The organism is uncultured Roseivirga sp. (assembly GCF_963973945.1).
Taxonomy (GTDB): domain Bacteria; phylum Bacteroidota; class Bacteroidia; order Cytophagales; family Cyclobacteriaceae; genus Roseivirga.
This window is the reverse complement of record NZ_CAXBBV010000006.1, coordinates 1-230686: the sequence shown is the minus strand read 5'-3', so window position 1 is coordinate 230686 and position 230686 is coordinate 1. Positions and strand designations below refer to the sequence as shown.

The 230686-nt window shown below is 39.3% G+C and carries 195 protein-coding genes and 1 tRNA gene (1 of these 196 cut by a window edge); 89 read left to right on the top strand and 107 right to left on the bottom strand.

Annotation, left to right across the window (positions count from 1 at the left end):
• From AAC026_RS12290 to AAC026_RS12265, 6 genes are all read right to left on the bottom strand, one after another.
• The coding region annotated (locus AAC026_RS12290) for a heavy metal translocating P-type ATPase (protein WP_339698445.1) crosses the window boundary (this coding region is incomplete at its 3' end): on the bottom strand, positions 1-1792 show 1792 of its 2360 nt. Its footprint begins 568 nt before the window's first position.
• Between the two features lie 16 nt (positions 1793-1808).
• Positions 1809-2654: a GDCCVxC domain-containing (seleno)protein gene (locus AAC026_RS12285; protein ID WP_339698442.1), complete on the bottom strand. Its 846-nt coding sequence runs from the start codon at positions 2652-2654 to the stop codon at positions 1809-1811.
• Between the two features lie 4 nt (positions 2655-2658).
• Positions 2659-3081 carry a transcriptional repressor gene (locus tag AAC026_RS12280; RefSeq protein ID WP_339698439.1) on the bottom strand — a complete coding sequence of 141 codons (423 nt, stop codon included), beginning with the start codon at positions 3079-3081 and terminating at the stop codon, positions 2659-2661.
• A 128-nt stretch (positions 3082-3209) separates the two neighbouring features.
• On the bottom strand, positions 3210-3551 hold the full coding sequence (locus AAC026_RS12275) for a P-II family nitrogen regulator (protein WP_339698436.1): 342 nt from the start codon (positions 3549-3551) through the stop codon (positions 3210-3212).
• 58 nt (positions 3552-3609) lie between these two features.
• A complete protein-coding gene (locus AAC026_RS12270) occupies positions 3610-4818 on the bottom strand; it encodes an efflux RND transporter periplasmic adaptor subunit (protein WP_339698433.1) in 1209 nt (402 codons plus the stop codon).
• Between the two features lie 25 nt (positions 4819-4843).
• The gene (locus AAC026_RS12265; RefSeq protein ID WP_339698430.1) at positions 4844-9259 is read right to left on the bottom strand and encodes a CusA/CzcA family heavy metal efflux RND transporter; all 4416 of its coding nucleotides are present in this window, start codon (positions 9257-9259) and stop codon (positions 4844-4846) included.
• Positions 9260-9280: 21 nt separating this feature from the next.
• On the opposite strand from AAC026_RS12265, the gene AAC026_RS12260 reads away from it, so the two are divergent.
• Entirely contained in the window at positions 9281-9457 is a 177-nt protein-coding gene (locus AAC026_RS12260; RefSeq protein ID WP_157717485.1) for a hypothetical protein, read from the top strand.
• 123 nt (positions 9458-9580) lie between these two features.
• Here the strand turns inward: AAC026_RS12260 and AAC026_RS12255 are convergent, their stop codons facing one another.
• Entirely contained in the window at positions 9581-9898 is a 318-nt protein-coding gene (locus AAC026_RS12255) for a DUF6660 family protein (RefSeq protein ID WP_339698418.1), read from the bottom strand.
• 292 nt (positions 9899-10190) lie between these two features.
• Between AAC026_RS12255 and AAC026_RS12250 the strand changes: the two genes are divergently transcribed.
• The 3 genes from AAC026_RS12250 (at position 10191) to AAC026_RS12240 (ending at position 15234) form a co-directional block, all read left to right on the top strand.
• Complete coding sequence (locus AAC026_RS12250) at positions 10191-12557, top strand: ABC transporter permease (protein ID WP_339698417.1); 2367 nt, start codon at positions 10191-10193, stop codon at positions 12555-12557.
• 121 nt (positions 12558-12678) lie between these two features.
• Complete coding sequence (locus tag AAC026_RS12245; protein ID WP_339607253.1) at positions 12679-12990, top strand: hypothetical protein; 312 nt, start codon at positions 12679-12681, stop codon at positions 12988-12990.
• 48 nt (positions 12991-13038) lie between these two features.
• Positions 13039-15234, top strand: coding sequence for a TonB-dependent receptor (locus tag AAC026_RS12240; protein ID WP_339698414.1), 2196 nt, complete (start codon positions 13039-13041; stop codon positions 15232-15234).
• A 79-nt stretch (positions 15235-15313) separates the two neighbouring features.
• Here the strand turns inward: AAC026_RS12240 and AAC026_RS12235 are convergent, their stop codons facing one another.
• The 3 genes from AAC026_RS12235 to AAC026_RS12225 form a co-directional block, all read right to left on the bottom strand.
• The gene (locus AAC026_RS12235; RefSeq protein ID WP_339698411.1) at positions 15314-16510 is read right to left on the bottom strand and encodes an efflux RND transporter periplasmic adaptor subunit; all 1197 of its coding nucleotides are present in this window, start codon (positions 16508-16510) and stop codon (positions 15314-15316) included.
• Positions 16511-16525: 15 nt separating this feature from the next.
• Positions 16526-20899: a CusA/CzcA family heavy metal efflux RND transporter gene (locus AAC026_RS12230; protein WP_339698408.1), complete on the bottom strand. Its 4374-nt coding sequence runs from the start codon at positions 20897-20899 to the stop codon at positions 16526-16528.
• A 183-nt stretch (positions 20900-21082) separates the two neighbouring features.
• A complete protein-coding gene (locus AAC026_RS12225) occupies positions 21083-21394 on the bottom strand; it encodes a DUF6660 family protein (protein WP_339698405.1) in 312 nt (103 codons plus the stop codon).
• Between the two features lie 134 nt (positions 21395-21528).
• Between AAC026_RS12225 and AAC026_RS12220 the strand changes: the two genes are divergently transcribed.
• The 3 genes from AAC026_RS12220 to AAC026_RS12210 all read left to right on the top strand — a co-directional run bounded on the left by AAC026_RS12220 (position 21529) and on the right by AAC026_RS12210 (position 24572).
• Entirely contained in the window at positions 21529-22296 is a 768-nt protein-coding gene (locus AAC026_RS12220; protein ID WP_339698403.1) for a DUF6503 family protein, read from the top strand.
• A 118-nt stretch (positions 22297-22414) separates the two neighbouring features.
• A complete protein-coding gene (locus AAC026_RS12215) occupies positions 22415-22996 on the top strand; it encodes a hypothetical protein (RefSeq protein WP_339607259.1) in 582 nt (193 codons plus the stop codon).
• Between the two features lie 10 nt (positions 22997-23006).
• A complete protein-coding gene (locus tag AAC026_RS12210; RefSeq protein WP_339607260.1) occupies positions 23007-24572 on the top strand; it encodes an SPFH domain-containing protein in 1566 nt (521 codons plus the stop codon).
• Positions 24573-24829: 257 nt separating this feature from the next.
• On the opposite strand, the gene AAC026_RS12205 is transcribed toward AAC026_RS12210, so the two are convergent.
• A complete protein-coding gene (locus tag AAC026_RS12205; RefSeq protein ID WP_339698400.1) occupies positions 24830-25363 on the bottom strand; it encodes a transposase in 534 nt (177 codons plus the stop codon).
• A 261-nt stretch (positions 25364-25624) separates the two neighbouring features.
• Here AAC026_RS12205 and AAC026_RS12200 point away from each other — a divergent pair, with 261 nt between their 5' ends.
• Entirely contained in the window at positions 25625-26563 is a 939-nt protein-coding gene (locus AAC026_RS12200) for a carbon-nitrogen hydrolase family protein (protein ID WP_339698397.1), read from the top strand.
• A 30-nt stretch (positions 26564-26593) separates the two neighbouring features.
• Here AAC026_RS12200 and AAC026_RS12195 read toward each other — a convergent pair whose 3' ends face one another.
• The 5 genes from AAC026_RS12195 to AAC026_RS12175 all read right to left on the bottom strand — a co-directional run bounded on the left by AAC026_RS12195 (position 26594) and on the right by AAC026_RS12175 (position 30618).
• A complete protein-coding gene (locus AAC026_RS12195; protein WP_339698394.1) occupies positions 26594-27217 on the bottom strand; it encodes a hypothetical protein in 624 nt (207 codons plus the stop codon).
• 142 nt (positions 27218-27359) lie between these two features.
• Entirely contained in the window at positions 27360-28331 is a 972-nt protein-coding gene (locus tag AAC026_RS12190) for a DUF4097 family beta strand repeat-containing protein (RefSeq protein WP_339698391.1), read from the bottom strand.
• 24 nt (positions 28332-28355) lie between these two features.
• A complete protein-coding gene (locus tag AAC026_RS12185) occupies positions 28356-29153 on the bottom strand; it encodes a HEAT repeat domain-containing protein (RefSeq protein WP_339698388.1) in 798 nt (265 codons plus the stop codon).
• A gap of 8 nt (positions 29154-29161) precedes the next feature.
• Complete coding sequence (locus tag AAC026_RS12180) at positions 29162-30034, bottom strand: hypothetical protein (RefSeq protein ID WP_339698385.1); 873 nt, start codon at positions 30032-30034, stop codon at positions 29162-29164.
• 17 nt (positions 30035-30051) lie between these two features.
• Entirely contained in the window at positions 30052-30618 is a 567-nt protein-coding gene (locus AAC026_RS12175) for an RNA polymerase sigma factor (protein WP_339698383.1), read from the bottom strand.
• A gap of 123 nt (positions 30619-30741) precedes the next feature.
• Here AAC026_RS12175 and AAC026_RS12170 point away from each other — a divergent pair, with 123 nt between their 5' ends.
• The 4 genes from AAC026_RS12170 (at position 30742) to AAC026_RS12155 (ending at position 33497) form a co-directional block, all read left to right on the top strand.
• Positions 30742-30915, top strand: coding sequence for a hypothetical protein (locus AAC026_RS12170; protein ID WP_339698381.1), 174 nt, complete (start codon positions 30742-30744; stop codon positions 30913-30915).
• Between the two features lie 3 nt (positions 30916-30918).
• Positions 30919-31887: an MBL fold metallo-hydrolase gene (locus tag AAC026_RS12165; protein ID WP_339698379.1), complete on the top strand. Its 969-nt coding sequence runs from the start codon at positions 30919-30921 to the stop codon at positions 31885-31887.
• Between the two features lie 76 nt (positions 31888-31963).
• Positions 31964-32446, top strand: coding sequence for an MgtC/SapB family protein (locus tag AAC026_RS12160; protein WP_339698376.1), 483 nt, complete (start codon positions 31964-31966; stop codon positions 32444-32446).
• Positions 32447-32576: 130 nt separating this feature from the next.
• Positions 32577-33497, top strand: a complete 921-nt coding sequence (locus AAC026_RS12155) for a DUF1835 domain-containing protein (protein ID WP_339698373.1) — start codon at positions 32577-32579, stop codon at positions 33495-33497.
• A gap of 38 nt (positions 33498-33535) precedes the next feature.
• Here AAC026_RS12155 and AAC026_RS12150 read toward each other — a convergent pair whose 3' ends face one another.
• Both AAC026_RS12150 and AAC026_RS12145 read right to left on the bottom strand, forming a co-directional pair.
• Positions 33536-34411 (bottom strand): DUF4097 family beta strand repeat-containing protein, encoded by an 876-nt coding sequence (locus AAC026_RS12150; RefSeq protein ID WP_339698371.1) that lies wholly within the window; start codon positions 34409-34411, stop codon positions 33536-33538.
• A 52-nt stretch (positions 34412-34463) separates the two neighbouring features.
• The gene (locus tag AAC026_RS12145; RefSeq protein WP_339698457.1) at positions 34464-35789 is read right to left on the bottom strand and encodes a DEAD/DEAH box helicase; all 1326 of its coding nucleotides are present in this window, start codon (positions 35787-35789) and stop codon (positions 34464-34466) included.
• A gap of 70 nt (positions 35790-35859) precedes the next feature.
• On the opposite strand from AAC026_RS12145, the gene AAC026_RS12140 reads away from it, so the two are divergent.
• The 3 genes from AAC026_RS12140 (at position 35860) to AAC026_RS12130 (ending at position 37777) form a co-directional block, all read left to right on the top strand.
• On the top strand, positions 35860-37197 hold the full coding sequence (locus AAC026_RS12140; RefSeq protein ID WP_339698369.1) for a dihydroorotase: 1338 nt from the start codon (positions 35860-35862) through the stop codon (positions 37195-37197).
• 61 nt (positions 37198-37258) lie between these two features.
• A tRNA-His gene (locus AAC026_RS12135) sits at positions 37259-37334 on the top strand.
• A 116-nt stretch (positions 37335-37450) separates the two neighbouring features.
• Positions 37451-37777, top strand: coding sequence for a hypothetical protein (locus AAC026_RS12130; protein ID WP_339609902.1), 327 nt, complete (start codon positions 37451-37453; stop codon positions 37775-37777).
• Here the strand turns inward: AAC026_RS12130 and AAC026_RS12125 are convergent.
• The 3 genes from AAC026_RS12125 to AAC026_RS12115 form a co-directional block, all read right to left on the bottom strand.
• Positions 37774-39036, bottom strand: coding sequence for a tetratricopeptide repeat protein (locus AAC026_RS12125; protein ID WP_339698366.1), 1263 nt, complete (start codon positions 39034-39036; stop codon positions 37774-37776). The two genes, AAC026_RS12130 and AAC026_RS12125, sit on opposite strands and share 4 nt — an antisense overlap.
• Positions 39037-39201: 165 nt before the next feature.
• On the bottom strand, positions 39202-39393 hold the full coding sequence (locus tag AAC026_RS12120; RefSeq protein ID WP_339698364.1) for a hypothetical protein: 192 nt from the start codon (positions 39391-39393) through the stop codon (positions 39202-39204).
• Between the two features lie 234 nt (positions 39394-39627).
• Entirely contained in the window at positions 39628-40413 is a 786-nt protein-coding gene (locus AAC026_RS12115; protein ID WP_339698362.1) for a hypothetical protein, read from the bottom strand.
• Positions 40414-40852: 439 nt separating this feature from the next.
• On the opposite strand from AAC026_RS12115, the gene AAC026_RS12110 reads away from it, so the two are divergent.
• Together AAC026_RS12110 and AAC026_RS12105 are read left to right on the top strand one after the other, a co-directional pair.
• Complete coding sequence (locus AAC026_RS12110) at positions 40853-41227, top strand: hypothetical protein (RefSeq protein ID WP_339607420.1); 375 nt, start codon at positions 40853-40855, stop codon at positions 41225-41227.
• 37 nt (positions 41228-41264) lie between these two features.
• The gene (locus AAC026_RS12105) at positions 41265-41525 is read left to right on the top strand and encodes a hypothetical protein (protein WP_339607419.1); all 261 of its coding nucleotides are present in this window, start codon (positions 41265-41267) and stop codon (positions 41523-41525) included.
• Here AAC026_RS12105 and coaE read toward each other — a convergent pair.
• The 7 genes from coaE to AAC026_RS12070 all read right to left on the bottom strand — a co-directional run bounded on the left by coaE (position 41515) and on the right by AAC026_RS12070 (position 46631).
• Positions 41515-42117, bottom strand: coding sequence for a dephospho-CoA kinase (coaE, locus tag AAC026_RS12100; RefSeq protein WP_339698359.1), 603 nt, complete (start codon positions 42115-42117; stop codon positions 41515-41517). The two genes, AAC026_RS12105 and coaE, sit on opposite strands and share 11 nt — an antisense overlap.
• Positions 42110-43087: a hypothetical protein gene (locus tag AAC026_RS12095; protein WP_339698356.1), complete on the bottom strand. Its 978-nt coding sequence runs from the start codon at positions 43085-43087 to the stop codon at positions 42110-42112. The genes coaE and AAC026_RS12095 overlap by 8 nt, the downstream gene beginning before the upstream one ends.
• 6 nt (positions 43088-43093) lie before the next feature.
• Complete coding sequence (yajC, locus tag AAC026_RS12090) at positions 43094-43417, bottom strand: preprotein translocase subunit YajC (RefSeq protein ID WP_339607416.1); 324 nt, start codon at positions 43415-43417, stop codon at positions 43094-43096.
• Positions 43418-43431: 14 nt separating this feature from the next.
• Entirely contained in the window at positions 43432-43959 is a 528-nt protein-coding gene (locus tag AAC026_RS12085; RefSeq protein WP_339607415.1) for a DUF1573 domain-containing protein, read from the bottom strand.
• A 10-nt stretch (positions 43960-43969) separates the two neighbouring features.
• Positions 43970-44275: a YtxH domain-containing protein gene (locus tag AAC026_RS12080; RefSeq protein ID WP_323757460.1), complete on the bottom strand. Its 306-nt coding sequence runs from the start codon at positions 44273-44275 to the stop codon at positions 43970-43972.
• 6 nt (positions 44276-44281) lie between these two features.
• Positions 44282-45460 (bottom strand): transcription antitermination factor NusB, encoded by a 1179-nt coding sequence (gene nusB, locus AAC026_RS12075; protein WP_339607413.1) that lies wholly within the window; start codon positions 45458-45460, stop codon positions 44282-44284.
• Between the two features lie 67 nt (positions 45461-45527).
• Positions 45528-46631, bottom strand: a complete 1104-nt coding sequence (locus AAC026_RS12070; protein WP_339698454.1) for a Glu/Leu/Phe/Val dehydrogenase dimerization domain-containing protein — start codon at positions 46629-46631, stop codon at positions 45528-45530.
• Positions 46632-46783: 152 nt separating this feature from the next.
• Between AAC026_RS12070 and AAC026_RS12065 the strand changes: the two genes are divergently transcribed.
• Positions 46784-48568 (top strand): ABC transporter ATP-binding protein, encoded by a 1785-nt coding sequence (locus tag AAC026_RS12065; protein WP_339698351.1) that lies wholly within the window; start codon positions 46784-46786, stop codon positions 48566-48568.
• Between the two features lie 18 nt (positions 48569-48586).
• Here AAC026_RS12065 and AAC026_RS12060 read toward each other — a convergent pair whose 3' ends face one another.
• The 4 genes from AAC026_RS12060 to AAC026_RS12045 all read right to left on the bottom strand — a co-directional run bounded on the left by AAC026_RS12060 (position 48587) and on the right by AAC026_RS12045 (position 52981).
• Positions 48587-49117: a hypothetical protein gene (locus AAC026_RS12060; protein ID WP_339698348.1), complete on the bottom strand. Its 531-nt coding sequence runs from the start codon at positions 49115-49117 to the stop codon at positions 48587-48589.
• Positions 49118-49119: 2 nt separating this feature from the next.
• Positions 49120-50892, bottom strand: coding sequence for an ABC transporter ATP-binding protein (locus AAC026_RS12055; protein WP_339698345.1), 1773 nt, complete (start codon positions 50890-50892; stop codon positions 49120-49122).
• Positions 50893-50896: 4 nt separating this feature from the next.
• The gene (gene truA, locus AAC026_RS12050) at positions 50897-51643 is read right to left on the bottom strand and encodes a tRNA pseudouridine(38-40) synthase TruA (RefSeq protein ID WP_339698342.1); all 747 of its coding nucleotides are present in this window, start codon (positions 51641-51643) and stop codon (positions 50897-50899) included.
• A gap of 138 nt (positions 51644-51781) precedes the next feature.
• Complete coding sequence (locus AAC026_RS12045; RefSeq protein WP_339698339.1) at positions 51782-52981, bottom strand: acetyl-CoA C-acyltransferase; 1200 nt, start codon at positions 52979-52981, stop codon at positions 51782-51784.
• A 190-nt stretch (positions 52982-53171) separates the two neighbouring features.
• Here AAC026_RS12045 and AAC026_RS12040 point away from each other — a divergent pair, with 190 nt between their 5' ends.
• Positions 53172-53672, top strand: a complete 501-nt coding sequence (locus AAC026_RS12040; RefSeq protein WP_339698336.1) for a DUF4293 domain-containing protein — start codon at positions 53172-53174, stop codon at positions 53670-53672.
• Between the two features lie 75 nt (positions 53673-53747).
• On the opposite strand, the gene AAC026_RS12035 is transcribed toward AAC026_RS12040, so the two are convergent.
• Together AAC026_RS12035 and AAC026_RS12030 are read right to left on the bottom strand one after the other, a co-directional pair.
• The gene (locus tag AAC026_RS12035; RefSeq protein ID WP_339607406.1) at positions 53748-55163 is read right to left on the bottom strand and encodes a SusD/RagB family nutrient-binding outer membrane lipoprotein; all 1416 of its coding nucleotides are present in this window, start codon (positions 55161-55163) and stop codon (positions 53748-53750) included.
• Positions 55164-55182: 19 nt separating this feature from the next.
• The gene (locus tag AAC026_RS12030) at positions 55183-58380 is read right to left on the bottom strand and encodes a SusC/RagA family TonB-linked outer membrane protein (protein WP_339698333.1); all 3198 of its coding nucleotides are present in this window, start codon (positions 58378-58380) and stop codon (positions 55183-55185) included.
• Between the two features lie 547 nt (positions 58381-58927).
• On the opposite strand from AAC026_RS12030, the gene AAC026_RS12025 reads away from it, so the two are divergent.
• Positions 58928-59236 (top strand): hypothetical protein, encoded by a 309-nt coding sequence (locus AAC026_RS12025; protein ID WP_339698330.1) that lies wholly within the window; start codon positions 58928-58930, stop codon positions 59234-59236.
• Between the two features lie 299 nt (positions 59237-59535).
• Here the strand turns inward: AAC026_RS12025 and AAC026_RS12020 are convergent, their stop codons facing one another.
• The 9 genes from AAC026_RS12020 to AAC026_RS11980 form a co-directional block, all read right to left on the bottom strand.
• The gene (locus AAC026_RS12020) at positions 59536-60810 is read right to left on the bottom strand and encodes a DUF4249 domain-containing protein (protein ID WP_339698327.1); all 1275 of its coding nucleotides are present in this window, start codon (positions 60808-60810) and stop codon (positions 59536-59538) included.
• Positions 60811-60875: 65 nt separating this feature from the next.
• Positions 60876-62123 (bottom strand): DUF4249 domain-containing protein, encoded by a 1248-nt coding sequence (locus AAC026_RS12015; protein WP_339698324.1) that lies wholly within the window; start codon positions 62121-62123, stop codon positions 60876-60878.
• Complete coding sequence (locus AAC026_RS12010) at positions 62110-64332, bottom strand: hypothetical protein (RefSeq protein ID WP_339698321.1); 2223 nt, start codon at positions 64330-64332, stop codon at positions 62110-62112. The genes AAC026_RS12015 and AAC026_RS12010 overlap by 14 nt, the downstream gene beginning before the upstream one ends.
• Positions 64333-64337: 5 nt before the next feature.
• Entirely contained in the window at positions 64338-67130 is a 2793-nt protein-coding gene (locus tag AAC026_RS12005; protein ID WP_339698318.1) for a carboxypeptidase-like regulatory domain-containing protein, read from the bottom strand.
• On the bottom strand, positions 67127-67831 hold the full coding sequence (locus AAC026_RS12000; protein WP_339698315.1) for a hypothetical protein: 705 nt from the start codon (positions 67829-67831) through the stop codon (positions 67127-67129). Before AAC026_RS12000 ends, AAC026_RS12005 begins: the two co-directional genes overlap by 4 nt.
• Before the next feature lie 445 nt (positions 67832-68276).
• Positions 68277-71324: an efflux RND transporter permease subunit gene (locus AAC026_RS11995; RefSeq protein WP_339698312.1), complete on the bottom strand. Its 3048-nt coding sequence runs from the start codon at positions 71322-71324 to the stop codon at positions 68277-68279.
• 3 nt (positions 71325-71327) lie between these two features.
• Positions 71328-72389 carry an efflux RND transporter periplasmic adaptor subunit gene (locus AAC026_RS11990; RefSeq protein WP_339698310.1) on the bottom strand — a complete coding sequence of 354 codons (1062 nt, stop codon included), beginning with the start codon at positions 72387-72389 and terminating at the stop codon, positions 71328-71330.
• A 155-nt stretch (positions 72390-72544) separates the two neighbouring features.
• Complete coding sequence (locus tag AAC026_RS11985) at positions 72545-73000, bottom strand: hypothetical protein (RefSeq protein ID WP_339698307.1); 456 nt, start codon at positions 72998-73000, stop codon at positions 72545-72547.
• A complete protein-coding gene (locus AAC026_RS11980; RefSeq protein WP_339698304.1) occupies positions 72997-74094 on the bottom strand; it encodes a 6-bladed beta-propeller in 1098 nt (365 codons plus the stop codon). The genes AAC026_RS11985 and AAC026_RS11980 overlap by 4 nt, the downstream gene beginning before the upstream one ends.
• A 220-nt stretch (positions 74095-74314) precedes the next feature.
• Here AAC026_RS11980 and AAC026_RS11975 point away from each other — a divergent pair, with 220 nt between their 5' ends.
• Positions 74315-77431 (top strand): efflux RND transporter permease subunit, encoded by a 3117-nt coding sequence (locus tag AAC026_RS11975; RefSeq protein WP_339698301.1) that lies wholly within the window; start codon positions 74315-74317, stop codon positions 77429-77431.
• Positions 77432-77581: 150 nt separating this feature from the next.
• A complete protein-coding gene (locus AAC026_RS11970; protein WP_339698298.1) occupies positions 77582-78115 on the top strand; it encodes an FKBP-type peptidyl-prolyl cis-trans isomerase in 534 nt (177 codons plus the stop codon).
• 63 nt (positions 78116-78178) lie between these two features.
• Here the strand turns inward: AAC026_RS11970 and AAC026_RS11965 are convergent, their stop codons facing one another.
• From AAC026_RS11965 to AAC026_RS11950, 4 genes are all read right to left on the bottom strand, one after another.
• On the bottom strand, positions 78179-79831 hold the full coding sequence (locus AAC026_RS11965) for a M28 family metallopeptidase (RefSeq protein WP_339698295.1): 1653 nt from the start codon (positions 79829-79831) through the stop codon (positions 78179-78181).
• A gap of 206 nt (positions 79832-80037) precedes the next feature.
• Positions 80038-80526 carry an FKBP-type peptidyl-prolyl cis-trans isomerase gene (locus AAC026_RS11960; RefSeq protein ID WP_339606470.1) on the bottom strand — a complete coding sequence of 163 codons (489 nt, stop codon included), beginning with the start codon at positions 80524-80526 and terminating at the stop codon, positions 80038-80040.
• A gap of 21 nt (positions 80527-80547) precedes the next feature.
• Entirely contained in the window at positions 80548-81447 is a 900-nt protein-coding gene (locus AAC026_RS11955) for an FKBP-type peptidyl-prolyl cis-trans isomerase (protein ID WP_339698292.1), read from the bottom strand.
• A gap of 55 nt (positions 81448-81502) precedes the next feature.
• Positions 81503-82525: a bifunctional oligoribonuclease/PAP phosphatase NrnA gene (locus tag AAC026_RS11950; protein WP_339698289.1), complete on the bottom strand. Its 1023-nt coding sequence runs from the start codon at positions 82523-82525 to the stop codon at positions 81503-81505.
• 195 nt (positions 82526-82720) lie between these two features.
• On the opposite strand from AAC026_RS11950, the gene AAC026_RS11945 reads away from it, so the two are divergent.
• The gene (locus AAC026_RS11945; RefSeq protein WP_339606467.1) at positions 82721-83140 is read left to right on the top strand and encodes a nucleoside-diphosphate kinase; all 420 of its coding nucleotides are present in this window, start codon (positions 82721-82723) and stop codon (positions 83138-83140) included.
• Between the two features lie 49 nt (positions 83141-83189).
• Here AAC026_RS11945 and AAC026_RS11940 read toward each other — a convergent pair whose 3' ends face one another.
• Positions 83190-84239 (bottom strand): lysylphosphatidylglycerol synthase transmembrane domain-containing protein, encoded by a 1050-nt coding sequence (locus AAC026_RS11940; RefSeq protein WP_339698286.1) that lies wholly within the window; start codon positions 84237-84239, stop codon positions 83190-83192.
• Entirely contained in the window at positions 84239-84991 is a 753-nt protein-coding gene (locus tag AAC026_RS11935; RefSeq protein ID WP_339698282.1) for a segregation/condensation protein A, read from the bottom strand. The genes AAC026_RS11940 and AAC026_RS11935 overlap by 1 nt, the downstream gene beginning before the upstream one ends.
• Before the next feature lie 149 nt (positions 84992-85140).
• On the opposite strand from AAC026_RS11935, the gene dxs reads away from it, so the two are divergent.
• Both dxs and AAC026_RS11925 read left to right on the top strand, forming a co-directional pair.
• Positions 85141-87078: a 1-deoxy-D-xylulose-5-phosphate synthase gene (gene dxs, locus AAC026_RS11930; RefSeq protein ID WP_339698279.1), complete on the top strand. Its 1938-nt coding sequence runs from the start codon at positions 85141-85143 to the stop codon at positions 87076-87078.
• The gene (locus AAC026_RS11925) at positions 87065-87838 is read left to right on the top strand and encodes an alpha/beta hydrolase (RefSeq protein WP_339698276.1); all 774 of its coding nucleotides are present in this window, start codon (positions 87065-87067) and stop codon (positions 87836-87838) included. Before dxs ends, AAC026_RS11925 begins: the two co-directional genes overlap by 14 nt.
• A gap of 13 nt (positions 87839-87851) precedes the next feature.
• On the opposite strand, the gene AAC026_RS11920 is transcribed toward AAC026_RS11925, so the two are convergent.
• Positions 87852-88757 carry a YihY/virulence factor BrkB family protein gene (locus AAC026_RS11920; RefSeq protein WP_339606462.1) on the bottom strand — a complete coding sequence of 302 codons (906 nt, stop codon included), beginning with the start codon at positions 88755-88757 and terminating at the stop codon, positions 87852-87854.
• A gap of 146 nt (positions 88758-88903) precedes the next feature.
• Between AAC026_RS11920 and AAC026_RS11915 the strand changes: the two genes are divergently transcribed.
• On the top strand, positions 88904-90289 hold the full coding sequence (locus AAC026_RS11915) for an HTTM domain-containing protein (RefSeq protein WP_339698274.1): 1386 nt from the start codon (positions 88904-88906) through the stop codon (positions 90287-90289).
• Positions 90290-90293: 4 nt separating this feature from the next.
• Here AAC026_RS11915 and hutG read toward each other — a convergent pair whose 3' ends face one another.
• The 4 genes from hutG to hutH form a co-directional block, all read right to left on the bottom strand.
• The gene (gene hutG, locus AAC026_RS11910) at positions 90294-91262 is read right to left on the bottom strand and encodes a formimidoylglutamase (protein WP_339698271.1); all 969 of its coding nucleotides are present in this window, start codon (positions 91260-91262) and stop codon (positions 90294-90296) included.
• A gap of 3 nt (positions 91263-91265) precedes the next feature.
• Positions 91266-92507, bottom strand: coding sequence for an imidazolonepropionase (gene hutI / locus AAC026_RS11905; protein WP_339698268.1), 1242 nt, complete (start codon positions 92505-92507; stop codon positions 91266-91268).
• A gap of 100 nt (positions 92508-92607) precedes the next feature.
• Positions 92608-94278, bottom strand: a complete 1671-nt coding sequence (hutU, locus tag AAC026_RS11900; protein WP_339698265.1) for a urocanate hydratase — start codon at positions 94276-94278, stop codon at positions 92608-92610.
• Positions 94256-95824, bottom strand: a complete 1569-nt coding sequence (gene hutH / locus AAC026_RS11895) for a histidine ammonia-lyase (RefSeq protein ID WP_339698262.1) — start codon at positions 95822-95824, stop codon at positions 94256-94258. Before hutH ends, hutU begins: the two co-directional genes overlap by 23 nt.
• Positions 95825-95992: 168 nt before the next feature.
• Between hutH and AAC026_RS11890 the strand changes: the two genes are divergently transcribed.
• The 12 genes from AAC026_RS11890 to AAC026_RS11835 all read left to right on the top strand — a co-directional run bounded on the left by AAC026_RS11890 (position 95993) and on the right by AAC026_RS11835 (position 109270).
• Positions 95993-96880: a LysR family transcriptional regulator gene (locus tag AAC026_RS11890; RefSeq protein ID WP_339698259.1), complete on the top strand. Its 888-nt coding sequence runs from the start codon at positions 95993-95995 to the stop codon at positions 96878-96880.
• A 170-nt stretch (positions 96881-97050) separates the two neighbouring features.
• Positions 97051-98556: an ankyrin repeat domain-containing protein gene (locus AAC026_RS11885; protein WP_339698257.1), complete on the top strand. Its 1506-nt coding sequence runs from the start codon at positions 97051-97053 to the stop codon at positions 98554-98556.
• Between the two features lies 1 nt (position 98557).
• Positions 98558-99052, top strand: a complete 495-nt coding sequence (locus tag AAC026_RS11880) for a DUF2271 domain-containing protein (protein WP_053223597.1) — start codon at positions 98558-98560, stop codon at positions 99050-99052.
• An 18-nt stretch (positions 99053-99070) separates the two neighbouring features.
• Positions 99071-101272: a PepSY domain-containing protein gene (locus AAC026_RS11875; protein ID WP_339698254.1), complete on the top strand. Its 2202-nt coding sequence runs from the start codon at positions 99071-99073 to the stop codon at positions 101270-101272.
• Positions 101273-101395: 123 nt separating this feature from the next.
• On the top strand, positions 101396-102223 hold the full coding sequence (locus AAC026_RS11870) for a KilA-N domain-containing protein (RefSeq protein WP_339698251.1): 828 nt from the start codon (positions 101396-101398) through the stop codon (positions 102221-102223).
• A 105-nt stretch (positions 102224-102328) separates the two neighbouring features.
• Complete coding sequence (locus AAC026_RS11865) at positions 102329-103066, top strand: lysophospholipid acyltransferase family protein (protein ID WP_339698248.1); 738 nt, start codon at positions 102329-102331, stop codon at positions 103064-103066.
• Complete coding sequence (gene gatC / locus AAC026_RS11860; protein ID WP_339698245.1) at positions 103053-103340, top strand: Asp-tRNA(Asn)/Glu-tRNA(Gln) amidotransferase subunit GatC; 288 nt, start codon at positions 103053-103055, stop codon at positions 103338-103340. Before AAC026_RS11865 ends, gatC begins: the two co-directional genes overlap by 14 nt.
• 6 nt (positions 103341-103346) lie before the next feature.
• Positions 103347-105926, top strand: coding sequence for a hypothetical protein (locus AAC026_RS11855; RefSeq protein ID WP_339698242.1), 2580 nt, complete (start codon positions 103347-103349; stop codon positions 105924-105926).
• 185 nt (positions 105927-106111) lie between these two features.
• Complete coding sequence (locus AAC026_RS11850) at positions 106112-106858, top strand: ABC transporter ATP-binding protein (protein WP_339607932.1); 747 nt, start codon at positions 106112-106114, stop codon at positions 106856-106858.
• A 5-nt stretch (positions 106859-106863) separates the two neighbouring features.
• The gene (locus tag AAC026_RS11845) at positions 106864-107418 is read left to right on the top strand and encodes a cob(I)yrinic acid a,c-diamide adenosyltransferase (RefSeq protein WP_339698240.1); all 555 of its coding nucleotides are present in this window, start codon (positions 106864-106866) and stop codon (positions 107416-107418) included.
• A 238-nt stretch (positions 107419-107656) separates the two neighbouring features.
• Positions 107657-108721 carry a branched-chain amino acid aminotransferase gene (locus AAC026_RS11840; RefSeq protein WP_339607934.1) on the top strand — a complete coding sequence of 355 codons (1065 nt, stop codon included), beginning with the start codon at positions 107657-107659 and terminating at the stop codon, positions 108719-108721.
• Between the two features lie 42 nt (positions 108722-108763).
• Complete coding sequence (locus tag AAC026_RS11835; protein ID WP_339698239.1) at positions 108764-109270, top strand: hypothetical protein; 507 nt, start codon at positions 108764-108766, stop codon at positions 109268-109270.
• Between the two features lies 1 nt (position 109271).
• Here AAC026_RS11835 and AAC026_RS11830 read toward each other — a convergent pair whose 3' ends face one another.
• From AAC026_RS11830 to AAC026_RS11805, 6 genes are all read right to left on the bottom strand, one after another.
• Positions 109272-111629, bottom strand: coding sequence for a TonB-dependent receptor (locus AAC026_RS11830; protein ID WP_339698237.1), 2358 nt, complete (start codon positions 111627-111629; stop codon positions 109272-109274).
• Between the two features lie 9 nt (positions 111630-111638).
• Positions 111639-112346: an RluA family pseudouridine synthase gene (locus AAC026_RS11825; RefSeq protein WP_339607937.1), complete on the bottom strand. Its 708-nt coding sequence runs from the start codon at positions 112344-112346 to the stop codon at positions 111639-111641.
• A 26-nt stretch (positions 112347-112372) separates the two neighbouring features.
• Positions 112373-113461 (bottom strand): HAMP domain-containing sensor histidine kinase, encoded by a 1089-nt coding sequence (locus tag AAC026_RS11820; protein WP_339698234.1) that lies wholly within the window; start codon positions 113459-113461, stop codon positions 112373-112375.
• A gap of 2 nt (positions 113462-113463) precedes the next feature.
• A complete protein-coding gene (locus AAC026_RS11815) occupies positions 113464-114150 on the bottom strand; it encodes a response regulator transcription factor (RefSeq protein ID WP_339607939.1) in 687 nt (228 codons plus the stop codon).
• A gap of 81 nt (positions 114151-114231) precedes the next feature.
• Positions 114232-115041, bottom strand: a complete 810-nt coding sequence (locus tag AAC026_RS11810) for a DUF3108 domain-containing protein (RefSeq protein ID WP_339607940.1) — start codon at positions 115039-115041, stop codon at positions 114232-114234.
• 47 nt (positions 115042-115088) lie between these two features.
• Positions 115089-116123, bottom strand: coding sequence for an aminopeptidase (locus AAC026_RS11805; RefSeq protein WP_339698232.1), 1035 nt, complete (start codon positions 116121-116123; stop codon positions 115089-115091).
• 109 nt (positions 116124-116232) lie between these two features.
• Between AAC026_RS11805 and recA the strand changes: the two genes are divergently transcribed.
• Entirely contained in the window at positions 116233-117258 is a 1026-nt protein-coding gene (gene recA, locus AAC026_RS11800) for a recombinase RecA (RefSeq protein ID WP_339607942.1), read from the top strand.
• A 78-nt stretch (positions 117259-117336) separates the two neighbouring features.
• Here recA and AAC026_RS11795 read toward each other — a convergent pair whose 3' ends face one another.
• Positions 117337-118581: an ABC transporter permease gene (locus AAC026_RS11795; protein WP_339698451.1), complete on the bottom strand. Its 1245-nt coding sequence runs from the start codon at positions 118579-118581 to the stop codon at positions 117337-117339.
• A gap of 303 nt (positions 118582-118884) precedes the next feature.
• Between AAC026_RS11795 and queA the strand changes: the two genes are divergently transcribed.
• Positions 118885-119931 (top strand): tRNA preQ1(34) S-adenosylmethionine ribosyltransferase-isomerase QueA, encoded by a 1047-nt coding sequence (gene queA / locus AAC026_RS11790; protein ID WP_339607943.1) that lies wholly within the window; start codon positions 118885-118887, stop codon positions 119929-119931.
• Positions 119932-120020: 89 nt separating this feature from the next.
• Here queA and AAC026_RS11785 read toward each other — a convergent pair whose 3' ends face one another.
• The 4 genes from AAC026_RS11785 to AAC026_RS11770 form a co-directional block, all read right to left on the bottom strand.
• Positions 120021-120329 (bottom strand): hypothetical protein, encoded by a 309-nt coding sequence (locus AAC026_RS11785; protein ID WP_339698229.1) that lies wholly within the window; start codon positions 120327-120329, stop codon positions 120021-120023.
• Between the two features lie 9 nt (positions 120330-120338).
• Entirely contained in the window at positions 120339-121553 is a 1215-nt protein-coding gene (locus AAC026_RS11780) for a 6-bladed beta-propeller (RefSeq protein WP_339698226.1), read from the bottom strand.
• Positions 121550-122293, bottom strand: a complete 744-nt coding sequence (locus AAC026_RS11775; protein ID WP_339698223.1) for an SUMF1/EgtB/PvdO family nonheme iron enzyme — start codon at positions 122291-122293, stop codon at positions 121550-121552. Before AAC026_RS11775 ends, AAC026_RS11780 begins: the two co-directional genes overlap by 4 nt.
• Before the next feature lie 170 nt (positions 122294-122463).
• Complete coding sequence (locus AAC026_RS11770) at positions 122464-122868, bottom strand: hypothetical protein (protein ID WP_339698220.1); 405 nt, start codon at positions 122866-122868, stop codon at positions 122464-122466.
• A 195-nt stretch (positions 122869-123063) separates the two neighbouring features.
• On the opposite strand from AAC026_RS11770, the gene AAC026_RS11765 reads away from it, so the two are divergent.
• The 6 genes from AAC026_RS11765 (at position 123064) to AAC026_RS11740 (ending at position 128830) form a co-directional block, all read left to right on the top strand.
• Complete coding sequence (locus AAC026_RS11765) at positions 123064-123729, top strand: 2-C-methyl-D-erythritol 4-phosphate cytidylyltransferase (protein WP_339698217.1); 666 nt, start codon at positions 123064-123066, stop codon at positions 123727-123729.
• A 55-nt stretch (positions 123730-123784) separates the two neighbouring features.
• Positions 123785-124561: a DUF1080 domain-containing protein gene (locus AAC026_RS11760; RefSeq protein WP_339698214.1), complete on the top strand. Its 777-nt coding sequence runs from the start codon at positions 123785-123787 to the stop codon at positions 124559-124561.
• A gap of 32 nt (positions 124562-124593) precedes the next feature.
• Entirely contained in the window at positions 124594-125832 is a 1239-nt protein-coding gene (locus AAC026_RS11755) for a nucleoside permease (RefSeq protein WP_339698211.1), read from the top strand.
• A complete protein-coding gene (locus tag AAC026_RS11750; RefSeq protein ID WP_339698208.1) occupies positions 125829-126986 on the top strand; it encodes a Gfo/Idh/MocA family oxidoreductase in 1158 nt (385 codons plus the stop codon). Before AAC026_RS11755 ends, AAC026_RS11750 begins: the two co-directional genes overlap by 4 nt.
• Complete coding sequence (locus AAC026_RS11745) at positions 126973-128022, top strand: sugar phosphate isomerase/epimerase (RefSeq protein WP_339698205.1); 1050 nt, start codon at positions 126973-126975, stop codon at positions 128020-128022. Before AAC026_RS11750 ends, AAC026_RS11745 begins: the two co-directional genes overlap by 14 nt.
• Positions 128023-128140: 118 nt before the next feature.
• Entirely contained in the window at positions 128141-128830 is a 690-nt protein-coding gene (locus AAC026_RS11740) for a DUF1080 domain-containing protein (RefSeq protein ID WP_339698448.1), read from the top strand.
• 105 nt (positions 128831-128935) lie between these two features.
• Here AAC026_RS11740 and AAC026_RS11735 read toward each other — a convergent pair whose 3' ends face one another.
• On the bottom strand, positions 128936-129112 hold the full coding sequence (locus AAC026_RS11735) for a hypothetical protein (RefSeq protein WP_339698202.1): 177 nt from the start codon (positions 129110-129112) through the stop codon (positions 128936-128938).
• Positions 129113-129544: 432 nt separating this feature from the next.
• Between AAC026_RS11735 and AAC026_RS11730 the strand changes: the two genes are divergently transcribed.
• Genes AAC026_RS11730 through AAC026_RS11720 form a run of 3 tightly spaced genes read left to right on the top strand, consistent with a single transcriptional unit; the run spans position 129545 to position 132429 of the window.
• Positions 129545-130042 (top strand): hypothetical protein, encoded by a 498-nt coding sequence (locus AAC026_RS11730; protein ID WP_339698199.1) that lies wholly within the window; start codon positions 129545-129547, stop codon positions 130040-130042.
• Positions 130035-131789 carry an ATP-binding protein gene (locus AAC026_RS11725; RefSeq protein ID WP_339698195.1) on the top strand — a complete coding sequence of 585 codons (1755 nt, stop codon included), beginning with the start codon at positions 130035-130037 and terminating at the stop codon, positions 131787-131789. Before AAC026_RS11730 ends, AAC026_RS11725 begins: the two co-directional genes overlap by 8 nt.
• A complete protein-coding gene (locus tag AAC026_RS11720; protein WP_339698192.1) occupies positions 131782-132429 on the top strand; it encodes a response regulator transcription factor in 648 nt (215 codons plus the stop codon). The genes AAC026_RS11725 and AAC026_RS11720 overlap by 8 nt, the downstream gene beginning before the upstream one ends.
• 62 nt (positions 132430-132491) lie before the next feature.
• Here AAC026_RS11720 and AAC026_RS11715 read toward each other — a convergent pair whose 3' ends face one another.
• On the bottom strand, positions 132492-132713 hold the full coding sequence (locus AAC026_RS11715; RefSeq protein ID WP_015329640.1) for a DUF2795 domain-containing protein: 222 nt from the start codon (positions 132711-132713) through the stop codon (positions 132492-132494).
• A gap of 124 nt (positions 132714-132837) precedes the next feature.
• Positions 132838-134076 (bottom strand): DUF349 domain-containing protein, encoded by a 1239-nt coding sequence (locus tag AAC026_RS11710; RefSeq protein ID WP_339698189.1) that lies wholly within the window; start codon positions 134074-134076, stop codon positions 132838-132840.
• A gap of 104 nt (positions 134077-134180) precedes the next feature.
• On the opposite strand from AAC026_RS11710, the gene ettA reads away from it, so the two are divergent.
• Positions 134181-135860: an energy-dependent translational throttle protein EttA gene (gene ettA, locus AAC026_RS11705; protein WP_339698186.1), complete on the top strand. Its 1680-nt coding sequence runs from the start codon at positions 134181-134183 to the stop codon at positions 135858-135860.
• Between the two features lie 76 nt (positions 135861-135936).
• Here ettA and AAC026_RS11700 read toward each other — a convergent pair whose 3' ends face one another.
• Positions 135937-136341 carry an OsmC family protein gene (locus AAC026_RS11700; RefSeq protein WP_339698183.1) on the bottom strand — a complete coding sequence of 135 codons (405 nt, stop codon included), beginning with the start codon at positions 136339-136341 and terminating at the stop codon, positions 135937-135939.
• Positions 136342-136402: 61 nt separating this feature from the next.
• Between AAC026_RS11700 and AAC026_RS11695 the strand changes: the two genes are divergently transcribed.
• Positions 136403-137131, top strand: coding sequence for a hypothetical protein (locus AAC026_RS11695; RefSeq protein WP_339698180.1), 729 nt, complete (start codon positions 136403-136405; stop codon positions 137129-137131).
• 67 nt (positions 137132-137198) lie between these two features.
• Positions 137199-138080, top strand: coding sequence for a lipoyl synthase (gene lipA / locus AAC026_RS11690; protein ID WP_053223562.1), 882 nt, complete (start codon positions 137199-137201; stop codon positions 138078-138080).
• 50 nt (positions 138081-138130) lie between these two features.
• On the opposite strand, the gene AAC026_RS11685 is transcribed toward lipA, so the two are convergent.
• Complete coding sequence (locus AAC026_RS11685) at positions 138131-138661, bottom strand: hypothetical protein (RefSeq protein ID WP_339609839.1); 531 nt, start codon at positions 138659-138661, stop codon at positions 138131-138133.
• 198 nt (positions 138662-138859) lie between these two features.
• Here AAC026_RS11685 and AAC026_RS11680 point away from each other — a divergent pair, with 198 nt between their 5' ends.
• From AAC026_RS11680 to rny, 8 genes are all read left to right on the top strand, one after another.
• Positions 138860-140062 carry a hypothetical protein gene (locus AAC026_RS11680; RefSeq protein WP_339698178.1) on the top strand — a complete coding sequence of 401 codons (1203 nt, stop codon included), beginning with the start codon at positions 138860-138862 and terminating at the stop codon, positions 140060-140062.
• A gap of 114 nt (positions 140063-140176) precedes the next feature.
• Complete coding sequence (gene rpsT, locus AAC026_RS11675; protein ID WP_339609843.1) at positions 140177-140428, top strand: 30S ribosomal protein S20; 252 nt, start codon at positions 140177-140179, stop codon at positions 140426-140428.
• 115 nt (positions 140429-140543) lie between these two features.
• Entirely contained in the window at positions 140544-141233 is a 690-nt protein-coding gene (radC, locus tag AAC026_RS11670) for a DNA repair protein RadC (RefSeq protein ID WP_339609845.1), read from the top strand.
• A gap of 58 nt (positions 141234-141291) precedes the next feature.
• Positions 141292-141909 (top strand): DUF1684 domain-containing protein, encoded by a 618-nt coding sequence (locus AAC026_RS11665; protein ID WP_339609847.1) that lies wholly within the window; start codon positions 141292-141294, stop codon positions 141907-141909.
• A gap of 74 nt (positions 141910-141983) precedes the next feature.
• On the top strand, positions 141984-144398 hold the full coding sequence (pheT, locus tag AAC026_RS11660) for a phenylalanine--tRNA ligase subunit beta (RefSeq protein ID WP_339698175.1): 2415 nt from the start codon (positions 141984-141986) through the stop codon (positions 144396-144398).
• 1 nt (position 144399) lies between these two features.
• Positions 144400-144696: a hypothetical protein gene (locus AAC026_RS11655; RefSeq protein ID WP_339698172.1), complete on the top strand. Its 297-nt coding sequence runs from the start codon at positions 144400-144402 to the stop codon at positions 144694-144696.
• A 9-nt stretch (positions 144697-144705) separates the two neighbouring features.
• On the top strand, positions 144706-144996 hold the full coding sequence (locus tag AAC026_RS11650) for a cell division protein ZapA (RefSeq protein ID WP_339610006.1): 291 nt from the start codon (positions 144706-144708) through the stop codon (positions 144994-144996).
• A gap of 63 nt (positions 144997-145059) precedes the next feature.
• A complete protein-coding gene (rny, locus tag AAC026_RS11645) occupies positions 145060-146625 on the top strand; it encodes a ribonuclease Y (RefSeq protein ID WP_339610008.1) in 1566 nt (521 codons plus the stop codon).
• Between the two features lie 98 nt (positions 146626-146723).
• Here the strand turns inward: rny and AAC026_RS11640 are convergent, their stop codons facing one another.
• The 3 genes from AAC026_RS11640 to AAC026_RS11630 form a co-directional block, all read right to left on the bottom strand.
• Positions 146724-148784 carry a carboxy terminal-processing peptidase gene (locus AAC026_RS11640; RefSeq protein WP_339698169.1) on the bottom strand — a complete coding sequence of 687 codons (2061 nt, stop codon included), beginning with the start codon at positions 148782-148784 and terminating at the stop codon, positions 146724-146726.
• Positions 148785-148964: 180 nt separating this feature from the next.
• Complete coding sequence (locus tag AAC026_RS11635) at positions 148965-151346, bottom strand: ABC transporter permease (protein WP_339698166.1); 2382 nt, start codon at positions 151344-151346, stop codon at positions 148965-148967.
• A gap of 18 nt (positions 151347-151364) precedes the next feature.
• Positions 151365-152300 carry a S41 family peptidase gene (locus AAC026_RS11630; protein WP_339698163.1) on the bottom strand — a complete coding sequence of 312 codons (936 nt, stop codon included), beginning with the start codon at positions 152298-152300 and terminating at the stop codon, positions 151365-151367.
• A gap of 214 nt (positions 152301-152514) precedes the next feature.
• Between AAC026_RS11630 and AAC026_RS11625 the strand changes: the two genes are divergently transcribed.
• On the top strand, positions 152515-153672 hold the full coding sequence (locus tag AAC026_RS11625; protein ID WP_339698161.1) for a DUF4221 family protein: 1158 nt from the start codon (positions 152515-152517) through the stop codon (positions 153670-153672).
• Positions 153673-153675: 3 nt separating this feature from the next.
• Here AAC026_RS11625 and AAC026_RS11620 read toward each other — a convergent pair whose 3' ends face one another.
• The gene (locus AAC026_RS11620; protein ID WP_339698158.1) at positions 153676-154155 is read right to left on the bottom strand and encodes a helix-turn-helix domain-containing protein; all 480 of its coding nucleotides are present in this window, start codon (positions 154153-154155) and stop codon (positions 153676-153678) included.
• A gap of 298 nt (positions 154156-154453) precedes the next feature.
• On the opposite strand from AAC026_RS11620, the gene AAC026_RS11615 reads away from it, so the two are divergent.
• Genes AAC026_RS11615 through AAC026_RS11605 form a run of 3 tightly spaced genes read left to right on the top strand, consistent with a single transcriptional unit; the run spans position 154454 to position 156277 of the window.
• On the top strand, positions 154454-154975 hold the full coding sequence (locus AAC026_RS11615; RefSeq protein WP_339698154.1) for a RidA family protein: 522 nt from the start codon (positions 154454-154456) through the stop codon (positions 154973-154975).
• Positions 154976-155025: 50 nt separating this feature from the next.
• Entirely contained in the window at positions 155026-155805 is a 780-nt protein-coding gene (locus AAC026_RS11610) for a hypothetical protein (RefSeq protein ID WP_339698151.1), read from the top strand.
• Positions 155795-156277 (top strand): hypothetical protein, encoded by a 483-nt coding sequence (locus AAC026_RS11605; protein WP_339698148.1) that lies wholly within the window; start codon positions 155795-155797, stop codon positions 156275-156277. Before AAC026_RS11610 ends, AAC026_RS11605 begins: the two co-directional genes overlap by 11 nt.
• 194 nt (positions 156278-156471) lie before the next feature.
• Here AAC026_RS11605 and AAC026_RS11600 read toward each other — a convergent pair whose 3' ends face one another.
• Positions 156472-157554, bottom strand: a complete 1083-nt coding sequence (locus AAC026_RS11600; protein ID WP_339698145.1) for a Fic/DOC family N-terminal domain-containing protein — start codon at positions 157552-157554, stop codon at positions 156472-156474.
• A 489-nt stretch (positions 157555-158043) separates the two neighbouring features.
• Positions 158044-161805 carry an SEC-C metal-binding domain-containing protein gene (locus AAC026_RS11595; RefSeq protein ID WP_339698143.1) on the bottom strand — a complete coding sequence of 1254 codons (3762 nt, stop codon included), beginning with the start codon at positions 161803-161805 and terminating at the stop codon, positions 158044-158046.
• Between the two features lie 271 nt (positions 161806-162076).
• Here AAC026_RS11595 and AAC026_RS11590 point away from each other — a divergent pair, with 271 nt between their 5' ends.
• Both AAC026_RS11590 and AAC026_RS11585 read left to right on the top strand, forming a co-directional pair.
• A complete protein-coding gene (locus AAC026_RS11590; RefSeq protein ID WP_339698140.1) occupies positions 162077-163879 on the top strand; it encodes a PDZ domain-containing protein in 1803 nt (600 codons plus the stop codon).
• 344 nt (positions 163880-164223) lie between these two features.
• Complete coding sequence (locus AAC026_RS11585) at positions 164224-164790, top strand: pentapeptide repeat-containing protein (RefSeq protein WP_339698138.1); 567 nt, start codon at positions 164224-164226, stop codon at positions 164788-164790.
• Positions 164791-164918: 128 nt separating this feature from the next.
• On the opposite strand, the gene AAC026_RS11580 is transcribed toward AAC026_RS11585, so the two are convergent.
• A complete protein-coding gene (locus tag AAC026_RS11580; protein ID WP_339698135.1) occupies positions 164919-166448 on the bottom strand; it encodes a magnesium chelatase in 1530 nt (509 codons plus the stop codon).
• A 1-nt stretch (position 166449) separates the two neighbouring features.
• A complete protein-coding gene (locus AAC026_RS11575; RefSeq protein WP_339698132.1) occupies positions 166450-167547 on the bottom strand; it encodes a VWA domain-containing protein in 1098 nt (365 codons plus the stop codon).
• 160 nt (positions 167548-167707) lie between these two features.
• On the opposite strand from AAC026_RS11575, the gene AAC026_RS11570 reads away from it, so the two are divergent.
• The 7 genes from AAC026_RS11570 (at position 167708) to AAC026_RS11540 (ending at position 174401) form a co-directional block, all read left to right on the top strand.
• Positions 167708-168286, top strand: coding sequence for a sigma-70 family RNA polymerase sigma factor (locus AAC026_RS11570; protein ID WP_339698129.1), 579 nt, complete (start codon positions 167708-167710; stop codon positions 168284-168286).
• Positions 168276-169040, top strand: coding sequence for a TonB family protein (locus tag AAC026_RS11565; RefSeq protein ID WP_339698125.1), 765 nt, complete (start codon positions 168276-168278; stop codon positions 169038-169040). Before AAC026_RS11570 ends, AAC026_RS11565 begins: the two co-directional genes overlap by 11 nt.
• A 2-nt stretch (positions 169041-169042) precedes the next feature.
• Complete coding sequence (locus AAC026_RS11560) at positions 169043-171523, top strand: gliding motility-associated C-terminal domain-containing protein (protein ID WP_339698122.1); 2481 nt, start codon at positions 169043-169045, stop codon at positions 171521-171523.
• Positions 171524-171528: 5 nt separating this feature from the next.
• Positions 171529-173004 carry a PorP/SprF family type IX secretion system membrane protein gene (locus AAC026_RS11555; protein WP_339698119.1) on the top strand — a complete coding sequence of 492 codons (1476 nt, stop codon included), beginning with the start codon at positions 171529-171531 and terminating at the stop codon, positions 173002-173004.
• A gap of 151 nt (positions 173005-173155) precedes the next feature.
• A complete protein-coding gene (locus AAC026_RS11550) occupies positions 173156-173602 on the top strand; it encodes a hypothetical protein (protein WP_339698116.1) in 447 nt (148 codons plus the stop codon).
• 23 nt (positions 173603-173625) lie between these two features.
• Positions 173626-174042, top strand: a complete 417-nt coding sequence (locus AAC026_RS11545) for a DUF1761 domain-containing protein (RefSeq protein ID WP_339698113.1) — start codon at positions 173626-173628, stop codon at positions 174040-174042.
• A 191-nt stretch (positions 174043-174233) separates the two neighbouring features.
• On the top strand, positions 174234-174401 hold the full coding sequence (locus AAC026_RS11540) for a hypothetical protein (RefSeq protein ID WP_339607922.1): 168 nt from the start codon (positions 174234-174236) through the stop codon (positions 174399-174401).
• Positions 174402-174405: 4 nt separating this feature from the next.
• Here the strand turns inward: AAC026_RS11540 and AAC026_RS11535 are convergent, their stop codons facing one another.
• The 3 genes from AAC026_RS11535 to AAC026_RS11525 are packed head-to-tail and all read right to left on the bottom strand — an operon-like array spanning position 174406 to position 179326.
• A complete protein-coding gene (locus AAC026_RS11535) occupies positions 174406-175206 on the bottom strand; it encodes a hypothetical protein (protein ID WP_339698110.1) in 801 nt (266 codons plus the stop codon).
• Between the two features lie 11 nt (positions 175207-175217).
• A complete protein-coding gene (bshA, locus tag AAC026_RS11530) occupies positions 175218-176360 on the bottom strand; it encodes an N-acetyl-alpha-D-glucosaminyl L-malate synthase BshA (protein WP_339607924.1) in 1143 nt (380 codons plus the stop codon).
• A gap of 38 nt (positions 176361-176398) precedes the next feature.
• Entirely contained in the window at positions 176399-179326 is a 2928-nt protein-coding gene (locus AAC026_RS11525) for a glycoside hydrolase family 3 N-terminal domain-containing protein (RefSeq protein ID WP_339698107.1), read from the bottom strand.
• A gap of 110 nt (positions 179327-179436) precedes the next feature.
• Between AAC026_RS11525 and AAC026_RS11520 the strand changes: the two genes are divergently transcribed.
• The 4 genes from AAC026_RS11520 to AAC026_RS11505 are packed head-to-tail and all read left to right on the top strand — an operon-like array spanning position 179437 to position 183389.
• Positions 179437-179790, top strand: coding sequence for a hypothetical protein (locus AAC026_RS11520; protein ID WP_339607926.1), 354 nt, complete (start codon positions 179437-179439; stop codon positions 179788-179790).
• A gap of 15 nt (positions 179791-179805) precedes the next feature.
• Entirely contained in the window at positions 179806-181668 is a 1863-nt protein-coding gene (gene mutL / locus AAC026_RS11515) for a DNA mismatch repair endonuclease MutL (RefSeq protein ID WP_339698105.1), read from the top strand.
• A gap of 5 nt (positions 181669-181673) precedes the next feature.
• Complete coding sequence (locus AAC026_RS11510) at positions 181674-182471, top strand: rhomboid family intramembrane serine protease (RefSeq protein ID WP_339698103.1); 798 nt, start codon at positions 181674-181676, stop codon at positions 182469-182471.
• Between the two features lie 6 nt (positions 182472-182477).
• Positions 182478-183389 (top strand): rhomboid family intramembrane serine protease, encoded by a 912-nt coding sequence (locus AAC026_RS11505; protein WP_339698100.1) that lies wholly within the window; start codon positions 182478-182480, stop codon positions 183387-183389.
• On the opposite strand, the gene AAC026_RS11500 is transcribed toward AAC026_RS11505, so the two are convergent.
• The 4 genes from AAC026_RS11500 to AAC026_RS11485 all read right to left on the bottom strand — a co-directional run bounded on the left by AAC026_RS11500 (position 183386) and on the right by AAC026_RS11485 (position 190287).
• Entirely contained in the window at positions 183386-185908 is a 2523-nt protein-coding gene (locus AAC026_RS11500; RefSeq protein WP_339698097.1) for a TonB-dependent receptor plug domain-containing protein, read from the bottom strand. The two genes, AAC026_RS11505 and AAC026_RS11500, sit on opposite strands and share 4 nt — an antisense overlap.
• 182 nt (positions 185909-186090) lie before the next feature.
• Positions 186091-188544: a Plug domain-containing protein gene (locus AAC026_RS11495; RefSeq protein WP_339698094.1), complete on the bottom strand. Its 2454-nt coding sequence runs from the start codon at positions 188542-188544 to the stop codon at positions 186091-186093.
• Between the two features lie 262 nt (positions 188545-188806).
• Entirely contained in the window at positions 188807-189847 is a 1041-nt protein-coding gene (gene rlmN / locus AAC026_RS11490; RefSeq protein WP_339698091.1) for a 23S rRNA (adenine(2503)-C(2))-methyltransferase RlmN, read from the bottom strand.
• Positions 189848-189864: 17 nt separating this feature from the next.
• Positions 189865-190287, bottom strand: coding sequence for a thioesterase family protein (locus AAC026_RS11485; protein WP_339698088.1), 423 nt, complete (start codon positions 190285-190287; stop codon positions 189865-189867).
• A 164-nt stretch (positions 190288-190451) separates the two neighbouring features.
• Between AAC026_RS11485 and clpB the strand changes: the two genes are divergently transcribed.
• Entirely contained in the window at positions 190452-193073 is a 2622-nt protein-coding gene (gene clpB / locus AAC026_RS11480) for an ATP-dependent chaperone ClpB (RefSeq protein WP_339698085.1), read from the top strand.
• Between the two features lie 74 nt (positions 193074-193147).
• Positions 193148-194050 (top strand): LD-carboxypeptidase, encoded by a 903-nt coding sequence (locus AAC026_RS11475; RefSeq protein WP_339698083.1) that lies wholly within the window; start codon positions 193148-193150, stop codon positions 194048-194050.
• A gap of 57 nt (positions 194051-194107) precedes the next feature.
• On the opposite strand, the gene chrA is transcribed toward AAC026_RS11475, so the two are convergent.
• From chrA to AAC026_RS11445, 6 genes are read right to left on the bottom strand one after another with little or no spacing between them, the layout of a single operon-like run.
• Positions 194108-195292: a chromate efflux transporter gene (gene chrA, locus AAC026_RS11470; RefSeq protein WP_339698080.1), complete on the bottom strand. Its 1185-nt coding sequence runs from the start codon at positions 195290-195292 to the stop codon at positions 194108-194110.
• A gap of 15 nt (positions 195293-195307) precedes the next feature.
• A complete protein-coding gene (locus AAC026_RS11465) occupies positions 195308-196282 on the bottom strand; it encodes a 2-oxoglutarate and iron-dependent oxygenase domain-containing protein (protein WP_339698077.1) in 975 nt (324 codons plus the stop codon).
• Positions 196283-196335: 53 nt separating this feature from the next.
• Positions 196336-197025 (bottom strand): DNA repair protein RecO, encoded by a 690-nt coding sequence (recO, locus tag AAC026_RS11460; RefSeq protein ID WP_339698074.1) that lies wholly within the window; start codon positions 197023-197025, stop codon positions 196336-196338.
• On the bottom strand, positions 197025-199280 hold the full coding sequence (locus AAC026_RS11455) for a two-component regulator propeller domain-containing protein (RefSeq protein ID WP_339698071.1): 2256 nt from the start codon (positions 199278-199280) through the stop codon (positions 197025-197027). Before AAC026_RS11455 ends, recO begins: the two co-directional genes overlap by 1 nt.
• Positions 199277-199882, bottom strand: a complete 606-nt coding sequence (locus tag AAC026_RS11450; protein ID WP_339698068.1) for a thymidine kinase — start codon at positions 199880-199882, stop codon at positions 199277-199279. The genes AAC026_RS11455 and AAC026_RS11450 overlap by 4 nt, the downstream gene beginning before the upstream one ends.
• Before the next feature lies 1 nt (position 199883).
• The gene (locus AAC026_RS11445; RefSeq protein WP_339698065.1) at positions 199884-200207 is read right to left on the bottom strand and encodes a 2Fe-2S iron-sulfur cluster-binding protein; all 324 of its coding nucleotides are present in this window, start codon (positions 200205-200207) and stop codon (positions 199884-199886) included.
• A 33-nt stretch (positions 200208-200240) separates the two neighbouring features.
• On the opposite strand from AAC026_RS11445, the gene AAC026_RS11440 reads away from it, so the two are divergent.
• Positions 200241-201236, top strand: coding sequence for a hypothetical protein (locus tag AAC026_RS11440; RefSeq protein WP_339698063.1), 996 nt, complete (start codon positions 200241-200243; stop codon positions 201234-201236).
• Between the two features lie 26 nt (positions 201237-201262).
• Here AAC026_RS11440 and AAC026_RS11435 read toward each other — a convergent pair whose 3' ends face one another.
• The 3 genes from AAC026_RS11435 to AAC026_RS11425 all read right to left on the bottom strand — a co-directional run bounded on the left by AAC026_RS11435 (position 201263) and on the right by AAC026_RS11425 (position 203514).
• Entirely contained in the window at positions 201263-201484 is a 222-nt protein-coding gene (locus AAC026_RS11435; RefSeq protein WP_339607577.1) for a hypothetical protein, read from the bottom strand.
• Between the two features lie 39 nt (positions 201485-201523).
• Positions 201524-203038 carry a glutamate--tRNA ligase gene (gene gltX / locus AAC026_RS11430; protein WP_339698061.1) on the bottom strand — a complete coding sequence of 505 codons (1515 nt, stop codon included), beginning with the start codon at positions 203036-203038 and terminating at the stop codon, positions 201524-201526.
• 92 nt (positions 203039-203130) lie between these two features.
• Positions 203131-203514: a RidA family protein gene (locus AAC026_RS11425; protein WP_339607575.1), complete on the bottom strand. Its 384-nt coding sequence runs from the start codon at positions 203512-203514 to the stop codon at positions 203131-203133.
• A gap of 49 nt (positions 203515-203563) precedes the next feature.
• Between AAC026_RS11425 and AAC026_RS11420 the strand changes: the two genes are divergently transcribed.
• Positions 203564-204232 carry a 3-hydroxyacyl-CoA dehydrogenase family protein gene (locus AAC026_RS11420; RefSeq protein WP_339698059.1) on the top strand — a complete coding sequence of 223 codons (669 nt, stop codon included), beginning with the start codon at positions 203564-203566 and terminating at the stop codon, positions 204230-204232.
• Positions 204233-204283: 51 nt separating this feature from the next.
• On the opposite strand, the gene glmS is transcribed toward AAC026_RS11420, so the two are convergent.
• Genes glmS through AAC026_RS11405 form a run of 3 tightly spaced genes read right to left on the bottom strand, consistent with a single transcriptional unit; the run spans position 204284 to position 208261 of the window.
• Positions 204284-206119, bottom strand: coding sequence for a glutamine--fructose-6-phosphate transaminase (isomerizing) (glmS, locus tag AAC026_RS11415; protein WP_339607573.1), 1836 nt, complete (start codon positions 206117-206119; stop codon positions 204284-204286).
• Positions 206120-206163: 44 nt separating this feature from the next.
• The gene (locus tag AAC026_RS11410) at positions 206164-207456 is read right to left on the bottom strand and encodes a DUF4270 family protein (RefSeq protein WP_339698057.1); all 1293 of its coding nucleotides are present in this window, start codon (positions 207454-207456) and stop codon (positions 206164-206166) included.
• Positions 207449-208261 carry a glycogen/starch synthase gene (locus tag AAC026_RS11405; RefSeq protein WP_339698055.1) on the bottom strand — a complete coding sequence of 271 codons (813 nt, stop codon included), beginning with the start codon at positions 208259-208261 and terminating at the stop codon, positions 207449-207451. Before AAC026_RS11405 ends, AAC026_RS11410 begins: the two co-directional genes overlap by 8 nt.
• Before the next feature lie 131 nt (positions 208262-208392).
• On the opposite strand from AAC026_RS11405, the gene panC reads away from it, so the two are divergent.
• From panC to AAC026_RS11370, 7 genes are all read left to right on the top strand, one after another.
• Positions 208393-209241: a pantoate--beta-alanine ligase gene (gene panC, locus AAC026_RS11400; protein WP_339698052.1), complete on the top strand. Its 849-nt coding sequence runs from the start codon at positions 208393-208395 to the stop codon at positions 209239-209241.
• A gap of 25 nt (positions 209242-209266) precedes the next feature.
• Positions 209267-209614, top strand: coding sequence for an aspartate 1-decarboxylase (gene panD / locus AAC026_RS11395; RefSeq protein WP_339607569.1), 348 nt, complete (start codon positions 209267-209269; stop codon positions 209612-209614).
• Positions 209615-209621: 7 nt separating this feature from the next.
• Positions 209622-210626 carry a lysylphosphatidylglycerol synthase transmembrane domain-containing protein gene (locus AAC026_RS11390; RefSeq protein ID WP_339698049.1) on the top strand — a complete coding sequence of 335 codons (1005 nt, stop codon included), beginning with the start codon at positions 209622-209624 and terminating at the stop codon, positions 210624-210626.
• A gap of 37 nt (positions 210627-210663) precedes the next feature.
• A complete protein-coding gene (rfaE2, locus tag AAC026_RS11385; RefSeq protein ID WP_339698046.1) occupies positions 210664-211092 on the top strand; it encodes a D-glycero-beta-D-manno-heptose 1-phosphate adenylyltransferase in 429 nt (142 codons plus the stop codon).
• Positions 211093-211097: 5 nt separating this feature from the next.
• Positions 211098-211784 (top strand): zinc metallopeptidase, encoded by a 687-nt coding sequence (locus tag AAC026_RS11380; protein ID WP_339698043.1) that lies wholly within the window; start codon positions 211098-211100, stop codon positions 211782-211784.
• 55 nt (positions 211785-211839) lie between these two features.
• Positions 211840-212979, top strand: coding sequence for an acyl-CoA dehydrogenase (locus AAC026_RS11375; RefSeq protein ID WP_339698040.1), 1140 nt, complete (start codon positions 211840-211842; stop codon positions 212977-212979).
• Positions 212980-213109: 130 nt separating this feature from the next.
• Positions 213110-214033 (top strand): AraC family transcriptional regulator, encoded by a 924-nt coding sequence (locus AAC026_RS11370; RefSeq protein WP_339609764.1) that lies wholly within the window; start codon positions 213110-213112, stop codon positions 214031-214033.
• On the opposite strand, the gene AAC026_RS11365 is transcribed toward AAC026_RS11370, so the two are convergent.
• The 5 genes from AAC026_RS11365 to AAC026_RS11345 all read right to left on the bottom strand — a co-directional run bounded on the left by AAC026_RS11365 (position 214019) and on the right by AAC026_RS11345 (position 218108).
• Positions 214019-214774: a geranylgeranylglyceryl/heptaprenylglyceryl phosphate synthase gene (locus tag AAC026_RS11365; protein ID WP_339609762.1), complete on the bottom strand. Its 756-nt coding sequence runs from the start codon at positions 214772-214774 to the stop codon at positions 214019-214021. The genes AAC026_RS11370 and AAC026_RS11365 overlap by 15 nt on opposite strands.
• Positions 214764-215168, bottom strand: a complete 405-nt coding sequence (locus AAC026_RS11360) for a hypothetical protein (protein ID WP_339609760.1) — start codon at positions 215166-215168, stop codon at positions 214764-214766. Before AAC026_RS11360 ends, AAC026_RS11365 begins: the two co-directional genes overlap by 11 nt.
• Entirely contained in the window at positions 215165-215518 is a 354-nt protein-coding gene (locus AAC026_RS11355) for a phage holin family protein (protein ID WP_339609758.1), read from the bottom strand. The genes AAC026_RS11360 and AAC026_RS11355 overlap by 4 nt, the downstream gene beginning before the upstream one ends.
• Positions 215519-215638: 120 nt before the next feature.
• A complete protein-coding gene (locus tag AAC026_RS11350; RefSeq protein WP_339698037.1) occupies positions 215639-216679 on the bottom strand; it encodes a porin in 1041 nt (346 codons plus the stop codon).
• A 265-nt stretch (positions 216680-216944) separates the two neighbouring features.
• Positions 216945-218108 (bottom strand): Na/Pi symporter, encoded by a 1164-nt coding sequence (locus AAC026_RS11345; RefSeq protein WP_339698034.1) that lies wholly within the window; start codon positions 218106-218108, stop codon positions 216945-216947.
• A gap of 222 nt (positions 218109-218330) precedes the next feature.
• Here AAC026_RS11345 and AAC026_RS11340 point away from each other — a divergent pair, with 222 nt between their 5' ends.
• Positions 218331-220019 carry a Na/Pi cotransporter family protein gene (locus tag AAC026_RS11340; RefSeq protein WP_339698031.1) on the top strand — a complete coding sequence of 563 codons (1689 nt, stop codon included), beginning with the start codon at positions 218331-218333 and terminating at the stop codon, positions 220017-220019.
• A 274-nt stretch (positions 220020-220293) separates the two neighbouring features.
• Here the strand turns inward: AAC026_RS11340 and AAC026_RS11335 are convergent, their stop codons facing one another.
• The 5 genes from AAC026_RS11335 to AAC026_RS11315 form a co-directional block, all read right to left on the bottom strand.
• Positions 220294-220755, bottom strand: coding sequence for a hypothetical protein (locus AAC026_RS11335; RefSeq protein WP_339698028.1), 462 nt, complete (start codon positions 220753-220755; stop codon positions 220294-220296).
• A gap of 2 nt (positions 220756-220757) precedes the next feature.
• A complete protein-coding gene (locus AAC026_RS11330) occupies positions 220758-225527 on the bottom strand; it encodes a tandem-95 repeat protein (RefSeq protein ID WP_339698025.1) in 4770 nt (1589 codons plus the stop codon).
• Positions 225528-225595: 68 nt separating this feature from the next.
• Positions 225596-228184 (bottom strand): tail fiber domain-containing protein, encoded by a 2589-nt coding sequence (locus AAC026_RS11325; RefSeq protein ID WP_339698022.1) that lies wholly within the window; start codon positions 228182-228184, stop codon positions 225596-225598.
• Between the two features lie 25 nt (positions 228185-228209).
• Positions 228210-228476, bottom strand: a complete 267-nt coding sequence (locus AAC026_RS11320; RefSeq protein ID WP_339609866.1) for a LuxR C-terminal-related transcriptional regulator — start codon at positions 228474-228476, stop codon at positions 228210-228212.
• Positions 228477-228704: 228 nt separating this feature from the next.
• On the bottom strand, positions 228705-230450 hold the full coding sequence (locus tag AAC026_RS11315; RefSeq protein WP_339698019.1) for a tetratricopeptide repeat protein: 1746 nt from the start codon (positions 230448-230450) through the stop codon (positions 228705-228707).
• Positions 230451-230686: the final 236 nt, after the last annotated feature.

Genomic DNA, 230686 nt, shown 5'->3' with positions numbered 1-230686 from the left:
GTGAAGCTTTGATCCCTTTCCCAAGCACTGCCTCCAGGTCTTTCGCCTCAGGTATGTCAACACCCTTCAGTCGCTCTTTCCCGTCACGCACTACGGCCTTTGCCAGTGGGTGATCACTAAGACCCTCTACCGCAACTGCTATTTTCAATAGTTCCTCTTCTTTCACATCCCCCAGGGCTACCACCTCCGTTAACTTAGGCTTACCTTCTGTTAGTGTGCCGGTCTTATCAAAAGCCAGGGCGGTAAGTACGCCTAAGTCTTCCAATGGGCGGCCACCTTTGATAAGCACCCCACTTTTGGCGGCCCGGGCTACTCCGCTTAGCACGGCACTCGGGGTGGCTATGGCCAATGCGCAAGGGCTGGCGGCTACCAGCACGGCCATGGCGCGGTAGAAGCTTTCGCTGAAGGGTTCGTCTATGACCAGAAAAGCGAAATTGAGCAAGACCACCAGTACCAATACAGCAGGCACAAAGTATTTTTCAAACTTGTCGGTGAGCCGTTGGGTGGGTGATTTCTGGGTCTGGGCTTCATTGACCAGTTTCACCAGGCGGGAGAGTGTAGAATCCTGTGCTAGCCTGATCACTTTGATTTCCAGCGTATTGTTTCCATTGATCGTACCGGAAAAAGCACGGTGTTCGTCTTTGATGTCTTTTTCCTGTGACCAGTCTTTATCGGGATCATTCACCGGTGCCTTATCTACCGGTACGCTTTCTCCGGTTATGGGTGCCTGGTTAACGCTGCTTGTACCGCTGACAACCACCCCATCGGCTGAAATTTTGCTATTGGGCTTAACTACGATGATGTCTCCAATGCTCAGTTCTTCTATACCTACTTCTTCTGTTTTTCCATTTCTCTTGAGCAAGGCGGTTTTAGGGGCCAGTTCTGCCAAAGCTGCAATGGATTTACGGGCCTTGTTCATGGCATAATGCTCCAGGGCATGGCCCATGCTAAAGAGAAACAGCAACAAGGCACCTTCTGCCCATTCACCCAGAATAGCTGCTCCAATAGCAGCAACCAGCATTAGGAAATCTATCTCAAAGCCGCCTTTGGCAACTGTTTGAATAGCTTCTTTAGCGGTAAAAAAGCCTCCAAAGAAATACGCTGCGATGTAGAGCGTCAAGCTTACCCATGAAGGAATAGCTTCTACATATGAAAGCCCAAAACCAATGCCGAGCAATGCCCCGCAGATGATGGAAAAGATCAGCTCGGTATTTTTGCCAAAAATACCACCGTGTGAGTGGTCGTGATCTTCACCTTCCTCATGTGAATGTGCATCCTCTTTTTCTTGGGTTTCCTTTTGTTCAGGTTTCTTGGCTTGCTGAAGAAATCGCTCAGCACTTACCTGCGTATCGGGTATGTCAAGACCTTCTTTCCTTAACGATTTCAGTATCTCCGCTTCATCTATTTTGGTGGTATCAAATTCCAAACGCACCATGCCGGAACCTGAGACAGCCGCTTCCAGAATGCCCGCTTTGTTTCTAAGGTTTCGCTCTATGTTCCGGGCATGGCGTGTATGCCGTATTCCCTCTACTTCTATGAGTTTATGGCCAAACTTTTCGGTGATCTCAGCCCCGGTTTGCTCCGCCAGTTTTTGGATTCGGTCAATTGATATTACCTCAGGATCATAATGGAAGCAGAGTTGTGGCACACCATTGTCGGTTTCATCTGCCACATGTACTTTTTCAAGACCGTCCTTGTCCTGAAGCTTTTGGATCAGCTTATTTACACATTGATCCTTTTCGTCAGGGACTTCTAGCAGGATGAGTGGTATTTTTATTTGTAGTTTTTTCATTCTTCTCATTTGTTCATTAACAACAATTATTCTCACATAATAGGCGCTTTGTTTTAGCCTTTTCAAAGGCTTCTTTACCTTCCTTCCATGCATACCAGGCTATACCTAGACTACCAACAGCATCCACATAAGGGATCTGCCAAATAGCATAAATTAGACTAGAAGCCAGAAGAATAAAAGACAGGTAAAAACAGGTCTTGGTGCATTGCGCATCAGAAATGATTGGCTCGCTCTCCAACTCCTTACCCACTTTTATTTTTGCTCTAAAAAGAAAATACATGGTAGCAATAGAAAGCATTGAAATGATAACACCGGCTGTGGTAGTCTGTGGCTCGGACTGGCTAACAATTGAAAGTATAGCACCTGTAATAAGCCCTGCCACCAATAGATACAGAGCTGTACCAGTTATTTTCAATGCTGTTATCTCAAAATCATCACGTTGCTTTATTTCATGATGCTGCATTCTCCAAACCATGTGGGCAACTCCTACTCCAGAGAGTACTTCTGCAAAACTATCTACTCCAAACCCAAATAAGGCCAGTGTTTCATCTGTTGCGCCAAAGAAGGTAGAGACAAGGCCTTCAATAGTATTGTATCCAATGGTTATCAGGCTGAGGATGAAAGCAGTTCTAAGTCCTTTTTGAAGATTAATATGCCCTTCTAATGTCCGTTGAACGGATGGACAAGGCACTGAACCATGAGAACAGAAAACACAGCAATCACCTGAATTTGGCTGTAAAATGTTATCACATCGCTCACAATCAAACGAAATCAAGCAACTATCTTGGGGCATTTCTACCTGACGTTGGTGATGACAGTGTGGGCAAACCAATAGAGATTGATAATGAATTTGCTGGCTCATAATATTAGCTTTCAATTTTACATTGGGGGCAAATGCCCTTTACAACCAAATTGGCTTCTTCGGCCTCATGATTAGGCGGAAGGACAATTTCAGGAATTTTGTAACTGGTAAGGCATTTAGTTTTCTCACAAATTCTGCAATGAAAATGCAGATGCAGGTCTCTTTCTATTTCACATTTACAACCATCTTCACATAAAGCATACTTGGGCACACCGGTACCATCATCAATGCTATGCACCATGCCGTTTTCTTCAAAAACTTTAAGTGTTCGGTATAGAGTAGTGCGATCAGATTTCTCAAACGCTTCGTACAAATCACTGAGGCTCACAGCGGTCTCTCTGTCCAACAAATATTCCAATACCAGTAAGCGCATGGCCGTAGGCTTGATTTTATGGGATTTTAAAATTTGCTCCAATTCTTTAATCATAATTATGCTATTTTATATGAATAGTCTTGATTTTTAATAGCCCCGAGAAACCTGTTTGTATCATACGGGTTCGTTACAAACTTTAGGTATCCATGATAGGCGTATTTCAGGACGCCCAAAGTCTATGCTTATTTTATATCAAATCTTTTAATGGACTTTCCAGTCTTGATTCGATAAGCCTCGTCTACTTGGGAGATATATATTATACCATCGCCAGGTTCAGTTGTTTTGGCTTTGCCACATATTAACTGGACTGCTTTGTCCATTTCTTCATTCTGACAGACAAGTTCCAATTTCACAATTGGGCTGTCAGTAAAGCGAAAATCTAAGGAAGGAGAAGCATCAGACTGTCGGTACTTCCCGGTTCCTTCCCCCTTGGATAAGGTTATGCTGTCAAAGCCTGCATCATGCAAGGCCTCAACAACAATTTGAACCCTTTGTGGTTTTATAAATGCTTTTATTTCTTTCATTATTTCTTTTTAAGTCCGACAGGCGTATCACCTGCCGGATGAGTTAAACTATTAGTTTCTAGTGCCCGTGTTCCGTTGATCCTTTTTTCATTTCAGCTATTAGATAATAGGCATTGTCCCAGGCTACTTTTGTCTTTTCTGGAAGTGGTTCGAGTAGTTTAATCTCAACCCAACCATCATCAACCAGTCCTGTTCGAATTTCCACGGCTTTAAATCCCCATTCCATTTCGTTATTATCCTCATTTGGTGGTGTGACAGTAAAAATGTACGATTTTCCTTCCTCTTCGATCACAGCGGATTCAGGCAAGGCTAATACGGCCTTTTCGCCTGTATGAATTCTGCCATTGATGTACATCCCTGGAATTAGAAAATCGTTCTTCTTCTCAATCTCTGCATGCACATGTACGGCCTTTGGATTTTGTTCAAACTGCTTGCCAACGGAGTAAATCTTGGCTTTAAGAGTTACGCCCGGCACGGACTCTACCGTAAAAGAAATGTCCTGACCTTTTTTCACTTTATGAACATCCTTTTCAAACACCATCAGGTCAGCATGAATGTGCTCATTATTGACGATCATGAACATATCTTTCTGTGGATCCACATATTGACCAATCTGGACTTCCACTTTTTCTATGTAACCGTCAATAGGACTAACTACTGGCACATTTTGGTAAACGTCACCGTTTTGTACTTTCGCGATATTTAGACTTAACTGACCCAACTGAGCTTCAAAGCCTTTCACCTCTCCTTTCATGGATAGATAATCGGCCTGAGTTTGTTGAAAGATTTTTCCTGAGCCAACGTTTTCGTCATAAAGCTTTTTCTGACGTTCGTATTCCTTTTGAAGAAACTGCAATTGGTGATATGCTCGAACATAATCTGACTGCAACCTTGAGAGATTGGGATGCGCCAAAGTGGCTAGGGTTTGGCCTTTTTTCACTTTGTCTCCTTCAATTACTTTAATAGCTGTCACATTTGCACCTAAAATAGCGGTGACTGTTGCTTCATGCTGAGGGGGAACTTCTAATTGCCCATTGGCTTCTACTACTCCTGAAAGTGGTCTTGTGGGTATCACATCCACTTTGATGCCAATGCTATTTTTCTTCAATTCGGATAGATGTACTTCTCCTTCAACACTGAGTTCTTCTTCTACTTGTACTTGTCCTTTCTCAGTTGTCTCTACTTCCGTTGAAGACTTACTTCCACATCCTGTAAAGAATGTTGCCATGAATAGGATGGCCGCTATATATGTGATTTGCTTTTTCATTTATTTATTTTTTCAAAAGTTGAATTTATTGACCAAGGAGATACTCTAGATTGATAACGGCTTGGTTATATCCATTTACTGTATTGAGATAACCGAATTTCAATTCAAGTGCCGTATTGAGGTTTTGAAAATATTCCACATAATCTATGGCTCCACTTTCAAAACTTTTTTGTGCATTGGTCAGAATTAAATTGGCCTGAGGAATTGCCTTGTCTTTGTAATAATCCAGACTACCTCTAAACTTTAAAAGTTCTGACATTTGCTGTTCATACTGCCCTTGAAGGGTTGTATAGTAGTATTCTGAGCGCGTTTTGGCCATTTGTTCACGTAACTGGGAAGCTTTAATGCCGGCCTTGTAGGATCCATTGAACAATGGAATGCCGACACCCGCTTGTATACCTCCAAACCGATCTGATGCTGTAGCGGTACCACCATTTGATGTTTCCCCTCCAATAAGCGATTGGTTAAAGTAACCTATGAATAGGTCAGGCATAAGTTTAGCGGACTGTACGGATTTTTCGGCATTGGCTATTGCCACTTGCTGTTTTGTATATCCCAGAGCTGGGTTATTCTCCAACAGCGCAAAATCACGAATACTTGAGACGTTCAACTCATTTAAAGGGGACGGTCTAAAGGCCAAATCAGTAGTGTCATTCAATAGAATCTGAAGTTGTTTTTCCTGAATCACTATATCGGCTTCTAGCAACTTGAGTTGGTTCTGAATTTCCATGACACTGGTTTCAGCAGCGGCCTTTTCCAAATAGCTAGTGGCCTCGGTTTCATAGCGAATAGTTGCTGCGTTGAGGAATCGAGCATAAATTGTGTCCTGATACTGGAGCAGTTGGCGCCTTTCTTTTAGGTACGATAATTCATGCCAAGCTTTTCGAATGTTCCATTTAAGATCGTTTTCCGTTACCATCAGTTGCTTTTGACCACCTGCAACTTGCTCCTCAGCCAACTGCTTTTGTTTTCTGTAAACTGTTGGAAATTCAAACGACTGACCAATGCTGAAAGAAAAGTCATTCTCAAAGCTGTTGTATTGCCCATACTGCATTCCAACGGCTGTTTTTCCTGGATTGAATGCTGCTTTCTTTCCCTGCATTTGAACGTCAATGTTGGTTTTGGCCACTTTTACATTACCATTATTGGCCAAGCCTATGGCAATTGCCTCATCAATCGTTTCAACCCTTTTACCCGATATCTCTTGCGCATTGGCTTTTGATGAACTCCCCAAAAGACCTCCCATCAAGACTAGAGATATTATAATTTTCGATGAAATTATTGTATTTACTCTTGGTTTTTTACGACCCTCAATAAACGAGTACAGTACAGGCAAAACAATGAGCGTTAATAAGGTGGCACTAATTAAACCTCCGATAACAACCGTTGCCAGCGGTCTCTGAACTTCTGCCCCAGCTGAAGCAGAGAAGGCCATAGGAGTGAAGCCCATAATTGCCGCTGTAGCCGTAAGTAAAATTGGTCTGAGTCGTTCTTGAGTACCAGTGAGTATTCGCTCTTTTAAGTCCATGATTCCTTCTATTTTTAGTGAATTGAATCGGCTGATAAGCACCAGTCCGTTTAGAACAGCCACCCCAAAGAGAACAATGAAGCCAACTCCTGCAGATATACTAAAAGGCATACCTCTCATACTCATAAAAAACACACCACCAATAGCTGCAAGTGGAATCGCCATGTAGATCATTACTGATTGTGAAAATGATTTTAAGGCGAAATAAAGCAGTATGAAAATAAGGAAGAGCGCAATCGGCACCACCACTGATAACCTTGCTTTGGCGCGTTGAAGATTTTCAAACTCTCCCCCATAGGTGATGTAGTAGCCAGGTGGTAAGTCCAACTCTGTATCGAGTTTTTGCTGTATATCTGTTACTACTGATTCTACATCTCTGCCTCGAATATTTACACCCACATAAGTTCTTCGAAATGTATTGTCTCTGGAAATTTGCATCGGGCCAGGAACATAATCAATATCAGCAACCTCCTTTATCGGCACTTGCGTACCGTCAGGTAGGTCTATGTATAGGGTTCTTAAGTCTTCTATACTTTGCCGATGTGACTCATCAAATCGAATAACCAACTCAAACCGTTTTTCACCTTCGAAAACTATTCCAGCAACCCCTCCTGCGAAAGCTGCACTCACATATTCATTCAATTTTTGTACATCAAGCCCATACTGAGCAAGTTTCTTGCGGTTATACTTTACCGTCATTTGGGGCAATCCAGCTGTACGCTCTGGATTCACATCACCAGCCCCAGGTACAGTTTGAATGATATCGGCCATTTCCTGCACTTTTTCAGAAAGCACTTCCAAGTCCTCGCCATAGAGTTTTACGGCTACGTCTTCTCTTACTCCTTCCAGCAACTCATTAAAGCGAAGCTCAACAGGCTGGGTAAATACAAGATTAACACCTGGAAGTATGTCCAACTTCTCTTTGATCTTCTCAATAAGCTCTTCTTTCGAGCCTGCCGACACCCATTTTTCTCTATCCTTCTCCAGAATTATATACATATCGGCTATGTCTAAAGGCATAGGGTCTGTGGGTATGTCAGCCACTCCAATTCGGGCAACAACTGTTGTTATTTCTGGAAAATTGTCCTTTAAAATATTCTCTATTTTAATAGATACATCAATAGCTTCATTGAGCCCACTGCCCGGACGAATGAGCGCTTGCATGGCCAAATCACCCTCATCCAATTGAGGGATAAATTCACCTCCCATTTTAGAGAAAACAAACCCTGCCCCAAGTAGTAGGGCCAGAGCAATGCCTATAACCAATAATCGTAATTTTAGTGCGCCAACAATCAATGGGTGATACACCTTGTTTAAAACGCTTATAATTCTTTCACTAAACTTATGAATTCCGTTTTCTAACCTAGCGAACCAATTTTTTGGGTTACTTATTGGGCGCATTAATAATGCTGTCATCATTGGTACGTATGTCAGGCATAGAATAATTGCACCGATAACAGCATACCCAAATGTGTAGGCCATAGGAGTGAACATCTTGCCTTCTACACCCGTCAGAAAAAGAATAGGAGTAAATACGATAAGAATGATGAGCTGTCCGAAAAATGCGGCATTCATCATGGTGCTTCCAGATTCATAGGCTATTTCATCCATTTGAGCCTGATCGAACTTATTCTTACCAGCCCTTATTCGCTTTTCAATTTCATGCACTGTACCTTCTACAATAATCACAGCACCATCCACGATGATTCCAAAATCAATGGCCCCAAGACTCATCAAGTTGGCCCATACACCCGTGGCTTTCATAAGAATGAAGGCAAAGAGCAACGAGAGAGGAATTAGCGATGCCGTTACAATACCACCTCTTAGACTCCCTAAAAGTACAACAAGGACAAAAATAACGATGAGTGCTCCCTCGATGAGGTTTTTACTAACAGTGCTTGTAGTTCGTTCAATTAGAGAACTTCGATCAAGGTATGCGTTAAATTCAAGCCCTTCAGGAAGCGATTTTTCAATTTCTGCCATTCGCTCAATTACATTTTGTATGACTGCATTGGGGTTGGATCCCTTCAGCATCATGATGATTCCACCGACTGCTTCATGACCATCTTGGGTGAATGCTCCGTACCTTACCTGATATCCAAAATGGACTTTTTCAGCAACATCCCTGATTAATATTGGAAGGCCATTTACATTCTTTATGGAGATGTTTTCAATATCATCCAAGGTGCGCACTAGCCCTTCACCACGAATAAAGTTGGCCATTTTGTTCTTCTCGATATATGCTCCACCCGTATTAACATTGTTACGTTGCAGGGCTTCATATACCTCAGAGATACTCACGTTCATGGCGTTAAGTTTATCTGGGTTTATTGCTACTTCGTATTGCTTGATGAAACCTCCAAAAGAATTGACTTCGACTACCCCTTCAAGCAAAGTGAGTTGTCGTTTCACAATCCATTCCTGGATGGTACGTAATTCCATTGCTGAATATGCGGTATCATATCCATCCTTTGGCCGAATGGTATATTCATAAATTTGTCCAAGGCCAGTAGAGATTGGCCCCATCGAGGGACTTCCAAACTCTTTTGGAATAGTTTCTTTTAACTCATTCAGCTTTTCTTGGACGAGCTGTCTGGGTAAATAAGTCCCTATTTTATCTTCAAACACAATTGTGACTACCGAAAGACCAAACCTAGAGACAGAGCGTATTTCCTCTACCCCCGGTAGATTTCCCATTGCCAGCTCGACAGGGTAAGTGACGAACTGTTCAATATCTTCGGTAGCCAAGTTCTGGGATACCGTAATTACTTGCACTTGGTTGTTGGTAATATCAGGAACAGAACCTAAGTTGATTGTGGACATGGAGTATATCCCAACACCAATGAGTGCCATCGTAAGCAGGCCCACGATGAATTTATTCTTTATTGAAAAAGAAATGATTTTATTGATCATACGAGTTATTAATTATTTGACATGGACAGAAAAGAAGTGATGGACACGAGCCACCATCGCTGCGAGCAGGATGAGGCAGAACAGCACAATGAAAAACCATTTGATTGCCCATTTGGCAGTGATTTTATTCCTTCTCTTTTTTCTTTTTTTCCTATTCAGTTTTTTCAAGCTGTACAAATAGTATTGAACATTGAATGAAAGGATGCCTTTGAGAAAAGACATCTGAAGGAGTGCTAACAGGCTATCAGAATGACTGCTGACTTGAAATCTTGTTTAAAGACTTTTTCGATGAGACATACTTATCCTCCTAAACACTGAAAATTATGACCTTGGAGGCTTGAGGAATCCAGAGATTTCAATACTTCTGAAATCTTGAAAATAAGATGAGATAATCACAGGTAATTTCACAGGGTGCGTGAAGTTGACTGCTGATATTGATAGAAAATGCGCGTGGCAGCAATGGCATACACATATTGGAGAACAACCATCCCAACTACTCTTTTGGTTATTATGGTCTCCATTATTGCTCTCAAAAACTGAAATAGAGTATCCTGTAGTGTCTAAGGGTTGAGCGTCCGCGCATGCTAGCCCTGCCAGGGCCATAAAGTAAAAACTCAATATGTAGCACGCTATTTTCATTTCACGTAAATATACGCGGCTAAGCAATGCAATGGTATTGCAAAGTTTAGGTTTGTATTTTTTTTTACTACAAAGAGCCTTTATATCCTGTTTTCAAAACCATATTGTACTTAAGTCAAAATTGTTTCTTATGGTTGGAAGTGGGCACGCCACTACTTTCTCTAAAAAAGGAAAACTCCCCCCTTCCTTGAATTGTTTAGCTGATTTTAATTTTCATAAATTGTGACCTCATGAAAGTACTGGACAAGGACTCTCAAGAGGATTAATAGATTCCGCCCTTGATTAATGAAAAATGCTTGCTAAACCGCTTTATTTCTTGCGACTTTCTATAAGGTATCTCTTCAGAAAGAATCTCGTCTATACGCTTATTAATATCGTTGGCTTGGCGATTGGTTTTGCCAGTTTCCTGGTGGCCATACTTTATAGTGCAGACGAACTTTCTTTTGATGATTTTCATCCCAATGCCGATCAGGTTTACCGATTGGTAGTGGATTGGGACGGAGATGGCATACAACGAAATTGGGCCAGTTCCAGTGTTCCTGTTGGTCAGGTTGGGGATGGTTTTATTCCTGAAATCACACAAAGGGTAAGGATTCGTAAAAACCCGGGCACAGACCTCATCACTATCAACGACCAGTCTTTCTATGAGCCAAAACTGTTAATGGTTGAGCCTGCTTTTTTCAACCTGTTTGGTTTTACATTAGAAACTGGCGACAAGGAAAAGGTACTTTCGGACAAATACAGCATTGTTCTGACCCAGGAAACAGCTAAAAAGTATTTTGGAAATCAAAACCCTATCGGCCAAATCATTCGCTACGATGGGCAGTTTGACTTGAAGGTAACAGGCATTGCCAGAAACCCTCCTACACAATCACACATTCAGTTTGATTGCCTGCTTTCGTTCGAATTACTTGATGAAATTTTCCCTAAATCCAGACTCGATCACTGGGGACAGTTTGATCATTATACTTATGTTCGTTTGGCCGAAAATGCCAATGTTGATTTGGTTGAATCAAAAATGGCAAATTATCTTTCCAGCCAAGCTCCAGACTGGGTCTCTGAGAAAATCACATTGAAGCTACAGCCCATCAAATCAATTCATTTGGAATCGACCCGCCAAAGTGAATTAAGTCCAAACAGCAATAAAGCCTACTATTTGGTCTTCATGTCGGCAGCCGTCCTTATTTTGTTGGTTGCCTCAATCAACTATGTTAACCTTTCCTATGCCACATACCTATCGCGAAGCAAGGAAATGGCAATGAAAAAGATTTTAGGAGCTACAAAAAGTGGCTTATTGAAAGGTCTAATAATCGAGTCTGCCCTAATTAGCCTTTCAGCAATGCTACTGGCTTTGTTTATCGTAAATCTCACAATTGCCGAAATTGGTCAAATTACAGGCAAGGATTTTGGGCAGTTTCATACACCCTCGTTTATATTTTTGACACTTTCAATTGGTCTTATCACTGGCCTTATTTCGGGAATTCCTCCAGCACTAGGTTTAATAAAGATTCAAAATCACATGGCTAAGCTTAAGTCAAAGCCCAAAAGCACCATGGGCCATATCATGATTTTAATCCAGCTCAGTGTTTCTTCTTTGCTCATCATGGCCATGTTTGCAGTTACTAGCCAATTCAACTATTTACAAAATACCTCATTGGGGTTTAATGGAGCCAGAACTCTAGTTATCCCCATCAAAGACCGCTCTCTCAATGCTGGTTATCAGGCCACAGTAAACGAAATTAAGTCTATTTCGGGGATTGAAAGCGCTTCTTTCTCATCGACTACTCCAGGCACCAACAATGCGCTAACTTATACTTACAGTATTTCAGGAACAGACCGCAATGACATTGCTCTCACCACCGTAATAGCCGATGAGTTCTTTTACGAACTTTATAACATCCGACTGAAAGCAGGACGTTTACCTGAAATCTTTGCTCCGGGAAATGAAGCCCAAATTGTTTTGAGTCAAGCTGCAGTTGATTTTTTAGATCTGAAAGAACCAATAGGTAAAACCGTTTCGGGTAAAATCAAAGGTACTATCGTGGGTGTTGTAGAAGATTTCCAAGTCAACTCCCTCCACAGTAAAGTTGAGCCCATCATTATGTTCAACTACTTACCAACACTCCGTTTTGTATCGGTTAAGACCTCCAACGGTTTCGACCAGGCCACCATTGCCTCGCTGGCAAAGGTATGGGATGGAAAATATGAGAAATACCCAATGGAGTACAGCTTCTTGGAAGACGATAACTTAAAGCTTTACAGTTACGAACAAGGAGTACTCAATTCCATTTATATTTTAGTGACTATTGCCATTTTCATTGCGAGCATTGGCCTTGTTGGTCACGCGACCCTACTGAGAAGAAATAAAGCGCGGGAATATAGTATTCGAAAAATATTAGGCGCTTCCTCTTGGGCTATATTAACTGGATCGGTAAAAAGAATAATCCCACTCTTTTTGATTGGCGCTGGAATTACTGCCTTAATAGGTTATGCTGGAATCAATTCATGGTTACAAAGTTTTGCCTACCGCCCAAGTTTAGGGCTTTCCGTAATTGTAATTCCACTATTGGCTGTGCTTGTATTATTTCTGAGCGTCATGAGCGGACTTCTACTAAGTCAGGCCAACAAGAATCCAACGCGATATCTAAAAGAGCAATAATCTGGATTTTAGCCCACTCATCCCTACATAAAATTAGAATATGAGATGCGTAAGTCTCGATTCGCTAAACTTTCTTTCACTTCATGCCTTGTTACACCAATACATCGATTAATTTTGCGGCATGCAGTGGTCAAAGACCTTCATGGCTTTTTTAATTCTCTTTTTTAGCCTTACGCCTTGTGCCGAAGGTTGGGAAGAAGACAACTGTGCAAACGAGAACGGAATTCATGCAGAATCTGAGCCTATTGATTCGCATGAAGAATCTGATACTTGTACTCCGTTTTGCGCCTGTGCTTGCTGCCATATCCCACTCACTTCAACCTATGTCTTTCTAGAAATGCCAGAAAACGACCCACCAGTTGATTTCTTGATTGAAGTATCAGGCAGTATTACTCCACCACTCTTTGAAATTTGGCAACCCCCTAAAATCTAGTGTTCGTTCAGAATACAGTTAGATTTTCAATTCAAATTCAATTAAAAAATGATCAAAAGATTCTTTTTAGCATCTGTATTAATGGTGCTTTTTACCCATATGGCCATTGGCCAAAACAGCATTAGGTTTCAGGTTTTTGATGAAGAAACCAACGAGCCACTAGTCGGAGCCACAGCTTTTGTAAGCACTACCAAAGGTGGAATATCGGATAGCCAAGGATTTGTTACACTCACCAATTTAAGTGGAACAGAAGTAGAAGTTCGTTTCTCTTTTGTAGGTTATGAAACACAAACCAACACTTATATTTTTAGCGAAGCAGGTAACGAAACCATCAAAATTATGATGGAATCGGCTACGGAAGAGCACGAAGAGGTAGCTATTGTAACGGCCACCCGTTCTAGTAGAAGTATTGAAGAAATACCAACCCGAATCGAGTTTTTAGGAACCGAAGAGTTGGAGGAAAAAGCAGTGATGAAATCTGCCAATATTGCCATGTTGCTTCGCGAGAGCACGGGTATTCAAATGCAGATTACTTCACCCAGTTCGGCTAATCAGAGCATCAGAATTCAAGGTTTAGATGGACGTTATACTCAGCTTTTAAAGGATGGGTTTCCACTTTATGGTGGTTTTTCTGGTGGCTTGAGCATTATGCAAATTCCACCTTTAGACCTAAAACAAGTTGAAGTTATCAAAGGCAGTAATGCAACTTTGTATGGTGGTGGTGCCATTGCGGGTTTGGTAAACTTGGTAAGTATTCAGCCTGAAGACGAAGCAAGATTTAGGTTAATGCTAGATCAAACTTCGGCCGGAGGTACAACCGTGAACACCTTTTACGCCAAACGAAATGACAAATTTGGAATGAGCTTATTTGCTTCTGGAGGTTTGCAAAATGCTTACGATGTAAACGATGACAATTTCTCTGACATCCCAGAATCGAAAGCCTTAACCTTCAACCCTACTTTCTTTTATTACCCAAGTGCAGACAGTAAAATCAGACTGGCCCTAAGTGGTACTTTTGAAGATCGACTGGGTGGAAATTTAGACGCTATTGATGCGGAACAAAGTAACGCAAACGCTTATTTACAAGAGAATAACACCAATAGGCTTTCTTACCAGTTGAGCTATGAGAAGAATTGGGACGCAAACAGATCGTTCACAATCAAAAACAGTTTGTTGAGTTTTGAGCGAACTATTCAGGAGCCAAACTTGGTATTTAATGGTCAGCAATACGCCACTTTCAGCGAGGCGGCCTATTCTTTCGGAAGAGACAAAAGCAGATGGATTGTAGGTGCTAACCTTTATTCTGACAACTTTACGGAAGACAGTGGCACAAACAATAATCGTAATTATGAACAAATCACTACTGGTGCTTTTATTCAACAAGTAGAACAAGTTTCAGAAACATTCTCAATCGAATCTGGCGTTAGACTTGACTACAACAACGATTACGGCTGGTTTGCACTTCCGAGAGTAGCGCTTTTCTACAACCCTGCTTCTAAATTTTCTTACCGACTGGGTGGTGGACTTGGATACAAAACACCAACCATATTTACTGAAGATACGGAGAGATTATCATTCAGAGGTTTAGATGCTTCGAACTTAACCAGTCTTGATGCCGAAAAATCCTTTGGAGGAAACTTCGATATAAATTACAAAACTGCCATTGGTGAGCGTTGGACTTTCAGCGTAAATCAGCTGTTTTTCTATACCCAATTGAACGATCCACTGGCGCTTCGTCAAGTTCCGCTTTCAACTTCATTCCGTTTTGAAAATGCAGGTGATCATATGCGTTCTCAAGGCTTAGAAACCAACTTGAAACTGACATACAATGATTTCAAATTGTTTTTCAATTATGCCCTGATAGATACGCAAGAAAAGTTTGACAACCGAAACGACCAAAAGCCATTAACGGCCAAGCATAACATTGGGGCCGTTTTGGTGTATGAAGAAGAAGGTAAATGGAGAGTTGGGCTTGAAGCTTACTATACTGGCGAGCAATATCGTAGAGACTTGACCAGAACTGATAGTTATTGGATTACTGGCCTTATGGTGCTTCGTAAATTCAAGCATATTAGCGTTTACAGTAATTTCGAGAACTTCTCTGATACTCGACAATCCAAGTTCGAAAACATCGATTTAGGTTCAAACATGAGTCCATCTGATTTAGACATCTGGGCACCACTAGAAGGTTTTGTGGTGAACTTTGGGGTGATCATTGATTTTGGGCATTCTGAACATCATTAAAAAACAAAGCCACGCTCCATTAATTTTGGAGCGTGGCTTATCAATTTTCGTCAAAATGGAGCAAAGGCCAAATCAGTTCTTAATGACCATGACCTCCGCCCTCACTGTTCTTTACCTTTCCCAATAAGGCATAAGCGCCTTTAATAATTAACTGCACTTTCGACATTTCGATAGAAGGGTCAGTAAAAGTAACTTCTGTATAGCCCTCCTCAGTATTGCCTTTTACCACTTCTAGCATTTCAAATTCGTGCATAGTGGTACCAGCCTCTTCCTTTTCTTCACCATAAGCAAATACATAATGTTTGCCATCAAAACGCACTATGGTGTTGTCTGGCACTACCCATGCCTCATGACTACCTAATTCAATATTGGCGGAAACATACATACCGGGCAACAATCCTTCATATTTCTCTTCCATATGACCGTGCACGGTCATAGAGCGATCTTCTCGCACACCGCTGCCTACCAAAAACACTTCAGCATCGAGGGTTGGCCCGCTTGAGTTGGTAAGGTTAAAACGAATGCGTTGACCTTTTTTCACTTTAGGAATATCACTTTCATACACCGTGAGTTCAACGTGTAAATCTTCAGCATTTGTAATGTCCATGATGGCATCTTGAGGCGACACATATTTACCAATGTTGGTGTACACATCGCGCACGGAGCCTGACACTGGTGAATATATTTTAACAGAAGAAGCTACTTCGCCCCCAGCAATTTTCTCTGGTGAAAAGCCTATGAGTTTTAGTCGCTGCTCCATGGTTTTAAGTTTGGCCTCATTCATTAGGTACGTGCTTTTAGCTTGCTGAAAAGATTTACCCGATGCTACATTTTCCCCATAAAGGGCTTCCTGTCTATCGAATTCAGTTTTTAGAAATTCGCGGTTGGCCATGCTCTCCAAGTACTCTTGCTGAAATTGGATAAACTCTGGGTTTTCGATTTCCACCAATAACTGACCTTTTTTCACTTGTGTGCCAGGCAACATTTCTGTGTATTTCACAAAACCACCATAGGGCATATTAATCGAAACATTACTTTGTGGTGGCACATCAATCACTCCATTTACGCTTAATTCCGAACCAATAATTTGTTTCTTGATACTCCCTATTTGAATATCGGCCTGATCGTATTGGGCCTGTGTAAGTTCAAGGTGCTCTTCGCCTTCTTCTCCTCCAATTTCTATAGACTCAACTGAATTGTTACCGCATGCCATGGTCAGCGCAACAAGTGCTAAGAGGAATGCATTTCTGATATATTTATTTGTCGTCTTTTTCATCTGTATATATTTTGATTATTGAACCCCAGAAATGAATTCAATTTGAATAGTAATTTGATTGTACTGATTAAGGATTTCTAAGTGATTGAAACCAATGGAAAGCGCTCTGTTGAGTCCGTCAATGTATTCTACGTAACCAATTTCACCGCTTTCAAATCCCCTTTGTGCCTGCTTCAAAATAAGCTCCGACTGTGGTAAAGCTTCCTTTTCGTAATATTCAAGGCTTGTTAATGCCTTTTGGTATTGTTGAAAAAGAGAGCTGAGCTGACTCTGTAGTTCATTGCTTTTGGCAGTGAGTAAAGCACTAGATTGTTCCTTTCTCAACTCTGCAGCTTTTACATTGGCACGCTGCGCTTTCATTCCAAAAAGTGAAATGCCAAGACCAATTTGAACCCCTGAAAAACGATCGCTCGAACTGAAGTTGGTAGGCACACCAGCACGCGTTTCGCCAGGCCCATTAAACGATTGGTTGAAATAGCCGAGGTTGATTTCGGGCAACATCCTTGAACGCTCCACCTGCTTTTCATTTTCAGCTATTTCTATTTGCTGTTTAAACCAAGCCAAGGTGGGGTTATTTGAAATTTGGGATGATGCTAGTACTGCTTCAATGTTTCGCTGATCAAGATCACCCTCAGCAATCTCAATTTCTTCCGACACATTGAGTAAAGCTTTTAGCTGATGCTTTAAAATCTGAATATCGGCCTCATTTTGGGCAATCAGCACTTTGATTTCTGCCACTTGCGCTTCTGCCGTAGCTTTCTCTAACAAATTACTTTCGCCTGTTTTAAAACGTAGTTCTGCTGCGCGCACAAAACGCTCATAAATTTGGTCTTGCTCAAGCAGTAAATCTCGTTTGTTTTTCTCCTTCCACAATTCAAACCAAGTAGATTTAACACGTTGTACCAGTTCGTTTTGGGTAGCCGTTTCCATCCATTCACTACCTTTTATTCTTGCCTCAGCCAATTTGCCTTGGTTGGTATATAGGGTTGGAAAAGCAAAGCTCTGACTTACGGATATGCGGCTGTCATTGTTAAAATCACTGTTGGTTTGGCCATACTCTAAGCCAAAATTGGTCTTCGACAAATTCCAACTGCCTTTGCGCAAGGCTTGTTGTTCTTGCGTTTCTATTTGGGCAGCTCTTAAAGTTGGGTTGTTTTTAATGGCTGTGGCTATGGCTGAGTCAACGGATGGAAAAACCAATGGTCTTTCTTGCGCCTGAATATTGACAGGTGATAACATGCCAAGCCCCAGAATAAAGAACAAAGCCACGGTACTCCTTCTTACTTTTACCGTTCGTTCAAAATAGTAATACAAAATAGGCAGCACTACCAAAGTAAGGAAGGTGGCCGTAACCAAACCACCAATCACTACGGTGGCGAGTGGCTTTTGTACTTCGGCTCCCGAGGTATTGGAAAGCGCCATTGGAAGAAAGCCCAAAGAAGCCACAGAGGCCGTCATAATTACCGGGCGAAGCCTTACGAATGTGCCCTTATAAATTCGCTCAAAAACATCAGTAACTCCTTCTTTTTTAAGGCTGTTGAACTCAGCAATCAATACAATTCCGTTGAGCACCGCTACCCCAAAAAGAGCAATGAAACCAACCCCAGCCGAAATACTAAAAGGCATACCCCTAAGGGATAAAGCGAAAATTCCGCCTATGGCTGAAAGTGGTATAGCGGTAAAAATCAGAAGGCTTTGCTTTACCGAACGGAACGTAAAGTATAGCAGTACAAAAATTAAGAGTAGAGCCAATGGAACCGCCACGCTTAGACGCTTCTTGGCTTCAACCAAATTCTCAAACTGGCCTCCGTAGGTGATTGTATAACCCGTTGCTAGTTCAACAGAGGTATCTACTTTTTCCTGAATTTCGGTGACTATGCTCTGTACATCACGGTTTCTTACATTAAAACCGACAATGATTCTTCTGCGTGTATCGTCTCGTTGAATTTGATAGGGTCCTTCTTTTACTTGCACATCTGCCACTTGATAAAGTGGAATTTGATGTCCATCTGCCCGGCTTATATAAAGATTGCTCACATCCGACAGCCTTTCACGTCTGTTTTCTTCTAGCCGAATCACCAAATCATAACGCTGTTCGCCTTCATAAACTACGCCTGCAGAGGCTCCAGCAAATGCTGTCTGTACGGTTTGATTAACCTCTTTTACGCTCAAACCATATTTTGCTAACTGATCTCTTTTATAGTCAATTATTATTTGAGGAACCCCAGTAACCTCTTCAATATACAGATCTACAGCACCTTCAACGGTATTGGCGATCTCGCCAATTTGATTGGCATATGCTGAAAGTTGGTCTAAGTCTTCACCATAAATTTTAATGGCCACATCTTGCCGAACGCCAGTCATTAATTCGTTAAAGCGCATTTGAATGGGCTGAAGAAAACCAAAAGTTACTCCGGGAATTACCTCCAAGGCCTCCCCCATTTTATTGGCCAGCTCCTCCCTGTTGGTGGCTGATGTCCATTCATCTTTGTTTTTCAAAATGATCATCATGTCGGCAGCTTCGGGTGGCATTGGGTCTGTTGGAATTTCCCCTGCTCCAATTTTTGACACTACTTGTTCTACTTCTGGAAATTGATCGAGAAGAATCTTCTCTGCTTGAGTAGTTGCCTCAATTGTAGTTTGAAGCGAACTACCCGTTAACACTCTGGTTTCAACGGCAAAATCACCTTCTTCCAACGTAGGAATAAATTCACCTCCCATATTAGAAAACACCCACAGTGCGGCTGAAAACAACAGTAGAGAAAATCCGATAATCAATGGGCGCTTGTACATTACCCACCGAATCACTGGATCGTAAAGTCTGTGTAGAAAAGCCATGATATGGTCAGAAACATTCTTCTTTTGGCTCGGCTTTTTACTCATCACCAAAGCCGACATCATAGGCACATAGGTAAGGGATAGAATGAATGCTCCAAGAATAGCAAAGGCTACGGTTTGGGCCATTGGGCCAAACATTTTACCTTCTGTTCCCACCAATGCTAAAATTGGTAAGTATACAATCAGGATTATGATTTCACCAAAGGCAGCTGAGGTTCTAATTTTACTAGCGGCCTTGTAGACTTCATCATCCATTTCAAACTGAGTGAGTTTTCGATTAACCTTAAGCTTGGTTAAATGGTGCATTGTGGCTTCTACAATAATCACCGCTCCGTCTACAATCAAACCAAAATCAATAGCTCCTAAACTCATCAGGTTACCCGATACCCCAAAGAGGTTCATCATGGAAAAAGCAAAGAGCAAAGCCAGTGGAATTACAGAAGCCACAATTATTCCTGCCCTAAAATTTCCGAGCAGCAAAAGGAGAATGAAAATCACAATTAAGGCCCCTTCAATAAGGTTCTTGGTCACAGTGCCAATGGCATGATCTACTAATTTACTTCGATCCAAAAAAGGTCTAATCTCTACACCTTCTGGAAGTGTTTTTTCAATTTCGGTAATCCTATTTTTAACATTCTTGATTACTTCTGCCGAATTTTCACCTTTCAGCATCATTACAATGGCACTGACCACCTCGCCCTCTCCATTACGGGTGGTTGCTCCGTAGCGCACCGCACTTCCTAACTGTACCTTTGCTGCATCCTTAATAAGGATTGGAATTCCTTCATTGTTGTTCTTGATGAGGATGCTCCGAATGTCATCCAAATCATTTACCAAGCCCTCGCTTCGAATAAAAAGTGCTGTTTCGTTCTTTTCTATATAAGCACCACCCGTATTTTGGTTGTTATCTTCCAGTGCCTTAAAAATTTCGGCAATGGAAACATTCATGCTTTTCAAGCGGTCTGGATCAACTGCGATTTCAAACTGCTTTAAGTAGCCACCAAAACTGCTTACATCAGCAACTCCGGGTGTACCCAACAGTTGTCTTCGCACTATCCAGTCTTGAATACTGCGTAATTCTCTGGCGTCATATTTATCTTCATAACCGGGCTTAGGCTCTACCACATACTGATAAATTTCGCCCAAACCTGTGGTTACTGGTGCCATGCTTGGCATTCCAGCCCCAGCAGGAATTTGCTCTTGGGCTTCAACCAATCGTTCGTTTACTTGTTGACGTGCCCAATACACATCTACTTTCTCTTCAAAAACAATAGTAACTACCGAAAGACCAAACCTTGAAAAAGATCTTATTTCTTCAATTTGAGGTATGGTGGCCATTGTAATTTCTATAGGAAAAGTAATGAGCCGCTCTACTTCTTCGGCTGCTAAAGCTGGAGAAGTAGTAATGACTTGTACCTGATTGTTTGTGATGTCGGGCACTGCATCTATGGGGAGTTGGGTTAATGAATAACCACCCCAAATAATCAGACCTAGGGTAAACAACCCGATGATCAGCTTATTCTTTATGGAAAATGAAATAAGTTTATCCATGCTTTTACATTGATGATTTGCTTTGAGCGAATGGATCTAATGAAAATCGGGCATGCCGATAGTCAGCCTTGCTTTAATCAAGGCAATAGATTGTTGCTCAAAAATTTGAAAAATTCTTAATGAAATTTGAAGTATGCTTCTACTGCACAGCTGTTTGTAGAAGCATAAAATCGATATGAAATGCTAAAGCTTGGGTGGCTGAAAAAAACCAAAATCAGGCGCTATTACACCTTTGCTAACACCTTCTTGATAAAAAGAAGAAGGCTTTTCAAATACAAAACCAGCTACAATTGAAGTAGCCATATGGGTATGACAGCAATGACAACTGCAAAACGGAGAACATAAATCTAAGTGAGGCAAAGGGTCAGCTGTTAGCTCGAAGTTTGAAACGGAAGCTTCTATTTGTACTTCTCCGCTTACGGGCGCTCCATCTCCACAAGGGAAAGTAGACAGCCCGAAAATGGTAAGCGCCAAAAAGAGCGTTATAAGTTTCATTAAATGCAAATGTAAGGCAAAAGCATGTGCAACTGGATTGCAAAGGTCAGGTAAATTACCAGATGTATGGATTCAGGCTGAGATCACTAACTTTGTTATATCTTAGCCGTAAGTCCATTCATAATATTAAATAAATGAACCTTAAAACATCTGCCCTACTTCTATCTGCCTTTGTCATGGCTTGTTCTTCACCACAAAAAACGGAGAAAGCTGAACCCAAATCTAAAGTTCAAGAAATTGTAGATGAAGCCATTGCGTTTCATGGCATGGAAGGCCTAAACAATGCTGAGTTTTCCCTCACTTTCAGAAATATTGATTACACCTACAAAAACAACAACGGAATGTTTGAATACACCCGTACCCAAACCGACAGCATTGGCCAAACTGTTTTCGATATGATGAATAATGATGGTTTGGTAAGGCTAACTAATGGCGACACCACAGAGATTACGGAAGAGAAAAGAGCCGCCTATACCCGTTCGGTTAACTCCGTGATTTACTTTTTCCGATTACCATTTGGCCTGAATGATGATGCGGTGAATAAAACTTATGTGGGCGAAAGGGAAATGAAAGGAAAAACCTATTATGAAGTAAAAGTTACTTTTGCCCAAGAAGGTGGCGGTGAAGATTTTGATGATGTATTTCTTTATTGGTTCGATAAAGAAGATTACAGCATGGACTACTTGGCCTATTTGTACCATACCGATGAGGGTGGAATGCGTTTTCGCGAAGCAATTAATTCGAGAAGAGTAAATGGAGTAATGATTCAGGATTACATAAACCTAAAGCCAGAAGATGAGCGCATGGACATTATGAACATAGCAAAACTCTATAATGCTGGCGAACTGCAGGTGCTTTCTGAGATTATAAATGAAGATGTAAAATTTACGTTAAGTAAGTAAACTTGAAAGTGGTTAACCGCCCAACCAACCTTTCACCATAAGTTTTAAACCACCTCGACAAAAAGGTGAATATGCTAAGGAAATAAATCAATACTTTAAGACATATAATTCTATTGCTATGTCTTTTAATTTTTCAGAATGGTGGGATGCACTAGAAACTACCCATAAAATTTATTGGGGGTTGGCCATTCCATTTTCCATCATTTTCATTATCCAAATGATCTTGACTTTCGTTGGTGGTGAAGTAGATGTTGATGGAGACGCAGATTTTGATGTAGACAATGATGGCGGTGCGGGTTTCCAGTTTTTCACGCTTAAAAATTTCATCGGCTTTTTTACGATTTTTTCTTGGGCAGGAATTGCATCAATAGACTCTGGCTATAGCGGCCTTACAACGCTAATCATCGCTACAGTATCAGGCCTAATTATGATGACCATAATGGCCTCACTTTTCTACTTTTTCAGTAAGCTTACCGACAGTGGTACAATGAACATCAACAACGCAAAAGGCGGAATTGGTGAAGTGTATATGCGAATTTCTGCCGAAAGAGGCAATGTAGGTAGGGTGTTGATTAAGGTACAGGGCTCCTTAAGAGAGTTAGAAGCCATAACCGATGACGAAATAGACATCCCAATGGGCTCGGTTGTCAACGTAAAAGACGTCATCAACAACAATATACTTTTAGTGTCTAAAAACTAACCTAATCAATATGAGCGAAACTTTTATCATTTTAATTGCCGTTGTAGCGGTCTTTATCTTTGTAATGCTTATTGGCCTCTTTAAGAGGTACAAACGCTGTCCTTCAGATAGAATTCTAGTTGTATACGGAAGAGTAGGAAACAATGCGGGTACCGACACTGGTCGTTCAGCAAAGTGTATCCATGGAGGTGCAGCATTTGTCTGGCCAGTAATTCAAGACTATTCTTTTTTAGATCTAACGCCAATTTCAATTGAAGTAAACCTTACCAATGCACTGAGTAGACAAAACATTCGTGTGGATGTGCCTTCAAGGTTTACTGTAGGTATTTCTACTGAAGAAGGCGTTATGACCAATGCTGCTGAAAGACTTTTAGGCCTTTCTCAACAAAATATTCACGACCTAGCGAAAGACATCATTTTTGGTCAGTTGCGTTTGGTGGTTGCCACAATGGACATTGAAGAAATTAACTCTAACAGAGATAAATTCTTGGCCAATGTAGCTTCTAATGTTGAAGCGGAATTGAAAAAAATTGGTTTGAAGCTGATCAACGTAAACGTAACCGATATCAAAGATGAGTCGGGTTATATTGAGGCTTTGGGTAAAGAAGCTGCTGCCAAAGCCATTAATGATGCTCGACAGAGTGTGGCTGAAAAAAATAGAGACGGACTTATTGGTGAAGCTAACGCTCATCAAGATCAGCGTACGCAAGTAGCAGCAGCGGTAGCACAGGCAAAAATTGGTGAGGCCAACGCCCAGAAAAATGAAAGAATTGAGGTCGCGAATGCCGAAGCTCTGGCCAAAATGGGAGAAGCTGATGCTCAAAAAGACGAGAGAATAAAAATTGCCGATGCAAATGCTAGAGCGGTTGAAGGCGAAAACACCTCTAGAATTATTATTGCTAAATCTGATGCAGAAAGAAGATCAGAACAGGCAGAAGCTGAGAGATTGGCCATAGCCGCAGAAAAAGTAAAAGAGGCCAAAGCATTAGAAGAGGCCTATAAAGCTCAAAAAGAAGCGGAAAATGCCAGAGCGGAAAGAGACCGATCTACGCAAAACGCTAACATTGTTATACCTGCCGAAATAGGTAAAATGAAGATTGAGATTGATGCCGAGGCTGAAGCTGAGAATGTAAGAAGAAGAGCAAAAGGTGAGGCGGATGCAATATTCTTAAAGATGGATGCTGAAGCTCGTGGTATCTATGAAATATTAAGTAAACAAGCAGAAGGCTTTAAGCAGCTTGTTCAAGCAGCAGGTGATGACAGTAAAGACGCTGTTATGATTATGATTGCAGATAAGCTACCTGAATTGGTAAGACTTCAAACTGAGGCCATCAAAAACATTAAAATTGATAAGGTTACAGTATGGGACAACGGTGGTGGTAATGGCCCAGAAGCAAAAGGCTCTACAGCTAATTTTATTTCTGGTCTCTATAAATCAGTACCTCCTTTGCAAGAGATGTTCAATATGGCTGGTATGCAACTACCAGAATACTTGAAAGGGAAAAGTGTAGATGAAATTCAGGAAATGGCTGAAGAAATTAAGTCAAAAGGAAAAACTGAAGAAGAGTCTAACTAGTCACATCGGTTAACAATAAGATCAAAAGTCAAGTCGAAAGGCTTGACTTTTTTATTGCTGAACAATCGCTCGATTGTGCCGAGTGATAGATAGTTTATTGGCATCTTGCCAACTATGTAGTCAATCCCTCGAGCTAAGGCATTAAAAGATATCCGTCACTCGCCAAAAGCGAGCGACTAATGTTCTGAGCGTGAGCATCCATAAGCAGTCGCTCGGCTGTGCCGAGTGACAATTAGCGTTTTGGCATCTTGCCAACTTTACATTCCGCTAGTTCTCAGTGGTGAATTGGGATTTGCACTTGAATACTGCCAAAACTCTCCATCAGTCACCAACCCTGCTTCAACAGGATTATTTCGAATATATTCAGTTTTCTGGTATTGAATATGAGCAGAATTGAGCTCAATTGGGTAGTTAGTTTTTTGCCAGAACATATATTTTGAATTCTGGCGGTAGTATTTTGCATTGAACTCAAACATATGCAAAAGCCATTTCGAACGACTCTCATATTCGTGGTTTTCTTCTATTTCCTTTATGATTTGTTTTGCAGTAAAGCTCTTAAAATCACGTAATATGAAATTCAAATTTCCATCTAAAGATTGAACAATCATATGAATATGGCTGGGCATAATTACATATTCAAAAACTATCAAACCTTTGTTCTTAATACAAAAATTAAGGCTCTCAATAATTTTATCACAATAAACCTGCCTGGTAAATATATCAACCCAATCTACAACGGTCAGTGTAATAAAGTAGGGCAGGTCGGTATTGGCTTTTCTTAATTCTGACATAGATTTAACCAAACTATTCTTTGAATATAATAAACCGTAGTTTTAAAAACTACTCGTCACTCGCTACAAGCGAGCGACTGAGTTCTGAGCATTATCACCGCCACAATCGCTCGGCTATGCCGAGTGATAGATAGTTTATTAGCATCTTGTTAACCTCATTCTTAGTCAATTGAATGACGTGATGATAAAAATTAATAGTAACCATTTCCTTTCTAATAATCCGCTCTTACATTTTATTCAGCGATTGTGTAATATCGCTTTATGAATAAGAAAGTAACCATCGGAGTTGTACAAGCTGCACCAGAATACCTGAACGTTGAGAAGTCAATGCAAAAAGTGGAAGCACTTTTAAGAGAAGCTGCTGCCAAAGGGGCTCAACTTGTCACTTTTGGAGAAACTTGGTTCACTGGCTATCCCGCTTGGATTGACTACTGCGATGAGTACGCCCGCTGGGATTTTCCTGCCACCAAAACCGTTTTTGCCAGAACCCATGAACACAGCTTAGATGTGAATGGACCTGAGGTAAAACAAATTGGAAAATGGGCCAAAGAGTTGGGCGTAGTTGTAGTGATGGGCATCAACGAGAAAGTTGGCTCTGGTGTTGGAAATGGCACAATTTACAACAGCCTTCTGACATGGAATGAAAAAGGAGAACTGACCAACCATCACCGAAAACTTATGCCAACGCATACGGAAAGATTACTTTATGGCCAGGGTGATGGTGCAGGATTACAAGCGGTGGACACCTCCTTTGGTCGTATTGGTGGATTGATTTGTTGGGAACATTGGATGCCACTAACGCGCCAAACCATGCATAATTCTGGTGAACATATTCATGTGGCCGTTTGGCCAAAAGTGCACGAAATGCTACAAGTAGCTACACGTTCTTATGCCTTTGAGGGGCGCTGCTTTGCAGTTGGTGTTGGTCAAATTATGAGGGTGAAAGATATTCCTTCCGAGCTTAAACTTCCCCCAGAGTTTGAAGGCAAGCCCGAGCATATGATTCTGAATGGTGGCAGCTGTATTTTTGGACCAAGTGGCGAAACTATTTTAGCTCCTCAATGGGATGTTGAAGGTGTATTCACTACTGAAGTAGACCTTCAAAAGTGCACCGAAGAAAGGCTGGCTTTGGACGTAACAGGACATTATCAGCGTCACGATGTTTTTGAGCTGACCGTAAACAAAAAAAGACCGAAGTAAGTCGGTCTTTTAAATCTCTTTTGGTATTGATTATTTACAGCCTTTTCGCTCATCAATCGTTTCGGCATATTCTCTTTTGTTAATCACAAATTGAGGATCACCAACGCTAGTACTGAAACCTGAAAGCGTATAGGTGTAAACAGTTCCCATCTGATCTACTGCCGAAATTTTAGTCAAATTATCTCCATCAACGGTTAAGTGTAACTCCGCATATGGTTTTTCAGAATTTGGCACCAATTTGACTATACCACCATCCATTGAAGCAGTATGACCAGAGGTGTAAAAGGTTAAAATACTGCCATAATCTACAATTGCCTCAGCGTTCTGGCCTGGGCAGAAATAAAGAATTTGAGAATGGTCTTCTTCTTTAGTGCCTACATATTCCACTTTACCATCGTTAAGCCAAGTTTCATTTGGCCCATACTTCAAAATGTATTGGTCTCCTTTTACCACTAGGTTTCCTTCTTGAACATTCTTAAAACCCATATCTTCATTATTGGCTTCATAAACAATATTGAGTTTATAGTTTGGTACACTACCATATTTATTGGCCAATTTTGAAATCAAAGCATCTGCATCCTGAGCAGATAAACAATGGTTCAAAGTCGTTATACACAAAAGTGACATTAAAAAAATCTTTACAGAGCGTTTCATCGGTACATACTTTAGTTTTGGAAAATCAATTCTTCCTCGATGGAAAAAAGGAACGTGACGGTATTTAGACTAATTGAGGTAGGTAAAAATAAAAAAATCCTGTGAATTTACATTCACAGGATCGAAATTACTATTCTTTTGGCTATCCTTTTCGGATATATATGTTTCCGTTTCTGGTTTCCATTGTTACTTCGGCTCCACCGCCATTGAGTTTTCCTTCCACCCAGTCTTCATATTTCACTTTATAACCATTGCCTTCCTTGCTCTTTTGCGGAGTTGTTTTTTGAAGTGCAAAGTTTTCAAAGTCTGTAAAAATGTCTCTAAACGTTTTCATTTTAGTGGAGAGCTTTGTGCCTGAAGGAACCGTCAAATCCACATCACCATTATAGGTAGTAAAAATCATTGGCGTATTGGCTGTTATGGTATTAAAAGTAGCTTTAATCGCACCGTTGTAAGTACTAGCGCTGGCAGACCCTCCAACATTGTTTAGCGTAATTGGACCATTATAACTTTCTATGCTATGCTCTCCATTTACTCCTTCAATTTCAATGGCTCCATTATTATAAGTTTGAACGTCAAGACTAAAATTGGCAGGCACTTGAATCTCAAAGTCAATTCGGTTATTCCAACCTTCTGTTTCTACTTTCACGGTATTATTACGCTCTTCGGCTTGTACATTAAAACCTCCACTACTCAACAAGCGCATTCCATCTTTACCTGATTCACGTTCTACTTTCTTACTGTACTTAATCATTTTAACCTTAACGGTAGGTCCTGAATAAGCCGAAACCTTAACTGTTCCATTATGCGATTCTACTTGTAGTTTTCCTTTTTCACCTGGTTTGCTCAGCGGAATTTCAAGCTCTTCGGTATCTTGTTGGTACTTATCTTTCCACTTACCGTCTTTATCTTTAAAGTCCATTCCGAACATGCCTTCTATACTACTCATGGCTTGTTCTATATGTGCCCCTAGGTCTATTTCAAAGTCTGGTCCCATTGTCATTTTAAGGTCTGGAGTCACTTCCACCTTTATATTTGGGTCTAGTTTCATGTTTTGAGATTTCACGCCAATTGCAGCGCAAATCATTAATAGTGTTATAATTACCTTTTTCATATTGTTTGTTTTTTGAGTCTTTGATTAAATAATTTTTTCCATGCTCGCTCTGAGCGTAACTTTTATTTCTTCTGGTGTTTGATCGTTTTCTAAAATAGTTTTCAACTCATCCTTTGCTTTCGTCTCTTGAAGCGTCACCATCAGTTCGGCCAAGTTGACTTGCATTAAGGGCGATTTTTGTTTTGAAATACTGTTTACAAGGCCTTCTCTTACTTTAGGATCATATGCAAACCCTGCCAACGTATTCAGCGCAGCAATCCGCACGTTTGTACTTGGGTCGCTATTGAGGGTAAGAAAAAGAGCATTGATTACTTTTTCGTTAGAAGATGATAGCTCTGATGATATTTGAATTCCTTTTAATCGGTCTGACACAGATTCTTTTTCTAGCATGGCCATCATCATCATTTCGCGCATTTCTACCATCTGCCCATTCAAATCAGATAACTCTTCCTTGTACGAGCTATTTCCCAGACTTGTACCGAAGTAAAGACCAATGGCTAACACTGCAATTCCAAAAGCCATTCTACCTAAGAAGCTACCAAAAATCGATGTGCTTATTCTTTCTAAGAAGGGAAACGATTCTTTAGCTTGAGGTTCATTTGATTGAGCTTCATTCAGCATTTGATAGAAGTTTTTCTTCAAAGCAGCTGAAGGTTCTGGTGCGGCTGTACTCAGGATTATTCCCTGAAGTTTTGCCATTTCTTCTACCTCGGCCATATCAATATACCCTTCTTGAACGTATTGTTGGAATTCCTTTTCCCTTTCAGGAGAAAGTGTGCCATCAATATATTCGGTAATCATTGACATATATTTCTCTTCCATCTTATCCACTATTTAGCCTTCATTACCCTTATATCTCCATTCAGTGTTTTGAATGAAAATTTTGGACCTCCATTACCTACTTGGTAACTATTAGAGTTATCAACCTTATATTTTGTACCGCCACGTTCACCTTTATTGACTACCATTTTTGGTGATAGCTTTTGAGAAAAATCGAAATCACTATACACTTCTCCCCATTGGGTTTCGAAATTATATATGGCGCCCAACCCTTCTGGAGCAACAATTTCTATTTCTCCATTTACTGTCTGGAATTCGGCAAACTCCACAGGCATTTTCAAGTAATTCACCTCGATTTTACCATTTACAGTACTGGCTTTGGTATTGCTTTCTACATCAATCAGGGTTACATCACCATTCACATTGTTGGCATAAAGTTCTCCTTTCACTCCTTTAATGTAAAGATCGCTATTGTTCACCGTGGAAATTTTAACACTGATGTTTCTCGGTACTTTCACTTTATAATCGAGCCTCACTCTATAGTCTACACGTTCTCGATCTTGATTCCAGTCCCAACCACAAGCCAAAGGATCATCTTTTTCTCTCACTTTATTATTTGGGGTAGTAAATCTGGCTCGCACAAAATCATCGCCTTGAGCAAAATCAAGTTTAACTTCCTCCATTCCTTGTTTAACCTCAGATTGCTTACCTGAAATTCGCTTCTGAACCTCAATTTCTATGGTATTACCATCATGGGCTTCCACTTCAACATTTCCCTCGATATTACACACAGCAAACCAAGTTGCTTTTTCATTCTTGACAGTAAAACTCTTCTTTACTGTCTCCGTTTCGCTTTGTCCCTTTACTATAAGGGCTGGCAAAAATGCCACAAGCAAAACCATACACTTTATCACTTTCATCATTCAGCTATTTTGTTGTTTCACTGCGCAGAAGGAGTTGCCTCCAACTGCATATAGACCATTTTTAAATCCTTCAATGCCCTGAAGATTCGCACCTTCACCGCACTTTCAGTAATTCCCAGTAAGTCGGCAATGTCTTTATATCGCATTTCCTGATACTTACTAAGGATAAGAACTTCCTTCTTTTCGAAAGTCAGTTGATTCATGGCATGCTGCAGCAAATCCATTTCTTCCCTTTGAATTCTATTCGACTCTGCATTACTGTCGTTTCTGAAATATTTATCAGTCACCTCTACATCTTCTTTATAGCCCATCTTCTTATTTTTCCGGTAGTGGTCGGCAAAAAGATTTCGGGCCATATGGTACATCCAGGTTTTAAACTGGCCGTCTCCTTTGTAGCTGTGTTTGTATTTCATCATTCGCAGAAATACATTCTGAACTAAGTCTTCACTCACCTCACGGTCAAGCGTTAAGCGATAGAAAAAACCATAAAGGCTTTTATTATATCGCTCGAACAACAACCCGAGTTTATCGAGCTGTCCTTCTTTTACTTGTAGCATTAACGCGTTGTCAGAGAGAGAATCCAATCGTCTTTTTTAAGAATTCAATGGGGGAAACCTAAGCTTTTCAGAAAGGTTACAGTCAAGTTACACTTTTTTGTTTTTATTCAGATATGCTCTATATTCATACAACCTAAGCACTATAGAATTATGGAAATGACAAAAGAAAGCCTAGAACAAGAAATTCAAGCGCTCAACGCGCAACTTACTGGAGACATGTTTAAAGACATGGACATTAAGGACCAAATACACAATTTAACAATGAAACTGAATGGGGTAAAACCTATGGATTCATCTTTTGAATGTGTAGGCTGTGGAAGCTGAGCCATGAAAATAGCACCAAATTCAACCTTAAAAATTGAGCCTCTTTTGGCTCTTTTTTTATTTCTTTTTACCGCTTGTAGCGAAACCAACAATCAAAGAGAAATTCCTACCGAAGCTCCTTTTATTGTGGTTTTGGGTGTGGCGCAAGATGCTGGCTACCCCCAAGCAGGTCAAAAGCAAGAATGGGAATTAATAAAGGAAAGAACGGCACGACCAAAGAATGCTGTGGCACTTGGCCTTGTTGACCCTACTACAAAACAGCGTTGGTTATTTGAAGCTACCCCTGACTTCAAGCTTCAATTACAAATGTTGGATGATGTTTCAGAAACCCATAACTATCCTTTAGATGGCATTTTCTTAACCCATGCGCACATAGGGCACTATACTGGGTTAATTCATTTAGGCAGGGAGGTAATGGGAACTTCTGGAGTTCCAGTTTATGCAATGCCAAAAATGAAGACTTTCTTGGAAGGGAATGGGCCTTGGAGCCAGTTGGTTGAATTGAACAATATAGAAATCAAGCCTCAGCAAGATAGCACTACCATTAAGCTGAACAATAGTATTTCGGTTACACCTTTCACAGTTCCTCATCGTGATGAATTTTCAGAAACTGTAGGTTATAAAATTCAGATCAATGACAAGTCGGTTATTTTCATTCCAGATATTGATAAGTGGAGTAAATGGAATCAAGACATTATTGAAGTCATTCGAAAAAGTGACATGGCACTGTTAGATGCTTCATTCTTTAAAAATGGTGAAATACCTGGACGCGACATGAGCGAAATACCTCACCCTTTTGTGGAAGAAAGCATTGCCTTGTTTGGTAAACTTTCTGACGAAGACAAAGCCAAAGTTCTTTTTATACATTTCAATCATACCAATCCTATGAACTTTAGCGATAGCGATGAATCTAAATTGGTGCGAGATAAAGGCTTTAAAATTGCCTATGAAGGACAAATTTTAAAGTTTTAGATTATTCTGCGTTATAACAATCTCTAATCTATCATAGTTGTTTCCTTAACTCCAAAAGAGTTGAAATGGAAATAATATGGAGATCGATCATCAGGAATTAGAAATTTTATTCAGTGTTTTAGTGGCCACTATACTCTCTGGTTTAGTGGGCTATGAACGTGAAAACAAAGACAAACCCGCTGGTTTAAGAACGAACATGATTGTGGGTGGCTTTAGCTGTTTAATCGTTTCACTATCACTGCCTCTAATTGACTTTGTTCATAATTATGAATTCCAAGAAGCAGTAAAAGCCGACCCTATTCGAATTCTGCAGGCGCTTGTAGTGGGTATAAGTTTTATTGGTGCTGGAACAATAATTAAACAGAACAATGACAAAGTAAAAGGCCTTACCACTGCCGCAACTTTACTCTATTGTTTAGGAATAGGGGTTGCTACGGCTTTACATAAATATTTAATCGCGGTGGGCATCACCTTGTTAATCCTCATTATCAATTATTCCTTTTCGGCTGTAAAAGGTAAAATCACTGGCAACTCAGAAGAGAATGAAGGGGTGAAATAGTTTTAATCAGCTTTCTATTCATTAAGATATGGCATGCGCTTCCAGTCTATCATGAAGTAGGTCAATATATTTCAGTGCATAAAAGAGCCATTCAAGATGAAAAAAGTTATTTTCGAGTAACTCTTTTTCTATGCAGAATACTCTTCATATTCTTAATGGTGACAGCACTCTTTATTCCCTTAAGCAATCAGGTATTGAGGGAGATACTGCAGTTTGGCGTGATGTTTTAAGCGATGGGCCAGTACACACTGCATTTGGTACTCTTGAGTTTTGGGAAATGCGCAGTCGCTTCATTAGCTCCTTTTTTTCAACCTCTCCAGGCGATTACCAAGAAAAAGTAATTGATGAATTCAAGAAAATAGAAAGCTTAAAAGCTTACAAAGAGATAGTTCTTTGGTTTGAATATGATTTATTCTGTCAAGTAAATTTAATGGGGTTACTTCATTGGTTTCACCAACAAGACAGGGCTGATGTAGAAGTTTCTCTGATTTGCGTGGGTGACGTAAATGGATATGAAAAACTAATGGGTTTGGGTGAACTACCTGCCGAAATGTACCCTGACTTATTTGAACAAAGAAGAGTTCTAAGTCAAAACGATTTCAGTTTTGCCTCTAATGCTTACCAAGCCTTTTGCTCCAAAGACCCTAGAGATTTAGAGAACTTCATTCTTCTTCCTTCCAATGAATTCCCTTATTTGGCCAAAGCTTTTCAGGCCCACTTAAAGCGATTTCCCTCTTCAAAGTCTGGACTTAATTTGATTGAACAAGAAATTGTTAGACTTATTGAATCTGGAAAAGATACGGAAAGAGGGCTGATTGGAGCCTTACTTAAATGGCAAGAGTTTTATGGATTTGGAGATCTTCAGTACATTAATTATTTAAACCGAATGGCTCCCATATTCCAATCTAAAGAACCTTTTAAGCTAAAAGCTAACTATAACTCTACACTGATAGATAGAAACTACTTTCTGGGTGGAGCATTGGTGAGCGAATGGGTCTGGGATGAGAATAATCAAGAAATAGGACCAAAAGAGGCAAAACAAAAGGCGTAACTCTCGCTACGCCCCTTAATATTTTTCTAAAAAGCAGATTAGTTTTTGCTGAGCCTCACCCTCCCGTCTTCAGTTCTAATTTCAATATTGGCTTTTCCTCCAGCAAGTTTTAGCTCAGACCTATGGTCGGTTTCCCTAACTGTTTCAAAAGCACTTGAAGCACGAACACTACCATCATCTTTTAGTATTGAAAACTCTCCGCCTCCGTTTGTTACTGTAAAATCAATTGAAGAATCTTCTCCTCTTAAAATATATCTCCCATCATCTGCTAATGATGTTTCCAGCATCACATCGCCATCTTCAACATCTATATCAATATCTCTAAAATTACCTCTTCTCACCTCAATATCTCCGTCCTCAGACTCAACAGTCAGAGCACCAGATCCTCCATCGATTTTAAGATCACCATCTTCTAATCTAAACTCTAAATTGGTACTTCTACAGTCTATAATCTCTATATCTCCGTCTTCGGTTTCCATGTAAATTTTTCCACTTACATTTCTAACTACATAATCATCGTCTTCACCTTTTACCCTAAGCGAAGCCGATTCTGGTAATTCAATATCAATACGGTAGTCGGTTCTAATAGAGCCCATTTGAATTCTCACACCGCTTCTTTCGCGCTCTATTATATGTAAGTCGTCACCACGATTTTCTACTAAAACATTGAACTCTGACCTACCTGAGGAAAAACCTTTTATTTGCTGTGTACGGTCAATCTTAACATGTACATCTGCCCTGTTGCTGCCAGAAATTCTTACTTCTGCGTCTTCGGAGTTTAGATACAGCGTTCCTGATGCTCCAATGCTGTAAGTCTTATCTAAATGGAATTCACCATTGCTTTGTGCGTTGGTGTTTGGTGCTGCAATAAGGCAAACCAGCCCTATTCCAACGGATGTGATCATTTTTTTCATTGTTGTTTGAGTTTTTATGTAACGGTTAATTTAGTAAAATCCGACCAGTATTTTACTTTCTCCTTCCTTTACGCTGTCCTTTCCCCTTTGTTCTACTTGAAGACGACTTGCTGCTCTTGGTTGAGAATTTCTTCTTTTTTTCATGAAATGCACCCTTGAAGTCTGGGTCATCTTTCTTCTTAAGATCATCAATTGCTCGGGCAATTTCCTGCGACTCTATAAAAGGAGTTTTTTCTACGAACACTTCTGAAGGAAGGTTATGACGGGTAATTGTATTCTGAATTAGCGCTTCAATTTTAGCTACTGAAAACATTTCCAATTCATTGGCAAAAGTGATGGCAATTCCAGTATTATTTGCTCTTCCCGTTCGCCCAATTCTGTGCACGTAGTCTTCATCAATTAAAGGCACATCAAAATTGATCACATGACTTACCATACTAATATCCATTCCTCGGGCAGTAACATCTGTTGAAACCAATACCCTAATATCTCCTTCTTTGAACTCATACATGGCATTAATTCGTGAGTTCTGTCCTTTATTGGCATGAATCACTCGAACTGGCCCAAGCTGCTTTCGCTCAATAAACTTAGAAACATTATCAGCATTGGTTCTGGTTTTAGTAAACACAATCACTCGCTGAAATTCTTCACTTTTAAGGAAGTACTCTAATAAGTTAATCTTTGTCTTAAAGTTGGGTACTTCATAAAGTCTTTGCTCAATGGTGTCAATTACTGTAGCCTGCGGAGCTATTTCAATTTTCTCTGGAAACTCTAAGAAATCCTCAGTCAGCAGAATAACTTTATCATGCATTGTAGCTGAAAAAAGCATGTTTTGGCGTTTTCTAGGAACAACTTCGAGCACATTCTTGATCTGAGGCATAAACCCCATATCCATCATTTTATCGGCTTCATCCAACACCATAGTTTTTATCAACTTAGTATGAATTGTTCCTTTTAGGTAAATGTCCAAAAAGCGCTGGGGCGTACTTACAATTATATCTACCCCCTTTTCAATTGCCTCAATTTGATGTTTTGGCCCTAGCCCACCGTATAAGCTTACTATTCTTAAATCTGTATAGCGTGATAATTCACGGGCATTATCTTCTATTTGCATGACCAACTCTCGAGTTGGAGCTAAAATCAATGCCCTTGCATGATCCCCTTGGGCATACTTGAGCTTCATTAGAATAGGCAATACAAAAGCTGCAGTTTTCCCAGTACCTGTTTGTGCTATTCCCAATAAATCATGCCCTGCCAACGCTATCGGAATGGCTTTTCTTTGGATTGGAGTAGGTGCTGTGTACCTTAGATCATCTATGGCATTGAGGAACTGACGGCTCAATTTTAATTCTTCGAACGAAATGTTTTCTTCGGCCATAAATTGCAGAGGAGTTATTTGGTAATAACTTGCAATTACGTTAACCCATGACACAATAAAAAACACTAGTATGTCTTCAATACTGATTCTCAACGGAAAGTTGATCAACGAAAACAAGATTTTCGAAGCTGACATTTATATCGAAAACGGCTTTATTCAAAAAATAGATAAAGACCTTCAACATTTAAATGCTGATGAAATCATAGATGCCAGCGGTCAATATGTATTACCAGGGCTTATTGACGACCAAGTGCACTTTAGAGAGCCAGGACTTATCCATAAAGCCGAAATCTATACTGAATCGAGAGCGGCTGTGGCGGGTGGTATTACTTCATTTATGGAAATGCCCAACACAGTACCTAACACACTTACTCAAAAGTTACTTGAGGATAAGTATCAAATTGGAGCAAAAAATAGCTTGGCCAATTACTCTTTCTTTATGGGAGCCTCAAACGATAATTTGGATGAAGTGCTCAAAACTGACCCAAGAAAAGTATGTGGTGTAAAGGTTTTTATGGGTTCTTCTACAGGGAATATGCTAGTGGACAATCAGAGAACTTTGGAAAACATTTTTGAAAGCTCCCCTACGCTGATTGCTACACACTGTGAGTCTGAAGAAATTATTCAAGCCAATATTGCTAAGGCCAAAGCTCAATACGGAGAAGATGTTCCAATGAGTGAGCATCCAGTGATACGAAGTGCGGAAGCCTGCTATGCCTCTTCTTCTTTTGCAGTTGATTTAGCTAAAAAGAAGGGTGCACGACTCCATATCTTACATATTTCCACCGCAAAAGAGCTTGAGCTTTTCAGCAATAACATTCCATTAAAAGAGAAGAAAATTACTGCAGAGGCTTGTGTACACCATCTTTGGTTTTCAGATCAAGATTATGCTGACAAAGGCTCATTTATCAAATGGAACCCAGCGGTTAAAACAGCCTCAGATCGTGATGCCATTTTGAAGGGGGTTATAGAAAACAAAATTGATGTTATCGCTACTGATCATGCACCACATACGCTGGCAGAAAAGTCAAACAGCTATTTTAATGCACCGTCTGGCGGGCCATTGGTGCAGCATTCATTGGTAGCCTTATTAGACCTGTACCATCAGGGTAAAATTAGTTTAGAAAAGATAGTTGAAAAGACTTCGCATGCTGTATCAGATTTGTTCGACATTCATAAAAGGGGTTATTTGAGAGAGGGCTATTATGCAGATATTGCCATTGTAAACCTCAATGATCCTTGGCAAGTAAAAAGAGATAATGTGATTTCGAAATGCGGTTGGTCACCTTTTGAAGGGCATCAGTTTAAATCGAAAGTAACAAATACCATAGTATCGGGCAAAAGGGTGTTTTCGAATGGTGAGATAAATAACATTGGTTCGGGAAATAGATTAGAATTTGATCGATAAAATGAGATCAGAGTATTTGCAAATTCAAACCGAACCCTTACATTTGCAAACCCAATTAAATGGTGGTTGTAGCTCAGTTGGTTAGAGCATCGGTTTGTGGTACCGAGGGTCGTGGGTTCGAGTCCCATCTTCCACCCTTAATATTAAGAGAGTTACGCAAGTGACTCTCTTTTTTTATGCCTGAATAGCACTCAGAACAATTTTATGTACAAGTCAATCCATCAATCAGGATAAATAACTTATATTCGTATTGATGGACCTCGACCAACACCCAGGCAAAAAGATTAAGTGGATTATTGACAACTACGAAAAAGGAAATTCAGCTGAATTTGCAAGAAAAGTGGCTTTGTCTGGACCTACTGTGAAATCATATATTGATGAAAAGACAAAACCTGGATACGATGCTATTCAATCCATACTAAGGGTTTATCCTCATATTAATCTACACTGGTTTATTCTTAACCAAGGGCCAATTCAAAGAGATTTACATGACGAAGAGTTGGATATTATGGAAGAAAATCACCGGCTAAGGGAGGGAATTAAATCCCTTTATGCGGTTTATGTTGAAGGAAATAATTAGAGATCTCTTCTTATTTTATCGAGTATTTCTTGCGCCTTAACAGCTCGCAATTCCTTTACACGTTTTTCTGCTAACAATCTCCTTTGCTTAGTCAAGAATAGCTGTAAGTGGTAAAGCAAGAATGTAAAAAGTAAAATGATAGCCAGTCCCAATGGCCAAAATTCCTTGATCAAAGCCAACTGCTCAGCATTTTCTCTTCTTTTACTTAACACCTGATCTATTCTTGTGTTAAAAGCTTGTAAGGTTGGGTTATCCTTTTGATTCCGTTGAATGCTCATCCAATCCTGAATATTGGCTGTATATAAATCTCCGTAGCTGGCGGCCTTATCTATATCCACATGTAAATAGGCTTTTTGAAGCCAATCATAGATCATAAACAAATCTGGCTCGGCATCAATTTTATCAAAGGTTTTTAAAGCCTCTTCCCACTTTTCAATTGCAGCAGTTGTATTTCCTTTCTTATATTCAAGCTCTCCATAGTCTAAGAGCGTTACAAACTGCGAACGGGCACTTGAGTGTTCTACTTTTAATGCTAAGGCTTCGGAATACCATTTCTCAGCCTTTTCTAAATTTCCCAACCTCAAATAGCTTGTACCTAAATTTTGGAACGCTATTGCTCTAGTATCTGGTGCAATGCCATTATTAAAAGCGACATAGGAAAAGAAATTCTGAGCCTCTAAATAATCCTTATTGGCTAACTTAATAATACCCAATTGATTTAGTGCTCTGGCTAAAGACACAGTATCTCCTTTGTATTCAGATTCTTCCCACAGATCAAGAAGTACATCTCCTGCTCCTTCATAATCTCCATTATTTTTCATCTGCATTGCCATGAAATATGGGAGATCAATAAGCAAACCTGAATCTCCATTCTCTTTTGCTAAATCAGGGTATCTTCTAATGTAAATTTTAGCCGCTTCATAAGCCTCTTTGTAAAAAGTTGTTGCCATTTTATAATCCGAATACCTTGACTTAATCACTGCAAGGCTTCTCAAAATAGCTACCTTGTTGTACAAGTCAACAGTGTCTGATTTTTGTAAATAGTTTAATGCATCGAAATAATTTATGTAAGCAGCCTCATAATCTCTCACCTGCATACTTATATAACCCATGGTGCTTTTCGCAACCACCATTCGATAGGTGTCTCCTCTTTTAGAGGCCCACTTAAAAGCTTCTTGCGTATAATCAATCGCTTTCGCAGATTGATTATCGCCTAAAGCTTTAAAAACCTCATCCATCAATCCATTATATTCCTTCACTTGCCCCTTAAGTATAAAAGGAGAAATTAAAAAAAATAAGAATATAAATCTTTGAATTTTGGGCATAACAAAACAGACCAGAAAATATATCGCATCAATATCGGTATTATTTCAAGTCAAAACAAAACAAAAAGATATAAACCTAATTATATCTAATACTAAAAGTTAGCTTTTTGCCTTAGGCCATCTTGGAGGCATTGGCTTATCTTCTTCCTCTTCTGGAGTTGAGTTTTTAGGGTTGTCTAAATTTGCATCGATGGTTACATCTGGATTTACTGGTTGTGGAACAGTATCCATGTTATCAGTACAGCCCATAGCAAATAATACAAACACAAATAGAATGGTTAACTTTTTCATAATGTAGGGTTTTTAATGTTTAGACCCGAATATATGACTTCTATTCCACTCATACTCAATAGTATAATACTTTTTAAATCAACTATTAGTATACCCGAATTATATTATAAAATCCTTCCTGTTCATTGAGTTATATGACCGATAAAACAACTCCAAAGGAAAGATAGGGAGATGACCTTACCTTAATAATCATAAGGCAGAAAAAAGAAGAAAAGACAATGGTTATCTATATAGCTAAGAGCTAGCAAGAGCAAAATTAGTGATACTACTATTTTTATATTCGACTGAGAGATAAGAGTTGAAAAAATCATTCTCAAATACTGAAGCACCAATCGTTGAATCTAAAAATTGAAGCACACTACCCTTCTGGCTTTTCGGACTAACTCTTTTAAAGGTAACCTTAGAGTTCTTATTGTTACAGTTTCTCAAAAGCAAATGATCTGTTTGGATTTCGCTGAGAAACAAATTTGAGTATTCTCCGAATGTTCCAATTTCAAGTTTTGAAGCAGCAAGCCTTTCGATTCTTATTGCATTGAACTTTTCCGGACAAAGGTAAAACTTAGAATCGTCCGTGTTCTTTGCTCCATTATCAATTATATTCACCTTATCCAATAGGTTGTTACACCCAATATGCAGCAAATGGAACTTGGGGTTAGATAGGTATTCCAAGTAATTGACTTTACACCCATGAATTTTGAGAACTCCAGCATCTTCATTCGATTTGTACAAAACATCACCCATTGTACAGTTGTGAAACTCAAAGTTTGCCACTCTACTCGACTCTACAACCAACTCATCAAATTGACAGTTTTCAAAACTCCAGTGTGATGATATATCTGTATCTGATACAATAAATGTAGACAGTTTACAATTCTTAAAATGATAGTGATGTTGAGAATCCAGCTGTCGATTTACCAAATGAACAGATTCTCTTAAGTCAAATGGGTAACCATTGATTAGAAATTCATAATCTCTTCCTTCAATGATTTTCAAAAAATTAGATTGACTTAGAGTTCTCATGACCGACAGTTTAAGCTAGGCACATTAAATACCCTTGTGACCTTATTAAATGATTAAACAAGGAATGTCAACCTCATCAAAAGGCAGTTCAATATAGATGTGTCTCAGTTATTCCGTAAACAAAAAAATTGGCTTTGTTTACGGATATGAAGGTATAAAACGATTCAATCAAAAACAACTAAACTTTAAGTCGAAGAGAAATCATTGCTCTGAGCGTTTTTTTTATAACCGCAACTAAATGCTTTTCATAAACTATTCTTTGCTGAAAACTCCTTTAAAATCGAAAAAAGCTTGTTGAGATTCCAAACCCACTCATAAATTAAACTTATAAATAGTTGATTTTTAGATTTTTAACTTGTTAATTTCTTGAACGTTATTGCCCATATCACTAACGTATAGAGACTCATTTTTATTAATACAAATTAACTAGGCCCAACCTATGAATACAGTTCTTACTATATCAGATGTTTTTCAATCGCCTCAAAACCTCAACTGTATACAAAAAATAGAAGAATGGATTGATGGTAATACTTTCTTTACAAAGCAGAATCTGATTTGGAATATTGGTGTTACCAATGCTGAAAATCTATTAAGCATTGAATCTACCATTCGACAAGATATGACGTGTAAGCACTGGAGATATTGGCGAAACGATAGCTTTAAGGATGCGATGGAAACCATTCGCAACTTAAATAAATCTTCCAATGTCATTAAATCGCCTCACAATGACTACTCGTCAAAAGGCTCATATGTATTTATCTACAAAACGTTGATTCCTCAAAACAGCAGATTGTTCCATACTTTACATGCCTAAGTTCTGTTAGATATAGCTCAATTTATTATATTGGGTTATGGCAAATACCTTTTTTGATTTCTTTCAATTAAATACCCATGAGCAAATAAAAGAGCTCTATCAAAATGGGAAATTTATTGTTGGTATTCGCTACTATGGTTACAAAGTTAACCTCTACTTACTGCAAGATTATTACCTTGAAGTTTTCTATAATCACAAATTGGATAAAATTGAAAAAATCGATTTGCTTGATTTTTCGCACAGCCGTATGAAGTTTTATGCTGACCAGATCTCTCTGCCCTCTTTTATTAACTCCTAGTTTTTTGTAGTGCTTTGTATATGGTCAGTACTTGAGGAATCAATAACTTAGTACCACTATTATCTATTAGGTAATCCGATACTTCTTTTCTCTTTTTATCATCAACTTGGTTCTTCATAATGTCGAGAACCTGATTTCTATCCCTCTGCATATCACGCATAAGAACACGATTTACTCGAACATTTTCAGGGGCTATAACACAGATTAATTTATCCAAAGACTTATAAGAACCATTTTCAATAAAAAGTGCGGCTTCCTTTATAAGCACCGTACTATTTTGCTCAGAGGCCCAATTCAAATAATCTTTGGCTACGGCTGGGTGAACTAACTGATTCAGTTTTTCAAGCTCTATTTTATCTGCAAACACCCTATTAGCCAGAAAAGATCGATTGAGCGTTCCGTCAGACAAATAGCTTTCGGCTCCGAATAAGTCCTGTACTTGACTCTTCAACTGGTGGTCATTACTGAGAAGATACTTGCCTCGATCGTCAGCATAGTAGATAGGAATACCCAGCTGGTGAAATATTTTACAAACAGTGGTTTTTCCTGAACCTATTCCGCCCGTTATTCCAACAGTTAGGGTCTTACTCATTGTCTTTCAATTTGACTTTACTTTGAGATAGCTTGGGGTCAAGAATGAACGATGGCTTCATTGTAATTTCAATCGGTATTGTACCATCTGCCTTCTTTAGATTGGAATAATCGGCAGTCAAAACTAAGTTGAGTGAATCAACATTGCGGATTTCACTGACTAAGGTTTCATAAGAAACAACCACTCTCTTTGGCTCAATAGAGCCAGTTTTACCTTTAAAATTAACAGGATGTATAGGGAGTTCTATTTCTTTTCTCATGAACTCGGTTACTTCAAATTTTACCGAAACTTCCGTTATATCGGTTGAAATAAGACTTGAACCGAAGTCTCTAATACTAAATTTTTGATCTACACTTTTATTAAACTCAGTATCCCCAATACTTATTCTAATTGGTCTTTGAATCGTATCCAATAAGCTCTTAGGCCCACTAATTCTAACCATATTTGGCTGCAATGTAATCTCTGATGTGATCCTTTGATTTGGACTTAGCTTTATATCTGCACTATCAAGTACCAGTTCAACATCAATACTTACCCTTTCATCTATATTAAAAATTAGGGAGTCTTCAAGAAGGTAATTGATGGTGACAGGATCAAGTCTTGGAACGATGTCCTGTCTTAAATTACTAGAGAGTCTATAGTTATCTCTAATAGGGTTTTCGAGTTCAATGATCAGCGGCTCCATATTAAACCCAAATGATCGGGTCATTAAATCCCAACCACCACCCGTTACTTCTAGCGGAAGCTTGTCTGGAATTTCTGATAATGCCACATAGAGGGAATCATTATATACTACCTCAATTGGGTAGTTGATTTGAGTAACGTAATCGGATTTATTAAGAGCACTAAAAAACCAAAAGGTGGTAGATATTATTATACATAATACCACCACCTTCAATTTTTCATCCTTTGTACTAGGAGTATTGAAAGACCTTTTTAGAATTTCAATTATGTCTTCAGCACTTCTCAATCACATTTAAGCTTTACCGGCCAATTTTTTACTAGCTTCTAACGAAATAGCACTTTTCTCAAACTTGATTTTAGCACCTTTCTCTACATCTAGCGTAATGGTATCGTCATCCATTTCAGCAATTCGTCCGTGAACACCTCCAATGGTTACAATTCTATCTCCTTTTTTAATATCGCTGATAAAGTTCTTTTGATCTTTCTGCTTTTTTTGCTGCGGCCTGATCATAAAGAAATAAAACACTACTGCGATACCTCCAAAAAGAAGCAATTGCTGCATCCAACCACCACCTGCTGGCGCGGCTGTTGACTGTAATAAAATACCTTTTAACATTATATTTTCTAAAATTATGGTGCTGTGGCAGTTTGTACAAACCCTCTCAAGCTCAATCTAGTTTGCTTAGGATTAGTATTGGCTACAATTGTAATTACTGGGCTTTGCTGTCCTGTTTTTCCTTTACTATCGTATCTCACTACAATTTCACCTGTTGCTCCTGGAGCTATTGGCTCTCTAGAATAACTAGGCACGGTACAACCACAAGAGGCAGAGGCACTTTGAATTAATAAAGGCTCAGTTCCTGAATTAGTAAACTTAAAGGTGTAGTTTACCACTTCTCCTTGTTGAATATTACCAAAGTTATAAAGCGTGTTATCCCATTTAAATGCGGCATTAGCACTAATATTTTGCTCTGGTGTATTAGATACCGTTTGAGCTTGGGTTGGTAATGTACCGTTGTTTCTTACTACACCACCATTTTCAAGTTGATTAACTCTTCTTTCCAAGGTAGCAAGTCGTTTTTCCATGTCGGCATTGCCGCATGATGACGCCATAAAAATCAACGCCACTAAACTCAATAGAGATAATTTAGTTTTCATAATTCTATATTTAGTTTTTGTCTCCAGATTTAATCTGACCAATCAGATTATCTACATCTGTTAATAATTGTTCTGCTTTTAAACGGGCTTCTGAAACTACTTTTTCACCTTCTGATTTGGCTTCAGAAGCAATTTCATGTTTTCCATTGATAAGGTCTTCCAACAAATCTTCGAGCTGTTTTTTATACTTATCTAGCTGATACGAAAGTTTGTCTCTTGTGTTCGATCCTTTATCTGGAGCATACAAAATGCCCAAAATAGCACCTGTGGCTGCGCCAATTACAAATGCCAATACGTTGCTTGATCCTTTACCCATTAACGTTTATTTATTATCCATTAAACCCCTACCACTCTTCTTCAGCTTACCTGATGTTTTCAGTTCAACACTTATAACATCGAGTATCCCATTTATGAATTGTTTACTCTTAGGGGTACTGTAATTTTTTGAAAGCTCAATATACTCATTTATAGTCACCTTTACAGGTATACTCTGGAAATTCAGCATCTCGGCAATTGCCATTTTCAGTATAATTTGATCGGTAATTGCTAATCTATCTACCTCCCAGTTCTTGGTTTTAGCTCCTATAATTTGGCTGTACTCTTCATCGTTTTCTACTGCCGATTTAAAGATTTTCTCGAAAAAGGATTTATCCTCTTCCCAATTGTTCGAAAAATCAGGCAGATCAAAATCTTTTGGTGAGCTGGATTCTTCAAGATCTCGAATTGATCGACTCACTAAACTACGAGCGATAGCCTTATTTTCTTGCCAGAAAATATCTCTTTCTTCAAAGAAGGCCAAAATCATATCAATTTTAAAAACTTCCTGTTTTACAATATGATCTACAATGGCTTTGTCTTCTTCAAAAGAAGGATTGGCTGTTCTACGGTATTCGTTATACACTTCATCCTTCTTCAAAACTTCTTTGTACCAGTTCTTTACATTCTCCTCTTCGTCTTCCCAACCGATGTTCCTTTTCACCAAGGCTACTTGAACTTTAGATGAGTTTCTGAAAAACTCAATTACTTTATTTTTTGAGAAGTTATAATCACCAACAATAAGCTTTTCAGGAGATAGCTTTGATTTCTTATCGGTTTCTACTTTCGAATAGTCAGACCATGCAATAAGTAAACTCACCACTTCCAAGAATCGATCAACCAAAGACTCTGCGTCTAAGATCATAGAAGAAAGCATGTGATCGAAATCCTTTTTCTGACTCCCTAAATAGGTTTTATAGGCATTGTTTGCCGCCTTTTGGGCCGCTTCACTGATTACCTCTGAAGGATCGAGCGCGCTACCATTGATTTTGTTGGCGTAAACACGCTTAGACTGCTGTCTTTGTGTTTTTAGTAAATCACGGTCTTGAACTTCCATCGAGTTTAAGTCGGGTAGGAAAGCCTCATCAATTTCTGCCAAACCTAAATTATAGTTGGCTTCTTTGCATTGACCATAAGCGAACAATGACTGCATCGCTTTTACTCTTAGTGATCTCCTATTAAGCATTTCAAAATTTTAAAGAACGGTAAAAATAAAAAGTAGAAGGGAGTTTTAACAACTCCCCTGCATTATATTAAAATGAAAGTTTAACTCTACCTACGTCTTCAATTCTCTTTTCAGCCAATAGCATAGCTGCTTTTTGAGAAGGAATTCCGTCTTGATCAGCTTTCGCCAAAATATTAGTACATGTATCGTAAATCTTCTCGGTCCACATATAGGCCAAGTCTTTACTGTACGAACCTCTAAGCTCGCCAGTTATGTTTATAATACCACCAGCATTAATCACAAAATCTGGCGCGTAAACTATACCTTTCTCAATCAACATGTTACCATGCCTGGCTTCATCTTTCAACTGATTGTTAGCTGCTCCAGCGATTACTGAGCACTTCAGTTTAGAAATTGTATCGTCATTAATGGTGGCTCCCATAGCACATGGCGCATAAATATCTACGTCTAAACCGTAAATCTCATCCATTCCAACTACAGTAGCACCTGTTTTCTCAGAAACCATTTTCAACCTATCTTGGTTAATGTCAGTCATGAAAACTTGAGCACCTTCTTTTGTCAAATGCTCTACTAAGTACATTCCTACTTGACCAACACCCTGAACAGATATTTTCTTGCCAGCAAGCGAATCAGAACCATATGCCTTTTTAGCCGCAGACTTCATTCCTACATAAACACCATAAGCAGTTACAGGAGAAGGGTCTCCACTGCCACCCATTTCTACTGGCAAACCAGTTACATGTTTTGTTTCCATACCGATATGTTCCATATCGCTGGTTTTCATATTCATGTCTTCAGCAGTAATGTATTTACCCTTAAGGCTATCTACAAATTTACCGAACCTGCGAAGAAAGGCTTCATTCTTTAATTTGGCAGGATCACCGATAATTACCGCCTTTCCACCACCTAAATTAAGCCCAGATATGGCCGCCTTGTAGGTCATTCCTCTTGAAAGTCTTAATACATCTATGGCTGCCTCTTCCTCAGTTGCATAGTTCCACATTCTAGTTCCACCCAAAGCAGGGCCTAAAACTGTGTTATGAATACCTATGATTGCTTTTAAACCTGTTGGTTCATCGTGGCAAAAAACCACTTGTTCGTGGCCCAGCTTGGCAGCTTGTTCAAAAATTGAGATGCTTCCCACTTTTTCTGTTCCGTTTACCTCTACCATTGTTGTCAAATTGTAGTTTAAGTTATATTTGCCACATCCTTCGCTGATTTGGCCTTTTCTACTGGTGGGCAAAAGTAAGCGAAAAGTTGAAGAATTCTAAAGAATAACTGACGACAGGCAACCTTATTGTAACCTGTTCTGTTAAGCAAAACGTGAAAGAACTTAGTCATCTAAATAAATACTTACTTAAGTATAAGCTCCTCCTCATATTAGGAATTATATTTTTGATCGTTTCAAACTACTTTGCCATTTGGCCGGCCAAAGTAGTTCGTTATGCAATCGACTATGTAACAGAGAGTTTTGCTTTGTATCATGTTTTTGAAGGGGGCAGCTTAAGTGGCTCGCTTTTTAGTAAGTTAGAAGTTGGAGTTGTAATTCTCGGAATCATAATTCTTGTGATGGCTTTACTTAGAGGTTTCTTTCTCTTCTTGGTTCGGCAAACCATTATTGTAATGTCTAGAAAAATTGAATACGACTTGAAAAATGAAGTCTATGTTCAATACCAAAACCTTCCGCTTAGCTTTTACAGAAAAAACAATACTGGTGACTTAATGAACCGAATCTCGGAAGATGTAAGCCGTGTAAGAATGTATTTGGGGCCTGGCATTATGTATGGTATTAACCTGCTCGTGCTTTTTCCGATGGTAATTTACGAAATGCTGAAAGTGAATGCAGAACTCACTTTTTATGCACTTCTTCCACTTCCTTTACTTTCTGTAAGCATTTACTTCGTGAATAATGTGATCAACAAGCGATCAGAAGAAATTCAGCAGAGCCTTTCGAGTATGTCTACCTTTACGCAAGAGGCATTCTCTGGAATACGTGTAATCAAGGCTTTTGTACGCGAGAAGGATTCCGTTAAAAACTTCTTGAAAGAAAGCGAAAATTATAAGCACAAATCGCTTCGTCTGGTTTTCGTAAACTCTCTTTTCCACCCTTTGATTATGGCTTTGATTGGCCTGAGCGTTATCCTTACCATTTATGTAGGCGGTAATCAGGTTATCGATGGAAAGATCAGTTATGGTAATATTGCCGAGTTTGTGATTTATGTAAACATGCTCACTTGGCCAGTAACTGCCTTGGGTTGGATCACCAGTATTATCCAAATGGCCGCTGCTTCGCAAAAGAGAATCAATGAATTCTTGAAAGAGAAAAACGACATTGTTTCTGAAAAGAACTTAGATGTAGAGTTGAATGGGAATATCAAGTTTGAAAATGTAAGTTTTACCTATCCAGATTCTGGCACAAAGGCCTTGAAGAATATAAGCTTTGAGGTTAAAGCTGGAGAGTCGATTGCCATTATTGGTACTACGGGCTCAGGCAAAAGCACCATCGCCAATTTGATTGGAAGAATGTATGATGCCACGAATGGCGAAATATCCATTGACGGACGAAGCATTAAAGATTATCGCCTTTCGAAATTAAGGTCTCAAACGGGCTATGTTCCGCAAGATGTTTTCCTTTTTAGCGATTCTATTGGAAGTAATATTGCTTTTGGAGCTGACGGTATTTCTAAAGATGAGATCATTCAGGCTGCTAAAGATGCTGATTTGTATGAAAACATCATGGATTTTCCGAAAGGGTTTGAAACCATGCTGGGCGAACGTGGAATAACGCTCTCTGGCGGACAAAAACAAAGAGCTTCTATTGCGCGTGCCATTGTGCGAAACCCTAAAATCTTGATTATGGATGATGCGCTTTCGGCTGTGGATACCAATACCGAAAACACTATTCTTAATAGCCTTCAGCGGATTATGAAAGGCAGAACTTCTGTCATTATTTCCCACCGTGTTTCTTCGGCCAAACTGGCCGATAAAATCATTGTATTAGACGATGGTGAAATTATTGAGCAAGGCACCAACGAATCTTTACTCGCTAAAAACGGGGTATACAAAGAGCTTTACGATAAGCAGTTACAGCAAGAAGAGGTTGATTAAATTAAGTCTTAAACAAGCTTAATTCTTCACGGGCATATCAATTACCATTTCCGTTTCAGAAAGGTATTTTTCAATTGTAAATGATTGAGGTATCAAGCCAGTTTCTTCTGCTTTTTCTTTCAATTTCGCCTCAATGGTTTCTGGCCCAGGAATTACCGCATTACTGGCCTGAATCGTTGCACGAATTGTTTTCTGTGCAGGCACTTTTACCAAAGTATAACCAGCAGGCAAGTCAACTGTGTCGGCTGCGTTATTGAGTAAAACCCCAATAAAAAGTTTGATTTCCTTTTTCGCTAGAGTAGTATCGTTGTAATGTAGAATGGTTAATTCACCATCAATAGTACCAGTAATGGCAAAATCTTTGGCTTCAAAAAAGTAATCTTCAATCTCTTTGGCGTCTGCTTTTCCTTGGAACATTCTACCGAGCACATGATAGTCATTCACATTTTCAACTGTATATTCAACTGAATTCAGCCCGCCCAAATACACATAAAACGCACCGCCACCAATCACCAAGATGGCCAGAGCAATAAAAAAATACTTTCTCATACTTATACTGTTGTTACTTCTTTGTACTGCATTTTATACAAGTTGGCATAGAATCCACCTTTGTCTAAAAGTTCTTGGTGGCTACCAACTTCCTTGATTTCACCTTTATCAAGCACGATTATTTTATCCGCATTCTGAATGGTCGAAAGTCTGTGAGCAATTACAATGGCTGTTCTTCCTGTCATCAGTTTTTCAATCGCATGCTGAATCATTTCTTCCGTTTCTGAATCTACAGAAGAAGTGGCTTCATCCAGCACTATGATTTGCGGATCGTACACCATGGCACGTACAAAAGAAATCAATTGGCGCTGCCCTACCGAAAGTGTTGCACCACGTTCCATTACATTATAATCGTAGCCGCCTGGCAGTCGTTCAATAAACTTCTTTGCCCCTACTAGTGCTGCTGCTTCCTGAATTTTCTCATCAGAGATATCAGGATTACCCATGGTAATGTTATAGCGAATGGTATCTGAAAACAAGAAAACATCTTGCAAAACCACCCCTATTTTTTCACGCAAAGCAGAAAGGTCATATTCTTTCAAATCATGCCCATCAATTTCAATGGTGCCTTTATTGATTTCATAAAAGCGGCTTAAGAGATTGATGACGGAAGATTTTCCTGCTCCTGTTGCTCCCACCAAAGCAATGGTTTCTCCTTCTTTAACTTCGAAAGAAATATCTTTTAGTACGTATTCTTCATCATTATAAGCAAACCAAACGTTTTTGAATTTTACATCTCCTTTGAATTTTTCAGGCATATAAGTGCCTTCATCGGCAATGTTCTCATTGCTATCTAAAAGTGTGAAAATCCGGTTGGAACTTACAATTCCCATTTGCAGGGTGTTAAACCTATCTGCAATCATCCTTATTGGGCGGAAGAACATTTGAAGGTACATAATGAAAGAAATGATAAGGCCAGGCCCAATGCCAGAGTCATTCAAAATACCCCTTGCACCGTACCAAACCACCATACCAATGGCCGCTGCTTGAATAATTTCTGCCACGGGAAAATAGATAGCATAATAAAGTACCGACTTAATATGTGCCTTTTCATGCTCTTTATTAATCTTTTTGAATTTATCGTATTCGCGTTCTTCAGCATTAAAAATCTGAACAATGTTCATTCCCGTTACATGCTCTTGCACATAAGAATTTAGGTTAGAAACTGCGTTCCGAACATCGTTAAAAGTGACTTTTATTTTCTCTTTGAAAATGTAGGTACTGAAAATAAGCAGCGGCAAAGTGGCTAAGCTGATCAGCGTTAATCGCCAATCGAGGTAGAACATAAAACCCATGATGAAAACGAGTTGAAGCAGATCGCCAATCAAGGCTGCAATGCCTTCGCTAAATACATTTGAAAGTGTTTCAATATCCGAAACATTTCGAGTTACCAACCTTCCAATCGGAGTTTTATCAAAAAACTTCAGCTTCAGTTTTAGAAGGTGCTCGTAAAGTTTTATGCGTATGTCTTTAATAATGGTTTGCCCCACCCAGCCCGAAAGATAGGTATGGGCGTATTGCACAATGGCCAAAACAACCAGATGGATGACCAAAATAATCAACATGGTCATTAGGCCAGCGTAATCCCCTTGTGGAACATAGGAATCAATAGAAAGCTGCACAATATATGGCCTGATGGGCACCAATACAGCGAGCAAAACGGTAAGAAATACGAGTAAATAAAATTGCTTGAGATAAGGCTTAGCGAAGCGGAAAAGTCGCTTAAGCACTTTAAAATCAACAATATTACCGCTTTTAACTTGTTCTTTTTCCAAAGGATTAGTTGCTATATAGAGAACTAGGATACGTAACTTTCGACAAAAACAGGCCCTTTGGTGGAGCTGCATCACCCGCGGCAGTTCGATCTTTTTGCTCTATAATTTTTTTAAAATCTTCTACTGTTATTTTTTCGAGGCCTACTTCGAGCAAAGTACCGACCAAGGCCCGCACCATACCCCTAAGAAACCTGTTGGCAGTAACGTGAAAGACCAAAGAATCGTTCTCGATTTGCCATTCCGCTCTGGTTATGTTACAAATAAAGTTATTCACATCGGTTTTTACTTTGCTAAAGCTTTCAAAATCTTGAACTCCCAATAACTTGGAGGCCGCTTGGTTCATTAAATCTATATTCAATGGTTTGGGAAAGTAATAACTAAGCTCTTGTAAAAAAGGATTCTTGTTCTGGTTTACATAGTATTCATAAGCCCGTTCAGTGGCATTAAACCTTGCATGCGCATCGGGTTTGACTTCCACAATACTGTTAATCACAATATCGCGAGCAAAAAAACGATTCAGTCTAAATTTCAATTGCTCAACATCTATTGCTTCTTTGGTATCGAAATGAGCAATTTGCTGTTTAGCATGCACACCAGCATCTGTCCTTCCACTTGCCATAATGGGGGTTTGAACTCCTAATAATCTGAAAAGCGCATTCTCAATCTCGGCCTGAAGCGTATGAGCATTCTTTTGGATTTGCCAACCATGGTAGCTGGTCCCTTTGTAGCTGATGTCGATAAAGTAGCGCACAATAATTAGAAGTTAGTAAATAGACAATAGATATTAGACATTAGATTGTAGATGATAGATCATGAAATTATACGGCTTGGGAAGATTTTGATTTTACCACAGTTCTAACCACTATATTCTATCTACTAATTTTATTTACTAACATTTCTCATAAATAATTGCCGCTCCTTGGCCTACGCCAATACACATGGTTACTAAGCCGTATTTTATATTTTCACGTTTCTGCATTTCGTGTAGCAAAGTAGCCGAAATACGAGTTCCACTTCCGCCCAGTGGGTGACCGATAGCAATTGATCCACCGTTTACATTCACAATATCAGGATTCAATCCGAGTTCTTGAACACAAGGAATGGCTTGTGCTGCAAATGCTTCATTTACCTCGGCCAAATCAATATCGTTTGCAGTAAGCCCCGCTCTTTTTAATGCTTTTTGAGTAGCCGGAATTGGCCCTACACCCATGCAGTCAGGAGAAACACCTGCAATGGCCATAGAAACTACTCGCGCCATTGGTTTTAAATTGAATTGCTTTAAAGTAGCTTCATTCACAATTAAACTTGCGGCAGCTCCATCATTAATTCCTGAAGAATTACCCGCTGTAACAGAGCCTCCTTTTCTAAAAGCTGGCGCCAAAGTACGTAGTTTTTCTACAGAAGAAAGTCTAGGATGTTCATCTTTATCAAAGATGATAGCATCACCTTTTCGTTGTGGAATTTCTACTGGTGCTAATTCATTTTTAAATTTTCCAGCCTCATGAGCCGCTTGATATTTCAACTGTGTATGGTGCGCAAATTCATCTTGTGCTTCACGACTCACTTTCCATTTTTCGGCTACGTTTTCGGCTGTTTCGCCCATGCCGTATGGATAGTGTAACTCTGAAAGATTGGGGTTAATGAATCTCCAGCCAATTGTAGTATCATACATTTCGGTAGCCCTACCAAATGCGGTTTCAGATTTGCCCAAAACGAAAGGAGCGCGCGTCATACTTTCTACACCGCCAGCGATATACGCACCCGCTTCGCCCAACATTAAAGCACGCGAGGCATCCATAATTGACTGAAGTCCAGAAGCGCATAGACGGTTTACGGTAACTCCACCTGTTTCAATAGGTAAGCCAGCCAAAAGCAGCGCCATTCTTGCCACGTTACGGTTGTCTTCTCCAGCTTGATTAGCTGCTCCAAAAATCACATCCTCCACAAATTTAGGATCGAAAGAAGGGTTTCGTGCCATCAAAGCTTTAATGACATGAGCCGCTAAATCATCAGGGCGAACAGATGCCAATGTGCCTCCGAATTTTCCTACTGGGGTTCTTACGATATCAACGATATAAGCAGTTTCCATAAACAAATTTGGGTTTGTGATTTTCGAGACACGAATTTAACTCAAATTAAATAGCAAGGAAAAGATTTACCAGAATAGACAAATCAACTACATTCTTTTAGATGAAGATCATTAGCTGAGTTCTTCATGAATTAAATGGCTTCCAACTCAAAGTGATTTGGTTATATTTGCAGCATAATTCAAAAAAGACATGATACAGCGAATTCAGAGCATTCTTTTATTAGGCGTTTCTATTTGTATGGGTATGGTTTTGGCCTTCTACATTTGGAGCGAAGTAAACCCAGAAACTTCGACAGGAATTTTATTCTCACCTATGGAAATGAAGGTGATTGACATGGGAGAAATGCCTCAAGATTCTTCTGACGATGTAATCACGCAAACTGAAAGTACTTGGTATTTAGCAGCATTGGCTGTTGCGGCTTCTTTAGTGTCTTTGTTTTCTATTTTCCAGTTCAAGAACAGATTAAACCAGATGAAATTGGGCGCACTTAACTCACTTTTGATGGTTAGTTATTTGGGCGTATGCTTTTTTAAGGTAAACCAATTTGAAGAAATAGTAATGCCTCAAGTACAGGGTGGTTTTCATTTGGGCTTTATGCTACCCGCTGGCGCTTTGATCTTAAATGCCATTGCCAACCGCTTTATTCGCAAAGACGAGAAACTGGTAAAGTCGGTAGATAGGATTAGGTAATCCACTTTGGAATAAAAAAACACCTCTCTCATAATGAGAGAGGTGCCAAATGCTAGTTAAAATGCTAAAATTAACCTAGTTATCAAATGCCCAAGTATTCTTATCTAGTAACTCACCACCTTGATTTGCAATTGCAGCGTTTACATTCACACTGTTAGTGGTCTTTTCACCTCCTGGATACACCCATCTTCTTGGAACTACTCCAGATGGGTTCAAGCCACTCGTTCCTGTTGCTGGAGGTGTTAATGCAGGATAACCTGTTCTTCTATAGTTTGTCCAAACAGTTTGCTCCTGATGCGCATATAAAGTATAGTATGCTTCTCCGATAATTACCCTCAATTTATCTTGTTGAGTTGCTGCCAATGCCAAGTTCGCATATGTTGCTTTATAAGCAGTTACTTCTGCTGCTTCAGACGCACCTACTCCAATTTGAGCCATACTAGCATCAACAGCAGCACTTAGTGCAGTTTGAGCTCCTGGTTCATCACTTGTCATCAGGCGTGCTTCTGCCTCGTAAAGCTTAAGCTCCGCAAAAGACAAAAATGGAATAGCAGAGTTATTCTGAGCCCATATTAGCTTTGTATTATTCGAGTTATGGAAATCATACTGACTTCCTTGTAAATCAAAATATCTTGATCTACGTGGATCAACTCTATTGGTTAATGCTTCACCAAACCTTGAATCAATTTTCAATGTGTTAGATCTTTCTAAACCAAACTTAGCTAAAGGGTTTGCAGCAGTGATTGCAGATTGCCATTGGAAAACAGGCTCTTCAGCTTGACTTACAAAAGAAGCACTCACTTCAGTTAACACTTGTGCATAAACACTTCTTCTTTTTGTTAGATGCATTAAATAGCGAGCTTTTAAACCATGCGCCAGTTTAATCCACTTTGAAGCATTACCTCCAAAAAGAAGATCGTCACTTGCTGGACCACCAGCAACTGCCGGCTTAGAAAGTTCAATAATCGCCTCATCAAGGATTCTTAGAACTCCGTCATAAACATCCTCCTGCTTATCAAATACTGGTTTGATTGACTCGGTTCCTTTCAATGCGTCAGAAAATGGAATATCTCCAAAAGAAGAAGTTAGTCTCCCAAATTCCTCAGCCATTAAGACTTTACCAATCCCTACATAATAAGGCTGACCTTCTTCTGTACCTTGTTGGATTAAATCGCGTGCATCTTTTAAAACACCTCCATAGGCTCCTCCATTCCAATAGTTATTGAAGGTATTCTCCTCGAAAAGGTAGTTTTCAGAATAACCCAATTGCTGTGCATCAATTCCAGCAAAATGCTGAACAATGATTCCTGGCTGCCTGGCTGGCAATGCCATTTGGTTAAAAGCGCTTTGCCCAATTGCTGTTGGCAATATCAAACTCAACTCAACATTTAAGGGTCTTGAAGGGTCTATATTAGATTCTTCTAAATCACAAGAGTGCAAAATCAAGCTCAATGCTAAAACCGAAAAGAATATTTTCTTATAAAATTTCATATCTGTATCGTTTTAAGAATTAAAATGTGATGCTAATAGTAAGTGCATAACTTCTAGTGTTTGGCATGTTGAAGTAATCTAAGCCAATACCGTTTGAGGCACCTGTCAAATTAGTCTCTGGATCAACTCCTGGGTAATCAGTACTTAACCATAGGTTACGACCTGTAAGTTGAACTCGAGCATTAGTGATTTTCAAAGAGCTAATCAAGCTTTGTGGTAGACTGTACCCCAATGTAAGCTCTCTCAAACGCACCCAACTTCCATCATATACACTTTGCTCTGTTGTTCCACCAAATCCATATCTCTGGAAGTAATTGGCAGATGTTGGAAGAGAAGTGTCATAGTAAGGTACTTCTCTAGTATTGACAGATCCGTCTGCAAGCACACCGTCAAACACCACGGTCTGATCTCTCAAATCTCCAGACAATTTAGAGGTACCGAAGTAATTCATAATACCACATGTTCCACACCATACATCACCGCCTTGACGGATATCAATTAGCGCAGAAAGAGATAGGTTTTTATATGACCAAGTGTTTCTAATACCAGCAATCCAATCTGGGTTAGGGTCTCCATAAACGCCTTCCTTAGGGTCTAAGATAGGGTAGCCATTAGCTCCTATTAATAGTTTCCCGTTGTCATGCTTCAAAAGTCCATTTCCATATATAGCACCATAAGGCTGTCCTACAACAACACGTGAAGAAGTTGAAGTAAATCCAGCCAAAGTAATTGACTCAATTCCTTCTGCTAATTCTTTCACTATGGTTTCAGACTTGGTAAAGTTGGCATCAAGATTCCAAGTGAAATCAGACTTGTTCAAAATTTTGAATCCTGCTTCAATCTCCCATCCTTCATTGCTAATTACACCTGCGTTTTGAACAAGGCTAGTGTACCCAGATGAAGCCGGAACCTGTACAGAAACAATTTGATCAACAGTTTCTGCATTGTAATAGGTAACATCAAATGATACGATACCTTTGAAGAGCTCTGCTTCTAAACCAAGCTCTAAAGTTGCAGTAGACTCAGGTTTTAACTTATTGTTACCTAATTGAGTAGAACGTTCAAAAGCGTTTAATCCAAAAGCAGGAAAGCCAGTGCCTCCAATAAATCCATCTCCTCCGTTACCGGCAGAGTTAAAATAACTTGAAGTAGCATAAAGAGGAGCATCGTTACCTACCTCGCCCCAAGAAGCTCTAAGCTTTGAATAAGATAACCAAGAGTTACTCAGGTCAAAAGTTTCCGTAAAGGCCCAACCTAAACTTATTGCTTGGTAGAAGAAAGAGTTATCTCCTGCTGGCAAAGTAGATGACCAGTCGTTACGACCAGAGTAATTTAAAAACACTTGATCTCTCCAACCCACGTTAATATTTCCATAAAGCCCTGAGAGACGTCTTTCTGAAATACCTTCAAAAGCAGTTATATCAGTAGCATTCGCAATATTATAATAATTAGGAGCCGCTAAAGTAGTACCAGCTGCACCTTTGGTTTTGAACAAGCTTTTGTAATAGTTAAAACCGAAAGTACCTGATGTTTTCCAATCCTCGTTAAACGATTTATTAAGAGTTAGTATAACATCATGATTTATGTTGGATGACGTACGCGTTTCTTGGTTTACGCTTCCTAAATTCCTTACTGCTCCATTAAACGATTTATTGATATCAAGGGCATAGAGTCTTTCATCAGTAAATTGATCGAGACCTACTTTATACATTATTGATGCCCAATCTGCTAACTTATATGTAGCATTTACATTACCAATAATACGATTCACCTCATCATTAAAAGGATTCTTATTTGCTGCCCAATATGGGTTATCGTAAATACCTGCTCTGTAAGAGCGTTGACTTCCATCTGGCAAAATGTATGAAGCTGGGTCATCAGCTGCATCCTGTCCTTTTTTTCCATTTCCTAAATCGAATGTTGGGGTATTGCGAAGAAGCCCAAGCATTACACCTGACACGTTCGACCCTCTTTGTATTCTACTTCCTCCAGAATTAATGTATGACCCTGAAGCTCCAACGGAAAGTTTCTCGTCTAACTTCATATTTAAGTTCATTCTGAAAGTTGTCCTTTCAAAATCAGCATTCGGTACCACCCCTTGCTGATAAAGGTTTCCTCCTGAGAAGAAATACTTTACATTCTCAGTTCCACCTTCAATTGAGATGTTATTATCAACTGTATATCCCTTTCTGAAAAAATCAAGTTGATCGTAAGCTCTAGCAGGCACTCCATTCCCTGTTCCTTTAGGTACTAATCTACCACCTTTATCGAAAGCATAATCACTACCATCAAACTCAAGGTCTGAAATCCTAGGACCCCAACTATTTCCTTCAAAAGTATGCGGGCCTCTCCACTCTAGGCCATAAACTCCACCTCTACTAACCGTGGCTCCCTGTGCCCATTCTGTTTGAAGCTCTGGAAATTTATTGATCTCATCCACCGTAACACTCGTGCTAAACTTAATTCTAGGCTTACCAAGCTCTCCTGATTTAGTGGTAATAATTATGGCTCCGTTCGCTGCTCTAATTCCGTATAGAGCAGTAGCCGCAGGCCCTTTCAATACTGTCATTGCAGCAATATCGTTAGGGTTCAAATCCACAGCTCTATTGGAGTTATCTACCCCACCTACTCCATTTCCAGATGAACTATTGTCAATAGGCACACCATCTACAACAAATAAAGGGCTGTTATTTCCTCCAATAGAAGTATTTCCTCTAATTCTAATATTGGCAGAGGCTCCTGGAGACCCAGATGAACTCACAACAGAAACACCAGCAACCTTAGAACTAAGGGCATTAACCAAATTTGTCTCCTTGGCAGCCAATATGTCATCTGGATTAACATTTTCAATGGAGTAACCTAAAGAGGCCTTATTGGTCTCGATTCCAACTGCTGTGATTACTACTTCTCCTATGTCCGTTACGGCAGGAGAGAGCTGTATGTCAATTGTATTTTGAGATCCTATTTGTACCTCACGAGTGACATACCCTAGAAATCGAAATACGAGAATACCTCCAGGCTGAGGCACAGACAGGCGATAATTTCCATCTGCATCTGTAGGAACACCAGAGGCGGTTGCTCCTTTTAAATACACCGATACCTGAGGCAGCGGCAGACCGAGTTCGTCTGTTACCTTACCAGTAACGGTTCGGTCTTGTGCTAACGCACAAAAAGACGCAAAAACGATCATGACAATCGTTAATAACATTTTTTTCATAGTTAATAGTTTAAGTTTAAAATAAATAGTTAGATGTCAATAAAGAGACACTAAGCAATATACATAAACATAATTATTATACCATATAAGCCACATTATTTAATACATGAACAGACCATTATGTCATACAATACAAACATGTTTACAATCAAGTACATCGTAAACCTTTGAATAAAAAGTTTCTAGAAAGAATCAATAAAACGTTTCTTTCATAATTTTGAAGTGCAAAAAATTAACAATTGCTCGGTAGAACTGCTATGCATTGAAACCTATATATTGAATGAAATAGGCCTAATAAACCAAATTAACAACTTGACCGAAAAACCTTTGAAGCTCGCTTTAATTCAGAAAGTGATTGCTATCAGCTTTTAGTCAATTGAAATGAGTCGAAGACTATGAATGCCGATGATGTAAATCAATAAAATATATCAAAGGAAAGCAGCCTTTCAGCAGCAGACACTCACAATGTGGCTTTGATGAATCCAATATAGTTCTCATACTATCCCATAAAATTTCTACAAGCAAGAAAGGCGCTAGTAGCATATGGTTGGCAGAGCTGTTAAGGATAGAACAAAATACGGTTTGGCTCATTAAACAAAAAGTTTTGAAAGCTATGAAAAGTAGCCAAAAACATTTCCTGAACGCTGATGTACAAATGGATAAATTTGAAATAGCAATCCCTCGTAATGAAAAACAGGGTCGTGACCATAGTGATCATAAAGTCAGGGTTATTTTCGCTGCGCAACATAGAGAGGGTAAATCGAGCAAAGCCTACATGAAAGTAATCTATGACTTTAGTAACATGCTTGAACCAAGCCTATTTTCACCAACCGCATTGACCAAAAAGTATATGTGATCACCGATGGGTGGTCTGATTACAAGATATTTACAAAAGAATACTGCAACCTTACACAGATAACCTCAAACAAAGGAAAGAACTTCTCAGTGCTAAACATACGAATCAAAAACTGGCTCAGAGATGTACACTCATAACTGTAATTGGCAGTACCTTAAAACTATATTAACAAGTACTTCTTCAGGTTCAACAGAGGAAGCGATAGCGAACCAATACTCGAGTTGCGTGCTATTACTACCTATTTCAAATAGAAATTACATGCTTACAATTAAGTGAACAACTTTTCAAAACCAAAAATATTACTGCCACCAATCTGGCTTTCCTATACTTCCTCTATTTCTACAGTCTATACAAAGGCGGTGGGCAAGAAACTTCGTGTCATTAAGTGGGTCATAATCATAGACTTCATAAAAAGCACGTTTTAACAGTTCGTCTCCCAACAAGATCTCTGGAACGCCATTGGCTTTATAAAATGAATTCAGGTCTCCTTCAAATTCTAAGACATCATATTCTTCACAAGTGCGAACTACATAGTCCATTACTTTTTCATCTAACTGAGAAGGCTCTAGAAAGACTCTCTTGCTGCTCGCTCCAGAAACCTCAAAATAACCCAATACTTTTTCGTCTGGTGAATCCATTGATAAAATATTACCCACAATTGCGCCATGCTGTTTATCGAACAATGAACCATTGGATTCATTGAATAATTCTATCTTTCGATAGTAACTATATGCCTGAACACTTATAGCCCGTTGGGTTACTTCAATAGAATATTTGGTAGTGACATCGAAGTTGGACGCTTCTGAAAAGAAGATTGGAATTTCACGTAATTCCCTATTACTGTTACTAGCAGACGAGGCCAATACCACTTCATCAAACCTACTTTCTCTATAACATTCGCTTACATCAGTATTAAAGGGATCAAGAATATAAATGGGATCTGTCATTCCACCAGGATATATAATTGTTGTCTCATATTTTTTTGGATAAGGAACTACAACCTGATGAGCATCAGTCCATTCATAACGATAAAATTGGGTGCTTTGACTGTCATCTTCCACATCGATAAAAAATTGAACCCCTGGTGTGGCAATAGCTTTTTGACCAAGTGGCTTAATTGCAAACTTATTATAAATAGCACTTACTTCTGGTGCCTGCACCAGTTTTTCAAATGATGATTGATACTTATTTCCCTCATTTGTAATGATCAAAAGAGTATAACTTCTCCCTACCTCTCCAGCAAAAGTATCTGGAGAAAGGTAAAAACCAGCTCTCTGCTCAGTAAAATCAACACGATTTCCAAGATCATCTTCTACCCAAATGGTTGCGCCAGAGGCCGCATTAGAACTACCATCCGCAGTACCATCAATAGGAGAAGTATAAGTTAAGTGTACTTCATGGGCTTTGGCCTGATCGGAAATGTTGGCATCTACCACCAATACTTTTTCAAATGTGAAAGAGGTAGTATCAATTTCCTCAATGCAGGCAATAGCGACAAACATCACTAAGCACATCAGACAAAGCTTTAATACCGTTTTGTAGTTAGCCATGCTCATTCTTCCACTCTTTAACATATTCTTTTTTCAACAATTGAAACCTGTAGAGTTATTAAGGAATAACTTTACACTGAGAAACCACTCTATGGCCACCAATCAGGCTTTCCAATACTACCCCTTCTCCTACAGTCTGCACAAAGGTGGTGAGCCAAGAATTTAACTGGCGTTCCTTCATCGATATCATAGAGCTCATATAACTCCCGTATCGGGACTATCGTAGCTTGTTCTGCATCAGAAAGATACTTAGGGTCATAAAAGAGCTCTAGTGATTTCTCATATTCTAAGACAGGGTATTTTTCACAGGGCCTAACTATGTAGTCCATCACTTTTTCATCCAAATCAAAAGGCTCTACAAAAACCCTTTTGCTACTTGCTCCAGCAACTTCAAAATAACCAAGTACTTGCTCATCAGGAGAATCGATAGATGAAATATTACCTACGATTACCCCTTGTTGTTTGTCGAACAACGAGCCGTTCGATTCATTGAACAATTCCATTTTTCGATAGTAACTAAATGCTTGAGCGCTTATTGCCCGCTGAGTCACTTCAATAGAATACATGGTGGTTACATCGAATTCAGAAGCTGCTATGAAGTTAACTGGTATTTCACTTAACCCATCGTTGATGTTATTAGCTGAGGTGGCCAAAATAAGTTCATTGAATTGGCTCTCTCTGTAGCATTCTTTAACATCTTCGTTAAAAGGAACAATTTTGAAAGTGACAGAGAATCCATATGTTGGTATGGCTTCCCACTTTTTCAGAAAAGGAACGATGATCTGATGAGCATCAGTCCATTCATAGCGGTAAAATTGCGTGCTTTGACTGTCGTCTTCAACATCGATAAAAAATTGAACCCCAGGGATAGATTCTGCAGTTTGACCAGTACTTTCAATAGCAAAGCGATTATAAATCGCACTGATTTCTGGTGCTTGTACTAGTTTTTCAAATAATGATTGATATCTCTTTCCTTCGCTTGTAGTAATAAAGAGCGCGTAACTTCTTCCTGGTTTTCCCGCGAAAGTTGTAGGAGAAGAGTAAATTCCAGCACTTTGCTCAACGAAATCAACACGACTCCCAAGGTCATCTTCTACCCAAACAGTTGCACCAGATACGGCATTGGAAATATCATCAACATCACCATCAACTGGAGCAGTATAAGTTAAGCGAACCTCGTGGGGCTTTGTCTGATCAGAGATATTGGCATCTACCACCAATAATTTTTCAAAGGTAAAAGAGGAAGTCTCTATTTCTTCAATGCAGGAATTAGTGGTAAATGCAACCAACATTAACAGCGAGAGTTTTACTAATATTTTGTTATTAACCTTTTTCATTCGTACGCTCTTCTACCTTGAATTTTTTAACAATGGAAACTGGAATTCCGTCTTCCGTGAAACCTTCAATTACCAGTTCAAAAGTTCCTTCAATATCAGAAGTATTGAACTGAATTTGTTGTGTTCCGTCCTCATTTACATTATAGTCTGGAAGCCAGAGTAGCTGAATTCTGGAGTCTGGGATTCTTAAGTCTTTCAAATGATCTGTTCCTAATTTTGATGTTGCTTCCTCAGCCGTCAGTAAATCAAAAGCCAAGTGATTGGTGTTGATTTTAAAACCTCCCAAATTGCCTTCAATGGTTTTAAAACTAAGTACTCCATCTGCAATCAAAGAGCCTAGAAAATAACGTTTGTTCGCTATATCAACATTTTTGATTCGATAAGGGCTGAATTCCAATAAATCGGGTGCATGAACAGGCACACCATCAAGTAACACAAGTGGGTCCAACTCAAAGTCAAAATTTAAATCCAAATTATAGACCAAAAAACGCTTATACCCACGTTTCTCTCTAACACCAGCCACGGGAATGTACTCTACGAAGTGTTCCTTTAGAGTTTTAAATCTTACATAGTCATCGAATTTATAATGAGCATTAAAAAAGCTCATTGTAGACAATATATCGTTTTCGATTTCTAATGAATCGATAAGAGGAGTAAAGTAGGCATTTTCTAGCTGACTGATAATACTCCTTTCTCTGATTTCTGAAAGCCGAGCAGTATCTATTATTACTGAAGAAAAATTCAGATCGTGCTGTTTCTTGAAGTTATTATTCACCTCAAATGAATATTCTTTTTCAAACTCTGGCATGGTAAGGTGCGCAGCAGTTGGCTTTCCTTTGTTAACCGTTTGATACTCCAACAAAAAACGTCCTTTATTGTCTGTTCTTGCAACAGAAATGTTCAGAACTCCTTCACCTGTTAGGCTGAGTACAACATTTTTATTTGCAACAGGGGCAGAATCACTTTCAGCTTTCAACATGCCCTCAAGCAATTGATAACGATATTCAGGTAAGAAAGAAATACTTTCTGGCAATTCCTTATTCTCTATGCGCGAAAAGCTTGATGCATATTGCAATTCAGCATAATCGAGGTTTTCTGGCAAAAAGAAGGCTTCCTTAGGAAAAACAGAATGACTTTGAGGCGACTCATCTGAATAAGATTTACGAATTGAAACACTATAATTTCCTTTAACAAGCTGCTGCTCAACTACTGCGGACGATCGGGTCTCTAATGTTGTTACCAATTCTTCTATACTCAATTTTGTATTGACTAATGGAGCCATAAACCTTAATGTTCCTTGAGCATCCTTAAAAGACACCCTTAAAACATCTTGGGGTAATTCAGCCCTTTTTACTCTAATGGGAGAAGTGCTCCGCACATCGCGCTCAAACACTATTTTTCCTTGATGCTCAATGTATAGTCTACCCGCTTTGACATCTCCGATAGGCTTCAGCTCAATTTCATTATCATTATGCAAAATATTAAGTCCTACTCCATTATCAGTAGATATTGGAAGGTCAAAAAACTGAAACCCACCCTCGGGGTTTTCAAGAAGCAATTGATAGTTTGTTTCTTTTTCAGGAATAATTTCAAAAGCCCCGATGCCATTAGTATCGCTAGATATGTCCGCTATTTGCTTTCCTCCCTCACTAATTACCCGTCCTTTCCTTGAAAGTAGTTTATCCCCCTGATGAACTTTAAAAACCACATTATTGCTAGAATTGGTAACTAAAGCACCAGAAACGATACTAAATTCCACTTCCACGTCAGTCGATACAACATCTGCATTTGTATGCCCTTTAAATGGGTTAATAAATACAAGTGGTGCTTGAGCTACATCATCGAAGTTTCGCATCCAACGAGTGTATGCCACAAGGTAATATTGACCAGTTTCCGTACTGGATGGAATAAAAAATTCTCCACTGGCCTTTCCATTTTCCAGCTGGTGTTTTCGTTGAAAAACAACTCCTCCTTCCCCTATCAATTCAACATAAAGGTATTTACTAAGGACCGAAAGTTTGTTTGTCGTATTACTTAAACAGAAAGTTGAATACTGAAGAGTTTCTCCAACAAGTAAATTGTGAGTATTAACATCGATAAACACTCGCTCTCTTACGTTTTCCGTTTGAGCAAAGGTATTTATGGTGACTACCAAAAACAGAGTGATTATAGCCAAAAATCGGTTTGCTCTTATGTGTATAATTTTCATCTCCATCAGAATTTAAAGTTGTAAGAGATGGTCGGGATTGGCGAGCCAAATACAGATAGTTTATACCCTTTTACTACCCCATCTTCTAAATCGAAGTAAAGAGAGAATGGATTTTTTCTACCAACCAGATTATAAATTGAGACAGACCAGAAAGAGTGAGCCCCTTTAGTTATTCTATGCCCCCATTTTAAGGTAAAACCCAAATCCATTCTGAAATAGTCTGGAATTCGGTACTCATTCCGGTTGGAATAGTTTAGAATTTCAACCCCGTTCAGTTTATAAAGTCCTGTAGGGAAAGTAATAGGTCGGCCAGTGCTGTAAGCAAGGTTATACGAAACGGTAAACCTTGACGTAATTTCATAGTTACTGACCAAATTGATAGTGTGTGGTTTATCATAATTGGTAGGGAAGAACTTTCCGTTATTGACCGTTTCCTCATCAAACTCTCCGCTGAGCTTAATAAATGTTCGTGCATACGAATAATTAAACCAGCCATTAAGTCGGCCTGTTGATTTCTTCAAAGACAACTCCAAACCGTATGATTTTCCAGGGCCTTGAAGCGCAATAGATTCTATTCTATCATTTAATAGAAAATCCGCCCCTGTTTTAAAGTCTAAAAGGTTATCGAGTTTCTTTCCATACAATTCAAGAGAAGTCTCAAGTTGACCATTCATGAAATCCTCATAGTAACCCACAGATATTTGATCACCTGTTTGAGGTTTTATATAGCTATTTGAAAGCCTCCATATATCGGTGGGAGATAATGAAGAACTATTAGATAGCGCATGTAGGTATTGTCTACTTTTATCATAGCTAACTTTCACTGAACGACTTTCTCCTAACATATACCTTGCGGCCAATCGTAGCTCAGGTCCTTGATAGGTTCTTATAAACTCCCCTTTTTCGTGGATTGTCTCTCCCGTTTTAGTGTCTGCATTTTTTGGGGTGTTTTCCAAATAAAGACTAGTAATCCCAGGCCCAAGATAGGTGAAGAAGCTATATCGAAGACCATAATTAAAACTCAGTTTTTTATTGATTTCATGCTTGTCTGAGAAATAAAGAGCCCCTTCAATGCCTTGCTCATGGTTTAATGCAACGGAAGCGGCAATAGACTCAGCTCCAATAGGAGATTTGGACCCTGGGTTAATATCATATCTCTTTACTTCAAGCCCAAAATTGAACTGATGAGCAGCTTGCACATCTTTGTTCACATCCAGTCTTGCACCATACTCCTTGATTTCAAAATCTTGCCTAAATGCATTCTTCACTAGTTGAGTTGATTCGAAATCGTAATTATACTTACTGTAAGTTGCTATTAATGAAGCATCCATGGTTTCATTGAATCTATGAAGCCATTTGGCCGTAGCCATTTCATTGATATACGAGAAATCTGAAAAGGAAAAAAGTGTATCAGAACTCAATCGGAAATGATCTTTACTCAAGTAAGCTGAAAGTGATAATTTATTCTCTTGATCAATTTCATGATCATATTTAACAATGAAATCGCTGAAAGATACTTTGTTACCTTTGAAATCGGAATGAGCTATACTCTGAAGGATCCAATCAGAATAAGTGATTCTTCCACTCGCTAAAAGAGAAGATTTACCTTCTATGATTGGAATTTCAGCAGTCACTCTTGATGTAATCGGTGAAACTCCCCCTTCAACAACAACTTTCTCTTTATTAGCTGTTTTGGCTGTTATTTCAAAAACAGAAGATAACCTTCCACCACGGTTGGCAGGAATACCACTTTTGAAAATATCCATACCTTGAAGTGCATCGGAGTTAAAAACCGAAAAGAAGCCCATAAAGTGAGATGCATTGTATACCGTAGCACCTTCGAATAAGAATAGGTTTTGGTCCGATTTTCCTCCTCTAACATTGAATCCTGCTGCGCCTTCACCCACTGTTTGGATACCTGCAAAGGTAGTAGCTACTTTCAAAATGTCTTTTTCGCCCAAAACTACGGGTACCGTTTTAGATTGCTCCACATTCAGTCTTTCAACACCCGTTGTCAATCGCTCAATGTTTGCTCCCCTGCTTGCTTCTACAACCACTTCATTCAAGGCGATCACGTCCACGTCCATTCCAATATTTAATTGCCCGTCTGAAAAGAGAATCAGGTTTCTTCTGGCTCGTTTCATCCCCGTAAATTGCACCTGAATTTCGTGTTTCCCATTTGTGATATTGAGGGAGTAAAAACCGTCTTTCCCTGAAGTAGTCCCTTTGTTCCCATCAGGAGTATACACAAGGGCCCCTTCTATCGGTTCACCAGTAATATTTTCTTTTATATACCCCACCAGGGTAGAAGTACCACCTGCCTTGAATTGCGCCCTACTCCCCACTTCAAAGACATAGTTTTCTAAGTCTTTGTTATTCTGTGTTTCTCCTCTTAACTCTTTGGTGAAAAGAAGCTCTTTCCCTTCTTCTACCTGCGGTTCTTCTTTTTGTTTATTGGTTTGAGCCTGCACACTAGTTATTATTTCAGGAGTAGATATAATAGTAATTCCATTCGTCAAATACACTTTCTTTCCATCAAGGTAGAACCGTATAGAAGTATTTTCAAAAAGTCTATTTACCACAGCATCTATGGGTGTTTGACTGAATGTACCTGTGAATTGCAATGAATCAATCCATTCCTGTTTATAGAAAAAAGTATAAGGCAGCTTGGCTTCGATATCTAAAATAATTATTTCTAAAGGGGCTCTTTCATAGCTTCCAGAAAAAGTTGGTTCATTTTGCTTTGCAAAGCCATTGAGACTTAAAGCCAACAGCGTAAGTACTATTGCTTTTCTCATTGGATAGAAAGGTTATCACAATACTTAGCCAAATGGATTAGAAAACTTTCCTTACCCATTCTATTTACTTCACGAGATTCTTGTGATCGCATAAACTTTTTTATTTCCTTTTTGTATGTTGGGAATTGTTTGAGATAAGACTTTTTATTCTTGATGCGCACCTTCTCATTATTAGTCAATAAAAAGAGTTCATCCGTACGTGCATAGTCAAACTCACGGTTCTGGATAACCAAACGTTTGGAGCTTTCTTTAACAAGAGAAACTTGTTCTCCTTCAAAGATTATTAGGTAATAGCCCGTAACATCATTCTTTGGTTTGAAAACCCCAACAGGTGTTCTAAACCAGTTAACTAATTTTTGATCTAGGGTAATGCTTTGTTTAGTCAAAGGGTGCGAGATGTAAGCAAGCTGCTGTTCAATATCATACTTAATCCGAATATTGTCGTAGCACTGATTATCATACATAATACTGGCTTTTATCCAATCAAGCGTGTTCTCTGTAAAAAAAGCATTCACCTTTGGTCGCTGTGAGGCTAAATTTGGAAGCACCCCAATAACTGGTTTGATATTAACTGAATCAAAATATGTACTGTACCAAGTGTTAATATCCCCTTCTAGGTTAAAATCCTTTAGACTGTATTGCTGCCCATACACCTTAATTTGAATAAGTATGAGGAGAACTATAAATGTAAGACGCTTCATAATATAAGATTAAGAAAAGCCATTATTTATTTACCTATATTTTACCATTTACACTTCGAATAATTAAATTCGAGAGTAGCAATGTTAAATATATAAAATATATAAGATCAATTGCAAGTATATTTATAAGTGCCTTACTAAGTAATTACTTACTGACATCTGCTATTCAACAATCAAGACACGGGCTCCTTGATTAACTTATGCTAGATGGGGATAGTTTTACATGATCGGCTTTATCAATTATTCACATAGTTTGAATTAATAGACATGTAACAGAAGAACGCTAAAAGCTAGATAGGTTACTCTTTATGGGAATATATTTTTCAACCTACTATTCAAAACTCTTTAGTTGAAGAACTGGGAGAGACGTATCAGTTCTACTAAGCTGAAATAGAACCAGACGAAAAAGATCACTATTCAATACCAGCCAAGCTCTAAAGAAAATTTAATCCTTCTTCTTACTTATCACCCAGTACGAAAGGGGCACAAAGAATAGTGCTGTGAAGGTTCCTATAGTCAAACCACCAATCACTGTATAGACCAAAGGTCTCTGCAAATCAGCACCAATTCCGCTTGAAAACACTACAGGAAGCAAGGCCAAAATTGTGGTAATCGAGGTCATTAAAATAGGCTTAAGCCTTATTTCACCGGTTTTTGCGATGGCGTTTTGGAGTATCTGACGTTTGGTACTTGTGGTATTTCCTAAAGAAAACTCTTCTCTTAACCTGTTAATGGTATCAATTTTTAAGATTGCATCATTCACCATAATTCCGAGCATCACAATAATACCAATAGCTGACATTACATTCAAAGTTCCTCCAGCGGCCATTAGTACCAAAAGGGCTCCGGCAATACCAAGTGGTAGAGTTAGGATTACTATTAAAGGCTGAACAAGTGATTCGAACTGAGCTGCCAAAATAAAGTAGAGCAGCAACACAGAAATCATTAAGATAAAAATCAACTGTTGAAGGTTCTCCCTTCCTTGAAAATAAGCGCCATCAAAGTCAACAGAAAGGCCATACTGGGCGGCTTTTGCTGGTAATTGTTCTTGCAGCTTTTGAATAGAAACTTCATCAAGATTCTCCCATTCTAAACTCTGGTACATTCCAATTCTATCAGCCGTTACTGCCTTGATATCTTTAATGTATTCAAACTTTACGAAGCTCGAAAGTGGGTACATTTGGTTGCCCCTACCTAGCACAGAAATACCCTTCAACTTATTTCTAAAATCTTCAGTTCCTCTTTGAATCCAAATGGGTGTCACTTCACCAAAACGCCTAATCTCTGTTACCATATAGCCATCTAGTGCTTTTGAAAGGGCATCCTTCATTGCATTTTCTGAAATCCCATAAAATGATAAAGCTTTATTATCAATAATGGCTTCCATTGACTCCCCATATTGAAACCCATTGCCATGACGAGGTTTTGCATTTACTATTTCGGCAACGTCCTTTTCCAAGTTTGCTAGCATGGCCTCATCAAGCCCTTCACTACCAGAGAGTTTCTTCCACTTGGCAATAAAGAACTTCTGCTCTGAACTAAAAATCTGGTCAAACGCATTTGGTGCATCTTGCACTTGAAAAGAAGCATTCTGATAACTCCCCTCTAAAAAGGCAGTCAATCTTTTCTCTAAATCCAACTTTGCTTCTGTTGATTCTGACTTAAAATACACTTCAGCACTCTCAATAGAATTACTTTGTTCGGCCAAAAGAAATTGCTTCAATCCAATGTCCGATTCACTTGGAGTGGTTGGTGCAGTTTTTTCGAGAAGATTTAAAACTCTTCTTTTATTCTCTTCGGCATCCAGCGGTTCGTTCCATTGAATGGTAAGTAGGGTTTCCGTTTTTTCAATTGCAGGTAAGCCTTCTTTATAGGCACTAACAATGATAAGATAAGCCAACGGAATGAGAGCAATGAGCAGAATAAGACTAATCGTTTTAAAGCGCCAGACCACTCTAAAAATGGATTTATAGAGTTTTAAAATCCCTTTAAAAATTAGACTATCTTCTTTAATAGGTCTCTTTAGGTTTTCAAAAAACTTACGATAAAGCAAAGGCAAAAGAACAAAAGCGACCATTAAAGATGTACCTAAAATAATGGCTACAGAGAGTGCTTGGTCATAGAACAAAGCTCCTGAAAGGCCATTCAGGAATACTAGAGGAACGAATACGGCCAAAGTAGTTAGTACGGAACTAATTAGTGGGGTCATTACTTCGTTCACACCTTGAACGCAAGCTTGAACAATGTCTAAACCATCCTTTCTTTTTCGGGTAATGTTGTCAATTACAATGATTGAATTATCAATCAACATTCCCAAACCAAGCGCTAAACCACTTAATGAGATAATATTTACGGATAAACCAAAAGCGTAAAAGAATAAGAAACTGATCAATAATGATATAGGAAGTGTAATTCCCATCATAATCGGCATACGAACATTTCCCATAAAAAGGAATAGCACGGCAAAGGCAAAGATGCCTCCATATATAAGACTGGTTTTTAAGTTATTGATTCCCGCATTGAGCAAGAGTGATTGATCCTGGGTAAGCTCAAAATCCGTTTGTGGATAATCTTCCTTAAAACCCTCGACAGCTTTATACAATAAAGGAGTCAATTCAGTCATTTTAGCCTTTGCTTGTTTATGCACGGTAACTACTAAACCTTCTCGCTGATTGCTCAAATGGTAGCCTTGCCTTTTCTCTGATCGAAACTCAACTTCGGCAATATCTTTTAACTTGATTACATCTCCTTCTCTATTAATAATTGGAAGATTCTCAATCTCCTCTACGTTATCTAGCCTGTTGGCTATTCGAACGAAGTAACGGTACTGGCCATCTTTTACTGATAGTCTACCTAAATCTGTATTGGCTCCTTTTAGAACTTGATCTATCTGCTGCTCTGAAATCTTAAGGGCTCTTATTTTTTCTAAATCGGGTGTAATACCAATGTACTGCCCTTCGAAACCATTAACATCGACAATCGAGACTCCTGCAATCTGCTCGATCCTTTTCTTTAAAACTCGATCAGTTAATTCTGATGTTTGATTATAGTCACTTCCTTCCGTTGGTATTACCTGAATTCTGGCAATGGGAATATCTGATGTATTAATTCTGACCACCTGCGGTCTGTCCATGTCTCGAGGTAAGTTCTCTTGAAGTCTATCAATTTTTTCATTGATTTCAATATAAGCCAAGTCCATCCTTGTACCGAACTCAAATTGTAATTTGAGCATTCCGGTTTCGCTATTGGCAATACTTTCAACTGATTTTAAATTGTTAAGTGTATTGAGGGAGATACGGATTGGCTTTAGGATGTTGTTTTCAATAATGCTAGGAGGATTATTGGGGTAGTTTACCTTCACAATGATAGCCGGCACCTCAATATTGGGCAATAGAGAAACTGGCAATCTTTGTAAAGCCAAAAAGCTAAAGAACAGAATCCCCAGAAAGCTTAAGAATACAGCAACAGGTCGGTTGATTAAAAATTTAACCATTACTTATTGCTTAGAGGTAGTAAGATCTTCACTAGCAATACTAACCTTGGCTTCGTGAGCCAACTGAATATTATTAGTAAGTACTACTTGGTCTCCATCCTGAAGGCCATCTAAAACTTCAACGTCAGTGCCGTTATCAAGTCCAATTTCTACATACTTCCATTGAGACAGTCCATTTACTACAGTGAAGATCACGGACTTTCCTTGTTTAATTACTACCGCTTCTCTAGGCACAATAATATGTAAGGCTTGAGGAACTCGTACTATGGCGTTGGCATGCATACCTGGCAACAGACCATCCGTTTGATTTAGTTTAAGCTCTATCTGAACCATACCAAACTCGTCTACCCTTGGATTGATTTCACTCACTTTGGCAACAAATGATTGATCTCTGCGGGCAAGTGGAAAAACATCGGCAATAAGCCCCGTTTTTACAAAGCCGAAATCTGGCTCAAGTATTTTTGCGGTAAGGGTTAAGTTTTTGCCATCATAAATAGAGCAAAGCACTTTTCCTGCTGAAACAAGGCTTCCTTCTTTAAGCTCTAAATCAACGATTATACCGTCTGAAGGTGCTTTAATTATAGTATTCTCTAAATTGATCTGGGCTTCGCGAAGGTTAATCTCAGCATCAACAAGACCTGACTTCAAAGATAAATTTCTTAACATCACCTCATTATGCTTACTATAACCTAATGAGTCATCTGTGTATTGCACCAAAGCCTTATTGTAAGCGGCCTGCGCCTTTTCAATAGCAAACTTCTCTTTCTCATTTTGTAGCTGACCTATGACCTGGCCTTTCTTTACCCTTTGGCCGTTCTCGATACTGAGTTTCTCTAAGTAACCACTCGTTTCAAAAATTATTTCAAGTTCATATTCTGACTCAATGGTACCCGTAGCACTTACTAAAAACTCGAATGGTCTATATTCGGCTGTTGCTACTTTCACCTCGGTGGGCTGTACTTGCTTTCTCAGTGATTCCTGATCGACTTGCTCAATCTCTTCCTTTTGCTCTTTACAAGCCAGACACAATAGAAAACAAGTAGATATTAAAAAAAGTCGTTTCATAATAGGCCAAAATAATGCTAAAATATGATTTCAAAAAACTAATACGATAGTTATTTAATATTCAGGTAAAAATTAGTGCTTAAATGAGTAGACATGATCTGAACTGCGCTTTCGAAAACGCGCTTTTTAAATCTATATTCATACGAGCCCTCCTCTTATTGGCGGTATTGAATGGTCGGAATCCCCAAAACCTCTTTGTCTTTGTTTATAATATAGCCAATATAGCCAATATAGCCCTCAAAAGTTTCGCTGTTAACCTCCCTAAAGAGGGACTCTTTATCCCAAATCACTGAGTATTTATAGTCCAGTTCAGTTAACCATTGTTTTACCTCAACCTCCGAATCTGCCTCTACATAAATCAGATAATCCATATTCTTCTTAATACAGTCAGCCACCGCCAACTCGATTCCATAAAGCCTATCTTTTTGCCATTTCTTATAAATGTAAGCTACATAAGTTTTTCGCGTAAGCTCAAAGGGAGATTTAGCATTTTCAGGTTTAGGCTGAATAGAAACCATGGGCAATTCTGGGAGTACCAGCTTTCTTGGTCCAGAAGAACAAGAAAACATCAAAGGAATTATCAGAATACATAAGAAGATTGACTTTTTCATAAGAAATCAATTTTAGTGATCACGACTATTGGATTATCATCCATTTTAACATCTCGTATCACATCTTCGCTGCCAGCGAATGCTTCCGGATACAGCTTGGCTAAATTCAGTACATCGCCCGCATGAAATAAGAAAAGTAAACGATCTCCATTCATAAACTGAAATGCTGGAGTTGTTTCTTCCACACTTTTAATAAGCCTAGATGCTCTCGTTTTCTTATTTAACAATAAATGAAATACTTCAGGCTTGTCTGGGTTTTTCTGAAGTATAATATTAAAGTAAGCATAGTTTTTTGATTCGGAATAAGCTAGAATAAAGGCCATACCATTATTCATAATTCTTTCAAAATTCTCATAAGGATCCTCGCTATCAAAAGCGTTCTCTTTTAGATTAAAATCACCAAAATCGAATTTATGGGTAGGAATTAGGCTATCCTTTTCAATCTTATACACTTGGTTATTAAATGGTTCGAAGTAAAGACTACAGTTTTCACCTCTACCAAAATTATTAACCCCAATAGAGAACATGGCTCTGTCAATAATAGGATAGAACTTGCCAATCAATTCACCTTTAAAATTACGGCTGTGTAAGTTGTATTTGTTTTCAAAAATTGTATTTCCGCCCGTTGAAAACACATAGCCAAAATCCGTCAATTCAAAAGAGGGATAAGTGCTTTCTTCAAAATCCATGGATTTAATAAACTCGCCTTGATTTGAATAAAAATATAGAGATGACGTCCCTTTTTTCTGTGAAAGAATTATTAAACTATCTCCAGAGATTACAAATCCCGCAGGACCTCTGTATTCTGAGGGGCCGTCTCCTATTTGGCCAATGGTATTTATAAAATTACCTGAGTCATCAAAACGGTGTACTTTTCCTTGTTGGCCAGAAAAAACATACAATTCATCAGATACCATTCTAACCATGTTGAAATCACCAATGACCACCTCATTTGTTTTCAGAGGAATGACTTCTAGCTCGGTACTCGATAAAAAGGTTTGAAATTCTTCTGACACCAAGCTTTCAAATATTATCGTGCTATCCTTTTGTGATGGACTACAAGAGATTAGACCAAGTATTATTATGCTGAGCATTAACAATCGCACTTTTAAATTCAGAATCATGTAGAGATATAATTGGATTAAATCAAATATAGGAGTTTCAAACTAAAAAATTAACCAATCACCTAAATCTATAGTCGATTATATACTCAGTTATCCAAAGTTTATTAAATTTAAGATCACATTTATTTTCATTTCAACCTAATAAAGACTTATTTCAAGTTGAATATATAAGGCCTTATTATTTTTCAAGATGAAGCGACCTTTTCGAATGGTAATAGTGTTTGTGGTTTTAGCGATGATTGGCATTGCTTTTATCCCCAAACTAAACGTGAATTTTACACCACGTTACACCAAGCCTGCAATTACCATTTCTTATGGCCTACCAAACTCTTCTCCAGATATTGTAGAGCGTTTGGCCACTTCTCCTCTTGAAAATGCCATTTCTCAAATAGAAGGAGTAAATAAAGTAACTAGTGTTTCCAATTATAATAACGGATCTATCGAGTTAGCTTTTGATAAAGGGGAAGACATGGAGTTCCGAAAGTTTGAGGTCAACTCGCTCATTCGGAACATTTATAAGAAGCTACCAGAGACTATGAGCTACCCGGCTGTTGAGCAGCGTGGAGGTGAAACGCAGAATAAGTCTGAGTCGCCCATCTTGCTTTACTCTATCAATGGCCCATATGCTTCCTACAAAATCAAAAAGGATGTTGATGAATATATTCTAAAGCCGCTTTCGGCCATCAATGAAATTAAAAGCACACAACTAACAGGAGCGAATGAGTTACAGATCACTGTTGATTTCGACCCTCTGAAGTTAATGCGTTATGGACTTTCCAAAAGCGACCTTGTAAGTAGCCTTAATCTCTTTCAAGACAGGAACTACCCAGGGATGATTAAGAATGCAGCTGGCCAACAATTCTATTTTCGTAGTTCTTCAGAGCTTACTAGTTTAGAAGATTTAGAACAGGCTGTTATCAGTAATATTGACGGCAAGGAGCTTTACTTAAAAGATGTTGCCAAAGTCTATGTTGAGGAACAACAACCAATAAGGTATACACGAATCAATGGCCGCAATGCAATTAACTTACAGATTTATGCTCGGGAAGGTGTAAACAAAATTGTTTTGGCAAAGAAGATACGTGAGCAAATTGAAGCATTGCAGTCTTCCATGCAAAGCGACTTAACTATTTTACTAGAGAGAGATGATACTGAATTTCTGAATAAGGAAATGGATAAAATCTATCAAAGAACTTCTCTTTCAATTATTATCCTTCTTGTATTCATCTTCCTCATCAATAGAAACCCCAAGTACTTGGTCACTCTGTTTATGGGTATTGCCGTTAACCTTTCCATCACGGCCATTATCATCTATGCATTGGACGTAGAGCTTCATATGTACTCCATTGCTGGGTTAACTATTTCCTTTGGTTTGATTGTAGACAATGCCATTGTAATGATGGATCACATGTACCGAAAGAAAAACCGAGGCATTTTTGTAGCACTTTTGGCGGCTTCATTAACTACCATTATGGCTTTGCTTATGGTATTACTATTGCCAGAAGATGATCGCAGAAATCTTTCTGACTTTTCAATTGTGGTGGCTATCAACTTGGCCGTATCACTATTAATTGCTCTATTCTTCACTCCTGCTCTCTATCAGCTTCTATTTAAAGAAGATATGAGCAAAACAAGAGTATTCGGTATGCTCAAGCTCCGAAGAAAGGTAAAATGGTTTAGAGGGTATACCAAAACCATCGGTTTTATAGTTCGCCACAGAAAGGCATTTATTTTTATCGTCATTCTAGGTTTTGGTTTGCCCGTGTATAAAATGCCTTTGCAATGGGAAGGTCATGAATGGTATAACAAGACAATTGGTAGTGACAAGTATCAAGATGATATTCGTCCGATCACAGATAAAATTCTTGGCGGAGCCCTTAGAAAATTTGCTACCGAAGTTTATCAAGGCTACTACTACAGAGATGTTAACCAAACCCAGCTAACCGTAAGGGCTACCCTACCGATGGGCACCACATTAGAGGACGCTAATTATGTAATTGGAAAGGTGGAAGAATTTGTAGACGGAGTTAAAGGTGTAGATAAATACATAACTAGTGTAGACAATAGAACTGGGACAGTAAGGATCACCTTTGAGCCAGAGTACGAATTTTCTGCATTGCCTTACCAGCTTAAAGGTCGTTTACAGGCCCGATCTGTCGACTTAACAGGAGTAAGGTGGTCCATTCAAGGTGTAGGCCAAGGGTTTAATATAGGCGGAGAAAGTGGTGATAACCAAGAGTTTGGCATTAGGATGCGGGGCTATAATTATGATGAGTTAAGCAGGCAAGCTGATATTTTAGCTACAAAGCTAGAAAATCACAAAAGAATACAGGAAGTAAAAAGGAATGAACAAATCGGATATAGCTATGGTGTAGTAAAGGGAAATGAATACGTGCTCTATTTTGACGTAGACCGCATGGCCAAGGCAGGTATAAATAGAGGAGCTGTTACAAATATATTGACTGATTATACGCTTCCAAATGGAGCATCCGCTTCAGCCAACTTAAACAACGACAGAACCCCAATCTTTATAAAAGCGACCAACGCGAAAGATTTTTCTAAGTACGACTTAATGGAAGAAGCCCTACCTATTGACACAAGTCGCTTGATAAAAATTAACGATTATGCCAACATGGTTTTTGAAGAAGCCGCAAACGAAATTCATAAAGAGGACAGACAATATCTGCGAAAAATAGGGTTTAAATACTTAGGCTCCTCAAAATTTGGAGCAGAGTATCGGGATAAGATGATTGAAGAAATGAAATACATTCTTCCCATTGGTTATGAGATAGACACTCAAGATCAGTATTTCCGTTTTGACAAAGACGCTAAACAGTATGGTTTACTGGGCTTTCTAATTATTGGCATTTTTGTGATTTGCGCTATTCTATTCGAAAACCTAAAACAGCCTTTTTACATTATTGTTACTATTCCCATTTCATTCATAGGTCTGTTTCTCATCTTCTCCTTGTTTGATTTCTCCTTTGACCAAGGAGGCTATGCAGCCTTTGTAATGTTGGGTGGACTTGTAGTAAACGCTGCTATTTTTATTGTGAATGATCTCAACAATTCCTCTTTGAAAAAGTATAATCGAGCAGTTCTAAAGGCAGTAGTTGGTAAGGCTCAACCTATTATGCTTACCATACTTTCTACCTGTTTTGGCTTAATACCATTTCTATTAGAGGGTGAAAATGAAGCTTTCTGGTTTTCATTGGCTATTGGAACCATTGGTGGTCTGATGTTTTCTACAGTAGCTGTTTTTCTTTGTCTGCCAGTATTCCTCTCTAAGAAAGTTAAAGCTGCTTAATAGATTTCAAGTTCAATTGCTTCCAATATATTTGTGTACTAATAGAAATAGAAACTTAATTCCAACCTACCTCTTTGGTCTGGTGTCTGATGCAAGTAGACAAGAGTATTAAAATAAATTTGACCGATACGAAGGTCATTACAAAGGACTATGAAAAGAATAAAATTATTGTTGGGAGTTTTAGTAGCTTGTGCAGCTCTTCAATCTTGTTTAGATGAATCAGGGCCATATTATGACCCCGCAGCGCAATTGGCTATTGATATTGACACTATTGATAATTATGTAGCTACAAACAATCTTACTGTACAAGTACATAGTGAATCGGAAATCCGGTATATTATTCACGAGGAAGGAAATGGAAAAACGGTAGAGCTTGGAGATACTGTTTATGTTAATTATGAACTCACGCTTTTAAACGGGACTTTCATTGACACCAATGTTGAGCAAATTGCCAAGGATAATGGGATTTATAATGCCAATAGAACTTATGAGCGATTTGGTTTTATCACTGGAAAGGGCATGGTAATTATAGGTTTTGATGCATCAACTCAACTTTTAACTGAAGGTGGTAGCGGTACATTTTTAATCCCATCAATATACGCTTACAGAAATATACCTACAGATAGAATTCCTGCTAATTCAAATTTGAAGTTCAAAATTGAGCTGCTGGAAGTGAAAAAATAAAGCATGAAAAAGGCCGGTTGATTACTCAATCGGCCTTTTTATTCTCGTCTCGTTCGAAATAGGTTATTTCTTTTTTAAGCTCATATCCTCATCGCGCTTCGCCTTAAATTCTGAACCTTCATTCCATTTTGGAAAGTATGTTTCGTTGGCTAATCTTTTACCAACATTAAAAAGTAAGGCCGCATCTTGGGCAATCCCCTTTAAATCCCACTCCTCAGGTAAGTAATTATCTGCTTGCTGATGATAACGAATAGCCAAATACTCTTGCGTTTTCTTTTCAATAAACTCCACTCCTTTTTCTTTCGATTCGTAGGAACCAGAAGCATACAAAGCTGGAATTCCAATTTTGGCAAAATTAAAATGATCTGAACGGAAGAAATATCCCTTTGCTGGGTCAGGGTCAGGAATTACATATCGACCTTGTTTGTCTGCTTCAGTCTTTGCGTAATTATCTAGTTCGGATTGCCCATAACCTGTAATGGTCAAGTCTTTCATTTCGCCATATGCTGGAAGTCCATCAATATTGATGTTTGCTACACTTTGATTTGCTGGGAATAGTGGATTTTGAGCATAATAAGCAGAACCAAGTAAGCCTTGTTCTTCAGCCGTTACAAACAAAAACACCACTGAACGTTCTGGTTTTGGCTCCATTTTAGCAAATGTTTCAGCTATGGTTAACAAACCAACACTTCCACTGGCGTTATCGTGTGCCCCATTATAGATTGAATCGCCATCTACTGGCTCACCTACTCCTAGGTGATCCCAATGGGCAGAATAAATGATATATTCGTCAGGCCGTTTGCTTCCCTCCACCATGGCCACAACATTACGCGACATGTCTCTTTTTACTTTATTCTTAACTCCCATTGAGGCTTTCAGCCCCATAGCCACTGGTTTAAATCCTTTCGTTTTAGCCATGCCTGAGTAATCTTTAATGCCCGCTGCTTTAAATAACTCTACAGCTGTATTTCGAGTAATCCAACCTTGAACCGCACATTTATAAGGTGGATTGGCATCGTCTAAATTCAGCTTTGCACCTGTCCATGAACTCTGTACAACCAACCAAGGATAACCTGCTGGAACAGTTTCATGCACAATCAAAACACCCGCTGCACCTTGTCTAGCAGCTTCTTCATATTTATAAGTCCATCGGCCATAGTAGGTCATTTGATCTCCTTTGAATAAAGTGCTATCACCTGAACCAAAGCCTGGGTCATTCACTAAAACTACAACTGTTTTACCCTTTACATCCAGTCCTTCATAATCATTCCAACCATACTCTGGTGCTACAATACCAAAACCTGCGTAAACCAATTCAGAGTCTTTAACTGAAACCTCTTGTTCTACCCTTTCGGTATATATCACCACATCTTCATTAGATTTAAAACTCATGGACTTACCTTGGCCTGTTACTTCTATGGTAGGTGATTGCTCGCCTGTTATTTCCACTAATGGTACTTCTTGAAAATAGCTATTTCCATTTCCGGGTTTCAAACCCATCCCTTTCAATTCAGACTCTAAATAATGAATGGTTTTCTCTTCACCTTCAGTAAAGGGTTTTCTTCCCATAAAATCATCCGAAGCTAAAACACTCAAGTGACGATTAATGGTAAGTGTATCAATCATCACCTTTTCTTCAATTACATTTCCACCTGATTGACAAGCTAAAAAGCCAATAACCAACAAGGCAAAAAGTGTTATATTTTTTCCTTTCATATTCTTTCCATTTAAAAACGAAGATAAAGAAAATTTAAGGCTTAGAATGAATTTTAAGCAATGGGTAAACCTTAAAGAAATTCGATACTCAAAATTGAGCTGAGTAAGTCTTGTTTCAAAGTAGAACTAAATTCTATTAAAGGCTTTAAAACAAGAAAGGATCGCCTTTGCAAAAGCGATCCTTTCTCATGTCATTTTAAAACAGTCTATTCGTTACCTAGAATGTCTATAACACGTACATCAAAAACTAATACCGAATTAGCTGGAATAGCAAAATTACCGTTGCTACCATAGCCATACCTCGAAGGTATATAGATAGTTGCATCAGTTCCTTTATTGAACAATTTAAAGGCAATCTCCCAACCTTGAACCACTTTACCTTGGCCAATCACAAATTCGAAAGAATCTTTACCAACATTAGTATCAAAAGTAGTTCCATCTAAAAAATAGCCTGTATATTTTACGCTTACAGTTGCCCCAAACTTTGCTTTATCGCCAGTGCCTTGCTCCTTGATAGTGTAGCGTATCCCACTTTCGTCAGTCTCAGCCTCAATGTTATTTTCCGCTAAATACCTCTCAATCAATACCGTATCTCGAGTAAATTGCTCCCCTACATCAAAAACAACATCCTTTTTACATGCGCTCATAGTCAAACCAACCATAACCAGCACCATCAACGTTTTAATCGCTTTCATCAATCTCTTTTTCTTTAACTTCTAATTCTTAACATCCACTAACTTCAGCTCAAACATTAAAATCCCATTCGGAGGAATAGGACTACCCGGCCTAGGCTCTGGTCCATAAGCCAATTTTGAAGGAACAAAAAAAGTGGCAGAGCCTCCCTTATTCAACAATGAAATACCAACATCCCAGCCTTCAATTACTGCACGCTGCCCTAATGGAAAAGAGTATGGTTCGTATGGCTCTCTTTGCGGATTATATATTTTGTTCTCTTCTGCAACGGTTTTATGGCTAGTATCAATATAAGTCCCATCTAACAATTGAGCTATATAATCCACCGAGACTGTTTGGCCTACCTTTGGCTTGGCTCCAGTCCCTTCTTCTTTCACTATATAATAAAGACCTTCCTCAGTTCTTTCGGCCTTCAAGTTATTTTCAGCTAAATATTCCTCAATAATACCCTTATCTTTTTCTGCTTGTACAACAACGGCTTTTTCCATTTCAGCTTCAATACGCTCAACAAAAAAAGACTCATCATTAATTTCTTGTACTCTAATGTTAATAAAAAAAGACTCTGCAGTATCTAAATTTGGAATATTAGGGGTTCCCATCAACTGTGAATAAGTTTCTAAATTAAACTTAATTTGAGCACTATCTCCTTCCCCCAAAGACTCGAGTATTTTACCCAACATTGGAGGAACTCCTTTAGTTGGATTGACAATAAATCCACCAATGGGTTTGATATTCATTACAACAGAATCTTTGTACACACTATTTAGGTCTAACATCATGGCTTGATTTGGGCCTAATTTTTTTCCTCCCCTTTCGTCCACTAATCTGTACTCCACACCTGGCTCTGACTCAATAAACTTAACCTCTTTTTCACAGCTGGAGATTCCAAGCAGGGCAATCATCACCACAATGTATTTTTTCATCTGATTCATATCTAGTATTCTATAATCGGTGCCACAATCAAGGGCAATTACTTGGTTAATTATTCTTTTCGCTATCTAATAAAGGTTTGTAATCTATCAAAACAGACTTGAATTTATCTACTGTTTCTTCTAATGTTCCTTCCGTTTTTCCACCTGCCGCATTTCGATGCCCACCTCCATTAAAATACTTAGAAGCTATTTCGTTAGCCGGAAACTCTCCAATAGAACGAAATGACATTTTTATACCATCGCCACTGTCTTTGAATAAAACTGCCAAAACAATTCCCTCAAGAGAAAGCGCGTAGTTCACTAAGCCTTCTGTATCTCCAGTTTTAGATTCAAACTGATTCAGTTCGTCATTTGTAATGGCAAAGTAAGCAGTATGGAACTCTGGAAGTACTTCAAGTTTTTGACTTAAAGCAAAGCCCAAAAACTTAAGTCTGTTGAGTGAGTTAGTGTCATAAATTTCCTTGGCTATTTTGGCGTTATCCGCACCAATACCAATCAATTCAGCTACCACTTCATGAACATTTTGTGTTGTATTGGGATGACGGAAACCTCCAGTATCGGTCATTATTCCTGCATAAAGGCATTCTGCAATATCCTTATCAATCAAAGCTTTATCGCCCAGCATCACAATTAACTCAAAACAGAGTTCACAAGTTGATGCCGCCTTGGCATTCCAGAGTCTGTAGTCTGCAAAGTCTTCTGGCTCCAAGTGGTGATCTACGTTTACTTTGAAGGCTTTGGCATTTCTAACCATTTCACCCATTTCATTAATTCTGTGTAACACAGAAAAATCGAGCGTGATAATAGTATCAGCCTCATCAATAAAGGTTTGTACTTGATCAGAATTCTTATCGGTATAAACCAAAACGTCATCGTTCCCTTTCATCCAATTTAGGAATCCTGGGTAATCACTTGGGGTGATTACTTTAACGTTGTGGCCTTTCTTAATAAGATAGTTAGCCATACCCAAAGATGAACCCAAAGCATCGGCATCGGGTTTGTGATGCGTAGTGATCACAATTTTATTTGGGGTATTCAGCTGTTTAATTAACGATTCTATGTCTCCCATTAACAACAAATACTGCCAAAGCAGTATACCAGTCAGCCGACAAAGTTGATAAGAATAAGCTTCTAAAACAATGATTTTAACAGTGATTAACCTATCGTTAAATAAGTTAAAATATTCATAATCAGGTTAGAGCATCCGAATTAATCTTCTATTTTTGCAGCCAAATTAAGAAAATACAACAAGCTTATAATTAGAATGGCAACAAACAGAACGTTTACAATGGTTAAGCCTGACGCTGTAGAAGCAGGCAACATTGGTGGAATTTTGAATATGATTGAAGAAGCTGGCTTCAAAATCGTAGCAATGAAATATGTGAAATTGAGCGCTGATATCGCAGGCAAGTTTTACGAAGTACACAGTGAAAGACCTTTCTATGGTGAGCTTTGCGAATACATGTCTTCTGGACCAATCGTAGCGGCAATTCTTGAAAAAGACAATGCTGTGGCAGACTTCAGGAAACTAATTGGTGCTACTAATCCTGCGGATGCAGAAGAAGGTACTATCAGAAAGAAATATGCAACATCAATTTCTGCCAATGCAGTACATGGTTCAGATTCTGATGAGAACGCAGCAATTGAAGGAAGTTTCTTCTTCTCTCAATTCGAAAGATTCTAAGGGTAAACACCTCGCTAAAAATAAGAAAGCGGCCACTGAGCCGCTTTCTTTATTTATTCTTTCCTACCAACTTTTTTATCCAACCAGGCAAAATTAAAGCACCTATGATTAAGTAGGGATAAAAACTGATCAGGCGCCAAATCAAACTAGCGACAAAGGTATATTCGCCTAAAAAATCTTCGAAAAAGGCTGGAAAAATATACTCTGCTGTTCCTGCGCTGCCAGGTGTGGGAGAAACAAGCATCACCAACCACATAATGAGGTGCCGGCTAAGAAGCGTTAAATGTTCGTTTAAACTGATCGGAACAAAGCCTACCACAAGCATATTCAAGACTCCTAACTTAACAATCCAAAGGGCATAGGTAAGGCCAACTAGATTTAGCCAAAAGCTAATCGTTTTACCTCGTAGCTCTTTCGATACCTCATAAAGCTCGTCCGCCCTATTCGATAAACGAGCTCCCCACTTTTTTAAGAAAGGCAATTGCGCCAACCTCTGTAGTAGGTTTTTTACGGCAGAAGGAAAAAGCAATAAGGCTGAAATTTTAAATGATATATAAAAAGCAATTAGTCCATAGCTGAGGTAAAAAAAGTAAGACAAGCTTCCTCCCAATTCATTTTGAATCAATTCGGACTGCGGCAAGGCAGCACCATTGGTTAAGAGTAAGGCAATAGGAGAAGCGGTCAGAAAAAAGATGTTATCCATCATAGCCAAAAGCAGAGCGTAAGCCAAAGCTCGCCCTACATCTACTCCATGTTTATGAATGATATAAATGACCACAGCAACGGGACCAATAATGGGCGGCACAACAGCAATAGCAAACTCCCAAAGAAAAACTATCCGTAAGGCTTCTTTAATACCAAAGGCACCATTTCCAACAAGTTTTACTCTGGCTGTATTTAATAGGTCTTTAGAAATCAAAAAAAGGAAAGCCAGAACTATGGCCAAAATTGAAATGCGCAGCATGGACTGCAAAGACTCTTCATTAATCTTATCATCACGAAAGGCGATGAATGTAACAATTGCCAAACCTATAATTACTGGAAGCCAAACGCTTCTGGGGTTCAGGGTACGAAGCGCTTTTTTAGAATCTACTTCCATTATTGTTCTACAAATTCCCCTTCTATTTTTTCAATCCAGAAATTGTTAAAGCCTTCGCCTAAATGCATGGTAATTTCTCTCATTTGAAGAAGGTCCAAGATGGAAAGGAAATTAAAAATCACGGCAATTTTGTTTGGTTCTAACTGAATAAGCTCAATAAATGACATTCGCGGAGTTTGACTAAGCTTGGTCATTATAAAGTCCCTCTGCGAAGAAATAGTATAAGGATATTGAATCACCTCATGCTTTGGCTTATTCTGTTCTACCTCATAGCGACTTATCACTTTTTGAAAAACCTTGAGCAGCTTATACAAGTCCAAATCCTGCATTTCAGACTCAACATTACCTCCTTCCGCTAGCTTCTTCAGTTCGCGCAAAACATTTCCGCGCGATTCCATCTGCATTCTATCAGTCTCCATCTGTGCAAGACTTTCAACCACAGATTTATATTTTTTGTATTCAAGTAGGTGACGTACTAACTCATCTCTTGGATCCAGTTCATTACCTTCTTCATCTAAAACAGGTCTTGGTAAAAGCATCTTCACTTTAATTCGCATTAAAGTAGCCGCAACCAAAATAAACTCACTCGCTACCTCCACATTCATTTGTTCTAGGTGATGGAGGTAATCCAAAAAATCTTTGGTTATCTTGTTGATCGGGATGTCATTAATATCCAACTCATCCCTTTGAATAAAGAAGAGCAAAAGGTCGAATGGGCCTTCGAATAGAGGAAGTTTGATTTCGAAACTCAAAGATTCTTAATTGTTATGAATCAAATATATAAGGATTAGCAGAATGAAGCCGACTAACTCAAAATATTTTCTAATTTTGTTGCTTCAAAAAATCCGGCTCAAACAATTCGTGCGTATTTAAGTTCTCAATTCATTTAGTCAAAAATCAAATGCTGATACAACCGGGAAAGCTGCTTAGTAAAATTGATTCACCTGATGATCTTAAAAAATTAGACCAGGCAGACCTAGTTCAGGTTTGTGATGAATTAAGACAATTTATAGTTGACAACGTATCTGTTTACGGAGGCCATTTTGGTGCTTCACTAGGGGTAGTAGAGCTTACAGTAGCGCTTCACTATGTATTTAACACACCAACCGATCAGCTAATTTGGGATGTTGGACACCAAGCATACGGACATAAAATATTAACAGGAAGAAGAGATTCTTTTCAGTCAAACCGGATTTATAAAGGCCTTTCGGGTTTCCCAAAAAGAAAAGAAAGTGAATATGATGCTTTTGGAGTAGGTCATTCATCTACTTCTATTTCTGCCGCTTTGGGTATGGCCATGGCCAACCAATACAAAAAAGATGATCGCCACCATATTGCCGTAATTGGTGATGGCGCCATGACTGGAGGTCTTGCATTTGAAGCAATGAACCACGCTGGGGTTTCCAATAGCAACTTGCTTATTATCCTTAATGATAACTGCATGTCCATCGACCCGAATGTTGGGGCATTGAAAGATTACTTAACGGATGTCACTACATCTCAAACTTACAATAAGGTAAAAGATGATGTTTGGAGACTCCTAAGTAAGTTCTCTAAATTCGGAAAAAGCGCACAAGAGATTATTTCTAAGGTTGAAAACTCAATGAAGACTATGCTTTTGAAACAAAGCAATCTTTTTGAGTCGCTCAATCTCCGCTATTTTGGCCCAGTTGATGGTCATGATGTTCACCACCTGACTAGCGTAATGACAGACCTGATGAAAATTCCAGGTCCGAAAATCCTTCATTGCGTAACCGTAAAAGGCAAAGGCTACAAACCTGCAGAAGAGGGAAATGCCACTACATGGCATGCCCCAGGCAAGTTTGACAAAGTAACAGGTGAAGTATTCAAAAAAGTAAAAGACAAACCAGAAGCACCTAAATACCAAGATGTTTTCGGCCACACTTTGGTAGAACTGGCTGAAAAGAATGATAAAATCATGGGCATTACACCTGCCATGCCTTCTGGTTCTTCCATGAATATTATGATGAAAGCCATGCCAGACAGGGCTTTCGATGTAGGAATTGCCGAGCAACATGCAGTAACTTTTTCAGCTGGATTGGCCACTCAAGGGCTCATTCCTTTCTGCAATATTTACAGTACGTTTATGCAGCGTGCCTATGACCAAGTGGTTCACGATGTTTGCATCCAGAGTTTGCCAGTAAACTTTTGTTTAGACAGGGCTGGTTTTGCTGGTGCCGATGGGCCAACGCACCATGGCGCTTATGATATTGCCTACATGCGCTGTATCCCGAATATGATCATTGCTGCCCCAATGAATGAGGCAGAATTGAGAAACCTAATGTACACTTCCCAACTTCCACGAGAAGGCGAAGCTTTTACTATTCGTTACCCAAGAGGCCAAGGCGTAATGCCTGAGTGGCGCACTCAAATGGAGAAAGTAACCATTGGTACAGGTAGAAAAGTAGCTGATGGAAAAGATGTGGCTGTGCTTACCATTGGCCATATCGGCAATTATGTAACTACAGTCAGAGAGATGTTGAGCAAAGAAGGTTTGGCACCAGCGCATTACGACATGCGTTTTGTAAAACCTTTGGACGAAGAATTACTTCACGACATTTTCAGAAACTTCAAGAAGGTAGTCACTGTTGAAGACGGCTGTATAATGGGTGGTTTTGGTAGTGCTATCTTAGAATTCATGGCCGACAACAACTACAGTGCGCAAATCAAACGTTTGGGTATTCCTGATGCTATTATAGAACACGGAACGCAAGAGCAACTTCATACAGAATGTAATTTTGACGAAGCAGGAATTGCCAATGCTGTGCGTGAACTGATGGGTGTAAAGCTTGCTAAATCACTTCATGCCAACAATTAAGGCAACAATTCAAAGCGAAGGTTTTCCAGTTATTCTACTTCACGGATTTTGTGAAAACAAATCCATGTGGTTTCCCTATGCAAATAAGCTAACAGAGCAATATCAAATCATTTGCCCAGATTTACCCGGTTTTGGCGAATCTTTATTACCCAACAAAGACATTACTTTAGAAGAAATCGCTGATGAATTGGCTGATTTTATGTCTGAAATCAAGGTAGAAAAATGCGTGGTAATTGGTCATTCATTGGGTGGATATGTGGCCTTGGCTTTGGCTGAAAGACACCCTAACCTTATTCAAGGACTGGGCTTATTCAATTCGACCGCCATGGCCGATGATGAAGAAGCGAAACACAGAAGAAACAAGTCCATTCTATTTCTGAAAAAGCATCCAGTTTCAAAGTTCATTGAGCCTTTTATTCCTTCTCTTTTTTATTCAAAACGAAAAGAAGAACTAAAGGAGGAAATCGCTTTGGCCACGTCAATCGGCTTACAAAGTCCCTTAAACACCATTATTGCCTACACCTTGGCCATGAAGATCCGAAAAGACAGATTTAAACTTTGGAAGAGCTTTCCGTTTCAAACTTTATTTGTTGGTGGGGCCAACGACAGTCGTGTTCCATTAGAAATGGCCGAAAAACATATTGAAGAACGAGCGAATGTTGATGGTTACATTTTACCAGAAACAGCTCATATGGCCATGCATGAGCGTCCAACGGAAACGATTCAAATGATTCAGGATTACTTATTGAAAGTGGTCTGAGTCTTTTATCTCATTATTTTTCTTCCACTTTATCATATTTTGCTTTCCATCTAGCGTGTTCCGCTGGCTTAAATCTATAGCCTTTGTGTTCAGCAAAAGCTTGGGTAAACTCGGCTCCAAAGAACATAATCAGACATGTATAATTAATCCAAAGCATGATCAGTACAATACTTCCTGCCGCCCCATACGATGAAGCTGGTTCGGCTTGGCCGAAGTAAAAGCTTAAAACAAATTTGCCAATAAGAAATAGTATGGCTGTAAAAAAAGCACCAGACCATACGCTTTTCCAGTTTACGCTTACATCGGGCAACACCTTAAACACCAAAGCGAAAAGTATGGTGGCCATTCCCAGTGTAATGGCAAAGTCCAGCACATTTACCAGTACAAGTAAATAGTCTGGAAACTGGCGGCTCATCCACTCACTAATGGCGGCCAATACAGCTGAGATTACCAAAGATATAAGCAGTAAAAAACCAATGGCAAGAATAAGCCCCAACGAATATGCTCGGTCAAAAATGAGGCGCTTAATACCGCTATTAGGCTTCTGCTCTACCCTCCAAATATTATTAAGCGATTTCTGTAATTGAAAGAAAACTGTTGTAGCACCAAACAACAAAATGGCAATCCCGACCCCACGCATAATAAAACCCGAATCACTTCTATACGAACTGGCAATCATGTTTTCAACACTTTGTGCGGCATCATAGCCAATCATACCCGAAATTTCATTTACCAAACGGCCTTGAACAGCCTCCTGACCATACACAGCACCTCCAATGGAGATCAGCAAAATCAATAGCCCCGGAAGAGAAAAAATTGAGTAATACGCCACAATTGCACTTTGACGAAAGGCTTCGTCTTCGTTCCATCCTTTAAACGCCTGCTTCAGTAATTTCCACCATGTTTTTACACTCATCATAAAAAATCAGATATGTTATAGAAACACATGGGAGCCCATAATGTTAGAAAGCCATAAGCAAATGGGTGAATTAGAAAAGCTTCTGTATTTTTGAGCTCCAGAACATAATTAGGTTTGACCCACGGTGGGCATCCTTTTTTCATTCCATGCAAATTCAAAAAGGGGAAATATCTGAAATACTTGAGAAAGGGAAACTAAAAAGCCTTTTCGCTCCCATTGACAATGCATCTATTATCCTATTCAGAATAATGTTTGGGGTTATTATGTTTTGGGAAGTCACTCGCTATTTCAAATACCACTGGATTGAGCGCTATTGGGTCACTCCCTATTTCAATTTTGCTTATACACCATTCAACCTAAGTCCATTGTCTGAAAATGGAATGTATATACTTTGGTATGTTTTGGGTGCATTGGCCATTTTCATCACCATAGGCTTTCTTTATAGAATAAGCACCGTTCTGTTCTTCTTACTCTTCACTTATACTTTTCTTTTAGAGCAGGCACGTTACCTCAACCATTTCTATTTGGTCATTATCGTCAGTTTTATTCTCATTTTTATTCCAGCCCACCGTAGCTTTTCTATTGATTCTAAAATATTTAAGGATATAAAAAGCCCCTACAATGCCAGTTGGAATCTATGGTTAATTCGGTTTACAGTGGGCATTCCGTACTTCTTTGGGGGTATTGCCAAGATTAACGCTGACTGGCTTAGGGGCTATCCACTCAAAGATTGGCTTTTAGGCGACCAGAATTTCCCAGTCATAGGGCAGTACTTTACAGAGCACTGGATGGTCATGATTATGTCGTATTCTGGCCTGCTACTAGACTTAGCAGTTGTTCCAGTTTTACTATTCAAACGCACCCGAGTAATTGGCTTCATTGCCATTTGTCTCTTCCATTTAATGAATGTAGAACTATTCGAGATCGGCATTTTTCCTTGGTTTATGATTGCCGCTACAAGCTTATACTTTAGCCCCAATTGGCCAAGAAAACTTATTCAGAAAATCGTTTTCAAAGGCGATAAAACTCAGGAAACTAATAACTTCAACCCTAACCCAAAATACCAGAAAGCAGTTTTATACGGGTTGGGAATTTTCTTCGCTATTCAGGTTTTTCTACCTATGCGCCATTTACTTATTAAAGGAAATGTTCACTGGACGGAAGAAGGCCATAAATATGCTTGGCACATGAAGTTGAGAAGCAAAGATGGGAGAACCGAGTTTATGGTGAAAAACAAGGCTACCGATGAACTCATTGAAGTCAACATTGAAGGTTACTTACAAGATTGGCAGGAACGAAAAATGGACGGAAACCCACAAATGATCTGGAAGTTTGCTAAGTTTTTGAAAGAAGAGTATGGCCGAATGGGGGTAGATGTTGAAGTTTACGCACAAGCTTTGGCTTCGCTTAACGGAAGAGCCTACCAGTACATTATCGATCCAAATGTAGATTTAGCAGCGCAGGAAAAACCATTTTTCAGTAACGCTAAATGGATTCTACCCTTGGAAGTTCCTTTAGAAAATCAGCGATAAGTCGTTAACGCGAAACCAGATAATGCACCAACCTAGCCGCCAGTCTTGCAGTAGCGTTATCTTGGTCATACTTTGGACTCAATTCAGCTAAATCTACACTGATTAGTTTTTGAGATTCAATCAATACATCAAGTGTTTTGAGCACAATATCAGGTGCAAAGCCCATTGGTGAAGGGGCACTTACTCCGGGCGCATAAGCCGATGAAAAACCATCCAAGTCGATTGTCAAATAGACCTGATTTACCTTTTGCAAAAAGTCATTCAAGCAGCTTTTTACTTCGCCCCAATGTTCTGTGGTATATTCCGTATTATCTAAATAAGTAACTCCTAATTCATCGGCCGTACTGAAAAGCGTTTGCGTATTCGCAGACCTTTGAATACCTAAACAGCAATATTCGAATGCCTGATTTTTGGCCTTACAATCTTGTGAGATTTGAAAAAAAGGCGTTCCAGAAGTATTCCCGTTTTTATTATTTCTTAGGTCGAAATGTGCATCGAGATTGATAATTCCGATGGTTTGGTTTTTCCCCTGCCCATCTAAAAACTTACGAACTCCGGTATAATGCGCATAAGCAATGTCATGGCCTCCACCTAGTAAAATAGGGAATGCATCTTGGTTCAACAACTGGCTTACAGCCATGCTTAAATGGCCGTGCGTTGCGTCTAAATCTTCGTCAGCGCAGACTACATTTCCAAAATCCAGAATATCAGTCGGTTGCTGAAAATGGTTTGGAAGAATGGCCAGCATTTTACGGATGGCATCTGGTCCATCAATCGCTCCAACCCTTCCCTGATTTCGCTTTACCCCTTCATCCACAGCATAGCCTAAAATGGCCAATTGCTTATTGGCAGAAGGCTTTATTTCCTCTAGCGAGGACGCTTTCACCATTTCATACCAGTAGTTAGGCCGTCCAAGGTTTTCATCTTTTCGCCCTTTCCAAAGCGACAGGTCTGCGGGTTTTACTGCGTTCATAGCTCAGACTTTATGACCTCTTTTAAATACCATTGCAGGTTTCAGCTTGCCTTGTTGGTAAAGAATTTCTTGGTAATTATTACAAGGGAAAATGGCCAAATCGGCCAATGCACCTTCCGCTAAAGTTCCACGATCTGTTAATTCTAAAGCCGCTGCTGCTCGAACCGTAATACCTGCCAACACTTCGGCATTAGATAGTTTTTCTACTGTGCCCAAAACCGCGGCCTGCATGAGCAAATCACCCATAGGAGCCGAACCTGGATTCCAATCGCTGGCAATGGCCAAACAAGCCCCCGCATTCAATAATTTACGAGCAGGCGTATAAGCGCACCCTAATCCCAAAGTAGCCCCAGGGAGTGCGGTGGCAATCGTGTTGCTCTTTGCTAATATTTCAACTTCTTTATCTGTGCTGGCTTCTAAATGGTCAGCACTTACTGCTCCTACTTCTACTGCCAATTGGCTTCCTCCAGTTGAAAACTGATCGGCATGAATGGTGATGGAAAAGCCCATTGCTTTGGCTCTTTCTAAATAAGGCTTTGCTTCTTGGGGCGAAAAAGCACCCGACTCCACAAAGATATCGATGCGGTTCGCCAACTTTTCTTCCTTCAGAATTGGAAATAATTTTGAATCGATTTCTTCTAAATATTCCGTTTTCGAACCTTTAAAATCCTTTGGATGCATATGGGCCGCCAAGCAAGTGGGCACTAAATCGGCAGCATGTTTTTTATTCACTTCTTGAATGGCGCGGAGCATTTTCAACTCTTCTTCTACCGTAAGTCCATAACCACTTTTGGTTTCTATCGTGGTTACTCCTTCCGACAAATGGCGACTGGCACGTTCGGCAATTCCAGCTTCCAATTCTTTTTGCGAAGCATTTCGAGTTTGGGTAACGGTGTACCAAATGCCACCGCCCAACTCAGCCATTTCTAAATAAGTCTTTCCTGAATTGCGGAAAGCATAATCTCGTGCCCTACTGCCCGAAGAACAGATGTGGGTATGTGAATCGATAAAACCCGGCAAGGCCACAAAATCGCCATCGAGTTCCACCACTTCGGCACCAATAATTTTGGCTTCGTTTAAAAGTGTATCGAAATCTCCAGTTTTGGCAATGGTTTCTCCTTGCAGAAGAATTCCGACTTTACCCTCCAAAACATTGAGTTGTTCGTCTTTTAAAGCACCATTTAAAGGCAAGCCCGTCATGGGTAAAACCTGCTTAAATGGGCCGATTAGTTTGTAGGTGTTCATGCCAAATTTATTATAGTCTTTTATTAGTTCCTTCCTCCAAAGTCTCAGAGTCAGGATGAAAAGTCAGTATATTAAACTTTATCACTCCAAAAACTGGAGATCAAAGCGTCAATCCAAACTCATCACTCTTTTCTTGAGCTAGATCATAGCCTGCATCTGCATGACGAATAACGCCCATTGCAGGATCAATGTGAAGCACACGCTCCAAACATTTCTCTGCACGCTCGGTACCATCGGCCAAAACCACCATACCTGCATGTTGTGAATAGCCCATTCCAACACCTCCACCGTGATGGAAAGACACCCAAGTAGCGCCTCCACTGGTGTTGCCCATCAGGTTCAATAATGTCCAATCCGACACGGCATCACTACCGTCTAGCATGCCTTCGGTTTCGCGGTTAGGCGAAGCTACCGAACCACAATCCAAGTGATCGCGACCAATAACGATTGGCGCTTTTACTTTGCCTGTTCTTACCAATTCATTGAAAATAAGCCCGGCTTTTTTACGCTCCCCCAAGCCCAACCAACAGATTCTGCATGGCAAACCTTGGAAGGCGACACGTTCTCTGGCTTGTTTCAGCCAATTGATCAAATGATGATTGTCTGGAAATGCTTCCATCAAAGCTTGGTCTGTGGTATAAATATCTTCTGGGTCGCCAGAAAGGGCAGCCCAACGGAAAGGGCCTTTTCCTTCGCAGAACAAAGGACGAATATAAGCTGGGACAAAACCCGGAAAATCGAAGGCATTTGCCTCTCCACCCTGACGCGCAAATTCACGTAAATTGTTACCATAATCAAAGGTAATTGAACCTCGTTTCTGCATTTCCAGCATAAACCCAACATGCCTTGCCATACTCTTTAGCGACTTGGCTTTGTAGGTTTTAGAATCTTCAGCTCTTAGTTGATCCGCTTCTTCCAAAGTATAACCATTAGGAATATAACCGTTGATTGGGTCGTGGGCAGAAGTTTGATCTGTAAGAATTTCAGGAATAACATTATCAGCTAAAAGTTTTTCGAGCACATCACCAATATCGCCCACCAAACCGATGGAAATCGCTTCTCCTTTTTCCTTTGCATCCAAAGCCCAATCTCTCGCTTCTTCATAGGAATCGGTCATTTTATCGATGTAGCGTGTGTCCAAACGTTTCTTAATTCGAACAGGGTCTTTGTCAACACCCAAAAAAGTGGCTCCGGCTAAAGTAGCGGCCAAAGGCTGAGCGCCACCCATTCCACCTAACCCGCCTGTCACCACCAGCTTATGTTTCAAGTCCCCTTGAAAATGCTTGATGCCACAGGCCACAAAAGTTTCATAGGTTCCTTGAAGAATTCCTTGGCTTCCGATGTAAATCCAGCTTCCAGCCGTCATTTGGCCATACATCATCAGGCCGCGTTCTTTCAATTCGTTGAAATGCTCCCAATTGGCCCATTCTGGAACCAAATTGCTATTCGCAATCAGCACGCGAGGCGCTTGAGGATGCGTTGGAATAATTCCCACTGGCTTTCCTGATTGCACCAAAAGACTTTGGTCGTCTTCCAGTTTTAAAAGGCATTCGATAATTTTTTTAAGTGCTTCCGGGTTTCTCGCTGCTTGGCCGTTCCCACCATATACCACCAATTTTGAAGGATCTTCAGCAACCTCGGCATCTAGATTATTCAAAAGCATACGCAAAGGCGCTTCAGTTTGCCACGATTTGGCATGAAGCTGATCGCCAGTTGGCGCTTTATAATGCGGATGGTTGGCGTATTGCTCAATAAACTTCGAATAATTCATGCTGATTAGTTTTGAGTGTCCTATAATTTTCTTCTTGGTGAACAATAGAAAGCAATGCTCCATCCTTCACCATGTTAATTGTTTTTTCTATGTCTAGGGCGAAAACCCTGTCTACCGTGGCATGCGTAACCTGCTTTCTTACCAAGTCATGCATTTCGCCAATAATTTTACTCGATTTTAACGGACGATGAAAGTCAAGTGCCTGTGCGGCACAGAGGAGTTCGATGCCCAATATTTTTTCTACATTTTCGATTACCCGATAAGCCTTTCTTCCCCCAATAGAGCCCATGCTTACGTGGTCTTCTTGGCCCAAAGAAGTTGGAATACTATCGGCACTGGCAGGAAAACATAAACCTTTATTCTCACTTGCCAAAGCCGCTGTAGTGTACTGAGGAATCATAAAACCTGAATTAATTCCTGTTTCCTTCATCAGCAACTTCGGTACATTGTCTACAGTCCCTTCAAGAGAAAGGTAAATCCTTCGGTCGGAAATATTACCGATTTCCGAAGCGGCCAAACAGGCGTAATCTAATGCCATGGCCAAAGGCTGACCGTGGAAATTACCTCCACTAATGGTCAAATCTACATCGAAAATCACAGGATTATCAGTAACTGAATTGAGTTCTATTTCAACTAACTCTTTCAAATGCAACCAAGCATTTCGCGAAGCCCCATGTACCTGCGGAATACAGCGCAACGAATAAGGGTCTTGTACCCTTGTGCAGTTGGCATGCGAATCCATTACAGCAGAGTCGCTGAGTAAAGCAGTCATTCTCGCGGCCACATGTTGGTTTCCTTTAAACGGACGCAATTCATGCAATTCTGGTCTGAATGGCTTAGAAGAACCTAACAGCGCTTCTACCATCATCGCGCCAATCAAATCAGCATGGTCGAGGCAGTTATGAAGCCTGTCTACGACTTTCACCGCATAGGCCAAAATAAATTGTGTACCGTTTATAAGTGCCAAACCTTCTTTCGGGCCTAGTTCTAATGGCGTCAACCCATGCTTTTGCAGTACACTCAGTGTATCATGCTTTTTGCCATTCTCCATTACTTCACCCAAACCTATTAAGGGAAGAAAGAGGTGAGATAATGGAGCCAAATCACCAGAAGCCCCTACAGAACCTTGGCTAGGCACTACCGGAATAATATCATTATCGATATGCCATTTGATGCGATCTAAAGTAGTTTCGGCAATACCAGAATAACCTTGTGCTAGGGAATTCATTTTAAGAATGAACATCAGTTTTGAGATGTCATCTGGTACCGACTCACCTACGCCCACACTGTGGCTTTTGAGGATATTCTCTTGCAAAAGCCTTGTTTTCTCTTCGGAAATAAGGGTGGTACAAAGGGGCCCAAAACCAGTATTAATTCCATAAACTGCCTTTCCCTTGGCTACAATTTCCTCAACTGTCTGCTGGCTTTTAATCACATTAGCACGGGTTTCGACACTTAAGTCTCCCGTCATTTCCCCAGCACAAATGGCCAAAGCTTTGCCTACTGTCAAATGCTCCTCGCCATACAAGAATATATGTCTTCCCATGAATGTTGTTTAAAATAAAAAAACCCGCTAAGGAATCTACATAGCTAGTAGTTTAGAGCAATGTAAATAGGAGATCCTTAGGGGCGTATCAGAAACCTGTTTTCTAATACGAAAGTAAGTCTTACTTTTAATAATTAGAAATACCATTTTTATCAATAGTTAATAACTATGAGTTATCAATTAGAATTTCGGCACCTCAAGTATTTTATGGCGGTAGCCGAAGAACTTAACTACAGAAAGGCGGCAGAAAAACTGTTTATCTCTCAGCCCGGTTTGAGCCGACAGATCAGCCAAATGGAAGAAGTTTTGGACGTAAAGTTATTTGAACGTACCAAACGCAAAGTGACATTAACCACTGCAGGAGAACATTTAATGCACGAAACACTCTTTTTAAATAACCACTTGGAACGGGTTAAAAAGGAATTGAAAAGAATTGACTTGGGTGAACAGGGTGAAATTAAGATAGGATTTATTGGTTCGGCCATGCAGAATGTAGTACCCGACCTGATGGTAAAAATGAATGCCCAGTTGCCCGAAGTGAAAGTAAGTTTGGAAGAAATGTCGAATAAGGTTCAGGTAGAAAAAATGGAGAAGGGCGAGCTTGATTTCGGTTTTATTCGGCTCTCAAAAGTGCCAGAAGGCTTTCATAAGCACCCCGTATTAGAGGATACTTTTTCTATAGTGTTACCAAAAAACCACCCTATGGACGCAACGCAATTTAAAAGCATTGCTCAATTGGCAGATGAACATTTCATCCTGTTCTCTAGTGAATACAGCCCACTTTATTATGACATGATTATGAGTATTTGCGAAGATCAAGGCTTTACTCCTACCGTATCGCATAAATCAGTGCATGCCCAAACCATTTTCAAATTGGTAGAACGGGGACTTGGTGTGGCCATTATCCCAAGCGCCTTACAATATGGTTTTGATTTAAAGGTGAAGTTTATAGAGTTGAAGAACATTCCTCAACGCACAACCCTTTCTGTGATTTGGAAAAAAGAAAACCGTAACCCCGCCATGTGGAAAGCTAAAAAATTGTGGTTTGGGGAGTGATTACCCAGATATTTTGACAATCAATCACTAGTACTAGTGATTTTTAGTTTTTACTTGCTTCTCTCCCTTGGTTCATCAAATCTGGACTTTATATTTGCGATCTATTTATAATAAGTCTAAATAAGAACAGATGAAAGAAAGAGTCTTTCTTCTACTATAAAATATACCCCATGAGAACCCTTAATAAATTCAAAGCCCTAGCTCTGGCCATGCTGTTGATGGCAAGCTTAAACTTTGCTGTAGCGCAAGGCGACAATCCATTTATCCAATCTAAGTATTGGGCCGATCAACCTAGTTTAGAAACGATTAAAGCCGATATGGCCAAAGGTCATTCAGTACTTGAGGCCAATAGTGGTGGTTTTGATGCCACTACTTACGCTATTCTAAACAACAACCCATTGACCACAATTCAATTTTTGGTTGAACAAGGTAATTCTGTAAACAAGAGAACGCACGATTCAAGAACCTACATTTTCTGGGCAGCTTCTCGCGCCAATATTGAGGCCATGGAATACTTTATGACGCAGGGTGCGAAAACCGATCTTCGCGATTCACACGGTTACACTGTAGCTCAGTTTGCTGCTGCTGGTGGTCAACAATCGCCAGAAATCTACGATTTCTTTGAAGCCAATGGAGTGGATTTAAAAAACCAGAAGACAGCTGAAGGAAAAAACATCCTTCACATTCTTGCGCCAAGACTCACAAATTATGGCATGTTGGATTACTTCCAATTGAGAGGTTTTGATTTGAACGAGCTAGATGAAAATGGAAACGGTTTGTTCAACTATGCAGCCCGTAGCGGAAACACTGAGCTTTTGGAAGAGTTGGTTGACCGTGGTGTAAAATACAGTGAGAATAAAGTGACTGGCGAAAATGCCATCTTGATGGCGAGTAGTAACCGAGAAAACACGGTGGAATACTTCAAGTATCTTGAAAACTTAGGCTTAAGCCCTGCTGTAAAAACAAACGAAGGCGTTTCTGCTTTACACAGAATCGCTGCTTCAAACACCAACCTAGACGTTTACAATTACTTCTTAAGTAAAGGTTTGAACGCTGACGATGCGGATTCAAACGGAAACACGCCTTTGATCAATGCGGCAGGCAGAAACAGCTTAGAAATGGTAACCTTCTTGGCAGAAAGAACTAAAGACATTAACCATGTGAATAAAGAAGGTCAATCAGCTTTGACAATGGCGGTAATGCGCAATAATGCCGAGGTAGTAGATTACTTACTTTCCAAAGGTGCCAATGCAAAAGTTAAAGACGAAAAAGGCAATACTCTAGGTCAGTACTTGATCAGCTCTTATAGAGCCAACAATGTTAAAGATTTTGATCAGAAGCTAAAGTCTCTTAGTGCAAAAGGTTTAGACCTAAAACAAAAACAAGGTGACAAAAGCACGCTTTTCCATTTAGCAATCGACAAAAATGACCTGAGTTTACTGAAAAAGGTAAACGCCTTGAAAGTTGATGTCAACGCAAAAAATAATGAAGGAGCAACCGTTCTACACCTTGCTGCGATGAAAGCTGCTGATGACGAGATTTTGAAATATCTAATCTCAATTGGAGCAGATAAAAATAGCACTACAGAGTTTGAAGAAACTGCCTTTGATTTAGCTCAGGAAAACGAAAAGCTAACCAACAATAAGGTGGATTTAGGATTCTTAAAAGCGAAATAAGATGTTGAACATACAGCAATTCGGAACAAAGATATTATTGATTGCAGGATCAGTTTTGGCGATGGCTTTCACTTCAGATATTGGAAGCGTGAAATACAAATGCTTGGTACAAATGATTAACTACACTGGCGAAGACGCTTATGTTGCTATTTCATTAATGAACCCAGAAGGCGAATACGAACGAACTCTTTATGTGCAAGGTGATGATAGCGAATGGTACAGCGACATTAAGAACTGGTGGGCTTTTTCTTCAGGGAAAAACGAAAAACTAGACGGCATTACTGGCGCAAGTATTGGTAATGGAGAACGTCAAGTTTTGGCGTTCGAGATTGACGAAACAAAAATTGATGCAGGCTATAAAATTAGGTTTGAGTCGGCTGTAGAGAACCAAGACTACCATGTAACCGATGCAGAACTGAGCTTAAATGCAGAAAGTGTAAACAGTAAAATAGAGGGAAAAGGATACATTCGTTACGTACGTATCATCCCCAATTAATACCCTTCACGAGTCATTATGACCATTTCTTTTTGGAGATATAGCCACCTTGTTTTGGCTATATCTTCATCTTTATTCCTTCTTATCGCTTCCCTTACGGGGGTAATTTTGGCCTTCGAACCCATTATCGAAAAGGCGCAACCTTACCAACCTAGCGGAGCTTCTGAGCTTACTATTGCCGAATTGCTCAGTAATATAGAAGGGAAATACGAAGAAGTGCTCAGTATTTCTTCAGACAAAAACGGTTTTATTACAGCTTCTGTAATTGGGGGAAACGGAAGCGAGAATTTCTACATCGACCCTTTTACTGGAGAAAAAATTGGTGAGCTGAAAGAAAAGGCGGCCATTTTCAACTTTGCTACCAGCCTCCACCGTTCGCTCTTTTTGGGTACGATTGGGCGGTTTTTTATAGGACTAGCTTCGTTCTTACTTTTCCTTATGGCCACCTCAGGCGTAGCCCTAATTTTAAGGCGCCAAGGCGGAATTAAACAGTTCTTTAACAAGCTGGTAAAAACAAGTTTTCTCCACGATTATCATACGATTTTAGGTAGGCTGGCGCTTATTCCACTAATCGTTATTTCGCTTTCTGGCACTTACTTATCGTTGCTTAGGTTCTCTATCATTACTGAAGAAAACATTAGTCATGCTTTAGATTATGATGCCATTGAAGCCAGCCCAAAAATTAGCACAGCCGACTTTGAGGTATTCAATCAAAATACCTTAGAGAATTTCAGGTCAATTGAATTTCCATTTAGCAATGATGTTGAAGATTACTTCCTCTTAAAGCTGAAGAAAAAAGAAGTCATTGTGAATCAATTCACGGGTGAAGCGTTAAGCGAGCAGCCCTACCCTTTTGTGGCCTTGTTTTCTGAATTGGCCATGATGTTACACACAGGACAAGGCACAATTGTATGGTCAGTAATTTTAGGTTTGGCTAGCTTAACATTGCCCTTCTTTATTTATTCAGGCTTTGCCATTACCCTAAAAAGAAAGGCTGCCAGAATTAAAAACACTTATTCCAAAGATCAGTGTAAGTATGTGATTCTGGTAGGTTCTGAGGGAGGTACCACACGAAAGTATGCCAAGTTACTGCACGATCAACTACTGGCTGCCAAACAGACTTCTTTCCTCACCGACATGAACAAATGGAGCCATTTCAAGCAAATGGAGCATTTGGTGGTGATTACAGCAACTTATGGACAAGGTGAAGCACCAAGCAATGCTGATAAGTTCAAGAAGCTTTTCATTAAAGATTTTAGACCCAAAAACGACTTCTCCTTTTCAGTAGTGGGTTTTGGTTCATTGGCTTACCCAGAGTTTTGCAAGTTTGCTTTTGATACAGATGATCTGCTAGGGAAACATCCTTTAAGTACTCAATTGTTGGAAGTACATACGGTCAATAATCAGTCCTTTGAAGCTTTTAGTGAATGGGTTAACCCTTGGGCAAAAAAGGTTGGGTTAAGCATTGAGTTACCTAAAGTGGACAACCTGATTACCCGAAAGAAAACACAAAATTTCACAGTGGTCAACCGGGCAGTTTCTTCTAATGTAGAAGACAACACCGCACTGATAGAGTTAAAACAAGAAGGAAATAAGAGGTTTGAGTCGGGAGATTTATTAGCCATTTACCCTGAAAACAGTACTCGTGAGCGTTTATATTCATTGGGAAAATCTAAAGACGGTAATCTCCTGCTCAGCGTGAAAAAGCATGAACTTGGTTTATGCTCTACGCTTTTGCACGAATTAAAAATTGGCGATTCACTCGAAGGCTTTCTGCTTCAAAACAAAGCCTTTCATTTCGCTCAAAAGGCGAAGCGTACCATCATGATCAGTAACGGAACTGGTATTGCGCCTTTCTTGGGCATGATCAACCGTAACGGCAGAGCACACGAAATTCACTTGTATTGGGGCGGAAGAACAGGTAACTCATTCGACATCTACAAAGAAACCATAGAAGGCGCGTTGACCAACAATCAATTAGCGGCATTCAAACCTGCTTATTCACGCTGCTGTGATAAAATCTACGTGCAAAGCCTCATAGAAAAAGACGCTCCATTCATTGCCCAAGCGCTGAAAGACCATGGTACAATTATGATTTGCGGCTCCATTACCATGCAAAAAGGAGTAACTCAAGCACTCGACCAAATTTGCCAAATGCATAACAATCAAAGCCTAAGCTTTTATCAAAACCGAAAGCAGATTAAGCTGGATTGCTATTAGTTTGAGTCCCCCCTTTCGAAAACCTCACCCTTCTATTTACCTCTAGAAACTCAGGACAGGAATTGTATTAAAATTGAATTCCATTTAACTTATACTGGTATTCAGAAAAACCAATAAGGAGAGATGAGCAAGAAAAGAACTCTAGAAGTAAAAGGAACTGAAATCACAATCATTTATCAGAGCGAAACTGATTTTATAAGTCTAACAGACATGACGAGTAACTTTAATGAAGGTAGTGGCCTAATTGGAAAATGGATTACAACCAAAAATACGCTTGAATATCTCTCCATCTGGGAGTCAATCAATAATGTGGATTTCAATTACCCCGAATTCGGGGTAATTGAAAAGGAAGCAGGCGTGAATAGATTCATTATGTCAGTAGGGCAATGGATCATGAGAACTTCGGCAAAAGGCCTTATTGTTAAAGCAGGTAGATATGGAGGCACCTATGCGCACAAAGACATAGCCTTTCATTTTGCCATGTGGTTAAGTCCTGAATTTCAGATTTACCTTGTTAAAGAATTCCAACGTCTTAAAGAAGAAGACAACAACCGACTAAAGCTTGATTGGAACTTGCAGCGAACCTTAACCAAGGTGAATTATGTAATTCATACCGATGCTATAAAGGCAAACCTACTGCCATCAGCAGTAACAAAAACCCAAATTAACTTGGTATATGCCAGTGAAGCCGACATCCTGAACATGGCGCTCTTTGGTAAGACAGCTAAGCAATGGCGAACCGAAAACCCGTCAGCTGAAGGAAACATACGGGACGAAGCCACCATAGAACAGTTGGTAGTATTGAGCAATATGGAAAGTATAAATGCAGTGTTCATAAGCCAAGGCTTAACCCAAAGCGAGCGCTTGGTACAATTGAATAAAATGGCCATTACCCAAATGCAATCTTTGCTTAAAAGTGCTTCACTCAAAAAATTAAAGACTAACGATTAACCTCGTCACTTCTCTCATCATTCAAGCCTCAACCATTCTTTTAATCTTCGCAGTATTTCCCTGAGCCTGAACTCATTTTGTTTTATCTTCGCAGCCTCAAGCTCAATGAAAACACTGATTAAAATTTATTCCGTCTACGGCCTCGTTATTTTTGCGTTGGTTTTCATGGTTTTACTACCCTTTTTTCTTCTCGCCATTTTCATAAAACCATTAGAAAAAACAGCTGGTTTTCTCAATCACGTTTGGGCTAGGATGCTCTTCTTTTTCCTATTTCTTAATCGTTCTAAGATTGTTTACGAAGAAAAGCTAAGTCGAAAACAGCGTTATATTTTCTGCGCCAATCACTTCTCTTTTTTAGACATTCCCACCATGGGGCTTATCAACCATAATTATAAGTTTATAGGCAAAAGCTCTTTAAAGAAAATTCCATTATGGGGTTACATGTACAGCAAACTACATATTTTGGTAGATCGTAATAGCTTAAGAGGCCGGCATGCCAGCTGGGTGAAGTGTAAAGAAGCAGTAGAAAATGGTTATAGTATCACTTTTTTTCCCGAAGGTGGAATTTCAAGCAAAAACCCACCTGAGTTAGCCCGTTTTAAAGAAGGTAGCTTTAAAATAGCCATTGATGAACAAATTCCTGTTGTACCAGTAACAATTCATAACAATCATCTACTTTTACCCGATAAAAAACCTTTGATGATGCACTCAGGGCTTATCTCGCTTAAAGTGCATAAACCCATCTGGCCAAATGGCAATGACGATTTGGCCATGCAAGAATTAAAGGACAAAGTACGTTCCGTAATAGAACAAGAACTGACACAATACCATGCAGGTAGATAAAGAAACTTTACATCAAGTAGCTCATTTAGCCCGACTTAACATTAAGTCAGAAGAGGAAACTCAGCTACTGAATGACATGAGTGAGATTTTAACTTGGGTTGAAAAACTAAATGAATTAGATACTGAAGGTGTTGAGCCATTAACCCATATGACTCCTGAAGTAAACGTGTTCAGAAAGGACAAAGCAGAAACTTCTATTACTCAACAACAAGCCCTGAAAAATGCGCCTGTTGAAGACAATAAGTTTTTTAAAGTGCCAAAAGTGTTAAAATAACACCCCTTGGAAGATTCAAAGAACCACCTACTTTTAAAATACCTTAGTCGTTTTATTGGACTAACAGTTGCCATTACGGCCCTACTACTTCTATCTACCTTTTTCATAGGAGATGAATTTGTTTTGCCTTCTATCACAGATTTAGATTACATCAAGTCACCGCTGTTTCTAGAGTACTTTTCTATCAATGGAAAGCCAATGGGTATTGAACTCGATCAGATCGTAATTTGGCAGCAATTTAAAACTGGACGTTATCTTTTTTTGGAATGGCCTGAATACATTCTGTTCTCCCTTACCCTCATAGGTCTCGTTATTATCACAGTCACAATTACTTATTTAGAGCGTTTTTGGTATTTGATCTGTGCAGGTATCATGGTTTTCGTTTCCATAAATTTTGGTTTGGACGAGCTGGCCATTGGAGATCAATATTTTAGTTATGCATTTATCGGTGGCTTCCTAATTCTTAGCTACTATTTTCAAAGCATTAAAACCAACATTAGTTTTAAAATAAGACTAGCAGCCACTTTTCTAATGTTTAGTGGATTTACTCTTGTAGCAATATTGCTATCTCCTACCCCAGACCCTCAGTTTGTATGGTTTTCTTATGGTCTGCTTGCTCCACTTATTTTGGCTGCATTATATATTTTCTTTGTAGCTGGCGACAATTTCTTTTATCTGTTTAAAATAGCCACCCAAAATGCCCCATCGGGTAAAAATGCCTTGATTCACTTTTTGATTATTGGGGCAGTATATATTCTAGTATTGGCTTTACTATTTTTAAACCTAACAGGAAGAATCTCACTGAACTTAATATTAATAGAGCCTTATACAGTTTTATTGGTATCTGTAGCTTCAGGCTATTTTGTTCTAAAAACAAAGCTGCAAGTAGTAGAGTCTCATATACCCTTTGTTCTGATTAAAAATCTGCTTTACCCTGCGCTTGCTGCCATTACTCTTGCCGTAATTTTCTATGCCGAAATCACTGCAAATGACTCCTTAGTTCTTGCCATCAAAATGGCTATTGTTGCGCCCCATTTGGCCTTTGCTGTAGTCTATTATGTGTATTGCTTCATGAACTTCACTCCCGACTTACTGGCCAACAACCCTGCTTGGAAGTCTTTTTTTAGAGGAGAAAGAGCACCATTGCTAACTGCTAGGTTAGGCGTTATCCTCTTTCTGTTCGGAGTAGTTTTCTTTTTAAACTACAGACCGTATTACCAAATAAAAGCAGGGCAATACAATGCCCTAGGAGCATTGTCTGAAAAAATTGGGAATGACCTTTTAGCCGAACAATACTACAAACAATCGCTATTCTACGACTACTATGGTGTACGTGCAAATTATGGGCTAGCCATGATTGAAAAGGCCAACGGAAATCCTGCTCAAGCCACAAAAAGATTTAAGGAGTCAATTTTAAGAAGCGAGAACAACAAGCCAGCGCTTGCCCTTGCTCAATACTACTCTGACCAAGACCAACTTTTCAATAAGCTCCTTTCATTAAAGGATATCGAAAATGTATCTAATGATCAAAAAGTGATTAATAATCTAGCAATTGCTCATTATGAATTTTCGCATTTGGATACCGCCTTATTATTGATGGAAAGAGCTTATCAAAACAAATCAACACCGATTATTGCCAGCAATTTTCTTGCCTTAGACATTTCCTTAAAGGACAACCTAAACGTTGATTCCGTACTTAAGGCCACGTCTAAATTTGAAGATTTTAGTGTAATGACCAACCGACAGGCATTCGCCAATTCTACTGATGCTCAACCAGAATTAAAATTAAAAGCCTCAACAGATTCGTTCCTATTACTTGATGAACTTTACTATTTGTATAACGCTTCTCTCAATTCAAAAAGCAGCAACAAAGAGCTTATTGAGACTTTCGATAGATATATTGCTTACCCAAGAAACGTAGCCATTAAGGATTACCTTATGTTAGGAAAGGTAATTCAGCTCTACAACTCTGGAGAAGTAAATGAAACATTTAATCTATTAGATCAACTCATCGCTTCATATGGCCAAAATACAGGGCTTTACAGTTACATGAAAGCCATTTGGGCATACCAACAGGGCGCTTATGAACTCAGTTTTGTATTTCTTGGCGAGGCTCAGTCGTACAATTATGATCGTAACATTATTGCCACCACTTATTCAGATTTCCTTTCAAAAAGCATTGACCAACCCATAACTGGACTTCAAAAGAAGTGGGAAGAGTTTGAAAGCAGACAAGAGAGTTTAGGCCAAGAAGAGGAGAAAGCCACCTTATTTGATTTGGCCAATGAAAATGCTTTTGATGAGACTGTAACACTTCATGCTGTAGAAGCACTTAGGAGTATGAACACAGACTCAGGAGAAATATATGAAGTACTTCAGAAAGCAATAACCATCAACAAACGGAGTGTACTTTTATATGAAGCTTACATTTATCAGACCTTAGATGTAGGACTTCCGTTTTTCGGTACCTCAGCCTTAGAAACCTTATCAACTTTTGCCAGCAAAGACGAATTCGAAGAAATCAAAAAACAATTCGAGCAAAAGGAAAAACTTCTTCGGCAGCAAGCGATAACGCTAAGCAACTGAAAATGAATCGACAATAAACCCTTCAATCCATTTGAGTATCCGCTCAAGGAATAAATATTGATAGCGGTTATAGATTGCGTTGTTTTGTCTGTTGATTCGGCTCGACTATCAAGCTAGAATTAAACCTTTGATTATTTTTTTAGTCTTGATTTAAACTTTATTGAACATACATCCGTCATACGAATATGAAAACAGTAATCAGTACAAACGATATATCTAGAATCTATCAAATGGGAAGCGAAACTATTCGCGCCCTAAAATCGGTAACTATTGAAATTAAACAAGGAGAGTATGTTTCTTTCATGGGTCCGTCTGGTTCTGGTAAATCTACTCTAATGAATATGATTGGCTGTCTAGATACACCTTCTGGCGGACGCTATATTCTTAACGGAATGGATGTTAGTGACATGACAGAAAACGAATTGGCTGAAGTTCGAAATAAAGAAATTGGCTTCGTTTTCCAAACGTTCAACCTTTTGCCTCGCGCAAGTTCATTAGAGAACGTTGCACTTCCTTTGATTTACGCAGGTTACAGCAAATCTGAAAGAGAAGAAAGAGCATTAGCCGCTTTGGCTGGTGTTGGTTTGGCAGATAGAGCACACCACAGACCTAATGAGCTTTCTGGTGGTCAGCGTCAAAGAGTTGCTATTGCAAGAGCACTTGTAAACGATCCTTCGATTATACTTGCCGATGAGCCAACAGGTAACCTCGATACTAAGACGTCATACGACATCATGGATTTGTTCGCCAACCTTCATGACAAAGGCAACACAATCATTATGGTAACTCACGAAGATGACATTGCGCAGTACTCTCACAGAATTGTTAGAATGCGAGATGGTTTGATCGAAACTGATACCGTGAACGAAAGTCCAACTAGAGGCAATCCAATGAAAGAAGCAGCAGCCAAGGCCGCAGCAGAAGCACACTAATTATTGTGAAGATATATACAAAAACAGGAGATTCAGGCACCACCTCATTATTGGGTGGTGCTCGTGTTTCTAAGGCACACCTCCGAATAGAAGCTTACGGAACAGTAGACGAATTGAACTCTTTCTTAGGAGTACTTCGTGACCAACCCGTGAATGAAAAGAGACTGGCGTTACTTAAAGAGATTCAGGATAGGCTTTTCACCCTTGGAGCCGAGCTGGCAACTGAGCCTGGTAAGGACAAAGTGGTAAAACCCGATCTTCTTCCATCAGATATTGAATTGCTTGAAAAAGAAATGGACGAAATGGAAAAAGATCTTGAGCCATTAAAGAATTTCATTCTACCAGGAGGTCATCCATCCGTTTCATATGCCCATGTAGCTCGTTGTGTTTGCCGCAGGGCCGAGCGAATCTGTATTGCCTTAAATAATGAGTCTCCAGTAGACAGTTTGGTCATTCAATATCTCAATCGCCTTTCAGATTTCTTTTTTATGTTGGGAAGAAAAATAGCGCAAGAGCTTGGTATTGAAGAAGTAAAGTGGGAGCCCAGAAAAAATAAGTAAGTATTCACTGATTACACACTTTTAAACTGCGTTTCGAGAATCATCTAAAAAAGCGCCTTCTCTTTACGTGCAAATAAAATTTACAGATTAATTTTTCGTTAGAATAAATTAAACGAAATAAAATTCTGTTTCACAAATCCACATCACTCTTATTAAGAACATTTCACGGTTTCGATCTGTTTGATGCAAACTCGAAGTTTTGTAAATTTGAATTCATTTCCCTTTAATCCATCGGCATATGACAGAGACAATTGATATTTCCGTAAACAAGGTAAGTCAATCTAAAATTGGTACCCTTGATGTTCACAATATCCCATTTGCGAAGATTTATTCTGACCATATGTTTGAGGCTGACTATAGAGATGGTGAATGGAAGAATTTCAGAATTGTACCTTATCAAAATATATCGGTAAGCCCAGCAAATAATACTTTGCACTACGCCATCACTGTGTTTGAAGGAATGAAAGCCTACAAAAACGATGCTGGTGAAGTATTGCTTTTCAGACCAGAAGCAAACGCTAAAAGGTTAAACATTTCTGCAGAAAGAATGTGTATTCCTGAATTGCCAGAAGAGCTTTTTATGGAAGCCTTAACCACTTTAATCGAGTTAGATAGCCAATGGGTACCTTCTGTACCTGGTACCTCATTGTACATCCGTCCTTTCATTTTCGCAACAGACGAATACATTGGGATCAGACCTTCTGACACTTTTAAATTCATGATTATCACCTGCCCAGTAGGTGCTTATTATTCTGCTCCTGTTAATGTGAAAATCGAAACCAAATTCTCACGAGCATTCCAAGGCGGAACTGGTTTTGCCAAAGCAGGCGGAAATTATGCTGCCAGCCTTTACCCAGCAAAAATGGCCAAGGCTCAAGGTTTCGACCAGTTGATTTGGACTGATGCAGAAACGCACGAATACATTGAAGAATCAGGTACAATGAACGTAATGTTCATTATTGACAATACTCTTATTACAGCTCCAGCGAGTGGCACCATTCTTAAAGGAATTACTAGAGACAGTGTATTGACTTTAGCCCGCGACTGGGGTATGAAAGTAGAAGAACGTAAAGTACCTGTAAAAGAAATAGTTGAAGCGGCCAAAAACGGTACGCTTCAGGAGGCTTTTGGTGTGGGTACAGCGGCTACTATCGCACATATTGCTCGTATTGGTTTCGAAGATGAAGTTTATGATTTAGGGCCAATTGCTGAAAGAGAATTTTCTAACAAAGTACTTTTCGAACTGGATAGAATTAAAACAGGTAAGGTAGAAGACAAGTTTAATTGGACTTTAAAGGTTTAATTTAACATTCCTTAACCAGTTTTTTTCTTTAATTGCAGGCCTATGAAAGCAAAATGGCCATTCTTTGTACTCTGCCTTTTATTTGTATCTGAGGCAGCATTTTCTCAAACCTACATGGTAGTGAGAAAAAAAGGCTCTATGCGCAAGTTCGAATATTTTGAAGGCTCTACAATTGTATATAAGCAAAAAGGGCAAGAAGTATTCTTTACCGACCGAATCACGGAATTTGCAGATAGCACTTTGGTTTTAGAAAACAACATTCTACATACAAGCCAAATTACAGAGATTGATGTGCGAGGGGCGGAATCTAATCGTTCAAAATTCTTGAGAGCATCTGAAACGCTTTTACCAACTGCAGGCATTGGTTTAATGGCCATAGACCTCTTCAATCATACAGTAGTAGATGGGCAAAGCTTTTCGCTAGATCGTAGCACAACCACCACCGCTGCTATTCTTGTGGCTACAGGCTATACCATGAAGCTTGCAAGAAGAAAAAAGGTAGACCTCACCAATCCTAAATTTGAGGTTTATATTGTTGGGTTAAAGTAATTCAAAAATCAATCACGATACCAAAAGTGGGAATTGTAGAACCATTGTTGGTATCTGGTATTTCGATCAGGCTTCTAGGCATAATCACTTCGCCATTATCATCTAAATCAAGGCCATACTGAGGTGCTTGAGGTAATTTGCTTCCCAAAAGGTTTGTCACCTCAACAAACAAATTGAGCGACCAGTTAGTATAGTTCCACTTCTTATCTATCCTAACGTCCAACGAATTGTAAGCTCTTAATCGCTCATTCCCAAGCCTATCATAATCATTAATAATGGTAGGGTAAGAATCTTCGGTAGCCTCTATATTAACGGGTATAAAAGGAGCTTTACCTAAAAAACGATTTCGGACTCCTAATTCCCAATTGTTATTAAGTTTATAGCCACCAGTAAAAGTCAATAAGTGACGGTTATCCCATAATGCCGGACGATACCCTGTATCATTCAAGTCTGTATATTCACTCCAAAAAAGAGTATAGGCCAAAATGCCGTAGAATCGTTTATTCAGCTTTTGCTGATATAAAAACTCAGCTCCATAGGCACGCCCTTTTCCTATGCTGGAAATATTCTCGCTGCCAAACACTTCAAAATCTCCCCCTAAATTGGCCAAAGAAACTCCATTTCTAATTGAAACTGGATAATTTGAATAGCGCTTATAGAACCCTTCAATCGTAAATCGGGTAGATAGTCTAGGCAAGTATTCTAAGCCCATTACATAATGATCTGTTCTAATGTAATCGGCATCTTGGTTTAGCAACTCCCCAGTGTTACTTCTAAAACCCAAAATGGTATAGGGAGGTATTTTAAAATAGCGACCCGTAGCGGCATTCAATGTTAATTTTTCTGATAAGTGATAAGCCAACGAAAGCCGAGGCGAAAAATGAGCCATATCACCTGTGCCATTATCAGTAAATGAGTCTACATCGTTCCTGATACCAAAGGATACATCGAGCTTATTATCAATAAAACTTTTAGCTGCTTGAGCAAAAACACCATACTTATAGAAATCAATTTCTGAATTAAAATTGATGCTGTTCTCATCATCAAAAGTAGAGTTTTGATACTCTGCTCTTTGTATGCTTAAACCGTAAGAAAGAGACCAATCACCCAAAAATTTGGTAGCCTCAACCCTGAGTTTCTGTTCTACTTCTCTAGAGTTATTACTGAACAATAAACCATTTTCAGCTATGTTGTCGCTATACCTCACAAACTCATTGTTCAAGACATTACCACTGAGGGTTGTTCTTAAAAAACCATTGTTCATTCTGTGTTTCCAACTTAAGCCCAAAGTCGAAGTCCATTGTTCAATAATTGGAATTTGATCCAATGTAGCCTGTTGCTCTTCCGTAATATCATCTGAAGCATTCACACTGAAATTATCAATTGAACCTACGCCAATCAAGGAAATTTCATTTCTCTCGTCAATCTTATGATCTACTTTATATTGGTAATCCCAGTAATCGGGTAGAAATGGGAGGTCAATCAATTTGAAAAGAAACTGTAAATACGACCTTCTCGCGGAAATTATAAAAGTGGTTTTGGCCTGTTCGTCTTCTTTGGGTAAAGCCAATGGCCCTTCGAAAGTTAACGCTGCTTCACTAGCGCCAAGTCTAAAGTTGAGATTTCTGTTCCGTGAGTTTCCGTTGCGCTGATTAAACTGTAGCACTCCAGAAAGCGCATTATCATATTTGGCAGAAAACGAGCTTGTACTCAGCGTTACATCTTCAATAAACGATACATTGAGTAGCCCTACTGGTCCGCCAGCACTGCCCTGAGTAGCAAAGTGGTTAATGTTAGGAATTTCTACTCCATCTAAATAATAGACATTTTCACTGGGGCCCCCACCTCTAATTATGATGTCGTTTCTAAAACCCACGGAACCAGATACGCCAGGTAAGGACTGAACAACCTTGGCTATGTCGTTATTTCCGCCAGGGTAAGTAGCAATTTCTTCTCTCGATAAATTCTGAATGGAGTTTGGGTTTTCTATTTTGGCAGGAAAAGGACTGGCTGTTACAACAACAGCATCCAATTCATCCAATACCTCTTCCAACCCAAAAATTAATTCAGCATTTCCTGCAGAACGCACTATTACATTGAATTTAACTTGAGGTTTAAAACCAACAAATCGCGCCTCCACTTTATAGGTTTGTGTAGGTATTTTTTCAATTTTAAAAAAACCGTTGGCATCCGTAACCGCACCCAAACTGGTTTCGGCTAAACTCACGGTAGCACCAATTAAAGGTTGTTGGTCTTTGGCTGAATAAACATAGCCCTGAAGTGTAGTTTGGCTTTGCCCTAATAATTGAAAAGAAAAACTTAAGCTTAAAAAAAGGAATACAAAAAAAGCGGACTTCATATCAATCTGTTACCTATATTTTTTCAGCTGTTTATACAACACCTGCATATCCTTAGGGTAATCTGCTTTTACAGTAATTTGTTCAGAAAAATTATTGAAAGATAGGGCGTAGGCATGAAGTGCAAATCGCTGAATGATTGGTCTTTCCTCTTCTTCTCTACTTAAATTAAATTTCTTTTTTAGTTGAGAAAGGAAAAGTGGCTTGCCTCCATACATCTCATCATTTATAATTGGCGCCTTTAAAGTAGCCAAGTGAATTCTAATCTGATGCATTCGGCCTGTGATAGGCCTGCACTCAATTAGTGAATTAGACTTGTAGTTTTCTAGTGTGGTAAAGTAGGTCTCGGCTTCTTTTCCCTTTTCTTTATTAATCACCACCATTCCTTTATCTAATGGTAAAATAGAAAGTGCTACGCGTTCTTCTCTAAACTCGGTGAGCCCATCTACAAACGCATGGTATATTTTATTGATATTTCTTTTTTCGAATTGAATAGAAGCATGGCGGTAGGCCTCTGGGCTCTTAGCCAAAAGCAAACATCCTGAAGTATCTTTATCTAATCTATGGCAAACAGAAAGGTGCTCGGAATACGCCTTTGCCAATTTCTGAACATTCTGAGGATCGTTTCTATCATCGAGTGAAGCCATATGAGCAGGCTTGTTCACCACCAAAAAATGATCGTTTTCGTAGCAGATTAAATCTTCAAATTTAAGTTTCATGAATGAGCAAGGTCTGGGTAACGGTCTTAATCTTCAGACTCAAATTCGTCATCGTCTGTCGAATCTAAGTCTTCTTCTTTCGACAAAGGTAATTTAAAACTGAATGTAGACCCCTTACCAAAGGTACTAATCACCGATACTTTAGAATTATGGGCTTCCATGATGTGTTTTACGATAGCCAAACCTAAGCCTGTGCCACCCTTTCTTCCTTTAGATCGGCTTTTTTCAACCCTAAAGAAACGCTCAAAAACCCTTGATAAATCTTCTGGTGGAATGCCCATGCCTGTATCTCTTACCGAAACGGTAACATGCCCCCCAGAGGAAACGCTAAATCCCAAGATAATCTCCCCTTCATCTGTGTACTTATTGGCATTGGACACCAAGTTTGTAAGCACACGATAAATTTTTTCGGAATCGGCATATACAAAAATAGGATGATTGTATTCTTGATCGAAACCAATATACAGTCCTTTCCTTTCTACCTTATTCTCAAATTGATCTAGCACTTCGTTGGCCATTTCAATAATATTGAAATGCTCGAAATGCATTTTAGTTTCTCCCAGCTCAATCTGAGAAAGGGTAAGCAAATCATGAATGAGCGCATCTAAACTGTCTAAGCTTTTGGCTGCTCTTTTCAAAAATTTGATTCTTACTTTACTGTCGTCAATTGCGCCATCTAAAAGGGTATGCACAAAGCCCTGCGCAGCAAATACGGGGGTCTTTAGTTCGTGACTTACATCGGCCAAAAACTCTCTTCTAAAAGCCTCTACTTTTTTAAGCTCTTCAATCTCTCGCTGACGACCCGCAGCATAAGTATAGATTTCTTGATTGATCCTTTTTAATGGATTAAGATGTTTACGCTCTTCTTCCTCTTCAATAAATGAAAAGTTCTTCTTGCGGATTTTATTCAGTACTTCATAAATTCTACTGATTTCCTTAAAAACCAGAAATTCGAAGGTGACGTAAGCGAAGATATAGGTTGCTGCAAACGAAATCAGGCCCCCAATAATGAGCGCCTGAACAGGTATTTCCGACACCAACGACAGAAATGCAGTGGTAATTAGACCTACTACAGAGGCCAAAAGCAATGCAACTGCCTTGGAATTAAAAAGCATTATTAATTAGATTCAAACTTATAGCCCACTCCTTTTACAGTGGTTATGTACCCATCTCCTATTTTTTCGCGAACCTTTCTAATGTGTACGTCCACAGTTCTGGCCAACACATAAACATCTGTTCCCCAAATGTTCTGCAATAAGTCATCGCGACTAAACACTTTATTAGGGTTCTGGGCTAGAAAATAGAGTAATTCGAACTCCTTTTTAGGCAAAGTAAACTGGTTATCCAGAATCGTAACCGTATAGCTTGTCTTGTCAATCGTAAGATCACCAATTGTTACTTTCGGTATCGATTTTCCTTTTTTCTCTTTTCGGAAGTGGGCACTGATTCGACTCATCAAAGCGCGAGGCTTAATGGGTTTAGTAATGTAATCATCCGCACCTGCATCAAAAGCAGCCACCTCAGAATACTCTTCAGCCCTAGCCGTTAGAAAAGTAATATGGGCATTTACCATTTCGGGCAGCTCTCTAATTTGCCGACAAGTTTCTACTCCATCTTGGTGGGGCATCATAATGTCTAACAATACCAATTCTGGTTGAAATGTTTTTGCGATTTGCACTCCCTTCTTGCCATCTTCAGCTACTTTCACATCGTAGCCTTCTTTAACAAGGTTGTATTTTAGTAGTTCAAGGATATCCGGATCATCGTCTACCACAAGTACTCGGTGGTTTTGCTTAGCACCCATAATTTAAAAATTAGTATTTCCTCAGTTCGATATGAGCAAATATATCTAAAAATTAAGAGCCCGATCTTAAAAAAATCAGATTTACTGAACAATCGCTAGCGGATGTCGCAGGTTCTTTACACTCTTGACGTCAACTTCTAAATAACCAACAAATATTTTGGCTTGAAACTTTAACGGGATTTTATTGAGGTCATCAGATAACCACACTTTCAAAGTATTATCTTCTTCAAAAAGACCATCCTTCTTCATAATTGGTACCAAAACCAAGGCATTAACTTTACCCAATTTCGTTTTCACTACTTCCCTACCCATAAACTTGATACTGAAGGGTTTTTCTTTGTCGTCAAAAAAAGTATTGATGGTAATAATTTCGCCTTCTTTAATTTTGTCAAAATCAATCATTCGTAAATAGTAATAACCACTCACCATGTCTTGCATTTCGTTGGTGGTCATATCATGATCAATCTTTTCTTTTAGCTGTCTATTTTCTTTCTCAAGTTTGGCAACAGTTACTTTCTTTTCACTCTGATCAAAGTATAAAATCTCATTTTTACGGAAGCGGCCTTCAGAAATAAAACGATAAAATTGATGTGGCACATAGCGGGTAGTATCGAAATAAGTACCCCAGTTATCTCTCACTGGTGAAAAGAAATCGAAAATTCCAGATGTATTTGCAAAAACATCGATTTTGAAAGTTGGCCTGCCTTTCATGGTGTAGATTATATCACTAATCTTCAATTGAGCTTCTGCCGCTTTTATAAAGCCAACAGTTGCCTTAAGTTCTATTTCTTCCCCAGATTTAAAAGGTTTTTCCTTTGATAACTGATAACCTTGGGCGGTCATTTGCAAGCAAAGGGTTGACAGAAAAAAGATTAGGAGTAAGTGCTTCATTACATTTTTTATACTCCAATTGACAAAGGTCATACCAAAAACTCTGATTATAATGAGGGATACTTTGATTTAAGGTACTCAAGATAACGCTTTAAATCACCTTGGAACTTCAAATTTAATTCATCTTCCAATACTTGCTGTTGCGAATTGTACCTTAAGTAAGACATAAAGAAAGTATTATTGGGTATATAAGTCTTAAAAAATCCTTTGTACACTTCTGACTTAAAGTTAAGCGTATCAAAGTCACTTCTAATCTGATCGATCTTATTTTTCTTCAACTCTTTTTTCTCCCCCACAGGCAAATTCACCATGGCTTTGTATAGAGAATCTAGCCCCTTAAAAGATTGCAAAATATAGTTTTTAAACATTAGTTCATCTTCAATTTCGCCTTGATACTGAGCTACTTCTAGAGAAGCTTCACCATATTTTGAACTTAAGTACATTATAGCGCCCCTATCGCCAATAAATGAAGCTAGGTTTTCATTAAAAGTAACCGAATCTTTAACAAACAAGGTACCATGAGTAAGTTCGTGAATTAGCAAACTAGCCAAATCTCCTTCCGAACGATTCAGCATATTGGAAAGGATGGGGTCTTTAAACCAGCCCAAAGTAGACCAGCCTCCTGCTGTTCTCACTCCTACATCTAAGCTATCTTGAGCTTTTATTTCGTTAGCTAAATCAACCGCTTTCTGGCGATCAAAAAATCCCTTATATGGAAAATTACCCACTATGGGGAATTTCCAGGTTTTTGGTGTGAAGCTGTATGGGTCGCAAGCCGTAACTACATACATAGATGCTTTCCCTTGTTGATCAAATATTTCAGTATAGTTTTCGGAGTAATTTATTCCTAATGAATCGAAAGCAAAGGATCTGATTTGATTAACCAACAATGCTTTTTGTCTGAGCGAATCTGGTGTTAGCGGATTCGTAATAAATTCATCAAGCGAAACAGTGTTATTCACCACATTCAACTGCCCTTTTAATTGAAGCAAGCCATACCTGATCAATTGAAAGTTCCAAACACAAAAGATAATGATCAACGCGACCACTCCTAAACCAATCCTTTTTAGCCACTTCTTCATACCAAATATTCATACGAAAATAAGCCTTATTTATTAAAAAGTTGGGTTGTGAATTGAAAGCATTCCCACTATCTTCACAAACTATTCTGAACAAAATACCCAATCAATAATGAGTGATAAGTCTGAAAAATTAAAAGCATTACAGTTAACCATAGATAAACTCGAGAAGTCTTACGGTAAGGGTGCTGTAATGAAATTGAGTGATGAAAAGGTGGTTGATTTACCCTCTATTTCAACTGGTTCTTTGGGATTAGATATAGCCCTTGGAATTGGAGGAATTCCGCGCGGAAGAGTAGTTGAAGTATACGGTCCAGAGTCTTCAGGTAAAACTACCCTTTCTATGCACTGTATTGCGGAAGCGCAGAAAAAAGGAGGCCTCGCTGCTTTTATTGATGCGGAACATGCTTTTGATAAAGCATATGCCGAAAAACTGGGCATCGACACTGAAAACTTGTTAATCTCTCAACCAGACAATGGTGAGCAGGCTTTGGAGATTGCCGAACACCTTATTCGTTCTGGTGCTATTGATATTATCGTAATTGACTCTGTGGCCGCCTTAGTACCTAAAGCTGAGCTTGAAGGCGAAATGGGCGATAGTAAAATGGGATTGCAAGCCAGGTTGATGTCTCAGGCATTGAGAAAACTAACGGGAGCAATTAATAAAACAGGTTGTTGCTGTATTTTCATTAACCAATTGAGAGAGAAAATTGGAGTGATGTTTGGCAATCCAGAAACCACAACGGGTGGTAACGCACTAAAATTCTATGCTTCTGTAAGACTTGACATAAGAAGAATTGGGCAGATTAAAGAAAGTGCCGACAATATTCTAGGCAACAGAACAAGGGTTAAAGTGGTAAAAAACAAAGTGGCTCCTCCGTTTAAAGTTGTTGAGTTCGACATAATGTATGGCCAAGGAATTTCTAAGGCAGGTGAAATAATCGATATTGGTGTTGAAATGGAGATTGTGAAAAAAGCAGGCTCTTGGTTCTCTTATAATGGAGAAAAACTTGGCCAAGGCCGTGACTCCGTGAAAGCTCTTATTGAAGACAATCCAGAACTAATGGATGAACTGGAAAGAAAGATCAAAGCTAGAATCAATGGTGAAGATGTTGCTGAAGCAGCTTCAGCAAAGTAATAGCAATCACCATAAACAGAAAAGGCCGAACTACATAATGTGGTTCGGCCTTTTCTATTTTAACTTCTTTAGTTTGACTTAACCAGCCCTCATTGCCTCTACAGGATCTAATCGTGCTGCTTTAGCAGATGGCACTATTCCGGAAACTACTCCAATAACAGACGATACTACTACGCCTAGTAATATATTCTTCAAACTAAGTGAAATCTCTAGCCCCCCAGCTGGAATAAAAGTGAGGAAGTACACAATTAAAACTCCTGCCACTCCTCCAATAAGACAAAGGAAAATGGCCTCGAACAAGAACTGGAAAAGAATAAAATAGTTTTTGGCTCCTAATGATTTTTGAATTCCAATGATCTTGGTTCGCTCTTGTACCGAAACAAACATGATGTTCATAATTCCGAAACCTCCAACCAAAATAGAAAATCCTCCAATGATCCAGCCCGCATACCCTACAATATCAAATACTTGACCAATGGCATCGGCAATAGCTTCTGGTCGGTTCAGTGCAAAATTAGATTCTTCTTTTGGTTTTAAGCCTCTTACCTTTCTTAGCATTCCCTCCATTTCATTCTGAAGTTCTACTAAGCCAATATCTTCTACATAACCTTTGGCGGCAATAGTAGGGCTTACACCAAACCTACCCACATAGAACATTTTGGTAAACATTTTATATGGTATATAAATTCTTTCGTCACTACTCGGAGTTCCTAAAAGGCTTTTCCCTTCCTTAGCTAAAACACCAATTACAACTAATTTCTGACCTCGGGTTGTAATGCTTTTCCCAATCGGAGATTCGAAAGGAAATAAAGATTTAGCCACTTCATCGCCAATAATTGTTACGTTACGTCCTCCTTCAATCTCTTGTGGAGTAAAGTAGCGCCCATTTAAAATGTCAACTTCGTACACATCTTTGTACTCGTTGCTTATTCCATAAATATTAATGCTGTTAATGCTACTGCTTTTATACTTCATGGTGCTGTTTCTAGTACCATAGAAAGTAACATGGCTTGCATTTTTTAAATTTGACTTTAGAAACTCGAACTCATCATAGGTATTTGATGGCCTTCTAAAATAAATATAGAAAGGAACGTTAGGGTCACGCTCTACAAAATTCATTTTATCAACGCTCACTACATTAGACCCCAAGAAGGAAAAACTATCTTTAATATTTTTCTCTAGGGAATCTACCACAGTAAACACAGCTATAATCAGCATGATACCAATAGTAACCCCCAATAGAGAGAGCATTGTTCTAAGTAAGTTGGTCGACAGTACTTGCCAAGCAAACCTAATGCTTTCTCCAAGTAACTTTAAAAACATTCCCACGCGTTGCTTATTTTAAATTAGTGACTTCTGTAGTTTCTTAACAAACGCAAAGAATCGAAAAAAGTAAACAGCTATCAATGCATTTTGGTTAAAAAGATCATTCTTGTGAGTGATCGGACATTTGTGCACCTGAGTGGCCAGCCCCTTTTCCATAACAAACAAAAAGAGCTTGTAATCGCATACACATATACATGAGTATTTCATTATATAAAAGCCTATTGATGTATGACACTCAGTCATTTATTATTATCTTTGCCAGCTATTTGAAAAAACGCAATTAACGCTAGTAAATAAAGAATGAAGTTATCAGCATTTAAATTCGAGCTTTCTGAAGATAAGATTGCAAAGTATCCTACCGAAAACAGAGATGAGTCAAAATTAATGGTTTTGCATCGCGACACGGGCGAGATTGAACACAAGATGTTCAAGGATATTGTAGATTATTTTGATGAGGGTGATGTGCTGGTAAACAATGACACCAAGGTTTTTCCTGCACGCCTTTACGGACAAAAAGAGAAGACTGGTGCTAAAATCGAGGTTTTCTTGTTAAGAGAGCTTAACCCAGAAATGCATCTTTGGGATGTTCTTGTAGACCCTGCCAGAAAAATCAGAGTAGGTAACAAACTTTATTTTGGAGAAGGTGAGTTGGTGGCTGAGGTAATCGACAACACAACTTCAAGAGGAAGAACAATCCGTTTTCTTTTTGATGGAACCGATGAAGAGTTCTACAAAACCATTGATACTTTAGGCGAAACTCCTCTTCCACGTACTATTCCAAGAGAAACAGAGCCAGAAGATAGAGAGCGTTTCCAAACCATCTATGCAAAAAATGTGGGTGCTGTAGCTGCTCCAGTGGCAGGGTTGCACTTTACTCAACAAGTAATGAAACGAATGGAGATTAAAGGAGTAGATATTGTTCCTATTACGCTTCATATTGGTTTAGGCACTTTCCGTCAAGTAGACGTAGAAGACCTTACCAAACATAAAATGGATTCTGAGAATTACATTATTACCCAACCTACTGCCGATACGGTAAATAGAGCATTGGACAGCAAGAAAAGAGTATGTTCGGTAGGAACTACCTCTATGCGTGCACTAGAGTCTTCTGTTTCAGCTGGCGGTCGTTTAAAAGCCAACGAGGCTTGGACAGATAAATTCATTTTCCCTGAATATGAATTCAAAATCTGTAACGCTTTAATTACCAACTTCCATTTACCTGAGTCTACCTTGTTAATGCAAGCGGCAGCTTTTGGTGGTTATGAAAAAATAATGAACGCTTACAAAGTAGCTCAAAAAGAAGGATACAGATTCTTCAGCTATGGCGATGCCATGTTGATTATTTGATAGTAAATAGATATTACACGCTAGATTTTAGATTCTAGATAAAACATGAAAGCCTTCTTTGGTAAATACCAAAGAAGGCTTTTCTATTATTAAAAGAGCTTGTCTACTTCGGTTTGCTGTTTTTCAAAAGCGTCCAACTCACCTTTGTATTTTTTGAGTTGGTAATTGGTTCTGCCAAAGCGAACCACTGTCATAAGAAAAGCTACAATCGCACCTCTACCCATAACCTTCAACAAATCATTGGCCGTATGTCCTTCCATAGTGAATCCGTAAAAGGCAAACTCTATTAATCCGAGTATCAAAGCGAACACAATTGTAAACACGACCAACTGCAAGGGCCATTTGCTCTTTTGATTTTTCTCGAAAAGTAACTGGCGAAGTTTTTTGTCTGAGATCATAATATAAGTTTATTTAGAGTGAGCCTCGTTAGTATTTCCCCATTTTTTAAGATGTACTAACACGAGTATTGGGTTTTCCTTTTCAAAAACAGGATTCCTTATTAGTTCCTTTATCTTTTTAGTTTTTTCCGTAACTTCTTCTACTTGTTCATCCAGAGACAACAATAATTCTGCAGGAAGATCAGCAATCATGACTTCGTTATTGACAAATTTAGTATGCAAATAGGGCACATAATCTAGGTCATTATCAATTTTACCAACTACGTTAGCTTTCTGTGTAAGCTTATCGTAAAAGACATATTTGTATGTCTTTCCGGCATAGAATAACGACATGAGATAATCGTCATTCTCGAAGGTATCCCCCATCAAATACTGGCTTTCCATTCTCTGCTCAGACCTTAGAAAATCATTAACACCAAAGAAGCCGCCTTCAATCTTACCCAAAGACTTATCACCAAAGTCCATTACATATTTTGAGGTAACGGTAAAACCAGAAATTTCATAGATTGTATCATTTAAGGCTTGGCTAAAAATCCAACTACTGTCTGAAGATTGTAAGGGACGAAATGAATCGTGGTATGATAAGTAGTCATTTTCTGCGCTCAATGGTAAGAAGCCCCTCAGCATCTCTCCCTCTTTAGAGAAAACTACAACTTGATTATTATTCGCATTATCTCCTTTAACATATTGATTGTTTCGAAATACAGCTATCTCATTTCCAAGCACGTTAATAGAAGCTGCAAAAAAAGGCAATCTGATTCTGTTAATTAGCTCACCTGCAAAATCAAATACTTTGATATCCTTACTATTATTATCCAAAATATATAATTCTTGAGCTTGATCACTTACATCAAAATCCGAAAACTCCAGCACTTCACCTGGCCCTCCTATCCCTTCTTGAATATCAAAAATAAGCTTTCCATTCAGATCAAATACAAACAACGCAGACGCAATCTCACGGTCTAATACGAAAAACCGTTTTTGAGTTAATAGGATTCTATCAATCTGTCCAATGGCTAATTCCTGAGGAGTATCCAACAGCGTGTAACTAATGGAATCACTCAAAGTACTCAAGCTCAGTTGCTCTGACTGAGCCTTGCTGACGGCTATCAATGTAGCATTGTTAGAATAATCTGCTTTCTTTTCCGGAGAACACCCAATGATAACCAGTAATGTAATTAAGGCAAGTAGGGTATTATTTTTATCAAACCTAAATCTAATCATTTCTGCTCCTTTGAAACCAAGCGAATACCTGCAAAGGGCAAAGCCGATTTGTCGAAAAACTTTTTGGACGTATAAAATCCATTATGAATAAACTCCATTTCAAAGTAATCTTTGTCTAAAAAGAAAGCCCCTCCTAGTCCATTCACACCGCTTCCGTCAGGTTCCAGCGCCATTTCTGTTACGTTTCCGCCCATATCATATAGTCCTAATTCATTCGGTATCTTCTGGCCTATGGGCATCAGTGTTTCACGAGAGTTTCCATCAAACCAGCCTACTTGACGGGCGTTATTACCACCAGGATACTTGAATGATTCACTTTTTGAGCCACCTCTCGCTGCATACAGCCACTCCTCTTTAGTAGGAATCCGTTTACCTACCCATTCAGCATAGGCTTGACCATCTTTTAAGGACAGTCTGGTTACAGGTAATTCTCTATATCTTTCTAGTGGAATCTTTCTACCATAAATATCATGACGCCAGTTAACCCCTTTGATCATTTTAGCATAAGGGTTATAAACTTTACCTGAGTCTAAGACTTCGCTCACTGTTTTATACCCTGTCTTTTCAACAAACAGCCCAAATTCAGCCATGGTAGTCTCATACTTATCCATGTAGAAGGATTTGATGGTATCGTTGCCTTCAACAAAAACCATCTTATCATCAAAGTTTTGAGGAAATACAACAGGTGAAATGCCGGATAAAGCACTACTGAAAAATAAAAGAATTGGCAGAAATGGCATACTGATTTTTTTAAAGAGACTCCAAAGCACCAATACTTCGAATCACAGAAACTTATTAACACCCTAGTGACAAGTCGGTCAGAACACTAAGCGGTAGAACCACCTTACCTCTTTTAACCTCAATTACAAAACCTCAACCTTTATTATCTATCTAAAAGTATTGGTCAAGATTAAGGATAGACCGCCTCGCTAGAACTGCTCTTATTCCTAAACAACAAGTTTACCATCAGATACATAAAACCTGTTGCCAATGAATAAGCTACAATATCCATAATATCAAACGTGCCAAACCACCTGGTAGGAAACAAGCTTATCAGCTCAAGAGTACTATAAAAAATCCCAACTAGAAGGATATCTAATTTGAGTGATTTGATTGTTGGCTTTTTCCTGAATAACTGAAGCAACAGAATAACGGCAATTACTTTGATAAATTCAGAAGTAGACTCAGCCATCGATGGACTCAACCATTCATCAGTATAATTAGGAAGGTATACTTCATTTAAATATTGGCCCAATAAAACTATCGGTGTAATCAGAACAATGATTAACACTTTCATTGAGTATTTCTTCTTCATAAGCAATAACTTAGTCTAATCTCTTTTTTTCTTCGCTTCCAAACAGCCATCATTAAAGTCTATAGCTGTAACGAAGTTCCACTTTGCAAAGCCACTTTATAATTAACAAATAAAACAACACTAAATAACTGAATAATCACTAAACATACTCAAATTTAAAAGACGTTCAAAGTTCAATATTTAGTAATTTCGAATATGCAAAAATACGCCATCATAGTAGCTGGGGGTAGTGGTACCCGAATGAAGTCTGATATTCCTAAGCAGTTTATGGATATTGGTGGCAAGCCCATTTTGATGCACACCATTGAGGCTTACGTTTCGGCCTTTGCAAGTTTAAAGCTGATTTTGGTACTGCCCGAAATTCAAATTCCGTTTTGGAGAGGGCTTTGCGAAAAGCATAAATTCACCATCAAGCATCAAATTGTAAATGGTGGCAACAGCCGTTTTCAATCGGTAAAAAATGGACTCAACGCGATTCATGGAAACGGTTTGGTAGCCATTCATGATGGAGTCCGCCCTTTTGTTTCCATCGAAATCATTAAAGAATCTTTTAAAGTAGCCGCTGAAAAGGGGAATGCGGTAACCAGTGTTCCACTGAAAGACTCAATCCGATTTATAGAAGGTGATAACAATAAGCTAGTGGATAGAAACCAATACCAGCTCATTCAAACCCCCCAAACATTTCAAATCCAACTCATTAAAAAGGCCTTCGAAATAAAAGAAGACCACTCATTTACCGATGACGCCTCAGTGTTAGAACACATGGGTGAAAAAATCAACTTAATTGAGGGAGACTACAAGAACATTAAAATCACCACCGCAGAAGATTTAATTATGGCGAACGCCATTCTGAACGGATAATTTCCGATTGAATTGGTGTAGAAAATCATTAACTTATTGGCTTAATTTTTTTGATGTGAAGCACCTTCAACTTACACTGTTTCTCGCCATTATGTTTATTGCAACCTCTTGCCAGAAAGAAGAGGAATGGATAGAATTATTTAATGGTAAAGACTTAACAGGCTGGACACCCAAAATTCGGGGCTACGAGGCTGGTGACAATTTCGGAAATACTTTTAGGGTAGAGGACGGAATGATCACTGTAGCTTACGATGAATATGATACTTTTAATAATCGGTATGGCGTACTGTTCTACGAAAAGCCCTTTTCAAAATATTTATTACATATCGAATACCGATTTATTGGCCAGCAAGCCAATGGCGGAGAAGGTTGGGCTACCCGAAATAGTGGCGTGATGCTTCACTCCCAGTCTGCCGAAAGCATGGGACTCAATCAGGATTTCCCGATCTCTCTAGAAGCTCAGTTTTTAGGTGGTTTAGGCAACGGACCTCGCCCAACAGGCAACCTTTGTACTCCTGGTACTCATGTAGAAATGGGCGGCAAGCTAGTTACCCGACATTGCCAAACCATAGAAGGCCCCACATTTGATGGCGACCAATGGGTAAGCATTGACTTGCTGGTAATGGGCGATGAATACATTGCGCACATTGTAGAAGGCGACACGGTCATCCAGTATTCCAAGCCAATTGTAGGTGATGGAATGGTTTCTGATTTTAAACCCGAAGCAAAAGTAAATGGCACTCCACTTACCAAAGGCTATATAGCGCTACAAAGCGAAAGCCACCCGATTCAATTTAGGAAAGTGCTCATCAAAGATTTATCGAAAGATTAATACCTTGTACTACTCAATCTAATATACCAACTATGACTACAAGCAATTCTGGCATCACCACGCGTCTCAGCGTTATGATGTTTCTACAATTTTTTATCTGGGGAGGCTGGTTTGTTACCCTTGGCACTTTTTTAGGCAATAATATTAACGCCACAGACGGCCAAATTGCCCAAGCTTTTTCAACCCAATCGTGGGGAGCTATCATTGCTCCATTCATTATTGGCTTAATAGCCGATCGCTATTTTAACGCTGAAAAAATTCTTGGCTTACTACACTTAGCCGGGGCCGTATTAATGTATTTAATGGCAGAAACCACAGAATTCGAAGTTTTCTATCCTTACGTACTTGGCTATATGGTACTATACATGCCTACTTTAGCTTTGGTAAACTCAGTGGCCTTCCGAACCATGAGCGACCCTTCAAAGCAATTTTCAAGAATTAGAGTTTGGGGAACAATTGGGTGGGTTTTAGCCGGACTCGTAATCAGCTTTGTGTTTTCTTGGGATTCGCAAGAAGCAATTGCCGAAGGCATGTTGAAAAACACGTTTCTTATGACCGCAATCGCATCGGCCATTTTGGGAGTATTCAGTTTCACATTACCTAAAACACCTCCACGAGTTGAAAAAGGCGAGAAAATAACCCTAAAAGAAATTCTCGGGCTAGACGCCCTTAAGCTTTTAACGAATAAGAACTTCGCTGTATTCTTCTTTTCATCTGTGCTTATCTGTATTCCACTGGCCTTCTACTATCAAAACGCCAATCCTTTTTTGGCCGAAATTGGAGTGAGTAACCCAACTGGTAAAATGACCATTGGCCAAATTTCAGAAGTATTATTTATGCTCCTGCTTCCGATTTTCCTTAAAAAATATGGCATCAAAAAGACCTTACTTTTCGGAATGTTAGCTTGGGCATTGCGCTATGTACTGTTTGCTTTCGGCAACTCAGACGAGCTTGTTTTCATGCTGATTACTGGAATTGCCTTACATGGTATTTGCTACGATTTCTTCTTTGTTTCGGGTCAAATTTATACCGATTCAAAAGCTGGAGAGAAATTCAAGAGTTCAGCACAAGGCCTTATTACTCTGGCCACTTATGGCGTTGGTATGTTAATCGGCTTTTGGGTGGCTGGTCAAATCTCTGAATTCTATACCGTTGGCGATGTGCATGAGTGGAAGAATATCTGGTTATTGCCAGCAGGATTTGCCGTATTGGTATTCTTAATTTTTGCAACCACTTTCAAAAACGAAGAAATACACTACGAAGAAAAATGAGTCAAAATAAAATCAAACTAGGCATGATTGGGGGCGGTAGCAGCTCTTTTATTGGCCTTACGCATCGAATAGCAGCTGCTATGGGTGAAAATTTCACCCTAGTTGGGGGTGCCTTCGAAAGAGACCATAATAAGGCACTGGATTTTGCTAAAACCTTAGGACTTGATTTGTCAAGGTGCTATCCAAATATTGATACTTTCATTACGAGCGAAAACGCCTTACCAAAGTCTGAGAGAATTGAAGTGGTAGTAATTGTTACGCCTAACTTCCTCCACTATTCCATGGCCAAACAACTCATTGAAGCCGGCTTTCACGTGATTTGTGAAAAACCAGTTACCAACACTGCTGCCGAAGCCATTGAGTTAGAGCAATTAGTAACCAAACATAATGTAGTTTTTGCCCTAACGCATACTTATACGGGCTACCCCATGGTGCGCCAAATGAAAACCATGATTGCTGAAGGCATGATTGGCGACATTCAAAAAGTAGATGCGCAATATTACCAAGGTTGGATTAACCCTGTCATTCACGATAAAGAAAAGCGCAAAAGCGTTTGGCGATTAGATCCCGAAAAAGCAGGGCAAAGTTGCTGCATGGGCGATATTGGTGTACACGCTTTCAACATGATTGAGTACACCACAGGTTTAAAAACCACCAAAGTACTTTCTGACTTGAACACCTTGTACGATGACAATGCTTTAGACATTGACGGAACAGCTTTATTGCGTTTTAAAAATGGGGTTCGAGGAATGGTAAGGGCTAGTCAAATTGCTACGGGGGAAGAAAACAATCTCAAAATTGCGGTTTACGGTAAAAAAGGGGCATTAAAATGGGAACAAGAAAACCCCAATTACCTTTACTTCTTACGGGAAGACAAGCCCGTTCAGGTTTTCAAACCGGGTCATGTTTATAATAGTGATTTCGCGAAAGAAAGTACTAAAATAGCGCCTGGCCACCCAGAAGGAATTTTTGATTCGATGGCCAACATTTACAACGGAGCAGCAAAAGCCATTCGAGCTGAGGCATATCAAAAAGGCGCCTTTCCCACCATTCATGATGGCGTAAGAGGCATGAAATTTATTGAAGCGGTTTTGGAGTCTACCCAAAACGGAAATAGTTGGACAGAAATAGTGGATGAGCATGAAGACAATTAAAGGACCCGCCATTTTTTTGGCACAATTTGCGGACGATAAAGCCCCTTTCAATTCCTTAGACAGCATTGCGAAATGGGCGAGTGATTTGGGATATAAAGCCGTTCAAATTCCTACTTGGGATGCACGCTTGATTGACCTTGACAAAGCTGCCGAAAGCAAAACGTATTGCGATGAGCTGAAAGGTACTTTGGCCAATCATGGTTTAGAAGTCAGTGAACTCTCTACCCACCTGCAAGGGCAATTGGTGGCCGTTCACCCTGCTTATGAAGAACTGTTTAAAGGCTTTGCACCAAAAGGGATGAACGCCAAACAACGAAACGTTTGGGCGATAGACCAAGTGAAAAAAGCGGCTGTCGCTTCTAAGAATTTGGGATTAAAAGTTCATGCTTCGTTTTCAGGCGCTTTGCTTTGGCCCTATTTCTATAATTGGCCACAACGTCCTGCTGGTTTAATCGAAAAAGGGTTTGCGGAACTCGCCAACCGATGGCTGCCCATTCTAAATCATTTTGACGAAAACGGAGTCGACCTTTGCTATGAAGTGCATGCAGGAGAAGATCTTCACGATGGCATCAGCTTCGAAATGTTTTACGAGGCTACTGGTAAACACAACCGTGTAAAAATGCTTTATGACCCTTCCCATTTTGTGCTTCAGCAATTAGATTACCTGACTTACATCGACCACTACCATGAGTTCATTGGTATGTTCCATGTAAAAGATGCCGAGTTTAATCCGTCAGGAAAATCAGGAGTTTATGGCGGTTATCAAGATTGGCGAGAACGCCCAGGACGGTTCCGTTCGATTGGCGATGGACAAGTAGATTTCCAAAGTATTTTCTCAAAACTAACCCAACATGGCTATGATGGCTGGGCCGTATTAGAATGGGAGTGCTGCATTAAATCTCCTGAGCAAGGCGCAAGAGAAGGCGCTCAATACATTGATCAATTCATTATCGAAGCCACTGAAAAGAACTTTGATGACTTCGCGGATTCTGGAATTAACGATGAAGAATTTAAAAAACTATTAGGTCTAGACTAACATGAAAAGAACCCAAACCAACACTCCTTATCCTATTTTGGCTTTTTCTCAAAAATGGATTACCAAAGTATTTATAGGAACACATGCCATTGCAGTGATCATCTTTCTATTGGCGCAAATGTCAGCTTCTGCGCAAATCACCGATCCTAAAGCGACAGAAGTGTGGGAACCCGTTCCTCAAAAAGTGAATCCTTCAAAAAATGGAGGCGCTCCTTCCGATGCTGTTGTGCTTTTTGACGGTTCAAACCTCAATGCATGGAAATCTCGCAACGAAGATAAACCAGCAGGCTGGAAAGTAGAAAACGGTTACATGGAAGTAGCAAGGGGCGCTGGCGACATTATGACCAAAAAGGCGTTTGGTGATATTCAATTGCATATAGAATGGAGTGCTCCTACCGAAATTGTGGGCGAAGGTCAAGGCAGAGGAAATTCTGGAGTTTTCTTACAGGAGCGTTACGAAGTTCAAATTCTTGATAGCTATGTAAGCAAAACCTATTCGAATGGACAGGCTGGCTCTATTTACAAGCAAAGCATTCCTTTAGTAAATGCTACTGCCGCCCCAGGCGAATGGAATGTTTACGACATCATTTATAAAGCCCCACAATTCAATAAAGACGGAATAAAAGTATCAGACGGATATGTAACCGTTATTCATAATGGTGTAGTCATTCAAAACCATCAAAGGCTTTTGGGCACTACAGAATACATTGGCTTTCCTAAAAACCCTGCCCATGGCGATGGTGCTATTATTCTGCAAGACCACGGCAACCCAGTAAGGTTCAGAAATATTTGGCTGAGAACGCTGTAAAAATGCGAAGGCATCTTCGAACGAAGATGCCTTCTATGGTTGACTGGTTGAGGGTTTCCTGTCAAACACCTCACTCCCTATTCCCACTACTAAGAATAGGTTTCTTTAAAAAATTGATGCCACTATAACAGAAATCACAACTGCAATCAATAGAAGCAATTCAAAATGCGCGTTAACGGTTTTCAACAAATCTCCAAACGGGAATTGCTGTCCCGCATGATTTTTAGTTCCTCTTTTGCTTTCCGCACCTTCTTCAACTGATATTGTATTTGACTTACTCATAATCATTTTATTGAATAACCCCGGTTCGAATACACCTCACAACTAATTCAGTTGTATTTCGGGCTTCAGATTTTCTTAGAATATTTTTTCTGTGAGTTTTCACTGTGTCAATTGAAACAAATAACTCATCAGCAATCTCTTTCGCACTATTCCCTTCAGCCAGAAGGTTAATAATCTCGAATTCTCTAGCTGTGAAATCAAGACGCAATTCTAGGTGGCGCATAAGTCTCTGTTTTAGTATTTCAAAGTACCTCAAACTACTGTGTGATTCTATCAAGGTTTTAGACTGAAAAAAAAACTAGTGGTTTTCCGCTAGACGAAGTTTATATTAGAGTCAGGAATGATTTTTCTTATGTATATGATAATGTGTATGGATACATCTTTTGTCATAAATATCATTCTATGTGTTTAAATCAACCAAAACAATTCAACATGAAAGATGAAAAAACACCTAAGATTCCAATGGGCTACGAATTGGAAACGTTTAAAGACCTGCCCAAAGACGCCATCACTCACATGCCCTTTATCATTTTTGCTCCTAACAGACCCGTTATAGACGATGAAGTTTATGTTCCAATGCACTTTCTTTACATCTTCAAAAACCTAGATGTTTTTAGCCAAGACGGCTACGAAAACGGTCATATTTTTGACGAGATGCCTTTAAATTCAACTTTAACATTCAAGTCGAAATTCAAGAAAGATGTGGGGTATTCTGTAATCAGGGTAACCTATTATTTTAATGTAAAGCTTGGCCGTAAAACACTCAAGTTTAAAATGAACATTAGCGAGTCGGATAAAATCAAATACAACTTGGCCAACAGGGATAACAGACTTCCTTTAGACAGTGACTCTACTTTGGCATTTATGCCCGAATTCTTCACAGAAGAATGTGACACCAATATTCCTCCACCACCAACAGCAAATGCTTAGAAGAATAAATAGCATATTTATAGGTGTAGTTACTTTGCTGATTACACCTCATTTTACTTTTGGCCAATCGTTAAAAAGCGATAGCCTTAAGCAAACTTATATTCAACATGGCCAACCTCTCACCGCCATTCAGTTGGCAGAAATCCTTACACTGTCAAATTCAGATTCGGCATTTCACTTCTTAAAACAGGTAAATAAAAAATCTCTTTCTGAAGAAGATAGAATACAATTCGATAGGGTAAAAGGTCGGTTACTAACCGTTACCAATCAGTACGACAGCGCTGTTTTAGTATATACCAATTTGTTAAGAATACTTGAAGGAAAGCCAGAATACCTGAGTTTAGAAGCCGACATTCTGGATAACGTAGGTGGAATTTACCTTACCCTAAGAGAAAATGATCAGTCTCTCAATTTTCTTAACCAAGCAAAACAAATCAGAGAAGAGAATGGCTTAGAGTCTGAGCTCTATAAATCCTATTACTCATTAGGGAACTTCCTTTACCGAACCGGAAAAAGTAGAGATGCGATTGATAACTACCGAAAAGGCCTGTCTCTCCTAAACGACATCAGTGATACTTCCTTTCGAGCAAACCTGAATTATATGATGGGTACGGCCTATAACATTCTAAAACAGAATGATAGCTCTATATATTTTCTACTTAAGGCCAAGGTTATTTACGATCAAACCAACCAAATAGCTTCCCAAATCAATACGGCAAATGCCATTGCCCAAGCCATGATGAATGACAAGCGCTTTTCTGAAGCCATTCCATTATTAGAAAATAACATCAAGTTGTTGGAGTCAAACGGAGACTGGCAAAAATATATGGCAGCCTACTCACGGCTTTCCAAGGCTTACGAAGGGTTAGAAGATTATAAGAATGCATTAACCTATCAAAAACTCCGATACGATACCGTAGTAGGTTTTTTAGTAAAACAAAGAACCGAATCTGTAGCCAAAATCACAGAAGATTATAGAACCGATAAACAACTGGATGAAGCCGAAGAAACAGCCATTTGGGCTACCCAGAGGGCTAAAGTTTTTGGAGGAATTGCTGTTGGATTAATTCTACTTTTGATCATTAGCTACCTCCTTTTCTCAAGAGCCATTCAGCGCAAAAAGTTGGAAAACTTAAGGGCAATGATTTTAGGTGAAGAAAACGAAAGAAAGCGTGTAGCAAAAGATTTACATGACGGAATCGGTGTTCTGCTTACAAGTGTAAAAATGCGTTTGAGTAACTTTGAAGATAAAGTAGAAGACAAAAATTCCTTTCAAAATTCATTGAGCCAAATCGACAATGCCTGTTCTGAAGTACGTAGAATTTCACATAACATGGTGCCTGCCAGCTTAAGTAAACTTGGCTTAGAAGAGGCAATGCTTGATCTTTTTGATAATGTGTCCACTTCAACCCAAATCGAAATTCGAAATACGCTCGCCTACAATGAAGGTGATTTTGAAGAATCTAGCGAGGTACTTATTTATCGGGTAATTCAAGAATTAGTAAACAACACGCTTAAATATGCCCAAGCGTCTTGTATTCAAATTGAAATGAAAAAACTGAAAGAGGAATACATAATTGAGTATAAGGACAACGGAATTGGTTTTGATAAAACCAAAATCAAAAATGGACTGGGGCTTAAAAGCATTGCTTCGCGAATTGATATATTGAAAGGGAAGCTCGCATTTGATAGCCTAGAAGGAAAAGGCGTAACCTTTAAAATAAACATCCCATTGCAGCATGGATAGAATTAAAGTTTTAGTGGCGGATGATCATCAGGTGATCATTGACGGCCTTGAAGCAATTATTAGTACAACAGATCATCTTGAGTTTATTGGAGGTGCCTCCAATGGTAACGAGGTAATAACCAGAGTAGAATCTCAGGCTGTTGATTTAGTGCTAATGGACATTAACATGCCCGAAATGGATGGCCTAGAGTGTACGGGCTACCTTAACAAACATTATCCCAACATTAGAGTAATTGCCCTAAGTATGCACGATAACCCTAGGCTTGCCAAACGCATGATTAAAAATGGCGCCTTCGGCTTCTTGCTTAAAAATTCAAGTAAGGCCAATATTCTTAAGGCTATTTCGGAAGTAATGGAAGGAAGAAACTTCTTCGACCCCATGCTAATGTCTGCCTTTTTTGACGCGGACAACAAAAAATCATCGAGTAGCTTTTCAAAAAAGGACTTGCTTACCAAGCGTGAGATTCAGATCATTCAACTGATCTGTCAAGAGAAGACTACGGCTGAAATTGCTGATGAACTTTCCATCAGCACACACACGGTTGAAAGCCACAGAGGAAACATTATGCTAAAGCTAGAGCTCAAAAACTCTGTTGGCTTGGTAAAGTGGGCAATAAAAAATGAAGTGATTGATTTTTAGCCTTGCAAAAATGAGCCAATAAAATTGGCCATAAAAAAACCCCGAATTACCGGGGTTGTTTTTCAATATTCATCTTCGTTAAAAAAGAAATCGTCTTTTGTGGGATAGTCAGGCCATATCTCTTCGATACTTTCATAAGGCTGACCATCGTCTTCTAATTCCTGAAGGTTTTCAACCACCTCAAGTGGGGCTCCCGATCTAATAGAAAAGTCAATTAACTCATCTTTAGTGGCGGGCCAAGGAGCATCCTCCAAGTAAGAAGCTAGTTCAAGTGTCCAATACATTTCTTATCTTTTTTAATGGCGTGCAAAAGAATGAATTAAACTGTAAAAATCAAACCCTACTAGCCAATTATTTTCATATTAAAAAAGTGGCTTGTTTTAAAAGACAACTACCTGACTTTTAAAGCTATGCGCCAGCTTTAAACTGCTTCAAAATTTCCTCTTTCACTTTTACCTTTCTTTCTTGGAGCTCAAGCTTGCCTCCAATCAGTTTATCTAGGCCAGAACTGGTGTTAAATTTTTCCAAATTCTCCTTAAAAGTAGAGAGCTCATTCTTATCTCTATGAAGAAGATCATAGATGATTTTCATCCTAACTCTTTCTTTCTCAGCATCGTTTTGTTTGCCTTTCAACTTCTTATGAAGTAAGCTTTCAATAAATTGTTTTTCAGAAATTTGATCCATCAAGAATAAAAATTCATTCTGAAGTCTATCCATATCAGCGCGGCTTACAGGGCCTAGATTTTTCCACTTATCCTTAAGTGATTTAACATTGGCAGTTGGAGTGATTTTTTGATTCAAAGTTTCTAACTCTTTCAAGAATGCAGAACGATTTTCAAGGTTCTCTTTCTTATTCCCAGAGCTAGCCTTTGCCTTCCCTTCTTTTTTTGCTTTAGATATTGCTGCTTTAATAATTGCCTGAAACTGATTCCAAAACGCTGTACGAACATCACTCTTGATTCTGCCCAAGTCCTTCCATTCTTCCTTCAGCGTTCTGATTTTCTCAACTAAATCAGTATAATTTTCAATCTCTTTAAGTTTTTCTGCCTTGTCAATAAACTCCTTATAATTGGCTTCCTTCTCCTTCATCATTTTTTCGAGATCGGCATAAAAACCAGCCCTTCTCTCGAAAAAACCATCCAACATTGTTTTGAAAGTCCCTTCAATTCTTTCTTTTTCAGCATCGTCTACAGCGCCCGTCTTAATCCATCTACGTTGCACCTCTTTTACTTCAGCGGTGGCAGATTTCCACTCACTGCTTTTCACAGCCTCTTCAAGCTCAGCCAAAAGCGCTGTTTTAATCTCTAGATTTTTTAATCGATTCTGTTGAACAAAGCTATTCAGTTGCTCTTCCAACAAATCCAACCTCTGATAAAGGCCTTCAAAGTCGCCAATAGCATCAAAATCATGCAGAGTCTCTTTAAGATGGAGCACCTTCATTAAATACGAACCTTTATTTTCGGTCCCATTAATTTTTTCCTCAACATCATTCACTTTGGCCTGTGCTAAAGCAAATCGCTCCGTATAATAAAGCATGGCGGCCTCTTCGGTTTCTTTCACTTCCCCAATCTCCTTATCTGTATAATCGAGAAATGCTTTTCTGAAAACCTTGCCTTCTTTGATAAATCCGTATTCCTTTTCTTCCAAAACGCTAAGATTGAATTTTGCCCGAAATTAGCTAAATAACCCAAGAGAGAAATTCCCAAGCAGAATTTTTAGCATATTTGCTCCAAAATAGAACGATACAGACTATGAGTGACGAAAAAATTATTTTTTCAATGGCTGGGGTCAACAAGATCTACCCCCCACAAAAGCAAGTCTTAAAAAATATCTACCTCTCGTTTTTCTACGGAGCAAAGATTGGTGTTCTCGGACTCAACGGTTCGGGTAAATCCTCTCTACTTCGCATTATTGCTGGTGTAGACACAGAATACCAAGGCGAAGTGGTTTTCTCACCCGGTTATAGTGTGGGAATGTTAGAGCAAGAGCCTCAGCTAGATCCCAATAAAACGGTAAAGCAGGTAGTTGAAGAAGGCGCTAAAGAAACCGTTGATTTACTGAACAAGTTTGAAGAAATCAATGCCAAATTCGCTGATCCTGAAATTCTTGACGATCCGGATAAAATGAACAAGCTCATTGAGGAGCAAGGAAAAGTTCAGGAAAAACTAGATCACATCAACGCTTGGGATTTAGACAGCAGACTAGAGAGAGCCATGGATGCGCTTCGTACGCCTCCATCAGATGCTTCAATCAAAAACCTTTCTGGAGGAGAAAAAAGAAGAGTTGCCTTGTGCCGCTTGTTGATTCAAGAGCCAGATGTATTATTACTCGATGAGCCTACCAACCACTTGGATGCCGAATCTGTACATTGGCTAGAACAGTACCTACAGCGCTATAAAGGAACCGTAATTGCCGTAACCCACGATCGTTACTTCCTTGATAACGTAGCGGGATGGATTCTTGAACTCGACCGAGGCGAAGGGATTCCTTGGAAAGGAAATTACTCTTCATGGCTAGACCAAAAACAAACGCGATTGGCTGGTGAAGAAAAAACTGAATCGAAAAGGCAGAAAACATTACAGCGCGAGTTGGAATGGGTAAGAATGTCGCCTAAAGGAAGACAAGCTAAAGCCAAGGCACGTTTGAGCGCTTATGACAAACTACTAGGTCAGGAGGGCAAAGAAAAAGAAGCAAAATTGGAACTTTACATTCCGCCAGGGGAAAGGTTAGGCTCGAAAGTGATTGAAGCCCATAATGTAGCAAAAGCTTTCGGAGATAAACTTCTATATGAAAACTTAGAATTCTCGCTTCCTCAAGGGGGGATTGTTGGAATTATTGGCCCTAACGGTGCTGGTAAAACTACGCTTTTCAACATGATTACTGGAAAGGAAACTCCAGATCAAGGAAAATTCATTGTCGGACCAACAGTAGACATTGCCTATGTAGACCAAGAACACGATAATCTTGATCCGAACAAATCGGTTTGGGAAGTAATTACTGGAGGAAATGAATTAATTACACTTGGAGGGAAAGAAATGAACTCTAGGGCTTATGTAAGTAAATTCAACTTTAACGGCACCGACCAAAACAAAAAAGTAGGTCAATTATCTGGTGGGGAAAGAAACAGAGTGCATTTGGCACTTACGTTGAAACAAGGCGCCAACCTCTTATTACTGGATGAACCTACCAACGACCTTGATGTAAACACTCTAAGGGCATTGGAGGAAGGTTTAGATAACTTTGGTGGTTGCGCTGTAATTATCTCTCACGATAGATGGTTCCTAGATAGAATCTGTACGCATATTCTAGCTTTTGAAGGTAACTCTCAAGTATACTGGTTCGAAGGTGGATATTCAGAATATGAAGAAAACCGTAAGAAGCGATTGGGAGATACTGGGCCAACAAGGATTAAATATAAGAAACTGAGTTAATCGGTTTTTCAATTCATAAAAAATGCCTCACTGATAATCAATGAGGCATTTTTATTTCTAAGCATGTAATATCCACTTAGAAATGAAACTCGATAGATTGTTTCAGGTCTTCACGCAAGCTTAGCGCAACTGGGCATGTCAAACCAATGTTCTTTATCCACTCCCTGTCTTTGTCAGATAACGTACAATTTTCCCAAAAGAAATCCATTTTAATTTCGGAAATTCTACGAGGGTTCGTGCTCATTATCTTTGTCGATTCCACATTCATTCCTTCCATGTTTAAACCCTTTTGCTCTCCTGCAATGGCCATAACGGTCATCATACAACTACCCAAAGCGGCTGCTACAAGGTCGGTGGGTGAAAAAGCTTCCCCTTTACCATTATTATCTACTGGTGCATCAGTAACAATGCCATTTCCTGACTTTACGTGAACAGCCTCGGTACTTAAGTTTCCAGTATATTTTGATTTCACAGTGATCATAAACTAAGCAGTATTTTTTTTCGTTAATTTAGCAATCTCAAACAGAGCTACAACGCCAAGTATGCAAATTAGTACCAAATTTTTCACAGTCGTATTGTTACTATTTATTTGTAACGCTGGTTTTAGTCAGTCTAATTTTGGCTTTGACACAAGGCTTGAAGACGAAGAATATCAAATGGAGAATGTATTTGGAGCTTCACACACTTCAAATAGCGGCCTCATAAGTTCCTTATTCTGGAGACACTCAAACTCATTAGACAGAAAGAATTTAGCTCATTATGGCATTGAGTTAGCCAATACACGTCACCCAAGAGAATCGCGCCAAACCACGATTACAGGAAGTAGTTTTGTAATTGGAAAATCAAATTACCTTGTTTCTATTCGCCCTTATTACGGAAGAGAAAAGGTGCTTTTTCAGAAATCACCACAACAAGGCGTAAGAGTTTCCGCTATGGTTTCTGCGGGTCCCACACTAGGTTTAGAAACCCCTTATTATGTAAATTACCGTGGACGTAAAGAACAGTATGACCCCAACACTCATTCGGTAAACAATATTAATGGGACATCTGGGCCGTTAAAAGGACTTTTTGAATCGAAGATTGTGCCTGGGCTTCACCTCAAAACCTCAATGACTTTCGAAACCAACTCTACTAAAAACAGAGTTTTTGGTGTTCAAGCTGGTTTTGTTGTCGAAGCTTTTACACGCAAAATTGAGATACTTCCAGAAGCCGAAAACAAGAGCGTTTATACTGCTGCGTTTATTGCAATTTATTTTGGTAAAAGAAGATAACCTACTTTCATTCCATTTTGGAACCTTTGACTTACCTTTGTGTTATTGATAGTCAGAGGAGAAAAGGATGATTGAACTACCAGTAATTTCCAAAGAAAAAGAAACCAGAAGAAAAAAGCCGGACTGGTTACGTGTAAAACTCCCTATTGGAGAAGAGTACGCCAAAGTTCGTAAGCTGGTTGACCAATATAAACTTCATACCATTTGCGAAAGTGGCAATTGCCCAAACATGGGGGAATGCTGGGGAGCTGGTACTGCTACGTTTATGATTTTGGGTAACGTGTGTACTCGAAGCTGCTCGTTTTGTGCAGTTGCCACTGGGCGCCCACCAGAATATGATACTGAAGAACCTAAGAGAGTAGCAGAAGCCATTAAGTTGATGGGAGTTAAGCATGCGGTGCTGACTTCTGTAAACAGAGATGAATTAAAGGACAGAGGGGCAGAAATTTGGTATCAAACGGTAGTAGAAACTAAAAAACTAAGTCCGGAAACCACTATAGAAACTCTTATTCCTGATGTTAAAGGGAACTGGGATGCACTATACAGAATGATAGATGCTGGCCAAGAAGTTGTTTCGCACAATATGGAAACGGTTGAAGAGCTTTATAGAAGAGTTCGCCCGCAGGCAAAATACGCTAGAAGTTTAGAAGAGTTGAAACGTATCAAGGAATACGGCAAGCGTTCTAAATCTGGTGCAATGTTAGGCTTAGGCGAAACAGACGAACAGGTATTCCGATTAATGGATGACCTAGCTGAGGTAAAACTTGATATTTTGACCTTAGGCCAGTATTTACAGCCTACCAAAATGCATCACGAAGTAATTGAATACGTTCATCCTGATAAGTTTGAATTCTTTAAAGAAGAAGGACTAAAGCGAGGAATTAAATATGTTGAATCGGGCGCATTAGTTCGATCTTCATATCACGCAGAAAGACACGTTCACGTATAAATGAAAAGAGGCGCCAATGGCGCCTCTTTTCATTTATCGATTATCCGTTTTTAGAAAACCCTAATCCAAACACCGGGAACCCAAACCCTTACACCGCCTATAACGCTGTATCGCCCGTCTTGCCAACGATGATAGTCGCGCCTCACTGCCCAGTGGCCAGAAACCCAAACCTCTCTTCTCAGCCTTCTATCATATTCCCAGTAACCATTTACCCAAATGTGTCTACTGCTCGGTGCGGCACTTCTATAAACAGTATGTCGTCTTCCGTTTCTAAAGTCATAGTCATAATATGAGTTATTCACTCTAGTCCATCTATTGTTTCTTCTCGAATCAGAATAACGATAACCATTGTTTCTAACTACTACTTTTTTTATCACAGTCTCGCTTCTTCCATTCTTACTTGTTCTAGAACTGTATACTTTCTTACGGTCATCGTTTCTTCCACGATTATCATTTCGCTTTTCAACTTTATTTCTATCACGGTTGCCTCGGCTATCATTGTTTCGTCTCTGAGCCTGTATCTCTCCTTCGGCAAAAAGCCCAACCAACATAATTCCTACAAACAGTATTACTCTTTTCATAACCTTGATATTTAAGTTTTCAACAAGGATCGACCACTCTTTAATAATGCATTGATTCCCCTCTTTCCATTTCCATGCCAAAAGTTTAAAAGCCCTAAGTTTACTCTACAACACTAGTTTGTTTTTGAGTTTGTTCATCCAAAAACTTAGAAATTCAGATTTGAATAAATAAATTTATAGCTCACAGACATATTGAACATGAGTAAGCATTCATCTTCCGTACTTACATTGTTGCTTTTAACATTATCCGTAAACATCAGTTTTGGACAATACCATTTAGTGATGACTTATGGCAGTGACATTACAGCTCAGAAATGGAAAACAAGAACAGAGCTTCCTAAAGAAGAAATAAATGATGATTGGGACAACAACTATTCTCTATCCAGCATAAGTTTTAATAATGATTTATGGACTGTTGTATCTTCCAAAGGCCTGGGCTATACCCTCCAGGCATGGAGAAGTCGTGTTGATTTCCCTGAAAATGAAATTAGAGAGCTATGGGAAACCGGTTATGCCATTACGGATTTAACCTATGGTAATGGACTATGGGTTTTAGTGATGTCCAAAGGCAGCGAATACACTGGCCAAAAATGGGCCACTTCTAGTGAGTTTCCGAAGGATAAAATTAAAGAGTTTTGGGATGACGGAAGAAGTATTATCAAGATAGCCTACGGGCAAGGAAAGTGGGCTTTAGTGGGCTCAAAAAGTGACAATATAGGTTTACAGAAATGGAGAACATCTGAAACATTTCCAAAAGAAGAAATCGAAGAAAATCTGGCTTTAGGTTATTACATAACACAATTAGAATACCTCAACGATCAGTGGGTACTAGTCCTTTCAAAATATACAGACTATCGCTCACAAAAGATGCTTACTTCAGAAGCATTTCCAAAGGAAGAGATTAGAAAAAGCTGGGACTCAAAGTATTATATTACAAGCGTAGCATACGAGAGAGAGAATGTAACCCCAGAACCTGAACCAATTGCAGAAACCACTACAACTTATACACCTCCTAAAAATTCGACAAACCCAAGGATGACAGGCACTTGGTCGGGAAAGAGTTTAGAAGATACTGAAGAAATAGAAATGACTTTTGATGAAGACAACCTGTTTACCATGATCACCGAGGGAGAGGTTGTAGGAGGTAAAAACTTTAAGGTTGAGGATACAGAGATGGTTATTCTTTATGAGGTAAATACGGCTACAATCCCTCATCAAATCGATATCGTTTTCACCATATTTGGTATAGAATCAGGTCGTATGAAAGGTATATTCGAGTTTATAGGCAAAAATGAAATGATGATGCTTTTATCAGAAGATCTTGAAGAGCCCAGACCTAAAGGTTTTACAAATAAATCTGGAGCTAAACCAGTAATGCTTAAAAAAATCACAAGCAAATAGAATGGTCAAAGTAAAGCTGGTTGTTCAGAATAATTTTAGCACCATGTATTTGTTAATATTATTTTAAGACCTATCTTTGCGTCCCGAATTTGAGAAATTGTAAGTAATAAATACATGGCAAATCATAAGTCTGCATTAAAAAGAATACGTTCGAACGAGGCTAAACGATTGAGAAACCGTTATCAGCACAAAACCACTCGTACTTACATCAAGAGATTGAGAGATACATCAGATAAGTCTGAGGCTCAAGAGTTATTGAAAAAAGTAATTGCAATGGTGGATAAATTGGCAAAGAACAATATCATCCACAAGAACAAAGCTGCCAATAACAAATCAAAATTAACCAAGCTGGTAAATAGCCTTTAAGGGTTAATTAATAACGATACTTGAAACCGAACTCTTCAGGGTTCGGTTTTTTTTGTTGTCCAATATTTAATATTCATCCACTTTTATTATATTTCGTCTTACCATTCTAATATAAATGGAGAAAGGACTGAATATTCTTAAATGGGCTGAAGAAGACCGCCCAAGAGAAAAATTGCTCTCAAAAGGCAAAGCAGCATTATCTGATGCAGAATTAATAGCCATTCTTATTGGCTCGGGATCTCGCGAGTTGAGTGCGGTTGACCTCTCCAAAAAAGTCCTTTCACATTCCAACAACGATTTAAACACTTTAGCCAAACAGTCGGTTAATGAACTCCAACAGTTTAAAGGGATTGGTGAAGCCAAAGCCATTTCAATTGTGAGCGCTTTAGAGCTTGGCAGGAGAAGAAAAATATTTGAATCGCCCAAAAAGATAAAAATCAGCAACTCCAAAGATGCATATGAGCTTATGAAGCCCGAATTGATGGATCAGCCAGTTGAACAGTTTTGGGTAATAATGCTCAAAAGAAATAATGAGGTTATTCAAAAGAGAGTCATCAGTCTAGGTGGCGTTTCAGGAACCGTAGCCGACCCTAAAGTGATCTTCAAAAAGGCATTAGAAGATTTAGCCAGTGGAATCATCCTAATTCACAATCATCCATCTGGCAATCTAAGAGCAAGCCAAGCAGACATTAAGCTCACAGAAAAGCTAAAGAATGCAGGGAGCTTGTTAGAAATCCCCGTTTTAGATCATATCATTTTTACCGATGACGGCTACTATAGCTTTGCAGACGAAAACTTGATATAGGCTACACTTAAATCAATTTTACATTTGAGTTTCAGGCTTTTCGACCTTACTTTGTGGCATGAAAAAGAGCACCATTTTCGGTATTTTAATCATTTTGCTACTAGGTGTAACTGTTTTCAATTTCCTTACCATAGGAGAAAGCTCAGAAGATTACATTGCCCGAATTGAAACGGAAAGAAAAGATAAAGACAAGCGAATGCTTGCCTCTAGCTCTCCTTTACTTGAAGAAGATAAGAAAACCTTCACTAAACTAAATTACTACCCTGTAAACGAAGATTATAAAATCTTAGCGCGCCTAATCGAAATCAAAAAGAAGGTGCCAATTTTTATTACCACCACTACAGGTGAGCAAGAAAAATACATTCCATTTGCCCATGCAGAGTTTGAGTTGGAAGGAAAGCCACAAAGGCTATTACTTTACAAAGATTGGGACGATGTAAATCCAAACCGCTTGTTCCTTATGTTTGCCGATGACACCAGCGGAGATGAAACATATGGAGGAGGAAGGTACATAGATCTTGAAGAGAACGGCACAAACTCTGTTATCTTAGACTTCAACACAGCCTACAATCCTTACTGCCACTTCAACCCAGACTACAGTTGCCCCATCCCTCCTGCCGAAAACTTGCTGAAAGTTCCAATTAAAGCAGGCGAAAAGCTCTACAAAAACCATTAAGCACATTGTTGGAAAGCTTAAATCATTAATTTTGCTCTTTCACCTAATTTTGGTGGAACAAGTAAATTACTGGCATGAAGATTTCCCTTAACTGGCTTAAAGAATATATTCAAATTACTGAACCTGCAGAAGAAATTTCAACACTTTTAACTGGCTCTGGGCTAGAAGTAGAAACTTGGGAGGAAGTAGAATCTGTAAAAGGTGGCCTTAAAGGCTTGGTCATAGGCGAAGTCATTACTTGTGCCAAGCACCCCAATGCAGACAAACTAAGTGTAACCACTGTGGATATTGGTGATGAGCAACTTTCTCCAATTGTCTGTGGCGCTCCAAATGTGAGAGCAGGCCAAAAAGTAATTGTTGCTACCGTGGGTGCAACACTGTACCCAAGTTCAGGCGATTCGTTCCAGATCAAAAAGGCTAAAATTAGAGGCGAGGTTTCTGAAGGGATGATTTGTGCCGAAGACGAAATAGGCCTTGGTCAATCTCATGATGGAATTTTGATATTAAATACTGATTTGCCCAACGGCACCCCAGCCGCTGAGTATTTTAAATTAGAATCAGACTTTGTTTTCGAGATCGGTTTAACACCAAACAGAGCAGATGGAGCATCACATATTGGTGTAGCCAGAGACTTAAAAGCACTTCTCAATAGAAAAGTTGAGCTACCATCTATTGAAGATTTCAAAATTGACAACGAGAAAAGGGTAATTCCAGTAACCGTTGAAAATACCGAAGCATGTCCAAGGTATTCTTCTCTTACCATTACTGGGGTTACCGTAACTGATTCTCCTGATTGGTTAAAAGCTAGACTAAACTCCATTGGAATAAAACCAACCAACAATGTGGTAGACATTACCAATTACGTGCTACATAGTCTTGGTCAGCCCATGCACGCCTTTGATGCAGATGAAATTGTAGGAGGTAAAGTAACAGTGAAAACGCTTCCTGAAGGAACAGCATTCACAACCCTTGATGAGAAAGAAAGAAAACTAGCCGATACAGACTTAATGATTTGTAATGAGGCAGGCGGAATGTGCATTGCAGGTGTCTTTGGCGGTATCAAATCAGGTGTTAAGAAAACTACGAAAAACGTATTTTTAGAAAGCGCTTACTTCTCACCAGATTACATCCGTAGAAGTGCACAAAAGCATCAATTAAAAACAGATGCTTCTTTCCGTTATGAGCGCGGAACTGATCCTAACATTACCGTTTATGCTTTAAAATATGCCGCATTGCTTATTAAAGAGCTTGCTGGAGGCGAGGTTTCATCACCTCTTGCAGACTTCTACCCAACACCAATCGAAGATTTCAAAGTAGAAGTAAAGTTTGCGAACATTGACCGTTTGATTGGAAAAGCAATTGGCAATGACAGAATTAAATCAATACTAGAAAGCCTAGATATTCAAATTCAGGGCGAAACCGAAACTGGATTCACCGCTATTGTTCCTCCATACCGCGTAGATGTTCAGCGCGAAGCCGATATTGTAGAAGAGGTATTACGAATTTACGGTTACAACAACATTGAGATTGATGAGCATTTAAGTAGCACTTTCCTTTCAGAGTTTCCTTCTACAGATGTAGACGGAATCAAAAAAGAAACCTCTCGTTTGTTGGCAGGTGCTGGCTTTCATGAAATAGTCACTAACTCGCTTACTAAAGATGGCTACTCAACCGGAACAGCAGCGATTGACGAAAATGAAAACGTTAAAATTCTAAACTATTTGAGTGAAGATTTGAACGTAATGCGCCAAACACTTCTATTCCACGGCCTAGAGGTTGTTGATAGAAATGTGAAACGTAAGAACGGTGACCTCAAACTTTTTGAGTTCGGAACCACATATCATTTCATCAAAGAAAAATATGTAGAGCGCTCTAGGCTTTCGTTGTTTTTGGCAGGAAACAATACTCCAGAAAGTTGGCTTTCGCCAAGCAGGAAGGTTAATTTTCATGATTTATCGGCCATTGCTCTTAAGTTACTAGCAAAGTTTGGAGTTAATAAAATCGACAGCCAGGAGACAGAAAGTGAGCTTTTCGGATATGGTTTAACCATTTCTACCAATAAGAAACCAATTGTACATTTAGGCAAGGTGAATGCAGAAGTGGCTAAAATGGCCGACATCTCTAGCGAAGTGTTCTTTGCCGATTTCGATTGGGACTATATTCAAAAACTTTCTACCTCAGAATTTACTTTCCAACCCATCTCTAAATACCCAGAAGTAAAAAGAGACTTATCATTAGTTGTTGATAAAGCGGTAAAATTTGATGACATTCGGAAATTGGCAGAAAAACTTGAGCGATCTTTGATCAATCGAATCAATGTTTTTGATGTATACGAAGGCGATAAAATTGACGCAGGCAAAAAAGCTTATGCCATTAGTTTTTACCTTCAAGACCAAGAAAAAACATTGACAGATAAAGTTATTGACAAGAGTATGAGTCGGTTAATGCAAGGTTTTGAGCGAGAGTTCGGAGCCGTAATAAGAAAATAAGATGGCTGAATTATCGCTTTTTGAACGTATAAGTCGGGTGCAACAGCAGTTAAAACAACTGGTGAACAAGCATGAGGCGTTGAAGCTGGAAAACAAAGCGCTAGTAAGCCAAAATACTGAGTTAAAAAGACAAATAGTTGATCTTCGAGCTCAGATTACTGATTTTCAAAATCAGGATAAAATCACTAAAATTGTATCAAACACAACCGTAGAAAAGGAAGAGTCTACAGAGTTGAAACATAAGTTAAACGAGTACATTAAGGAAATAGATAAATGTATTGCTCATTTAAGTGAGTAGTATCATCATATGGTAGACATTCTATCAATAAAAATCAAGATTGGGGACCGAGAGTACCCTATGAAAGTTAAACCTGAAGAGGAGCAAAGGGTACGTAATGCTGGAAAAGCAATAAATGAAAAATTACGATCTTTTAGAGACCAATTTGGCATAGATGAGAAAGAAGATCTGCTGGCCATGGTAGCATTTGATTGCATGATTGCAAAGATGAAGATGGAAGGTGAGGTAGCGTCAATAGACAATACTACTTCCGACCAATTGGATCAACTTGAAGACATGATAAATATCGCCCTCTCTTAATTCCTTAAATACCGCGTTAGAATACGTTTCAGTACACTTCCGATTCTACCTATAGATTCACTTATGGGAGAAACAGTTACAATCCTCATTACTGCCATCGCAGCGTTGGTAGTTGGGGTGTTCATAGGAAGACTTCTGTTACAAAAGGTAAACCAGAAGGCTGCTCAAGAACTAGCCGAAAAGGCCAAATTAATAATGAAAGAGGCTGAGCTTACAGCCGAAACCCTCAAAAAAGATAAAATTCTTGAGGCCAAAGAAAAGTACCTCAAACTTAAATCAGAGTTTGAAGAAGAGGTTAATCGTAAGAAAAATCAAATCATTAGTAATGAGAACAAGCTAAAACAAAAAGAAGCTGCTCTCAATACTCAATTAGAAAAAACTAAGCGAAAAGAAGCTGAAGTTGATAGCATTAAGGAAAATGTAGAAGCTCAGTTAGAGATCGTTAGAAAGAGAAAAGAAGACCTAGAGCGCAAGGTAGATGAGAAAGTAAAGGCGCTGGAAAAAGTAGCTCAGCTTTCTGCAGATGAAGCTCGAGAGCAATTAATGGAAACTTTAAAGGTTGAAGCGGAATCGAATGCATCTGTGCTCATCAAAGATATTATTGACGAAGCCAAACTCACTGGGGCAAAAGAAGCCAAAAAGATCGTTATCGAATCTATTCAAAGAACTGCAACAGAGCATGCCGTAGAAAACTGCGTATCCATTTTCCATATTGAAAGCGATGATGTAAAAGGTAAAATCATTGGTAGAGAAGGAAGAAACATTCGTGCGTTAGAGGCGGCTACTGGTGTAGAAATCATTGTTGACGATACCCCTGAAGCCATCATCATTTCTGGCTTCGATCCTGTAAGAAGAGAAGTTGCTCGACTTTCTTTACATAGGCTAGTTACCGATGGTAGAATTCACCCAGCAAGGATTGAGGAAATCGTTACCAAAACCACACAAAACATTGAGGAAGAAATTGTAGAGATTGGCGAAAGAACCGTGATTGACTTAGGCATTCATGGCCTCCACCCTGAGCTCATCAAGTTAGTTGGTAGAATGAGGTTCCGATCTTCTTATGGTCAAAACCTACTTCAGCATTCTAGAGAAGTGGCAAGGCTTTGCGCCACCATGGCTTCTGAGCTTGGTTTAAATGCCAAACGTGCGAAAAGAGCAGGATTACTTCATGATATTGGAAAAGTTTGGCCAGAAGAACCAGAAATTCCTCACGCATTATTAGGAATGGAATTGGCTCAAAAATACAAGGAGCATCCAGAAATCTGTAATGCAATTGGAGCCCACCACGATGAAATCGAAATGACTTCAATGATCTCTCCGCTTATTCAAGCTTGTGATGCCATTTCAGGAGCTCGTCCGGGCGCTAGAAGAGAAGTGATGGAATCGTACATCAAACGACTGAAAGACCTTGAGGCGCTCGCTCTAGACTTTGATGGCGTAAACAAATGTTACGCAATTCAAGCAGGTAGAGAGTTGAGGGTTTTAGTAGATGCCGATTCGGTTTCTGATACTACTGCAGGTCAGCTTTCATTTGATATTTCGCAGAAAATTGAAAAAGACATGCAGTACCCAGGACAAATTAAGGTGACTGTTATTCGCGAAATGAGAGCGGTTAACTACGCTAAATAAAACTATATCTGGATAGGAACCCCTGATCAGGTTAAAAATAAAATGGCTGGACTTCTTCTGAAGTCCAGCCATTTTATTTTCTATAGATTAGTTATTGGTTATCCTTTACTCTTCTTTGCTGCAATCTGCTCTGCTAAAAGTATGATACTCTCTTTTAAGAAAGGATCCTTCAGTTCGTCTAAAGAGTGATTCACTCCTTTGCTTGAACCTAGTTCTTTTAAGGAGTCACCAATTTTTACTCTAGCATCTCTCTTATTTTTTTGATCCTCAGCTTCTTTCTTACGTATGTCGTAATTTAAAGAAATAGAAGTTTGAGCCCTTGCCTTGTTCAGCTCATTAATGTCGTACTGATAGTCGATCAAGCTCTGATCTATTTTTAACCTTTTCTCATGCGACTTCTTCAATTGAGCTATCAATTCATTATCTACATAATCAAGAGGAGTAAACTTTGCTGCTGGAATTTTATCCCATGGCAGGGCACTTGGTTTTGAGCTTTCACCAAACTCTTCGGCACTAAAAGCAGAAGGCAAGCTGATATCTGGTGAAACACCCAAATGCTGTGTACTACTTCCAGTTACTCTATAGAACTTTGCTATAGTATATTTAATCAAGCCTAGCTCATCGGTTGTTGGTTCTCTCAAGAAGTCATTCAACCCTCTTACATTTTGAACCGTACCTTTTCCGTAAGTCTGCTCACCAACAATTACTGCTCTTTTGTAATCTTGTAATGCGCCTGCAAAAATCTCAGAGGCAGAAGCCGAGAAACGATTGGTCATAACACTCAAGGGGCCTGTATAGAACATTTTCTCTTTATCGTCCTCTTTCGCAATTTGTCCATTAGCGTATTTGATTTGAACCACTGGCCCACCAGGTAAGAACAGCCCTGACAAACTTATGGCTTCCAGCAAAGAGCCTCCACCGTTATTTCTCAGGTCAAGCATCACACCATCTACACCATCCTCTTGCAGTTGCGTAATTAATTTTTTGACATCGCTGGTAGCGCTGCTATAATCTTTTTCTCCTTCTTCAAGTCCTTCAGAATCTAAGTAGAAGTCGGGAATGGTGATTATACCTAAGTTGTAAGTCTTACCACCTTCTTCATACTGCACCACTTGGCTTTTGGCTTTAGCTTCATCGTACTTAATTTTATCACGAACGATATTTACTATTTTAGTTTGGCTACCCACAGGTCTGCCAGCAGGTAAAAATTCAATCCGAACCAAAGTTCCCTTGGGGCCTCGAATTTGCCCGGCCACTTCATCTGATCTCCAACCTACAACGTCAACCATTTCGCCTTCGGCTCCTTGTGCAATACCTACTACTCTATCATCTATATCAATCTGCCCGCTTAAAAAGGCAGGTCCACCAGGCCTCAGCTCTACGATTTTAGTAAAGTCATCATCTTGCTGTAAAGTAGCGCCAATTCCTTCCATGGCCTTAGAGCTTTCACGCTGAAAGTCTTCGGCACTTCTTGGCCCAAAATAATTAGTATGCGGGTCGAAGGCCTCGGTTACAGAGTTCATCAGAATCTCAAACACATCTGTGCTATTGTATTTATCTACATTGCTTTTAAAACGCTCATACCGTGTTATAAGGGTTTCTGAAATTTTCTTATCGTCAGAACCACTCAACTTCAGACTCAAAGCCTGATGCTTTATAATCTTTCTCCAAAGTTCATCTTGTTCCTTTACAGACTGAGAATAAGGGGCTTTCTCTCTATCAAAAACGAAAGTTTCGTTTTTCGTAAAATCGAATTTCTTGGCCGACTCTGCCAAAGCATATTTAAGGCGTTCTTCTACTCTTTTTTTATAGATATTGAAGATGTAAAAAGCTGGAACCAAATTTCCACGTTTTAAGTCTTCATCGAAAGCAAAGCGATACTTCTGAAACGATTTAATATCTGAGGCCAAAAAGTAATTTTTACTAGCATCTAACGACTCAATGAGGTTGTCCATAATGACAGACGACAATGAATCATTTAAATCGACATCTCTGTAATGAAAATAATCAAGAATTTGCGTGACCATAATGGCCTCCTTGATGTGCTCTGCTTTAGGTTGTAAATACTGAGTGGTATCTGTCACTCCTGAAGCGTAAATATTGGTACTGCCCAATAATATGAGAGCAGGTATGATAATTAACTTTTTAAACAATTTCATAATACGTAGTAAGCTTTTCAAACTCAAAAAACCCAAATAGAGGTAAGAACATAAATCTAACGAAAATAAGCGCTTTTCGTCTTTACCGATGGTCACATTCTTTGGGTAACAACAATTAAACCAATTCTAAGCATTTAGGTTACGACCCTTACTCTCCATTATGTTAAAGTTTGCTAAATTCTATTCACACCTCAACGACCTAGCTGGATTAACCATAGCAGCTTTAACCGATTGATAGGTTACAGTAGCCAAGGCGATAAGCAAAGCTACAACTGCTGAGGCCAAGAACCATAGCCAGTTAATATCTACGCGATAGGCGAAATCGCTCAACCAGTATTCCATCATATAATAAGCCAAAGGGCTAGCCAAAAGTACAGCAATAATGATGAGCCTAGTGAATTGGTTAGAAAGCAATACAACGATACCCATAACGGATGCTCCTAACACTTTTCTCACTCCTATCTCCTTTGTTTTTTGCTGTGCAGTAAAGGCCGAAAGGCCAAATAAACCCAAGCAAGCAATGAAAATAGCTAGCCAAGTAAAGCTAAAAACTAAGGTGCCGAACTTTTCATCGGACTGATACTGCTGCCCAAATTCTTCATCAAAAAATCGATACTCTAGAGGACTATTCGGAAACACTTCGTCCCAAGTATCTTGTACAAAAGCCATTGTTTTGCTTACATCTTCTGTGTTTAATTTAATCGCCAAGCTTCCTCCTCCGTTGGGATTGTAGAACATGGCCAGCGGTTCAATTTGATAGCGAAGTGACGCGAAATGAAAATCCTTCACTACTCCAATAATGGTCGATTCGTTTTGGCCAAAAGTCAGCTTCTTGCCTATTGGCTCATCCCAAGCTAGCTGTTTTGCCATGGACTCATTAATGATTACAGCCTGCCGTTGATCAGTGGCTATTTCTCGATTGAAAAGCCTTCCTTGGGCAATTTCCATTCCCATTAAGTCCACAAAATGCTCATCAAAATTAAGCACACTCACAATCCAAGTGTCATCTGGGCCAGCACCCTCGGGCCTCACTCCTCTTCGGCCAAAGGTTCTCCCTGGCATAGAGGCTGTTCCTGCTGTGGCCAAAACGGAAGGGTTTTGCTCTAGTTTGTTTTTAAGCACTTGAATTGAAGGTTGTAAACTTGGGTGACTTACATCTAAAGTGAGAATTTGTTCAGTATCAAAACCTTTGTCGGCATTACGTAAAAGCTGTAATTGGTCATAAACAATGGCGGTTCCAATAATCATTACTATGGACACCATAAACTGAAAAACCACCAATGACTTCCTTAATAAAACACCCTTTCCGCTGGTTTTAAATGAACCGCGAAGAATACTGATAGGGCTGAAACTAGACAACATAAAAGCTGGGTAGCTTCCAGAAAAAAGCCCTAGTACCACAGTAAAGATTAGAGCACCAACTATCCAGACTGGGTTAGAAATAAAATGTATTGCCAAGTTATCGTTAAATGGAAGGCTCACCGCTGAACCCAATGCTGCGACTAAACCTATCGCTACAAACAGCGAGAAAAGGCAAAGGAAAACGGATTCCACCATAAACTGATTGATGAGCTGTTTTTTTATCGCACCAAACACCTTCCGAATTCCAACTTCCATTGCCCTATTGGCCGATCTGGCGGTAGATAAATTCATAAAGTTGAAAGACGCGATCAACATTACAAAAAGCCCAACTGCCGCCAAAGTAAATACATAACCTTCATCCGTTTTATTTAGGTTATAGTTCTCAAAAAGAATTCCACTGGATTTTAAATGGACATCTTTTAGTGGCTGTAGTGTAACACTGAAGTTTTCACCGACATTATTCGCTCGAATCAAGGTTTCCATTTTCCCTTCCACTGTTTCTTCATTGGCTGGGCTGGCCAATTCCACATAAGTAACCATGCTGATGCTCTGCCAAGAATTGAGGAATTGCGCAAAGCCCGATGTAGTATCTGCCTGCTGCATAGAAACTATGACATCAAAATTAAGGTGGCTGTTTTCGGTTACATCTTTCATTACTGCCACTACTTCCAAACCCGGTTGACCTCCAATATCAATTCGCTTTCCAATGGGATTATCGGTACCGAAAGTCTTCTGAGCCATGCTCTGTGTTACCACCACAGTATTGGGATTTTTCAAAGCATTCTCTACGTCTCCCTCTACCAGTTTAAAATCAAACATTTCAAAAATTGAGGGTTCGGCATAAGCAAAGTGATCGGTATAGAAGCCTTGCTGCTCATAAGTAATCAGTTGCCTTCCTTGTGGCAGCATTCTTACTCTATTCACTACTTCTGGAAAATTATCTTCCATAGAAGCACCTAAAACAGGAAGCGTAATACCCACCAAGCTATTACTTACCCCTAGGGCCTTGTCGATAGTAAGCACCCTAAATATCTTATCTGATTTAGAATGAAACTTATCATAAGACATTTCATTCTGAACGAATAAGAAAATAACAATGCAGCAGGCCATGCCAATTGAAAGGCCTAGTACATTAATGACAGAAGTAGCCTTACTTTTCAACAAGCTTCTGAGCGCAATTTTGATGTAGTTCTTGATCATACTTAAAAACTTGACTTCCTAATTCTTTGCTTTAATAAGTTCCAATGCCTTATCCAAAGCGGCATCAGCTTTGGTTTCAATATTGGGTTTTACCCCCACTCCTTCCCAGTTGGTTTTGGTAATTGGATTAATGGCTCTGCCTTGAGGTACATTGACAATAAAACCATCTGTTAGCAGCATTGGCCCACCCGGATGCGCCCCTCCGCCCGTGGTTTCACCAATAATGGTGGCGCGTTTTAAATTTTTTAAGTTGTACGTAAACTCTTCTGCAGCCGAAAAAGTGTAGTTACTGGTAAGCACATAAACAGGCACATTCGGTTTATAAACTGATACTAATTCTGGGGCTGTCCAGGTTTCGGAATACCTGTCGCTTGGACGCCAATAAAAAGTATTTAAGTGAACAGGTTTATCACCAAAAAGGTAACTAGAAATAAACCTGATCATGGAAGGAGAGCCTCCTCCGTTTTTTCTTAGGTCGAAGATTATAGCATCGGACTGAATCAGTTTATCCATTGCTGCCTTTGCTACCTCTTCCGCAAATCGGATATCTGAAAAACCTCTTAGGTCTAAATAACCAATATTACCCTCAAGAATATCAACCTCTTCAAATCCGTAATTTCCTTGGGCTGGTCTACCGCCTGTCGGACTACCTTGCTGAATGGCCTCAAAACGTGTAGGGTTATAAGTTACCCGAATATGCTTGTCATTGGCCACCGACTTTAAATCGGCATCAAGTCGTTGGGCTAAATCGTCAGGAGACTCAATGGCTTTGTATTCTCCGTTTTTTAGTTTTGACAGAATCAGGTCGCTCATCGCCTTTCCCTTCTCTGGAAATACATAATTGCGATCCATGATTTGTGCAAGCTGAGTAACCACATTCGTTTGGTCAAAGGATTGAGCTCGAAGACCAAATGAGTAAAAAATTATAAAAAGAGAAATGACGATTTTTGGCATGTTCATTACATTAATACGTAACCACTTACCAAAAAACATACCTAATTCAAATCACCAACCCAAATCATTGTTAAACAATACATTACGAAACTATTCAGATAATGAACAATTGAAAAATGAACGTTCATGAACAGTAGGCTGGACGATTCTAGAGCATAAATGATGACGCGACATAAGCATAAACTACAAAATTAGTTTACTTTAGGTTCACCTTATGAAAACGAAACAAAGCCTTAACACTCTCTCTATTATAACTATTGGTTTATTAACCTCAGGTTGTGGAAACTCCAAGCCAAAAGATAAGCCTGAGGCAAGCTTAGTCCCAAGCGAAACCATTAACTTCCCCATAGATAATAGCACCTCAAATGTCAGTAGCTTCTTGGCCTACCACGATAATTCTGAGGATGGTTTTTTGTTTTCCCTAAATCAGCAAACCAATGAAATTCAGGCTTACTCTCTCAATGAACGGAAACTGGTTTACCAACACTCTTATGATGTTGATGGGCCAAAGGGAGTAGGAGAAATCTCAGCCTTTCATATTGTTCGACCTGACAGTATCATGATCTTTCCATTCAGCAAAAACTCTGTCTACACTTCCAATATTATGAAGAGTTCAGTGGAAGGATTAAAATATGAACCTCCTTTGGGTTACTCCAATGCCGTATTTTGGCCCAGTGCTTTCCCTTCGAACTCGGCATTAATAAACGGGAATCTCATAGTGAAAACCAGTTTTGAAGGAAATCCATACTTACTCTCAGACGAACAAATGTCGGCTACACATTTGGCATATTCTATTGACCTTAATTCTGGCCAAACCACTCCCCTTCCTCATTTCTTCCCGAAGGGATATTGGGGAGACAAAAAGACTTATTGGCGATTCAGTATGAGCGCTGGCTCTAAGTTTGTTTATTCCTTTTTTGGAGATCATCATGTTTATTATTCAGATTCACCAAACTCAAAACTCACGCCTGTACTAGCAGAAAGTAAATATTTCAAGAAGAGTATCGATCGATTTCCTACAGATGGTTCGCCAGAGGATAGAGGGATGTACCCGATTGTGACACCTCATTACGGAAACGTTATTTATGACCAATACCGAGAGGTCTATTATAGGTTTTGTTTTCCAGGCGTAGAAATACAGGAGGAAGACAACATCTCTCAGCTTTTTTCATTCCCTAAAACGTTTTCAGTGATGGTATTGGATAAGGACTTGACTCCAATTGGAGAAACATACTTCGGGAAAAACACAGCATTGGCTCCCTACAATTCATTTGTTGGAAAAGATGGCCTTTACATTTCCATTAACCATCCAGAAAACCCCGAGAACAAAGAAGATTTTATGAGTTTTAAACGCTTTGAGTTGAGCCGATAAGGTTTACAATAGCGACTTCACCCTGTCATACATAGATTTTTCGTCTAGTGCAGATTCTATGGTCTTTATGTCGTCTAGGAAGTTTTGCTTACTATCGATTAAAAGTTGGTCGTTGGCCTTTTTGATTTTTTGCCAAAGGCCTTCCATTTTACCGACCAATTCAATTCCAGTGTCGCTCAATTTTAAAAGGCGCTTTCTTTGGTCGGCATCATCTTTCGATTCTATCACCAACTTCTTCTTGACTAAAATATTTGCTACTTGATTTACGGCAGGGTGGGTTTGTTGTAAACTGGCTGCTAGCTCTGTCACCGCCAGTTCTTCCCCATTCTTTAGGGCATAAACCACAGCAAACCAACGGGGTTCAAAATCGAAGTCGGATTCTTTATAAATAGCTGCTACATCTTTAGCCAGTCGCTCACTCAAGTTTTTCAAACGAGTAGCCAAAGCCAAACTACCCAATTCTTCAATTATATTCCTTTCCAATTCTCTCTTGTTTTGGGGCTGAAACAACAATTGCCCTTCCCATTGATCAATCTATTTCAAGCTAGCTCTCACCAAGCTCTCCCTGACAAAACAAATATCTATCCAACTCTATACCTTTCTACGAACTTCTCTTTCTTGCAGAATAAATATTTTTTTCGAAGATAATACAGAAACTCTGAATCGAAGGTTGATTTTTTACCTAAGGTCGAATAATATGAATTAAGGTGATGGTTAATTTAGCCAATCAAAATTTATACAAGCTATTAACTTTTGTATCTTCATTTTAAAATCTAGGTCAATGACACTAAAAATCAAATCCCTTTTGCTTCTGTTTACTCTAACCACTTTAGCTTCTTGTCAAACAGAGCAGAACAGTAGCCATGATGGGCGCGCTACAGAAGAAGTCACTCGCTTTGAAAGAGAAGGCTCTTCCATACTAAAAGGAGTAAAAGTACCTGCGGGAAAAAGCATCTATTTTGCCAGTGGTATTGTGGCCAACCCCAAAGACGAAACCAAGCCCGAAGGCGACCGTGAGAGATTTGGAAACACCTATGAACAAAGCGTGAGCACCCTAAAGCGAATTGCAGATTATTTGGGCGAAGAAGGTTTGGGTTTAGAAGATGTAGTGGCCATGAAAGTGTATGTTGCCCCCGACCCAGAAAACGACAACAAACCTGATTTCGATGGCTGGTTTAAAGCTTACGCTGAATTCTTCGGAACGGAAAAAAACCCCAATAAAGTAGCCCGCTCTACCATTGGAGTATTTACCTTGGTCAACCCAAATATGTTTATTGAGGTGGAGGTAAGGGCGGTTTATTAGAACTCTTATGCATTAACAGTAGTTTAATCAGAATATAATATATTTGAATTGTGGAGAAGATTGGAGATATCGTAATAAGAATTCAGGGACAGAAAGGAAACATGAGCCTGTCTCCGGACAACTATGATATTCGCGAGATAATATCAACTCTTGAAACCGTTGAGGCCCTACTATTCCCTAACCAAAAGAAAGAACGACCTGTAATTAGCTACGGTTTAGAAGAAGGGTCCGTAAAGCACGTTTTTAAAACGAGTATGCAGGCAGTCTTAGGTTTTACAGCAATTCTCGGCCAAATCAACGAAAATAACAGTATTGATTTTCTTGAACTAAAATCAGCTCAAGCTATTGAGGCTATTCAAAACTCAGCGTATCAAAAGAATTATTCTTTCGAGATTTCAACATCCGTAAGTGAGGGTGTTCTCCTTAAAGTAGATTCCAAGTCTCGGTTTTTAAAAACTGAGACGATATGGGCTGACGCGGAGTTCTATTTTTACGGAACTTTGACAAATGCTGGAGGAAAGTCAAACCCCAATATTCATCTTGACACTCCAGAATATGGCTCTCTCACTATTAGCACCCAAAAGGAGGTTCTTCGAAATAAAGAAGAAAATATGCTATATAAAAAGTTTGGGGCAAGGGTTACTGGAAAACAGAATTCGGAAACTGGAGAGTTTGATAAAAGTAGCCTCGAATTATTAGAACTTTTTGATTTCGAACCAAAGTTTGATAAAGAATATCTTTTAAGTAAAATCAAGAAAGCAAAAAATAATTGGTCAGGCGTTGATAAGACTAAATGGCTAAAAGACCTGAGAGGAGGCTATGATGCCTAGCGTTTTGTTAGACACTAGTTTTTTCATAAGACTCTTAGACGACACCGATCCTCTACACAAAAACGCGCTTGGATATTTCAAATACTATCTTGAGAATGATATTCCGATGTGCGTTTCTACTATCACAATAGCGGAATATTGTGTAAAGGGATCTTTCGATGACCTTCCATTAAAAGATATAAGAATAATTCCTTTCAATATTGACCATGCTAAGCGTTGCGGCACATTTGCGGAAGTGCTTTTCAGAGCGAAGAATGATGGATCTTTGAAATTGAACAACAGAAACATTATACCAAACGACTCCAAGCTATTTGCACAAGCCGATATTGATAAAGACATTGATTCTTTCGTTTCATCGGACTCTAAATCCCTACCCCTAATTAACAAACTAAGAAAAGAGTGTCAGGCTAAATTTTCATTAATCGACATTAATAATCCGTTTAGTGAAACCTATGGCTTGTTAGACCTTTAAGAAAACGCCTAATAATTTTAATTACGCATACGTCAAAACCCCAACAAAGTAGCTCGCTCTACCATTGGAGTATTTACCTTGGTCAACCCAAATATGTTTATTGAAATTGAGGTAAGGGCGATTTATAAGTAATTGTTTAGGGCTTGACCTCTGAACTGATTGTTTCTTTAAGAGTTGTTATGCGCCTGTGCATTTTAATTTTCTAGAATATCCATTAATCTTTGGTTCAGGTATAATTTCTCTTTCCCCACTCTTACTGACTTAAGAAACCCTTTTTCTTCTAATGCTATCAAATAGTTTCCCACTGTTTTAGGTGTTCCTAAATCAATGTCAATTAGGTTTTGTCTTTTGGTATATGGAAGCTTAAAAATGACTTCAACCAGATCTTTGGAATAAACTTTAGGCAGTTTTTCTTTTATCTCTTGACTAGTTCTGTCCATTAGCTGAATTATAGATTCGAGTCTATTTAGCCCACTAGTGGCTGTTTCTTCTACCATGTCTAACATGTAGAGTACAAAAAATGACCAATCATTTTTCTCAGTTACCGCTCTTAGGCCTTGGTAGTATGTGTCTTTATGCTTAATGATATAATCACTTAAAAATAGCGCTGGTATATCAAGTAATTGTTCGAGTTTAAGTTGAAGTAGTAGCAGAATGCGACCTGTTCTTCCGTTACCATCAGAAAATGGGTGAATGGCTTCAAATTGGTAGTGTGATATTGCCATTTTAATCAGTGGGTCTATTGATCTATTTTCATTGATGAAAATTTCCAGATTAGCCATTTTGTCTCTAATCACTTGTTCTCCTGTTGGCGGAGTATAGATAACGTCTCCTTTTGCATTGGATAGCGTAGTTCCAGGTGTAGTTCTTATGCCTGCAGAATTTTGTTTAATACACTGAACAAGCTCTAAACAAAGGTTTGTTGTAATGAAAGGCTGTTTTTCAAGACGATTAAAACCTAGCCAAATAGCTTCTTTATAACTGATGACTTCTTTTGTTGCTGGATTATCGAATTTTTTATCAGCCACAACAGATTGATATAAGTCGTCATTTGTAGTTATAATATTCTCAATTTCAGAACTGGCTTTTGCTTCTTGAAGGTGAAGCGTGTCAAGAAATAGACTTGGATTGGGCAAGTTTCTAATTGCTCCATTTAATTGAGCTAAAGCTCTACTAGCTTTAATGGTTTTGGTTAAAATTTCTTTCGTTTCTAAATCTGCTTTGGGCGGAAGTAGAGGGAGATTATTAAACGGTTTTGATCTATCAAAGCTATTCATAAACGAGAGTAAGCTTTACACTTGTCGCTATTACAAGGGTAAAAATAATCAAAAATTACCCTTGTTCCTATATGAAAGGTAAGTTTTACTCTCGTTTTTTCACATGAGGCATTAGAGTACATGTAAGCTAAGTAAGCGACAAAGTCGTTTGCCGTGAAGCATGAAAAATTCGTCCTTATTTTTATTTACAGATACGACTGATAAAAAGTTAACTTGCTTTAGAACTCGTCCGATGACAAGTATTCTGGACCCCAAGAAAACCCCAATAAAGTAGCGAGATCAACCATTGGAGTATTTACCTTGGTCAATCCAAATATGTTTATTGAGGTGGAGGTAAGGGCGGTTTATAAGTAATTGTTTAGGGTTTTATGGTAGTATCAAAATTGGTTTTTTGAAAAAGCTGGTGCTTGTTTATGTGGAGTGCAACGGTTTGGCTATGTGCAGTGTCCCGTAGGATATTGCGTATAGGTGTTGTTGTCTGCATTATTTTTATAACCAGTTTTGAAGGCTATTAGATCCATTCCTTTTTAATTCACGGTAGCTGATTATCGGCATGGGTATTTCTCCTTCTCTTAGGTATCTTGTTGGAATCAGTTCGGATGTTAGAATTAGTGACTTTACTTTCGGGGTTTTCTCTGCATCTACAAAGATTTTCACTTGATCTAGGTTTGCTTGCAACCAATTGTCCCTATCCACGTGTTTGGCCACTTTTTTCTTTTGTCCTGCACGGCCTAAATAGGCATCCATCTCTTTTTTCATTTGGTGGATATTTCTTGCTGCCTCGGTTCTCTTACACTCAATGTTGTAAACTTGGTTAATAGTGGGATCATAGGCAAGAATATCGCAATCTCCGTAATCTTTATCAGCATTGAAGTGTCCCTTAGGCTTCATAGTAACTTCATAGCTCCAAACTATTAATTGCATATTTTCTTTTATCCAATTAGCCACTGAATTTCTAAAATGTTTTCCGTTTTCCTCATTAAACCTGCCAAGTAATCTATTGATTTGCTTTCCTCCGTGTGTTAAGCTACCCGAATGAATTAGTTGATTAAGGTATTGACTGGCAGCAATACACTGTCTCATTCCCCAATAATATTGTCGGCCATTCTCTGTATCAACAACGATAAAGGGTCTTCGTGCATAACTAAATTCTCTGTTATACTTCCAAGGGAAATAATCTGGGTTTAAATAGCCCACCTGATCGCTGATAATGTTGGGCTTATATTCAAAGCGCAGCTTTTCCAAACCTGCTTCAACTTGATCTTCTGTCCCAGTCATTATTCGTTTTAGCTCGGCTAATAGATCTGTCTCAAGCATTGACATAACGGAATCTCCGTTATGTTCTGCCATTGCCGCTGCTTGCATACATATTCCTAAAAGATTGGTGTAGTCAACTCTCCAATCTTTCAGGAATGCTTCATCCATCTGGTCTAACAGTGCCTCAGTATCTGCATCCTTTTCCTTAGTTGTGTATGTTTCAAACTGGCTCGAAAAAGCCTCTAGCTGTGCTTCAATGTTTGCGACCGTATTGTCCTTATAAAACGGTTGCAGTTTTTGATCGTAGAACTCTTTCGATATCCCGATTCGTCCTGAGGGGAGTAGGCCCATTTCGGGGTCAGCCATCCCAAAGTGCAGGGTATCACTAAGCATTCCATAATTCAGAATTTCGTTCATAATGGTGAGTAGTTCATCTAACTGGTCGAAGCTTGGTTTGCGATCTCCTTTGGTCGGAACTAAAACTGCAAACTCTAACAAACAACGTGTGGCAAGAGATGTATTAACGAGTTTTCTCTGTTTTTTGAGAATTTTATTCAACTCCTTCTCATTATTTCCGAAACAGTGGATTTCGGCAGCCGTCTTGATTTTACTAAACTCTCTGTTATGCACCAACCGCTCATTAACGTCAATCAATCTACTTATCAAGGATTCTTCATTGAATCCTTTTAGCTTTTCAATAAGGTATTGCACCAAGCGTAATACAACGTAATTGCAAAACTCTTTTTTGTCATTAACACTTTGAAATTTTTCAGGAATTGGGTCTGGTCGATTGACTATGTTGACTAGCCTATCTAACAGTAGGTTTATTTCTGCATCGCTCATGTAAAGTGAGGGAAGCAGCCAGCGATTATCAAGTTGCAGGTCTCTTCTCGTGTCAAGTAACAGAATCATCTTGGCTTGACCCAGTGGTATATGTTGATCGATACTTTCTGAGATGTATTGATCGCTCAAGGCGATGCCAGGTATAGCAGTCAAGGCTTTAAGAATTTCGGTCATGAATGCTCTTTCACCTGCATTGTCACCTCCAATGAAAAGTTTTCGGATATGTTTTGGTAAATGGATGCTTAATGTACCATCGGAGTAGGAACATTGTAAATGTATGTTTAGGATTTCTTTGGAATCGACTTGTTCCAATGACAAAGGATTGAAATAGGATTCATCAAATTCAAGCACGATGCTTAGTACTGAGGCAATGCTTCCATTAATTTGATGATTTAATGCTGGGTGAAGTCTATCTAACCAAAAGCAAATGGCATCTGCTAAGTGCTCAACATATCCGGCCTCCATTTGGCTTTTTGCTTGGTAGTTCTGTACCCATATTGGGAACCCATAAGACTCAAGCAGCATTTCGTACGGAATTCTCTGTTTCACAGGTTCATATATGGGAGCATAATCCCGATAACGTCTCACGGATTGATACACTAAGGTATCACCCACTAGACTAAGTGCCCCATGAACGTCTGAGTCGATTTTTGATTGTCGTGTAAAGTCTGCGCCATCACCTGGAACCACACTTAAAAAGTCAAACCGAACATCATCGGATAAATAGAAACTTTCCCCATTTCTTTTATAGGTGGCATAAGCATCTATAGGCGAAGTGGCCATTATTTGGGCAGTTTGGGTGGTCGATTCATAAACCTTTGCGAATTTCCACAAGTCTAATCTGCCCCACTCTCCATTGTTGCCAAGGTTGAGAAAGTCGAAAATATTGAACCAAGTTTTTTGCTCGTTTTCCTTAGGTTTTTCAACACGCATTGCCATGAATCCACCCATTGAATTTGTAAGAATGACTGTAAGGAATTGAAAGCCCTTCAACTCTTTACGCTTTTTGAGTTCGGCAATTACTGTTTTTGTTCTACTATTTAAATTATCACCAGCTAATAAATCGGCATTTTCCTCAGAGTACATTTCGCTGGTGCTTTTGAGTTGCGCTGGGAAGGAGTAACAGACATAAGCCATCATATACGCATCAAATTGGAAAACACCTTCAATTATGGATTGATTTGTTGACTTCTCCGGTAGTGGAATGTCGGTTAGAGCCCATCCCATTTTATCACAAGCACTCCAAATGTCTGTCCAAATGCTCTTATGGCAAAGCTCATGGATTTCAGCACGGACATTGTGTTTTTTCGCAATTGTAAGAATATACTCGTTTAGTGCTGATACCTGGCAGGATGGGAGCACAAAATAATATTCGTTTTCAAAACCCACAAAGGGCTTGTAAAGTAGTGGTGAAGCATATGGGTTATCAAGATTTGATTCGCTTTGCTCAGTGATAAAGTTTTTAATAGTCGATAGGTGGATATTGTTTGCTTTACATATGGCTGTTAGTTCTGAGTTGTTAAAACTGAGTCGCAGCAAGTTTTCGGGAAATTCTAAGGGTAGTTCCAGATTTTCCACAAATACATTCCTTGTTAGTTTAGATTTTTGGAATAGAATATTGCCAACATTTAGTAAAAGAGAAACACCTTGATAGACTTCGTCTTTAAACTTTTGAGAAAGACTGTTTTTAGTGGTATAAATGGTATCGGTGAGGTATTTAAAGATGTCCACGCAATACGAGTTTATACCTGGCATCACGATGTGGTTTCCGCCATGAAACAGAACGTTTTCAGTAAATAGTTCTTCAGGAGGGTCTTCAAAATGGTGACTTGGGAATTCTCTTAGAATTATCGAACGTAGCCTTTTGTAGTCCCCATCTTTCTCAACCGATAGTTTTCTAACAGCTTCAGCAGCTATTTGCTCAATCCGTATGTTTTTACCTTGATTTTCTGGGATTAACTGGAATGCCGTAACCAAGTTCAATACATGTCCAGTTTCATGCTCGTTCAGGTACTCAGAAAATTCAGACTTTTCTTCTTCTATAGAGTTTGTGGGAGGAATGTAATCCTTTCCATAGAGATCAATACAGCATTTTTTGAACTTCTTACCACTACCACAAGGACAGGGGGCATTTCTGCCAACTTTTTTCATGGAGATTTAAATAAATTCATTGGTTGATTTTACATTACAAATCACATTATGTATCAGTCATCCTTGTAACGTATAGCCATAAATATATTCATTTTTATGGCTGAACTACCTAGTATATTATTTATATCAGTCACTTCTAAGAAATAGCAGTTTAGTTTTGGTAACTTTCTGCATTTTGCTTTTCTTTTTATTTTGATTCCTTTGTATCAAGAATACAGCAATCTTTGGAAGAGAAGATTAATACAACAACATCCATCTTTTAGTCGAAAACATGAAACTAAGAAACCTAACCATAGCCTTACTGAGCTTCTTGGCCATCAGCCTACAAGCCCAAACCTACAACGAATACGAACTTTCGTTTGACAATGCAGTGCACCACGAGGCCAATATTAAAATCAAGTTCAGCAATTTGGAAAACAAAGTATTGGAAGTGCGCATGAGCCGTAGTTCTCCTGGCCGCTACGCGGTGCATGAGTTTGCCAAAAACGTGTACAACGTTAAGGCTACTGATGGAAATGGCAAGGCCCTACCTATTACCAGAGAAAACCCTTATCAGTGGAATGTGGCTGGACATAACGGCACCGTCAACTTTGAATATACGCTTTATGCCAACCGTGCTGGAGGTACTTATTCTGGCATTGACGAGAGCCACGCCCACCTCAACATGCCCGCTACTTTGGCTTGGGCCAGAGGTTTAGATCAACGTCCGATAAAAGTAAAATTCAATGTGAGGGAAGACAGAAACTGGAAAGTAGCTACTCAACTCAAAGATTTGGGCAATAATACATTCTACGCGCCAAACACCTATTACTTAATGGACAGCCCAACTGAAATTGCTGATTTGTATTTCAGAGAAAGAAATGTAGATGGACAAACCATTCGTTTGGCCTTGCATAAAGACGGCACTACCGATGCAGAAGTGGATGCTTATTTCGAAGAAACCATGGGCATTGTAATGCAGCAAAAAGCGGTTTTTGGCGAATTGGCTACTTACGATTTCGGTCAGTACACTTTCCTTTCTTGCTATATGCCCAACGCCAGTGGTGATGGTATGGAGCACAGAAACTCAACTTATGTGGTGAGCGGATTACCCGTAGAAAGACCATTAGGCTCCACCTCTATGGGCACCATGTCGCATGAATTTTTCCATAGCTGGAATGTGGAGCGTATTCGCCCTAAATCTTTAGAGCCTTTCAGTTTTGAAGACGCCAACATGTCGGGGGAACTGTGGTTTGCCGAAGGATTTACAAGTTATTACACCGCCTTAATGCAGGCGCGTTCTGGAAGCATTTCTCCTGAACAATACGTGAACGGGCTAGGCGGAAGTGTAGGTTATGTGGTTAATGCTCCGGGTAGAACTTTCCATAACCCCATTGAAATGAGTTACCAAGCGCCATTTGTTGATGCAGCCACATCCATTGACCCGACCAACCTGAGCAACATTTTCATTTCTTACTACACTTATGGTTCGGTATTGGGCTTGGCTCTGGATATGTCCTTACGCACCATGGACAATGGTAAAAACTTAGACGATTACATGAAGTACGTTTGGGAGAAACAGGGTAAAACGGAAATTCCTTATACCGTTCGTGACCTACAAGCGCGAATGGCCGAATATGCTGGAGAAAGCTTTGCTAATGAGTTTTTCGGAAAATATATTTTGGACAGTCAAATGCCAGATTACGCAAGTTTGTTCAAGAAAATGGGCGTGACCTACACTAATAGAGCGGAAGGTCGGGCAAGCATAGGCGGCAACATACGCAACCAAAGAGGAGGCTGGCAACTGACAGGCAACGCCACGGTGGGCTCGCCAATCTATAAGGCAGGTATTGAATCAGAAGATGTGATTTTGAGCCTAGCCGGAACCGTATTAACTGATGATTCAAACATCAACGAAATTATAGCCGCTCACAAACCGGGCGATACTATTGAGATTAAGTACCGTAAAATTTGGGGCGAAGATAAAACTTCGAAACTTACTTTAGAAGAAGCCCAAGCTTGGTCTACTGGAATGGACGCCAATGCCGATACCAAGGCAAAAGCGAGAAGAGAGGCTTGGCTCAGGAAAAGGTAAATAGTTATTAGTTAAGGGGAATTGGTAGCAGTTGGTAAGAAGTTGGCTCATGACTCTACCTCAAAAAACCGAGTGAAACTCAACCGCCCGTTTTCTTTTCCTGAGGCACGAAGGATATAAGCTTCGCGATTAGCGATTCAGCCTCTAGTTCCTTCCTCCGAAGCCTCGGAGCACTCAGGATGAAAAGCATTGTGCATACAACTTGTGATGAGCTTACAAGAAAAAGTTTAAGGTTTGTAGAAAGTGGTCATTGAATATACTTCAAAAACCAATTGAAACTCGTCCGCTCGTTTTCCTATCCTGATCACGAAGTTTCGGGAGAAGGATCCAATACAAATATTCGAATGAAAGAACACAGCGAAATCACCTTTAAGAACGAAGACTTTAAAGGCCATTTGTTTGATGGTGAATTTTATGATGAATGCCACTTTGTTAATTGTGATTTAACTGGTGCTGATTTTAGAAGTAGCTCGTTCGAGGGTTGTACTTTCGAAAGTTGTAACCTCACTGCTGTAAAAGTGGTGAGTGCCAAATGGGATGATATTGGCTTCAAGGGCTGTAAGCTTAGTGGGGTTGATTTCGAACCGATCAGCAAAATGCTGCTGTCCTTTTCCTTTGAGAATTGCCAGATCAGTTATTGCTATTTTAAAGGGTTGAAAATTACTTCTACCCGTTTCTTAAATAGCGAAATCAAGGAATGTGATTTTATAGACACCGATTTATCTGCCGCAATTTTTAAAGGCTCAAACTTGGTGGGGAGCACTTTCGTGAACTGTAATTTAACCAAGGCCGATTTCAGAGAAGCTTACGGTTACCAGTTCAACCCCAATAACAATCGCCTGAAAAAGGCAAAATTCTCTAACCCTGAGGTTTTAGCTTTGTTGAATGGGTATGATATTGTGATTGAATAATTGAGACAGCGTCCTCTCCCCCAACCTATTCTCCTCATATAATGCGGAGAATAGACTGATTAATCTCCGCATAAAACGAAAAAAGGCTCCAAAGAGCCTTTATAATCAATTTGATTTTTTAATAAAGCTTAACTCAGCTCGTCTTCATCAAAGCCTTCCATATCATCAATGGAGAACATACTGCTGAGTAAATCTTTGAAACGGGTGCCAGTATCTAAAGCAGACTTACTCAGTTTGCTGTATTCGGCCAAGCCGTGAAGCACGAACTCCATGAGGAACAGTTGCTCCTCTTTAGATTTTTTAGGATACTTATTCTTTACTAAGTCTGCCAAGCCAGGCACAGACAAAAGCGCTTTCTCATAAGCTTGGTTAGAAAGATCGTTCAGTAAGTCGATCGAACTCCCTTCTCCAAACCAATTGATAATGGCTTTATAAGGGTTTTCCGTTTTCTCTCCCTTGTCCTTCTTCTTATCGTCTGGATTTGGGAAGTAATCTAAGAACTGTGTCCGAATGGCCTTGCCCACCAAGTTATGCGCTACTATACCAGGCCCTTCTTGTTCGCCCTCATACACCAACTCTACTTTACCAGTAATCGCAGGAATGACGCCTACAAAGTCAGAAACACGTACATAAGTTTTCTTTTCGCCATTCATTAAAGCCCTTCTTTCCGCAGCACTCAATAAATTCTCGTAAGCAGAAATTGTCAGTCTAGCCGACACTCCACTTTTCTCATCCACATACTCACTATTTCGGGCTTCAATCGCCACTTGCTCGATGAGGTCTTGCGCTATTTCATTCAAGACAATTTTCTCTTTCTGCGCTTCTTTAATATCTGCCTCTTGCACCGTAATCTGTTTTCCTATTTCCAAAGTTTTTGGATAATGGGTAATAATCTGGCTATCGATACGGTCTTTCAGTGGGGTTACAATACTGCCTCGGTTGGTATAATCTTCAGGGTTGGCGGTAAACACAAATTGAATATCTAAAGGAAGTCTCAGTTTGAAACCTCTGATTTGGATATCGCCTTCTTGCAAGATGTTGAAAAGTGCCACCTGAATTCTGGCCTGCAAATCAGGTAACTCATTGATGACAAAAATGCCTCTATGCGACCTCGGCACCATGCCGTAATGGATCACGCGCTCATCTGAATAAGGCAACTTTAAAGAGGCAGCTTTGATCGGATCAACATCGCCAATTAAATCAGCAATGGACACATCAGGCGTAGCCAGTTTTTCAGAATAACGATCGCTGCGATGGAGCCAAGTCACAGGGGTTTTATCTCCTATTTCCTTTACTTTCTCCAGCCCAAATTTAGTGATGGGGTTCAACGGATCATCATTCAATTCAGAACCTTCAACCACCGGAACATACTCATCTAAAAGCAAGGTCATTTGACGGGCAATTCTGGTTTTGGCTTGTCCTCTTAAACCCAATAAGTTCATGTTGTGCTTGGAAAGAATGGCGCGCTCCACATCAGGAATTACGGTATCTTCATACCCCCAAATGCCTTCAAAAGTAGGCTCCTTATTCACCAGTTTTTTGATCAGGTTATCACGAAGTTCATCCTTTACAGATTTACTTTGATAGCCCGCCTTTTTCAAAGCGCCAAGGGTATTTATCTTCAATAATTGATCAGAGGTCAATTTGTAATAGCTCATGTTAAAATCGTTTTCTGCGATTGCGTTTAAAGTCTTCAAAAATAACGTGCCCCAAGCCTTTGAGGCTACTGTAATAGGCATTGCCGTTATTGGCTGCGGTAAATTCCTTCACAAATTCCTTCAGATATGGATCTGACGCAATCATAAAAGTGGTAATAGGAATCTGTAATCTTTTACACTGGCTCGCCAAGTTCAGTGTTTTATTAAAAATCTTTGGGTCGAGCCCGAAGGCGTTTTTGTAGTATTTAATTCCAACTTTCATACAGGTGGGTTTTCCATCTGTAATCATGAAAATTTGCTTGTTGGCGTTTTTCCTTCTTCTTAAAATATCCATGGCCAGTTCTAGCCCAGCAATGGTATTGGTATGGTAAGGCCCAACTTGCAGGTACGGCAAATCTTTGATTTCAATCTGCCAAGCATCGTTCCCAAATACAATCACATCGAGTGTGTCTTTTGGGTATTTGGTTTTGATGAGTTCGGCCAAGGCCATGGCCACTTTTTTAGCTGGCGTAATTCTGTCTTCCCCATACAAAATCATGGAATGGGAAATATCTATCATCAGTACCGTTGAGGTCTGCGTTTTGTATTCTGTTTCAATGACCTCCAAGTCATTTTCGGTCAGCTTAAACTCTCCAAAACCGTTATTGATTTGCGCGTTGCGAATGGAATCCGTCATGGCGATTTGCTGAAGAGAATCACCAAACTCGAAAGGACGTCTGTCGGTGCCCGTTTCATCTCCAATTCCTGAAAAGGAAGTCTTGTGCTGACCCTTTCCCGATTTTTTCAGCTTACCGAAGATTTCTTCCAAGGAAGATTTTCTGATTTCCTGCCCCGTTTTATCGGTCACCTGAAATTTACCGTCTCCGTTTTGCTCGGTCAGGTAACCCTTATCCTTCAGGTCTTCAATAAAATCACCGATGCCATAATTACCATTGGTGATGTTGTATTGCTTATCTAAATTCGTCAACCAACTAAGTGCCTCACCAGCATCACCTCCTGTAATACTAATCAACTGTAAGAAGATATTCAGTAGGTTGTCAAAGGCCGATTGCCCAGCCGTTTTTTGCGGAATGTATTTTGAAAATCGATATCCTTTCATGAATGCCTTGACAACGCGATTGATAATGAATTGGTTTAATTTAAACCTTTCTTTTTAAGTGAAGCGGCTTAACTATAATCTATTCATTTAAAAGTGTATCTTTTTTCAACCATGGCGTTCTACTGTCAAAATTCTAAACCTATGCAAAGCTTCTGAGAGAATGATAGCCACAGAAAACATCAATGCCGATGCAATCTCAGAAAACGAGCTGATAGAGTGGTCCAAGAAGGATCATCGCTATTTTGAGCCCATTTATGAAAAATACTATGAGCCCATTTTCAGACTCATTATGTGCAGGGTGCAGGACGAAGAGGTAACTAAAGACATCACTTCGAATGTGTTTTGTAAGGCCTTGGTCAATCTGGACAAGTACAAATTTCAGGGATTGAGTTTCTCGTCTTGGCTTTATCGTTTGGCGCTCAATAGCTGCTACGATTATTTCAGAACCCAAAAGAAAAAGCGCACCGTGGTTTTAGAAGAGTTTATGACTCAGGAAATGGCCGAAGAGTTTGAACCCGAGACTTTGTATTTACAAAGGGGGCTCAAGTTACTGCCAGAAGTACTGGATAAGTTAAAGCCGAGGGACCTTGAGCTGATTGAACTCAGATTTTTTGAGTCGAAGAGTTTCAAGGAGATCAGTGAGATTTTGGGGATTACAGAGAACAATGCCAAAACCCGATCGCACCGCATTTTAAAGAGAATTAGAAAAAAATTAGAGCCGAGCAGATATGAAATATAGATATTTGAAAAAAGGCAAAAAAATAAGCTCAGAGCGAATAAAGGCTCATATGGACTTTAGTAGTGTGCTAGAAAATTCAGCTACAATGCTGGAGGGCAACCTTCCTAAAGATGTTATCACCAAATCTGGGGTGAGTAGAATGTGGTTTCTACTACTCTTGTTGCCACTTGCTGCAGGAGTTTACTTTTTCACGCTTCCAAGTGAAAAAGTAAATAAAGAATTACAACCACCTGTTGAACAACAGATAGCAGAAGAAATGCCCGAACAAACTATTCCTTTAGATACAATTGAGAGTACTCTTACTAAAAAGAATGCAACAGAAAAGGATGCGGTTGTGATAGCCAAACCAGAGCCGCAGGTTTCTCCAGAGTCCAAACAAAAAATAGCCGAAACCAATACTGTAAAAGAAAAAGAGGCAGTCTTTAACAAGGAAGTCGAAAAAGAAGATGTCTTTATAAAGGCCAGCCCAAAGATGGGTTTTGAGGCATTCTATACTTTTTTGGACAGCGAAATCAAGTTTCCAGAAAATGCCAATTCAAATATTTTTGAAGGCTATGTAAAAGTGCTTTTTGCCATTAATCCAGACGGCAGCATTTCTGATTTTGAAATCCAAGAAAGCCTGGGCGAGTCTTTCGATAAAGAAGCCCTACGGGTGCTCAAATTGGTGAATGAATGGAGTCCTGCTACTTTTAATAATGAAGCAGTGCGCAGCCAGCTTTCTATAAAACTAAAGTTCGACCGAGACAATAATTAACCATGAGGAAGCTAAGACCAATTGCCTGCCTGTTTTTGTTGTTTCTTGTCAAGCTTACAAGTGCTCAGACCTTTCAGAAACAAGATTCATTAAAACTGCCCACTCTAACAAGCCCTCAAATGGTTTGGACAGATTTAAACTCCGACAAATATTATGACCTGCTCGTATACGGAAAAGAGCCTAGCAGCGATTCTACCCAATTTTTTCTTTTCAAAAATGAGGGTGGATTGTTTCTTGAGTCTGTTCGTCTGCCATTTTTTGACCTTGAAATTCATGCCTTAGAGATAATTGACATCGATAAAGATGGTGAATTAGACATTGTGTTTTCTGGCGTAAAAGCAGGCACAGACACGCTCTTCTCTTCACTCATCAATCAAGGAGAATTAGAGTTTCAACTGGCCCCTATGCCAATGGCTTCTATTCTTACAGAAGAGTTTATGCTTCAAGACTTTAATAGAGACAATCTTTTGGAATTGGTTTACATAGATTCCGAGGCAAAAGTTAAATACTTAACCGGCACAGCACTTGGCTGGGAAGAGCAACCAAATTTTTTCAACGATTCGCCAGCCGATGCTCTATTTGATTTGGACCTGAACAGCGATGGACTCCGCGATTTGCTGATTTCTTCTTCGAACAGACCTGATTCATTGACCCGATATCTCCAGAACCAGCTTTCGGGATGGGAGGATTTTCAAAAACCTTTTCCTTTCGATAACCTGTCCATCAATATCTTTACTCATGGGTCTTTCACTAAAAGTGGCTATCCAGATATGTTTCTTTCAGGAAACCTAATGGGGGGCAGCTCGTCTAACTTCTTGATAAAAAGCAAACAAGATACTTTTGACCTTACCGAAATTCTTCCTGACTTAGAAGTTTTAGATGCCCTTATGGCCGATTTTGATTCTGATGGAAAAACAGACTTATGGCTTAGCACCCACAACGAAGACAACGAATTTGCTAGCTATTTTCTAAATGATTTAGCCGACCCGAAGGACACCGTAATCATGAACACAGAAATTGCTTCCATAACTCGCTTTGCGGATTATACCAGAGATGGAAATCTAGACTTCGCTCAACTGCTTCCTTCTGGCGATTCTTTGGAAGTTTTCTTCTTCAAAAATGAACAAACCCTATTCAATGAAGGCCCTAGGAATCCACATTTAATCAACGCGGTTCAAACGGGAATAGGACATGGGTTAATTGTTTGGGGTACAGGTTATGATTCACTCACAGCAACTGAGCTTATATCATATGATGTAATCATAGCCAACTCAGATACCGTAGCCCTTAATGATGGCACTCTTAATATTAATACGCCTAACCCACGGCTCCCAAATCACGGTAATCAGCTTTACGCCACGCAGTCCATTTTTAGCAATTTGGTACCCGGAAATTACTTTCACTATATAAATGCTGCTGATAATGCATTCAATTATCTAAGTAATGGAAACTGCAAACCTAACACGAACATTCTCAATCAATTTGCCATCTGCGCAGTAGAAGATTTAGAAGCCTCTGTTATTGAAACATGTAAAGGAAGCACATTGGTATTGGGCACACCTACCATTTTAAGAAACTGGGTTTCAGAAAAACGTGGCCCTTTAGGTCAATCCTCCATGTTAAGATACGAAGCTGATTTAGACGACACGATCTATGGATCTGTGGTAGAATTTAAAAATTGTAGCGATGGCCAGTTAACTTATATTATCCAGTCAAAGGATACCGAAATTCCAGAGCTCAATATGCCTAAATACAACCTTATTTGTCCAGGAGACACCGTATCCTTCTCTGCAAATGCAGCATGGAGCAACATTCAATGGACAGCCGCCCAATTAGGTGATTTGGGCGCTGGACATGCCATTAGCTTTGTCCCCACAGAGTCTCAACTCGTTTTTTTCTATGGCGAAAACGAAGACGGCTGTTCTTTTAACTACACAACCTTTGTAGAAATAGAAGATTTTAAGCCATCAGTGAAAGACTCTGTTTTAACCATTAATGTAGGCGAAAGTGTTGAACTAGTGGCCAGCGGAGGCTCCACCTACGAATGGCTACCTTCCATAGGTCTTAGCAATCCTAACATTGCAAATCCGCAGGCAAGCCCACGATCAGACATTACCTATTTAGTAACCATAACGAGTGAAAATGGCTGTACAGAAACATTTGAAGTTCAGGTAAATGTGACTCAAATTGGAGGAGTCGCCAATCTATTTACACCAAATGGTGATGGTAAGAACGACAACATTGTGGTTTTTCTGAGTCAAATTCCTAGAGAATTTCAATTCAGTATCTTCAACCGATCGGGCAATTTACTCTACCAAACCAAAAACCCACAAGAGGCCATGAATAACGGATGGAATGGTACCGTAAATGGATCTACCGTTTCGAATGGCGTCTATTTCTGGAGCGTGAGCGGACAATTTGAAAATGGCCAACCCGTAAAACTTAATGGTACCACCAATGGTAAAATCAGTTTAGTGAGGTAACGAGAATGAATCGAAGGTCGCTAGTTATTTTTTCTCTTTTGAGCATTTTCATGATTGAAAGTGCCTACTCACAACAGTTTAATTTTTCGTTGCTTTCTTATGCAGAACAAAGGTTGAACCCTGCTTATGCGGCTACTGATAGTTATTGGGCTGCTGATGCACTTCATAGAAATCAGCAAACAGCACCCGACTTCAGCATTAACAGCATTACATTTTCATTCAAATACCCTCATCTGATGCCTAACCGCCAGAATGTGCAAGGTGGTTTTGGGTTGAGTGTAATGAATGATCAATCTGGCAGCACCAATACTTTCGAGGTTCAAGAAGTGGGGTTTTCCTATGCGCTTCAGTTTAAATCAGACATTGGTGAAGTACTGTCTTTTGGTATTAGTGGTTTTCATCATAAGCAAGGATTCACCTTCGCCAATTTTCTGACCAATACCCAATACATTCCGGATAGAGGTTTTGATTCTTCAATCAATAATGGAGAAAGCCTGCAAGAATTGAGTGATACCTATTATCGTATCAATACAGGGGTGCTTTATGAGCTTGTGAACAGTAATGGCCAAACCATGTCGCGTTTAGGCTTTTCTATCTTTGATATTAACAGACCTGAAAGTTCATTTTTCAATAGCGGATCAAAAGCTCCTCCCACTTATATGGGCGAGTTAGCCTTTTCCATTTACCAAACACCAAAACTGAACGTAAGCCCTAATTTTCTCTGGGTTCATCACACCAAAAGAAACAGACTCAATATTGGGTTAGGCAGTGAGTATAAAGTAGCCAACGACACTAAAATTGGTTTGGAACTTAAGTATCTATTGGGAAGAGATTTAATAAGCTCCATCGAGCTTCAAAAAGGAAATTTATCAATAGGCATGGCATACGACTTGTCTGTAAACGTAAAAAACTCAGCCAATACAGGAGCTTTCGAATTTGGTTTAAGAGTACAAGGATTGGTACGAGAGAGAGAAAAAAGAAAAAAACAAAGCACGAAAAAATCTCCTCAAAGCCTAAGACCCGCAACAGAGAAACACTACAACCTTCAACCAATTACGCTACCTAGTTACGAGCCAATGGCACAACTGCCGATTGGGCAAGTTTTAGCAAAAAGTACTAAGCCTGCTAAAACAGGAACAGCCCAAGTAGAACAATCCTACACTTTCAATTATTCGCTGAACCAATTTGCACTCAAGCAGCGAATTAAGGAAGAACTAGGCCCTATTTTGAAAAGCCTCATGGATGATGAAATCAAGTTCGTAGCCATTGAAGGCCACACAGATAACACAGGCGGTGATGAATTGAACAGTAGGCTATCACTAACACGTGCCCAAACTATCGCGGACTATTTAATAGAGAATGGAGTATCTGCAAAAAGAATTAAAGTTAGTGGTTATGGAGAATCTCTTCCTATGAGCAATAACAATACGCCATTGGGCAGAGCCATAAATCGCAGGGTAGTTATTTCTGTTTTCAAGTGATAGCCCAAGCTGAATCCAACCCAATAAAACTCTTATACAGAGCTTCAATTTTTAAGTAATTGCTTACATTTAGTAACCAGTTCAAATAAAAGGTACTTTAGAGGATAGCCAATTTTGGCTTACTTTACTTAACTTTTATAAACTAAACTGAATGAAACTTACTAAACTGCTCTTTTTCGGACTTGTGCTTTGCGCCATTTCTTCTTGCTCTAAAACCAACAATGCTGAATTCATTATTGGTGAATGGTACAATGAATCGATGATTGTTGCTATTGACCATGGTAAACCAGAAGAAACGGAATTCAAAGTGCCGATTGGGAGTTGGGAAGATGTTCTTGGTATTGAACCCATACTGACCACTTATACGAAAGATGGAAAGTACGCTTCTGTTTATACAGATTTATCTGGGGAAGTATCCATGGAAACTTTTGGTACATGGGAAGTAAAAGGCGACAGCCTTTACCTCACCGAGAATGATATTACCACCGCATACAAATTCGTCTGGATGGATGGCAAAGGAGAGTTTACGGGTTTTTTGGATTGGGATAGTGATGGCTTGCCCGATGATTTGTATTCGGGTATTCAAATCAAGAAATGATTTTTTAACCAAAAAAATAAACTATGGACATTTCAAACATCAATTGGTTGGCGGTTGTCGTATCGACAGTGGCCTATTTTGCACTGGGCGCTATATGGTATGGCCCCCTTTTTGGTAAAGCGTGGCAGCGTGGCGTTGGGCTCTCTGATGAAGAACTCAAGAACGCAAACATGGGAAAGCTATTCGGTAGTGCCTTGATCCTCTCATTTGTTGTAAGTTTCGGGATGGCTATGTTCTTCTATGGTTTTGGTGAAAACCCAGATATGAATGCCACAATGGGCGCAATGATGGGGCTTATGACCGGCCTATTCTTTATTATTCCTACTACTGCATTGAATTATAACTTCGCTAGAAAGGGCGCTGGTTTAATTATGATCGATTCACTTTACCACACCATTGCCTTTACCATTATCGGTATTATTCTGGGGGTTTGGAAATAGCGAATGCGCTAGCGAAAACCAAGTAGGCACATAACAAATTCTAAAGTCCATGCGTTTTAGGTTGAAAAATCACCTAAACATTCATGGGCTTTTTTCCGTCTAAGATGTTATTAAAAAATTATTACTCCGATTGTCATCTCGGGAACTAACTGAGCACTTTTTTTATTTAGGAATGGTCAAACTAACTAGACATGAAAAACCAAAAACAACACCCCTCACCGATTGCCTATAAACTAGGCTGGCAAATTGCCCAATCTGAAAACGAAATGTTTACCCAAGTAAATAACCGATTGAAATCTATTAAAGCAATTCATAAGCTGAAGCGTGGCGAACTTTTTTTAGAAGTAATAGAAGGCTGAACCTTTAAAAGTTCAGAGGACTCGGTTTTAAGAAGCTATACCCTAGGTCAGTAAGCTTTTTCTCCGACACTCTTTTTGATGGAATAATTTCAGGCGCCTCCCAAATGGGCTGGTCGAAGTTATACTTATGCGCCATGGCCTCATGTACTTCTTTGCGTGTTGGGTGTTCTGGGCAAACCAAATTCAGAGTATCAACTTCTTCCAAATCACCCTTTATTAATTGCTGAATAACGTTAATAACGTCATCTCGGTGAATGTAATTAACTGGGGTGGAAGCTCCTGAAGTGGCCTTGCCTGCAAACCATTTTCCTGAAATTCTGTCTTCACCCATTAAGCCTCCACAACGGAGCACCGTAAGCTTTGCCTCCACTTGACGCATTTCTCTTTCACCCAATACCACCGCTTTTGTCGACCCGTTTTCTAAGTCGAAATTGGTAGTTTCGGTTACCCAATCGCCTGTATTCGGATAGTAAGAAGTAGAACTCACAAAAATCACTTTAGGCACTTTGTGCTGATCAACCAAATATTTCAAATACTTGATTTGTTCGCCATAAAACTCAGGCGTATTTCTTTTTCTCCCAGGAGGAATATTGATCACCAATACATCGGTTTGAAAAAGAGCATTAAAGTTTTCGCCTGTTGGCATTGGATCCATTTTGAGTAAAAACGGACTAATTCCTGCATCAGAAAGTAAATGGAATTTCTCTTTTGAAGTGGTACTACCCAGTACAGAAAAACCTTCTTGAGATAATTTTTTCCCTAAAGCCAAGCCCAACCAACCGCAACCAACGATACTTACCTTCATCCAAAACTTGATTATATCGTGGCTTGAGCTTTCATTTCAGCAACCACTTTTTCGTAATATGCTTCGTATTGAGGAAGAATATTTGTGATGTCGAAATCTTGGGCTCTTTTTAGTGCATTGGTTTTAAAAGTCCCTAAGTTCTCATCATTCAAAATATGGAGTGCGTTTTTCGTCATGTCCTCCACATCTCCAATTGGAGATACAAAACCAGTTACACCGTGCTGGTTCAATTCAGGAATACCACCAGCATTTGAGGTTACCAATGGTACTTCGCAAGCCATAGCCTCTAGCGCAGATAAACCAAAACTTTCCTTTTCTGAAGGCATTAAGAATAAATCGGCAACAGAAAGCACTTCTTGCACCGCCTCTAGTTTTCCTAAGAAACGAACTTCTTCATAAATGCCTAGTTCACGGCAAAGTGATTCTATATGGCTTCTTTCTGGGCCATCACCCACTAAAAGCAAACGGGCAGGTATTTGTTCTTGAATTTTATGGAACACTTTCACTACATCGTCAATACGCTTTACTTTTCTGAAGTTTGATGTGTGAACGATAAGCTTTTCTCCATTCGGACAAATGGCGGTTTTAAAATGTTCCTTACGCTGTTTCTTGAATTTTTCTAGATCGATAAAATTGGGGATCACCTCAATTTCACGTCTGATGTTAAAATGCTTGTAGGTGTCTTTCTTTAAATCTTCAGAAACCGAAGTAACTCCATCTGACTGATTGATGCTGTACGTTACCACAGGCTCATACGATGGGTCTTTCCCAACCAAAGTAATGTCTGTGCCATGTAGAGTAGTAATTACTGGAATTTCAATGCCTTGATCTTTCAGAATTTGCTTGGCCAACACCGCAGCCGAAGCATGAGGAATTGCGTAATGCACATGAAGTACATCCAGTTTTTCATACTTCACTACGTCCACCATTTTACTGGCCAGAGCAAGTTCGTAAGGAGGAAATTTGAAAAGCGGATAAGAACGAATATTTACTTCGTGATAAAAAAGATTCTCGTTAAAGAAGTCTAATCTGGTAGGTTGCGAATAGGTAATAAAATGAATTTTATATCCTTTTTTAGCCAGCCCTATCCCTAGTTCTGTAGCTACAACTCCCGAACCACCAAAGGTTGGGTAACACACAATTCCAATATTCATTAATTCTAGCGCTTTAAAGCCAACTTTCTTTCAACTGGTTAGTCTTTATTAAAGTTCCAGATCGACTCGTAGATTAAATCTTGAATTTTGGTACGGATGTTCCACTGAATCAGTTTCGCATTTTCTGCGTTCGGATAAACTCGGTTTGCAAGGAATACATAAATCAACTCTTGTTCTGGATCGGCCCAAACCGCAGTACCTGTAAATCCTGAGTGTCCAAAAGTAGACGCTGAAGCATAACGTGAGGTTGGCCCTTCATCTTTACCTACAATCGGTTTATCCCAGCCCATTCCCCTTCGATTGTCTTCCGTTTGTTGCGAAGTAAAAGCAGGAATGGTATTCAGTTCATAATATTTTTGATTGCCATATTGGCCCAGTTGTAAGTGCATTTGCATAAGAACAGCTAAATCGAGGGCATTGGAAAACAAACCCGCATGCCCTGCTACTCCACCAAACATGGCAGCGCCTTGGTCGTGTACGGTTCCTCTCAATAAAGTTTTTCTGAAAAGGTTATCGTCTTCGGTTGGAGCAATTTCTGCCAAAAACCCATTTTCCGTAGGTAAGTACCCCATGGTTTGTAAACCCAGTGGAGCATAAAGCTTATCACTTAGAAAAACATCAAAAGGTTTGTCTAGAATATTTTCAGCCAACTTGTAGAAAAAATAATAACCCATATCCGAATAGAGGTAATCATATTTTTTCTCACCCTTAGGCATTTTTCTCAAGTCCGCATCAATTACCCATTTCCAAACTGAGTCCGCTAAAGCTGGGCTTCCATATACATGATCGGCAATGGTAGAATTGTAACTGGGGCCTGGGGTTTCACTATAATAAGCTTCATTCAAAACCCCATTCTCTACCGTCCTTTTCCAAAACGGGATGAATGGCTGAAGGCCAGCTTGATGCAAAAGCACATCTCGAATGACTAAATCTTCTTTATTCGTTCCTTTCACTTCGGGCAAGTAATCACCCAAGGTTTTATTCATGTCAATGAGGCCGTTTTCGTTAAGGTACATCAGCACCTGCACACTAGCCATCACTTTGGTAATTGAGGCCAAATCGTACATGGTTTCGTCATTTACAGCGATGAGGCTGTCATAGGTTTGATAACCATAATTCTTGCTGAAGATCACTTTGCCTTTTCTGGCCACCATCACTTGACCACCAGGAGTTGCTTTGCCGTCAATTGCCTTTTTCATGAAAATATCAATGCCTTTCAATGTTTCAGAATCCATCCCTACTTCCTCTGGCAATCCAAAACCTAAACGAGAAGCAGTCATTGTCTTAATTCCCGTTCCACTTTTAAAACTACCTGTAGTTACTGGTAATTTACCTTCGGCACGAAGGGCTCCAAAAATGATTTGTGGAGCAATATTTCTTGTAATTTCATTGTCTTCGTAAGTGCAAATAATATTCTTCACCCCATCAAAAAACTGAAGCCCATAGGCATTACCAAATGCCACAACAATGACATTGGTTTTAGTCTGTAAGTCGCGAATAAACTGCACCTCTTCCGACTTTACCCCGTGTTGATCTTTTGTAGAATTGGTAATTCCACCATAACCAACAACCACAGTATTATAAGAAGCCAGTGAATCTAACAAAGACTGATAAGTAGTTCCTGCTCTAAAATGATCGAACTTGGCATACTTGCTTAAGGTATTCTCAAATTCTTTATTATCCGAAGTTCCGAAATTGAGAGAAGCAAACTTGGTGCTGTCCAACCTAATGATTGGCACAAGTTCATCTGTATTGTCAACCACCGTCATCGCCTTTTGGTAAAGAATACGATTGAGCATTTCTGCATAACTGGTGTTAATGCGCTCGGTAAGGTTATCTGTTGAAATTGGTTCATACTTAGAAAGCCCTAACCAATATTTCGCTTCCAAAATTCTTCTTACTCGGTAATCAAGTGAGGTTTGAGTCAAATCGCCTTTTTTAATAGCCTTCTTTACTTGGTCGATGCCTTTTGCTACATCTACAGGATAAAGAATAATGTCATTCCCTGCCATCAAAGCACGCACATCGGCTTCTCCCGGTTCATAATATTTTGCCACGCCTTGCATATTCATTGCATCGGTAAAAGCCAAACCATCAAAACCAAGCTCCTTCTTTAGTAGGTCGGTTACTACTTTTTGTGAAAGCGTAGTTGGGGTTTTTTCGCGACTATCATAAGCAGGGATTTGCAAATGCGCCACCATCACACTCATCAAGCTATCTTTCATTAACGCCTTGAAGGGATAAAGCTCAATGTCATTCATGCGCTCTTTGCTGTGGTTAATCACTGGCAAATCTGCATGAGAATCTACATCGGTATCGCCATGACCTGGGAAATGTTTGGCATTGGCCATAATGCCAAAATCTTGCATGCCCTTCATATAAGCCACACCCTTTTCAGCCACATTAAATTTATTTTCGCCAAAAGACCGATAGCCAATCACAGGGTTTTTAGGGTTCACATTTACATCGACAACTGGCGCGAAATTGATGTGCATATTCAATTGCTTGAACTGATTGGCCACTTCCTTGCCCATTTCGTAAATCAGACGGTTATCTTGTATGGCGCCTAAAGTCATTTGTTTTGGAAAGTCCATTATACTGTCCAATCGCATACCTATTCCCCACTCTGCATCCATAGCAACGGCCAATGGCACTTTAGCTTTTGCCTGATAGCGATTGGTAAGATGGGCTTGTCTGCCTGCCCCTCCCTGAAAGAAGATTAAGCCACCAATATTATACTTAGAAATAAGGGAGTCAATCTCTGCATAGTGCGCTTCATCTCTATTTGAATAAGCCGCCACCATAAAAAGTTGGCCAAGCCTTTCTTCAGGTGTCATGCTTTTAAAAACACTATCAGCCCATGCCTTTTGGCTTACCGTATCTATTTTTGAATAGATCTTTTGACCAAAAAGAGAGGTTGAAAAAAGGAAGGATATTAAAATAGAGAAAGCAACTTTGTTCAGCATTATGCCGTAATTTTTAGTTATAGCAAATAAAACATAAATTTGTTCATAGGCGAATTTCTTGCCAAGAACCTTTATATCGTAAAGAACGCCAAAATAGGAGAAACAATATCATGAAAATACCAAGTCTTGTAAAGAAACCCAATTATCAACGATACGATATCAAGCCTAGGTACTACGACCCTGTCAAGGAAGATATTGAAAATAGAACGAGCAGAATCAAAGCAGAAATGGGTTTGAACGAAAATGTAGACCTTGATGCTGGTTACCGTTCTCAGATTGAAGGCTCATTTAGAAAAAACATGAAGCACGCCAAAAATGGAGTGGATCAAACCATCATGTTGCGTTTGGTTATTTTCGTGATTTTAGTGCTGTTTGTAGGTGGTTTCGTTTACATCGGAAAAGATATTTTCTACCTTGGCCTTCTTTATGTTCCTTATTTAATTTGGAAGAAAATGCGAAAGTAATTTCTTCAACCTTGCATGCCCGATTTAATACGATTACTTCCTGATAACATCGCCAATCAGATTGCCGCTGGCGAGGTAGTCCAGCGTCCTGCTTCGGTGGTTAAAGAACTACTGGAAAACGCCATTGATGCGGGTGCCACAAACATTAAACTCATTTTAAAAGAGGCGGGAAAGGTGCTAATTCAAGTAATTGACAATGGAACAGGAATGTCTGAAACAGACATTCGCATGTGTTTTGAGCGACATGCCACTTCAAAAATTCGTTCTACAGAAGATCTTTTCACCATAAAAACTATGGGCTTCCGGGGTGAAGCCATGGCCTCAATTGCTGCGGTAAGTCAAGTAGAAGCCAAAACTAGAAAGGAAAGTGAAGAGCTTGGGGTATTACTTCAAATTGAAGCTTCGGAAGTAAAAAAACAAGAACCCACTTCCACCCCAGTTGGCACTTCGTTTTGTGTAAAGAATCTGTTTTATAATGTTCCCGCAAGGCGGAATTTCTTAAAATCGAACTCGGTTGAAACTCGGCATATCGTGGATGAATTTCAGCGTGTGGCGCTGTCCAATCCGCAAGTGGAAATGACCATGTACCACAATGATTTGGAAATGTACCACCTTACTTCTGGTAAGTTGAGCAATAGAGTCGTTGGGATTTTTGGCAAAAAATACCAAGCGCAAATGGCTTCTTGTTTAGAAGAAACGGACATGCTGAAAGTTTACGGTTATGTAGGAAAGCCAGAGTTTGCCAAGAAAACCCGTGGCGAGCAGTTCTTCTTTGTAAACAACCGTTTCATTAAAAGTAATTACCTGAACCATGCCGTAACCACGGCTTTTACAGGACTTATTCCTGATGGAAACTTTCCTTTCTATACCCTTTTTTTAGAGCTCGATCCAAAGCACATCGATATCAACGTTCATCCAACCAAAACTGAAATAAAGTTTGATGATGAACGCACGGTTTATGCCATAGTAAAAGCTGCCGTAAGACAAGCTTTAGGAACGCACAATATTACTCCAGCACTAGACTTTGGTGCCGATGTCAATTTTGCCTCCTTCCGGCCACAGCCTCAAAGTACAAGCACTGGAACCAGCGCAAGTCAATCAGATAGAAATTATGGGCAGTTCAGAGACTTGGACAAAAAACGTGAATCTACTTCGCACTGGGAAAAGCTGTATGACGGCCTACAGAAGGACATAGAAAAGGAAGAAAGACAAAACGCTCAGCTAGACATTCACCCAGAGGCCCAAAGTACAGTAACCATGGGCAGCGCAGCCAACACAGCTGAGGCTTATAAGCCTAATCGTGAAGCGGTTTTACCTTCGGCAAAGTATTTTCAGATTCATAAAAAGTATATTGCAACCCATGTAAAATCTGGTTTGCTTTTAGTGGCACAACAAGAGGCACATGAACGTATTTTGTATGAACGCTTTTTTCAGATGATCCAGAACCGATCAGGTGCCTCTCAGCAGTCGTTGTTTCCACAAAGCTTGGAACTCAACCCTGCCGACTTTGCCCTCGTTATGGGTATGAAAGATGAAATCAGTGCCATTGGTTTTGAGTTTTCAGAATTTGGGAAAAATACGGTGGTGATTAATGGAGTACCAGCAGATTTAAAAGCAGCAAACGAAAAACAATTGTTTGAGGGCTTTGTTGAACAGTTCAAGCAAAATCAATCGGAGCTTTCTATTAGTGCCGATGAAAACATTGCTAGATCAATCGCGAAACGTTCTTCTTTAAAAACAGGAACAACTTTGTCACCAGAAGAAATGTCATCATTGATCGACCAACTTTTCGCATGCAAAAACCCTAATTATTCACCCAATGGAAGAAAAACATCTTTCATTATTGAATTGGAAAAAATAGACCAGTTTTTTAACTAACACCTATGTTTGGACGACTTACTCCCCTTGTAAAAAACCTCCTATATATCAATATCGGAATTTGGTTGGTTCAGTTTTTACTGAAAATGGATTTAGGTAGCCGCTTTGGCTTATACTTCATTGCCTCTGATAATTTTAATCCCGTACAGTTTGTCACTTATATGTTTCTGCACGACACATTGAGTCCAATGCACATTTTCGGAAACATGTTTGCCCTCTTTATTTTTGGGCCGCTTTTAGAGCAGTTTTTAGGACCGAAGAAATTCGTAATACTTTATATGGTTACGGGTGTGGGGGCTGGTCTTTTCTATACAGGAGCAAACTACTTAGAGGTGAGCGCCATAAAAAATGACGTTGAAAGCTATTTAGACAATCCTAATTCTGAAGATTTCAACCGTTTAATCGCCAAGCATAACGTGTACAAGCCAGAGTATATTTACCCATTCATTGAGCAGTATTCCAGAAACGAAGACAGCCCACAGTTACGACAAGAATCTATTCAATATGCACGTGGGTTATATGCTTTCTTTGGCGATTACCCAATGGTTGGAGCTTCGGGTGCAATTTTCGGAATTTTAGCGGCATTTGCCCTTTTATTCCCCAATACCGAACTTTTCTTACTGTTTCTTCCTTTCCCAATCAAGGCAAAATACTTGGTTACAGTATACATTCTTTATGAGCTGTTCGCTGAGTTTCAAAGAGCACAAGGAGATAATGTGGCGCATTTGGCGCATATCGGTGGCGCAATCATTGCCTTTTTCTTGGTTACTTATTGGAAGAAAAGCAGAAGAGATTTTTACTAAAAACCCATGAACAGTATTCTAGACGATTTTAAACTCGCGTTTAAAACGGGAAATATCTTAAACCAGTTGATTGTTATCAATGTGGTGGTTTTTGTAGTGCTTGGAGTAACTGGTGTTTTCTTTACAGTTGCTGGTTATGGAAGCCTTTTCCAAAGCATTAGTAATTACTTGATGCTTCCTGCCAACCCAAGCCAATTGATCTATCAGCCTTGGACCTTGATCACTTATTTCTTTTACCATGAAGGTGTCTTCCATATTCTCTTCAATATGCTGTTCCTGTATTGGTTTGGAAGAATTATAGCAGAATATATAGGTCAGAATAAGGTTTTAGGCTTATATGTTTGGGGCGGAATTTTTGGCGGAGCGCTCTATTTACTTATCTATAACTTATTGCCCTTCTATGCACCAGCCATTGAAGGAACATACCTCTTAGGAGCTTCTGGCGGTGTAATCGCCATTGTTGTTGGGGCGGCTACCTTTATGCCCAATTTCACGGTTCTTTTGATTTTTCTTGGACCCGTAAGGTTGAAGTATATCGCAGCATTCTATGTAATCACTTCTCTGCTCCAATCCACTGGCTCCAATGCTGGAGGTGAAATAGCTCATTTAGGAGGCGCCTTGGCTGGGTTCTTATTTATTACCCAACTCAAAAGCGGCAATGACTGGAGCAAAATTGTCGTTCAGTTTATCACTTGGGTGAAAAGCCTTTTTAAGCCACAGCCAAAAATTAAGGTAAGCTACAGAAGCACAAAATCGAGCAGTGCTAAATCGACCAAAAGCTCTAAAGCTCCTGAAAAGAAGAAGTCAGAAACCTCGCAAAGTGAGATTGACGCTATTCTGGATAAAATTTCTGAAAGAGGCTACGATGCGCTAACCAAAGAAGAAAAGCAGAAGTTATTTAATGCTAGTAAGGATTAGTTTTTCTTGGTTTCGTAGGTCTTGGTAAACTGAAATGGTTTGCCATCACTCATTAATCCCTGTAAATCGATTAAAATGCTGGTTTCCTCATCAGAATTCCAAAACTCAATTGTCGCTTCCCCATGCTCATCAAGTTCAATAAGTGGTTTCCAAAATAGAACCAGCCTTTGATCATATTTAATGTCTAAATCTGATTTGACATCATACTTTGGTGAGTAAAACTTGCGACTTGAGTTATAGGCTCCTTTTATAGTGGTATTTAAAAAATTCTCATTCCATTTTTTGGTTTCTTCCACTATACCATCAGCCCCTTTGGTATAAAAGGCCAATACGCCTCCAAAGGCAGCACTTCCAAAAAGACCTGTAGCACTCAAGCTCTTGAAAACCACAACTCTGGAAATCGAATTTGGATCTAGTTGAGAGGCTGTCCCCATTGATATTTCACCATCATCCAACAGGATCAACGGGTCTCTTAACTTTCCCATACTAGCATCTTGACGTATATTTATTTTTGTCGGATTTGGTGAGAACGCATCGACTATTTGAACACCCGGCATTTTTCCTATAAGGGCTGAAAAAACATTTGTATGACTACTCGCTGATTGTGACTCTATAAAACTGTATGCGTCTTCACCTTTACCATAAGCAGTCTTTAATAGGGCTTGCTTTTTAGTTTCTTCCCTACTCGCGTCTACCACAAAAGGATCTAATACAGTTACTCCCGTATCCAAGCCAAAGGCCTTCTCAATTAAATCTCTTCTTTCATTCTTTGCCAAAAAGGAGAGGTTAGAGGTCGGATCAATTTTATCCCCACGCAGCAAAATACTTTGTGAAAATGAGGGCCACCTGTATTGGATTGAGTCAATTTCAAACATTAAATTATCCCTTTTCTTATCACGTTGCCCCTTAAAAAAAACAGTGTCATCATCATAAACAACCGCTTCTTCAAAAACAAACTTACCGTTATCCGATGTTGTAGCAGAAGCAATTATTGGCGGAATGGCTTGGTTGCTTATAAAGGTCACCTCTCCTCCCGAAATTGTTTTGTCTGACCCGAATTTATAGAGTGTCCCGCTCACCGTTAAGCCTTTTTCTATAAAGTAGTCAAGAGAGGGCAAAACATCATCTTTTAAATCTTGCCATGAAAACCTCACCCAGCCATGGGTGAGCATAACCAAGTCCAAGTGTTCCGTAGCGTATTCATTGTTGTCGTTAAAATAATACATCGGATTATCGATGTAGCCCTTTAGGTCAGAGGTAAGCAATAGCTCAGAATAAATACTTTGTTCTGGAGCATAATCCAAAGCTTGTCCTAAGTCAATCACACTCAATGAGAAGATGCCTGACTGGGAACGACCTAAAGAATTGTCCGCTTTTATTTTCAATTCAACTTTTTCTCTTGTACCATAATCTCTTTTTTCCGTTGTAACGATAACAGTGTCTCCTCGGCCCTTTTTAAACATCAACCTCTCCAACAGAGGATTTGCCAAACCATCGAACAACGTAATATGAAATATTCCCTCTGGAATTATATCCGTGGGCAGAATTACCATAGTCACTTTTTTGTTCAAACTCAAATCCAAATTATAAAGCAAGCTACCACCAGAGTGGACAGCCAAAAAATGACCCTTGTCACTTCCTAGCTCTAAGTTTGTACTTATCCTTAGTACTACCCTATCCTCAGATTCTGGGTACGCGTATAAGCTATAGCCCACTTCTTCAACCTGTGGAAGGTTAAAAGCTTTATTTCTACCTTCAATTTGTACTGAATAATTCTCCCCGAATTGCGGAATGAAGCTGAAATCCCCCATCCCGTCATGCTTCGACTCAATGTCTATAGACAGTGCCCCAGAAGGGTCAATAAGCCTTCCCTTAATATCTATTGAATGACCCGTATTATCGATCGCTTTAAAGGCCACTCTTGCAGGAAGGCCTGAAACTAAGTGACCTCCCTCTGGAAAGAATTGAACATCTATATCTCCTAAGTTTTGTGGGGTATTGGGTGAAGTTTCTGCTTCAACAGAATCTGAGACTACGACTATTTCCTTTTCGAAAAAAAAATCAGCATCAAAGTTCCTCATATAATTGGTATAGGACCTCAAAATATAACTGCCCCCTTTCAAATCCCTTGGCAAGTCAATAACTCCCTCACCGTAGCCAGTCTGAGCAAATACCAATTGCTCAACAATTAATTCTTTATCCTTAGAAAACAGCTCTACCCTAAGGTTTGTACTTAGCACAGAGGGTAAATTGGCCTCATAAGCAGTTACATAGGCCTGAAACCATATCGGGTCTCCAGGAACATAAAACTTTCTATCTGTATGAAGAAAGACTTTTTCTTGGGGGAAGCTAGTAGTAAGTTTCTCTAGTTTATCAGTAAGGCCGTTCAGTTGGGCGTTCTGAGAATTAGCATTCTGAATACCAATTGATTGAAAAAATAAAAAAAATAATAACAAATTCCTGCTGCCCACGATAAACACCCTAATGGTAGATGTTAAATTCTGTATATGAAATCTCATTATAAGAATTAAACAACACATAAGCATTTAAACCTTATTGACCAATTATCAGCAATCAGTATCAATACCTTTAATCCAGCTTCTATGCACGTTTACACCACCTTTGTCCCTATGATTCAAATTGGAGCATGACTGTAATTCAATCCCTCTCATCCATAAATGTCTTTTAACGCCAGTAAGGACTAGTTTTTCTTGGTTTCATATGTCTTGGTAAACTGAAATGGTTTGCCATCGCTCATTAATCCCTGTAAGTCGATTAAGATGCTGGTTTCCTCATCAGAATTCCAAAACTCAATTGTCGCTTCACCATGCTCATCAAGTTCAATGAGCGGTTTCCAAAATAGAACCAGCCTTTGATCATATTTAATGTCCAAATCTGATTTGACATCATATTTTGGTGAATAAAACTTGCGACTTGAGCTATAGGCTCCTTGTAGGGTGGTACTCAAAAAATTCTCATCCCATTTTTTGGTTTCAACCTCTAAACCATCGCTACTTTTGGTGTAAAATGCCAATACCCCTCCCCTGCCAGCACTCCCAAAGAGTCCAGAGGCGGCCAAGCCCTTAAAAAGCACTACCCTAGAAATTGAGTTTGGGTCTAAACTCATGGCGCTTTCCATTTGCACTTCAACATCGTCCAGAAGAATCATTGGAGGGAAAGATTGTTCTATTGATGAGTTTTGTCGAATGGAGATTTGAGGTGCTCCAAACCCAGTTGGTGATATCGTTACTCCTGTGAATTTCCCTACAAGTGCACTAAAAACATCAGTATAGCTTGTGGCCGAAGGTGAATCTACAAAGCTGTATGCATCTGACCCCTTTCCATAAGCCGTCTTTTGTAAAGCCTCTCTCTTGCCATCCTCTCGACTAGCCTCCACAGCAAAAGAGTCTAAGTAAGTTACTCCCGTATCCAAGCCATATGCCTTCTCAATTAAATCTCTTCTTTCATTCTTTGCCAAAAAGGAGAGGTTAGAGGTCGGATCAATTTTGTCTCCCTTCAGCAGAATGTTCTGTGAAAACGAGGGCCAATCATATTTGATTGAGTCAATTTCAAACCTCACATTATCCCTTTTCTTATCACGCTGCCCTCTAAAAAAAATAGTCTCATCATCATACACAACTGCTTCCTCAAAAATGAATTTACCCTTATCAGATGTTGTAGCAGAAGCGATGATAGGCGGGGTGGCTTGATTATTAATAAAGGTTACTTCTCCTCCTGAAATTGTTTTGTCTGACCCGAATTTATAGAGTGTCCCGCTTACCGTTAAGCCTTGTTCTACAAAGTAGTCAAGAGAGGGTAAAACATCCTTTTTTAAATCCTCCCATGAAAACCTGCTCCAGCCATGGGTGAGCATAACCAAATCTAAGTGAGGTAAGGCGTTTTCGTTCTTACTGCTAAAGTAATACATCGGATTATCGATGTAGCCCTTTAGGTCAGAGGTAAGCAATAGCTCAGAGTAAATACTTTGCTCTGGAGCATAATCCAAAGCTTGCCCTAAATCAATAACGCTCAATGAGAATATGCCTGACTGGGGATTTCCCAGAGAGTCTATTGCCTTTATTTTCAAACCAACTTTTTCTCTAAGAGTATATTCTTGCTTATTTGTTGAAACGGATAACTCATTGTCTAATGGCTTTTTTATAAACACAAGTCTTTCTAACAACGGATTAGCCGAATCATCAAACAAAGTAATGTGAGCAATCCCTTCAGGAATTACATCAGTGGGGATCATTGCAATCGCCAATTTGTCCGAAAGGTTTAGCTCAAAATCGTAGTATAACTCACCATTTGAATGAATTACTAAAAAGTGCTTTTCACTTTTAGCCAGCTCTTTATTGGTTGTAATTCTAAGTTTTATTTTTCCTTCGGCTTCTGGAAAAGCGTATAGGCTATACCCTTTTTGTTCCACCTCTGGGAGACTAAAAACTTGCTCGGACCCTTCTATTCTTACAAAATAATCTTCTCCGAATTGAGGAACAAGATTAAATGCTCCCATCCCATCATGCTCAGACTCAATTGCGTTTATACGCTTTCCAGAACGATAAAAGAGCTCCCCCTTAACGTCTATTGAATGACCTGTATTATCGATAGCCTTAAAGGCCACTCTTGCAGGAAGGCCAGAAACTAAGTGACCTCCCTCTGGAAAGAATTGAACATCTATTTCTCCTAAGTTTTGTGGGATATCGGATGAAGTTTCTACTTCAACAGAATCTGAGACTACGACTATTTCCTTTTCGAAAAAAAAATCCGCATCAAAGTTCCTCATATAATTGGTATAGGACCTCAAAATATAACTGCCCCCCTTCAAATCCCTTGGCAAATCAATAACTCCCTCACCGTAGCCTGTCTGCGCAAATACCAATTGCTCAACGATTAATTCTTTATCCTTAGAAAACAGCTCTACTCTGAGGTTTGTACTTAGCACAGAGGGTAAATTGGCCTCGTAAGCAGTTATATAGGCCTGAAACCATATCGGGTCTCCAGGAACATAAAACTTTCTATCTGTATGAAGAAAGACTTTTTCTTGGGGGAAGCTAGTAGTAAGTTTCTCTAGTTTATCAGTAAGTGCATTCAGTTGGGCGTTCTGAGAATTGGCATTCTGAATACTAATTGATTGAAAAAATAAAAAAGTCAAAAAAACAGAGTAAAACTTCATAATCACACCTCACTTTTCGGTTCGAAATGAATTCCACCAACCCGATAGAAATCACACCTTAAGACCACCAAAATCAGAAAAGGTTTATGGCCGTATCCCCTAACTGATAAATATAGAAAAAGTATGTATTATAACAAGAATAATTCCATTTCAAAAAGTATTTCTGAATATAGCTGTATCACAATTAACCCAAGGTGAAATCAGAAATTGTTTAACACAAATAAGCAGAATAAATGACGGTTTATAGCTTATTAGCCAATTGACCACATGCCGCATCTATATCTTTCCCACGGCTTCTGCGCACGTTGACAATAATGCCTTTATCGCCTAAAATCCTTTCATACATATCGATTTTTTCGGGATCGGCCTGCTGAAACATGCCATCGTCAATTGGGTTGTATTCAATCAAATTGACTTTTGAAGCCACGCGGCCACAGTATTTGGCTAAAGCATGCGCATGTCTTTCATCATCGTTAATGCCCTTCCAAACCACATATTCAAAAGTGATTTTCCGATTCGTTTTCTGATACCAATAGTTTAACGATTCGGCCAATTCATTCAAATCACTTTTTTCGTTGATTGGCATTACCTTCGAGCGCGTTTCGTCAATGGCAGAATGCAGTGATACAGCTAGATTGAACTTCATGTCCTCATCCGCCATGCGCATAATCATTTTCGGAATCCCCACGGTAGAAAGTGTAATGCGTTTTGGCGACATACCCAAGCCTTCTGGCGAAGTGATTTTGCGAATAGACTCCATTACGTTTTGGTAATTGAGCAAAGGCTCGCCCATTCCCATGTACACAATATTGGTCAGCGAGCGACCAAAGTAAAGCTCCCCTTCTTCTTTAATGGCCACTACCTGATCGTAGATTTCATCAGGATTTAGATTACGCATACGCTTAAGACGGGCCGTGGCGCAAAAATGACAATCCAAGCTACAGCCCACTTGCGATGAAATACAGGCGGTAATTCGCGTTTCTGTAGGAATCAATACCGATTCCACCGTCATACCATCATGCAGACGTACAGCATTTTTTATGGTGCCGTCATTACTGCGCTGCATTTCGTCTACCTTAATATGATTGATGCTGAACTTCTCTTTAAGGAGTTCGCGGGTAGAAAGCGAAATATTAGTCATTTGGTCAAAATCCTTTGCCGATTTTTTCCAAAGCCATTCATACACCTGTTTTGCTCTAAAAGCCTTGTCTCCTATGCTCACAAAAAACTCCTGAATTTCTTCGAGCGAGAGTTGTCTAATGTCGCGTTTTGCCTCAACCATTTTGCAAAGGTAACGATCTAAGCTTGAATCTTTGAAAGGAATAGTGAAGGGATATTCACCACTTTATTTTCATTGTAATCGAACATGGCAATACCCGTTTTTGCTCGGGCAATTTCTTTGGTGCCACAGCTCAATCTATACACCAATTCAAAGCTTTTCCTACTGATCTCTGCGACTGCAATTTCAATTTTAATATTATCTCCGTGAAAAGCTTCTCCCTTGTAGGCAATGGCTACATCGGCCTGAATGGTACCGCAGCCATCAATTGAAAGTTCGTCTTTGTAGCCAAGAGAATTAAAGAAACGGTAACGCGATTCATGAATCATGCTAAGCACACTATCGTTGCCCAAATGCCCGCCATAGTTAATGTCTGAAATTCTGACTTTGATTTCAGTTTCAAACATAAAAGCATCGGGCAACTCTATCTTCACTCTTGGCATATTTCTAAAAGATTTTTGTGCGAATCTAAGACATAATGTCCGAATAAACGAAGTGAGCTAACTTTTTTCAGCCAATTCTTCCGAACATCAACAATGGATTATGGTTTGTAATGGTAGCGATGTCGGCTTAAAAGCTTGCGAATATTTAAAGGAGAACAACAATCATGGATTTTAAAAAATATACCATCAAATCGCAGGAAGCTATTCAAAAGGCGGCCGAGCTTGCCGCTGGAAATCAGCAGCAGGCCATTGAGCCGGGACACCTTTTAAAGGCGATCCTTTTATCAGATGAGAATGTTATTTCCTTCTTGATAAAAAAATTGAGTGTGAACAAGGTACAGTTTGAAACAAAACTGGAAGATATAGTAAACGGATACCCAAAAGTAAGCGGAAGCAGCACGCAACCCTATTTATCGAACGATGCCCATTCGGCACTTACCAAATCATTAGAGTTCTTGAAGGATTTTAAAGATGAATATGTTGCCATTGAGCATATCGTTCTTGGTCTTTTAGCAGGAAAAGACAAAGTAGCCTCCTTAATGAAGGAAGTTGGCTTTGGAAAGAAAGAGTTGATTGCTGCTATTAAGGAATTACGCGGTGGAAACAGTGTTACCGATGCTAACGCGGAGTCCAAGTATCAGTCGTTGAGCAAGTATTCTAAAAACTTAAATGAACTCGCTAGCCAAGGTAAAATTGATCCCGTAATTGGACGTGATGAAGAAATTAGAAGGGTGCTTCAAATTCTTTCAAGAAGAACAAAGAACAACCCTATTCTTTTGGGTGAACCAGGTGTAGGTAAAACGGCTATTGTGGAAGGTATGGCGCAACGTATCATCGATGGTGACGTGCCCGAAAACCTAAAATCGAAAACCATTATCTCTTTAGATATGGGACTTTTGGTAGCAGGCGCCAAATACAAAGGCGAATTTGAAGAGCGTTTGAAAGCGGTAATTAAGGAAGTACAAGATGCGGCCGGAGAAATCATTCTCTTCATTGATGAGATTCATACTTTGATTGGAGCAGGTGGCGGAGGCGAAGGCGCAATGGATGCTGCCAACCTTTTAAAACCCGCTTTAGCACGTGGAGAATTGCATGCCATTGGAGCCACCACACTTAAGGAATACCAGAAGTACATCGAAAAAGATAAGGCTTTGGAAAGAAGGTTCCAGGCTGTTGTAGTCGATGAGCCCGACCGTGATGACGCCATTTCAATTCTGAGAGGAATTAAGGAGAAGTATGAAGTGCACCACGGAGTGAGGATTAAAGATGACGCAGTAATTGCTGCAGTAGAGCTTTCAAGTCGATACATCTCTGATCGTTTCTTGCCAGACAAGGCGATTGACTTAATGGATGAAGCAGCTGCCAAAATGCGTATCGAAATGGACTCTCTTCCTCAGGAATTGGATGAGATGAACCGTAAGATCATGCAATTGGAAATTGAGCGCGAAGCCATCCGTAGGGAGAAAAACAAAGACAAGGAAACGGTGCTTTCGAAAGAGATTGCCGAGATTTCCGAGAAGCGCGATGGGCTTAAAGCGAAGTGGGAAAACGAGAAATCGGTGATCACCAGTATTCGCGAAGCCAAAGAAAACATAGACCGCTATAAATCTGAAGCTGAAAAAGCTGAAAGAGAAGGCGATTTCGGTAAAGTAGCGGAAATACGTTACGGTAAAATCGTAGAAGCGGAAAGAAAACTGGAAGAGCAAAAAGCATTAATGCGAGAGATGCAAGGAGAAAAAACCTTGCTGAAGGAAGAAGTGGACGCGGAAGACATTGCGGAAGTAGTAGCAAAATGGACTGGAATTCCCCTCTCTAAAATGCTTCAGTCTGATCGCGAAAAACTTCTTCACCTAGAGGAAGAATTGGGCAAACGCGTAGCGGGACAAAAAGAAGCAATCACAGCTTTATCCGATGCGGTTCGAAGAAGCAGAGCAGGCTTGCAAGACCCGAAACGTCCGATTGGTTCTTTCATTTTCTTAGGAACAACTGGGGTTGGTAAAACCGAATTGGCGAAAGCCTTGGCAGAATACCTTTTCAATGATGAAAACAACATGGTCAGAATTGATATGTCAGAATATCAAGAACGTCATGCAGTGAGTAGATTGATTGGAGCACCTCCAGGCTATGTAGGCTACGATGAAGGCGGCCAGTTGACAGAAGCGGTGCGTAGAAAACCTTATTCAGTAATTTTATTGGATGAGATTGAAAAGGCACACCCAGACGCTTTCAACATTCTTTTGCAAGTGTTAGATGACGGACGATTAACAGATAATAAGGGCCGTGTTGCCAACTTTAAGAACACTATCATCATTATGACGACCAACATTGGCTCGACTATAATTCAAGACAACTTCGCAACGATTAACGAAGAAAACGTGTTGGATGTGATTGATGAAACCAAGCTTGAAGTAATGGATCAGCTGAAGAAATCGGTGAGGCCAGAGTTCTTAAACAGGATTGACGAAACGATCATGTTTATGCCACTCAACCGCGATAATATCAGGCAGATTGTTAGAATTCAGTTTCGCTTAATTCAGAATCAATTGAGTGAAAACGGAATTGAAATTGAAGCTACTGATGAAGTACTTGATTACCTTGGAGAGTTAGGCTGGGATCCGCAATACGGTGCCCGTCCGCTCAAAAGAGTGATTCAACGCAAAGTGTTGAACGAACTTTCAAAGCAGATTTTATCAGGTAAAGTGGATAAAGATTCCGTTGTAAGTATTGAGCTTACTCCAGAAAAGGAAATCGAATTTGTGAATATTGAAAAAGTAGAAGAGTTGTAGCTTTTCAAAGCTACAACAACATAAAAATTAAAAGAAGACGTCTTATTCAAGCGTCTTCTTTTTACTTTAGGGGCATGTTGATCCCTCCATTATTAAGTCAAGGCGATAAGATTGCCATAGTAGCTCCTGCCAAGAAAATTCAGTCTGATTTGACTTTTGCGGTGAACACCTTAACTGAATGGGGATTAACTCCTGTTTTGGGTGAACACGTTTTAGCGACAGACCATTATTTTGCAGGAACAGACAATCAAAGACTTCACGATCTACAAGAAGCACTAGACAACCCCGAAATCAAAGCCATTCTAATTGCCCGTGGCGGCTATGGCACTACAAGGATTTTGGAGCAAGTCAATTGGGCCAAGTTTCTCGAAAACCCAAAATGGATTTGTGGGTTTAGCGATATCACATCCCTGATCACCGAACTCAACAATCGTTCAATTGCCTGCATTCATGGCCCATTGGGGGTTACGCTCGATTGGGATGAATTGACTACCGAAAGCTTAAAATCTATGCTTTTTGAAGGAAAGGTAAATTACAACATCCCTCCTCACCCCTTAAACCAACTTGGTCAAACCAATGCCGAACTTATTGGTGGAAATTTATCTATCATTTGCAACTCCATAGGTACTTCTTCAGAAATTCAAACCAAAGGCAAAATCCTCTTTTTGGAAGAAGTGGGAGAATACATCTATCATTTAGACCGGATGCTAGTGCAATTAAAAAGGGCTGGAAAGCTTGATAATTTGGCAGGCATAATCATCGGAGATTTTTCTTCAATGAAAGACCACAAGGATAGTTTTGGGGCTGAAGCCTTGGAGGTTATTGCTCGCAACTTGGCTGGCTTGAATATTCCAATCGCTTATGGCTTTCCTTTAGGTCATGAAAAAAGAAACTTGCCTGTTTATTGTGGAGTTTCTGGAAATTTTGAGGTAAACGAGAGCAATGTAAGCTTAAGTTTTGATCTTCATCTGGTATAAAACGCTTGATTCAACTTTCCAAATTTTCAATCTTTTGGAAAATTCTGTTCCTCTATCTTAAATATGCGGTATAAAAATTCCCGCCAGTAGCCCGGCCAAAATGATAAAAGGGGGTGGTATTTTGGTATAGGTGAGAATCAAGAAAGTGCCAATAATCACACTTACATTCAGTACATTATTCTGAATGGGTTGAAAAAGAACGAAAGCGGCAGCTGCCACCATTCCCGCACTGGCCGCGTTAATTCCTTCCAAAGAAGCCCTCACAACACGATAGCGTTTTAGATCGTCCCAAAAGCGAATAACAAAGAAGATCAAGAAAGTACCAGGTAAAAAAATACCGCATGCTGCTACAAAACCACCCAATATTTGTGCGCCCAAGCCCATTTCTCGAACAGACAAAGCACCCACAAATGAACTCACCGAGAACACCGGACCAGGAACAGCTTGTACCATCGCAAAACCTGAAAGAAATTCTTCAGAAGTCAAGAAGCCTTTAAACTCTACAAACTCTGTGTGTAAGAAGGGAATCAATACTTGCCCTCCACCAAAAATCAAACTTCCGTTACGATAGAAATTTTCAAAAAGCAACACAAACCTATCTTGGGTCACAGCCCCTAAACCAGCTGCGGTTACCAACACCAAGGCCCAAAGGGTAAAGTTCCCCCATTTGATTTTAACCTTTTGTTTCTCTTCAGGTGCCTGCTTTTTGTATTTAAATGCTGTAAGTGTTCCTGCAAAAATCAGTACTAAAGGCAAGGCAATCGGTTTAGAAATAAAGTAGGTAACAATGGCCGAAAGTGCCATTAATCCACCCGCAGTTCTGGTAGTAACTACTTTTGATGCAATGATATAGGCGCCATAGCTTACAAAACCCACAGCCATAGGCTGAATAAATCGGGTAAATTCTAAGCTGAGATTTTTGGTTTGGTAAGAGTCTACCAAAATAGCCGCAGTTGTCATTACCGCTACCGCGGGTAACATCCAAACCAACAGAGTAAGGTAGGCTAGATTTGCTCCACCAATTCTAAAACCAATGGCGGTTATGGTTTGGGTAGAAGTTGGACCAGGTAAAATCTGGCAAAGCGCATTCAATTCTATTAACTCTTCCTCGGTAAGGTAGCCTCTTTTCTTCACCATGATTTTAATGAGCATGGCAAAATGAGCTTGGGCACCACCAAAAGCACTCACCGCCATGACCAAAACATCACGCAGAAAAATATAGTATCGAATGCGCTTTATCAATGAATTTAAGCGAGTTTATTTCTTTTTCAAGCCCAATTCAATGAGTCGCTCATTCAGAAACTCACCAGCCGTAATGTCGTCATACAACTTTGGATGATCAGCATCAATACAGCTTTCTAGGCAGGTCAAATCCATATCGGAACGAGGGTGCATAAAAAACGGAATTGAGAAGCGTCTGTTTTTCATTAACTCTCTTGGTGGGTTCACCACCCTATGAATTGTAGATTTTAGCTTATTGTTGGTATGACGCGAAAGCATATCGCCCACATTTACCACCAATTGCTCTGGTAAGGCAGTGATCGGAATCCATTTTCCATCTTTTCTCAATACTTGAAGACCGTCAGCACTTGCTCCCATCAGCAGGGTAATCAAGTTAATATCACCATGCTCAGCCGCACGTACAGCATCATCAGGCACTTCATCTGGGTTTTCAATTGGGAAGTAATGAATAGGGCGCAAAATGCTATTTCCGTTCTTTACTTTATCATCGAAATAATGCTCAGGTAAACCTAAATAAAGCGCAATGGCCTGTAACATTTTTATACCTGCTGCCTCGATGGTTTTATATACTTCTAGCGCAATCTCCTCCATTTCTGGAAGTTCATCTGGCCAAATATTATCTGGATATTCATTTTTGATTGGATCGCCATCGGTTACTTCCTGGCCAACATGGTAAAACTCTTTCAAGTCACCAGTTTTACGACCTTTGGCATGCTCTTTCCCCTTCCCAATATAGCCTCGTTGCCCCGCTAACTCCGGCACCTCGTATTTCTGTTTGATGTCATCAGACATCAGAAAGAACTTTTGAATAGTAGCGTATAGCTTTTGTGTTTGAGCATCGGTAAGCCCGTGATTTTTTATAGCCACAAAGCCTATGTTATTATAAGCTTGGCCCAAAGCATCTACAAATGCTTGTTTTTTGGCTGGATCGCCCGATGTAAAGTCGGCTAAATCTAGTGAGGGAACCTCATCATATAATTTCTCGCTCATTGTTGCAATGGTTAAAAACAATCTAATTTATTAAATAATCGTGACAGAGTTTACTAACTCAACACCTCTTTCAGTACTTCAAGAGATTTTATTTCATTTAAACCCGACACGTGAATCTGATAAAACTTAATAATATGTGAGAGCACATCGCGTCTTAATTGGCTGCTCAACGCTATTTCGTCTCCCAGTGGTTTGTTCATCAAGGCTGAAATTATAACCCTTTCAGTTTCAAGCGTAGTAAAATGCACACCATTTTCAGCTAGTTCTTCAATAAAACCTTCGGCAGACTGCGGTTCAAAACCTAAATAGCCGCTACATTTCATCAAAAACTGTAAGTGAAAGTTACTGATGTTCGTTTCTAAATGGTCGAAGATGACCATGGCCTGATGTACAAAATCATAGAGCCCTTCATTTTCAGACTCTTCCCTTAGAATTTTAGTGAGAATTTCGGTTAGAAAAATACTCACTCCTGTTTTTAGAGGATTGAAAGGAATAGAACTATATGCATAGCTAAACTTAGTTTCTGAAATTCGCTGTAAGTCTTTACCGCTCTTATGATACACTACCAAGTCGAGTAAGCTCAACGGTTGGTAAAGTGCCATTTTCCCTCTTGATTTTGCGCTCCGAACACTGTTTACAATATAGCTTTGCATACCAAAAGCTTCTGTGAAAATTCGCACTATAATAGAAGTCTCCTTGTATTTTATATAGCTTAAAACTATGCCTCTGGTTCGGTGTAGCATTAGATTACCACTATTTTTCCAACAAAGGTTTCTGTACCATCAGCATTCGAGCTGAATACCAAATACACACCTGTTTTCACTTTTGCACCGTTGTTATCGCGGCCGTTCCAAATGGCTGTGCTGCCATTGGCTTTAGTTTCCTTTACCAGCTTACCCGAAATGTCCGTAATCTTTACAGACGCATTATTCACCAGCCCATTGATTACAATTTGGCCATTGAAATTTGGTGGTACAGGGTTTGGATAAATCTTTACATTTTGGTGCTCGAAAGTACCTAGAGTAGCATCACTTTTAAAAGACACCAAGCCTTTGTCTGTCCCCACAAACACTTCCCCTGAAATTTCTTCTACATAAATTGAAGTGATTGCATTGGAAATGAGCGAGCTATTTTGGGTGGTAAACCTTTGCACCAACTCTTCACCCGTTTCGCTAAACAGCCAAAGCCCGTTATTCTTCGTTCCGAACCATTTGCGATTGGCTGGGTCGATTGCCACGGCAGTAATATTTTCATCGCGAAGCAAAAGGCGATTTTCATAAATGGGAATACTGGCAGTTAGTGCCTGCCCCTGAAGAATGGCATTTAGGTTTGGGAAAAAGGCAATTCCTTCGTCTGTCCCCACCCACAAAAATTGGTTATCATCCAGAACCAATGATGTAACCTTACTACCTGGCAAACCACCTTGCCCACCATTGGTGTTTAAATATCGTTCGGTCTTGCTGGTTTCATTAAAAACCACAATTCCGCCTCCACGACTATCGTCTATAGGAAGCCATTTATCACCATTGGGTGCAATGAAAAGTGAAACCGAATACCTTGCTCGAGAGTTGGTCAGAGAATAAGAGCGCCAAATATTATCCATGAAATTCCATTCGTGCAGCGAATTGGATGTTCCATAGTTGGTTACCCAAAGTGAGTTTTCATTCTTTGCTAAGCCCGTAATCTTGAAGTTGCCTATACCTTCACTCAAAGTAGTATTGGGAGAAAAGTCTTCTACTGGTTGAGCGTTTCCTTCAACAAATGAATAAAGTCCTTCAGTAAATGAAGCTAAAATCAACTTGTTCTCTCCTGAAAAAGAAATGGATTCGAAATCCAGTAAATCTTGAATGCTATCTCCTTGACTATTCATGATAGCCAAGTTTTTCCAGCCTTCTTCAAAAGAAAAGGTAGAAATATAAGAAGGTCTATTCAAGGCAGAAATATTTTCATCGAAGCCACCAGAAAGCTTAAAGGCCTGATTTTCAAAGTTTCCAACCAACCAAGTTGCATCGTTGGCTGGGCCAGAGGGTTTGAATGACTGCTGACCATTGTTTTCTATTTTAAGTAAACCCTCAAGGCCATCGCCCACCCACCAAAAGTCTTGATAACGTAACAATTCGTTTCGTAAAACGCCTTGTGTTGGGAAGGTGTAAAGATTATTCAACTGATTATTTTGAATACTAGAAATACTGGAAGAGGTGAGTATAATGGCTGTTCCAGCGTTATCATCAATATCGTTAATATCACTATCGGCAGACAACAGGTAGCTCCAGCTTGTTCCATCAAATGAAAATAAATCAGAAGCCGAGTTGGCAAAAAGCTCAGCACCAATTACAGCAATATTAGAAAACGAAATTCCAGAAAACGCTCGCGTCCAACTGCTGTAGTCCTGACGATTTATTCCATCTGCTAAGCTCGCAGAAAGAATCCCGCTTTCGGTAGCGGCATAAATTCTATCGTTCGTAAATACGGTTTCCGATACGCTTACGTTTTCTCCGTTTGCTCCAATATTTTGGTAAGACTCAATAATTTCTTCCGAAGAAAGGTCCAGTACTATAATACCTAAATTGCCAGACAAATAGGCCTTCCCATTTCTAAAACCAATGTGTTTATAGCTTTTATTTGTGGTGGTTGGTGCTTCTAGAACCGTTCTGATATTATGAATTGAATTTCCTGAAAATAAATCAATATTACCATTAGCGTAACCAATCACAAGCGTTTTAGAAGTGGGGTCGTAACCAATAGCTCCAATGCTTATATCAGAAAGTCCATCGCTTTTGGTCAAGCGATTGGTAGTGCTTTCAGATAAGTCTACAAAAAAAAGTCCATTGGGAGAAGCTACATAAATGAGCTCACCTGCAGCAGCAATGTCAATCACATTATTATAACTAATATGCGACCGCCAGTTGAAAACTGGAATCTGACCTTGTGCAAAACTGGTTTGCACTGCAAGGAGCATGATCGCTCCTAAAGTCAGACTAAACAGGCGTTTGATCACTTTTTCTTGTTCTTCTTTTTTTCTTCGAGCCCTTGATAAAAGTATTTACGGTTTCGGGCTTCGTAAATATCTTTCTCACCAAGCTCCACAGTCTTTTCAGAATCGGAAAGTTTGTATGAGAACGATGCCAAACTGCCGCTTACCGTACAAATAGCATGTAATTTGGTTACAAATTCTGCAATTGCAAGTAACTGAGGCATAGGGCCAAAAGGATTTCCTTGAGCGTCCATGTCCAGACCTGCTACAATTACCCGCTTTCCATTATTGGCCATGGTTCTGCAGACATCAATTATTTGATCATCAAAAAATTGGGCCTCGTCAATTCCTACCACATCGCTTTCACCACACAACAGCAAAATATCCGAAGCGAACTGTACTGGTGTAGATCTAATTACGGTATTGTTGTGTGAAACTACATTCTCCACATCATAACGTGTATCGATAGCCGGTTTAAAGATTTCCACATTCTGTTTGGCAATAGTAGCCCTACGGAGGCGCCTAATTAGCTCCTCCGTTTTTCCAGAAAACATACAGCCACAAACCACCTCGATGGTTCCTGATGTATGCTCTCCTGCTATTTTACCCTGTGGCTCGATAAACATACTATGCAGTATAGGTCATATGAGGAAATTTATTTTTGTCAGCTACGCGAATTTTCACATCACCCAGTAACTTTGCCTGACAAGCCACACGTTCACCTGATTGAAGCTTACCTGCATCGAAAAGCAGTTGTTCAGTTTCTTCAATCGGACTCAGTTGGTCTGCTCCTTCTACTACTATAATTTTACATGTGGTACAACGGCCTTTTTTACCGCAAGCGTGCATCCAGTCGATTCCGCTTTCGTGAATAATATCCAGTACCGATTTAGAGTTATCTGTGTTAGAAATCTCTTTATTGTTCAGGTTTTCAATAGTGATCTGTCCCATAATTTTTAATTTACAAAACAAAAGAAATAAGCCATGAGCTACAAGCTAAAGCAAGAATCAATCTCGAGTTTTTCTACTGCCACTGCTGCAACCATATGTACTGAGTTTTTTGCTGGAAAAGATAAAATAAGCGGTGAGGCAATTATGAGCCTTACCGATGTAAGACAAGTTAATTCATTTATAATTGAGGCACTTTTTACACAATGGCAAGCCGAAATAGCCAGACTAAGAAGCCCATACTTTAATTATGAAGCAGAAGAGGTTCAAATAGCCCTTAAAGAATTTATGAATACGCTTTCTGAACATATTAGTATAGGCAGGGGGCATCTAGAACCGCTCTTAACCCGTGCTATTGAAGCAACAATACTATTGACCTTTGCTCCAAAAACCTATGTACTGAACTATTGGTTTGATTCGAAAAAAGAAAGTCTACCTAAAGGAAAGTTGAGGTATATAAAAACGCATGTAGAAGGGTTCAAGTTAATTCACGATACAGCCAAAACTCCAATCAACCCAGCCTATCTGGGGAATTTGTTTGATTCAATGAGTTCTCATTTTGATATTCCTGAGCCACAGGAATTTCTTCAAAAGTTAAAGTCAGAAAGCAAATTAGACCTTCTTTTCAAAAAAGAACAAGCTGTTGAACCTACTCCCCCTCCTGTTTTTACTCCTGAAATAGAAGAAACACCAGAAGCAAAAAACACAGTAGCGGCCAAGCATGAAAATGGTAAAGAAACTGTCAACGATCGATTTAACGGAACATCTCATACACCAACCTTAGCAGAAAAACTTCAGAAAAACTCGACTCAGGCTCTAGAGAAAAGCTTGACTATTAATGAGCGTATTATGTTTACTAAAACACTTTTTGAAGGAGATCAAGCTTTAATGTCAAAGGTTTTAGAGGAACTGGACACTGCAAACAGTGTAGATGAGGCGCTGGCAAAAACTCAGCCCTACAATAAAAAATGGGATATTGAAGGCGATGAAATGGACGCCTTTATTCAAGTGCTGAAAAGAAGATTTAACTGATTTAGAGGTTTTGAGAAGAGGAATCTTTATTCCTCTTCATCACTTCCCTCTCCTTTGATCTCGTCAAGGTCGTCTCGATCACGGAGTTTCTTATCATCAACATTCTTGTTCAAGAATTCATTGATCTTATCAATCGACAAAGAATTATGGATTTCTCCGAAGGAATCGATTCGAATTTCCATTCCTTCTAGTTCTTTATTCACTCGTGGTTTTTGATCCTTTTGCTTGTTATCCTTTTTCCTTGCCATATTCAATTTGCTTGACCTAATTAATAATAATCAACCTTACTAATTTGAAGTTTTCAGCACTTCAATTGCTTTTCTAATCCTAGAGGCTGTTTCTTTTGTACCCAAAATTGAAATGATCTCCATTAAATCTGGTCCTCCTCCAGCACCGGTTAGAGCCAGACGCAATGCTGGCATCACCTTTCCGAGCGGAGTATTATCTTTTGATAAAACCGCAATGAACTTTTCTTTGGCCTCTTCTGGGCTAATGTTCTCAAGTTGGCCCATTTCATTTGCGAAATCGGTTAATTTATGAACCGCTTCTGTCGTCCATTTTTTATTAACTGTTTTCTCGTCATAGGTTTGGGGAGCATTAAAAAAGAAGTCACCGCTCTCTACAATGTCAGAAATAAACGTAATACGCTCCTTCATTGAGCCAGCAATTGTACTTAACAGCTCAAAATCTACGTCAATATTTGTTTCTGCCTTGAGCATTTGGGCCAACTCGTCATTCGACTTATTTTTTAAATACTGCTGATTAAACCACTTGGCTTTTTCAATATCGAACTTTGCTCCTGACTTATTGATTCGTTCTAACGAAAATTCAGAAATCAATTCCTCCATTGAAAATAGCTCCTGCTCAGTTCCTGGGTTCCAACCCAATAATGACAAGAAATTCATAAATGCTTCAGGCAAGTAACCTGACTCTTTAAAGCCTTTAGATAACTCGCCTGTTTCAGGGTCTGTCCAGTTCAATGGAAATATTGGAAAGCCCAATTGGTCTGCTGCTCGTTTGCTTAACTTACCGTTTCCGTCAGGCTTGAGTAACAATGGTAAATGGGCAAACTGAGGTGCTTGCCAACCGAAGGCTTCATACAGTAAAACGTGTAAAGGAGCCGAGGGCAACCATTCTTCTCCACGGATAACATGAGTAATCTCCATCAAGTGGTCATCCACAATATTGGCTAAATGATAAGTAGGCATTCCGTCTGACTTCATCAGCACCTTGTCATCTAGCGTGGTGGTATTTACCACTACCCAATCCCTAACTACATCCTTAAAGCGGACATCGTCATTTTTGGGCATTTTAAAACGTATCACATATTGCTCGCCTGATTCCAATTTCTGGTTAACCTCTTCAGCCGACATTGTAAGCGAGTTTTTCATTTGATTTCTGCTGATGGCATTATACTGTGGGTTTGCCATGCGGGCTTCTTTAAGTCGCTCGCGCATTTCATCCAACTCTTCAGGAGTATCAAACGCATAATACGCCTTGCCTTCGGAAATCAATTTATCAGCATATTGCTTATAGAATGATTTTCGATCTGACTGACGATATGGGCCATAATCTCCACCAGTCTTTGGGCCTTCATCTGGCACAATTCCACACCACTCTAAAGCATTGAGAATGTAATCTTCAGCCCCTTCAACATAACGCGATTGATCGGTATCTTCAATTCTAATTATGAATTGTCCACCACTTTTTTTAGCTAAAAGATAATTGTAAAGGGCTGTTCTTACTCCTCCAATATGCAGAGCTCCCGTTGGGCTGGGAGCAAACCTTACTCTAACACTCATGTACTTTAATTTGGCCGCAAAAATACGCAAAAGTCAAGTCCATCACTAAGATTGACTGATTGATTTACAGCGAATTGAAATTATTCTCTACCTTAAACTTCTACCGCGATACAAGAAATTTCTACATTCACGTCCTTCGGAAGTCTTGCCACTTCAACACATTCTCTGGCCGGAGGGTTCGTTTTAAAATAAACGCCATAAGCCTCATTAATAGTAGCAAACTGATTCATGTCTTTAATGAAGATTGAACACTTCACAATGTTGTTGAAGGTCATTCCAGCTTCTGAAAGAATAGCCTCAATGTTCTTCATTACTTGATGAGTTTCTTCTGTAATGTTCTCATTGATCATTTCGCCAGTGGCTTGATCAAAAGGAATTTGCCCTGAGACATATAATGTATTACCGGCTTTAACGGCTTGGCTATAAGGCCCTATTGGTGCTGGAGCGTCTGGGCTATTTACGATTATTTTCGACATGTTCGGATTGTTTGATTTAATGAATAATTTTGGGGCAAATTACACAATTATGAAAGTTTTAGTCATTGGTACGGAGCAGAATATTGAAGAGTTTGAGTTAAAATTTAAAACGGGACATGACTGCCGTTTCGAAACGAACTATGACTTCGAAGAAGATCTCTCCGCATTTGATTGTGTTTTTGACTTCTTTATTGGTGATAGCCCTGAGCAATTCGAGATATTTAGTGCTTACGAAGAGCTTAATCTATTTGTAAACGCCCCGAAAATTTCTCTAACTGAGTTAGCCTATTATCAAGAAGAGGTAAACTGTAACCTTTATGGCTTCAACGGCCTACCTACTTTCTTAAATCGGGAGATTCTAGAAGTTTCGGTTTTGAACGATAAAGCCAAATCAGGTTTGGAAACCTTATGCAAAAAACTAGATACGGATTTTGAACTGGTTGAAGACCGAGTTGGCATGGTAACGCCTAGAATCATCTTCATGATTATTAATGAAGCTTTTTATACACTTCAGGAAGGCACAGCCTCAAAAGAGGCTATAGATACAGGAATGAAGTTAGGCACAAATTATCCTTTTGGACCCTTCGAATGGTGTGAAAACATTGGTATCAACAATGTTTATGAAGTGCTAGAAGCTATCTATGAAGACACCAAAGAAGAGCGATATAAAATTTGCCCAATGCTTAAAAAGGAATACTTAAGCCGCATTATACATTAAAAAAAGGAGCTTAATAAACTCCCTTTTCCTTCATTATATTTTCAGTTTCTATTATTCCACAGTAACCGATTTGGCCAAATTTCTCGGCTGATCTACATTACAGCCTCTCATTACCGCAATATGGTATGATAAGAGTTGTAATGGAATTACGGCAATAAGTGGCATTAAAGCATCGCTAATATGCGGCACTTCAATCACATAATCAGCCATTTTAGGAATCTCGGTATCACCTTCAGAAACGACTGCAATCACCTTACCTTTTCTTGCTTTTACCTCTTGAACGTTAGAAACAATCTTCTCATAACTACTGTCTTTGGTAGCAATTACCACTACAGGCATTTCTTCGTCTATCAAAGCGATAGGGCCGTGCTTCATTTCAGCAGCAGGATAGCCTTCGGCATGTATGTAAGAAATTTCCTTAAGTTTTAAAGCTCCTTCTAGGGCAACAGGGAAGTTAAACCCTCTTCCTAAGTATAAGAAGTTTCTAGCATCTTTAAACACCTTCGCGATCTCTTCAAGCTGATCATTTAGCAATAAAGCCTTAGCCACTTTTTCTGGTACTGACTCCAGTTCAAACAGTAATGCTCTGTATTTACTTTCAGAAAGAGAGCCTTTCTTTTCAGCAATCATCAAAGCCATCATAGAAAGCACCGAAATTTGAGCAGTAAATGCCTTAGTACTTGCTACGCCAATTTCAGGACCCGCATGTGTATATGAACCCGCATGTGTAGCTCTTGCAATTGAAGATCCCACCACGTTACAAACACCTATGATGGTTGCTCCTTTGGATTTAGCCAACTCAATTGCTGCCAAAGTATCTGCAGTTTCGCCAGATTGAGAAATAGCAATCACTACATCCTTCTCATTTACAATCGGATTTCTATATCTGAATTCAGATGCATATTCTACTTCTACAGGAATTCGACAGAACTCCTCAAATATGTACTCTGCAACCAAACCAGCATGCCAGGATGTTCCGCAAGCGATAATCAGGATTCTATCGGCATTGACCATTTTGGTCACGTAGTCAAAAATGCCACCCAACACCAACTTACCTTCCTTGGCTTGAAGTCGACCTCTAAGACAGTCGCCTATAGATTTTGGTTGCTCAAAAATCTCTTTTAACATAAAGTGGTCGTAACCACCTTTTTCAATCGCCTCTAACTGAATATCGATGGTTTGAACATAAGGAGTCATTTCAACATCAGAGACATTCTTAATCGTAAGTTGCCCGTCCTTAATAATGGCAATCTCTTGATCATCTAGGTATACTACTTCGTTAGTGTACTCGATAATAGGTGTGGCATCTGAAGCGAGGAAGAATTCATCCTTCCCTAGACCTACCACCAACGGACTCCCTTTACGGGCGGCAATCATCAAGTTTGGGTCCTCTAAAGAGATAATTGCAATAGCATATGCTCCAACTACTTTATTCAAAGCAAGACGAACAGCTTCAGCAAGACTAACTTCAGAGTTTAAATAAATGTCTTCAATAAAATTTATAAATACCTCAGAATCTGTATCACTTTTGAAATCAAACCCCTTTTCAATTAAGTCTGTTTTAAGTGATGAATAGTTTTCAATAATCCCGTTATGGATCATTGCTAATTTTCCAGAATTAGAAAGGTGAGGGTGAGCATTTTTATCATTTGGCTCTCCATGAGTGGCCCAGCGTGTATGCCCAATTCCAATATTACTATTTAGGTTTTTCCCTTTAGCAAAATCATGCAGATCAGCTACTTTCCCCTTTTTCTTATAAACATTTAAGTCACCGTTTAACAAAGCAACTCCGGCACTATCATAACCTCGATACTCCAAGCGCTGTAATCCCTTGATTATTACTGGATAAGCTTCTCTATGGCCTAAATACCCAACTATTCCGCACATATACGTTTATTTTTTTCGAGATAAATATAAGAAGTTGACTTCCGCTATTTAAGTTCAGAGTAGAAAACTTTAAGTTTAAAATCTTCAGGGCGAAATACCAAGCTTCCTAGCTCACCATTAATCGATGGAGGTGCAATGAAAAACTGATTTCTTCTAAATACATCGGAAATGTAATACCCTACAAATGAAGTTATAGATCCTGTATAGATTTTTGTTTCATCATCGTAAAGAAGTAGCAAAGGAGTTCCGCTCCCGATTGGGTTCGCTCCATCTTGCTGTATTGCTCTAAAGTTCTGACCATCTCGAATGGCTTTATTTCCAGAATCAGTAAGCAACAATAAAAGTCTAGTAGGGGGAGTAACTCCATCAACTGGTTCCTCAATTGGCCCAATAGTAACTTGAGCTGTATTGACTATCACATCAGGTTTTAAATTGGCAAAAGTCTCCAACTCTGAGAAATTTATTTTAGTTACAACTCCAGCACCTGCTTGAATATATCTCAAACCAGAACTTGGTGAATACTCTTGATTAGTAGTTGTCAACCCCTCTAATGCGGTTCCTGAGCGATCAAGCTCCAACCCATAATAATGAGTAAGGTCTCCAATTGTTATTTGATGGGTTGCTGGTACATTAACAGCACCCGTACTCGACACTTCACTGTAATAAAAGTCAATCTTTGACGATTCTGGTTCTAAAACTATTCCATATGCGTTTGATGAATTATCCTGTGTTTGAAAGGCTAAGCCTGGAAAGGCTGTCTCAAAAGCTTCTTGTGTTGCTACTTCTGGACTTTTATTTCTCATCAGTTCAAACAGTTCTTCAGCAAAATCCATGTTTACATCAATTGTATAAATAGAATCAAGCTCATCAATTAGAATATTTCCTGAGACTACTAATTGATTAGAAATAGCGGTACTATTTGTTGTGATGTGTAGCGTATCCTCTATTTGTTCAGATAGCAAACTCACCTTTAAGCGAGCCGTTTTCGCGAAGTCTTTATAGAGATAGCCAAACTTAATGCTCAACTTAACGCTGTCCAAAATAGCTTCTTCAGAAATATCTTTTATATCACTAACGTTCAGCTCCATCTTCGCATAACTGGTAGCCTTAAGTTTTCCTACATCTGGATCATCAATATTCCCAATAAAACCAACACCCAGATTTGTAGACGATATAGAATCTAACAAAACAACGGACGAGGTAGTACCTACTGACTCTACCGAAAATTCAACTGGTGAAACATCATCTGACCCAAACCCAAAATCTCCATTCTTCTCACAAGAAAACAAAAGAGTGAGGCCCAATAATAAGGCCCCAATGCTTTTAATCTTACCCAACAAGTTCATTATATAAGTTATAATAAGAGTCTAAGAAATTATCATCTTTCTCTATTGTATCTACTTTCTTAAGCTTTTCAATTTCGGCCACAAGGTCATTTAAGCCTTCATGCCCCTCTTCTTCAGCCCTAATAACCGCGTCTGCATATTCAGCGCCAGTCTTAATAAATCCAGCAAAATCTGCAGATTTCAAGTTCTCCAGCATGCTATCATCAATGTCCATCATCTTCACTTTATCTAGCAAATCGGCATCAAATTGATGCGAGAACGCATTGTTATAGATAGTAAAGATCGATTTCGTATTTTGAAATATCGGATCATTCTTATAGGTAGTCTTCAAATACATAGGAATCAAACTAGTCATCCAGTCGTTACAATGCACTATATCTGGAGCCCACCCTAGTTTCTTCACCGTTTCAAGAACGCCTTTACAGAAGAAAATTGCTCTTTCATCATTATCTGCGTAAAAATTATTTTCCTTATCAACGAAAACAGATTTTCTATGGAAATAATCTTCATTGTCAATAAAGTAGACTTGAAGTTTCGCATTTGGGATTGATGCTACCTTAATTACTAAAGGTTTTTCCTCATCACCCACAGAAATGTTAATACCTGAAAGCCTGACCACTTCATGCAGTCTGTTTTTTCTTTCGTTAATAAGCCCGAAACGAGGAACCAAAATCCTGATCTCCATACCCCTCTCCTGCATTGCCTGTGGAAGTTTTCTCACAAAATCAGCAACAGCAGAGGTTTCTAGGAAGGGATTGATCTCACTCGCAACGTAAAGAATTCGAAATTTTGACATAATTAATGGAAATTTAATGACACCTTCATTTAGAAAATGAGCACAAAATTACTCCATTTTCCCGAAAAAACCTTGATTTATCTAAAAAAGCGTTGTTAATAAGCGTTAATTAGATTATCCTTCGCGACCAAATGAACACCTTTAAAAAAATAGAAGAACTCCGTGCCGAGCTTCTCAAACATCGCCTCAAAAACAAGAAGATTGGTTTAGTTCCAACCATGGGTGCGCTACATCAAGGACATATTTCACTGGTTGAAAAGGCCAGGGAAAAATCGGATGTAGTAGCTGTTTCCATTTTTGTTAACCCTACTCAATTCAATAATTCAGAGGATCTGGAGAAGTACCCTAGAAATCTTGAGCGTGATCTATCTCTATTACTTGAAGCAGGTTGTGACATTGTATTTGCTCCAGAGGTAGCTGAAATGTATAGTAGCAAACATGACCTCAAAATCAACTTTGGTGCATTAGAAAACTCGTTAGAAGGGAAATTCAGGCCAGGCCACTTCAGTGGTGTAGGCCAAATTGTTTCTAAGCTATTCAATATATTTCAACCCAATAGTGCCTTCTTTGGCCAGAAAGACCTGCAACAGTTTTTCGTAATTAAAAAGCTGATTGACCAACTTTCCTTTCCTATTGAGTTACACATGGTACCCACAAAAAGAGAAAGTAATGGTTTGGCCATGTCTTCACGTAATGAACGGCTTACCAAAGAAGAAAAAATACAAGCAGGCCTTATTTACAAATCCCTTAAAGAATCTGCTGACGATATCTTAAATGGCACTTCCATAAATCATATCACTGAACAAGTCCACGAACTATTCAAGAAGAATGAACGTTTGACCCTTGAGTATTTCGAAGTAGTTGAAACCGAGAATTTCACAGGAATTTCCACGGTTTCAGACCCAAAGAAAACAGCGCTTTGTATTGCTGCTGAAATTGGAAAAGTAAGGTTAATAGACAACTTACTTTTAAATTATTAGCTTTGCGGTCGCATTTTAAGAAGGTATGCAGATAGAGGTTTTTAAATCAAAAATTCACAGAGCAAAAGTAACACAGGCAGAGCTACACTATGTTGGTAGTATTACGCTAGATGAACACTTAATGGAGGCTTCTGGAATCATTGAAAATGAAAAGGTTCAAATTGTAAACGTGAACAACGGTGAGCGATTCGAAACTTATGTAATTAAAGGAGAAAAAGGTAGTGGTACAGTTTGTTTAAACGGCCCCGCGGCTCGAAGAGTACAAGTGGGCGATATCATTATTATAGTTTCATATGGAATAATGGATTACGAAGAAGCCAAAACCTTCAAACCCAAAATTGTTTTTCCTGACAAGAATAACAGGCTAGCTTAACGCTATTTTGAAAATCAGCTCAAAAGATATTCTCAAACTTATTCTGTCCCTTGGGATCACAGGATATATCTTGTATAACAGTTCAAAAACTACAGATTGGAATCAAATCTGGGAAGCCTTAAAAAGCTTTAAGTATGAGTGGATCTTACTGAGTATACTTTTATCTCTTTTCAGCCATAGCCTCAGGGCGTATAGATGGGCAATGCTCTTAGGCACTCAGGGGCCACGACCAAGCACATGGACATCGTTTTTGGCTGTAATGGTATGCTATTTAGGCAATATGGCCATTCCCCGTCTAGGGGAAGTTGCCCGTTGCACTATTATGAAAAAAGAGGAAAATATTCCTGTTACATTTTCGCTAGGCACTGTGATCACAGACCGGTTATTGGATTTGTTTATGCTTATGCTGTTTACCATGTTCCTCTTGGCTATGCAGTTCAACCTACTCAAATCATATTTTAGTCAGTTTATAGATAATAAGCTCCCATTTCTAATCACACTTTGGCCCTATTTGATTTTAGCTGGAATAATAGGGCTCTTATTAATTCTCTTTGTAATCCGAAAATCTAAAAAGGAAGACAATCCAAACTCTGTTTACTTTAAAATCAAGCAAAAAACTATAGAGTTAATTTCTGGCGTTAAAGCGATTAAAAATGTGGAGAATCCTCTTGGCTTTTGGCTATCTACTTTAGGTATTTGGGCGCTGTATTTTGCAATGCTCTATGTAATATCATTCGGTTATGTCCCAACTGCCGAATTGTCATTAATGGCAGGAATTGCTGTTCTAGTAATGGGAAGCCTTGGCATGGCCGCTCCAGTAAACAATGGAATTGGGGCTTATCAAGCCTTAGTGGCAAGCATTTTAGTCATTTATGGCATATCTCATAACGATGGTTATGTTTTTGCAGTGGTATCGCATGGATCACAAGTAGTTTCAGTTATCATATTTGGATTTTTGAGCCTACTTATCCTTAACTTCAGAAAAAAGAAAAAGAGAATTGACACCCACTAAGAATAAGATATACAGCCCCAAAGCCTTAAAAGCCCTGATGCTGAAATGGAAAAGTCAAGGTGAAAAAGTTGTTTTCACAAATGGTTGTTTCGATATTCTCCACTTAGGGCATATCGACTATTTAGAAAAAGCCAAAACGCTCGGTTCTAAATTAGTAGTTGGTCTCAATGATAACCCTTCAGTTAAAAGACTTAAGGGTGAAGAAAGGCCAGTAAATGATGAAAATGCAAGGGCAAGAATGCTTGCAGCTTTGGCTTTTGTAGATGGTGTAACGCTGTTTTCCGAAGACACTCCGAAGGAATTAATCACCTATTTGATTCCAGATATTCTGGTAAAAGGAAGTGACTACGATTTAAGCAACATTGTTGGGGCAGATATCGTATTGGCGAACGGAGGAGAAGTAAAAACCATCGACTTGGTGGACGGTTACTCCACAACAAATTTGATTCAAAAACTTAAAAAATAAAGAACATGTTTTTAGTATTGATTATAGTAATTGCAATTGTTAGTTGGGTGGTCCAAAACAATTTAAAGAAGAAGTTCAAAAAGTACTCGCAGGTTGGCCTGAACATTGGCCTAACAGGAAGAGAGATTGCTGAGTTAATGCTTCGGGACAATCAAATTCATGATGTAAAAGTTGTTTCTGTACAAGGCAGGTTAACCGACCATTATAACCCTACAGACAAAACGGTAAACCTTAGCCCTGAAATATATGAAGGTCGTTCGGTAATGGCTGCTGCTGTTGCCGCTCACGAATGTGGTCACGCTGTTCAGCACGCAAAAGCTTACGGCCCATTGGAAATGCGCTCGGCATTGGTTCCAATTCAAAATGCAAGTGGTAAAATTATCAACTTCATTTTTATGGGATTATTAATTAGCTCACTATTCTTAGGCTTAATGTCTTGGCAAGCAGCCTTGCCTATTATTATAGGTTGTTATTTCATCTTTACCCTGTTCGCATTCATCACTTTACCCGTAGAGTATGATGCTACAAAAAGAGCCTTGGCTTGGATCAACGATCGTAACATTGTAACCTCAGATGAGCATGGTATGGCTGAAGATGCGCTTAATGCAGCGGCCAGAACATATCTTGTAGCAGCATTGGGTTCATTAGCTATGTTACTTTATTACGTACTGATGTTTGTGAATAACGACTAATCATTAAGCTGAATTTACTACATTTGCTAACAAACGTTAGGTAAATTATTAAAGCATGAATTTCGAATTAACCGAAGAACAATTAGCGGTTCAGCAGGCCGCCAGAGAATTTGCACAAACAGAACTTCTTCCGGGAGTCATTGAAAGAGACGAAACTCAAACTTTTCCTATAGAACAGGTTAAGAAAATGGGCGAGCTTGGTTTCTTAGGAATGATGGTAGACCCTAAGTATAATGGAGGTGGTATGGACTCCATTTCTTATGTACTCGCCATGGAAGAAATTTCTAAAATTGATGCTTCAGCCTCTGTTTGCATGTCGGTTAATAACAGCCTTGTTTGCTGGGGAATTGAAAAATATGGTACTGAAGAGCAAAAGGAGAAATATCTTAAGCCCTTGGCTACTGGTGAAAAAATAGGTGCATTTTGCCTCTCCGAACCAGAAGCAGGCTCTGATGCAACTTCGCAAAGAACAACTGCCGAAGACAAAGGCGACTACTACCTTTTAAACGGAACCAAAAACTGGATTACAAACGGAAATACCGCTTCGGTTTATTTGGTTATAGCTCAAACTGATCGTGAGAAAGGGCACAAAGGCATCAACTGCCTTATTGTAGAAAAAGGAATGGAAGGCTTTGTGGTTGGTAAAAAAGAAAACAAGCTTGGCATTAGAGGTTCTGATACTCACTCTTTAATGTTTACTGATGTTAAAGTTCCGAAGGAAAACCGTATTGGAGAAGATGGTTTTGGTTTCAAATTCGCCATGTCGACATTAAATGGTGGTAGAATTGGAATTGCATCTCAAGCATTAGGTATTGCTTCAGGAGCTTACGAATTGGCATTAGCATATTCTAAAGAAAGAAAAGCCTTTGGTAAACCAATCAGCCAACACCAAGCTATTCAATTTAAGCTTGCTGATATGGCCACTGAAATTGAAGCTGCTAGATTGTTATGCTTTAAAGCGGCCCATTTAAAAGATCAGAAAAAGGATTTTGGAAAAGCTGGCGCAATGGCTAAACTTTTTGCTTCAAAGGTAGCGATGGATACCACTGTTGAGGCTGTACAAATTCATGGCGGCTATGGATACGTTAAAGAATATCATGTAGAAAGATTAATGAGAGATGCCAAAATCACTCAAATATATGAGGGTACATCTGAGATACAGAAGATAGTAATATCCAGAGAACTACTCAAATAGTTAGAATTATCCTATTCAAATGACCATTGGCATAATAAATATTGCCAATGGTCATTTTTTTTTGATTCTCGTTAATTCTGTTTTACTTTTACAGCGTGTAAGTGTATAATAATTTTTAACAAGAACGTAAATGGAAGACTACAACAAAATTATTGAGTCGCTAGGAGTACGCTATATTAAGAGCAGAAACATGAAAATAGCGAAGCCAGTTACTATTGAAAATCACTACGATGTAGAGAACACGATTTTCATAGTAAACAATGGGGACATATTCTTTGGCCCTGATCAAGAAAAGATTTCTGAAGGAGATATGCTTTTCATTCCTGGCGGCAAATCAACAGCAATTTCGTACAGCTCTTTAACAGCACCAGTTGTTTCTAGCGAAGACTTTATTGCTAACAAGAAGAAGTATCTTCAAAATGCTTCTGACTCTGACATCAATGATTATGATGTTGATGGATTCAGTCAAGTAATGTTTGAAGCCAAAGTTTTTGATTCTGTAAACTTCTTTGCTTCATTGAATATCACTCCGTTTGCCATCCGTGGTAACGAAACGATCGCACAGTTGATCCGTGTGATTATTGAAGAAACAAACTCTACCAAGCCTGGTAAAAACAGAATTATTAAAGTAAACACAGAATATCTTTGTGTTGAAATCATCAGGTACATTCTTGACAAGCGTCTCTTTGTTGAGCAATTGGTAACCAACAGCACTTACTTTAAGGATCCAAGACTCATCGATATTTTTGCTTATATCAAAAACAACCTTGGTGGTGATCTTTCAAACAAAGTATTGGCTGGTGTTGCTGGTGTTTCTGAAGATTACGTTGGTCAGTATTTCAAAATGCTTACTGGAATCAATCCTCAGGATTACATCGAGTATCAAAGAATGGAAGCTGCGGTTGATTTATTGCGTACTACCAAGAAGAGCATCCGTGACATCGGACGTGAAGTTGGCTATAAAGACACTGCTTACTTCTGTCGAAGATTCAAAATGATGTTCGGTATTCCTGCTGGAAAAATGAGAAGAAGAGAGAGTTTAATTAACGTTTAACTCTTGATTAAAATATTGGACTACATCAGAAACCTCAGCCAAAATGCTGAGGTTTTTTTGTGCTGCATTGCCAATAACTATAATATCAGCCCCAGCTTCAAGTGCCTCCTTGGCCTTTCTAGTTGTGTTTATTCCTCCTCCTACAATTAAAGGAGCTTCAATATTACGTTTTACTGCCTTAATCATTTTTGATGGAACTGGCTCAAGGGCTCCACTTCCAGCATCAAGATAAATACATTGTAAGCCAAGCATTTCTCCAGCTAATGCAGTACTCACAGCCAAACTTGGTTTGTCGTTTGGAATAGGTTGTGTATTACTCATATACGAAACGCTAGTGGGTTTGCCTGAGTGAATAAGCATATAACCCGTTGGTATTACTTCTAGCTTACTCCTTTTAATTACTGGTGCCGCCACTACATGCTGGCCAATAAGTAACTCTGGGTTTCTTCCAGAAATCAATGAAAGAAAAAGAATCGCGTCAGCATCGGAGTGAATATGAATGGCGTTACCAGGAAACAATACACAAGGGATATCACTTAGGGCCTTAATCGACTCGATTACTGGTGCTAAATTACTGGTAGTGATTAAGCTACCTCCTACAAAAAAATAATTGACCCTATTTTCAATAGCAGCATTAATAACGGCTTTCAAGCCACTTTCATTAATGTCGTCTGGATCAATAAGTAGCGCAAGGGACTTTCTTCCATCACTTGCTCTTTGTTTAAATAAATTAAGAATCACCTTCTTCTTCTTTTTCTCCCAAGTCTTTCAAAAAATCGCCAAGTTTCTTCGCAGCCAAACCTAACACAAAAACTATAGCCTGATGCTTTAGTGCACTCACCACTGCCGATTCTTCTTTATGTTCATGCTCAACAACCTTTCTTAGCTTTACTTTTTTGCTTTTTGAAGGTTCCGGAACAATCTCAATAATTTCTCCACCTTCTACCTCTTCTTCATCCTTTCCGCCTGAGGTAATAAGTGCGGTGAGGCCATAAGCCAACAAAAGGCCTCCACCAATCCATAGTGCTTTTTTACCTGTATCTTGAAAATTCTCCTTGATCGACTCAAACTGATCTTCAAGTAACTCTTTGTACTTAGCATTCGACTGCTCTAGTTGTTCCTTTCTCGATTTCATAGTGCGTCCTCTTCACTTACTCCTTCAATTTCGTTATTCTGTTGCCTTACAATGGTTTCAATAATGGCATTCCTTTTTATATAAAGTATTATTGTGGCTATTCCATATAGTCCTCCAACAATAACAAAGCCCCAAACAGTGCTTTCAAGCAAATCATTGAAGAGGAAGGCTAGAGCTAAAGTCAAGAATAACAGCACCATTAAAGCACACAAACTCAGCAGCATTACCACAAGCATTTTTGCGATAAGGGCACTTATCTCTTCTTTTGCCTCAAGCTTCCAAAGCTCAACTTTAGTTTCAATAAAGCCATTGAAGGCTTCCATTAGTCTGTTAAAATCGAATAGTTTCAAACTCCCAGATTTAAGGTTTCAATTTAAGAAGAAGAAAGGAACTATAAGGTAATTAGACATAAAATAGCTCCTAGCAAAGCTTATTCTATAACAATCGCCAGCAGACTTATTTTGTTTGAATTAGAAGGAGATTTCAAATTGAAACCTGAAAGTGACCAGGTTATCTCCTTGTGCCTTATCTGTAAAAGAAAGGTCGCTCTGCAGTTTAAGATTATGGCCTACTATATATTTAGAGTAACCAAGGGTGTACTGAGTTTCCTCCTTTAGGCCTGAATAGGTTAAATCATCTGGATTTACGTGGGTGTACCGAATAGCCCATTCCGACTTTTCAATCAAATAACCTGCTTGAAGATTGATGGCATTTCCTGTAGTATATTTTAGTGTTGAAAAATCATCTAATACCACAAACACCTGTTCAGAAGATCTTTTATTAGCGTATTCCCCCATAAACGAGAATCCATTGTACTTAAAATGACTATCTATAAACACAGTAGACAGATCGGTTGAAAGCTGATTACCGTTTGAGTCCTGAACAAAAGCACCAAGTTGTCCGCGCTGTCTTGCGGCACCATCATTGTAATCAAAGGTTGCACCTATGGCCAGTTTGGGGCTTTTCTCTCTTTTTAAATCTGAGCCAAAATAATCTCCGCCACCAGTAAATTCGCCAAATGGTAAATACTCTAGCCTTAAAGTATAATCGTAGCCACCAATATTATTGGTAGTAACGTTGCGTCCTTCTCCTATTGAAACGGCTAATATTTGTTGAAAAACCCCTTGATTACCAAGGTTTGATGAGTGATGTAATTGAACTCCAACGTCTCTGTCTAGGTTAAACCTAGAGTTTAAAAGACTTCGATCTACAAACTGCATTTTTTGGGATGAGATTACACGCTCCCTGTTCCCTGGCAATTTTGTTTGACCGGCCCAAAGGCTCCAATTTTTTCTGAACTGCCATTTCAGCACGGCATCATATATAATACGAGATGTATTCCCATGTTCATCTACGTCACCTCCACCTATATCTCTACTTGACAAGCCAATCTCAAATTTGTAGGTAAGGCTAGGGTGGTAAGCAAAACCATCGAACTTCATACGTGACCTTCTAATTAAGAATTGATCATTCCATTTGCCCGAGACTACATTTAGAGATCCTTGATACAAGATACAAGCTTTGGAATCTAAACCCAAACTTCAATGAAAACGAAGAGTCTGAAGCTACAACCTGAATCCCTTTTCCAAAGGTGCTTGTACTCTTATCTTGTCCATATACAGGTAAATTCAAGGCACAAAAGAATGCAGTCAAAAGAATAATTCTGCATATTGCCCCCATATTGGAATCTTCTAATTTCAGCATTACATTATTTTTTAATTATAAATACTACTAATAAGTAAAGTAAACTTTACATTTAAAGTCAAAATTTTTTGTTTAAAATTGCCGACTTATACTCACCTCTGAGATCTCCTTTAGCGGCTTGTCAACATTTCTATTCAATGAAATAAGTAAGAAGGGTAATAGGAAAAACATTATAATAATATAAGCCAAACCTATAACTCTATACTTGGCAATAGCATAACTGAACTCCTTCACAAAATGAACCAACAGTTTTCTGAGAACTGGTAATGACATAAAAATGATTACCCCAGTTAAATTAAACAGTAAATGAGCTATGGCAATTGTAGCCGCTGCCTCAGATCTAAAGCCAGCTGCAATAAGAGCTGTTAACGTAGTACCTACATTGGCTCCTATAATAAATGTAAAGGCATTTCTAAGCTTAATCTTATCGGCCGCTGCAAGTGGAACTAAAATAGAGGTGGTTACTGAACTTGATTGAATTGCAGCAGTTAGCAAAACACCCCAACTAAAAGATTTGATTGGTTTTCCAAATACAAAAGATTGAAGTCTATTTTTAGACTCTCCAATAATTGTTTTTTTGATGATCCAAGTAAGAAGTTTGATAGATGCAAAAAGAAGGGCAAATGAGATCATTAAAATGAGAACGCTATTATTTACCCAAAGCACAAATTGGCTTGTTAAACCACTACCTAAAACGGTATCGGTATGTGGTGCGGCTTCTGAAACACCGCTGCCATACAGCAGTTCACTGAAATAGAACGAAATACCTGAAAGAAATCCATAGTAGTGCTCAAGAGGAAATAAAATCAGCACCAAAATAATATTATAAAAGTCGTGTATCGTACCCACAGCAACTGCTCTTCTAAATGCTCTTTTGTTAGAAATAAAACCCAAAGCTACAATGGTACTTGTAAGGGTTGTACCCACATTGGCTCCCATAATAATAGGTACTGCTTCTTCTAACGAGAGTGTTCCAGAAGCAACAAGGGCAACCACCATAGTGCTTGTAGTTGAGCTACTCTGAATAATAGCTGTAACCAAAAGCCCTAAAAACAAACCAACAAATGGATTAAGTGCGGTAGAGAGTAGGTTCTCATTAATGAAATTCAGTGAACCCGAAAGAGCGGTAATTACCAAATCAATAGACACAAAGAAAAAAAGAACCGCTAGTACAATTAGGGCTACCTTTGCAATCATGGTAGAGAATATACTATCCTCAAAGGTAACTCCTTTCATATTGTTTAAAATTCCCGTTTCTTTAAAGTCATTTGTAAGGCGCAAAGGTAATTATTAATTAGTGCAATGGCTTTTTACTAACATGAACCTATTGTTAAGTATGCTTTACAGAAATGACCGAGTTGGTAATGATTATTTAACATTAGCCTTAAAAAAAGTATTTCTACTTTTACGGCTGAAAAACGAATTTTAATAAAATCGTCATCACAGTAAAATAACACAATGGAATACGGCATCTGGAATGTAATTGAACTTTTAGGCGCACTTGGTTTTTTCATCTACGGAATGAAAGTCATGAGCGAAGGCATCCAAAAAGCTGCCGGAGACAACCTCAGAAGTATTTTAGGCACCATGACTTCCAACCGTTATACGGGAGTTCTGACAGGTTTTTTAATCACGGCCATAGTTCAATCCTCATCTGCTACCACTGTAATGACGGTGAGTTTTGTTAATGCTGGCTTAATCTCTTTGGTAGAATCGGCTGGTGTAATGATGGGAGCAAATATTGGAACTACCATTACAGGCTGGTTGGTTTCATTAATTGGTTTTAAAATGAAAATTTCGGCTTACGCGCTGCCTCTAATTGCAGTAGCTATGCCGTTAATGTTTTCTAAAAAGCCAAACCTCAAAAACTGGTCTGAGTTTATGATTGGGTTCGCCCTTCTTTTCTTGGGTTTAGAAGCGTTAAAAGAGGCTGTTCCTGAAATACAAAAAAGCCCTGAGTTATTATCCTTCCTTACTCAATTTAATGACCCAGGCATATTAACAAGATTATTGTTTGTTGGTGTTGGTACTATACTGACTATCGTTGTTCAGTCATCGAGTGCTGCCATGGCCGTTACCATTGTGCTTTGCGCGCAAGGTTTGCCAATAGAAATTGGTACTGCCATGATTTTAGGTGAGAATATTGGAACAACAATCACTGCAGAATTAGCAGCCCTAGTGGGTAATGTGCACGCAAAAAGATCGGCCAAAATACACTCTCTTTTCAATATAATTGGAGTAACATGGATGGTAATAATGCTACCGTATGTGCTAGATCTTCTGCACTATATTTGGCCAGCACCAGAAACTGGTGACCCAAACAAATTCACCTTAGCTTTATTTCACACCACATTCAACTTTCTGAATGTAATGCTCTTAATCTGGTTTGTTCCTTCAATTGTTAAACTAGCCACTAGGTTAGTTAAATCTAAAGGTGACGAAGATGAAGAGTTCTCTCTTACAAACATTAATTATGACGCTCCTTTAACTGCTGAAGTGTCAATTCTAAGTGCTCAAAAAGAGAGTATTAAGTTTGCTGAAATTACCAAGCGTATGTTCACAAGTCTTAAAGAGCTTTTGAATGAGACAAAACAAGACAAACGAGATAAACTAAAATCAAAAATATCTAAACTGGAAGTTCGTACTGATGAAATTGAGGAAAGAATTGCTGATTATTTAGTAAGGGTTTCTGAACAACAATTAAGCATTGAGTCTTCAGTTAAAGTAAGATCAATATTGAGCATAGCGCATGACCTTGAAAGGGTTGCAGATATTATTCTCAGGATGTCTAAGGATATAGAAAGAGGAAATAAGCAAAAGTCTGTTTTCTCAGATAAGCAAAACAAAAATATTACTGAGATATTCGGATTGATTGATCTTTCCATCGAACAAATGATTACCAACTTGAACGGTGTTTATGGAAAAGTAGATATTTCAGGCGCTATTGAGACTGAAATGGCAATTAATGCGCTCAAAACCAAAATGAGAAAGCAGCATTTAAAGAGCACTGAGAAAAAAGAATACGATGTTCAGAGTGGAATTATTTACAGAGATTTGTTCTTCGCGGCTGAAAAGATTGGAGACCATGTGATCAATGTAAGTGAGGCTGTTCGTGGCGACTTTGGCAAGGATGATGAAGACATGTAAAAGCTAAGTTTACATCAAGAATATAAAGACATCTTAAATGATGTCTTTTTTTATGCCCATTTTAAAAAAGGCAAAAAGAAAGGGTATTGCCGTACGCAATACCCTAAGAGACTCAACTAAAATCAGACTACTATATGAAGTGTTAATCCCAACTAGTAATTCAAAATTGAGTTTTTTGGCTTCCAGTATCAATACCCAGTTTAGGGTATTTTTCCTTTTTGAATAAAAAATGGAGAGGTTGATAGGCTCTCCATCTTACGGATTGAAGCTTATTTTATTTAGTTACTCTAATCACATAGTTTCCGCTTACACCTGCTACAGCATTGCTTGCAGTTTTTGTAAAGGAGAATTCAAAGTTGGTAGTAGTAAGGGCAACTATAGTTACAACCTTACCTCTTCCAGTACGAATTTGGTTTGTACTTTCTCCAACCCATTCCCAAGTACCCGATGCCGGAAAAAGATCGCCAGCATTGGTTGTTGTAAATGCTCCATTGGTAAATGAAAGTGTAAAGCCAACATAATTAGCTGCTACATCACTTCCATCTAATTCAATTTTACCATTGTTGGTAATTCTCCAATTTCCTTTAAGTTTCTCAAAAGCAAGCTCTTGCTCAGAAGGCCCTGGGTTATCATCACCACCACCGCCTCCCCCACAGGAGGCGGTAATAAACAGAATTACAATGGCCAATAAGAGTAGTTCAAAATGTCTCGAAACTTTATCTTTTATAGTATACATGTCTATTTAATTATCATTAGTTTTTTAACTACTGAACCCTTTTCTGAAGAAATTCTAACCAAATAGGTTCCTGCAGGGTACTGGCTCACATCTACTTGAATCTTTTGCTCTTTTACCTTGCTCACAGACCAAACCGTGTTTCCATTTATATCTACAATGGCAATATTCGGTACGACTACAGGGGCAAGACTCAGGTCGATTGTAATTAAATCCTTAGATGGATTTGGATAGAGCTGAACTTCTTCTTGGTCTATCACATCATCATCAATACCTGTTACTATGGCTCCTTCTCCTAACACATTCAAGGTTTCAGTACCCACATTAGAACTAATGGATATTTGGCCATTGTAGCTTTTTCCTTCCGTAGGGCTAAAGGTTACAGTAACTTGTTCTGAAGCTCCTATAGCAAGTGTCACCGTGGTTTTATCAACACTGAAACCGGTTGGAGCCTCAATATTTGTTACTTCTAAACCATCGCCATCTCCATCATTGGTGATAGAAAATGTGAGTACTTTAGTTGTTCCAACATCTGTTTGAGAGAAATCTAGTGCTCCTTCAACTGCCAAGCTCGGTTCGGCAACATTAGAAATTTCAATTGTGAAATTGCTTTCAATGCTTAGCCCGCCATTATCTGTAGATGACATTCGAACGGTATATGCTCCCTTTGCCTCTCTATCGAAAGTTTGAGCAGTAACTAATTTATTGCCATTTATAATAAACGAGCTATTATCTCCGTCTCCATCACCACTAATGAGTGCATAAGTATGAGAATCTGCTGCATCTTGGTCTGTAGTGCTCAAAGTACCTACTAAAACTCCGGCATCTTCATTCTCTAAAACTGACAGGTTACTAACTACTAAGGCACTTGGCGCTTCGTTTACATTCTGAACATCCACAGTGAAATTTTGAGTAAAGCTCAGTCCATCCGCATCAGTAGATTTTATGCGAACAGAATAAGATGGTTTTTCCTCATAGTTTAAAGCTGCCTTGTTCACCAAGTTACCTCCTGAAATTTCGAACAAAGCATTGTCAGCATCACCAGTTCCCGTTTCGAACGAATAGGTATGGCTATCTCCGTTATCCGGATCAGCAGTGGTCAATGCACCAATTACTGTTCCTGAGGCTTTGTTTTCTTCGATGCTGTTTGCACTCAAAGCGATCGACTCAGGGTTTTCATTTACATTGGTTACAGTAACTACAAATGCCTTTTCAATACTAACTCCACTTCCATCGGTAGACTTCAATCTTATTTTGAGTGATGATTTACTCTCAAAATCAATGGCTGAAGCTGTGATAAGACTATTGTTAGATAAGTTGAAAACGGCATTATCGTCTGCACCTACTCCAGATACTAAAGAATAGGTATGGCTATCAGCTGCGTCTACATCAGCAGTAGAAATTAAACTAAGTACTGCCCCCAAAGTTGTATTCTCCGCTATTGTTAAAGTAGGTATGGAGATGTCGGTTGGTGCATCGTTTACATTAATGACTGTTAACTGGAATGTAGTATTTACGCTTTCTCCTGAGCCATCCGTAGCGGTTACCGAAACATCAATATTTCCAACGTTGTCGTTACTTGGTGTTCCTGTAAAGCGTTTGCTAACTGGGTCAAAGCTAAGCCAACTATTACCACTGAATGTAGCGGAATAGGTTAAATTATCTCCGTCAACATCTAGAAAAGAGGCTTCATTTAAAGCAGCACTTAACAACACATCTTCTGTAGCGTTAATAATTGGCAATGCACTGACTAATGTTGGCGCATCGTTTACATTGATAGTGTTCAAGCTATAGACTTGACGCACCTTGCCGCCACTTCCATCATTTGTTGTAACAAAGAAAGAGGCTGTACCAACATTACTATTTGTAGGTGTGCCAGTCAATTGACTTCCATTCAGCGTTAACCAAGATGGCTTGTTTTCAAAAGTATAGGTAAGGTTGTCATTATCCACATCATTAAAGAGTGTAGATAAGTCTACTGCATAGGCGACATCCTCAGTGGCATTGGCCATTACAGTAGAAACCACAGTCGGAACATCGTTTACCGACTGAACCGTTAAATTGAAAGTACGACTTGCACTAAGGTTTCCATCTGATGCATTAAGGGTAATGATTGTTGCTCCTGATTTATTCAATTCTGGGTTTAACTGAACCACCACTCCTGTTTCGCTTGACGTTAGTGTTATTGCTCCGTCTTTAACTAAATTTTGATTAGAGGATGAAGCAGTAAAAGTCATTTCTCCCAGGCTGTTATCAATGTCTTCATAACTAATAAAAAGGCCATTCAACGGAAAGTCTTCTTGAATAGTCTGATTTGACACTGTGCCTAAAGTTGGCGCATCATTTATAGGATTGACTGTAACATCGAACGAGACAAAACCTGATTTAGCACCTGTCTTCCCGATCAAAAATACTTTTTCTGTACCTGTATAGTTCTGAGGCGAGGTTAATATCAAAGATTTACCATCATTGGAAATACTTGCCCCTAAGGAAGAATTACCTGTTACTTCATAGGTAAATACTGCATTGGCATCATTCACGTCCGTAAAAACATTGCTGATATCAAAGCTTACCTGACCGAAATCCTCGTTTTCACTACGATTTGATATGGCATTTGACACCTGAATGTCGGCTGCGAGTTCTTCAAGAACAAAAGAAACACTTTGGCTTACACTTGCAGTACCGTCACTTGCGGTAATGGTAATGGATTCATTTCCTGCTGCCACATTATTCGGGCTAATACTTAAAACACCATTTGCTTCAGTTAAAGTAAATAATGAGCTATTGCTTAAGCTGTAAGTAAGGTTTGCATCTGTAGTTTCCACATCTTGAAAAAACCTTCCAAGTTCTAATGTATAGGTTGGGAAGTTTTTCAATACTTTCTGTGTTGGAATCACTTGCTCTATAGCTGGCACATCGTTTACCGCATTAATCACCAAATTGAAAGTTTTTGGTTGAGAAATAGATTGGTCAGTGCCCAGTCGATCATCCGCCTTTACGCTAAAGTTTACCGTACCATTATAATTGGCCTTAGGAGTTACTTTCATCGTGTTCCCTGTAAAAGAAACATCTACCACTCCCAATTTATCTGTCGTTACAGTATAGTTAAACACTGAAATTTTAGAATCTACATCTGTGGTGGAAATGTTGATCGTTCCAAAATTATCTTCATCAATGGTTACATCATTAATATCTGCAATTACTGGTGCATCATTTACAGGCAATACATTTACAGTAAAGCTTTTGAATATTGAATATGCCTCAGAGGTGCCAGTTTCAGATACCGTTACAGTAATGTTGGCATTACCATTGAAATTAGCTGCAGGTGTTATTGTCAACTGATTACCTGAAATAGCAGCTGTTACCTTGGCATTATCTGATGATTTAGCGGTCACTGTTAAATCATTGTCCACATCTGCATAAGCCAAAGTAAGTATTAAGCTTCCGTCTTCGTCCAATTGCTGATTAGCAATGTTGGCCAATGTTGGCGCATCATTTACATCAACTACTTGCACTACTGCGTATGATTTTGAAGTGAAGTTTCTGGCTGTATTATTCACGGCAAATTGTAGTGAATCAAGATAACCCATTTCTCCAGCGGGGTTATACTTTACCGACCATTGCACTAGGTTGGCAGTATTCTTCACCTTCACTGGGCTTTCATTCGTACCTGTTTTTGGAAGTGTAGGTATTTCAATCGAAGATTTTGTTAAATCAAATCCACCCAATTCAACGGCATACAAATTCAATTCAACGGACTGATTTTCTGGGGTTGATTTTCTAGTGGCAAATGTGAAGAATTGGCCATCTTCAGACGTTTGAGTGTCGAAAGATACTTCCTCCTTACCTGAAAAATCAGTAAATAAACCAGATGTATTCTCTGCATTGGCTATCGCTCCACTAGAACTCCCATCAGCCGAATTGCTTAGAATGAATGCTTCGTCATCTTCAAAACCACTATTCACATTTACTTCTGCAGTAACAAAAACTTGAGTTGCTGAAAAAAGATAAGGGAATTGCGATTTGGACGCATTAATACTAGCGGTTAGTGTATTTCCCGAAGCAGTTAAATCTCCCAAAGCGTACGTCTGGTTGGTCAAAGCTACAAGGCTAGCGGTACCCGGCTGAGACAAGTCTATGTAGCTAATTTTAACTGTATAGCTTTGGTTGAACTGTTCATCGGTAAAACTCAAACCTAGTGTTTTACTATCGGCAGTAGCAGAAGTTACCTGAAAGTCTACGATTTTATGCGCCTTGTCTTCAACTTTAAAAGTGAAGGGATAAGCAGCAATTTCGGATGACAAATCTCCATCAAGTTCCTTTACCTTAAACCTAATGGTGTCTTTATACACCACACCCGTAACTAAATTTGTTGAAGGCTTGAATAGAAATGAATCTCCTTCTTCTCCGTTAGCTTCTAATGTTCCCAATTTTGGATTGCCCGTTACTTCAAACTCGATTTCATCCCCATCAGGATCGAACCCATCTAAAGTAATTGTACTGCCAATGGTGTAGAATACTTCTGTATCTGGCACCAAAGCAATCGGTGCATTATTCTCCTCTAAGTTAAACAGCGGTACAACAAAGCCAAAAGAGCCAGCAAGTTCTGTTTGTCCATCAGTAACCGTTAGTACACTGGAAGAACCATATTGTCCCACTGACACATAGCCAGTGTAAATACCTCCTGAAATCCATTCTCCACCTCTTGCGCTGGTCACCCTTAGGTTACGCAACAAATCTTTATTTACTTCTTGGCCATTAACTTGAAGTGCCAAAAACAATAGAGACAGGTAGCATATGGACCGCAGGAACAAATTATATATTCCTTTTAAATCCATCATGATTACTGATTATCAGTTTTTTGAGTTGTGTTTTGTGTTCCGAGTAAAGCTTCAATTTTAGCCAATCGATCTTCCATCTCTTTTACACCTGTTAGCTCAGCTTTTAAAGAAGTGTTCTCCTTTTTTAGGACTTCAATTTGTTGACTCAGCTCCTTTACAGCTTCTACCAAAACAGCAGTCATTTCAGCATAATTAACTGTTTTAAAACCATCTGCCTTTGTATTCACCAACTCTGGAAGCACAGTTTCTACCTCCTGGGCAATGAAGCCAATTTTATTTTCTGGCTGAGATAGGTCTTTCCAATTATAGCGAACCCCTCTCAATCGATTTACTGTAGCCAGCCCAGAGGTTAATGCTGAAACATTCTTTTTAAGACGTGCATCAGATGATTGTGATAAAGAGCCTGATATTGTAATGTTGCCTGAATTAGCATCTAATGAAATGTTCTCACTCGAGGTACTGTTAGCTATATCAGTCTTATTAAGGCTTAATCTACCCCACTGGTTAGTTCCGTTTGTATTTACTTCCATGGTAGCGTTAGAGTGATACCATGCTCCTCCATCTGTTGTGGTTCCATAAAGTCTTATAGCTCCCAGATCGTTATTCTCGCCTCTTTTTCCAGCAAGCTCAATATTTGGAGAGTTAGTTCCAGACAAATAAATAAAGCCGGATTTTCCACTTGGGTCAGCTCCTCCTTCTTCTTTATCTGAGCCCACAGCAACTAATCGTGTTCCTTGATTATCATAGAAATCTACTCCTGAGCGCTTATAGTTATCTGAGTATGGGTTGTTATTAATATCTCTATCGTAAGTATATAGATCAACTAGTCTTGCGTTGTTATCTGCCGCAAAATTTTCAGAATAGAGGTTAAAATAAGATAGCCCCTCTCCATATGCTGCTGCTGCAATTGCACTTCTTGTAAAGCTGTTATCGTCACTCCTTCTATATAGTTGAAAACGACCCCCAGCACTTGTGCCGAAAGACCCAATTTTCACATCTGAGTCGTTCTGAGCTCCATACAATTCCAATATTCCCGAGTTCTTATCCTCATCAAACTTAAGTGATGATTTTAGTACTCCATCGTTGTCGTGAATTTCAATTGGTCTATTGCCTGTTAAGCCGTAAGCGTTCATTCCAAAATGAGCTCCATCAGTAGATCTGAATTCAATTGAGCCTAGCTCAGTTCCATCTTCCCATCTTTGGGCATCCATCCAAACTAAATCTGGAAAGTAAGTACCTCCATTTCCGTCATCTACTTGAGTTGAACCTTGAATTTTAAAATAGCCTAAATCTAAGCCAGAGTTTTCTTCCCAAAATTTTGCTCCTGCTTCAATATTGGTAGAGTTTTTTCCAGCCAAGCTAAAAAAACCATTCCCTGAAGGATATGCTCTCAAAACTGCTCTACTCACATCCAGCGAGTCATACAGACCTAAAAATCCAGCTTGGCCTCCAGCATTGCTGCCAAGAATTACTCTTCTGGTATTGTTATGACCATGTAAAACAAGTGAGCCTGCATTATTAGGTTCGTAATAATTCAAGTCAGCCTTAATACTCCCTTCTGGGCCAAAAATCTGCAAATTCTTTCCGTCTCTAATCGCAACATCACCTTCAAACCAGCCAGCCCAGTTTTCGACACCATTCATGGCTCTTCCCCAAACAGCTTTATTAACACCTGGCCCTTCAGCCCTTCCTAATAAACCTTTATTTTCAATTTCAGTATTTCCAGCTGCGCCAACCCAGGAAATTCCCGAAACTCCAATATTATCAACACCAACAGTACCAGTTGCAAAACCAGTAACTCCAACATTTCCCCATGGATTAGATTGACCATAGCCTAGTACACCATTATTGTATGAACCATCTTCATAACCTTCGTCACCATTTCCTGGGCCTCCTGCCAAACCATACACTGCTGCGTTAGTTTTTCCAGCTCCAAACGCCTGACCAAAAACACCATAGTGAGTTCCTGAACCAGCACCTATTGCACTACCTATTAAGCCAATTTTAGCAGATGGGTCTTCTGCCTGCGAAGCTATATTTCCTCTCATAGCCATTTTGAAGCCTACTCCAGTCATATCAATCTGAAGTCCTCTTTGAGCACCGTTCTTAATGTTATCTGCACTCATAACAAAATGGAATATTGTATCGGAGTCCGCTTTGTTGTTATCAATCTCAATTCTTCTTGGAAGATCGTTTGCTGGGCCTATTTCCTTTGGTGAAAAGGGAGTCAAAAGCTGAACTGCACCCAAGGTGTTACTTCCTACGCTTACTGTAAGGCCTCTTTCTGCGACATTATAAAACAGATTCTCTGGAAGCGGGTTTTCGGCTCCTAGTGTAACAGAATAAAGTCCTTCAATTACCTGAACTGTCTGGGTTTCGCTCCATGCAGTTCCATCAATATCAATACTGAAAGTCATGCTTCTGTCGCCATTTACAGGCTCTCCGTTTTCAAAAAGAGTTCCTTGAAAATTCATTTTCATACCTGCTTGCGCTGGTGCCGTTGTTTCCTGAAAAGGGCTTGCATAGCTATTTATGCCTAAACAGAATATAAAGGCATAAAACAATGTTAAGAGTAGTACTTGTTTTTTCATGAGTGGGTAATTATGAGTTAGATATTTATTTTTCGATTTCCTTTACATCTTTGGTTGAACTAACATTTCTAAATAAGACAATGGCGGAAGCCCAATCGGCTTGCGTATTGAGACGAAGCTTCTGTTTTATGTTCTTCCTGTGTTCGTCATAAGTCAATACTGAAATACCCAATCGTTCTGATATACTTCTCCGTCCTTCCCCTTTGGCAAGGCCAAGAAGCACATCCATTTCGCGATTAGATAATATCTCGATAACCGATTTCCGAGTCTCCCGGAATCTTGCAATAGTCATAAGCGTCTGAAATTTTACCCTAATTGGGGTACTAGTTGTTGTAAGGAAAAGGTCAGAAGTAAACAGGCCAATTCAAAAAAATTGGCGTGGATGACAGGTGTCTTAGCATGAATGAAATCTGCCTGTGTGCCTCAAAAAAATGAAAATTGAATAAGATTGTCACGAATCACCGAAAAACTGATATGAACGACAACCAACTTGAAGCTTCTTGTTTAATCAAAAATTGACCTATGAAGCTTTGGATTGAAAAATTTCGTCCATACTGGTTTTAAAGCTCCTTGAAATGTTCAATTCGTGATTGTTCTGCAGTACAACTCGGTTTGCATAAACCTCACGTATAAAATGGATATTGATAATATAAGACCTATGAACTTGAATAAAGGTATTGACAGGTAAATCAGATTTTAACTCTTTTAGTGTTCCTCTATCAATTTCAGGCCTGTCTTTGTTGTCTAAAAAAAACTCTAGATAATGACCATCAGATTGAATGAACATCAACTTGTCAAGAGGAATTACTGCTTTACTTTTTAGCGTAATAAAATTGGAAGCAGACTGCTTAACTGTTTGCTGTAGTTCAGCAACTTTCAACTTCAGTTCATTTACCTCACTCTCTCTTAACTCTGCTTCACTACTCTTTTTCTTGAACTTCAAATAAAGGAAAACACTCAAAGCAGCAAGAATTACAGCTCCTATTGCCAAGCGAGTACTTAGCCTCTGAAAAAAAGTGGTTTGTTCCCTACTCTGTTTAATCACCTCTTCGGACCTCGCAAAATCATATGCCGAAGTAATTTCTTGAATGGTCTTTATGTTCCTATAAATTTCAATACTGTCATTTAAATTTTTCCATTTTCGCATAATGGCCAAAGCAGCCTGAGTATTACCTGCCTTTTCATACGCCTCAGAAAGTAAAAGATAATGGTCATCCAAGTTATCAACCCTATTCTGTTTGAGAGATTTTGTTATAGCCGCGTTAACAGATTGAATCGCCAACTCTGCGTCTCCAAACTTTACCTCAACTTTCCCCTTCAAAAAATCAAGTTGGGCCTCTCTGTACAAATCTTGGCTCGATTGATTTAATTCTAGCACCTTACTCAAGTAAAAGTAAGTACTATCCTTATTCTCCATCACCAAGAAATTACTTGTTTTGTTTTGATAAACCTCAATCAACGCCAAGCTATTATTCAATCTTTTGTACAACTTCTCATTCAAGCTCAGGTAATAATTACTCGAATCAGTCTTGGATATTTTTCTATAGTTAACCGAAATATTATTGTAACACCTTGCTTGTATCACTAATTGATTAAACCCCTTTGCAACATCTGCCGCAATTAATAATTTGCTATTGGACTCATCGATTAAGTCCATCCTCCCATAGAGAGTCCCCAAATTCAACAACGCGTTGGCTATATTAGAAGAGTCTTTCCGAGAGTATATTTCAATAGCTTTGTTAAAGTCATCTGCGGCCTCGTTGTAATTACCTTGGGCTTGTGATATAACCCCCAGTTGATTATGCATTAGCGCTTGACCTAGTTCATTACCCTGATCCTTCGCCTCCTTAAATAATGTTTCATAAACATCCTCTGCCTTCTGAAACTCTCCCATCCTTTGGTAAACAATTCCTCGATTTCTCTTAATTCGGCTGTATACCAAATACTCTCTTTGGGGATCAGCATAGTTTAAGGCTGTATCATAATGTAATCCAGCAGACTCCATTATTCCCTTTTGGTAAAAAGAGTAACCAATGGCGAAATGGCCTTCTATCAATGCAGTAGCATCATCATAAATAATAAGCTCCTTTCCATAAACCGCTAGGCTGTCAGGATACCTGGAGTTCTTCTTTGATAATTCTATTAATTCAGAAATTCTTGTTGTTTGAGAAAATAGTGGGGAATAACAAAAAAGCGTCAAAATCAAATATAAGAAAAGCACAAAAGCACTTTTAGTCTTCCATAAGTAAGTAGCAAGTGAAGCCATTCGATTGAGGTGTCCAGTTCAAAAGTTAAAGCCTCCTTTACCATCAAGTAAGTTTTTAGGAAACTCAAATGCTATAATACGAAATAACTACTTTGAAATGAATGGATTTTACTTGAAAGAGTCGTTTACCGATCATTTCTTCTTGATTGAAGCTCATAAAAAAACCCCAAGAGATTAATCGAGGGGTTTTTGATAATAAATTGGCAGCGACCTACTCTCCCACCGGTAAAGGCAGT

What these genes read in the sequence shown, in the direction of transcription:
- AAC026_RS11745 (WP_339698205.1), top strand. Translation starts at nt 126,973, where the DNA reads ATGAAGACAATTAAAGGACCCGCCATTTTTTTGGCACAATTTGCGGAC.
- AAC026_RS12245 (WP_339607253.1), top strand. Translation starts at nt 12,679, where the DNA reads ATGCAGTGGTCAAAGACCTTCATGGCTTTTTTAATTCTCTTTTTTAGC.
- AAC026_RS11925 (WP_339698276.1), top strand. Translation starts at nt 87,065, where the DNA reads ATGCCAACAATTAAGGCAACAATTCAAAGCGAAGGTTTTCCAGTTATT.
- AAC026_RS12070 (WP_339698454.1), bottom strand. Translation starts at nt 46,631, where the DNA reads ATGGTAGAGGTAAACGGAACAGAAAAAGTGGGAAGCATCTCAATTTTT.
- AAC026_RS11625 (WP_339698161.1), top strand. Translation starts at nt 152,515, where the DNA reads ATGAAAACGAAACAAAGCCTTAACACTCTCTCTATTATAACTATTGGT.
- AAC026_RS11875 (WP_339698254.1), top strand. Translation starts at nt 99,071, where the DNA reads ATGACCATTTCTTTTTGGAGATATAGCCACCTTGTTTTGGCTATATCT.
- nusB (WP_339607413.1), bottom strand. Translation starts at nt 45,460, where the DNA reads ATGCTTAATAGGAGATCACTAAGAGTAAAAGCGATGCAGTCATTGTTC.
- AAC026_RS11775 (WP_339698223.1), bottom strand. Translation starts at nt 122,293, where the DNA reads ATGCCATTTCTGCCAATTCTTTTATTTTTCAGTAGTGCTTTATCCGGC.
- AAC026_RS12180 (WP_339698385.1), bottom strand. Translation starts at nt 30,034, where the DNA reads ATGATGAAAGTGATAAAGTGTATGGTTTTGCTTGTGGCATTTTTGCCA.
- AAC026_RS11315 (WP_339698019.1), bottom strand. Translation starts at nt 230,450, where the DNA reads ATGGCTTCACTTGCTACTTACTTATGGAAGACTAAAAGTGCTTTTGTG.
- AAC026_RS11445 (WP_339698065.1), bottom strand. Translation starts at nt 200,207, where the DNA reads ATGGGACAGATCACTATTGAAAACCTGAACAATAAAGAGATTTCTAAC.
- AAC026_RS11465 (WP_339698077.1), bottom strand. Translation starts at nt 196,282, where the DNA reads ATGAGCGAGAAATTATATGATGAGGTTCCCTCACTAGATTTAGCCGAC.
- AAC026_RS11830 (WP_339698237.1), bottom strand. Translation starts at nt 111,629, where the DNA reads ATGAAGTCCGCTTTTTTTGTATTCCTTTTTTTAAGCTTAAGTTTTTCT.
- recA (WP_339607942.1), top strand. Translation starts at nt 116,233, where the DNA reads ATGAGTGATAAGTCTGAAAAATTAAAAGCATTACAGTTAACCATAGAT.
- AAC026_RS11440 (WP_339698063.1), top strand. Translation starts at nt 200,241, where the DNA reads ATGAGCTACAAGCTAAAGCAAGAATCAATCTCGAGTTTTTCTACTGCC.
- AAC026_RS11750 (WP_339698208.1), top strand. Translation starts at nt 125,829, where the DNA reads ATGAGTCAAAATAAAATCAAACTAGGCATGATTGGGGGCGGTAGCAGC.
- radC (WP_339609845.1), top strand. Translation starts at nt 140,544, where the DNA reads ATGGAGAAAGGACTGAATATTCTTAAATGGGCTGAAGAAGACCGCCCA.
- gatC (WP_339698245.1), top strand. Translation starts at nt 103,053, where the DNA reads ATGCAGGTAGATAAAGAAACTTTACATCAAGTAGCTCATTTAGCCCGA.
- AAC026_RS11735 (WP_339698202.1), bottom strand. Translation starts at nt 129,112, where the DNA reads ATGAGTAAGTCAAATACAATATCAGTTGAAGAAGGTGCGGAAAGCAAA.
- AAC026_RS11765 (WP_339698217.1), top strand. Translation starts at nt 123,064, where the DNA reads ATGCAAAAATACGCCATCATAGTAGCTGGGGGTAGTGGTACCCGAATG.
- coaE (WP_339698359.1), bottom strand. Translation starts at nt 42,117, where the DNA reads ATGAGTAAGACCCTAACTGTTGGAATAACGGGCGGAATAGGTTCAGGA.
- pheT (WP_339698175.1), top strand. Translation starts at nt 141,984, where the DNA reads ATGAAGATTTCCCTTAACTGGCTTAAAGAATATATTCAAATTACTGAA.
- AAC026_RS11450 (WP_339698068.1), bottom strand. Translation starts at nt 199,882, where the DNA reads ATGTTTATCGAGCCACAGGGTAAAATAGCAGGAGAGCATACATCAGGA.
- AAC026_RS11335 (WP_339698028.1), bottom strand. Translation starts at nt 220,755, where the DNA reads ATGTATACTATAAAAGATAAAGTTTCGAGACATTTTGAACTACTCTTA.
- AAC026_RS11880 (WP_053223597.1), top strand. Translation starts at nt 98,558, where the DNA reads ATGTTGAACATACAGCAATTCGGAACAAAGATATTATTGATTGCAGGA.
- AAC026_RS12080 (WP_323757460.1), bottom strand. Translation starts at nt 44,275, where the DNA reads ATGGGTAAAGGATCAAGCAACGTATTGGCATTTGTAATTGGCGCAGCC.
- AAC026_RS12235 (WP_339698411.1), bottom strand. Translation starts at nt 16,510, where the DNA reads ATGAAAAAGACGACAAATAAATATATCAGAAATGCATTCCTCTTAGCA.
- AAC026_RS11585 (WP_339698138.1), top strand. Translation starts at nt 164,224, where the DNA reads ATGAAAGAACACAGCGAAATCACCTTTAAGAACGAAGACTTTAAAGGC.
- AAC026_RS11590 (WP_339698140.1), top strand. Translation starts at nt 162,077, where the DNA reads ATGAAACTAAGAAACCTAACCATAGCCTTACTGAGCTTCTTGGCCATC.
- AAC026_RS11980 (WP_339698304.1), bottom strand. Translation starts at nt 74,094, where the DNA reads ATGCTCAGCATAATAATACTTGGTCTAATCTCTTGTAGTCCATCACAA.
- hutI (WP_339698268.1), bottom strand. Translation starts at nt 92,507, where the DNA reads ATGAACACCTACAAACTAATCGGCCCATTTAAGCAGGTTTTACCCATG.
- AAC026_RS11340 (WP_339698031.1), top strand. Translation starts at nt 218,331, where the DNA reads ATGGAATACGGCATCTGGAATGTAATTGAACTTTTAGGCGCACTTGGT.
- AAC026_RS11520 (WP_339607926.1), top strand. Translation starts at nt 179,437, where the DNA reads ATGAAAATACCAAGTCTTGTAAAGAAACCCAATTATCAACGATACGAT.
- AAC026_RS12085 (WP_339607415.1), bottom strand. Translation starts at nt 43,959, where the DNA reads ATGAAAACTAAATTATCTCTATTGAGTTTAGTGGCGTTGATTTTTATG.
- AAC026_RS11380 (WP_339698043.1), top strand. Translation starts at nt 211,098, where the DNA reads ATGTTTTTAGTATTGATTATAGTAATTGCAATTGTTAGTTGGGTGGTC.
- AAC026_RS11630 (WP_339698163.1), bottom strand. Translation starts at nt 152,300, where the DNA reads ATGCCAAAAATCGTCATTTCTCTTTTTATAATTTTTTACTCATTTGGT.
- AAC026_RS12195 (WP_339698394.1), bottom strand. Translation starts at nt 27,217, where the DNA reads ATGAAACGCTCTGTAAAGATTTTTTTAATGTCACTTTTGTGTATAACG.
- AAC026_RS11425 (WP_339607575.1), bottom strand. Translation starts at nt 203,514, where the DNA reads ATGTCGAAAATAATCGTAAATAGCCCAGACGCTCCAGCACCAATAGGG.
- AAC026_RS11360 (WP_339609760.1), bottom strand. Translation starts at nt 215,168, where the DNA reads ATGAAATCGAGAAAGGAACAACTAGAGCAGTCGAATGCTAAGTACAAA.
- AAC026_RS12035 (WP_339607406.1), bottom strand. Translation starts at nt 55,163, where the DNA reads ATGAAATTTTATAAGAAAATATTCTTTTCGGTTTTAGCATTGAGCTTG.
- panC (WP_339698052.1), top strand. Translation starts at nt 208,393, where the DNA reads ATGAACACCTTTAAAAAAATAGAAGAACTCCGTGCCGAGCTTCTCAAA.
- AAC026_RS11325 (WP_339698022.1), bottom strand. Translation starts at nt 228,184, where the DNA reads ATGAAAAAACAAGTACTACTCTTAACATTGTTTTATGCCTTTATATTC.
- AAC026_RS12250 (WP_339698417.1), top strand. Translation starts at nt 10,191, where the DNA reads ATGCTTGCTAAACCGCTTTATTTCTTGCGACTTTCTATAAGGTATCTC.
- AAC026_RS12005 (WP_339698318.1), bottom strand. Translation starts at nt 67,130, where the DNA reads ATGAGAAAAGCAATAGTACTTACGCTGTTGGCTTTAAGTCTCAATGGC.
- AAC026_RS11695 (WP_339698180.1), top strand. Translation starts at nt 136,403, where the DNA reads ATGCAAATTAGTACCAAATTTTTCACAGTCGTATTGTTACTATTTATT.
- AAC026_RS12000 (WP_339698315.1), bottom strand. Translation starts at nt 67,831, where the DNA reads ATGAAGCGTCTTACATTTATAGTTCTCCTCATACTTATTCAAATTAAG.
- AAC026_RS11885 (WP_339698257.1), top strand. Translation starts at nt 97,051, where the DNA reads ATGAGAACCCTTAATAAATTCAAAGCCCTAGCTCTGGCCATGCTGTTG.
- AAC026_RS12160 (WP_339698376.1), top strand. Translation starts at nt 31,964, where the DNA reads ATGGAGATCGATCATCAGGAATTAGAAATTTTATTCAGTGTTTTAGTG.
- panD (WP_339607569.1), top strand. Translation starts at nt 209,267, where the DNA reads ATGCAGATAGAGGTTTTTAAATCAAAAATTCACAGAGCAAAAGTAACA.
- AAC026_RS11535 (WP_339698110.1), bottom strand. Translation starts at nt 175,206, where the DNA reads ATGAAGGTAAGTATCGTTGGTTGCGGTTGGTTGGGCTTGGCTTTAGGG.
- AAC026_RS11715 (WP_015329640.1), bottom strand. Translation starts at nt 132,713, where the DNA reads ATGTATTGGACACTTGAACTAGCTTCTTACTTGGAGGATGCTCCTTGG.
- rpsT (WP_339609843.1), top strand. Translation starts at nt 140,177, where the DNA reads ATGGCAAATCATAAGTCTGCATTAAAAAGAATACGTTCGAACGAGGCT.
- AAC026_RS12155 (WP_339698373.1), top strand. Translation starts at nt 32,577, where the DNA reads ATGCAGAATACTCTTCATATTCTTAATGGTGACAGCACTCTTTATTCC.
- rlmN (WP_339698091.1), bottom strand. Translation starts at nt 189,847, where the DNA reads ATGGTTGAGGCAAAACGCGACATTAGACAACTCTCGCTCGAAGAAATT.
- AAC026_RS11640 (WP_339698169.1), bottom strand. Translation starts at nt 148,784, where the DNA reads ATGAAATTGTTTAAAAAGTTAATTATCATACCTGCTCTCATATTATTG.
- AAC026_RS11600 (WP_339698145.1), bottom strand. Translation starts at nt 157,554, where the DNA reads ATGAATAGCTTTGATAGATCAAAACCGTTTAATAATCTCCCTCTACTT.
- AAC026_RS11770 (WP_339698220.1), bottom strand. Translation starts at nt 122,868, where the DNA reads ATGAAGAAGAAATACTCAATGAAAGTGTTAATCATTGTTCTGATTACA.
- AAC026_RS11560 (WP_339698122.1), top strand. Translation starts at nt 169,043, where the DNA reads ATGAGGAAGCTAAGACCAATTGCCTGCCTGTTTTTGTTGTTTCTTGTC.
- AAC026_RS12270 (WP_339698433.1), bottom strand. Translation starts at nt 4,818, where the DNA reads ATGAAAAAGCAAATCACATATATAGCGGCCATCCTATTCATGGCAACA.
- AAC026_RS12240 (WP_339698414.1), top strand. Translation starts at nt 13,039, where the DNA reads ATGATCAAAAGATTCTTTTTAGCATCTGTATTAATGGTGCTTTTTACC.
- AAC026_RS11850 (WP_339607932.1), top strand. Translation starts at nt 106,112, where the DNA reads ATGAAAACAGTAATCAGTACAAACGATATATCTAGAATCTATCAAATG.
- glmS (WP_339607573.1), bottom strand. Translation starts at nt 206,119, where the DNA reads ATGTGCGGAATAGTTGGGTATTTAGGCCATAGAGAAGCTTATCCAGTA.
- AAC026_RS11990 (WP_339698310.1), bottom strand. Translation starts at nt 72,389, where the DNA reads ATGAAACGACTTTTTTTAATATCTACTTGTTTTCTATTGTGTCTGGCT.
- AAC026_RS11955 (WP_339698292.1), bottom strand. Translation starts at nt 81,447, where the DNA reads ATGAAAAAATACATTGTGGTGATGATTGCCCTGCTTGGAATCTCCAGC.
- AAC026_RS11545 (WP_339698113.1), top strand. Translation starts at nt 173,626, where the DNA reads ATGGACATTTCAAACATCAATTGGTTGGCGGTTGTCGTATCGACAGTG.
- AAC026_RS11550 (WP_339698116.1), top strand. Translation starts at nt 173,156, where the DNA reads ATGAAACTTACTAAACTGCTCTTTTTCGGACTTGTGCTTTGCGCCATT.
- AAC026_RS11995 (WP_339698312.1), bottom strand. Translation starts at nt 71,324, where the DNA reads ATGGTTAAATTTTTAATCAACCGACCTGTTGCTGTATTCTTAAGCTTT.
- AAC026_RS11595 (WP_339698143.1), bottom strand. Translation starts at nt 161,805, where the DNA reads ATGAAAAAAGTTGGCAGAAATGCCCCCTGTCCTTGTGGTAGTGGTAAG.
- AAC026_RS12280 (WP_339698439.1), bottom strand. Translation starts at nt 3,081, where the DNA reads ATGATTAAAGAATTGGAGCAAATTTTAAAATCCCATAAAATCAAGCCT.
- AAC026_RS11655 (WP_339698172.1), top strand. Translation starts at nt 144,400, where the DNA reads ATGGCTGAATTATCGCTTTTTGAACGTATAAGTCGGGTGCAACAGCAG.
- AAC026_RS12140 (WP_339698369.1), top strand. Translation starts at nt 35,860, where the DNA reads ATGTCTTCAATACTGATTCTCAACGGAAAGTTGATCAACGAAAACAAG.
- AAC026_RS12110 (WP_339607420.1), top strand. Translation starts at nt 40,853, where the DNA reads ATGAATACAGTTCTTACTATATCAGATGTTTTTCAATCGCCTCAAAAC.
- AAC026_RS12120 (WP_339698364.1), bottom strand. Translation starts at nt 39,393, where the DNA reads ATGAAAAAGTTAACCATTCTATTTGTGTTTGTATTATTTGCTATGGGC.
- AAC026_RS12285 (WP_339698442.1), bottom strand. Translation starts at nt 2,654, where the DNA reads ATGAGCCAGCAAATTCATTATCAATCTCTATTGGTTTGCCCACACTGT.
- AAC026_RS12165 (WP_339698379.1), top strand. Translation starts at nt 30,919, where the DNA reads ATGAAAATAGCACCAAATTCAACCTTAAAAATTGAGCCTCTTTTGGCT.
- AAC026_RS11890 (WP_339698259.1), top strand. Translation starts at nt 95,993, where the DNA reads ATGAGTTATCAATTAGAATTTCGGCACCTCAAGTATTTTATGGCGGTA.
- bshA (WP_339607924.1), bottom strand. Translation starts at nt 176,360, where the DNA reads ATGAATATTGGAATTGTGTGTTACCCAACCTTTGGTGGTTCGGGAGTT.
- AAC026_RS12275 (WP_339698436.1), bottom strand. Translation starts at nt 3,551, where the DNA reads ATGAAAGAAATAAAAGCATTTATAAAACCACAAAGGGTTCAAATTGTT.
- AAC026_RS11985 (WP_339698307.1), bottom strand. Translation starts at nt 73,000, where the DNA reads ATGAAAAAGTCAATCTTCTTATGTATTCTGATAATTCCTTTGATGTTT.
- AAC026_RS11870 (WP_339698251.1), top strand. Translation starts at nt 101,396, where the DNA reads ATGAGCAAGAAAAGAACTCTAGAAGTAAAAGGAACTGAAATCACAATC.
- AAC026_RS11510 (WP_339698103.1), top strand. Translation starts at nt 181,674, where the DNA reads ATGTTTGGACGACTTACTCCCCTTGTAAAAAACCTCCTATATATCAAT.
- AAC026_RS12040 (WP_339698336.1), top strand. Translation starts at nt 53,172, where the DNA reads ATGATACAGCGAATTCAGAGCATTCTTTTATTAGGCGTTTCTATTTGT.
- hutG (WP_339698271.1), bottom strand. Translation starts at nt 91,262, where the DNA reads ATGAACGCAGTAAAACCCGCAGACCTGTCGCTTTGGAAAGGGCGAAAA.
- AAC026_RS12200 (WP_339698397.1), top strand. Translation starts at nt 25,625, where the DNA reads ATGAATAAGAAAGTAACCATCGGAGTTGTACAAGCTGCACCAGAATAC.
- AAC026_RS12015 (WP_339698324.1), bottom strand. Translation starts at nt 62,123, where the DNA reads ATGAAAAAGGTTAATAACAAAATATTAGTAAAACTCTCGCTGTTAATG.
- AAC026_RS11475 (WP_339698083.1), top strand. Translation starts at nt 193,148, where the DNA reads ATGTTGATCCCTCCATTATTAAGTCAAGGCGATAAGATTGCCATAGTA.
- AAC026_RS11685 (WP_339609839.1), bottom strand. Translation starts at nt 138,661, where the DNA reads ATGAAAAGAGTAATACTGTTTGTAGGAATTATGTTGGTTGGGCTTTTT.
- AAC026_RS12190 (WP_339698391.1), bottom strand. Translation starts at nt 28,331, where the DNA reads ATGAAAAAGGTAATTATAACACTATTAATGATTTGCGCTGCAATTGGC.
- AAC026_RS12045 (WP_339698339.1), bottom strand. Translation starts at nt 52,981, where the DNA reads ATGGAAACTGCTTATATCGTTGATATCGTAAGAACCCCAGTAGGAAAA.
- AAC026_RS11500 (WP_339698097.1), bottom strand. Translation starts at nt 185,908, where the DNA reads ATGAGATTTCATATACAGAATTTAACATCTACCATTAGGGTGTTTATC.
- hutH (WP_339698262.1), bottom strand. Translation starts at nt 95,824, where the DNA reads ATGGGAAGACATATATTCTTGTATGGCGAGGAGCATTTGACAGTAGGC.
- AAC026_RS11840 (WP_339607934.1), top strand. Translation starts at nt 107,657, where the DNA reads ATGACAGAGACAATTGATATTTCCGTAAACAAGGTAAGTCAATCTAAA.
- mutL (WP_339698105.1), top strand. Translation starts at nt 179,806, where the DNA reads ATGCCCGATTTAATACGATTACTTCCTGATAACATCGCCAATCAGATT.
- gltX (WP_339698061.1), bottom strand. Translation starts at nt 203,038, where the DNA reads ATGAGTGTTAGAGTAAGGTTTGCTCCCAGCCCAACGGGAGCTCTGCAT.
- AAC026_RS11680 (WP_339698178.1), top strand. Translation starts at nt 138,860, where the DNA reads ATGAGTAAGCATTCATCTTCCGTACTTACATTGTTGCTTTTAACATTA.
- AAC026_RS11820 (WP_339698234.1), bottom strand. Translation starts at nt 113,461, where the DNA reads ATGCTTTTTAATTCCAAGGCAGTTGCATTGCTTTTGGCCTCTGTAGTA.
- AAC026_RS11865 (WP_339698248.1), top strand. Translation starts at nt 102,329, where the DNA reads ATGAAAACACTGATTAAAATTTATTCCGTCTACGGCCTCGTTATTTTT.
- AAC026_RS12230 (WP_339698408.1), bottom strand. Translation starts at nt 20,899, where the DNA reads ATGGATAAACTTATTTCATTTTCCATAAAGAATAAGCTGATCATCGGG.
- AAC026_RS11960 (WP_339606470.1), bottom strand. Translation starts at nt 80,526, where the DNA reads ATGAAAGCGATTAAAACGTTGATGGTGCTGGTTATGGTTGGTTTGACT.
- hutU (WP_339698265.1), bottom strand. Translation starts at nt 94,278, where the DNA reads ATGAATTATTCGAAGTTTATTGAGCAATACGCCAACCATCCGCATTAT.
- AAC026_RS12260 (WP_157717485.1), top strand. Translation starts at nt 9,281, where the DNA reads ATGGACAGAAAAGAAGTGATGGACACGAGCCACCATCGCTGCGAGCAG.
- AAC026_RS11725 (WP_339698195.1), top strand. Translation starts at nt 130,035, where the DNA reads ATGCTTAGAAGAATAAATAGCATATTTATAGGTGTAGTTACTTTGCTG.
- AAC026_RS12255 (WP_339698418.1), bottom strand. Translation starts at nt 9,898, where the DNA reads ATGAAAATAGCGTGCTACATATTGAGTTTTTACTTTATGGCCCTGGCA.
- rny (WP_339610008.1), top strand. Translation starts at nt 145,060, where the DNA reads ATGGGAGAAACAGTTACAATCCTCATTACTGCCATCGCAGCGTTGGTA.
- yajC (WP_339607416.1), bottom strand. Translation starts at nt 43,417, where the DNA reads ATGTTAAAAGGTATTTTATTACAGTCAACAGCCGCGCCAGCAGGTGGT.
- AAC026_RS11920 (WP_339606462.1), bottom strand. Translation starts at nt 88,757, where the DNA reads ATGATGAGTGTAAAAACATGGTGGAAATTACTGAAGCAGGCGTTTAAA.
- AAC026_RS11795 (WP_339698451.1), bottom strand. Translation starts at nt 118,581, where the DNA reads ATGTTTTTAAAGTTACTTGGAGAAAGCATTAGGTTTGCTTGGCAAGTA.
- AAC026_RS12210 (WP_339607260.1), top strand. Translation starts at nt 23,007, where the DNA reads ATGAGCGAAACTTTTATCATTTTAATTGCCGTTGTAGCGGTCTTTATC.
- AAC026_RS11525 (WP_339698107.1), bottom strand. Translation starts at nt 179,326, where the DNA reads ATGCTGAACAAAGTTGCTTTCTCTATTTTAATATCCTTCCTTTTTTCA.
- AAC026_RS12185 (WP_339698388.1), bottom strand. Translation starts at nt 29,153, where the DNA reads ATGGAAGAGAAATATATGTCAATGATTACCGAATATATTGATGGCACA.
- AAC026_RS12010 (WP_339698321.1), bottom strand. Translation starts at nt 64,332, where the DNA reads ATGAAAATTATACACATAAGAGCAAACCGATTTTTGGCTATAATCACT.
- AAC026_RS11435 (WP_339607577.1), bottom strand. Translation starts at nt 201,484, where the DNA reads ATGGCAAGGAAAAAGGATAACAAGCAAAAGGATCAAAAACCACGAGTG.
- lipA (WP_053223562.1), top strand. Translation starts at nt 137,199, where the DNA reads ATGATTGAACTACCAGTAATTTCCAAAGAAAAAGAAACCAGAAGAAAA.
- AAC026_RS11720 (WP_339698192.1), top strand. Translation starts at nt 131,782, where the DNA reads ATGGATAGAATTAAAGTTTTAGTGGCGGATGATCATCAGGTGATCATT.
- AAC026_RS11970 (WP_339698298.1), top strand. Translation starts at nt 77,582, where the DNA reads ATGAAAAGAATAAAATTATTGTTGGGAGTTTTAGTAGCTTGTGCAGCT.
- AAC026_RS11915 (WP_339698274.1), top strand. Translation starts at nt 88,904, where the DNA reads ATGCAAATTCAAAAAGGGGAAATATCTGAAATACTTGAGAAAGGGAAA.
- AAC026_RS12265 (WP_339698430.1), bottom strand. Translation starts at nt 9,259, where the DNA reads ATGATCAATAAAATCATTTCTTTTTCAATAAAGAATAAATTCATCGTG.
- AAC026_RS12115 (WP_339698362.1), bottom strand. Translation starts at nt 40,413, where the DNA reads ATGAGAACTCTAAGTCAATCTAATTTTTTGAAAATCATTGAAGGAAGA.
- AAC026_RS11815 (WP_339607939.1), bottom strand. Translation starts at nt 114,150, where the DNA reads ATGGGTGCTAAGCAAAACCACCGAGTACTTGTGGTAGACGATGATCCG.
- queA (WP_339607943.1), top strand. Translation starts at nt 118,885, where the DNA reads ATGAAGTTATCAGCATTTAAATTCGAGCTTTCTGAAGATAAGATTGCA.
- AAC026_RS12220 (WP_339698403.1), top strand. Translation starts at nt 21,529, where the DNA reads ATGAACCTTAAAACATCTGCCCTACTTCTATCTGCCTTTGTCATGGCT.
- AAC026_RS11965 (WP_339698295.1), bottom strand. Translation starts at nt 79,831, where the DNA reads ATGAAAGGAAAAAATATAACACTTTTTGCCTTGTTGGTTATTGGCTTT.
- dxs (WP_339698279.1), top strand. Translation starts at nt 85,141, where the DNA reads ATGCTGATACAACCGGGAAAGCTGCTTAGTAAAATTGATTCACCTGAT.
- AAC026_RS11755 (WP_339698211.1), top strand. Translation starts at nt 124,594, where the DNA reads ATGACTACAAGCAATTCTGGCATCACCACGCGTCTCAGCGTTATGATG.
- AAC026_RS12060 (WP_339698348.1), bottom strand. Translation starts at nt 49,117, where the DNA reads ATGAGAAAGTATTTTTTTATTGCTCTGGCCATCTTGGTGATTGGTGGC.
- AAC026_RS12205 (WP_339698400.1), bottom strand. Translation starts at nt 25,363, where the DNA reads ATGTCAGAATTAAGAAAAGCCAATACCGACCTGCCCTACTTTATTACA.
- AAC026_RS11785 (WP_339698229.1), bottom strand. Translation starts at nt 120,329, where the DNA reads ATGATCTCAGACAAAAAACTTCGCCAGTTACTTTTCGAGAAAAATCAA.
- AAC026_RS12020 (WP_339698327.1), bottom strand. Translation starts at nt 60,810, where the DNA reads ATGTTAAAGAGTGGAAGAATGAGCATGGCTAACTACAAAACGGTATTA.
- AAC026_RS11320 (WP_339609866.1), bottom strand. Translation starts at nt 228,476, where the DNA reads ATGACTATTGCAAGATTCCGGGAGACTCGGAAATCGGTTATCGAGATA.
- AAC026_RS11420 (WP_339698059.1), top strand. Translation starts at nt 203,564, where the DNA reads ATGAAAGTTTTAGTCATTGGTACGGAGCAGAATATTGAAGAGTTTGAG.
- AAC026_RS12105 (WP_339607419.1), top strand. Translation starts at nt 41,265, where the DNA reads ATGGCAAATACCTTTTTTGATTTCTTTCAATTAAATACCCATGAGCAA.
- AAC026_RS12215 (WP_339607259.1), top strand. Translation starts at nt 22,415, where the DNA reads ATGTCTTTTAATTTTTCAGAATGGTGGGATGCACTAGAAACTACCCAT.
- AAC026_RS11485 (WP_339698088.1), bottom strand. Translation starts at nt 190,287, where the DNA reads ATGCCAAGAGTGAAGATAGAGTTGCCCGATGCTTTTATGTTTGAAACT.
- AAC026_RS11945 (WP_339606467.1), top strand. Translation starts at nt 82,721, where the DNA reads ATGGCAACAAACAGAACGTTTACAATGGTTAAGCCTGACGCTGTAGAA.
- AAC026_RS11730 (WP_339698199.1), top strand. Translation starts at nt 129,545, where the DNA reads ATGAAAGATGAAAAAACACCTAAGATTCCAATGGGCTACGAATTGGAA.
- AAC026_RS11405 (WP_339698055.1), bottom strand. Translation starts at nt 208,261, where the DNA reads ATGTCAAAATTTCGAATTCTTTACGTTGCGAGTGAGATCAATCCCTTC.
- AAC026_RS11580 (WP_339698135.1), bottom strand. Translation starts at nt 166,448, where the DNA reads ATGAGCTATTACAAATTGACCTCTGATCAATTATTGAAGATAAATACC.
- clpB (WP_339698085.1), top strand. Translation starts at nt 190,452, where the DNA reads ATGGATTTTAAAAAATATACCATCAAATCGCAGGAAGCTATTCAAAAG.
- AAC026_RS11540 (WP_339607922.1), top strand. Translation starts at nt 174,234, where the DNA reads ATGAAAAACCAAAAACAACACCCCTCACCGATTGCCTATAAACTAGGC.
- AAC026_RS11570 (WP_339698129.1), top strand. Translation starts at nt 167,708, where the DNA reads ATGATAGCCACAGAAAACATCAATGCCGATGCAATCTCAGAAAACGAG.
- AAC026_RS11975 (WP_339698301.1), top strand. Translation starts at nt 74,315, where the DNA reads ATGAAGCGACCTTTTCGAATGGTAATAGTGTTTGTGGTTTTAGCGATG.
- AAC026_RS11700 (WP_339698183.1), bottom strand. Translation starts at nt 136,341, where the DNA reads ATGATCACTGTGAAATCAAAATATACTGGAAACTTAAGTACCGAGGCT.
- AAC026_RS12170 (WP_339698381.1), top strand. Translation starts at nt 30,742, where the DNA reads ATGGAAATGACAAAAGAAAGCCTAGAACAAGAAATTCAAGCGCTCAAC.
- AAC026_RS11505 (WP_339698100.1), top strand. Translation starts at nt 182,478, where the DNA reads ATGAACAGTATTCTAGACGATTTTAAACTCGCGTTTAAAACGGGAAAT.
- AAC026_RS11825 (WP_339607937.1), bottom strand. Translation starts at nt 112,346, where the DNA reads ATGAAACTTAAATTTGAAGATTTAATCTGCTACGAAAACGATCATTTT.
- AAC026_RS12225 (WP_339698405.1), bottom strand. Translation starts at nt 21,394, where the DNA reads ATGAAACTTATAACGCTCTTTTTGGCGCTTACCATTTTCGGGCTGTCT.
- recO (WP_339698074.1), bottom strand. Translation starts at nt 197,025, where the DNA reads ATGCTACACCGAACCAGAGGCATAGTTTTAAGCTATATAAAATACAAG.
- AAC026_RS12030 (WP_339698333.1), bottom strand. Translation starts at nt 58,380, where the DNA reads ATGAAAAAAATGTTATTAACGATTGTCATGATCGTTTTTGCGTCTTTT.
- AAC026_RS11345 (WP_339698034.1), bottom strand. Translation starts at nt 218,108, where the DNA reads ATGAAAGGAGTTACCTTTGAGGATAGTATATTCTCTACCATGATTGCA.
- AAC026_RS11575 (WP_339698132.1), bottom strand. Translation starts at nt 167,547, where the DNA reads ATGAAAGGATATCGATTTTCAAAATACATTCCGCAAAAAACGGCTGGG.
- AAC026_RS11665 (WP_339609847.1), top strand. Translation starts at nt 141,292, where the DNA reads ATGAAAAAGAGCACCATTTTCGGTATTTTAATCATTTTGCTACTAGGT.
- AAC026_RS11805 (WP_339698232.1), bottom strand. Translation starts at nt 116,123, where the DNA reads ATGAAGAAGTGGCTAAAAAGGATTGGTTTAGGAGTGGTCGCGTTGATC.
- rfaE2 (WP_339698046.1), top strand. Translation starts at nt 210,664, where the DNA reads ATGCTGAAATGGAAAAGTCAAGGTGAAAAAGTTGTTTTCACAAATGGT.
- AAC026_RS12130 (WP_339609902.1), top strand. Translation starts at nt 37,451, where the DNA reads ATGGACCTCGACCAACACCCAGGCAAAAAGATTAAGTGGATTATTGAC.
- AAC026_RS11835 (WP_339698239.1), top strand. Translation starts at nt 108,764, where the DNA reads ATGAAAGCAAAATGGCCATTCTTTGTACTCTGCCTTTTATTTGTATCT.
- AAC026_RS11370 (WP_339609764.1), top strand. Translation starts at nt 213,110, where the DNA reads ATGGAAGACTACAACAAAATTATTGAGTCGCTAGGAGTACGCTATATT.
- AAC026_RS11780 (WP_339698226.1), bottom strand. Translation starts at nt 121,553, where the DNA reads ATGATTAGATTTAGGTTTGATAAAAATAATACCCTACTTGCCTTAATT.
- AAC026_RS11605 (WP_339698148.1), top strand. Translation starts at nt 155,795, where the DNA reads ATGATGCCTAGCGTTTTGTTAGACACTAGTTTTTTCATAAGACTCTTA.
- AAC026_RS11555 (WP_339698119.1), top strand. Translation starts at nt 171,529, where the DNA reads ATGAATCGAAGGTCGCTAGTTATTTTTTCTCTTTTGAGCATTTTCATG.
- AAC026_RS11375 (WP_339698040.1), top strand. Translation starts at nt 211,840, where the DNA reads ATGAATTTCGAATTAACCGAAGAACAATTAGCGGTTCAGCAGGCCGCC.
- AAC026_RS11940 (WP_339698286.1), bottom strand. Translation starts at nt 84,239, where the DNA reads ATGGAAGTAGATTCTAAAAAAGCGCTTCGTACCCTGAACCCCAGAAGC.
- AAC026_RS11810 (WP_339607940.1), bottom strand. Translation starts at nt 115,041, where the DNA reads ATGAAGCACTTACTCCTAATCTTTTTTCTGTCAACCCTTTGCTTGCAA.
- AAC026_RS12150 (WP_339698371.1), bottom strand. Translation starts at nt 34,411, where the DNA reads ATGAAAAAAATGATCACATCCGTTGGAATAGGGCTGGTTTGCCTTATT.
- AAC026_RS11650 (WP_339610006.1), top strand. Translation starts at nt 144,706, where the DNA reads ATGGTAGACATTCTATCAATAAAAATCAAGATTGGGGACCGAGAGTAC.
- AAC026_RS11565 (WP_339698125.1), top strand. Translation starts at nt 168,276, where the DNA reads ATGAAATATAGATATTTGAAAAAAGGCAAAAAAATAAGCTCAGAGCGA.
- AAC026_RS11635 (WP_339698166.1), bottom strand. Translation starts at nt 151,346, where the DNA reads ATGATCAAGAACTACATCAAAATTGCGCTCAGAAGCTTGTTGAAAAGT.
- AAC026_RS11950 (WP_339698289.1), bottom strand. Translation starts at nt 82,525, where the DNA reads ATGGGAGACATAGAATCGTTAATTAAACAGCTGAATACCCCAAATAAA.
- AAC026_RS11740 (WP_339698448.1), top strand. Translation starts at nt 128,141, where the DNA reads ATGTCAGCTTCTGCGCAAATCACCGATCCTAAAGCGACAGAAGTGTGG.
- AAC026_RS12145 (WP_339698457.1), bottom strand. Translation starts at nt 35,789, where the DNA reads ATGGCCGAAGAAAACATTTCGTTCGAAGAATTAAAATTGAGCCGTCAG.
- AAC026_RS11615 (WP_339698154.1), top strand. Translation starts at nt 154,454, where the DNA reads ATGACACTAAAAATCAAATCCCTTTTGCTTCTGTTTACTCTAACCACT.
- ettA (WP_339698186.1), top strand. Translation starts at nt 134,181, where the DNA reads ATGAGTGACGAAAAAATTATTTTTTCAATGGCTGGGGTCAACAAGATC.